This window comes from Pseudomonas sp. 13159349 (genome assembly GCF_013305685.1).
GTDB lineage: Bacteria > Pseudomonadota > Gammaproteobacteria > Pseudomonadales > Pseudomonadaceae > Aquipseudomonas > Aquipseudomonas asiatica.
In genome coordinates, this window is record NZ_CP045553.1 from 883,238 (window position 1) to 1,109,610 (window position 226,373).

Below are 226,373 nucleotides of genomic sequence, written 5' to 3' on the forward strand. Positions count from 1 at the left end.
ATGCGTGGCCTCCTTTTGCAGGAGACCATCATCGCAGGCCGCCGGTTTCAAGGGATGTCCGTTTGCGACTCAGTTGTGGCGATAGGCGCGTGCGGCGTCGCGGTCCTTTTCCTGCTCCCAGTCGCGCTCGCGCTGGTCCCAGAAGCGCTCGTGGTACTGGCGCTGTTCTTCGCTGTTCTGCATGGCGTGGCACTGGCGAAAGCCGTCGTCCCAGCCGCTTTCGTACTGGCGCTCGTGCAGGTAGCGCGGCACGTCCTTGCGAAAAGCGCCGACCATCAGCCCTGCCGCCTGTCGGCCGCTGCTGCAGCCGTCCTGGAAGCCATCGGCATAGGCGGGGGGATAACCCTGGTGGACCATCTGCTCGTGGGTGGTTTCGCAACCAGACAGCAACAACGCCATGCACACGCCGAACCAGTACCGCGACATAACCACAAAACCCTCCGGTTGATACTGGAAAGTCTAGGTGGCGATTTGTCGGGGAGCCGTTAAAACAGTGTCAAAGAGTCGGTTGGTTCACACTGCTCTGCTGACCTCACTGGCCCATTCGCGGGCACGCCCGCTCCCACAGGATCACCCCAGGATTCGAGGCCAGTGCAGTACCTGTGGGAGCGGGCATGCCCGCGAAAGGCCGCAAAGCGGCCTCAGTAGTGATACCACTTCAACTCCAGCATCACCTCGTTCTGCGCCGTGGCCAGGTGGCTGAACTCTCGCGATGCACTCAACCGCAGGCCCAGGTTCTGGCTGATCTCCCATTGCTGGTTCAGGCTCAAACTGCGCCGTACTTCGCCATTGGTGAAATAATCGCCCTTGGCCTCCAGCGTCATGTTGCCCAGCCCGTTGCGCCACAGCAGCCCGCCATTGAAGCCCGCCGCCGGGGCGATGAACTGGGCAAAATCATTGTGGTGCTCGACCCGCACCGTGCCCAGGGCAAAGCCCAGCAACCCGTCGGCCAGTTGCCAGGTGCCGCCGGCCCCGCCGTTCACATGGCTTACCAGCACTTCGTCATCATGCTTGCCCGGCACGCGCTCCAGCCCGCCGGCCACCTGCCACGACCAGGGCTTGAGCAGCTCGTTGCGCGGTGTCAGCGAACGGATGGTGGCCAGGTCCAGGCGCTGCACCTGCCAGTCATTGCCTTCGTACTGGCGCAGCTTCAGCTGCAGGATCTCGATCTGCGCCCCCAGCGGGAAGCCATAGGCGTTGTCATTCAGGTCGTGGTAGGCCATGCGCAGGCCGTACTCGGCGTAGGCGCGGTCTTCGCGGGTGCCTACGCCCAGCTGCCAGGTGCGCGAGTCATGGCCGTCCTCGGGCAGGCCTGGGCGCTCGATCTGCAGGGGCAGGGGCGGGTTGCTGTTGATTGCCCGCAGCAGTTCGAAGCTGCGTTTCGCCTGCCCAGGGTCGCGCTCCTGGCCATTGGCACGGTAACGCTCCAGCCGGTACGCGGCGTCCTGCACCAGCGCCTGGCGCTGGCGGGGGAGGGCCTTGAATTCGGGGCTCTGCAGTTGCCCGGTGTTGGCACTTACAGCCAGCACCTGGCGCTTTTCGTCGTGATCGAGCGGCTCGGCCCGGGCCAGCAGTTCACGTTCGCGAGAGGGGCGGTACGTCTCGCTGGCGACCATGCCGGACTGCTTCACGGCCTTCACTGTGTCGGTCGGGATGGCGGTCAGCGGGAACTGCGAGGTCAGGTCAAGGCCCGGCCGGGCCACCTGCAGCAGCTCCAGCAGGCGGTACGAGCAGTTCTCATCGAAGAAGAAGTAGTCGAACTGGATCTGCTTCAGCTCCCACACATGTTCGACCATGCGCCCGGTTTCTTCCGGGGTCAGGTCCAGTTGGTACTCCCACAGGTCGCGGTTTTCCAGGCTGCGGTATTCGGACAGTTTCTCCTGGTAGGGCATCAGCGCGAACAGGCCCGGGTAGCCACCCATCAGGCCCTTCCAGGCATACAGGATGCTGTTGTCGCTGCCTTCGATGTAGGCGCCGAAGTTGATTGCGTAGCTCAGCAGCGTGGTGTCGTCGCTGCGGGTGTTGGACTGGTCGATGCGCAGCAAGGTGTGGCCGAACATCGATGACGGGCTGTTCAGGTAGGCCGCCGGGAAGATCAGCGCCGCACTGTGTGGGTCGATAGACTGGTACCAGGTGGTGAACTCCTGGCAGTCAGGTTGCGGCAAGTCTTGCAAGTCGAGCTGTTCGCGCAGCCAGCGGGTGCGCGCCGGGAATACGCACTGGGCATGTTTGTCGCCGAGGCTGGCCGGGGCGTACAGCGCTTCGACCGTGGCTTTCAGTTCCTGGTCGGGGTGGTGCGCGCCATCCTCGGCGAGGAAGAACGCATCATCGTCCACATAGCTGCGCCAGCCACCCAGCTTGGCGGTTTCGTAATGGCCCAGGGCAATCCAGTAAGGGGTGTTGGCCAGTTGCTGGACACGGCCTTGGTCCAGCACGGGCGCGGCATGAGCAGGGGCGCAGGCACACAGCGCCAGGGATACGAAGCGTTTGAGCATGTCGGGCAACTACTTCTCAACGATGCCGAAAAAAGGCGAAACCCGCCCCGGGGCCGGGGCGGGAGGAGCTGCACTCAGGCCTCGGTTGCGTATTTGGCCAGGCGTGGGTCGTTCTTCAGAACAGCCAGGGTGTTGCTGTGGACGGTTTCGGCAGTGACGTCGGCGCTGCTGAAGATCTGGTTGAAGTGCTGATGGGTGACCGATGCGAAGTAGCCACGGTCTTCAGGGGCCACGCCGAGAACCACGGCATAGGTGGTCAGTGCTTCGCCCTGGCCCATGGCCATGTCTTCGGAAAGTTCATTCATCATGCCGTTCATGGCGAACCAGGACTTGCCGCCGTAGGTCAGCGACGCTTTGGTCGAGCAGCCGTTGGTGCCGGAGGTCATGCCGAAGGTGGCGTTACCGGAGGTGCCGTTGGTGGTGGAAGCCAGGAAGTGTGCCGGAGTGCCGCGCTGGCCTTCGAACAGCATGTTGCCCCAGCCGCAGTTCGGGCCGCCTGGCGCTTCGGCCATGGCATTGATCGAGACCACGGTGAACAGAGTACCCAGAAGAATCCGTTTCATAGCATTTGTTCTCTATTTGACTTAACCAAGGGTCAGGGTTTCTGGCAACTCGGTTGCCAGGTCGGGAAAGCTTTTCACCCACCCGCGCAGCTTGGAGTTTAGGCACGATCTAAGAGTTGCGTTGTTGATTGCGAAAAATTTGCTGTTGCAGGACCCGCACCGGCTGCGACATAAAGTCCTGCGGAGCCTTGCAAGGCGCGCGCGGGCAGCGCCAGAATGCTGCGTATCTGCCCCGCCGAAGTAAGGAAACCCAATGCCCGATCCTGTCGCTGCGCGCCTGCGTCTCGCGCCTGAAGCCCTGACCCGGCGTTTCTCCCCCGAGCAGTTTGCCTTTACCAATACCGACGATCTGGAGCCGTTTCGCGGAGTCCTGGGCCAGGAACGTGCTGTCGAGGCCCTGCAGTTTGGCGTGGCCATGCCGCGCCCTGGTTACAACGTGTACGTGATGGGCGAGCCCGGAACCGGCCGCTTCTCGTTCGTCAAGCGCTACCTCAAGGCCGAGGGCAAGCGTCAGCAGACCCCGGCCGACTGGGTCTACGTCAACCACTTCGATGACACACGCGAACCCCGCGCACTGGAATTGCCGTCCGGCACCGCCGGGGCGTTCATCGCCGACATGAACGGGCTGATCGACAACCTGTTGTCGACCTTCCCTGCAGTATTCGAGCACCCGTCGTACCAGCAGAAGAAAGGCGCCATCGACCGCGCCTTCAACCAGCGTTACGACCGCGCCCTGGATGTGATCGAGCGCGCCTCGCTGGAAAAGGACGTGGCCCTGTACCGCGATGCCAGCAACGTCGCCTTCACCCCGATGGCCGACGGCAAGGCGCTGGATGAAGCCGAATTCGCCCAGTTGCCGGAAGAGGTGCGCGAGCAGTTCCACGAGGATATCGCCCTGCTCGAGGAACGCCTGAACGAAGAGCTGGCCAGCCTGCCGCAATGGAAACGCGAGTCGAACAACCAGCTGCGCCAGCTCAACGAGGAAACCATCACCCTGGCCCTGCAGCCGTTGCTGGCGCCGCTGTCGGAGAAGTACGCCGAGAACGCTGCGGTCTGCGCCTACCTGCAGTCGGTGCAGCTGAACCTGCTGCGTACCGTGGTCGAGCAACTGGTCGATGACAGCAAGACCGACGCGGCTGCGCGCAAGCTGCTGGAAGAGCAGTACGCGCCAAGCCTGGTGGTCGGCCACCACGCCGACGGCGGTGCGCCGGTGGTGTTCGAGCCGCACCCGACCTACGACAACCTGTTTGGCCGTATCGAATACAGCACCGACCAGGGTGCGCTGTACACCTCGTACCGCCAGCTGCGCCCAGGCGCGCTACACCGCGCCAACGGCGGCTTCCTGATTCTGGAAGCCGAGAAGATGTTGGGCGAGCCGTTCGTCTGGGACGCACTCAAGCGTGCGCTGCAGTCGCGCAAGTTGAAGATGGAGTCGCCACTGGGCGAGCTGGGGCGGGTGGCTACCGTCAGCCTGACGCCGCAGATGATCCCGCTGAACATCAAGCTGGTCATCATCGGTTCGCGCCAGCTTTACTACGCGCTGCAGGACCACGACCCGGACTTCCAGGAGATGTTCCGGGTGCTGGTGGACTTCGACGAAGACATGCCCATGGTCGATGAGAACCTGGAGCAGTTCGCCCAGCTGTTGCGCACCCGCACCAACGAAGAGGGCATGGCGCCACTGACCAGTGACGCGGTGGCGCGTCTGGCCACCTACAGCGCCCGCCTGGCAGAAAACCAGTCGCGCCTGTCGGCACGTATCGGCGACCTGTTCCAGCTGGTCAGCGAAGCTGATTTCATCCGCCAGCTGGCCAGTGACGAAATGACCGACGCCGGGCACATCGAGCGTGCGCTCAAGGCCAAGGCCACCCGCACCGGGCGTGTTTCGCAGCGGGTGCTGGACGACATGCTCGCCGGCATCATCCTGATCGACACCGAAGGCGCGGCCATCGGCAAGTGCAACGGCCTGACCGTGCTGGAAGTGGGTGATTCGGCGTTCGGTATGCCGGCGCGTATCTCCGCCACCGTGTACCCGGGCGGCAGCGGTATCGTCGACATCGAGCGTGAGGTAAACCTCGGCCAGCCGATCCACTCCAAGGGTGTGATGATCCTCACCGGCTACCTGGGCAGCCGCTATGCCCAGGAGTTCCCGCTGGCGATCTCGGCGAGCATCGCCCTGGAACAGTCCTACGGCTATGTGGACGGTGACAGCGCCTCGCTGGGCGAAGCCTGCACGCTGATCTCGGCCTTGTCGCGTACGCCGCTCAAGCAGTGCTTCGCCATCACCGGCTCGATCAACCAGTTTGGTGAAGTGCAGGCGGTGGGTGGGGTCAACGAGAAGATCGAAGGCTTCTTCCGCTTGTGCGAGGCGCGTGGCCTGACCGGCGAGCAGGGAGTGATCATCCCGCGTGCCAACGTCGCCACGCTGATGCTCGACGAGCGTGTGCTGCAGGCAGTGGAGAACGGCATGTTCCACGTGTACGCGGTCAGCCAGGCCGACGAGGCGTTGAGCCTGCTGGTGGGCGAGGAGGCCGGTGTGCTGGATGACAAGGGCCAGTTCACCGAAGGCAGCGTCAACGCGCGGGTGGTGGAGCGCCTGCGTGAGATTGCCGAGATGATCAGCGAGGAAGAAATCGAGAAGGCGGAGAAAGAGCGCCTGGAAGAGGTGATTGCCCAGGCCAAGCCGGCCTGAGTCAAGAAACCGGCGCTGGCGGCGATGTGCTACCGTTCAGCGCCGGTTTTCCATCTTTCTGTACCGTTCTTCTATGCTGGAACTTAAGGACGGTAACAGCGTTCAGGATGGAAACAGCCTGAGGTTCAGGCTGAACAAGGCTTATTGGAGGGGGCGCGGCCATGCGCAATCTCAGCCTCACACGCCAGTGCCTGGGCCTGGTGACCCGCATCGAATGCAGCATCCGTCCGCTGGCCGGGGATAACGGCATGTGGACGCTGCTGTTCGCCGCCGGCATGGCCGGTGAACAACCGTCCGCGATCAAGGCCCAAGGGCCGTTCCATGGGCCGCTGGTGGCCGAATCTGTGCTCAATGCCATTGTCGACAGCCTGACCTTGCATGGGTATCAGGTGGCCGAGGATCCGCAGATCTGGTGTTTGCATTTGCAGGCGCAGTTGCGGCGGATCAATGGTGAGCGGTGTCGGAATCTGGGGGATTACCAGTTTCATCCTGAGACCTGATTGATGCAGGGGGCCGCTTTGCGGCCCATTCGCAGCACAAGGCTGCTCCTACAAGCGAATGGGCTGCATGGCAGCCCCGGGCTTTTGCTGTAACAGGTGGCTGGCTATACTCGCCGTCGCTTTTTTAGTCACCTGATGAGTCCCGACACTCCATGGAACGTATCCTCGAAAATGCGATGTATGCCTCGCGCTGGCTGCTCGCCCCCATCTACTTCGGCCTGTCCCTCGGCCTGCTGGCCCTGGCGCTGAAATTCTTCCAGGAAGTGGTCCACGTCCTGCCCAACGTCTTCGCCCTCAGCGAAGCCGACCTGATCCTGGTGATCCTGTCGCTGATCGACATGTCGCTGGTGGGCGGCCTGCTGGTGATGGTGATGATCTCCGGCTACGAGAACTTCGTTTCGCAACTGGACATCGACGAGAGCAAGGAAAAGCTTAACTGGCTGGGCAAGATGGACTCTTCGTCGCTGAAGATGAAGGTTGCCGCGTCGATCGTGGCCATTTCGTCCATCCACCTGCTGCGGGTGTTCATGGACGCACAGAACATCTCCACCGATTACCTGATGTGGTACGTGATCATCCACATGACCTTCGTGGTCTCGGCATTCTGCATGGGTTACCTGGACAAGCTGACCAAGCACTGAACCTTTCAGGCCTCTTCGCCATCCCTGTGGGAGCGGGCAAGCCCGCGAAGAGGCCGGCGCGGTCCAACTGACGAGCGGCGTCAGTCATGCCTTGTGCATTCGCCCTTTCTGTACAAAAAATGAGCTCTCATGCGTGGTTCCCATCGCGAGGTGCTCTCATGAACCTGCATCAGCTCAACACCGAGGCCAGGGCGGGCCATGTCGACGAACTGAACCTGATCGCCATCGAAGGCGGTGACTACCTGCTCGAAGCGCGGATCAAAGGCCACCCCCACCCCCTGTCCGATGCCCGTGGTGAACGCTTGCGCGTGCATTCGGTGGAGGATGCACGCAAGTTGCTGCAAACCATCCCCATGGTCTCGATGAACCTGGTGCACTGGTCGGTGCAGGACGAAATGTGCGGCATGGGCACGCACCCGGAAGAAGACTTGAAGGTGCCGATTTCCCAGCGCTCGGCCTGGTAGCTGCTCGCAGCGCCCCAGTGTGCTAGGCTGCTCGCCCTTTTCATCAAGGGCGCGGCTTCACTGCGCCCTGCAGTGGAGCACGACAATGTCCGAACTCAACCTGTCCACCGACGAAACGCGCGTCAGCTACGGCATCGGCCGTCAGCTGGGCGGCCAGCTGCGCGACAACCCGCCACCGGGCGTCAGCCTGGAAGCCATCCTGGCTGGCCTGACCGATGCCTTCAACGGCGCCGACAGCCGCGTCAGCGAAGCCGACCTGTCGGCCAGCTTCAAGGTCATCCGCGAAGTGATGCAAGCCGAAGCAGCTGCCAAGGCTGAAGCCGCTGCTGCCGCTGGCAAGGCATTCCTGGTCGAGAACGCCAAGCGTGACGGCATCACCACCCTGGCTTCGGGCCTGCAGTTCGAAGTACTGACCGCAGGTGAAGGCGCCAAGCCGACCCGCGAAGACAACGTGCGCACCCACTACCACGGCACCCTGATCGACGGCACTGTGTTCGACAGCTCCTACGATCGTGGTCAGCCGGCTGAATTCCCGGTAGGTGGTGTGATCGCTGGCTGGACCGAAGCCCTGCAGCTGATGAACGCTGGCAGCAAATGGCGCCTGTACGTGCCGAGCGAACTGGCCTACGGCGCCCAAGGCGTTGGCAGCATCCCGCCGCACAGCGTGCTGGTGTTCGACGTCGAGCTGCTCGACGTTCTGTAATGCCGCTGGGGCCGCTTTGCGGCCCATTCGCGACACAAGGCCGCTTCTACAGGGGAACGCATACACTTGTAGGAGCGGCCTTGTGTCGCGATCGAGGGCGAAGCCCTCGCCAGGTCCGTCAGTTCCAGTCTGTCCCCCCGGGGCGCAACGCCCGCGCGTAGCAGAACAGAAACAGATTCCGCACCAGCTCCTTGAGTACCCCCGGTTCACTCGAATTCAGCCCGCTCATGTCCAGGTCGCCCTGGTCACGCAGCTCGTCGAGTGCTTCTTCTTCAAGCACCGCGCACACTTCGCCGGTTTCCCGATGAAGAATGCGCAGGTAGGGGTGAGGGCGGTCCAGCCAGGCGTCGATCAGATAAGTCATGGCTATTCTCCTTGGATAGTAGTACCAATGAGAATAATTCTTATTATCTGAATGGCAAGCGCCGATTGGCGGTTTTATGGAAAATCAGACCTTGCGTACGAACTCGGACTTCAGCTTCATGGCGCCGATACCGTCGATCTTGCAGTCGATGTCGTGGTCGCCGTCGCACAGGCGGATGTTCTTGACCTTGGTGCCGACCTTGACCACGAGGGACGAGCCCTTGACCTTGAGGTCCTTGATCACGGTGACGGTGTCGCCATCCTGCAGGATGTTGCCGACCGAATCCTTCTTCACCACCTCGTTGCTGGCCGCTTCGGCGTCGCCGCTGGCCGACCACTCGTGGGCGCATTCAGGGCAGATCAGCTGAGTGCCATCCTCATAGGTGTATTCGGAGTTGCATTTCGGGCAGGGTGGCAAAGTGCTCACTTCGGTTCCTCAAACAAACAGACGGGCGGTTAAAAACCCGAATTGTATAAGGTATTTTTTCAGAAGTGATTATGTCCGGACAAAAGCATAGCGGGCAAGCCAGCTCATACAGGCGACGCAATCCTGTAGGAGCGGGCTTGCCCGCGAATGAAGACGACTCGGTCTATCAGTGAGTACGCGCGACAGCAAACTCGCTCAACTCGACCAGCGCATCACGATATTCGCTGGCCGGCAGTACTTCCAGGCACTGGATGGCACGCTTCACATAGTCACGCGCAAGCTCCGCCGTGTACTTCAGAGCACCCGACTCCTCGACTGCCACGCGAATCTGCTCCAGGTCTTCCAGGCCACCCTTCTGGATCGCCTGGCGCACCAGCGCAGCCTGTTCGGCGGTGCCTTCGCGCATGGTGTAGATCAGCGGCAGGGTAGGCTTGCCTTCGGCCAGGTCGTCACCGACGTTCTTGCCCAGGGTCTGCGAGTCGCCCTTGTAGTCCAGCAGGTCGTCGACCAGCTGGAACGCCACGCCCAGGTGGTCACCGAAGGTACGCAGGGCCTCGCGCTGTTCGTCGGTTGCTTCGGCCAGCGCGGCGGCGCTGTGGGTCGAAGCCTCGAACAGCATCGCGGTCTTGCCGCGGATGACCTCCATGTAGACTTCCTCGGTGGTGCTGGCGTCGCGTACCCGCGACAGCTGCAGCACTTCACCTTCGGCAATCACGCGGGTAGCCTTGGACAGGATCTGCATGACCGGCATCGAGCCCAGTTCGACCATCATCTCGAACGAGCGCGAATAGAGGAAGTCGCCCACCAGCACGCTCGGCGCGTTGCCCCACAGGGCATTGGCGGTGGAGCGGCCACGGCGCATGCCGGACATGTCGACCACGTCGTCGTGCAGCAGGGTAGCGGTGTGCAGGAATTCGATGGTGGCAGCCAGCAGGCGCAGGTCGTCGCCTTCGCGGCCCAGGGCCTTGCCACACAGCAGCACCAGCAGGGGGCGCAGGCGCTTGCCACCGGCGGACGTGATATAGTCGCCGATCTTCGATACCAGCGGCACGCGCGAGGTCAGCTGCTTCTTGATGATCTCGTCGACGGCGCTGAAATCATCAGCCACCGCGCGGTAGAAGGATTGGGGTTGCATCGGCTGCTCCAGTGAGGTTGCGCGGCATGCTAGGTCGCGGGTCCCGGTGTGTCAAGGCGCGGTGCCAGCGCCCCGGGGGCGGCCCTTGCAAGCAAAACCGCGGTTGCGTACAATCGCGCACCCTAACTTCCTGGGCAGCACCTGCCTTACGCAATTGCGCCGGGCCGTTCCAGCCCTGTGCAGCCATGCCAGCCAATACTCATCATATAAAGCGCTGGGTGAGCAGGATTATCGGAGAAATACCATGTCTTACGCAGTAATCGTTACCGGCGGCAAGCAGTACAAAGTCGCTGAAGGTGAATTCCTCAAGATCGAAAAACTGGAAGTCGCCACTGGCGAATCCGTGACCTTCGATCGCGTCCTGCTGGTCGCCAACGGTGAAGAAGTCACCATCGGTGCTCCAGTTGTTGCTGGCGCTAAAGTAGTGGCCGAAGTCGTTTCGCAAGGCCGCCACGACAAGGTTCGTATCATCAAGTTCCGTCGTCGTAAGCACCACATGAAGCGTATGGGCCACCGCCAGTGGTTCACCGAGATCAAAATCACCGGTATCCAGGCTTAATCCCCTAGATCCCCTGAATTTATTTGGAGAATTGAACCATGGCTCACAAGAAGGCTGGTGGTAGTACTCGTAACGGTCGCGACTCAGAATCGAAACGCCTTGGCGTGAAGATGTATGGCGGCCAGGTTATCAAGCCAGGCAACATCATCGTCCGTCAGCGCGGCACCGAATTCCACGCTGGCTACGGTGTTGGCATGGGCAAGGATCACACCTTGTTCGCCAAGATCGAAGGCGTGATCAAGTTCGAGAAAAAAGGCGAGTTCATGCGCCGTTACGTGAGCATCGTCGCCGCTTAATCGCGACGTCGCTCCAGAAGCCCCGTCATGCGACGGGGCTTTTTCGTTTGTGGTGAGCCTCTTGCAAAGCTGTTTGTATGGGCTGCCGGCGTGGGTTTCTACGGTCGTACGGGGCCGCCGCGCTCATTTTTGCAAGAGCCTCAGGTTTTTCAGGTATTCAACTCGCCAGCAGGCGAGAGGCGGTTTTGAATGAAGTTTGTTGACGAAGTATCCATTCGGGTCAAGGCCGGTGACGGTGGCAACGGTTGCATGAGCTTCCGTCGCGAGAAATTCATCGAGAACGGTGGCCCCAACGGTGGTGACGGTGGCGACGGTGGTTCGGTGTACATGATCGCCGACGAAAACCTCAACACCCTGGTCGACTATCGCTACACCCGTCACCACGAGGCCCAGCGTGGCGCCAACGGCGGCAGCACCGACTGCACCGGCAAGAAGGGCGACGACCTGTACCTGCGTGTGCCGGTCGGCACTACCGTGATCGACGCCTCCACCCAGGAAGTGATCGGTGACCTGGTCACCCCGGGCCAGAAACTGATGGTCGCCCAAGGCGGCTGGCACGGCCTGGGCAACACCCGCTTCAAGTCCAGCACCAACCGTGCACCGCGCCAGACCACCCCGGGCAAGCCAGGTGACCAGCGTGACCTGAAGATGGAAATGAAAGTGCTGGCTGACGTCGGCCTGCTGGGCCTGCCGAATGCCGGCAAGAGCACTTTCATTCGCTCGGTTTCGGCCGCCAAGCCGAAAGTGGCCGACTACCCGTTCACCACCCTGGTGCCGAACCTGGGTGTGGTCAGCGTCGACCGCTGGAAGAGCTTCGTCATCGCCGACATTCCCGGCCTGATCGAAGGTGCTTCCGAAGGCGCCGGCCTGGGTATCCGCTTCCTCAAGCACCTGGCGCGTACCCGCGTACTGCTGCACCTGGTGGACATGGCGCCGCTGGACGGAAGCAGCCCAGCCGATGCCGCCGAAGTCATCGTCAACGAGCTGACCCGCTTCAGCCCGTCGCTGGCTGAGCGTGAGCGCTGGCTGGTGCTGAACAAGGCCGACATGGTCATGGATGACGAGCGCGACGAGCGGGTCAAGGAAGTGGTCGAGCGCCTGCAGTGGGAGGGCCCGGTCTACGTGATTTCGGCCATCTCCAAGCAGGGCACCGAAAAGCTCAGCCACGACCTGATGCGCTACCTCGAAGACCGCGCCGACCGCCTGGCCAACGACCCGGCCTACGCCGAAGAGCTGGCCGACCTCGACCAGCGCATCGAAGACGAAGCCCGTGCCCAGCTGCAGGCCCTGGACGACGCCCGTACCCTGCGCCGTACTGGTGTCAAGAGCGTGCACGACATCGGCGACGATGATGGTTGGGACGATGATTTCGAGGACGACGAAGACGGCCCGGAAATCATTTACGTGCGCGACTGACCGGTTGCAGTACACTAAACGCCGCTCTTTGGAGCGGCGTTTTTGTATCCACGGTATCTACAGATTCGACATAGGTTGGAAGAAGATGCGAAGCAAGGTGACGGGCGCCAAGCGCTGGGTCGTGAAGATTGGCAGTGCTCTGCTGACCGCCGATGGCAAAGGCCTCGATCGCGGTGCCATGGCCGTTTGGGTCGAGCAGATGGTCGCGCTGCGTGAGGCAGGCGTGGAGTTGGTACTGGTCTCCTCCGGGGCCGTGGCTGCCGGCATGAGCCAGCTGGGCTGGACGTCGCGACCGAGTGCGATGAACGAGCTGCAGGCGGCTGCCTCGATCGGCCAGATGCGCCTGGTGCAGGCCTGGGAGTCGAGCTTCGGCGAGCACGGCAAGCACACCGCGCAAATCCTGCTGACCCATGACGACCTGTCCGACCGCAAGCGCTACCTGAACGCCCGCAGCACCCTGCGCACGCTGGTCGACCTGGGCGTGGTGCCGGTGATCAACGAAAACGATACCGTGGTCACCGATGAGATCCGCTTCGGCGACAACGACACCCTGGCGGCGCTGGTGGCCAACCTGGTCGAGGCTGACCTGCTGGTGATTCTCACCGACCGCGATGGCATGTTCGACGCCGACCCGCGCAACAACCCCGAAGCCCAGCTGATCTACGAGGCTCGCGCCGACGACCCGGCACTGGATGCCGTGGCCGGCGGTACCGGTGGCGCGCTGGGTCGTGGCGGCATGCAGACCAAGCTGCGCGCCGCGCGCCTGGCTGCCCGTTCCGGTGCCCACACCATCATCATCGGTGGTCGCATCGAGCGCGTGCTGGATCGCCTCAAGGCTGGCGAACGCCTGGGTACCTTGCTGTCGCCCGAGCGCGGCATGCTTGCCGCGCGCAAGCAGTGGCTGGCCGGCCATCTGCAGACCCGTGGCACCCTGGTGCTGGATGCCGGTGCCGTGCAGGCGCTGCGCCAGGCCAACAAGAGCCTGCTGCCGGTTGGCGTGAAGACCGTGCAGGGCAGCTTCCGTCGTGGCGAGATGGTGGTGTGCGTCGGCCCGGACGGCCTGGAAGTAGCCCGTGGGCTGGCCAACTACAGCGCCCTTGAGGCGCAGAAGATCATCGGCCAGCCATCCGATGCCATCGAAAGCCTGCTGGGCTACAGCGCAGAACCGGAGTTGGTGCACCGCGACAACCTGGTGCTGGTATGAGCGTGCTGAAGCGGGTAATCGGCGTGGCGGCATTGGTGCTGCCAATGCTGGCCGGGGCCGAGGAAATCGGCCAGGTGTCCACCGTGTTCAAGTTCCTCGGGCCGAATGACCGCATTGTGGTCGAGGCGTTCGACGACCCCAAGGTCGAGGGTGTGACCTGCTACCTGTCGCGGGCCAAGACTGGCGGCGTGAAGGGTGGATTGGGGTTGGCGGAGGACCGGGCGGAGGCATCGATTGCCTGTCGTCAGGTCGGGCCGATCAGCTTCAAGGGTGAGCTGAAGGATGGCGAGGAAGTGTTCAAGGAGCGCACCTCGCTGGTGTTCAAGACCATGCAGGTGGTGCGCTTCCTCGACAAGAAGCGCAATACGCTGGTGTACCTGGTGTACAGCGACCGCATGATCGAAGGCAGCCCGCAGAATGCGGTGACCGCGATTCCGATTCTGCCTTGGGCTCATTGATAGCTTGGTAGATTTTTGGGAGGCCTTCGGCCTCCATTCGCAGCACAAGGCTGCTCCTACATTGATCGGCGTATGCATACCTTTGTAGGAGCAGCCTTGTGCTGCGAAAGGGCCGCAAAGCGGCCCCACTACTCCGATATCAGGCCAATTCCTCGGCCTGATGATCCTCACGCACAACCGCCTTCACCTCATCGCGACGGCTGATGAACTTCCAGTCCGCCTCGTCGATGTAGATGCCATTCGGCCCACTGCCACCTTCCAGGTCGATCGCCACGCGCGCCGACACCTGCGGCTTCACGCTCGCCAGGATCGGCACGAAGCCGAGCTGCAGGCTGGTCTCCAGCAGTGCAGCCTGGTTGCGTTCGTCGATGTCCGCCGCTTCGTCCAGGTAGTACGGCAGGCGGATGCGCCCGGCCAGGTCGCGGTCCATCAGGTGCAGCAACAGGTACATGTTGGTCAGCGCCTTGATGGTCATGGTTGTGCCGTTGGATGCCGCGCCGTCGATGTCGGCATGGATCACCGGCTGGCCGTTGACCTTGGTGATCTCGAACGCCAGCTCGAACAGGTCCTTCAGGCCCAGCTGGTTGTGGTTGGCTGCCACCAACCGTGCCAGGTATTCCTTGGCCTCTTCGTTCTTGTTGTCCTGCTCGGCGCTCTGGGTCAGGTCGAACACCGACAGGGTTTCGCCTTCTTCGTACTGACCGGCGCTGTGGATGATCTGGTCGATGTGCTTGAGCGCTTCCTTGTTCGGCGCCAGCACCACGCGGAAGCTCTCCAGGTTGGATACCTGGCGCTTGTTGATCTCGCGGTTGAACAGGGCCAGCTGGTGCTCGAGGCTGTCGTAGTCGCTGCGAATGTTGCGCAGGGTCCGGGCGATGTCGGTGACCGCGGCGCGGCGGGCCTTGGCCAAGGTCAGGGCTTCGTCGGTGCGGTGCGCGTAGGCATTCACCAGCAACTGCAGGCGGCGTTCCATGTCGTCTTCGCTGTCGAACTTGGCCACGCCTTTCAGGCGCACCTGGGCGTACAGCGCCTCGATCTGGTTGTCCACCCGCTGCAGGCTCTGCCAGCTGTCCTGGTAGTCGTTGAGCAGTGGCAGCAGGTTGTCCATCGAGTCGTCGATGGCTTCCATGTACGGCGTGCCGTAGGGCAGGTCGGCCGGCAGCAGCTGGCGACGGCGCAGGGCGTCTTCCAGGGTGCGCTGCTTGGCCTCGAGGTCGCCGATCTGCCGGCCGACCAGTTGCAGCTTGGCCGACAGCTGCTGGACGCGTTCGGTGAAGGCGTCGCTGGAGCGCTTGAGTTCGTCCTGGGCGGCTTCGAGCTGCGACAGCTGCTCCAGCTTCTCGGGCTCTTCGGCGGCCAGGGTTTCGCTGCGGCGGAAGTCTTCCAGCGCTTTCTGCGCGTCCAGTACCTCCTGGTACAGGGCTTCGGTCTGCGCCTTGGAGGCGGAGCGGTCGGCGGCCACGGCCTGCTGGGTCTTGAGCTGCTTCAGCTCTTTTTCCAGGCGCTCTTTCTGGTCACGCAGGGCGGCACGGTCGGCCAGGGCCTGCAGTGCCGGTGGGTCGATGTGCGACAGGTCGATGGACAGGCCCGGGGCTTCGAAGCGTTCGCCCTTGAAGCCGTCGAGCACCGCTTCCAGCGATTTTACCCACAGGTCGCTGTCGTCCAGTTCGATACCGCGGTCACCCAGCGGTAGGCTGAACAGCGCGCCATTGAACAGGCGCATCAGGCGGTCGACGTCCTGCTGCGAGAACTCTTCGCGCAGGCGGGCGTAGCTGTTGTTGTCGGCGTGGTCGAGCTGTTGCTTGACCTGCTTCAGGCGCTTTTCCAGGTCGCGGACGCGTTCGTCCAGGTCTTCGGCGCTGAACTGCCGCGACTGGGCCAGGGCGCCGGCCAGTTCGTCGTGGGCGTCCTTGGCCGCCAGCAGTTGCTGCTCCAGCACCTTGACGTCATCGACCAGGGCGAAGCGGTGCTTGAGCACCGACAGCTCGCCCAGCCAGCGCTGGATACCGGTGATTTCACGCTCCAGGCGCATCAGCTCCTGAGTGCCACCGCGCTGGTCGTTCTGCAGGCGGTCCTGCTCGCCACGGTAGTGCTCGGCCTGGATCACCAGCTCTTCCTTGCGCGCCATGGCGTATTCCTGCCAGGTGCCCAGCAGGGTGTCGAGCACTGGTGAAATGCGGTGCAGCTTGCCGCGCAGGATGTCGCGCTGGGCCACGCCACCGGCCAGGGCCTCTACCAGCGGGCCGGCGGCGACCAGGGCGTTGTAGTCCTGTTCCATGCGGCGCACGTCGCGGAAGGCTTCCTCGCACGCGGCGATATAGTCGACGCTACCAGAGCGCAGGCTGTGCTCGAAGGCGTCGAGGAACAGTTGCTTGAGCTTGGCGGCGGTGATTTCGCGCATGTGCAGCAGGTTGATGAACAGCGCGCGGAAGGTTTTCAGGCTTTGCTCGCTGGTCGAGCGCAGCGGGATCATGGTCAGGTCCAGCGGCACCGAGGTGTGGCCACCGACCAGCAGACGACGCAGTTCGTCCGGCTTCAGCTCGTAGGCCTTGATCCCCAGGCGCTCGAGGTTGGTGAACAGCTCTTTCTGGCGCAGGCAGGTGTCGTTCTTCTGGTAGTGAGCCAGGTCCAGTTCGCCCTTGTAGGCAAAGAACTGGTGACCGAAACCGCCGCCCGGGCCGCGGCCGACAACGCCGATGACGTGCGGGCCGTGGGGCAGGCTCAGTTCGCAGAGAATGTACGAGGTGTCGCTGGCGAAGTAGAAGCGGCGCGACTGCTCGAGGCTGTACTTGCCGAAGCTCATGTCCGACATGCGCGCCAGGATCGGGAACTGCAGGGCGTTGATCGACGCCGATTTACCCAGGTTGTTGGCACCGTATACCGACAGTGGGTGCTCCAGCGGGAACAGGCCAAGGCTGTAGCCGGCGGTGTTGAGCAGTGCGAAGCGGCGGATGCCGTAGCGTTCCTGGCTCATGCGTCAATCTCCTGTTGCTCTTCGCGGATGGCCCGGGCCAGGGCTTCCTCTTCGCTTTCCTCGCCCTCGAAGGGGCTGAGGTCGAGCGGGTCGTCGGTGCGGTTGAGTTCTTCGGGGCTTTCTTCCTCGACCAGTACCGGGGTCGGCAGCGGCAGGTCGCTGTGCAGGGTGGCCGCCAGGTCGCGGTCCTGCTGCACGGCCAGGCACACGTCGAGGAAGCGATGCATCGGCGGCAGGAAGCGGTAGATGCCGCCTTCCTCGAAAGCGAAGCCGAGCTGGGTCATGCGGCGCAGGATTTTTTCTTCCAGCTCGTCCACGGTCTGCACTTCGGCCTGCAGGAACAGGTCGCGGTACTTGTCCAGCAGCGAGGGCAGTTCGTCACGGCCGATGCTGCCGCCATCGAGCACGGCCATCGGGTCGCGGCCCTGGTCGGCCAGGTGTTCGACCAGGATGAAGGTGAACAGCGACAGGCGCTGCGCGGTCTTGTTGACCTGCGCGGCGGTCATGTCCGGCACGAAGTAGTAGAAGCCACGGGTGTCGCACACCAGTTCGAAGCCCAGGGCCTTGAACAGGGTGCGGTACTGGTCCTGGAAGTTTGACAGCTGGGCGTACAGCTCGGGGTCGCGGCGGCTGACGTGGAAGCCTTTGAACAGCTCGCGGAAGATCGGCGCGAGCTGGGACAGTTCGGAAAGATCAAGATGCATGGGCTGGGCTCGCGTTGGATTCGGTAGGCGCGCTGGCGGCGTCTTCGCGGCTGGAGGTCAGGGCGAACGAGCGCAGGCTGACCAGGTGTTCCTGGGTGATGTACTCGCGGCGGTCGAGGCGTTCGCGCTTGAAGCGCTTTTCCCGCGACAGGCGCGAGAACCAGTACAGCAGCTCGTCGGTGGCGCCTTCGGGTTCCTGCTCCAGCAGCCAGACCATCAGGTCGGGCAGCGGCAGGGCCTGTTCGCAGCGTTCGGCCATTTCCTTGACCGTGCGCGGTGCACGGGGCAGGGCGCCGGACTGGGTCTTGTGGGCCTTGGGGAAGCGTGCCGGCTTGGGCTCGAAGCGGGCCAGGGCGTAGACATAGGCCTCGACCTGGCTGGCGCTGCCGAGGAAGGTGCTTTGCGGGCGGGTGAACATCGGCATGGCCGCTTGCGGTACGGCGTCGATGCCCTTGCGCCGGATCACCGACAGGGCCAGTGCGGCGCCACGGGTCACCGCGTTGTGCCGGCGGGCTTCTTCACGCAGCGGCAGCAGCAATTCGCGGGCGTGGCGCAGGGTCAGCTGGGCGCTGGTCTGCATTTCCAGGATGCGCGCATGGGTGCGCAGCAGCATGTCGTCGTCGACCAGGTGGCCCAGGCGCGCCTGTTCGCCCAGCAGCTTCAGCAGCACGGTCTCGACCTTGCGCACGCCCTGTTCAAAGGCGCCGTCGGCGTTGACCAGCTGGATCATCGGCTCGACATACTCGTCCCAGGTCGCCAGTACTTCGGCATAGCGCTGGCGCAGCGGGATCTGGCGGTTGCTGGTCTTGGCCCGCTCGGCCACGGCCACCAGTGCCTGTTCGTCGTTGTCGAGCTTCTTCAGTACATCGCGCACGCGCATGTCGAGCAGGCGCAGCTGGCGCGCCAGGTCGTCGCTGTCGCGGTTGTCGAAGGCGTCCTGGATATGCCCGGCCAGGCGCTCCAGGTGGCGCAGGTAGGCTTCGATCTCCAGGCACAGGCCCAGCCGGTGTTCGCGGCGCAGGTAGGCGAGGAAGTCGTGGATCTGCGCGTTGAGCTCGAAACGGTTCGGGCTCTTGGCCACCGGGACCAGGATATCCAGGCGGATCCACACGTCGAGCAGCTGGGTGATGTCCTGCGGGGTGCTCTCGACCTGCTGGCGGGCCACATGCTGACGCAATTCGACCAGGCTCAGGGTGCCCTGGTCGAAACGCTCGCACAGCGGCTCGATCAGGGCCCAGTGTTCGGCTAGGGCGCGCAGGACGCGCTTGGGTTCAATCATTGGCTTCGACTCGTTGCCAAGAAAAAGGGGGCGATTGTACCGCATCCGGGGGGGAGGTTTTCACCCCTTGGTCTGTAATGAGAGATAACCTTTGTCGTTGTACGGGATTCACTGGCCCTTTCGCGGGTGAACCCGCTCCCACAGGGCCTTGCGCAGTACCGGTGGGAGCGGGTTCACCCGCGAAAGGGCCGGTACAGGCAATAAAAATCCGCCGACCAGTTGCGGCACTCGAATGCCAACGGCGTTAGAATGGCCCTTTGTCTTCACCCCTCGGAACCCCGCCCCTTGCTCACCGAACCCCGTCGCCGCGCCTACCTTTCCGCCATGCAAGTGGTGCACTGGCTGCCGCGCGCCGAACTGCCGTTCGCCGCACCGTCGCGCCCCGAGCTGCTGCTGCCGGTGGCGCCGGTCGAGGACCTCGATTTCGACGTCAGGCCGGCACCGGCTGCCAACGAGGCGCCAGTCACCTCCCAGGCCCGCTCCGGCGAGCGACCGAAAATCGAGATTCCGCGCCCGGGCAGTGTGCCCAAGCCGGCCGCCAAGCCCGCCGAGGCCGAGGAGCAGGCCGCGCCACCGCGCCCGGCCCCGGTGCCACCCCCGCGCTTCTCGCTGCAGTTGCTGCGAGCCGGCAGCTGCCTGCTGCTGGTGGAGTTGGCCACCGGCCAGCCGTTCCAGAGCCGCGACCCGTCGTACCTGCTGCTCAAGGACATGCTGCGCGCCGCCGGCCTGCCCGACGCACCGCAGATCATCGGCGAGCCGGTGCGCTGGCCGCTGCTGGTGCGCGGCAACATGGACCAGGGCCCGGAGGCGGCGCGCGATTTTGTCCAGGGCTTTGTCCAGGCGCGCCTGGAGGACGCCCCGTGCACCTGCCTGTGGCTGGTCGGCCTGCCGGCGCTGCGCTTTGCCGCCAATGTCGACGGCGAAGCCTATTACCAAACCCTGAAGCTCGAGGGCCTGGGCGAAGCCTGGTCCTTGCCGGGCCTTGAACTGTTGATGGACGAGCCGCAGCGCAAGGCGGACGTCTGGAAAGCCATGCGCCAGCTGATGGCGCGCTGGAAGAGCGTTGAATGAGTGACTCGATCAGCTTCCGCCGGATGACCGAGGCGGATCTGGATGCCGTACTTAAGATCGAATATGCCGCGTTCAGTCATCCCTGGACTCGAGGGATCTTTCAGGATGCGCTCAAATCGTATGAAGTCTGGCTGATGTTCGACGGCCAGCAGCAGGTGGGCCATGGCGTGATCAACGTGATCATCGACGAGGCCCACCTGCTCAACATCACCGTCAAGCCGGAAAACCAGGGCCGCGGCCTGGGCCTGCGCCTGCTCGAGCACCTGATGGCCCGGGCCTACCAGCTCAATGGCCGCGAGTGCTTCCTGGAAGTGCGTGCCAGCAACCAGTCGGCCTATCGTTTGTACGAACGCTATGGTTTCAACGAAATCGGCCGCCGCCGCGACTATTACCCGGTTGCCGGCGGCCGTGAAGACGCCTTGGTGATGGCCTGCACCCTGCTCGAAGATTGAGCAGGGCGGGCTTCAATCACAGGTCCTGTGGCTGAGCCTCCATCGGCTTGGCCAGGTCGCGCAGGCTTCTGGTCACGCTGCCGGTATTGCATTTTGCCGCCGCCTGCTCCGGCGTGTACTTGCGAATGGTGCGGAAGAACAGCTCGCAGGTCTGTTTCTTCTGTGTAACCTGCCACTTGGTCGAGCAGGCATCCAGCGTCAGCTTGGCATCGGCCCGTTGATTGCGCCCCATCCCTGCCTGCCAGCAGGCTGCCGTCAGGTCCTGCCCCATCATTTTCAAGCCGGCAGCATCAGCTGCATCCTGGTTGCCGCCGTGGCTGTCCTTGTCTGCCGCATACCAGATGGCACTAGGGTGGTTGGCACCCAGTACCGGTACCTTGGCACCTGCCTGCGGGCTGATGCTGACCAGGCCCAGCACATTCACCTGCGGCCCGTACTGCTGCTGGATCCAGCTGCGTACCGGCGCGCCGAATGCCACCATCGGCAGAGGCCTGGCGGGGTTTTGCAGGGTCATCTCGCTGACCATGCGCACCTGGTAGTCCTTGAAGTAGCTGTAGGTTTCCTTCAGCGTTTCACCCGCACTGGCGGGTGCGGCGATGGGAGCGATATCGATGATGGTCTGGTAGGCCGGGGTCTGGCTGGCGTCGACGCCATTGAATGTCAACAGCTCGGCCCAGCGGTCGGTGGTGTTGGAGCGCAGGTAGTCCTGAGCCTGGGTCAGCGAGTAGTCCGGCGGGAAGTGCAGCAGTTCGATGCTGCGGCGGTTCTGCAGGGCCATGCCCAGCGGCAGGAACAGATACCAGTCGTAGGACCATTTGCCGTCCTCGTTCAGCCGGGTGGCCGCCTGATAGGCCAGTTCACCGCTGTCGAGCAGCTTGCGCAGGGGTTTTGCATAGTTGGCGGGTACGCCACTGATGGTTGCGTGCAGGCGATCGTTGTCGCGGCTTACATGCACCTGGGCCGCGGCATGGCCGTCGCGGCGTACGCTCTGAGTCAGATAGTGTTCTACGGTTTGCTCCAGGGTCCAGTCGCGATAACAGATCACGTGACAGTTGTTGGGGAAGGCGAACAGGCGGGTGACGCGCTGGGCGTCGCCCAGGTCGATTCGCGCATCGGCGGCTGCAAGGCCGCTGAAGGCCAGGGCGGCAAGGCTCGGTAATGCCATCTTGTGCATGCTTAACTCCTTGTTGGGCGCAACCGTATTCGGCAGCGTGGCACATACTGTGGCAAGGGGAGCAGGGATGAAAAGGGCTGGATGGCTGCCGCTGGTGCTGGGCATGTTGGGTGCAGGAGCGCAGGCCGATGAGCGTGATATCTGGTTGTTCGCGCAATGGGCCGGGGACCATCAGACACGGCCATTTCGCGAGATGCTTGTGGATGCCCGTCTTTATGGCGTGGTGCCGATCCTTCAGTTGCTGCGTTCGGCTTCGGACTGGAAGCAGTGCCACGCGTCCCCCTTCGCCGTGCCGCCCGCCAGCAACTGGCCGGCAGTGCGTTCGACGCTCTCGCTGATAAAGACGCTTCATGACCAGGGCATCCTGCGTCAGTTCGAAGTGGTTTCAGCCTATCGAGCCCCGCGCCTGAATGCCTGCGCCGGCGGCGCGGCCAACAGCGCCCATACCCGGGCGTTCGCTGTCGATATCCTGCTGCCCGACTGGGCGGACCCCAACCCGCTGTGCCGGTTCTGGCAGCAATACGGCCAGGCCTGGAACATGGGCCTGGGGCGCTACCCCTCCGGGCGTATTCATGTGGATACCGCGGGTTACCGTACCTGGGGGGGTGACGGCCGTGCGGGGTCGTCGTTCTGTATCAAGCCCAGATGAGCCAGGCAGCTCCGGCATTCGCCCATCACCCACGTGGCGAAGCGCTGGCGCTTGCCGTCGTCTTCCAGCGGCAAGGGGCTGAGCAGGTGGTAGGCCGAGCCGTCACGCACGAAGCCGAACGGTGCCTGCAATTGCCCATTGTCGAGTTCGTCGCGCACCATGAGGGCTGAGGCCATGGCCAGGCCCAAGCCGGCGCTGGCGGCCTGAATCGACAGGTAGAAGTGCTGGTAGTCGCTGCGCTCGGTGTGCCGGACCTGTTGGCCGCTCAGGCGCAGCCAGTTGGGCCAGGCGCCGGGGCGGGTGGCGCTGTGCAGCAAGCGCTGGCCTTCGAGTTGGAGGGGGGCGGTGGGGTGGCAGACCGGGCCGATCCATTCGTCGCAGATCTTCTGGTTGTACAGCTGTTTGTCCCAGTGGAAGTCATCGCGGCGAATTGCCAGGTCGACACCACTACGTGCGAAGTCCAATGGCCCGCCAGCGGCCACCAGGTGCAACTGCAGGTCGGGATGGGCGGCGTGGAAGCGGGGCAGGCGCGGGATCAGCCAGCGCATGGCGATGGTCGGCTCGCACGACAGCACCAGTACGTTGTCGCGGGCCTGTTGTTGCAAACGCTGCACGGCGCCTTCGAGCTGCTCGAAGATCGCCTGGGTGGTGCCCTGCAAGGCACGGCCGGCAGGGGTGAGGAAAATGGCCCGGTTGCGGCGCTCGAACAACTCCACACCAAGGCTTTCTTCAAGCAGACGCACCTGGCGGCTGACTGCGCCATGGGTGACATGCAGGTGCTCGGCGGCGCGCACGAAGCTCTCGGTCTGGGCGGCTATGTCGAAGTAGCGGAAGGCGTTGAGTGGCGGCAGTTTCATGGCATTCCTGTTTGTCTGTGCCGGCCTCTCGCGGGTAAACCCGCGCACAGGCGATGCGCCGCCCCTGTAGGAGCGGGTTTACCCGCGAAGAGGCCGACACAGGCTCTAGATATCTGTGAGGAAAGCTATCAGATTTACCTCACTATAAATCGATTTTTGCTGGGCTATAAGCTCTCGATAATGACCTGGTCTGTGCATTTCCATCGTCTATCGAGAGCCACCAGCATGACCGAACTCATTGCCGTCGCCCTGTTCACCCTGCTCGCCGTCATCAGCCCCGGTGCCGACTTCGCCATGGTCACCCGCAGCAGTTATGCACAGGGCCGTAAGGCCGGGCTGGCTGTTGCCGTAGGGATTGCCCTGGGGGTGCAGGTGCACGTCCTGTACACGGTGCTGGGCATCGCGGTGATCATCAGCCAGAGCCCGACCCTGTTCCTGGGCATGAAAGTGCTGGGTGCGGGTTACCTGGTCTACCTGGGTTTCCAGTCGCTGACCAACACCCGGCGTATCAGCCTCGACGGGGTTGCCGCATCAGCCACCAGCGTAACGCAGGCCCTGCGCACGGGCTTTCTGACCAACGCCCTCAACCCCAAGACCATGCTGTTCGTGATCAGTGCCTTCACCCAGGTGGTGCAACCGGGCGGCTCGTTGGTGCTGGATTTTGCCTACGGTGCTTTCATGTCCGTTGCCCACTGGCTGTGGTTCAGCCTGGTGGCGGTATTTTTTTCCAGTACGGCATTGCGCAAGGCGATGATCGAGCGGCAAAGGCTGGTGGACCGGGTAATCGGCCTGGCGCTGATCGGGTTGGGCCTGGCCGTGGCGGTGACTGGAATGCGTTGAGGTGGCAATTGCATGCCCTGTGCGGGAAGGGTGCAGGCCTGTGGTAATTTTCCGCAGGCAAAGAAAAAGGGCTTACCTTGCGGTAAGCCCTTCGTCTTGTTTGGTGGCTACACAGGGACTTGAACCCCGGACCCCAGCATTATGAATGCTATGCTCTAACCAACTGAGCTATGTAGCCGATGGCGCGCATTATTCTCTTGAACGGCCCCCCTGTCAACACTCATTTCAAAAAAAATTTGCACGCTTTCAAAAACTTAGCGGCCAGGCCCGGGTTCTGCCTTGCCCAACGGCATGTCACCGGCTTTCAACTGCCCGCTGCGCCAGCCATCGGCGGCCTTGAGGTCGGCTTTCCGTACCGGGCCGATATGCGCGCCATCGAAGGTTACCCGCTCACCCATCGATACCATGCGCTGTTCGCTGCCTTGGATAACCATGGCCTTGCCACTGAGTACCACCAGTTCGTCATGGCCTGCATGGCGGGCGACCTGCAGGCGGGTACCGAACACCTGGATGCGCGCGTCGCCCACTGCTATCTCCATGGCCCTGCCGTCGAGCATCACTTCCAGGTATACCCGGCCCTGCACCAGGTGCAGTTGGCGCGTGCGGCCACGCAGGTCGGCGTTCATCGCACTGGCGCTGCCCAGGTGCAGGGTGGTGCCATCGGCCAGGCGGATGCTACGGCGCTCACCTGCATCGGTATGCAATTCGCTGCCCAGGCGCTGTATCAGCGGCCAGTACAGGTAGGCGGTAGCGGCCAGCCCCAGGAGGACCAATAGCGCCAGCCATTTGCCCAGATGGCTGCGGTGCGCGTTGATCTGCCGTGGACGGACGCGAACGGGCATTGGGCTCATGGGGTTGGTGTGCTCGCGATTAGGGCCGTTTCGCCCAACGATGACGGGTATTTGGCCAAGGATGCTAATTATATTGATAACCATTTTCAAGTGTGTCGCGGACAAAGGAAATAAAAGGTAGCTATGTATCTATTTGTTTTCCGATAATCGGATCCCAAACTACGGACGGAGATTCAGGCACATGGCTATCAGTAGCGCCTCCACGGCGCCCACCAGTGCAGCGGCGAGCCAAGCCACGCCGCTGGTGATGCGCATAATCGGTTTCTGCGCCCTGGCGCACCTGATCAATGACCTGATCCAGTCTGTGCTGCCGGCGATCTACCCGATGCTCAAGGCCAACTACGACCTGAGTTTCGCCCAGATCGGCATGATCACCCTGACGTTCCAGATCACCGCCTCGCTGCTGCAGCCTTGGGTCGGTTTCTTTACCGATCGCCGACCGGCACCGAACCTGCTGCCACTGGGCACCCTGTGTACCCTGGTGGGTATCGTGATGCTGGCCTTCGTCGGCAGCTTCCCGATGATTCTGCTGGCCTCGGCCCTGGTGGGTATCGGCTCGTCGACCTTCCACCCGGAAACCTCGCGTATTGCGCGCCTGGCATCGGGCGGGCGCTTCGGCCTGGCCCAGTCGACCTTCCAGGTCGGTGGCAACACCGGGTCGGCTTTGGGGCCGCTGCTGGCGGCAGCCATTGTCATTCCGTTCGGCCAGAGCCACGTGGCCTGGTTCGGCCTGGCTGCGCTGTTCTTTCTCGGCGTCACCCTGATGCTGCGTGGCTGGTACAAGGAGCACCTCAACCAGGCCAAGGCGCGCAAGGCTGTGCAGGCGACCCACGGCATTTCCCGCGGGCGGGTGGTGGCGGCGCTGATCGTGCTGGGCCTGCTGGTGTTCTCCAAGTACTTCTACATGGCCAGCTTTACCAGCTATTTCACCTTCTACCTGATCGAGAAGTTCGATGTGTCGGTGGCCAGCTCGCAGCTGCACCTGTTCCTGTTCCTTGGTGCGGTGGCGGCGGGTACCTTCTTTGGCGGGCCGATCGGTGACCGCATCGGGCGCAAGGCCGTGATCTGGTTCTCGATCCTCGGCGTGGCGCCGTTCACCCTGGTGTTGCCGTATGCCGATCTGTTCTGGACCACCGTGTTGAGCGTGGTGATCGGCTTTATCCTGGCTTCGGCGTTTTCCGCGATCGTGGTGTATGCGCAGGAGCTGGTACCGGGCAGCGTGGGCATGATTGCCGGGATCTTCTTCGGGCTGATGTTCGGCTTTGGTGGCATCGGTGCGGCCTTGCTGGGGTATGTGGCGGACCTGCGTGGCATCGAGTACGTATACGAGGTGTGTTCGTTCCTGCCGTTGTTCGGGTTGCTGGCGGTGTTCTTGCCGAGTACCGGCAAGCGCTGAAAGATGCACAGAACCTGTAGGAGCAGCCTTGTGCTGCGAAGAGGCCATTACTGCCGAAGACAATTTGTTGTCTTGCCGGCCTCTTCGCAGCACAAGGCTGCTCCTACAAGGGCCCGCGCAGGTCTGGAGAGCATGCAAGGCGGTTGCTCTCCGAAATTTGACGACTTGACCACCCTTGGCCTAGAGTCCGCCCTTTCTTCAACCACCTGCGTAGTAGTCAAAGCAATGTGCCGTACCCAGTCCCTGCCAAACGCCCGCCAGCCTGCCTTCCAGGCCCTGCGTCGTGCGTGGCCGAGCGACACGGTGCTCAAGCGTCGCCGCAGCGTGCTTTTTGCCTTCACCTTCTCGCCACACCTCGCCTGAACTGATCTGCGCTTTCGCGTCGCTCGCCGCCCTGGCGTGCGCGCCTGTGTCTGCACGTCTTTTCGGTTTGCAAGGAGTGGTACATGAACATGCGTTTGCTGGCGGGCCTGTTGTTCGCCGTTTCGGTCGTGGGTTTCAGTTTGGGGGCCAGCCTGCCGCTGGTGTCGTTGCGCCTGCATGAAGCCGGTGCGAGCACCCTGGAAATCGGCATCATCTCGGCCATCCCCGCTGCGGGCATGATGCTCTCGGCGTTCCTGGTCGACGCCTGCTGTCGCCACCTGACCCGGCGCACCATCTACCTGCTGTGCTTCAGCCTGTGCACGCTCAGCATTGCCTTGCTCGAGTCGGCGTTCGGTTCGCTGTGGCAGCTGGCGCTGTTGCGCCTGGGCCTGGGGCTGGGCATGGGTATCGCCATCATCCTCGGCGAGTCGTGGGTCAACGAACTGTGCCCGGAGCACAACCGCGGCAAGATCATGGCCCTGTACGCCACCAGCTTTACCGGCTTCCAGGTGCTCGGCCCGGCCATGCTGGCGGTGCTGGGCGCCGACAGCCCGTGGATCACCGGTGTGGTCACCGCCTGCTATGGCCTGGCGCTGCTGTGCATCGTGCTGACCGTACCCAACGACCATGTGGAACATGAAGAAGGTGAAAAGAGCTTCGGCCTGGCCGGCTTCTTCCGTGTGGCGCCGGCGTTATGCGTGGCGGTGCTGTTCTTCTCGTTCTTCGATGCCGTGGTGCTGTCGCTGCTGCCGGTGTATGCCACCAGCCATGGCTTTGCCGTGGGCGTGGCGGCGCTGATGGTGACCGTCGTGTTTGCCGGTGACATGTTGTTCCAGTTGCCGCTTGGCTGGTTGGCCGACCGGGTGGAGCGCACCGGGCTGCACCTGGTATGCGGGCTGCTGGCGATGGCGATCGGTATCGGCCTGCCCTGGCTGCTGAACCTGACCTGGTTGCTATGGCCGCTGCTGGTGCTGCTGGGCGCCGTGGCAGGCGGCATCTATACCCTGGCGCTGGTACTGATCGGGCAGCGCTTCAAGGGGCAGGACCTGGTTACCGCCAATGCCAGCGTGGGCTTGCTGTGGGGTGTGGGTAGCCTGGTCGGGCCGCTGGTCAGCGGTGCGGCGATGGATGTGGCGCCGCATGGTCTGCCCATCGCGCTGGCGCTGATGGCCGGGTTGTTCGTGTGCTTTGCCCGGCAGTCTTACCGGCGCACGGTGCGGTTGCGGGGCGATGGTGCCGAGCAATACCCTGCCAGGAATTAGCCGCGCAAGAATCGGCGTTTGTCCGATGAACGGCTGCGTTAAGCTGGGCCTGCAATCGACCCGTTGGAGGTGCCATGATCCTGTCCGACCTATCGCCTGAAGCCTACCGTGAGGCCACTGAATACCTTGCGGCGCTCGACCCGGACTGGTCGCGGCATATCGAGGCGACCGGGCCTTGCCTGCACCAGGCCACGCCGGGGCGTGAACCTTACGAAGTGCTGGTGCGAGCGATTGCCTACCAGCAGTTGCATGCCCGTGCTGCCGAGGCAATTCTGGGGCGGCTTTTGGCGCTGTTTCCGGAGGCCAGTTTCCCTGGGCCGGAACAGTTGCTGGCGGTTGCACCGCAAACCATGCGCGCCTGTGGTTTTTCCGCGAGCAAGATGGCGACGATCCAGGGTATTGCCCAAGGCCGGCTGGATGGCCTGGTGCCGAGCCGGGAAGAGGCACTGGCCATGGCTGACGAGGCGTTGATCGAACGGCTGGTGGCATTGCGCGGGGTAGGGCGGTGGACGGTGGAGATGTTGCTGATCTACAGCCTGGCGCGTTCGGACGTTCTGCCGGTCGACGATTTTGGCGTGCGCGAGGGTTATCGGCGGCTGAAGGGGCTGGACAAGGCGCCGACGCCGGCGCAAATGCGTTCGCTGGGTGGCGGCTGGCGCCCATACCGCACCGTGGCGGCCTGGTACCTGTGGCGGGCCTGAGGTTTTGCACTGCCTGTGCCGGCCCTTTCGCGGGCAAGCCCGCTCCCACAAGGATTCCACAGCCTTGAAAGGCTATGCAGTACCTGTGGGAGCGGGCAGGCCCGCGAAGAGGCCGGCACAGGCAACAACCTATCTGGACATTTACCAATGAACCCCTACACCACCCCCGACCAACGCTGGCAAGCCGTAGAATCCCGCGAAACCGCCGCCACCGGCCACTTCGTCTACGCCGTGCGCACCACCGGCATCTACTGCCACCCCGGCTGCAAATCGCGTCTTGCCAAGCGAACCAACGTCGAGTTCTACGACACCCCAGCTGCCGCCGAAACCGCCGGCTACCGCGCCTGCAAACGTTGCACCGCCACCACCAGCGCCACCCGCCACAGCCAGCTGGTCACCCGCGCCTGCCGCCTGATCGAAGCCATCGACCCGGCACCCAGCCTCGACCAACTCAGCGCCCAACTGGCCGTCAGCCCTTTTCACCTGCATCGCCTGTTCAAGGCCGAAACCGGTCTGACCCCCAAGGCCTATGCCACCGCTTTCCGTGCCCGGCGCCTGCGCGCCCACCTGGAAGATGGCCAGCGCTCTGTCACCGATGCCATCTATGACGCCGGCTACAACTCCAACAGCCGCTTCTACGAAAGCGCCGACCAGCGCCTGGGCATGCGTCCGCGGCAATACCGCGCCGGCGGCGCCGGGGCAACCATCCACTTCGCCCTTGGCCAATGCTCCTTGGGTGCCATCCTGGTGGCCCAGAGCGAGAAGGGCATTTGCGCGATCCTGCTGGGCGACGATCCCGAGGCCCTGCTGCACGATCTGCAGGACCAGTTCCCCAAGGCCCACCTGGTCGGCGGCGACAGTGCTTACGAACGGTTGGTCGCCGAGGTGGTGGGATTCGTCGAAGCACCCGCGCTGGGCCTGGCCCTGCCACTGGATGTGCAAGGCACTGCGTTCCAGGAGCGGGTGTGGCAAGCCCTGCGCGAGGTGCCGGCCGGCAGCCGGGTCAGCTACACCGACATCGCCGAGCGCATCGGCGCGCCCAAGGCGGTGCGTGCGGTGGCCATGGCCTGCGCGGCCAACCACATCGCCGTGGCCATCCCCTGTCATCGGGTGGTCCGCCGCGACGGCGACATCAGTGGCTACCGCTGGGGCATCGAGCGCAAACAGCAGTTGCTCAAACGAGAAACGGCACTCTCCTGATCGCGTGAAGCCGCGTAGAATCCACCGCCAAATCGAATTGTAAAGAGGAATATTCGATGAGGCGTGTCAGCCTTGCCCGTTATTGTCCAGGCCTGATGGTTTTCATGGCCCTGATGCTTGCCATTGCCAGCCCGGCCTGGTCGGCCCCGGCCACGCCATTGTCCAATCTGGCGGTTGCCGAAGCGGACGTGCTGGATGAAAACGCCAGCATCGAGCAGTTGAGCGAGCGGCTGGACCAGATACGCCAGGGCGTTACCAGCGACGCCAATGATGATCTGCTTTCGCAGTTGCGCCTGGGCGCAATGCAGGTGCAGCGTCAGGCCGACGCGTTGACTGCCCTGCGCACCACTGATGTTGAAAAAGTCGACGACAAGCTCAAGGTCATCGGCCCGGTCCAGCCGGACGAGGCGGCTACCCTGACCCAGCAGCGTAAAGCGCTGGAGGCCGAGAAGAAGGCCTTGGTGGCGCAGCGGGATCAGGCCTCCAAGCTGACCCAGTCGGCGCGCGACTTGTCCACGCAAATCGTCAACCTGCGCCGCAGCCAGTTCAACTCGCAGATCACCAGCCGCGCGGCCTCACCGCTGAGCCCGGCGTTCTGGCAGAGCATCATTCGCCCCACCCAGGACGATGTGGCACGCCTGCGTGACCTGCGTGGTGAGACGGCTGATGCCATCAGCAGTGCCTTCAGCGCTGAAAATCGCTGGCTGTTCATTACCAGCCTGGTAGCGGCAATCCTGGTCTGGACCTTGGTGCGCCGCGTGCTCGAGCGCCTTCTCGCCGGCGCCATGGTCAGCTGGCTGCCCGAAGGCCGCCTGCGCCGCAGTGCGCTGGCGCTGGGTGTCAGCCTGGCAACCTTGGGCACCATCGCCGGCTCGGTCTCGCTGCTGCGTTGGGGGCTGGAGAGCAGCGCCGAGTTGGGCGCCGATATCGCCAGCCTGGCCAATCATGTACTTGCCCTGGTGGTGTTCAGTGCCTTCATCACCGGCCTGGGCCGCGCCATGCTGATGCTGCAGCGCCCGTCCTGGCGCCTGCCACCTATTCACGATGAAGTGGCCAGCGCCCTGGGCTGGTTCCCCAAGGTGCTGGCGTTGGCGCTGATGGTCATGATGACCATGGAACGCATCAACAGCGTGATCGGTGCCAGCCTGGCGCTGACCGTGGCGGTCAACGGCCTGACCGCGCTGGTAGTGGCGTTCACCTTCGCCGGTGCGCTGCTGCGTTACCGCCGCACCCTGCGCAAGCATGACCTGGAGCGCCCCACAGGCCTGGCCGGGCTGATCCCGTTCGTGATGGTGATCTGGCTTACGTTGATCCTGCTGGCCTTGCTCGCCGGTTACCTGACACTCGCCTACTTCCTCACCGCCAAGCTGCTGTGGGTCAGCCTGGTGATTACCTGTGCCTACCTGCTGACCACGTTCTTTGGCGACCTCTGCGAAACCTTGCTGTCGCCCCGCCAGCCCGGCGGCCTGGCGCTGGCCTCGACCCTGGGCCTGGCGCCACGTCACCAGGCCCAGGCCAGCACGATCCTGGCCGGTATCGGCCGCACCGTGGTGCTGTTCCTGGCGTTGTTGCTGGCACTGATGCCGTCGGGCACCAGCCCCAGCGAACTGCTGTTGAGCCTGGGTGATTGGGACGAGACCGGCGGCAAGCTGCTGGGCAACATGAACATTGTCCCCCAGGACATTCTGTTGGCAGTGGTGATGTTCCTCGGCGGCCTGTTCGCCATCCGCGTGGTCAAGCGCTGGCTGAGCGATCGCCTGCTACCGGAAACCGACATGGACGCCGGCATGCGTGCCTCGCTGGTGACTCTGGTGGGTTACCTGGGCTTCATCTTCCTGGCCATGCTGGTGATGTCGACCCTGCGCATCAACCTCACCAGCCTGACCTGGGTGGTCAGTGCCCTGTCGGTGGGTATCGGTTTCGGCTTGCAGCAGATCGTGCAGAACTTCATTTCCGGCCTGATCCTGCTGACCGAGCGCCCGGTCAAGGTGGGCGACTGGGTCAGCCTGGCGGGTGTCGAGGGCGACATTCGCCGTATCAACGTGCGCGCCACCGAGATCCAGATGTCCGACCGCTCGACGGTTATCGTGCCCAACTCGCAGTTCATCTCTCAGAACGTGCGTAACGTGACCATGGGCAACGCCCTGGGCGTGGTCGGCATTACCCTGACCATGCCGCTGGAGACCGATGCCAACCGCGTGCGTGAACTGCTGCTGGCGGCTTACCAGGAGCACGAGGCGATTCTGGATGCGCCGGCTACCTCGGTCACTTTCAAGGACCTGACCAGCAGCGGCATGGTGATAGGTGTGAGTGGTTACGTGGCGGGGCCGCGGCAGGTGTCCGGTACGCGCAGTGACCTGTTGTTCACCATCCTTGGGCGCCTGCGTGACGAGGGCATCCCCCTGTCGTCGCCGCAGAGCATGGTGTTGGTGCAGGAGGGCGCTCGCTCGGCTGACGAGTCGGTGTGAAGCCAATCGCCGGCAAGCCAGCTCCCACAGGTACTGCGTATGGCTTGAAGTCGACGCGGTCCTTGTGGGAGCTGGCTTGCCGGCGATTGGGCTGCAAGGCAGCCCCCTGCCTCAATGCTGCTTGGCCTGCCTGATCCTCAGCAAAATCACCAGCAACACCAACAGCACAGGCGGCGCCATGGCCAACAGCCCATCCCGCGCCGTCAGCCCCAACCCCAGCACATTCAGCCCGCCATACAGCAGCTTGAACAAGTTCAGCAGGTAGTAGGTGATGGCAATGATCGACAGCCCCTCCACCGCCCGTTGAATCTTCACCTGGGCATCAGCCCGGGCATTGAGGCTGCGCAGGATCTCGGCGTTCTGCTCTTCCATTTCCACCTGTACCCGCGCCTGCAACAGGTCGCCCAGGTTGGCCACATTCTTTGCCAGCTGCTCCAGGCGCTGCTCGGTGGCCGCGCAGTAGCGCACGGTCGGCTTGAACCGGCGTTCGATGAAAACCCCCAGGCGCTGGCAGTCGCCCACATGGCTTTCCCGCAGCTCGCCCAGGCGTTCGAACACCAGTTGCGCATAGGCTTGCGTGGCGCCGAAGCGGTGGCGGGTTTTCACCGTACGGCTGACCACCTGGCGTGACAGGTGGGCAATGGCTTCCAGCAAGCCTTTGGAATCATGGTCATCGACACCGGCACTTCGCTCCGAGAGGTTGACCAGGGTCTTGTCGAAGGCATCCAGTTCCTGGCTCAGGTCCTTGGCCGTGGTCAGGGTCAGCGAGGCCATCATGCGGTAGGTCTCGATCTCCAGCAGACGGCGGATCATGCGGCCCTGTCGGTAGGCATTGAGGCGACGGTTGATGAACAGGAAGCGGTTGGTGCCGTCCTCGGTCAGGCGAAAATCGCTCCACACCACCGCATCGCCACCGCCGACGCAGGAGCCGCACGGGTCCTTGAAACCGTAGTGGGGCAGGTCCAGTTCCTGTTCGTCACGGACCAGCACCTGCACCGCGTTGATCACCTGCGCCGCTTGCGGGGCGATAGCCTCGGCCAGCACCGGCGGCAGCGTTTGCCACTCGGTATCGGCGGCAGTGCAGGGCACCACCAGGGTCAGGGTGAAGAACTCGGTGTGCCGTTCCCACTTGAACGGATGGCCATCCAGGCGGGTGATGCCTTGGGCGGCTGCGGTGTCCAGGGCATCCGGGCAGCAGCGTTGCAGCAGTGCCGCACAGGCAGCATCGCCGCCGAGCAAGGCCAGGTGGAAGACATGCGCCGGGCCGTCGAAATACAGTGACGGGCGGGCGTGCAGCTCGTTGTGCAAGGCGGTGCGTTGAGGGTGCATGGGTGGTCCGGCCTGGTGTTGTGATTGTGGGGGTACCAGGAAGTGGGACTTTGCGGGGGGAGGGGAAAGTCACGCGGACGCAAAGTTTTGTATCGCCTGTGCCGGCCTCTTCGCGGGTAAACCCGCTCCCACAGGGATAGCGCAGGCCTGAAGGGCAGCGCGGTACCTGTGGGAGCGGGTTTACCCGCGAAGAGGCCGGTGAGCCCGGCATCAATTCCAGGCCTTATTCGCGGTTCAGCAACTGGTTGAGCGCCCGGGTCATTTGCACGTTATGCACGTTATGCATGGTCATACGCGGTTCTTGTAGGAGCGGCCTTGTGTCGCGAAAGGGCCGCAAAGCGGCCCCGGAAATTTCAACCCAGACAGCGCGTCACATGCTTGACCGACTGGTAGGCCGACAACCCCCAAGGCCCCAGCTCACGCCCGATCCCGCTACCCTTGGTACCACCCCACGAGGTCTCGACGAACACCGCCTGCACCGAGTTGATCCACACATGGCCAACCTCCAGCGCATCGGCCACCCGCTCGGCGCGCTCCAGGTCGGCGGAGCACACCGTAGCCACCAGCCCGAAACGGCTATCGTTGGCCTCGGCAATCGCCTGTTCCTCGGTCGCAAAGCGACGCGCGCACAGCACCGGGCCAAAGATTTCCTCGGTCCACAGGCGGCTGTCTTTCGGCACATCGGCATACAGCGTCGGGCTGACGAACCAGCCCTCCCGGTCCAGCGCCTTGCCTCCGGCCAGGCACTGCAGGCCTTCCTCCCGCGCCGTGGCAAAGTAGCCGGCCACCTTCAGCCACTGCGCCTGGCTGGTCAGCGGCCCCATGTCGACCTCTTCGGTCAATGGATTACCGACCCGTAGCTGTTCCAGTGCGGCCTGCAAACGCGGCAGCAATGCATCGGCAATGCCGTCCTGCACCAGCAGCCGCGAAGTGGCCGAGCACATCTGCCCGGCGTTCCAGGTAATGCCGGCGACGATCCATTCCACTGCCTGGCCCACGTCGCAATCATCGAACACCACGATCGCCGACTTGCCGCCCAGCTCCAGCGTCACCGGCCGGCACTGCGCCGAAGCGCTGCGCATTACCTGGCTGCCGACACTGTTGCTGCCGGTGAACGACAGCTTGTCCAGGCCATTGTGGCTGCTCAGCGCAGCACCGGTCTCGGCCTTGCCGTTGACGATGTTCAGCACCCCGGGCGGCAGCCCCAGGGCATCGGCGATCTGGCCGTAGGCCTGTTCGATCAGCGGGGTGACTTCCGATGGCTTGAGCACCACGGTGCAACCGGCGGCCAGGGCCGGGGCGAGCTTCCAGGCGCTGGTCACCAGCGGGAAGTTCCACGGCACGATCAGGCCGACCACGCCCACCGGTTCCAGGCGGGTGCGAGCGCTGAAACCCGGCGCAGCCAACGGCACATCGCGGTTCTTCGATGGCAGTTGCTCGGCCAGTTCGGCGTAGTAGCCGAAGGTGGCGATGGCGTCGTCCAGGTCGATTTCCGCCTCGTGACGTGGCTTGCCGTTGTTGCGCATCTGCAAGGTGATCAACGCTTCACGGCGCTGCCCGAGTTGTTCGGCAAAGCCGCGCAGGTAGGCGGCGCGTTCGCTGGCGCTGGTGTTTTTCCAGGCGGGCAGGGCGCCGCGGGCAGCGGTCACTGCCTGGTCTACCTGGGCGACGCTGGCGGCCTTCAGTTCGGCAAAGGGTTGCCCAAGGGCCGGGTCATTGACGCTGATGCAGTCGCTGCCCTGGCCTTCGACCCAGCGGCCGGCAATGTAGTGGGAAGTGGTCATGGTCGGTTTCCAGTCAGGCCATTTCGGCGGTGGTTACCGGCGTGTGCGCGGTGCTTTTGCAACGCACCCAACGCGGGCCCTGGGGGCCATACACGCCGGCAGGTTCGGGGAACAGGTTGAGCAGCAGCAGGTACAGCACGCCGGCCAGCCCCAGGGTGACCGGCAGGCTCAGGTCGATGCCGCCGGCCAGGTCGCCCAGTGGGCCGACGAACTGCCCTGGCAGGTTGACGAAGCACAGGCCCACCGCCGCGCTGGGTATCCACGCCCCCATGCCGCGCCAGTTCCAGCCATGCAGGAACCAGTAGTGGCCGCCACGCTGGCCGCGGGTGAACACCTGCAGATCGTCGGCATGGTAGAAGCCGCGGCGGGTGATCAGGCCGAGGATCATGATCACCATCCACGGGCTGGTGCAGGTGATGATCAGCACGGCGAAGGTCGACACGCTCTGCACCAGGTTGAAGGTGAAGCGGCCGACGAAGATGAAGCCGATCGCCAGCACGCCGATCAGCAGTGTGGCGCCGGCACGGCTGAGCAGGCGTGGGAACACGCTGGACATGTCCAGGCCGGTGCCGTACAGCGCCGTGGTGCCGGTGGACATGCCGCCGATCACCGCAATCAGGCACACCGGCAGGAAGAACCAGCTTGGCGCCACCGCCAGCAGGCCACCGACGTAGTTGTTGGCGGCGATGTAGTCCGGTGCCTGGGTGGCCACCAGGGTGGCGGTGCACAGGCCGAACAGGAACGGGATCAGTGTCGCGCCCTGGGCCGCGATCACCGCCAGCATGATGCGCGCCTTGGGCGTTTCACGCGGGATGTAGCGCGACCAGTCGCCGAGGAATGCACCGAACGACACCGGGTTGCTCATGGCCAGGATCGCCGCACCGACGAATGCCGCCCAGAAGCCCGCCTGGCCGAGGTTTACGCTGCCCGCATAACCGGCGTCGAACGGCCCGGCAAAGGCAACGATGCCCAGCAGGAACAGCAGGCTCGAGGCCCACACGGCAATCTTGTTGACCCACAGCATGAAGCGGAAGCCGAAGATGCACACCACCAGCACCAGCACCGCGAACAGGCCATAGGCCAGGCCCAGGGTCAGGTCGGTTTCCGGCAGGCCGGCCAGGCGCTTGGCGCCGCCGACCAGGGCGTCGCCCGAGCTCCACACCGACAGCGAAAAGAACGCCACCGCGGTGAGCAGCGACAGGAACGAACCGACGATGCGCCCGTGCACGCCAAAGTGCGCCCCAGACGACACCGCGTTGTTGGTGCCGTTGAGCGCGCCGAACAGGCCCATGGGCGCGAGGATCAGCGCGCCCACGCCGACGCCGAGCAGGATCGCCCACACGCCGGCCTGGAACGACAGCCCGAACAGCACCGGGAAGCTGCCCAGCACGGCCGTGGCGAAGGTATTGGCGCCGCCGAAGATCAGGCGGAACAGGTCCAGCGGGGAGGCGTCGCGTTGATCGTCGGGGATCTGTTCGACGCCGTTGGTCTCGATACCGGTCGAGTGGCTCATGGTGATGCTCCAGCGCGGTTGTTGTGGGCCGGCGCAGTACGCAGGCCTTATTGTGGGTGCGATGGCAGGGCGGCAGGGCCGCGTAAATGGATGATCAGGCCGGCGATACGACCGACAGGTGCTCGTGGCAGGCCAGCCACCGTTCGCCGTGGCGGCGGAAGACGATGGTCTCGCGCTCGCTCAACTGGTGTTCTTCGCCGGCGATGCGGATGTGCGTGGCCACATCATGCATGAAGATCGCCACGTCACCTTGCAGGCTCACCTGGGCATTGCCCGATTCGCAGGCGAGCACGGCAAACCCGTCGGCCTGCCACTGGGCCCAGAGTTGCTCGTAGGCATGGCGCGACAGCAGCGGTTGCGGCAGTGTGTGGAAAAGGAAGGTGGCGTCTTCGCTGAAGCAGGCGAAATAGCGAGCGGTGTCGTTGCTGGCGAACGCCGCAACGAGGTCGGCGGCGGCTTGCCGTACCTGAAGTGTCTGGTCCACGGGAGTGGCCTCACGGTTCTTGTGATTGTGGTGAAGCGATTCTGGTAGCGGTTGGCGAGGGGAAAAATCGCTGTGGGCAAATAATCAGTTCAGGAATTTGTGAAGTGATGGCTGCGCTTTCTTTACCCCCGCCTGATCTGTGGATTAAGGTGGCGGCTGATCCCCATGGGCTGTAGGCAATGAGCAATTACCAACCACCACTGACGGTGACCCCCCGCATTCTGGCTCTGGTTGCCGAAATCAGCGAGCAAGTGGGATTGTTGACTGCCTACCGTGATGGCACGCTGACGCCACAGCTGCGCCGAGGCAACCGTATCCGCACCATCCAGGCGTCGCTCGCCATCGAGAACAACACCTTGAGCGTGGAGCAGGTAACCGCCTTGCTGGATGGCAAGCGGGTTCTGGGTTTGCCACGCGAAATCCAGGAAGTCCGTAACGCGTTCGCGACCTACGATGCGATGCCTGGTTGGCGCGCTGAGTCCCAGGATGATCTGCTCACTGCGCACGGCATGCTGATGCATGGGCTTATAGATGACGCTGGCCGCTACCGGCGTGGAGGGGTGGGCATCTATCGCGGCACTCGCCTTCTGCATATGGCGCCACCGGCCAGCCGGGTGGCGATGCTGGTGCAGGATTTGTTGCACTGGCTCGCGAACAACGATTGGCATCCGCTGATTACCAGTTGTGTATTCCACTACGAGTTTGAATTCATCCACCCATTTGCTGACGGTAATGGGCGGATGGGACGGTTATGGCAGACCCTTCTCCTCAGCCAGTGGCGGCCGGTGTTGGCGTACCTGCCGGTGGAAACCGTTATTCGTGAGCAGCAGGACGCTTACTACGCTGCCCTGGCCGCCGCCGACCAAGCTGCTGAAGCAACCCCATTTGTCGAATTCATGCTCGAAGCCTTGTTGCGGGCGCTTATCGAAGCAGAAGACAGTGACCAAGTAACCGACCAAGTAACCGACCAAGTAACCGACCAAGTAGCGAGTCTCTTGAATGTGCTGCCTGCAGGCGTTGCTTTGAAGAGCAGCGAATTGATGCACCAGCTGGGCCTCTCGCACCGTGCCACATTCCGCAAGAGTTACCTGCACCCGGCACTCGCTGCCGGGTTGATCGAAATGACCGATCCCGAATCACCACGGAGCCCCAAACAGCAGTATCGGCGGGTTGCAAGGTAGGTTTCGCGCCGCGCATCCTGTGGGAGCGGGCGTGCCCGTTCTCATAAGGCTGCACATAACTCATTGAATTAGCAGGGACCCTGTGGGAGCGGCTTTAGCCGCGAACACCGGCGCAGCCGGTGCCAGGCACCGCGTTGGATTCTTCGCGGCTAAAGCCGCTCCCACAGTGTATGCGGACCGCTTGCGAATTCGGCTCTCTACGCGTCAGCGCAGCCCAAAGGGCTTTCAGTTATCCAGCTGTCATCTGACTGCAACGAATATTCAGCAACCTTTCTGCCATCTCCCCGTGCCTCATTGCGAGTTCGAATGGGCCATCCCGCGCTGCATCTGCCACAGGACCACGACCTGTTCGGCCTGCTCTACGCCTTCGCCTTCCGCCCTGGCCAGCCGGGGCGCGAAATCGATTCGGCGCAGTTGTTACGCACGCTCGGCCAGCCGCTGGAACCTGGCGAGTTTCTGTGGGTGCACCTGAACCTGGCCCACGCTGCCTGCGAACGCTGGCTGCGCACCCACCTGCAGTTGCCCGAAGCCTTCTTCGAAACCCTGCGCGAAGGTTCGCGCTCGACCCGTATCGAACACGCCGACTCGGCGCTGCTGGCAGTGGTCAACGATGTGGTGTTCAACTTCGGCCTGGTGTCCTCGGACATCTCCACGCTGTGGGCCTGCGCCAGCAGCCAGTTGCTGGTGAGCGCGCGGTTGCAGCCGTTGCATTCGGTGGACAAGCTGCGCTCGTCGGTCAAGCATGGCGAGCGCTTTCATTCATCCATCGAGTTGCTGGTCCATCTGTTGCGCGACCAGGGCGATGTGCTGACCCAGATCGTGCGTGAAACCACCACCAGCGTCGACCGCATCGAAGACCAGTTGCTGTCCCAGCGCCTGAGCGACAACCGCGCCGAACTGGGCAGCATGCGCCGGGTGCTGGTGCGCCTGCAGCGCCTGCTGGCGCTGGAGCCGGGGGCACTGCTGCGCCTGCTCAACCGGCCGCCCGACTGGCTGCAGGAACAGGACATACGCCAGCTGCGGGCGGCCACAGAAGAGTTCACCCTGGTGATCAGCGACCTCACCGCCCTCGGTGAGCGGATCAAGCTGCTGCAGGAAGAAATCGCCGCCAAGCTCAACGAACAGACCAACCGCACCCTGTTCACCCTGACCGTGGTGACCGTGCTGGCGCTGCCCATCAACATCATCGCCGGTTTCTTCGGCATGAACGTCGGGGGTGTGCCGCTGGCGGAAAACCCCCATGGTTTCTGGGTGCTGGTGGCCCTGGTGGCGACCTTCACCGTGCTGGTGGGGCGCTGGGCGTTTCGCAAGCGGCGCGAGTACTGAAGCGACGATCGTCGGTCAGTTCGCCTCCCGCACTGCACTGAGGAACGCCCGGGTCCGCTCCTGTTGCGGGTTTTCGTAGATCTGCGCCGGCGTCCCCTGTTCGTGGATCTGCCCCTTGTAGAAGAAGCACACCCGATCCGCGAACTCCCTGGCAAAGCCCATCTGATGCGTCACCATCAGCATGGTCAGGTTGTGCTCGCTGCCCAACCGGCGGATCACGTTCAGCACCTCGCCACACAGTTCCGGGTCCAGTGCCGAGGTCACTTCGTCGAACAGCATCACCTTGGGCCGCATCGCCAGCGCCCGGGCAATCGCCACGCGTTGTTGCTGGCCACCGGACAACTGCGACGGGTAATGCTCGAACTTGTTGCCCAGGCCAACCATCTCCAGCAGCTCGGCAGCCCGTTCGCGCGCCTCGGCCGGCTTCACGCCCAACACCTGGACCGGGGCTTCGATCACGTTCTGCAAGGCACTCATGTGCGGGAACAGGTTGAAGCTCTGGAACACCATGCCGATCTTCGCCCGCACTTTGCGTACATGGCGCTCGTTGGCGATGAGCTGCGCGCCGTTGCGCCCGGGCATGTGGGTGAGCGATTCGCCATCGACTTCGATCATGCCCTGGTCGATGCCCTCAAGCGTCATCAGTACCCGCAGCAACGTCGACTTGCCCGAGCCGCTGGGGCCGATGATCGCCACCTTTTCGCCGGGGGCGACATCGAGGTTGAGGCCGTCGAGCACGGTGAAGCTGCCGTAGCGTTTGGTCACGTCCTTGAAGCTGACGATCGGTTGGGCAATGGCCGGTGTGGGCATGTGGGTGTCCAGCGGCTGGGTGGCGGTGGCAGTGGCGAAGTGGGTCACAGGGGCGATCATCAGCGGAGCTCCAGGCGCACTTCAAGGCGCCGAACGAGGTAGGCCAGAGCGACGCTCAGGGCCAGGAAGAACAGACCGACCAGGGTGATCGGCTCGAGGTAGCGGAAGCTTTCGGAGCCGACGTTCTTGGCCTGCTGCATGATTTCCACCACGGTGATGGCCGACAGCACCGGGGTGTCCTTGAGCATGGCGATCAGGTAGTTGCCCAACGGCGGCAGGATCGGCCGAATCGCCTGGGGCAGGATGACTGCCCGGTAGGCGGTCCACGGCGCGAAGTTGAGGGCGACCACCGCTTCCCACTGGCTGCGCGCTACCGAGTCGAGGCCGCCGCGGTAAACCTCGGCCAGGTAACAGGCGTAGTGCACGCCGATACCGATGATGCCGGCCTGCATGGCCGTCATGTTGACCCCGTAGTTGGGCAGCACGTAGTAGAGGAAATACACCTGGATCAGCAGCGGCGTACTGCGGATGAACTCGATCAGCAATGCCACCGGCCACGACAGCCAGGCCTGGCGGCTGCGTCGGGCGATGGCCAGGAACAGGCCCAGCACCACTGCGATCAGGAAGCCAACCAAGGTGATGCCCAGGGTTTTCAGCGACGCCTGCAGCAAGTCGGGCAGGATTTGCGCGACGTAGTTCCAGTCCCAGAAATTCATGACAGGCTCCCCCGCAGGCGACCGCGGCTCAGGCGCCGTTCGACCCGACGCATGAGGAAGTTGATGACCTGCGCCAGGACGAAGTAGAGCAGCAGGGTGAGGCTGAAGATTTCCAGGGTCTGGAAGGTCGCCTGGTCCAGTTGACGGGCGCGGAAGCTAAGGTCCGACAGGGTGATCAGCGACACCAGCGAGGTGTTCTTCAGCAGTTCGATCAGCAGGTTGGTGCCAGGTGCGATGGCCGCCAGCAATGCCTGCGGCAGGATGATCCGCCGGAAGCGGGTGGTGGCGGGCATGTTCAGCGCGGTGCAGGCTTCGTACTGCCCCTTGGCCACCGAGCTGATCGCCCCGCGCATCACTTCGGCACCGTAGGCACCGATATGCAGCCCGAGGCCGACGATGGCCACGGTGTAGGCGCTGAGTTCGAGGTTGAACGGTGGCAGCGGCAATACGAAGAACAGCCAGAACAACTGCACCAGCAACGAGGTGCCGCGGAACAGCTCGATGTAGGCCACGCACAACCAGCTCAATGGCCGCCATGACGAACGCCGGCCAAGGGCGGCGAGGATCGCGGCGACGATGGCCAGCAGCGAGCCGAAGAAGGTGACCTGGATGGTGATCCAGGCGCCTTGCAGTAACAACGGTATCAATTCACCCATGGTTCGACCTGAATAATCGGATTACACAGGGAATGGCACGGCAAGCGCCATGCCACCTCGATTCACTGCTGGGCACAGAGCTCGGCGGCGGTCTTGTCAGTCACGTTGCTGCGGTCGAAGCCGAACGGCGCGACGGTCTTCAGATGCTCCTCGCTGCCCAGCCACTTCTTCATCTCGGCGTTGACCGCGTCGCGCAGGGCTTTGTCCTCGGGGCGGAAGGCCAGGGCACCGTAGCCGGTGTGGGCCGGGTCATCGGTGAAGTCGCTGATCGCCTCGACCTTGTCGCCACCCTTTTTCGCCAGGCCCTTCATGGTCAGCTGGGTGCCCACGGCAGCATCGGCGCGGCCGGCGCGCACGGCCTGCAACTGGGCGGTGGTGTCCGGCACCTGAAGGATCTGCGCATCCGTGATGCCGGAGTCGCGGGCATAGGCGAGGTTGACCGTGCCGGCCATGATCGCCAGCTTCACGTCCGGGTTCCTGGCGATGTCGGCGTAGCTGTGCAGGTTCTTCGGATTGCCCTGTGCCACCAGCAGGGTGTCGGGCAGGGCGTACTGCGGGTCGGTGAAGATCACCTGCTTGCAGCGTGCCGGGGTGATGTACATGCCGGCGGCAATCACATCGAAGCGCCCGGCGCGCAAGCCCGGGATCAACGAACCCCACTCGGTGAGCACGCCATCGACCTGTTTGATGCCCATCTTCTCGAAGATGATCTTGGCGATTTCCGGTGACTCCCCGGTTACCCGGCCATCGGTCTCGGTGAAGGCGAACGGAGTTTCGTTGGCGTAGCCGATGCGGATGTGGCTGGTTTCCTTGATTTCGTCCAGGCTGGCGGCCTGGGCGCTGGCAAGCACACCGAAGGTGGCACAGGCCATCAGCAGGCGCTGGAAGGGGCGTGGAACGTTGAAAGGCTGGCTCATCAATGAAGCTCCTGTTTGTTATAAAAACCGTCGTCGACGGCTCTGTGTTAGGAGGCAGTGGAGCAAAACAGCGAAAGCAGGTCGGTCTTTTGTTCGAAGCTGCCGGGCAGCGGGAGTTCGACCTTGGGCCGAGCATACAAAAGCTGAAACGGCCATTGCATTGCACTAGGACAATTGCCCGAAGCACTTGTACGGGGGATGCTGTGGCCCTGGCCCTGGCAAGTGAAGCGAACATCATGATGCACAGTTGGAAGGCAGCCCTGGACGCCGCCCGCATCGGCGAGTCCAAATACAAGATCCTGGTCCAGGCCGTCACCGGCGAGATCGAGCGCGGCGTATTGGTACATGACCAGCGCCTGCCACCGCAGCGCCAGGTAGCCGATGCCCTGGGCATCAGCGTGCAGACCGTGACCAATGCCTACAAGGAACTGGAGCGGCAAGGCCTGGTGCGTTGCGAGATCGGCCGTGGCAGTTTCGTCAGCCGGCGCATGAGCGACCGTGTGTCGGATGACATCATCGACCTGCCCGAGCGTACCCTGGTCGACTTCTCCATCACCCGCATCCTGCACACCCAGGTGCATGAGCGCATCTGGCGCGACACCTGCGCCGAGCTGGCCGTGGAAGAGGAGCAGCCGTGGATCCATGCCTACCGGCCCATCGCCGGTTTCGAGAGCCACCGCGAGGCGGCGGTGCGCTGGCTTGCCGGCCTGGGCATGCAGGTCGAGCGTGACGATGTGCTGGTCACCAACGGCGCCGCCCACGCCATCTTCCTGGCCCTGGCCTCGCTGGCCGGGCCGGATGATGTGGTGCTGTGCGAGGGGTTGACCGACCATGGCGTGATCGGCAATTCACAGGTGCTCGGTTTTACCCTCAAAGGCCTGGAGATGGACCGCGAGGGCATCAACCCGGAACATTTCGAGGACATCTGCAGCAACGAGCGGGTGACCGCGCTGGTGTGCACACCCAACCTCAACAACCCGACCGTCAGCCTGATGCCCGACAGCCGCCGCCAGGAGATTGCCGAAATTGCCCGGCGCTTTGGTGTGCATATCATCGAAGATGACGTTTACGGGCCGCTACTGGGTGGCAGCCATGCCAGGCCACTCAGTTCCTATGCGCCGGAGCTGTCGTTCTACTGCACCAGCATGACCAAGTCGGTGCTTACCGGCCTGCGCGTGGGCTACCTGGCCATGCCCAAGCGCCTGGCGCTGCGCACCGAGAGCATCTTGCGGGTCAACAGCTGGATGGCCACGCCCTTGGTGGCGGAAATTGCATCGCGCTGGATCAACGATGGGCGCGCGGCGCAGCTGGTGGCGCTGCAGCGCACCTTGCTGGGCGAGCGTCAGGCGTTGTTGCGTGAGTATCTGGGGGATTATGTGCGTGGTCAGCACGCCCATGCCCTAGGGGCGTGGCTGAACATTCCCGAGCGCTGGGAAGTGGACAGCCTGGTGCGTGCCTTGCGCCGCCGGCAGATTGCGGTGACGCCGCCGGAGCCGTTCCTGGTGCGCGGTACACCGCGGCCACGGGCCGTGCGCTTGTGCGTGGGCGCCGAGTGTTCCGAGGCAAAGCTGCGCCAGGCCTTTGGCGATATGCGGGAGTTGTTCGGGCAGTATCCGCAGATCCACGAGCTTTGAGCGGCCTGTACCGGCCTCTTCGCGGGTAAACCCGCTCCCACAGGTTCCGTGCGAGGTTCAGGAAATGCGCGATTCCTGTGGGAGCGGGTTTACCCGCGAAGAGGCCGGTACAGGCAAAAACAAATTCCCCGGCAAATTGCCCTAGTACATTCATCACGACAATTTTCGCCTCATACACTCCGCCCAACATCAGCTCACTTGTTGGGTCCCGGTCATGTCAGCGCTCTCGCTTCACGATCTCTACCTCGCCCGCCAGCGTATCCACGGCCTGGTGCGCAGCACGCCGCTGGAACTTTCCCCCAGCCTGTCACGGCACCTGGGCACGCCGGTCTACCTGAAGCTCGAGGCCCTGCAGACTACCGGCAGCTTCAAGCTGCGCGGCGCCAGCAATGCCATCGCCGCACTTGGCGCTGACCAACGCACATGCGGCGTGGTTACCGCCTCCACCGGTAATCACGGCCGGGCGGTGGCCCACGCTGCTGCGCAACTGGGCGTGAAGGCAACCGTGTTTCTTTCGCAACTGGTGCCAGCCAACAAAGTCCAGGCCATCCGCGATCTGGGCGCCGAAGTGTGCATCGTCGGCCACTCCCAGGACGATGCCCAGCAGGCCGCGCAACAACATGCCGACCAACAGGGCGCAACCCTGATCCCACCTTTCGATCACCCTCAGGTCATCGCCGGCCAGGGCACGTTGGGCCTGGAAATCATCGAGCAGTTGCCCGAGGTGGAGCAGGTGCTGATTCCGCTCTCCGGTGGTGGCCTGTTCGCAGGTGTGGCGTTGGCCATGAAAAGCATCAAGCCGGCGATCACCACCCATGGCATCAGCATGCAGCGCGGCGCGGCGATGTACGCCAGCCTGCAGGCCGGCAGGCCGGTCGAGGTTGAGGAGCTGCCGACACTCGCTGACTCGCTCGGCGGCGGCATCGGCCTGGGCAACCAGCACACCCTGAACATGACCCAGCGTCTGCTCGACCAACTCCACCTGCTGCCGGAAGCGTCGATCGCCAATGGCATGCGCCACGCCTACCAGCACGAACGGTTGGTACTCGAAGGTGCCGGTGCAGTCGGCATCGCAGCGCTGCTCGACGGCTTGGTGACGGCCCGCGGCCCGGTGGTGGTGGTGGTCAGCGGGCGCAACGTCGACAGCGCACAACATCAGCGCGTCATCAATGGCGGCGACGCCTGAAATTCACGTTCCTTCACTGGAGGTATTCGAATGCCGGCCATCACCTTGCTCAGCGAAGCCGACCTGCGTAGCTGCATTACCCTCGACCGCGACGCGATCAATGCCATCGAGCAGGCCTTTGCCCTGCTTGCCACGGCCAATGTGGCGATGCCGCCGATCCTGCGCCTGGATGTGCCCGAGCACAACGGCGAGGTGGACGTGAAAACCGCCTACCTGCCTGGTCTGGAGCGTTTCGCGATCAAGGTCAGCCCAGGCTTTTTCGACAACCCCAAGCTTGGCCTGCCCAGCCTCAACGGCATGATGATGCTGCTGTCGGCCCGCACTGGCCTGCTCGATGCCTTGCTCCTCGACAATGGCTACCTCACCGCCGTGCGCACCGCTGCAGCCGGTGCGGTGGCTGCCCGCTGGCTGTCGCGGCAGGACAGCCGCAGCGTGGCCTTGATCGGCAGTGGCGAACAGGCACGCCTGCAGCTGCAGGCACTGCGCCTGGTGCGGCCGATCGAGAAGGTCAAGGTGTGGGGGCGCGATGCGCAGAGAACCGCAGCGTTATGTGATGACCTGGGGCGCGATGGGCAACTGCAGGTACAGGCCTGCGACAGTGTCGACCAGGCCATGCAGGCGGTCGATATCGCCATCACCTGCACCCCCAGCCGCGAGCCGCTGATCCTGCCGCATCACCTGCAACCGGGGCTGCACATCACTGCCATGGGCTCGGATGCCGAGCACAAGAACGAGATCGCGCCCACGGCCCTGGCCCGGCTCGACCGTTATGTGGCCGACCGCCTGAGCCAGACCCGCGTGCTGGGCGAACTGCACCACGCCTTGCGCACTGGCGCGGTCAGCGAACAGGCCGTTCATTCCGAGCTGGGCCAGATCATCGCCGGCCTGCACCCGGGCCGTGCGCAGGCCGAAGAGGTCACCCTGTGCGACCTGACAGGCACCGGGGCCCAGGACACCGCCATCGCCAACCTTGCCTTCGAACGCGCAATCGCCGCCCACAAAGGCCTGGCGTTTCACAGCTGACAGTTTTCGCAACCCACTCACAAGAAGGGCATCCGTATGTCACAGACAGTGGTCAACCTGCCGTTCAGCCGGCAGGAGTACGCCCAGCGCCTGGCCAAGACCCGCGCTGCCATGCAGGCACAGGGCCTGGAGCTTTTGCTGGTTACCGATCCATCGAACATGGCCTGGCTCACCGGCTATGACGGCTGGTCGTTCTACGTGCACCAGTGCGTGCTGCTGGCGCTCGATGGCGAGCCGATCTGGTTTGGCCGCGGCCAGGACGCCAATGGCGCAAGGCGCACGGTGTTCATGCGGCACGACAACATCGTCGGCTACCCGGATATCTATGTGCAGTCACGCGAGCGCCACCCGATGGACTACCTGTGCCAGGAGGTGATTCTGGCCAAGGGCTGGGGCGGCCTGAGCATCGGCGTGGAGATGGACAACTACTACTTCAGCGCGGCGGCCTACCAGGCCCTGTGCAAGCACTTGCCGCAGGCGCGCTTCAGCGATGCCGCCGGGCTGGTCAACTGGCAGCGGGCGGTCAAGTCGCCGCAGGAAATCGAATACATGCGTATCGCCGCGCGCATCGTCGAACAGATGCACGGGTGCATCCTCGAACGCATCGAGCCCGGCATGCGCAAGAACGAGCTGGTGGCCGAGATCTACCGCAGCGGCATTCTCGGTGTCGATGGCCATGGCGGCGACTACCCGGCCATCGTGCCGTTGCTGCCGACTGGCGCAGATGCCAGCGCGCCGCACCTTACCTGGGACGATTCCCCGTTCACCCGCGGCGCCGGCACGTTCTTCGAGATTGCCGGCTGCTACAAGCGCTACCACTGCCCGCTGTCGCGTACCGTGTACCTGGGCAAGCCGCCGCAACACTTTCTTGATGGCGAAAAGGCGGTGGTCGAAGGTATCGCGGCCGGCCTCGATGCCGCGCGGCCAGGCAACACCACCGGTGACATCGCCAGGGCGTTCTTCCGTGTGCTGGAGAAGTTCGGCATACACAAGGACAGCCGCTGTGGTTACCCGATCGGTATCAGTTACCCGCCAGATTGGGGCGAGCGCACCATGAGCCTGCGCCCGAGCGACACCAGCGTGCTGCAACCGGGCATGACCTTCCACTTCATGCCGGGGCTGTGGATGGACGACTGGGGCCTGGAGATCACCGAAAGCATCCTCATCACCGAGACCGGGGTCGAGACCCTGTGCAACGTGCCGCGCCAGCTGTTCGTGAAGGACTGACCCATGAATGCAATCGCACAGGCCGCCGCCACGGTGGCCAACCCGATCACCTGTACCTTGGATTTCGAGCAGGACGGTTTGCAGCACGGCTTCCTCAAGCTGCCGTACTCGCGTGACGACTCGGCCTGGGGGGCAGTGATGATTCCGCTGACGGTGGTCAGGAATGGCAATGGCCCTACTGCCTTGCTCACTGGTGGCAATCACGGTGATGAATACGAAGGACCGGTGGCGCTGAGCAAGCTGGCTCAGCAGCTGCAGCCCGAGCAGGTAAACGGGCGGGTGATCATCGTGCCGTTCATGAACACACCGGCGTTCCAGGCGGGCACCCGTACTTCGCCGATCGACCGGGGCAACCTCAACCGCAGCTTCCCTGGCCGGCCTGATGGCAGCGTGACGGAAAAGATCGCCGATTATTTCCGGCGCACCTTGCTGCCGTTGGCCGATATCGTCCTGGACATCCACTCCGGTGGTCGCACCCTCGATTTCCTGCCGTTCGCTGCATGCCATGTGCTGCCCGACAAGGCCCAGCAGGCCCGTTGTGAAGCCGGCATGCAGGCCTTCGCCGCGCCCTACAGCATGCGCATGCTCGAGCTGGATGCGCAGGCGATGTACGACACCGCGGCAGAAGAGCAGGGCAAGGTGTTCATCACCACCGAACTGGGCGGTGGTGGCACCTCCACGGCGAAAAGCGTGGCCCTGGCGGAGCGCGGCGTGCGCAATGTGCTGATTCACGCCGGCATCCTCGCCGGCGAAGTGGAGCAGGGCGAGACAACCCTGCTGGACATGCCCGATGGCGATTGCTTCATCGCCAGCGAGCACGACGGCTTGCTGGAGATGTGCCGCGACCTGGGCGGAACGGTCAGCCAGGGTGAGGTGATCGCCCGTATCCATGACATCCGCCGCACCGGCAGCGCCCCGGTCGAGTACCGCGCCCGACGCAATGGCTTGCTCGCAGCCCGGCACTTTCCCGGCCTGGTGCAGTGCGGCGACACCCTGGCGGTGATCGCCGACGTACTGGCCTGAACCTGGCGCCACGACAACGAGGTATGGAGAACAGTCATGTCACACCACTACCCATTCAACAGCCTGTGCCACGTCGATGGCCAATGGCTGCACAGCCACAGCGGCAACAGCATCGCCGTGCATGACCCGGCCAACCGCCAGGTCATCGGCCATGTGCCGCTGCTCGACCACGAGCAGATCGTCGCCGCGGTGGATGCCGCCCAGCGGGCTTTCCCGGCCTGGCGCCAGCAGAGTCTGGACAGCCGCGCCGCGCTGTTGCGGCGCTGGGCTGAATTGATGCTCGAGCACCAGGAGGCTCTGGCGCGCATTCTCAGCGAGGAACAGGGTAAGCCGCTGGCCGAAGCACGCGGTGAAATAGCCTATGCGGCAAGCTTCATCCCCTGGTTTGCCGAGGAGGCCCGGCGCCTCAACGGGCAGACTATCCCCAGCCATATTCCGGGTGCCCAGCTGAGTACGCTGAAGGAGCCCGTCGGGGTCTGCGCGCTGCTCACCCCGTGGAACTTCCCCAGTGCCATGATCACCCGCAAGGCGGCTGCGGCGTTGGCGGCCGGCTGCACGGTGGTGGTCAAGCCGGCCCACGAAACACCGTTTTCGGCGCTGGCCCTGGCCCAGCTGGCAGAGGACGCCGGCTTCCCGCCGGGGGTGTTCAACGTGGTAATCGGCGAGCCGCAGATGGCCATGGAAACCCTGGTGCGCGACAGCCGCGTGCGGGCGGTCAGCTTCACCGGCTCGACCCGTGTCGGCAAGCTGGTGCTGCAAGCCGCGGCTCAGGATGTGAAGAAAGTGGCGCTGGAGCTGGGCGGCAACGCGCCGTTCATCGTCTGCGCCGATGCCGACCTGGAGCTGGCCGTGCGGGTGGCCGTGGCCGCCAAGTTCCAGACGTCTGGCCAGGACTGCTGCGCGGCCAACCGGATCATGGTGCAGCGGCCGTTGTACGAAGCATTCCTGATGCGTTTCGCCGAAGCGGTGCGGGCGCTGAAAGTTGGCCCGGCGATGGTCGATGGCGAGGAGACGGCGGCAGAGGTCGGCCCGTTGATGCACCAGGCCGCCTTCGATGCCACCCAGGCCCGGGTCGAGGACGCCCTGCAGCGTGGCGCCCGGCGCCTGGTCGGAGGCGAGGGCCATGCGCTGGGTGGCTGGTTCTTCCAGCCGACGGTGCTCGCCGATGTCACGCCGGCGATGCGCATCTACCAGGAAGAAAACTTCGCGCCTATTGCCGGGGTCATGCCGTTCGACACGCTGGAGCAGGCCATCACCATGGCCAATGACACCGAGTACGGCCTGGCTGCCTACATCGTCGGCAACCGCCTCGATGTCGTGCACCCGCTGGTGCGCCGGCTCGACCACGCGATGGTGGCGATCAACGGCGTCAAGTTCACCGGCCACCCCATCCCGTTCGGCGGCATGAAGGCCTCGGGCCTGGGCCGCGAAGGCGGCAGCGAGGGCTTCGAACCCTTCGTCGAAACCAAATACGTTTGCTTGCACCACCACGGTCAGTTCTAAGGAGTGTTTGCCATGAGCCAAGATTTCAGCCAGCTGTTCGAACAGGACCGCGCCCACTTCATGCATCCTTCGACCCACGCCCATGACCACGCCAGCGGCGCGCTCAAGGGCCGGATCATCACCGGTGCCGAGGGCATCCGCCTGCGTGACCATGAAGGCCGCGAACTGATAGACGCCTTCGCCGGCCTGTACTGCGTGAACATCGGTTACGGGCGTACCGAGGTCGCTGACGCCATCCATCGCCAGGCCAAGGAGCTGGCGTATTACCACACCTACGTCGGCCACTCGACCGAAGCGATCATCGAGCTTTCCAGCCGCATCATCGACTGGGCGCCGGCCGGGATGAAAAAGGTCTATTACGGCCTGTCGGGTTCCGATGCCAACGAGACCCAGGTCAAGCTGGTGCGCTACTACAACAACATCCTCGGTCGTCCACTCAAGAAAAAGATCATCTCTCGCGACCGCGGCTATCACGGCTCGGGCATCATGACTGGCAGCCTTACCGGCCTGCCCAGCTTCCACCAGCATTTCGACCTGCCGGTGGAGGGCGTCAAGCATACGGTCTGCCCGCACTGGTACCGCAAGGCACCGGCCGACATGGACGAGCAGGCCTTCGTGCGCTATTGCGCCGACGAGCTGGAGCAGCTGATCCTGGCCGAAGGCCCCGATACCGTCGCCGCGTTCATTGGCGAGCCGCTGATGGGCACCGGTGGCATCATCGTGCCGCCCAAGGGCTACTGGAAGGCGATCCAGGCCGTGCTCGATCGCTACGACGTGCTGCTGATCGCCGACGAAGTGGTGTGCGCCTTCGGCCGCCTGGGCTCGAAGATGGGCAGCCAGCGCTACGACATCCGCCCGGACCTGATCACCACGGCCAAGGGCCTGACCAGCGCCTATGCGCCTCTGTCGGCAGTGATCGTTGGTGAGAAGGTGTGGAACGTGATCGAAGAAGGCTCGCAGAAGGCCGGCCCGATGGGCCACGGCTGGACCTACTCCGGGCACCCGATCTGCGCGGCGGCGGCGCTGGCCAACCTGGATATTCTCGAGCGCGAGAACCTGACCGAGAATGCCGAAGTGGTGGGGGCATACCTGAACCGGCGCATGCGCGAAACCTTCGAAGGCCACCCGCTGGTAGGTGAAGTACGGGGTGACGGCATGCTTTGCGCAATCGAGTTCATGGCCGATCGCGAGGCGCGTACGGCGTTCGACCCGGCGTTGAAAGTCGGGCCACAGGTGTCGGCAGCGTGCCTTGAGCGCGGGATGATCGCCCGGGCCATGCCGCATGGTGACATTCTCGGTTTCGCACCGCCGTTGGTGCTGAACCAGGAGGATGCCGAAAAGATCGTCGCCATCACCAAGGTGGCGGTCGATGAGGTAGCTGGCAAGGTGCTCGGCTGAGCATTGCAGGGGCCGCCATGCGGCCCCATCGCCGGCCTTGGCAGGCGAACCGACTGACGGTTCCATCCACCTTTCATCCTTGCCTACGCTGATATTCCCAACCCGCTAACGCAAGGAAACCCGTCATGGCCTTCCAATACAAGCGTCTGGACAAGAACAACGCCGCCGTGCTGCTGGTCGACCACCAGACCGGCCTGCTCTCGCTGGTAAGGGACATCGACCCCGACCGCTTCAAGAACAACGTCCTGGCCCTGTCGGACCTGGCCAAGTACTTCAAGCTGCCGACCATTCTCACCACCAGTTTCGAGACCGGCCCCAACGGCCCGCTGGTGCCCGAACTGAAAGAGCAGTTCCCCGACGCCCCGTACATCGCCCGGCCTGGCAACATCAACGCCTGGGACAACGAGGACTTCGTCAAGGCCGTCAAGGCTACCGGCAAGAAGCAGCTGCTGATCGCCGGCGTGGTGACCGAAGTGTGCGTGGCCTTCCCGGCTCTGTCGGCGCTGGAGGAGGGCTTCGAGGTATTTGTCGTCACCGATGCCTCCGGCACCTTCAACGAACTGACCCGTGACTCGGCCTGGCGGCGCATGGAGGCCGCCGGGGCGCAACTGATGACCTGGTTCGGCGTGGCCTGCGAGCTGCACCGTGACTGGCGCAATGACATTGAAGGGCTGGGGACCCTGTTCTCCAACCATATTCCGGACTACCGCAACCTGATGACCAGCTATAACAAGATGGCCAAGTAGTCCGGCCTTGGAGGCACCGAGTACCCTGTGGGAGCGGGTTCACCCGCGAATGCGTCGGTAGCTTCAATGACGCATTCGCGGGTAAACCCGCTCCCACACCCTCCCCGGAACACTCACCACAAGCGAAGCGGCAAACTGCCATGGATCGACCATACTGACTCTTCATTCGCCCTCAGGAGAGCGCCATGTCGAAGTCGTCCAGGAAGAGAGACCCCAAGGACCATCCAGAGAAACTGGGCGGCAAGGCGTACGAGAAGGAACTCAAGCAGCTGCATGTGGAGCTGGTGAAGCTGCAGGAATGGGTGGTGGCCAAGGGCCTGAAGGTGTGCATTGTCTTCGAGGGCCGCGATGGCGCCGGCAAGGGCGGTACCATCAAGGCCATTACCGAGCGCGTCAGCCCGCGAGTATTCCGCGTGGTGGCGCTGCCGGCGCCAACCGAGCGGGAAAAGAGCCAGATGTATGTGCAACGCTACCTGGGCCACCTGCCTGCCGCGGGCGAGGTAGTGATCTTCGACCGCAGCTGGTACAACCGCGCCGGTGTCGAGCGAGTGATGGGCTTCTGCAGTGAAGAGCAGAGCAGCAAGTTTCTCACCGTGGTGCCGCTGTTCGAAAAGATGATGGTCGAGTCGGGGATCATCCTCATCAAGTACTGGCTGGAGGTCAGCGCCGAAGAGCAGACCCGCCGCCTGCAGGACCGTATCAACGATGGCCGCAAGCTGTGGAAGCTGTCGCCGATGGACCTCAAGTCATACACACGCTGGGATGAATACACCCGGGCCCGCGACGACATGTTCGCCGCCTCTGATTCGTCCTGGGCACCGTGGTTCATGGCCCATTCCAACGACAAGCGCCGTGCCCGGCTGAACATCATCAGCCATCTGCTGACGCGCATTCCCTACAAGGACATCACCCGCGACGGGCTGGTGAAATTGCCCAAGCGCGGCAAGATCGGCAAATACAAGGCCGTCAACTACCCGTTCAAGGTCGTCGAAGAGCGTTTCTGATCTCTCCCCACGGGGAGCAGCGAGGGTGCGAGCCTATGCCACATGATGGCAGCCTGTTGCAGGCGACGGTGGTGTTCCTGCTGGCCGTGGTGCTTCTGGTACCGCTGGCGCAGCGTTTGAAAATGGGGGCGGTGCCCGGCTATCTGCTGGCGGGCATCCTCATAGGGCCATCGGTATTTGGCTTGCTGAACAACCCGGATAACGTGGCACGCCTGTCGGAGATGGGTGTGGTGATGCTGCTGTTCGTCATCGGCCTGGAGCTGTCGCCGCGACGTTTGTGGAGCATGCGCCGGGCGCTGTTTGGCGTCGGCTCGCTACAAGTGGGCCTGAGTGCTGTAGTGCTTGGCCTGCTGGCGTACTGGCTGTTCGGCCAGTCGAAGCCGGCTGCCATCGTGCTGGGCCTGGGCCTGGCGCTGTCGTCCACCGCGTTTGGCCTGCAGGTACTGGCCGAGCGCAAGGACCTGGGCAAGCCGCACGGCCGCCTGGCCGTGGCGATCCTGCTGTTCCAGGACATTGCCGCGATCCCGCTGATTGCCGTGGTGCCGCTGCTCGGTGGTGATGTCAGTACCGCCGACGAAGGCGCCTGGCCGGTGTTGGCGGTGGTGGTTGGCATAGGTGTGCTGATCATCTTTGGCCGCTACCTGTTGACCCCTGTTTTCAAGTGGACAGTCGGTTCGGGCCTGCCCGAGCTGTCTACCGCTACCGCCTTGCTGGTGGTGCTGGGCACCGCCTGGGTGATGGAGCACGTGGGCGTGTCGATGGCGCTGGGGGCATTTCTGGCGGGCGTATTGATGGCCGAGTCGCCTTTCCGTCACGAACTGGAAACCCAGATCGAGCCCATCAAGGGTTTGCTGCTGGGGCTGTTCTTCGTTGGCGTGGGGATGAGCGCCGACCTGCGCCTGCTGTTCGGCATGCCGTTAATGGTGCTGGGGCTGACCCTGCTGCTGGTGATGATCAAATTGCCGCTGCTTTATGGCCTGGGCCGCACCGCAGGTGGGCTCACCCAGGCCCAGGCGCTGTGCCTGGGCGTGGTGCTGGCGTCTGGCGGCGAGTTTGCCTTCGTGGTGTTCAAGCTGGCGTTGGATCATCAGGTGCTTGCGCAGCAGGTGCATGACCTGCTGGTGCTGGCCATCACCTTGTCGATGGCGGTAGTGCCGTTGGTAATGATGGCCCTGGCGCGGCAGTTGCGTGACGACAGCCCCACACCGGCAGCCCCTGAAGCGGGCCACTGAATCGCGCCACATGGCGCACCTGGAGTTCGGAGGTGAAGCATGCAACCGGGTATCAAGATGGACAGCCGCCTGTCGCGGGGCTTGCTCGATGTGCTCATCAAGGCCGGCCTGGTGGCTGCGCTGGTGATATTCGCCTTCCAGACGTTCCAGCCGTTCCTGGAGCTGATGCTGTGGTCGGTGATCCTGGCGGTGACCTTGTACCCGTTGTATTGCCGCATCCAGCGCCGCACAGGGCTCAAGGACGGGCTTTCGGCGACGCTGGTCGTTCTGCTGGTACTGGTCGTGCTGCTGGTGCCGATCTACCTGGTGGTGATGTCCATCGGCGAGTCGGTGGACAGCCTGGTGACGCTGCTCAAGAGCGGTACCTGGAGCGTGCCGGCCCCTCCCGACTCGGTGGCGGCCTGGCCGCTGATCGGGCCGAAGGTGCATGCCTTGTGGCTGGCCGCCTCGGAAAACATGGCCGGTGTGCTGAACCAGTGGATGCCCCAGCTCAAGGGTGCCGGGCGCACGGTGCTGGGGGCAGCAGCCAGCGCAGGCGGCGCGTTCCTGCTGTTCATCGCGGCGATCATCGTCTCGGGCATCATCATGGCGTTCGGTGACCGCGGCGAAATCGCGGCGCAGCGCATCGCCATGCGGGTGTCGGGGGAGGAGCGCGGCAAGCCATTGGCCAAGCTGTGCACCGCCACCATTCGCGCGGTGGCCCAGGGCGTGATCGGCATTGCCTTCATCCAGATGCTGCTGATCGGTGTCGGCTTCGTCATCAAAGGGGTACCGGGGGCGGGGATGCTGGCAATCGTCATCCTCATGCTGGGGATTGCCCAGGCACCGGCCACGTTGATAACGGTGCCGGTGATCATCTACATCTTCAACGTCGAAGGCTTTACCGTGGCGACCATCATTTTCGCCATCTACACCTTCGTCGCCGGGCTTGCCGACAACGTGCTCAAGCCGCTGCTGCTGGGGCGCGGGGTGGACGTGCCGATGCCGGTGGTGCTGATCGGGGCACTGGGCGGCATGGTGGTCAAAGGCATCATCGGCCTGTTCATCGGGCCGGTGATCCTGGGCGTCACTTATGTACTGTTCTGGCAGTGGGTGGCGCTGCAGGTGCCGGAAAATCCCGTCGAACCGTCGGCGTAAGCCAAGGCCTGCCATGCCCGGACGCTTCTGTGGTTGTGCACTGAGCCTGGCTGCCGCGTTGGTGGGCTGTACCCAGGTCGGCCCGGATTTCCAGCCGACGCAGGACCCGTGGCTGGGCACCTGGAACACCCCGCTGCTGGAGCAGGCCGGGCAGCAGGCCGCGGCGCCCGACCTGCGCCAGTGGTGGGCCGTGTTCGCCGACCCTGCCCTGGATGCCTTGATCGCCGAGGCCGATGCCAATAACAGCAACCTGCGCGTGGCTGGTTTGCGCGTTGCCGAAGCCCGCGCCCAGTTGGCCATCGTGCAGACCGGGCGTTATCCACAGCTGCAGCAACTGCGCGCACAGAGCCTTTACCTGAAACAGGATCAGTCCGGTACCGCCACCGCTCGCGATTCGGTGTTCTGGCAATCCAGCGCGGGCTTCGACATCGGCTGGGAAATCGACTTCTGGGGGCGCTTCAGTCGCGCAATCGAAAGCGCCGACGCCGTCTACTTCGCCTCCCAGGCCAATTATGCCGATGCCATGCTGCTGTTGCGTGCGCAGGTGGCCGACACCTACTTTGCCCTGCGCACCGCCGAGGCGCGGCTGGATATCGCCGAAGAAAACGCCCGCCGCCAGGAGCGCAGCCTGGAGATAACCGAGCGGCTGTTCCGTCATGGCGAAAACGACGAACTCGACTGGCAACAGGCGCGCACCCAGTATCTGGCTACCCAGGCCACCATCCCCGAGTTCCAGAACCAGCTCAATGCCCTGCGCAACGTGCTGTGCTCGCTGCTGGGCCGCGCGCCCGGGCCGCTGCCACAGCTGGATGCCGGTCACGGCCAGTTGCCGTTGCCGAACCGTGCCGTGCTGCAGGATGTGCCCGCCCGCCTGCTGCAGCGCCGCCCGGACATCCGTGCCGCCGAGCAGGCGGTAGCGGCGCAGTCGGCGCTGGTCGGGGTGGCCGAGGCCGACCTTTATCCACAACTGAGCCTGTTGGGCAGCATCGGCTGGAGTTTCGTCACGGCCAATCATTTGCCTGATACCTTCGACATCGCCGCCGGGCCCAGCCTGATCTGGAACCCGTTCGACTACGGCCGACGCAAGAACGCTGTGCGCGTGGAAGATGCCCGCTTGCAGCAACTGATCGAGCTGTATCACCAGGATGTGCGCGAAGCCGCCCGTGAGGCCGACGATGCCGCCAGCGGGCTGGTGCGCTCGCTGCAGAGCGCAAGTATCCGCGACCAGGCCTCGCAGGCCGCGCAGCGCTCCCTGAACCTGGCCAGCTCGCAGTACCGCGAAGGCTTTGCCGACTTCCAGCGCGTGCTCGACGCCCAGCAACTGCTGCTGCAGCAACAGGACGGCTATCTGGTCAGTCGCGGCAATGCGGTCAGCAGCCTGGTGACACTGTACAAGGCCCTGGGCGGTGGCTGGGACGCCAGCCGCGCACCGATCGACCCGGCCACCCGCCAGCAGATGCAGCAACGCACCGACTGGGGTGAACTGCTTGACGAGCCAGGCCCCAGCGCACATGCACAAGGTGAAACGAAATGAGCGACACCACGCCGACGCCATCCCCGCCAGCCCCCGATCGCGGCATGCGCTGGGTGCTGCTGCTGATTGTCGTGAGCCTGCTGTGGTACCTGCTGGCCGATCGCGTCACGCCCTATACCCAGCAAGCCCGCCTGCAGGCCTACGTGGTGCCGGTGAGTGCCGAGGTGGCTGGGCAGGTGAAGCGTGTGGCGGTGGGCAACAACCAGGAAGTGCGCAAGGGCGATGTGTTGTTCGAACTGGACCAGGAGCAATATCGCATTGCCCTGGCTCGCGCCGAAGCCGACCTGGACACGGTACGCCGGCAGATCGGCGCCCACACCGCTGGCATCGACTCGGCCCAGGCGGCGCTGGTGGCAGCCCAGGCCAACGAGCGCAAGGCCCGGCAGGACGCCGAGCGGCTCAAGCGCCTGATCGATGAAGACCCGGGCACGGTGTCGGTGCGCCGCCTGGAGGGCGCCCAGGCCAGCCGCGACCAGGCCATCAGCCAGGTGGCGGCAGCCCGTGCCGAAGTTGAGCGGGCCCGTGAGCAGCAGGGCGGAGCGCAGGACGACAACGCCCAACTGCGCAGCGCGGCGGCCAATGTGGAAAAAGCCCGGCTGGACCTGGCGCGCACCATGGTACGCGCCGATGCAGACGGGTTGATCACCGACCTGCGCACCGACGTTGGCCACTATGTTGGCGCCGGCAGCCCGATGATGACCCTGATCGCTATCCATGACGTGTGGATAAGTGCCGACATGACCGAGAACAACCTAGGTCGGCTGCGCCCTGAAACCCCGGTGCTGGTAGTGCTCGATGCGCTGCCCGGCACGGTGTTGAAGGGGCGCATTCGCAGCATCGGCTACGGTGTGAGCGTAGGCCAGAGTGCCCCGCCAGGTACGTTGCCGACCGTACAGAACAGCCGCGAGTGGCTGCGCTCCGCACAGCGCTTCCCGGTTATCGTCGAACTGGAGCGTGACCAGTTGCAGGACAAGACCGTATTGCGGGTCGGTGGCCAGGCCGAAGTCATGGCCCTGCCAAGCGAGGGCAACCCATTGAACCTGCTAGGCCGGCTGTTCATGTGGCTGATGAGCTGGCTGTCGTATGCCTATTGAACTACGCCGCCTGCGTGCCCTGCGCCTGGCCTGGGGCGTGGCGCTTTGCCTGGCGGTGAGTTTCGGCATCGGCTTGCCGGTACCGATCCTGGCGCCGGTGTTCGCGGTGTTGTTGCTGGCCATGCGCAGCCAGCCCTTGCCCCTGCGTGCGGCACCGGCCTTGGCGGTGCTGGTGCTGCTTGCCTGCGGCAGCGGGCTGCTGCTGATTCCGCTGCTGCGCCATGCCCCGGTAAGCGGGGTGTTGCTGGTGAGTGTGGGGGTTTTCCTTACCTTGCGTTATGCACTGAAAGGCGGCAATGGCCTGTTGGCCAATTTGCTGGTTATCGGCCTGACCATGATCGCTGCCGCCGGCACCAGCGACTTCAGCCTGGCGCTGTCGGTGGTCGAAGCGCTGGCCAAAGGCATGCTGCTGGCGGTGCTGGGCACGGCAGCGGCGCATGTGCTGTTTCCCGAGCCGGCCGATGCGCCGGCGCAACCGGCACCGCCTCTGCTCGACAGTGACCAGGTGAGCTGGGTTGCCTTGCGTGCTACGTTGATCGTCATGCCGGCCTTCTTGCTGGCGCTGATCGCCCCGGACCAGTACATGCCGCTGATCATGAAGGCAGTGAGCCTGGGGCAGCAGGCTGGTGAGACCCGCGCACGGCATGCCAGCCGCGAACTGATCGGCTCGACCTTGCTGGCCGGGTTGCTGGCGATATTGATGTGGGGCGCGTTGAGCCTGTTCGTGCACCTGTGGATGTTTTTCCTGTGGGTGCTGCTGTTCGTTCTCTGGCAGGGGCGCAGGCTCTACCGTGCGGTGGATACCAGGCAAAGCCCGGCATACTGGATGAGTTGCCTGACGACCATGCTGATCTTGCTGGGGCAGTCGGTGCAGGACAGCGCGGGAGGGCAGGATGTTTACCGCGCCTTTGCCGTGCGCATGGCGCTATTTCTGGCGGTGTCGGTGTACGCCAGTGCCATGCTCATATGGATTGATCGGCGGCGGGTTCGGACTGCTTAGTTCTTCTGTACTGGCCTCTTCGCGGGCACGCCCGCTCCCACAGGTACAGCGACAACCTTGAGGTTTGTGCGGTCCCTGTGGGAGCGGGCATGCCCGCGAAGAGGCCAGCCCAGGAAAACCTAGGGCTTCCAGTCAACCCCACTCTCTTCAAGGTAGGCATCCACCGCTGCCCCAACAGTGGGATGAAATGCCGACTCCCCCATATGCTCGAACAACTCGAACTGCCGCATCTTGTCCTTTACCGGGTCCTTCATCTCGGCAAACTGCAACTCCACCCCCCGCGCCTCCAGCGCCCGGTCCAGCTCGGCCAGCATGTCCGCCGAGGTGATATCGATGCTGGTCACCGGCTCTGCCGCGATCACCAGCCGTTGTACCGGGGTAGGCGATGCATCCACCGCCGCCATCACCGTGCTCTGGAACTGTTCGGCATTGGCAAAGAACAGCGGGGCATCCCAACGCAGCAGCACCAGCCCCGGAATGCGTCGGGCCTGTGGATAACGCTGCACATCATGGTAACCGCGGGTGCCATCCACCCGTCCCAGCACCGCATGATGCGGCCGCCAGCCGTCCCACAGGAATTCGATCACTGATATCGCCACGGCAATGCCGATACCGGGAATCGCCCCGAACACCGCCACACCGACGAAACAGGTGAACGACAGCCAGAATTCCCATTGCTGCATGCGGAAGATGCGCTTGAGGTCGGCGAACTCGAACAGGCCCAATGCTGCGGCAATCACCACTGCCGCCAGGGCGCTGTTGGGCAGGTGTTGCATCAGGTTGGGCGCCACCAGCAGCAACAGGGTCACCGCCAGCGCGCCGATGATGCCGGTGAGCTGAGTCTGCGAGCCGGCCGCTTCGGCCACGGGGGTGCGCGATGAGCTGCTGCTGATGGGGATGCCCTGGAACAGCCCCGAGGCCAGGTTGGCCACACCCAGGCCGAACATTTCCTGGTTGGGGTTGACCGGGGCCTTCATGCGCGCGGCGTATGAACGTGACAGCACACTGGTATCGGCGAACGACACCAACGCTACTGCGATGCCGCCGAGCAGCACCTCCACCAGGTCGATATCGCTGACCCAGGGGAACACGAAGCTGGGTAGCCCCTGGGGCAGTTCGCCGAGCACTTTCACGCCTTGCTGGTCGAGCCCCAGCAGGCTCACCGCCAGCGTGGCCAGCACCACAGCAATGAGAATGCCCGGCAAACGCTTGAACGGCTTGAGCAGCAGGATCAGCGCCAGGCTACCGCCACCGACCACGAAGCTTGGCCAATGGCCATGGCCGGCGAGCAATGCCTGGATCAGGTTCCAGGTATCCCGCAGCGGGCCCTGGCTGTCGACCGACAGGCCGAACAGTTTGGGCAACTGGCTGATCAGCACCGTGAGGGCGATGCCGTTCATGTAGCCATAGCGGATCGGCTTGGACAGCAGTTCGGTGATGAAGCCCAGGCGCAGCAAACCGGCGATCACACAGAACGCCCCGGCGACCAGGGCCATCATGCTGGCGATGGCGATTGCCCGTTGCGGGTCGCTGGCGGCGTATTGCACCACCACTGCCAGGATCGGCGCGGCCAGCGCCGAGTCCGGGCCCAGCACCAGGATGCGGCTGGGGCCGAACAGGGCGTAGGCCAACAGCGGGATGATGGTGGCGTACAGGCCGTAGATGCCAGGTACGCCGGAAGCTTCGGCATAAGCGATACCCACTGGCACCAGCATGGTGGTGAGCACCAGGCCTGCGGCGATGTCTTTGGGCAGCCAGGCGGGTTGGTAGTGGAGCAGGGTGACCAGGCCGGGTAACCAGCGTTGCCAGTCGAGGCGGGTTTTTTCGGGCATGGTGCGTGCGTCCAGGGGAGGGTGCTGAATCACAGCTTAGATGCTGAATTCCGGGGCCGCTCTGCGGCCCATCGCGACACAAGGCCGCTCCTACAGGGGAATGCGTTGGTTCAGGCGACGCGTTCCGTTGTAGGAGCGGCCTTGTGTCGCGAAAGGGCTGCAAAGCAGCCCCTGATTTCAGCGGCGTTGCAAATATTGTTGGGGCTGCTCCTGAAGGGGGTGTGCATGATCAGAAAAAACAAAACCCCTTGAGGCGTTGGCCTCAAGGGGTTCGTAGGTACTGCAGTCTGGCGCTTAGACGTTGAAGCGGAAGTGCATCACGTCACCGTCCTTGACGATGTAGTCCTTGCCTTCCAAACGCCATTTACCGGCTTCCTTGGCACCGCTCTCACCCTTGAACTGGATGAAGTCGTCATAGGCCACCACTTCAGCGCGGATGAAACCTTTTTCGAAGTCGGTGTGGATCACGCCAGCGGCCTGTGGTGCGGTAGCACCGACGCGTACGGTCCAGGCGCGTACTTCCTGCACGCCGGCAGTGAAGTAGGTCTGCAGGTTCAGCAGCTCATAACCGGCGCGGATAACGCGGTTCAGGCCAGGCTCTTCCAGGCCCAGGGCCTCGAGGAACATATCCTTCTCTTCACCGTCTTCCAGTTCGGCGATTTCCGCTTCGATCTTGTTGCACACCGGCACCACTACCGCGCCTTCTTCCTCGGCGATGGCCTTGACCACGTCCAGGTGCGGGTTGTTGTCGAAGCCGTCTTCGGCCACGTTGGCGATGTACATGACCGGCTTGCTGGTCAGCAGGTGGAAGCCGCGGATGACCGCCTTGTCTTCGGCGCTCATGTTCTTCATCAGGCTGCGCGCTGGCTTGCCTTCGGTGAAGTGCGGGATCAGCTGTTCGAGGATGGCCTTCTGCGCCAGGGCTTCCTTGTCGCCGCCCTTGGCGTTGCGGGCAACCTTCTGCAGCTGCTTCTCGCAGCTGTCGAGGTCGGCGAAGATCAGCTCGAGGTCGATGATCTCGATGTCACGCTTGGGGTCGACGCTGTTGGAAACGTGGATCACGTTCTCGTCTTCGAAGCAGCGCACCACGTGGGCAATGGCGTCGGTCTCGCGGATGTTGGCGAGGAACTTGTTGCCCAGGCCTTCGCCTTTCGAGGCACCAGCCACCAGGCCGGCGATGTCGACGAACTCCATGGTGGTCGGCAGGATGCGGTTTGGCTTGACGATTTCAGCCAGTGCATTCAAGCGCGCATCGGGCATCGGCACGATGCCGCTGTTAGGCTCGATGGTGCAGAAGGGGAAGTTCTCCGCCGCGATGCCAGACTTGGTCAGGGCGTTGAACAGGGTGGACTTGCCGACGTTGGGCAGGCCGACGATGCCGCAATTGAAACCCATGGGTATTCCCCTCTCTAAAGGAAATCAGGCCTTCTGGCTGTGCAGCTCGCGCATCGCCTTGGCGAAGTCGCCGGCAAGCACGTCCGGCAGCACGCCGAGGGCAAAATCGATGCTGGCGTCGAGCTTCTCCTGCTCGGCGCGCGGCGCGCGGCCCAGGACGAAGTTGGAGACCAGTTTGGCGTCGCCCGGGTGGCCGATGCCAAGCCGCAGGCGGTGGAAGTCGTTCTGGTTGCCGAGCTGCGCGATGATGTCGCGCAGGCCGTTGTGCCCACCATGGCCACCGCCGCGCTTGAGCTTGGCGACGCCCGGGGGCAGGTCGAGTTCGTCATGCGCCACCAGGATCGCTTCCGGCTTGATGCGGAAGAAATTGGCCAAGGCCGCCACGGACTGGCCGCTACGGTTCATGTAGGTGGTGGGGATGAGCAGACGAACGTCGTTGCCCTGATGGCTGAACTTAGCCGTCAGGCCGAAATATTTGCGGTCAGCGGTCAACGAGACGCGCTGGGCGCTGGCAATGCGTTCAACGAAAAGAGCCCCTGCGTTATGCCGGGTCTGTTCGTATTCGGGGCCGGGGTTACCCAGGCCGACGATCAACTGGATGGCGGTCACGTCAGGGGCTCTTCCTTGGAGTTGGTGGGTTACAGGGCGCGCGGCACTGTAACCCGATCAACGCCGGCGCGCGAGTGGATTACTCGGCAGCGCCTTCTGCTTCTGGAGCAACGCGTGGAGCGTGAACGTTGGCAACAGCTTTGTCATCACCGTGGGCCAGAGCTACGAACTCTACGCCTTTCGGAGCTTTCAGGTCCGACAGGTGGATGATGGTGCCGATTTCAGCGTTGGCCAGGTCGACTTCGATGAACTCAGGCAGGTCTTTGGCTTCGCAGGAAACTTCGATCTCGGCTTCTACGTGGGAGATCTCGCCGCCTTTCTTGACCGGGGCTTCTTCATTGATGAAGTGAACCGGTACCTTGGCGGTCAGTTTCTGGCCAGCAACGACGCGAACGAAGTCGGCGTGCATGATGAAGCCTTTGGCCGGGTGGCGCTGCAGAGCCTTGACCACGACGTTTTGCTTGGCGCCGTCGACGTTCAGTTCCAGAACGTGGCTGAAGGCAGCCTCGTTTTCGAACAGCTTGGTGATTTCCTTGGCCAGGATGGTCAGGGACTGAGCGTCCTGGTTACCACCGTAGACAACGGCTGGGATGTTCGCGGAGTGACGCAGGCGGCGGCTCGCACCTTTCCCCAGGTCAGTACGCGCTTGGGCGTTCAGAGTGAATTCGGTCATTTTGTTTCTCCAAAGTAGCCCCCCGAGGGCGTTTGCGACCAGCGCCAACGGGGATGGCAAAAAAGCCCCGCCCCAACAACCAGTGTTGGGGCGGGGCGCTTTTCGTCAGCGTGTGTTCCGCTTAGCGGAACATCGCGCTGATCGATTCTTCGTTGCTGATGCGGCGGACCGCTTCAGCGACAACCGGTGCGATATCCAGTTGGCGGATACGGTCACAGGCTTGAGCAGCGGCGGACAGCGGAACGGTGTTGGTCACCACCAGCTCGTCCAGTACCGACTTCTCGATGTTCTCGATCGCGCGGCCCGACAGGACAGGGTGCGTGCAGTAGGCGTAAACCTTGGCAGCGCCGTGTTCTTTCAGGGCTTTGGCCGCGTGGCACAGGGTGCCGGCGGTGTCGACCATGTCGTCTACCAGGATGCAGGTGCGCCCTTCGACGTCGCCGATGATGTGCATGACCTCGGAGTGGTTAGCCTTCTCGCGGCGTTTGTCGATGATACCCAGGTCGACGCCCAGGGACTTGGCGACGGCACGTGCGCGCACGACACCACCGATGTCCGGGGAGACGATCATCAGGTTCTCGAAACGCTGGTCCTCGATATCGTCGACCAGTACGGGCGAGCCGTAGATGTTGTCGACCGGGATATCGAAGAAACCCTGGATCTGGTCAGCGTGCAGGTCGACGGTGAGTACACGGTCGATACCTACGACAGTGAGCATGTCAGCGACGACTTTGGCGCTGATGGCTACACGTGCCGAACGCGGACGGCGGTCCTGGCGGGCGTATCCGAAGTAAGGAATCACGGCGGTGATTCGGGATGCTGAGGAGCGGCGGAAGGCGTCGGCCATCACTACCAGTTCCATCAGGTTATCGTTGGTCGGGGCACAGGTCGGCTGAATAATGAAGACGTCTTTACCGCGGACATTCTCATTGATCTCAGTGCTGATCTCGCCGTCGGAGAACTTACCGACAGAAACGTCACCGAGAGGGATATGCAGCTGACGTACGACACGCCGAGCCAGATCGGGGTTGGCGTTCCCCGTAAAGACCATCATCTTGGACACGCGCAGTACCTGAAGGCTGAGGGTAACCTGGATGAGTATAAGGAAAATGGCAGGGGCGGCTGGATTCGAACCAACGCATGGCAGGATCAAAACCTGCTGCCTTACCGCTTGGCGACGCCCCTGTATCTGTTGCTGCGAACGCTTATGCGCTCGACTTCTTGACCAGACTTTGCAGCTTGCGATGCAACATCGAAACGTTGCTTCCTTTCGCCACAAACCCTGTTTGGGTCGCTGAAAGAAGGGCCAGAACTTTATCAGCTTCGGCTTTGCTTGGGAAGGCCCCAAACACACAACTTCCAGTACCGGTCAGTCGAGCCTCAGTGAATTTACCCAGTGAATTCAACGCATTGCGAACTTCCGGGTAACTCTGCTCTACCACCGGTTGGCAGTCATTTCGACTGTTTCCCTCGGGAACGGGGCGCATCTTAAGGGGGAGCGAATCACGTGTCAACTGTGGATGTGAAAAAATTTCTACTGTGCTGACAGACACTTGCGGCACAAGCACGACATACCAGGGCTCTTCCGGGTCAACCGGGGTCAATTGTTCACCCACGCCCTGGGCGAATGCCGCGTGGCCGCGCACGAATACCGGTACGTCGGCGCCCAGGCTCAGGCCCAGTGCGGCCAGGCGGTCTTCGTCCCAGTCCAGTTGCCACAGGTGGGCGAGGGCCAACAGGGTAGTGGCGGCATCCGAGCTGCCGCCGCCGATGCCGCCGCCCATGGGCAGCACCTTGGTCAGCCAGATATCGGCGCCCAACGTCGTGCCGGATTGTTCCTGCAGCTTGCGCGCAGCACGCACGATCAGGTTGCTGTCATGCGGCACTGCTTCGATCTCGGTGTGCAGGCGGATCACGCCGTCGTCACGCACGGCAAAGCTCAGTTCGTCGCCGTGATCGAGAAACTGGAACACGGTTTCCAGCTCGTGATAGCCGTCCGCACGGCGGCCGATGATGTGCAGCCACAGGTTGAGCTTGGCCGGAGCGGGCAGGGTGAGGGTCTGCATGTATCAGTGCCCCAGCTGGCGGGGTTGCCAGTCCTTGACCACCAGTGTCACGTCGAGGTCCTTGCCGTGCAGCTTCATACGCTCGGGCAGCCAGTAGCCGTTCTGTTCCGTGTAGCTCAGGTATTGCACCTGCCAGCCGTCCTGGTCGAGGCTGGCCAGGCGGCTGTCGCCGTCCAGGGTCAGCTTGCTCTTGCTGTCGGGGGCCGGCAGGCCGCGGACCCACCAGACCAGGTGCGAGACCGGCAACTGCCAGCCCAGTTGTTCTTCCAGCAGGGCTTCGGGGCTGAGGGCCTCGTAGCGGCCCTGGTTGGCCACTTCCAGTACCACGCCGCCGGGGCGGCCGGTCAGGCGAGCGGCGCCACGGCCCAGCGGGCCGGCCAGGCGAATGTCGTAGTAGTCCTGGCGTTGCAGCCAGAACAGCGTGCCGCTGCCGGAGTCGCGCGGGGCACGGATGCCGACCTTGCCGTTGATCTGCCAGCCATCGAGGCTGCTCAGTTGCTCTTTATGGGCGCGCCACTGCTGCGGGTCGCCGTGGCCCTGCAGGGCCTCGCGACTACCGAAGCCGGCACAGCCGGCCAGCAGGGCGATCAGGGTGAAGGTAATGCAATGGCGCAGGAACATGGCGTTAGAGAGTCTCGGATCCGGTCAGGCGCAGGATGGTATTGCGCAGGATGGGGCTGTCGGCCTGGGCTTCGAAGCCCTTGGCCCAGACCTGGCGGGCTTCGCGGCGCTTGCCGTTGGCCCATAGCACTTCGCCCAGGTGGGCGGCCACTTCGTGGTCTGGGAAGCTGGCAAAGGCCTTGCGCAGGTAGGTTTCAGCCTCGTCGAGGTTGCCCAGGCGGTAATTGACCCAACCCAGGCTGTCGAGCACCGCCGGGTCATCCGGGGTCAGCTGATGGGCCTTGTCGATCAGCGCCTTGGCTTCGCTGTAGCGGGTGGTGCGGTCGGCCAGGGTGTAGCCGAGGGCGTTCAGGGCCATGGCGTTTTCCGGCTCGCGGGCGATGATGGCGCGCAGGTCTTTTTCCATCTGCGGCAGGTCGTCACGCTTTTCCGCCAGCATGGCACGGGTGTACAGCAGGTTGAGGTCGTCCGGGTAGCGCTGGATGGCTTGCTGCAGCACCTGGCTGGCCTGGGCGTCCTTGTTGTTGTTGCTGTAGCTTTCCGATTCGATCAGGAACAGCTGTATGGCGTAGTCCGGCTGGGATTCGCGGGCATCGGCGAGCAGGCGCGAGGCTTCGGTACCACGGCCGTTGGCAATCAGGATGTCGGCCTGGCGCAGCTGCGCCGGCAGGTAGTCGGGGCCCGGGCCGACCAGGGCGTATTCACGCAGGGCGCCTGCAGGGTCGTGGCGCTCTTCGCGGATGCGGCCCAGGTTCAGGTGCGCGGCGTCGACGTTGCTGTCGCGTTCGATCAGCTCCTGCAGGTAGCCCTCGGCTTCATCCCAGTCCTTGTTTTCCAGGCACACCAGCGCCAGCGAATAGCGCAGCTCGTCGTCCTCGGGGTATTGCTGGACCAGGCTGAGGAACTCGCCCTTGGCATCGGCGATGCGGTCCTGTTCGACCAGGGTGCGCGCGTAGGTCAGGCGCAGGCGCTTGTCGTCCGGGTTGTCGCGAATCGCCCCGCGCAGCAGTGGCAGGGCCTCCGGGCCGCGGTCCAGGGCTTGCAGCAGGCGAGCGCGCAGCAGGACCGGGGCGACTTCGCCGTTTTGCGGCGGGTGCGACTCGAGTAACTCCAAGGCTTCTTCGGCCTTGCCGTCCTGGTTCAGCAGCAGGGCCTTGCCGAACACCAGCTGGCTGTTGTCCGGGTACTTCACCAGCAGGCGTTCGAAGCTTTGCAGCAAGCCGTCGCGGGTGCTCTGGTCGGTTTCGGCGGCGGACAGGGCGAGGAAATCGAAATGGGTGTCGCCTTGGCCCTGCAAGACCTTTTCCATGTAAGTCATTGAGTCGTCATAGCGGCCGGCGCGGGCCAGCTGGATGGCGGCGGCGCGCTGGGCGTCGAGGTTCTGCGGGTCGTTGCGGGCCCAGACCAGGGCGTTGTCCAGTGCCGGTTCGTCGGCGCCGAGGTATTCAGCAATGCGGTAGGCGCGCTCGGAAACCCCCGGGTCCTGGGTTTTCGCGGCCTGGTCGGTGTAGTTGGCCAGGGCGATGTCGAAGCGGTTGCGCTGGCCGGCCAGTTCGGCCACCAGCAGGCTGTAGAGCGTGTCCTGCTTGAACGAGCCATACACCACGGGTTTTTCCGCCTCGCTCTTGTCGGCCTCGGCGACGGGAGGCTCGGCCTTTTGCGGGGCCAGGCTCTGGCAGCCCTGGAGCAGGGCGAAGGCAAGCAGCAATGCGTATGGTTTGTTCATAGAAGGCTTTAAAAAGGACTCACCGGCGGTCGGAGCATGATGACACAAGCGCGGTGGCAAACCCACCTGCGAAGGTATGAAGCTGCGCTTCGCTTATGCAGACCGCGCTGTGCCCGCGCGGTTCGCCGCAGAGCCTGCCACGGCGCCCAGAACACAGAATTTTTGCTCTTGCTCTTGCTTCTGAGCGCGCGATAGTTCAGGCGCCGCAGATTGCGACTTCAGGAGGCCGAGCGAAGGGACTGCGGAGGGAGGTGACGGGCATGGATGCCCGTCAAGCGCTGAGGCCCCATGGATGGGGCCTGCAGCGCGTACTCTCGGGAGCAGGCCCATAGCGAGGGTGCCCCGGAGCGAAGCGTAGGGGCCGGATGATGGGAGCCGACGGTTTTTGGTTCCATTTTGCCACGACAAAAAGGGTTCCGCCGTAAGGGCGTCAAGGTGACGTGGCGCCACTATCGCGAATGAATGTCTACTCGATGTGAATGCCTACACCTGAAAGCAAAAAGCTTAGGGCTGATGTCTCAACAGCCAGCCTCTTGGCGTCCGATGTCACGGAATAGGCCCAAGGGGGCGCAACCAAATGCGAAATAAAATAAGTGCTCCGATAAGTGTTGGGTGCATAGCCCCTAAGACGATCAGGGTGCGCTTCATGCGTATAGGGAAGTTCGTGACCTCATCAAGGTCAACCAAGCTTTTTCGCGCATATATTTTTGGCACTGTTAGTAGTATTGATATTGAGAGTGTGCGCATTACCTTTCCAATTAGGCCTGCTTGTGAAAAGGTTTTTATTCCCGCTCACGAATGCGCTATTCGGTAGTAGTGATTCGATCCTGTCAAGATGATAGATTGATATGTAGAACGATACGCAAAGCGTGACGGTCATGGCGGCCAAAATTATAAATGCAACAATACCCGCTTCAGTGCTCATTCGCTGCCTACCTTTTCATACAATACTTCGCCGAGCGCTTCCCCTACAGCACCGCCAAGCATGCTTCCTCCTGTGGCTCCCGCAGCCCCACCAATAACAGCGCAGACAAGTACGCCTGTACCGACTGTGGGCACGCCAAGAGCGAGACAAATATTAGTGGCAATAGCACCGCCGTAGCTTGTTGCTATCCCTCCCACGGCGACACTGCCTGTCAAGGAAGATCCATGGACGTATTTAGCTTTTCTACACTCATTGTCGCGGCCAGCGGTGCAGGCTTTATGGATTTCAAGACCCGTCGCGGCGACTTCCAGCGCAATACCTATATAGGTGTCTTTTTTGATCAGGTTGGCAGCCCTGACCACACCTATGATCTTAACTGCACACCCCACAATCTCAGTCGTTTGCAAGTCCTTGCCACGCGTCGAGTGCCGGCCTTGAGTTTCCAATGATCGATTGCTGCGGGAGAACTTTGTCCTTGAACAGAATACGAAGTCGTATCTCCATTGGGTCATAGATAGTGAGACAGCACGAGTGCAAGGAATAATATGATGTGAATAGCCCAGAGGTTGACCAAGACAAGCCTTTCACGGCGCGGAAATTTTTGTACTTCCTCGATATCTGCTGCGCCCCTATAAGTGAAGATTTTGGGTGTGGCCAGTAGTGTTGCAATTTGACCAGTTCTTATCAGTTTTCCTATTAGTCCAGCATGCTTATAGTTTTTTATGTTGTCAGATACGATACGAGAGGTGGGTAAGAAAGACTCAAAGTGCTCGGTGTATTTATGTGCAACGTAAATTTGGACAGTAATTGCGATTGCGATTGAGGTGATGAGAATAAGTGCGATCAGACCCGGTTCCATATTGATCATTGCGAGAACTCTCGATATAGGAAGTCACCAAGCACCTCGCCTTTTTCTCCTCCGAAGTCACCGCCTAGCTTCCCCCCTGCGGCAGCACCAATGACTGCGCAGGTAATTGACCCCAAACCGGCCGTCCCTACTCCCAGAGCCGCACATACAAAGGGCGCAACAATGGTCCCTCCTATGTATCCACCTATGCCGCTGCCGGTCAGACCACCGGCTAATGACGCACCATTGAGAAATTTTGCACGCGTGCACTCATCTTCTCTGCCGAGCATACAGGCTTGGCGAATCGCCAGGCCCGTTGCTGCGACATCAAGCGCTATGCCAATGTAAGTACCTTTTTTTATCAAACTGGCAGCCTTGCCTACCCCGGCAACCTTATTCGCATACCCTGCAATCTCACCGGTGTGCAAATAGCGTTTCGTGGATATGGCCAGTGTCCTTTTAATCGATCCCTTGTTACGCAAATCCGAGCCGAACGCCGCCAGTTTGCCCAACTGTTCGTCAAGCTTCGAGAACAGTGCCGCACGCTTGGCATAAAACTGGTCACGGTTTTTGAGCGTCCCTGAACCCAGATGTTCTCTGTGCAATTTCTCGATCTCCAGCAACGTGTCCTGAATGGCCTTCAGATGCCTGCTCCAGCCGTCGCTGACCACGCCTGCGCCCAGTGAAGCATGGGCAAGCAAGCTCTTCAGCAACTCGAAATTATCCAGAAAAAACTCATCAGCCCCCTGGCCACTGCGCATCAGCCCCATATGCGTGATGGAGGCCTGAGACATCAGATAAGCCTCCTGACTGGTACACGAAGGTGTAGACCAGTCGCCGACGATCACCAGTTCGCCGCTTCTGACCACACTGTTGTAAATGTGTGCATTCAGGATGTCGAACTTGCTTGCGGCATGCCCGCCAAGCGCAAGGCCGGCCTTGAGCGTGTGATAGTTCTGCATCCTGGGGTTGATGAAAGCGCGGGCTTCGTACATGGCGATACCTCACGCGTACTTCTTGTTGCCGATCCGGTCCCAACCACCGGCAATATTGCCGCCGCCCGAGCCGTCGATGCGCTTCTGCAGGGTATAGGTGGTCTTGATTCTGCCGTAATCGAGGCGAACCACCTCGATAGGCACGCCGTCGGCGGCGCTCTGGGCGTAATCGGCAATGATCACTTCTTCTAGGATGATCTCGTAGTACTTCAGCTTGTCACCGCCCGCGCGGCACAGCGCGAGTTTGACTTCCTTGAGATGCTGCCCCGCGCAACTGGCCTCCATGAGTTTGCAACTGGCGCTGTCGAGAAACTTGGTAAAAGTGAAATGGCTCACTTCGGTGCGCCCCGAAGTGGCACCCCCTGCCGAGCTTGCAGTGGCAGAGGGGCTTTGGCTTACACCGAAATCATAACCGGTGACTTCAATCCACTTGCCGTACTTCTCGTCCAAGGCTTCGCCTGGAATATCGTCGATTTTCAAATACGCGTCCAAAGCCATATCTACCGCTCCTTGGTCATCATGTGGGTGAGGAATATCGATGTAGCGGCGTCAAGGCTAGGCGCGGAAAGAGGGTGGAGCAACAGCTGGGCATGTATTTGGGAAAAGGACTACAAGACTGTGGATAAGTCTTGTAGAGATATGTCAAAAGTCCTCTCGACTTGGTCGGTGTAATTAACTAAGGAGATGTCGAGCCGATGGTTCTGGTTCTTGCTTCTAAGCGCGCGGTAGTTCAGGCGCCGCCGATTGCGACTTCAGGAGGCCGAGCGAAGGGACTGCGGAGGGAGGTGACGGGCATGGATGCCCGTCAAGCGCTGAGGCCCCATGGATGGGGCCTGCAGCGCGTACTCCCGGGAGCAGGCCCGTAGCGAGGGGACCCCGGAGCGAAGCGTAGGGGCCGGATGATGGGAGCCGACGGTTTTTGGTTCCTTTTTGCCACGACAAAAAGGGACCCGCCGTAAGGGCGGAAAGGTGACTTTGCGCCGCCGTCACGAATGAATGCCTGCTCAATGTGAATGCCCACCTCCAAAAAGCCAAAAAGCCAAAAAGCTTAAGCGACGGTTTTGATATGGCGAACAGTCCGTATGCGATGGCGACGCTGACTCACCTTTTCGCCCTTACGGCGAGTCACTTTTTGCCAAACGCGGCAAAAAGTAACCAAAAAACGCTGCGCTCCCATCATCCGGCCCCTACGCTGCGCTCCGGGGTTCCCTCACTCCGGCCTTGCTCCCGGGAGTACGCGCTGCAGGCCCCATCCATGGGGCCTCAGCGCTTGACGGGCATCCATGCCCGTCACCTCCCTCCGCAAGGCCTGCGTTCGGCCTCCTGAAGTCGCGAAGATCAAGATCAAGATCAAAAGCCAGATCAAAAGCCAGATCAAAAGCGGGGGTGTGAGCTGAAGTTGCCGCTGATGCTGGCCTGAAGCCGGCGATAGCCGCAGCGCTATCAGCGCAATAGCGAACGGTGGTTGTCCTGAAACCTGCGAAAGAGGACAATTATCGGCTTCCCGTCACAACCAGCGACCTTGCATGGCCTTTCTTGCACTTGGTATCAACCATAAGACTGCCTCGGTAGACGTACGCGAGCGCGTGGCGTTTACCCCAGAGCAGCTGGTAGACGCCCTGCAGCAGCTCTGCCGACTGACATCCAGCCGCGAAGCGGCGATTCTGTCGACCTGCAACCGTAGCGAGCTCTATATCGAGCAGGACCACCTGTCCGCCGATGCCGTGCTGCAATGGCTCGCCGACTACCACCGCCTCAGCCTGGACGAGCTGCGCGCCAGCGCCTACGTGCACGAAGAGCACGAGGCGGTAAAGCACATGATGCGGGTGGCCTCCGGCCTGGACTCGCTGGTGCTCGGCGAACCGCAGATCCTCGGCCAGATGAAGTCCGCCTATGCCGTGGCGCGTGAGGCCGGCACCGTCGGCCCGTTGCTCGGGCGCCTGTTCCAGGCCACCTTCAGTGCCGCCAAGCAGGTGCGCACCGACACTGCCATCGGCGAAAACCCGGTGTCGGTGGCGTTTGCCGCGGTCAGCCTGGCCAAGCAGATCTTCAGCGACCTGGGCCGCAGCCAGGCCCTGCTGATCGGTGCTGGCGAAACCATCACCCTGGTCGCCCGCCACCTGCATGAGCAGGGCGTGCGCCGTATCGTCGTGGCCAACCGTACCCTTGAGCGGGCCAGCATCCTGGCCGAGCAGTTCGGTGCGCACGCGGTTCTGCTGGCCGACATCCCACAGGAACTGGCCAACAGCGATATCGTCATCAGTTCCACTGCCAGCCAGTTGCCGATCCTTGGCAAGGGTGCTGTCGAGAGCGCGCTGAAGCAGCGCCGGCACAAGCCGATTTTCATGGTCGACATTGCCGTACCGCGCGATATCGAAACCGAAGTCGGCGAACTGGATGACGTCTACCTGTACACTGTCGATGACCTGCACGACGTTGTGGCAGAAAACCTCAAAAGTCGCCAGGGCGCGGCCCAGGCCGCCGAAGAGCTGGTGTCGGTGGGGGCAGAGGACTTCATGCTGCGCCTGCGCGAGCTGGCCGCGGTGGATGTGCTCAAGGCCTATCGCCAGCAATGCGAGCGCCTGCGCGACGAAGAACTGCAAAAGGCCCAGCGGCTGCTGGCCAACGGCGGCAACCCCGAAGACGTACTGGCCCAACTGGCCCGGGGGCTGACCAACAAACTCCTGCACGCGCCCAGCGTGCAATTGAAAAGGCTCTCGGCCGAGGGCCGCCTCGATGCGCTGGCCATGGCCCAGGAACTCTTTGCCCTCAACGAGGGCTCGACGGACAAATCCCCGCAATGAAAGCGTCGCTGCTGAACAAACTGGAAATCCTCCAGGACCGCTTCGAAGAACTCACCGCTCTGCTTGGTGATGCCGAGGTCATTTCCGACCAGACGCGCTTTCGCGCCTATTCCCGTGAATACGCCGAAGTCGAGCCGGTCTACGCTGCTTATAAAGAGTGGCGCAAAGTCCAGGACGACCTCGAAGGTGCCCAGGCGCTGCTCAAGGACAGTGACCCGGACCTGCGCGAAATGGCCGTGGAAGAAGTGCGTGAAGCCAAGGAACAACTGCTGACGCTGGAGTCGCAGCTGCAACGCATGCTGTTGCCCAAGGACCCCAACGACGGCCGCAACGTGTTCCTCGAAATCCGCGCCGGCACCGGTGGCGACGAGGCGGCGATCTTCTCCGGCGACCTCTTCCGCATGTATTCGCGCTACGCCGAAAAGCGTGGCTGGCGCCTGGAAATCCTCTCCGAGAACGAAGGCGAGCACGGCGGCTACAAGGAAATCATCGCCCGCGTCGAAGGCGAGAGCGTGTACGGCAAGCTCAAGTTCGAGTCTGGCGCGCACCGCGTGCAGCGCGTGCCCGAGACCGAATCCCAGGGCCGTATCCACACCTCCGCGTGCACCGTGGCGGTACTGCCCGAGCCGGACGAGCAGGCGGCTATCGAGATCAACCCGGCCGACCTGCGGGTGGATACCTATCGCGCATCCGGTGCCGGCGGCCAGCACGTCAACAAGACTGACTCGGCGATCCGGATCACCCACTTGCCCACCGGTATCGTGGTCGAGTGCCAGGAAGAGCGCTCGCAGCACAAGAACCGTGCCCGCGCCATGTCCTGGCTGTCGGCCAAGCTCAACGACATGCAGACCAGCGCCGCGCAGAACGCCATCGCCACCGAGCGCAAGCTGCTGGTCGGCTCTGGCGACCGTTCCGAGCGCATCCGTACGTACAATTATCCACAGGGGCGGGTGACCGACCACCGTATCAACCTGACCCTGTACTCGCTGGACGACATCCTCGCCGGCGGGGTAGAGGCGGTGATCGAGCCGCTGCTGGCCGAATACCAGGCCGATCAACTGGCCGCTCTGGGGGACTGATGACCATCATCGCCAGCCTGCTGCGCAACGCGCAGTTGCCAGAGTCGCCTACCGAGCGGCTGGATGCCGAGTTGCTGTTGGCCGCGGCCATCGGCAAATCGCGCAGCTACCTGCACACCTGGCCCGAGCGAATCGTCAGCAGCGAAGATGCCGAGACCTATGCTGGCTACCTGCAGCGCCGCCGTGGCGGCGAACCGGTCGCCTACATTCTCGGGCTGCAGGGCTTCTGGAAGATCGACCTGGAAGTGGCACCGCATACCCTGATCCCGCGGCCGGATACCGAGCTGCTGGTCGAAGCTGCCCTTGAACTGCAACCCGCCACGCCGGCCAAGGTCCTTGACCTGGGCACCGGCACCGGCGCGATTGCCTTGGCCCTGGCCAGCGATCGCCCGGCCTGGCAGGTGACCGCAGTGGACCGCGTGGAGGAGGCTGCAGCCCTGGCTGAGCGCAACCGCCAGCGGCTGGGCCTGGCAAACGCCCAGGTACGGCTCAGCCACTGGTTCGACAGTCTGGCCGGCGAGCGTTTCGACCTGATTGTCAGCAACCCGCCCTACATCGCTGCCGCAGACCCGCATTTGGTCGCCGGTGATGTACGCTTCGAGCCCAGCAGTGCGCTGGTGGCCGGTGCTGATGGCCTGGACGATCTGCGCGTGATAGTTGCCCAGGCGCCCGCGCACCTGGTACCGGGTGGCTGGTTACTGCTGGAACACGGCTACGATCAGGCAGCGGCGGTGCGCGCCTTGCTGGCTGAACAAGGCTTCATCGAGGTCGTCAGCCGCACGGACCTGGGCGGCCATGAACGCATTACCCTGGGGCGCCTGCCATGCTGAGTGATCAGGAACTGCTGCGTTACAGCCGGCAGGTTTTGCTGGCCCAGATCGACATCGACGGCCAGTTGCGGCTCAAGCAGAGCAAGGCGCTGATCGTCGGGCTTGGCGGCCTTGGCTCGCCCGTCGCCTTGTACCTGGCCGCCGCCGGGGTCGGTGAGCTGCACCTGGCGGACTTTGACACCGTCGACCTGACCAACCTGCAACGCCAGGTGATCCACGACAGTGCGAGCGTGGGCATGAGCAAGGTCGATTCGGCCCTGCAGCGCCTGCAGGCAATCAACCCGGAAATCAGCCTGGTTGCCCATCGCCAGGCTCTGGACGAGGACTCGCTGGCGGCCGCTGTGGCAGCGGTCGACCTGGTGCTGGACTGCTCTGACAATTTCGGTACCCGCGAGGCGGTCAACGCTGCCTGCGTCGCGGCTGGCAAGCCGCTGGTCAGCGGTGCGGCGATCCGCCTGGAAGGGCAGTTGTCGGTGTTCGACCCACGGCGTGACTACAGCCCTTGCTACCATTGCCTGTACGGCCATGGCAGCGAAGCCGAACTGACCTGCAGCGAAGCCGGCGTGATCGGCCCATTGGTGGGCCTGGTAGGCAGCCTGCAGGCGCTGGAGGCGATGAAGCTGCTGGCCGGGTTCGGCGAGCCGCTGGTCGGCCGCCTGCTGTTGATCGATGCTCTCGGCACTCGTATCCGCGAATTGCGGGTCAAGCGCGACCCGGCTTGTGCGGTCTGTGGTAAGCGCGATGGCTGAGCGATCGGCGCCGGTCGGCGTGATGGACTCCGGGGTTGGCGGCTTGTCGGTACTCGCCGAGATCCAGCGCCTGCTGCCCAACGAGACGCTGCTGTACGTGGGCGATTGCGGCCACATACCCTACGGAGAGAAGTCGCCGGACTATATCCGTGAGCGTCTCCGGCGCATTGCTGCGTTCTTCCATGAACAGGGCGCCAAGGCCATGGTACTGGCCTGCAATACCGCCACGGTGGCGGCGGTGGCCGACCTGCGCGAGTTGTACCCGAACTGGCCGCTGGTGGGCATGGAGCCGGCGGTGAAGCCCGCTGCCGCCGCTACGCGCTCTGGCGTGGTCGGTGTGCTGGCCACTACCGGTACCCTGCAGAGTGCCAAGTTCGCTGCCTTGCTCGATCGTTTTGCCAATGACGTACAGGTCATCACCCAACCTTGCCCGGGCCTGGTCGATCTGATCGAGACCGGTGACCTGGCCAGCCCGGCGCTGCGCCAGTTGCTGCAAGGTTATGTGCAGCCGTTGCTGGCCGCTGGCTGTGATACGTTGATTCTCGGTTGCACCCATTACCCCTTCCTGCGCCCGTTGCTGGCCGGCATGGTGCCAGCCGACGTCGCCATCATCGATACCGGTGCTGCAGTGGCGCGCCAACTGCAGCGGCTGCTGGGCGCGGATGACCTGTTGGCCGATGGGCCGGCCAGGGATACCCGCTTCTGGACCAGTGCCGATCCGCAATCTCTCAGGAAGATCCTGCCTTTGCTGTGGCATAAGTCGGACAGCGTGCAAAGCTTTTCATTGTGAAAAAAACGTGAAAAGAAGCTGAACTATTGTACCGCTGCCGTTTTCTACCGCCTTGCCTGAAATGAGGCGGATACCAATAACAGCAAAGAAGGATGTTGCTCATGAAGAAGCTGCTCGGCTTGGCGGCGGCTGCCGTCTTCACCCTGGGGCACTCACTGTCGGCGCAGGCTGCCGACGTTTCGTTTTCGGTGGGGCAGACCGGTGACTCGACCATGGTCTACCGGTTGGGGCTGCAATCGAATTGGGAAGCGAGTTGGTGGCAGACCAGCGTCGGGCGCCTGACGGGGTATTGGGATGGGGCCTACAGCTATTGGGATGGTGACGAGACCGCGAGCAACCATAGCCTGTCGTTCGCGCCGGTGTTCGTCTACGAGTTTGCCGGGGAGTCGGTGAAGCCTTATATAGAGGCTGGGATTGGCGTGGCGGCATTCTCCAGCACCGAGCTGGAAGACAACGAGCTGGGCTCGGCATTCCAGTTCGAGGATCGCATCGGCTTTGGATTGCGCTTTGCCGGTGGGCATGAGATTGGCGTGCGGGCGATTCACTATTCCAACGCGGGCATCAAGCAGCCCAACGATGGGGTGGAGAGCTATAGCCTGCATTACCGCATGACGCTCTGAGCTCTCCTTCCACGGGGGCTCGCATTGCCTGAGATCTACGAGGTACCTGGGGAGCAACTGTCTTGCCCCGTTACTCAGGCTACCTCATTACCCTGTAGGAGCAGCCTTGTGCTGCGAAGGGGGCGGTAGGGCAGCAGATGTTCTTGTGCAGTAATGGTCTCTTCGCAGCACAAGGCTGCTCCTACAGGCCCTGCGCATGGCTTCAAGTCGATGTGGTCTAGGTGGAAGCCGGTACGGTCACTACATCGATTGCTTGTGTGACAAAGGCCACAGGCCATTGAGATCCAAAGCCTCCAGCACAAGCTCGGGCTCCCTCTGCGGCCACCGCCGCAGCAACTCTTCCGCCGCATTCTGCGGCGTCCACGCCTCCGGTATCGCCTGCGCCGGTGTCACGGGTGTCTTCAGCGACTGCGGCCCCACCACGGTCAGCTCAACCCCCTGCGCCTTCAACGCCTGACGCTGCTCGCGCATCCATTGTGGCATGTTGTTCCAGCCCGCAGGCACCTGCGTCGGTGCATGCAACTGCAGCGCTGAATAACGGTTGAACACCGCCATCACCTGCGGCGAGTCACCCTTCGCCAACAACGGCAGCGCACTGGCCAGGCAATGCTCGCCGGCCAACTGGTTGTCCGTGACGATCGCCTCGAACAACTCGCTGTCAGCCACATCGTCCGCCAGGTAATCGCTGGTACCGGCGTTGATGATCAAGCCATCCAGCGCGCACCAGGCATGGCAGATCTGCTGGCTGGCCTGGGCCGCCTGATGTTCTTCGTGCAACTGCCACGGCAAGCGCAACAGCTGGCTGCCGTAGCGTGCACCCAAGGCATCCAGTGCCTCGCCATGCTTCGCGCTTGCAGCTACCCGGTGTCCTTGCCCGAGCAGCCCCTCCACTAAAGCCAGGCCAAGTCCATTGCCTGCTCCCGTCACCCAGATACTGCGTGCGTTGTTCAAGATGCTGCCCTCTGATCCTGCCGGCGCGGGAGGTTCTTGAATGCCTCCAGTGCGCGCTGACGACTGCTGTCGAGATCGACAATTGGACTGTGGTAGGAATATCTAGCAAAAAGATCGGCCGACTTCACGGGGAAATGAATGGCTTTTTCATCAACCCCCTGCAATTCCGGCAGCCAGTGCCGAATGAAACGCCCTTGCGGGTCGAATCGCTGCGACTGTGAAACCGGGTTGAAGATGCGGAAATAGGGCACTGCGTCGGTGCCAGTGGACGCGCTCCACTGCCAACCGCCGTTGTTGGCGGCCAGGTCGCCGTCTATCAAGTGGCGCATGAAATGCCGCTCGCCCTTGCGCCAGTCGATCAGCAGGTTCTTGCTGAGGAACATGGCCACGATCATGCGCAGGCGGTTGTGCATCCACCCGGTGTGCAGCAGTTGGCGCATGGCGGCGTCGATGATCGGGAAGCCGGTTCGGCCCTGTTCCCATGCTTCGAGGTCGGCCGGTGCATCGCGCCAGGGCAGGGCTTCGGTCTGGGCGCGGAAGGCGCGGTGACGCGAGACCTGTGGATAACCGGTCAGGATGTGTTTGTAGAATTCGCGCCAGAGCAGCTCGTTGATCCAGGTTTGCACGCCGCTGCTGCCGCTGTCGAACTCGCCGCGGTTGCTGGCCAGGGCACCGTGCAGGCACTGGCGTGGCGAGATCACGCCGGCGGCCAGATAGGCGGAGAGCTGGCTGGTACCGGGCTTTGCAGGCAAGTCACGCAGCTGTTGGTAATCGTCGATGGTTTCATCGAGAAAACGGGTCAGCCGCGCCTGCGCTTCGGCTTCGCCGGCCGGCCAGTGGTCGCGCAGCGCCTGCGCGGGTTTTTCGAAGCCGTCCACGTGCTGTGGGATCGGGTCGCTGCTGACCTGCAGCGGTGCCTGGCGTTTTATCTGGCGGGCCAGGGCAGGGAGGCTGCGGTGCAGGTGCTCCAGGCAGCTCTTCTTGAACTGGCTGAACACCTGGAAGTAGTCGCCGCCGCGGGTAAGGATGGTGCCCGGGCGGAACAACAGCTGGTCGAGGTGGCTGTGGGCCTGGATGGCCGACTTTTCCAGCAGCGCGCGGGTGGCGTCGTCGCGACATTGCTCGTTGATGCCGTACTCCTCGTTCCAGTGCACGCTTTGCACCTGATGTTGGCGGCAGACATCGAGTACGGCCTGTGGCGCCTGGTCCCAGGTGTCGATCCTGCGGATCAGCAGGGGGATGTTCAAGCGCTCCAGCGACTGGCGCAGGTCGCGCAGGTTGCGCAGCCAGAAGTCGACTTTGCAGGCGGCGTCGTCGTGGGCCAGCCATTGCCCGGGGCTGACCAGCCACAGTGCGAGGGTCGGGCCGCGTTCGCTGGCGGCGGCTAGCGCGGTGTTGTCATCGATGCGCAGGTCGCTGCGCAGCCAGGTCAGGTGCATGGTGCGGTCATCTCTCCAGGCTGGCGGTCATGGGCTTGCAGCAAACGCAATGCCGCCTGCGGGGTATCGAACAGAGCAAGATTGGGCAGCCCCAGGGCGCGCAGCCGGGTTTCATGCAGCGCCAGCGTCGGCCCGCCAGCCAGGGTCGGCACGGGCAGGTTGGACAGGGTACGGTGCAACGCCTTGTCATCGATACGTGGCCCCAGGTGCAGGAGCACGGCGCGTGGCTTGAGCATGGTGGCTGCGCGTTGCAGGTGCGCGCCAGCAATGGTGTGCTCCAGCACTTCGACCGGCAGGCCGTTGCTGGTGAACAGCCAGGCGCACAACCACAAACCGGGGCTGAAAGTGTGTTCGCTGTCTTCGGCCAGCAAGATGGCAGGCCCATGCAGCAACTGGTTGTCGTGGTAGACCCTGGCGCCCAGCTTGCTGCGCAGCCAGCTGTGGAAAAACACCTGTTCCAGCCGTGCGTTGAAGTAATTGCGCCAGCGCAGGTCGAGGAGGTCGAGCAGCGGCAACAGCAATTGCTCGCACAGAGTGACGGCCGGGTACAGGGCCATCGCCTGGTTGAGCTGCTGGTCGAGGGCGCGCTGCGACAGCGTGGCGATGGCCTCGATCAGTTGGAACTGCCGGGCTTGCCAGTCGCCTTTCGGCGGCGTGCTGGCCGGTTTGTCGAGCAGCTCTCGTACCTGGCCGACGGAGGCGCCGCGCTGCAGCCAGGCAAGGATCGCTTCTACTCGTTCGACCTGCTCCAGCGGATACAGGCGATGGCCCTTGGCGGTACGTTGGGGCTTGAGCAGGCCGTAGCGGCGCTCCCAGGCTCGCAGGGTGACGGGATTGACGCCCGTGCGGCGAGCCAGTTCGCCGATGGGCAACAGGATCTCAGACGGCATTGCGCAGGCCCAGGCTCTCGGGGTGCGGCTGGAGGTATGCCTGCTGCTGCAGATACGGATCGGGATGCTTGCGCAAATGGTGCTTGAGCAGGGTCAGCGGCACTACCAGCGGCACTACACCTTGCTGGTATTGGCCGATGATGGCCTGCAGCTCGGCTTTGTCCTGCCGTGTGAGGATGTCCTTGAAGTAGCCGCTCAGATGCTGTAGCACGTTGCAATGAGTGCCGCGGCTGGCACAGCGGCGCAGAGCCTGCATCAGCTGGCTGAAGTAGCGCGGGCCGATGCTTTGCGGGTCATCGTCCTTGCTCATGCTGCCGAGCAGGCGCCCGAGGCTGCGATAGGCCTGCGGGTTGTTGGCCATCAACAGGTACTTGTAGCGTGAGTGGAATCGCACCAGAGCGCCACGGCTTAGGCCTTCGGCCAGCAGGCGCTGCCAGTCGGCGTAGGCGTACACGCGGCTGATGAAGTTCTCGCGCAGTACGGGGTCGTGCAGGCGGCCTTCTTCTTCTACCGGCAGGTCCGGCCGCCGTGCGCAGAACGCCTGGGCATACACTCCCCGCCCACCGTGAAAGGCAGGGTGGCCATTGTCCTGGTATACCTTGACCCGCTCCAGGCCACAGGAAGGCGATTTCTGCATGAAGATGTAGCCGCAGATATCATCGAGTTCCGCCGCCATTTGCTCGCCATAGCTGCGCAGCGGCCCGGTCAGGTCCATTCCGGGGTTGCGGGTGCCTACCACTTCCGGCTGCTCGGGGTCGCCGACCAGGCGGATCGGGTCGCGCGGCACGCCCAGGCCGATGGCCACCTCCGGGCATACCGGCAACCAGTCGAAATGTTCCTCGAGTTGCATACGGCACAGGTCGGAGGCCTTGTGGCCGCCGTTATAGCGCACGCTGTGCCCGGTCAGGCAGGCGCTGATGGCGATACGCGGCTTGCTGTGGGCGGATGATTCGTGCATGGGCTGCCTCCAAAAACCTGTACGAGACAAAATAGTTGTACAGGTTCATTCCAGCACAGCCCGGAAGTTATGCAAACAGTTTTTTTTGTATAACCCTACATCACTCGAGATGTTCGAGCAGCCGACGCGCCGCTTCCTGGCCACTGAGCCAGGCGCCTTCGACACGGCCGGACAGGCACCAGTCGCCGCAGGCATACAAGCCTTGGTCAGCATCGGCCAGCGCGCCCCATTCATGGTTGCTGCTCGGACGGGCATACAGCCAGCGGTGGGCCAAGGCAAAAGTAGGTGCGGGCACCACACAGCCAACCAGCTCGGCGAATTCGCCCCACAGCTGTTCGATCACTTCCTCCTTGGGCAGGTCGATGTGTTGCCGGCTCCAGTCCGAGGTGGCGTGCAGTACCCAGGTGTCGAGCTGCTCGTCACGCTCGGGCTTGCTACGGTTGCGCGCCAGCCAGTCGAGCGGGTTGTCCTGCACGAAGCAGCCTTGCATCGGGGTGTCCAGCGGGGTCTGGAAGGCCAGGGCGACGGCCCAGGTGGGCTCCATCTGCACACCGGCGGCCACGGCCGCGAGCTTCGGGGTAGCGGCAAGCAGCGGCGTGGCCTGCGATGCCGGCACGGCGATCACCACGCGGCTGTAGGGGCCGTGGCTGCAGCCTTCGGTGTCCTGCAGGTGCCAGTACTGCTTGCCGCGGAACACTTCGGCGATGCGGCAGCCGAAGTTGACCGTCACGTCCTTGAGCAGGCCGCGGGTGATTGCACTCATGCGCGGCACGCCCACCCAGCGCGTCTGCTCGTCGGGGGAGGGGCTGAGTTCACCATCCCGGTAGTTGTACAGCTGTGGCTTCCATTGCGCGGCCCAACCGGCGGCAACCCATTGCTGTACCTGCTCGACGAAGCGGCGGTCACGGGCCGTGAAGTATTGGGCGCCGAGGTCCAGCGCGCCAGCTTCGCTGCGCTTGCTGGCCATGCGCCCGCCACTGCCGTGGCCCTTGTCGAACAAATGCACGGATTGCCCGGCCTTCTGCAAGGCCTGGGCGGCTGACAGACCGGCGATACCGGCCCCGATGATGGCGATAGGTACTGTCATGATGGCCTCTTCAAACCTTGCTGTAAGCAGACTACGCTGTCAGGCAAACCTGTACAATGCTCAAATGTTGTATAAGGTTATTCCGTGTTGGCAGGCAGGTTGGCCTATGTTTATCCGAGAGCGTCGGGTCAAAAAAGTGCCTTGATGTTAAAAATAGACCACCGCCGCATTCTGCGAGGACACAGCCATGCATATATTGCTGACAGGCGGCACCGGGTTGATTGGCAAGCACCTGTGCCAGTACTGGCTCGGCCAGGGTCATCGCCTGACGGTGTGGAGTCGGCGGCCTGAACAGGTGCCGAAAATTTGTGGGACCGGCGTGCGTGGCGTCGCCCGCCTGGAGCAACTGGAGGCGGACGATCAGCTGGACGCGGTGATCAACCTCGCCGGCGCCCCGATTGCCGACCGGCCCTGGACGGCGACCCGGCGCAACCTGCTGTGGGCCAGCCGCGTCACCCTCACCGAGCAGTTGCTGGCTTGGCTGGGCAGCCGCGAACAGCGCCCGGAAGTGTTGATTTCCGGCTCGGCGGTGGGCTGGTATGGAGACGGTGGCGAACGCGAGCTGACCGAGGCTTCACCGCCGGTGCGCGAAGATTTCGCCAGCCAGCTGTGCATCGCCTGGGAAGAGACGGCGCTGCGTTCCCAGGCCCAGGGCATTCGCGTGGTGCTGGTGCGTACCGGGTTGGTTCTGGCCAGTGATGGCGGCTTTTTGTCGCGCCTGCGCCTGCCCTTCAAACTGGGGCTGGGCGGGCCTTTGGGCGACGGGCGGCAGTGGATGCCTTGGGTCCATATAGACGACCAGGTCGCCCTGATTGATTTTCTCTTGCAGCACAAGGATGCCAGCGGTCCTTATAATGCCTGCGCCCCGGAGCCGGTGCGCAACCGCGAGTTCGCCAGGCGCTTGGGCCGCACCTTGCACCGGCCGGCGCTGCTGCCAGTGCCGGCACTGCTGCTCAAGGCGGGGCTGGGTGAGCTGTCGACCCTGCTACTCGGCGGCCAGCGCGCCCGCCCGGCACGCTTGCTGGCGGCAGGCTTCACCTTCCGCTTCAACGATTTGCAATCGGCTCTGGACAACCTGTCCAGCCGCCTCTGACATAGGACGCTGCATGACCGATCACGCCCTGCTGCTGGTCAACCTGGGTTCCCCGGCCTCCACCTCGGTGGCCGATGTGCGCCGCTACCTCAACCAGTTCCTCATGGACCCGTATGTGATCGACCTGCCCTGGCCGGTACGGCGCCTGCTGGTGTCGCTGATCCTGATCAAGCGCCCGGAGCAGTCGGCGCATGCCTATGGCTCGATCTGGTGGGAGGAGGGCTCGCCGCTGGTAGTGCTGACCCGTCGCCTGCAGGCGGCGATGGTCGAGCACTGGCCCCATGGCCCGGTGGAGATTGCCATGCGCTATGGCCAGCCGGCCTTGCCCGAGGTGCTGGAGCGCCTGGTGGCCCGGGGTGTGCGCAAGGTGACCCTGGCGCCGCTGTATCCACAGTTCGCTGACAGCACGGTGACCACTGTGGTGGAACTGGCCAGGCAGACGGTCAGTGAACGCCAGTTGCCGTTGCAACTTCGCGTGCTACAGCCATTCTACGAGCACCCGGACTACATCGAGGCACTGGTCGCCAGCGCCCGGCCTTACCTGGAGCAGGATTACGATCACCTGTTGCTGAGCTTCCATGGCTTGCCGGAGCGCCACTTGAAGAAGCTGGACCCTACCGGCAAGCATGACTTCCAGGCGGCCGATTGCTGCAAGGATGCCAGTGCCGACATGCGCGCGGTCTGCTACCGCGGGCAGTGCCTGGCAACGGCCAGGGCCTTTGCTCAGAAGATGGGCATACCCGATGGCAAATGGTCGGTGTCGTTCCAGTCACGACTGGGGCGGGCCAAGTGGATCGAACCCTATACCGAGGCGCGGCTGGACGAGCTGGCCAAGGCTGGGGTGAAGAAGCTGCTGGTAATGTGCCCGGCGTTCGTGGCCGATTGCATCGAGACCCTGGAAGAGATCGGCATGCGCGGGAGCGAGCAGTTTGTCGAGGCCGGCGGGCAGGAGCTGGTGCTGGTGCCTTGCCTGAATGATCACCCGGAGTGGGTGAAGGCGCTGGCGGGGATGTGCGAAAAGGCCTGACTTTCAGGTTGTCTGTACCGGCCTCTTCGCGGGCTTGCCCGCTCCTACAGGTTCTGCACGATGGCAGAGAGCAGTGGAGTACCTGTGGGAGCGGGCAAGCCCGCGAAGAGGCCAGGTCAGGCTAAAGCCGAATCAAGGCAACTGATCATCCAGCTTCTTGTGCTTCCAGCCATCATTGCCCGGCAAGATCAGGTTCAGGGCGATAGCCACGATCGCGCACAGGGCGATGCCCTTCAGGCCCCAGTCATCCGGGCCATCACCACTGCCGATCAGTACGCCGCCGATACCGAACACCAGTGTCACCGACACGATCACCAGGTTGCGCGCTTCAGCCAGGTCGATCTTGTGGCGGATCATGGTGTTCATGCCCACCGCCGCGATCGAGCCGAACAGCAGGCACAGGATGCCACCCATCACCGGTACCGGGATGCTTTGCAGTAGTGCGCCGAACTTGCCGATGAAGGCGAGGGTGATAGCGAAAATCGCCGCCCAGGTCATGATCTTCGGGTTGTAGTTCTTGGTCAGCATCACCGCGCCGGTGACTTCGGCATAGGTGGTGTTGGGCGGGCCGCCGAACAGGCCGGCTGCGGTGGTGGCCAGGCCGTCGCCCAGTAGGGTGCGGTGCAGGCCGGGCTTCTTCAGGTAGTCGCGGCCGGTCACGCTGCCGACTGCGATCACCCCGCCGATGTGCTCGATCGCCGGTGCCAGGGCAACCGGGACGATGAACAGGATGGCCTGCCAGTTGAATGCTGGCGCGGTGAAGTTGGGCAGCTCCAGCCACGGCGCGGCGGCGATCTTGGCAGTGTCGACCACGCCAAACGCGAACGACAGGGCAAAGCCTACGAACACGCCGGCAATGATCGGCACAAGACGGAAGATGCCCTTGCCGAACACGGCGACGATCAGCGTTGTCAGCAGGGCCGGCATCGAGATCATCATGGCGGTCTTGTACGGCAGCAGCACGCTGCCGTCACCGGCCTTGCCCATCGCCATGTTGGCGGCGATCGGCGCCATGGCCAGGCCGATGGAGATGATCACCGGGCCGATCACCACCGGCGGCAGCATGCGGTCGATGAAGCCAGTGCCTTTGATTTTTACCATCAGGCCCATGAAGGTGTACACGAAACCTGCGGCCATCACACCACCCATGGTCTCGGCCAGGCCGAACTGGCCCTTGGCGAGGATGATCGGGGTGATGAAAGCAAAGCTCGAGGCCAGGAACACGGGTACCTGGCGGCCGGTGACCAGCTGGAACAGCAGGGTGCCGATGCCGGCAGTGAACAGCGCTACGTTCGGATCGAGGCCGGTGATCAGTGGCATCAGCACCAGCGCGCCAAATGCCACGAAGAGCATCTGCGCGCCCGAAACGACCTGGCGCCAGAGCGGGTCGTTGAAGCCGTCCTGCATGGTCAGGCGTCCTTTTGCTTGGTGCCGAAGATCTTGTCACCGGCATCGCCCGGGCCCGGCACGATGTAGCCGTGTTCGTTCAGGCGCTGGTCGATCGAGGCGGTGTAGATCTGCACGTCCGGGTGGGCTTTTTCAACCACTTCGATGCCTTCTGGCGCAGCGACCAGGACCATGGCGCGGATCTCTTTGCAGCCGGCCTTTTTCAGCAGGTCGATGGTGGCGACCATCGAACCGCCGGTGGCCAGCATCGGGTCGATGATCAGGGCCAGGCGCTGGTTGATGTCCGGCGCGAGCTTTTCCAGGTAGGTGTGGGCTTCGAGGGTTTCCTCGTTGCGGGCAACGCCGACGGCGCTGACCTTGGCGCCCGGGATCAGGCTGAGCACGCCGTCGAGCATGCCGATGCCGGCTCGCAGGATCGGTACCACGGTAATCTTCTTGCCGGCGATTTTTTCAACTTGCACCTTGCCGCACCAGCCATCGATCTCGTAGGTTTCGAGCGGCAGGTCCTGGGTGGCTTCGTAGGTCAGGAGCGCGCCGACTTCCTGGGCAAGTTCGCGAAAATTCTTGGTGCTGATATCGGCACGGCGCATCAGGCCGAGCTTGTGGCGGATCAGCGGATGGCGGATCTCACGAGTGGGCATAGGGGGGCTCCGAAAGGCGGGCAAAAAAACCGCGCTAGATTAATCTATTCAGCCTGTGCTGTCGTCTGGTCATTCTGGACGTTAGTCCATAAATGCTTGATCTGTGACGAGCGGATGCGTACCTTTGCCCGCTTTTCCAAAATGCACCCCCGGAGAGCGCCATGTCCGCCGATCTCGAGCATATCCGTCAAGTCATGCGTGAAGCTGACTGCCTGTACACCGAAGCCGAAGTCGAAGCGGCCATCGCCAAAGTCGGCGAGCAGATCTGCAAGGACCTGCACGACAAGAACCCGGTGGTGTTCTGTGTGATGAACGGCGGCCTGATCTTCTCGGGCAAACTGCTGACCCACCTGCAGTTCCCACTGGAAGCCAGCTACCTGCACGCTACCCGCTACCGCAACCAGACCAGCGGCGGCGAGCTGTTCTGGAAGGCCAAGCCCGAAGTATCGTTCATCGACCGTGACGTACTGATCGTCGATGACATCCTCGACGAAGGGCACACCCTCAGCGCCATCATCGAGTTCTGCAAGCACGCCGGTGCGCGCTCGGTGCACACCGCAGTACTGATCGACAAGGACCATGACCGCAAGGCCAGCCCGGAACTCAAGGCCAACTACGTGGGCTTGCCCTGCGTCGACCGCTATATCTTCGGTTACGGCATGGACTACAAAGGCTACTGGCGCAACGCCAACGGCATCTTCGCCGTAAAGGGGCTGTGATCATGCGCCAGCCTGCGTTCATCGACCAATCGCTGTTCGCCGGGCTGGCCGCAAAGGCTGCAGCCAACCCGCGCGGGCGGCAACATCACAATTTCCATGAGATGGAAGAGCCTTGCCACCGCATGGCAGTCGGGCTGCAACCGAGCACCTATATCCCGCCGCATCGGCACCTGAGCGATGACAAAGCCGAAACGCTGGTCGTGCTCAAGGGTTGCCTTGGCCTGCTGCTCTTCAACGAGCAGGGGGCGGTGACCGACAAGCGAGTGCTGCAGGCGGGCGGCGATTGCCTGGGTGTGGATCTGGCGCCCGGCATCTACCATGGGCTTGTGGTGCTGGAGCCGGACAGCATCCTGTTCGAGTGCAAGGCCGGACCGTATCGGCCGGTGGGTGAAGGCGAACATGCGCACTGGGCGCCGCGCGAAGGAGAAGAGGGCGTGGACGAGTACCAGGCCTGGATGCGCGCGCAGTTCGATTGATGTCGGGCCGGCGCACTCAACTGTAGGAGCGGCCTTGTGTCGCGATCGGGCTGCGCAGCAGCCCCTCGATTGAAGCTTCGCCACCAACATGGCCGGGGCCGCTTTGCGGCCCATCGCGACACAAGGCCGCTCCTACAAGAGCCTGTGCAGGCCGTGCTAGAGTGCTCCTTCATTCAAGGAGCCTCACATGCGTGCGTTTCTTCCCCTCCTGCTGGCGGTCAGCCTGCCACTCGCCGCCGCACCGCTGCACAGCCAGTTCCTGCCACCTGACGACCAGTCCCTGCGCCAGGAAGCGCCGACTGGCCAGCAATTGCTGCAAGTGACCGACTACTCGGTGGTAGTGGGTACCCAGCGCCAATCCGACCAGCAGCCGATCCCGATCACCTCGTCGTTGCAGGTGCGCCTCAAGGGCAAGCCGCTGAGCAAGGGCGCGACCATCGCCCAGGTGCTGCTGACCTTTGACGGTGAAGCGGCCAAGAGCCTGAAGAAGCCCGTATACGATGAGAAAACCCGCACCCTGAGCCTGAATTATCCGCTCAGCGACTACCGCGTGATCATGGACCTGCTGCGCAACGAGACGCTGTATGTGCAGTTCCTCACCTACGGCAACGGCCACGTCTGGGCCGACCTGCACACCGGTACCGTACGTACGCGTTGAGGCGCCCGGCCTGCGGGGGGTACACTGCCGGCCTTCGAAATTTCGTGATGGTCCAGTTGGAGTCGGCAATGCGTAAAGACAAGAAACAGGTAATCGGTGACGAGATCAGCGACGACTACATCAAGTCGTTCCTTCAGTTCGAGCCGGCCGATGGCGTGACCTCGCCGTCGCTGCACAAGCTGGTCAAGGCCTACCGCGGCCTGCGCATCGACGATTTCGAGCGTTTTGTCGGCTTCTTCGTCGAGGCTGGGCTGGACCTGGATGGCAAAGACGAGCACGGCAAGACCTTTGTCGAGCAGATTGCCGACCAGCGCAATGCGTCGGATTACATCGAGATCATCGCCAAGGCCCGTGGCTGATTTGTGAACCTGCTCCGGCCCTTTCGCGGGCACGCCCGCTCCCACAGGGATGGTGCAGAGCCTGAGGGCGACGCCGAAACCTGTGGGAGCGGGCATGCCCGCGAAGAGGCCGGCACAGGTCAATGAGTAACCAGGAACGAAAAAACGCCCCGAGGGGCGTTTTTTCGTTACCGGCCGAATCAGGCGTAATGCTTGGCCGCCGGGCTGCTTTCCACCAGGTCCAGCGCCACGTCGTTGTCGGCACTGATCTTGTGGTACAGCGCAGCATCGGTCGCCAGGGTCTTCTCGCGAGCCGGGAAGATTTCCTTGAGCTTGGCAGCCCAGGCACCTTTGGCCTGCTCGGGGAAGCAGCGCTCGATCAGTTCCAGCATGATCGAAACGGTCACCGAAGCACCCGGCGATGCACCGAGCAGTGCAGCCAGGCTGCCGTCCTGGGCCGAGACCAGCTCGGTACCGAACTGCAGCACGCCGCCTTTCTTCGGGTCTTTCTTGATGATCTGCACGCGCTGACCGGCTACTTCCAGGCGCCAGTCTTCGGCCTTGGCCTGCGGGTAGAAGCGACGCAGGGCTTCCAGGCGCTGCTCCATCGACTGCATCACTTCGCTGACCAGGTACTTGGTCAGGTCCATGTTGTCACGGGCCACGGCGAGCATCGGGCCGATGTTGCCCATGCGCACCGACAGCGGCAGGTCCATCAGCGAACCGTGCTTCAGGAACTTGGTAGTGAAGCCGGCATATGGACCGAACAGCAGCGATTTCTTGCCATCGACCACACGGGTATCCAGGTGCGGTACCGACATCGGCGGGGCGCCGACCGCGGCCTGGCTGTAGACCTTGGCCTGGTGCTGCTTGACGATTTCCGGGTTGTCGCAACGCAGCCACTGGCCGCTGACCGGGAAGCCGCCGAAACCTTTGCTTTCCGGAATGCCCGACAGCTGCAGCAGCGGCAGGGCCGCGCCACCGGCGCCGAGGAAGACGAAGCGGGCGTCCACTTCACGGCTACCGCCGCTGTTGACGTCCTTTATGCTCACGGTCCAGCCCTTGCCGTTACGGCGCAGGCCAACGACCTTCTTGCTGTACTTGACCTGGGCGTCCTGCGAGTCGCCCAGCAGCTTCAGCAGCTTGTTGGTCAGGGCGCCGAAGTTGACGTCGGTGCCCTTGAGCACGCGGGTGGCGGCGATGTGCTGGTCGGCTGGGCGGCCTGGCATCATCAGCGGCATCCAGTCCTTCATCACGGCCTTGTCTTCGGTGTATTCCATGTCCGCAAAGGCATGGTGCTGCTTGAGCAGCTCATAGCGCTTCTTGAGGAAGGAAACACCCTTGTCACCCTCGACGTAGCTCAGGTGCGGGACAGGGTTGATGAAGGCACGTGCCGAGCCGAAGTTGCCCTTCTTGCTCAGGTAGGCCCAGAACTGGCGCGAAACCTCGAACTGGGTGTTGATGTGCACGGCCTTCTTGATGTCGATGCTGCCATCGGCGGCCTGGGGCGTGTAGTTAAGCTCGCACAGGCCGGCGTGGCCGGTGCCTGCGTTGTTCCAGGGGTTGGAGCTTTCCGCGGCTCCGGAGTCCATCGCCTCCACGACCTCAAGCTTCAGGGTCGGGTCGAGCTCCTTGAGCAGTACGGCCAGGGTGGCACTCATGATGCCTGCGCCTACCAGTACCACATCAACCGATTCGTTCTGCGCCATTTAACGCGTCTCCACAATCTACAGCTACCTAATTGACAGCATAGGACCTGGGTTCGCCAGGGTCGCCATGTCCGACTTTTCGCAGTTCTTGCAACTTCCGCGGACACCGCCAATCAGTCTTCGGGTTCGCGTATTGAACGCGGTTTGCCACGGGTGCGGCAATTCGACTTATGGTCAAGGTGTCGTGCGTGCGTTATGGAACGGCTCAGACACTCATACGGGATGAGCGCATTTGCCGCCTGTTCAGGGCTGTTCGGGACACATCTGCCGCTTTTGCACATGCCAGACTGTTCATTTGCTCGCCACACTCTTGTGAAGTTGTGAAAACCGTTTTTTCACGCTCTTTTGGAGACGTGAACCTCAAAAGGGGACTGCGCGATGGCAACCCGCAGGTTCATGCAGTGTGAAGGGCCGGAAAAGCAGGCACGACAGCCGATGCAAGACCTGAGTGGAAGGCTCTCTGTGGGCGAAGCATTGAAGTTGCCGGGGTCAATCGGCGAGTGCGGGGCCCGATCAGGAGACGTCCTTATAATCGGGGGGAGATTATAGCGATGTCGCGGGCAGAAATGTCGCCATTCGTGGTTTTTATTGCAGCGTTTGTCAGGCCGCGAGGATGCGCTGGTGCCAGCGGCGGCTTGCGCGGGCGCAAACCCGGGCACTGGCGGGCAGCTCGCGGCCCAGCCAGGCGAGCCGGATTTCGCCGATCTGGACCCAGCCGCTGCCGCTGGGCGCCTGGCTGCATTGCTTGAAGGCCAGGCATTTGCCGTCGGCATCGAGGCGGGCATAGGTGTTGTGGCGCGGGCGTTGGAAGAGCAGGGTCCAGAGCGAGGCCATGGCAGCGAGTCCTGTGCGTTAGGGCTTGGCGCAAGGATAAGGGCGCGGCGATGAAACGATTGTGACAAGCGGGCCGGACCGATGACTGGTCGATGCGTGGCTAGGTATACTGTGGGCCTTCGCCGCTTTTTCTGGAGTAACGCGCATGTTGCAACGTCTGTTGTTCGGTTTGATCGCCGTGGCCAGCCTCAGCCTGGTCGGTTGTGCCCACAGCCCGCAACAACTCAATCCGCAACCCACGCTCAAGGCCCAGCTCGCGCCGGTCGGCCATGGCCAGCCGGTAGTGGTCCGGGTTGTTGACGGCCGGGCCTCGCAGTCCCTGGGCACTCGCGGTGGCATGTATCCCGAGACCAGCACCATCAGCGTGAGTGGCAACGACATCGTGCCCAAGCTGCAGGCCCAGGCCGAAGCCGCCGTACGCCTGCTCGGCTTCACCCCGACGCCGAACGCCTACAACGCGCCGCAGCTGACCGTGACCCTGGCCGAACTGAAGTACCAGTCGCCGAAAGACAACCTGTACGTGACCGAGGCTACCATCGGCGCCACGTTCCGTGCCGACGTGTCCAATGGCGGCCGCCGCTACAGTGGCCGTTACGGCGCTTCGCTGGACCAGCGTTTCGGCATGGCGCCGAACCAGGAAACCAACACCCAGCTGGTGGGCGATGTGCTGAGCGATGCCCTGACCCGCATGTTCAAGGACCCGACCATCGGTCAGGTGCTGGGGCAGTAAGCCTTCAGCTATAAAACAAAACCCGCTGCCTGTGCTCCAGGCAGCGGGTTTTTTGTTGTCTGTGCCCGCGAAGAGGCCGGCAAATCTTCATGCCATGCCAGATGAAATTTGATGACACTTTGTCGCCTGAACCGGGCGTCTGGGCATGACTTGGGTAGAATGCCGGCCTTTGCCGTCGCTCATACCGAGGTTGCGTGATGTCCTTGCAAGTGCTCTGGGGGTTCCTGGCCGCCCACCCGACCAAGCTGATCAATCTGCTGGCGCTGCTGCTGACCTGCCCGGGCGGGTTGCTACTGCACAGTGCGCGGCGGCGCGAGGCCGAGACCCGCGAATACATGGCGGTGGACGAGGGGGTGGTGGACGCGTTCGACCTTCGGGTGCCGCGGTACTTCTACATTCTCGGTTTTTCGTGCCTGGCGATGGCGTTGCTGCTGTCCTGGTTCAGTACCTGGATTTGAGATTTTAGGGCCGCTTTGCGGCCCATCGCGACACAAGGCCGCTCCTACAGGTATGTGCGATCCCCTGTAGGAGCGGCCTTGTGTCGCGATGGGCTGCAAAGCAGCCCTAGGATCGATCAGGCAACCGGTGCCTGCTGCCTGACCTGGTACTGGTTGCGCACCGGCGTCGCATACTGCAACACCAGGTACGGCCGCTGCTCCTCGGGGCAGGCATCCAGGCGGCGTTGCCATTCCTCCTTGGCCCGAGCCAGCTCATCGGCCGGGAACACCTTCTCGGCGCTCGGCACCTGTAGCGCCTCATCCTTGCCATCCCACATCGCATAGGCCAGGTAGTGCACCGGGAACAGTCGGTAGCCACCGAGGATCTGCCGGTCGATTTCCGCTGCCAGTTGCTTGGTATCCTCGTGATACTCGGTCACCGGCGGGGCGAAGTTGATGTGCACCCGGCCTTTGTAGCCGGTAATGCCCTTGGCGATGCTGTTGTCGTCCTCGCCCGGCGCCTTCTTGTAGGTACCGGTGGTGGCGCGGATGTACAACTCGCGGGCCTTGGCCTGGTCGCACGGGTCATATTCGTAGCTGATCGAAACCGGTGTCAGGTTCAGGCTCTGGATCACCGCGCCGAACGGCTCGTCCTTGCGGCTCATGTGGAACATCTTGAGGATCGCCGAATCGGTGCGGTCGTCACCGTCCTTGGCCCGGCCTTCTGCCTGGGCGATCCAGATCGACGTGGCGTCGTTGCGGATCGAGTGGTTGATGTAGGCTGAGAGCAACTGGTAGGCCGCCAGCTTCTCGCGGCGCCCACTGATCGAGCGGTGCACGATGAAGCTCTTGTTCAGGCGCATCATGTCGCTGACAAACGGCTTTTGCAGCAGGTTGTCGCCAATGGCGATACGCGGCGTGGGCAGGCCGGCGTGGTACACCGCGTAGTTGACGAAGGCCGGGTCCATGACGATGTCACGGTGGTTGGCCAGGAACAGGTAGGCGGTGCCGGCCTTGAGCTGCTCCACGCCCGAATAGGTGACGCCGTCGGTGGCGCGGTCGATGGTCTGGTCGACGTAGTACTCGACTTTGTCCTGCAAGGTCGAGACACAGGTGACACCGGCGAATTCCTTGCGCAGGCGGCGGGCGATCAGCGGCTTGAGCAACCAGCCGAGAGCACCGGCCGCACGCGGGAAGCGGAAGTGGGTGAGGATATCGAGGAATGCCGGGTCGCTGAGCAGGCGTGCCAGAACGGCAGGGACCTCAGCGTCGTCGTACGGTCGGATGGCATCGAATTCGCCCATCATGCTCTCTTGTTGGAAACGGCTAGGGTAATAAGGTAGGGGCGGGCTCCGAAAAACGGCTCGGACACACACAGGCCCTGTAAACAGACCGGCAATTATACGCATAAGTCACCCCGGAGGCCGCGATGCTGCAAACTGCTATCTACGATTGCCCTTATTGTGGCGAAGAAGTCGAAACCACGGTGGACCTGTCCGGTGGCGATCAGGAGTACATCGAGGACTGTCAGGTATGCTGCAAACCTATCCGCTTCGTGCTGCAAGTTCATGGCGAGGAGTGGATGCTGGATGTATTCGGTGAGAATGACTGATGCAGCGTATCTACGAACCGGAAAACCTGCTCGAGGCTGAAATGCTGGCGGGCATGCTCGCCAGCGAGGGGGTCGAGGCGCACCTGGTTGGTCGTGACCTGATCGGTGCTGCCGGTGAACTGCCGATGCAGGGCTTGCTTGGGCTTGCCGTGGCTGATGAACAGGCCGAGTACGCACGGCAGCTGATCGATGCGTACAATGATGCCCAGCCACTGGTTGGCGACGAACCGGAGAGTTTCCCCGGTACCTTGATCTGCTAGGTTCTGAATTCGCCCATGTGTGGACGTTACGCCCTGTTTCGCTGGCCCCAGGCTCTTGCCAGTCTGCCGGGCTTTCCCGTTGGCCAGCCAGCCCAATGGAACATCTCGCCTGGGGCTTCGGTGCTGATCCAGCGCCAGCTTGACGGCCAGTTGCAACTGGCCAAGGCGCGCTGGGGGCTGACCCCGGCCTGGCTCACCGACCTGTCCCGCACCCCCGCCCATGCCCGCGCCGAAACCCTGGCCGAGCAGCCGATGTTTCGCGACGCGTTTCGCCTGCGTCGCTGCCTGATGCCGGCCAACGGCTTTTACGAATGGCGCGGCAGCGTGCGCAAGCGCCCGTACTGGCTGACCCCGGGGGAGGGTGCATCACTGTACTTCGCCGCCGTGTGGGAGGCCTACCCGGTGCAGGACCAGGTTTGGCTGAGTTGTGCGGTGGTGACCCAGGCGGCGATGAACCAGCGTCGGCCGCTGATACTGGACGAGGCAGGGCAGGCGGCCTGGCTTGACCCGGACACGCCGCTGGCCCGTTTGCATGAATTGCTGGCCAGCCCGCCGGCGACATTGCGCGAGCGGGCCCTGGCGCATTTCGTCAATGATCCGAAGCTGGATGCGCCGGAGTGCCTGACCCCGGCCTGATGTATGGCTGTGTCGGCCTCTTCGCGGCTGAAGCTGCTCCTACAACGATCGCATTACCCCTTTAGGAGCGGGTTCACCCGCGAAGGGGCCGGCACAGGCGACGAAAATCTTCCCTGCGGCTATGGCGGCCCCAAGCGACTCGGCCTACGATACGGCGCATGTAAAAAGGGAGTGTTTTCATGCGTAAGTCTTTTGTCGTCAGCCTGTTGAGTGCTGGCATCCTGCTGGCCGGCTGCCAGGCGGTTAATACCACCAGCGGCGGTGCTGTCGGCGTCGAGCGCCAGCAGTACATGTTCAGCATGCTCTCGACCGATGAGGTCAACCAGATGTACGCCCAGTCGTACCAGCAGACCCTGGGTGAAGCATCGAACAAAGGCGTGCTCGACAAGTCCAGCGCAGATGCCAAGCGTGTGCAGGTAATTGCCAACCGCCTGATCGCCCAGACCCCCAAGTTCCGACCGGATGCCGCGCAATGGAACTGGGAAGTCAACGTGATCAAGAGCGACGAGCTCAACGCCAACTGCGGCCCGGGCGGCAAGATCATCGTCTACACCGGCCTGATCGATCAGCTCAAGCTCACCGATGCGGAAATTGCTGCGGTGGTGGGCCACGAGATCGCCCACGCTTTGCGTGAGCACAGCCGCGAGGCGATGTCGAAGGCGTATGGCGTGGAAATGGCGCGCCAGGGCGCCGGTGCCCTGTTTGGCCTCGGCCAGGGCAGCATGGCCATGGCCGATACCGTGGTGAACTATGCCATGACCCTGCCCAACAGCCGGGCCAACGAGAACGAAGCCGACCTGATCGGCCTGGAGCTCTCGGCGCGTGCCGGTTACGACCCGAATGCCGCGATCACCTTGTGGAACAAGATGAGCCAGGCTTCCGAGGGCGCGCCGCCTGAGTTCATGAGCACTCACCCGGCGTCCCAGAGCCGCATTGCTTCGTTGCAGGCGGCGATTCCGAAGGTGATGCCGCTGTATCAGGCGGCCAAGAAGTAAGGCCCGACTTCCAGATGCTTACCCCTTGTAGGAGCAGCCTTGTGCTGCGAAAGGGTCGGTAAGAGCACCACATTTCCTGGTGCCTGTACCGGCCTCTTCGCAGCGCAAGGCTGCTCCTACAGGTTCGGCATCAGCCTGTCGCCTTTCGAGTCAACCCACCCAGCCACTGGCTTTCATCGCCGAGTACACTGCCACGATCGCCAACACGAAGAACGCCGTAGCCGCCAGGCGACGGATCAGCGTCAGCGGCAGTTTGTCCGCCGCGAAGTTACCCGCCAAAACCACCGGCACGTTGGCAATCAGCATGCCCAGGGTGGTACCGATAATGACCATGATCAGGTACGGGTACTGTGCTGCCAGCATTACCGTGGCGACCTGGGTCTTGTCACCGATTTCAGCCAGGAAGAACGCGATCAGCGTGGTCAGGAACGGCCCGAAGCGGCGCGCCGGGTTCTCGTCGTCATCCATCTTGTCCGGAACCAGGGTCCACAGCGCAGTGGCGGTGAAGCTCGCAGCCAGGATCCAGTGCAGTGCCGAGTCGCTGAAGAAGCTGCCTACCCACGCGCCCACGGCACCAGCCGCGGCATGGTTGGCCAAGGTGGCGGCGATGATGCCGGCGATGATCGGCCAGGGCTTGCGGAAGCGGGCAGCGAGTATGAGCGCGAGCAATTGCGTCTTGTCGCCGATTTCGGCTAGGGCAACGATGGCGGTGGGGACCAGCAAAGATTCCAGCATCAGGATTCCTACGGGGGCGGGTCGACACGGCTATGACACGTACAGCCTCCCCGCCCCGGGTAAGGTGTGCGTGTCATAGGTCTTGTCAAACCCTGGATCCGTCTATGCGGATCTCGCCATGCAGGCTGGCATGGTGGGTCGCACGCGCCATGGTCTGTGGACCAAGTATGTTGACGCGTACCGGGCGAGCTGGGCGCTCGCGGGAGACTACTCCCCTAGGACGGTGCGGATTCTGCCTAGACTAAACGCTTTCGGCAAGCGCTGTTTTTATCCGTGTGTTGCCTGGTAGATGCGGAAACCGTCCGCCTCGTCGCGTACCTGGCAGTTGCCCAGCGCCCCTTCGATCAGTGGCTGGTAGCGCAGGAAGCTGTTGGCAACCAGGCGCATTTCGCCACCTTTTCGCAGATGAACGGCTGATTTTTTCAGCAAGTTTTCCGATGCCTGGTAGTTGGTGTGCACCCCGGTGTGGAACGGCGGGTTGCTCAGGATCAGGCTCAGCTCGGTCGGCGCCGCGTCGATGCCGTCGCCGCTGATCACTTCGCCCTCCAGACCATTGGCGGCCAAGGTCAGGCGGCTGGCGGCCACGGCGAAGGCATCCACATCCAGCAGGGTCACCCGGTTTTGTGGATAACGGCGTTTGACCGTGGCGCCCAGCACCCCGGCACCGCAGCCGAAGTCCAGCACATGCCCGCTCGGCAGGCCGTCGAGGTGCTTGAGCAGCAGGGCGGTACCGCGATCGAGGCGGCCATGGCTGAACACACCGGGCAGACTGACCACTTGCAGCGGGCCGTCTTCCAGGCTGAGCTCGAAGCGTTCGGCCAGGCTTTCCAGGGGCTTGGCCTCTGGCGCGTGCTCGATGGTCACCTGCCACAGCTGGCAATGGCGGGCGCTGTCGAGCTTGCGCGGCTTGCCAAAGGCCTGCAGCTGCTTGGCCGCACCCTCGATGCCACCACGTTTCTCGCCGACCAGGTACAGCTCGCGGCCCGCCAGGCGCGAGGCCAGGGCGTTGAGCAGGTAGGCGGCCAGTTCGCGGGACTTGGGCAGGAACAGCACGGCGCTGTCGAAAGTCACTTCAGGGGGCTCCACCGCATAGTGGCTGCGCCCGGCGAAGCGGCTTTCGAGCATGGCCTGGTCGCCCGCATGCCAGGTCCAGGCCTGGGCATTGGGCAACTGGCCTAGCAGGCTGTCGGCGGGGGCGCCGGCGAGCAGCAGCGGGCTCTGGAAAAGCTCTGCCTGGCGGAGCAACACTTCACTGCGCGGGTCCATGGACGACGCCTCCTGGAAAAAAGTGGCGCAGTTTAGCAGAGGCGGGCGTCGGGCTCAGCTAACCACGCGGCGTGGCTGCCCGGCGAAGAAAGCCTGGGCGTTCTCGCTGAGCTGGCCGACGATGCGCTGGCGCGACTCTACCGCGCCCCAGGCGCTGTGCGGGGTGATGATCAGGCGCGGGATGCCGGGCTCGAGCAGCGGGTTGCCGTTGACCGGCGGCTCCACGCTCAGCACGTCGGTGGCGGCACCGCCCAGGTGGCCACTGCGCAGGGCGTCGGCCAGCGCCTGCTCGTCGATAAGGCCGCCGCGGGCGGTGTTGACCACCAGCGCGTTTGGCTTGAGCAGGGCCAGTTCGCGGGCCCCGAGCATGTGTCGGGTGTGTTCGTTCAGCGGGCAGTGCAGGGTCAGGGCGTCGACTTGCGGCAGCAACTCGTCCAGCGGCAACCGGTCGGCGCGTTCGGGGCGGCCGGGGATCTGCCCGCTGAGCACGCGCATGCCAAAGGCTTCGGCCAGTCGCGCCACCGCGCCGCCCAGTTCACCGTGGCCGAGCAGGCCAAGGGTCTTGCCCTCCAGCTCGACGATGGGGAAGTCCAGCAGGCAGAACTGGCTGGCCTTGGCCCACTGGCCGTCGGCTACCGCCTGGTTGTAGTCGCACAGGCGGGTGGCCAGTGCCAGTAGCAGGGCGAGGGTGTGCTGGGCGACGGACGGTGTGCCGTAGCCCTGGCAGTTGCACACGGTGATGCCCTGGGCGCGGGCGGCCGCCAGGTCGACGTTGTTGGTGCCGGTGGCGGCCACCAGGATCAGCTTCAGCTGCGGGTTGGCGGCCAGGGTCGCGGCGTCGAGCATGACCTTGTTGCTGACTACCGCTACCGCGCCCTTAAGGCGTTCGGCGACCTGCTCCGGCCGGGTGGCGGCGAACAGTTCGAACTCGTCGAACTGCTGCTTCAGGGGCGAGAGGTCGAGATCGCCCAGGTCCAGGGACTGGTGATCGAGAAACACGGCGCGACGCGGGCTGGGCATGAAGTTCTCCGAGGCTGGGCGGGATTTCGGTGTCGCGGCCATTCGCGGGTTGACCCGCGAATAGGCCATCAGCTTCACCACATAACCTGAAGCTGCCGCCGCAGTGTCTAGTTCAACCTTGCCGCCCGTCAACGCCCGCCACTCATACCTTCATCACGCAAATCATTCCTTCGGCTGATTTAGCCGTCACATTGGCGAACTACAGTAGTTCCCAGACTTGTCCGGCCCGCTTTCCAGAAAAGGGATACCCATGTTGCAGACCCGCATCATCAAGCCCGCCGAGGGCGCCCACGCCTACCCCCTGCTGATCAAGCGACTGCTGATGTCTGGCAGCCGCTATGAAAAGACCCGCGAAATCGTCTACCGAGACCAGATGCGGCTGACCTACCCCCAGCTCAACGAGCGCATCGCGCGCCTGGCCAACGTGCTGACCGAAGCCGGGGTAAAGGCCGGTGACACCGTGGCGGTGATGGACTGGGACAGCCACCGCTACCTGGAATGCATGTTCGCCATCCCGATGATCGGTGCGGTGGTGCACACCATCAACGTGCGCCTGTCGCCCGAGCAGATTCTATACACCATGAACCACGCCGAAGACCGCGTGGTGCTGGTCAACAGTGACTTCGTCGGCCTGTACCAGGCCATCGCCGGGCAACTGACCACCGTCGACAAGACCGTGCTGCTGACCGACGGCCCGGACAAGTCAGCCGAGCTGCCCAACCTGGTGGGCGAGTACGAGCAACTGCTGGCCGCTGCCAGCCCGCGCTACGATTTCCCGGACTTCGACGAGAACTCGGTGGCCACCACCTTCTACACCACTGGCACCACCGGCAACCCCAAGGGTGTGTACTTCACTCATCGGCAACTGGTGCTGCACACCCTGGCCGAAGCTTCAGTGACTGGCAGCATCGACAGCGTGCGCCTGCTGGGTAGCAACGACGTGTACATGCCCATCACGCCGATGTTCCACGTGCACGCCTGGGGCATTCCCTACGCCGCCACCATGCTCGGCATGAAGCAGGTGTATCCGGGGCGCTACGAGCCGGACATGCTGGTCAAACTGTGGCGCGAAGAGAAGGTCACCTTCTCCCATTGCGTGCCGACCATCCTGCAGATGCTGCTCAACTGCCCGACCTCCCAAGGTCAGGACTTCGGCGGCTGGAAGATCATCATCGGCGGCAGCGCACTCAACCGCTCGTTGTACCAGGCCGCCCTGGCACGCGGCATCCAGCTGACCGCTGCGTATGGCATGTCCGAGACCTGCCCGCTGATTTCCGCCGCCCACCTGAACGACGAACTGCAGGCCGGCAGCGAGGATGAGCGCGTCACCTACCGCATCAAGGCCGGCGTGCCGGTGCCGCTGGTGGAGGCGGCCATCGTCGACGGCGACGGCAACTTCCTGCCCGCCGACGGTGAAACCCAGGGCGAACTGGTGCTGCGTGCGCCATGGCTGACCATGGGCTACTTCAAGGAACCGGAAAAGAGCGAGGAGCTGTGGCAGGGCGGCTGGTTGCATACCGGTGATGTCGCCACGCTCGACGGCATGGGCTATATCGACATCCGCGACCGTATCAAGGATGTGATCAAGACCGGTGGCGAGTGGATTTCCTCGCTCGACCTCGAAGACCTGATCAGCCGTCACCCGGCCGTGCGCGAAGTGGCGGTGGTAGGGGTGGCCGACCCGCAGTGGGGTGAACGCCCGTTTGCACTGCTGGTGGTGCGCGAAGACCAGGTCATCGACGCCAAGGCGCTGAAGGAACACCTCAAGCCATTCGTCGAGCAAGGGCACATCAACAAGTGGGCGATTCCAAGCCAGATCGCCGTTGTTACCGAAATTCCCAAGACCAGTGTCGGCAAGCTCGACAAGAAACGCATCCGCCAGGACATCGTCCAGTGGCAGGCCAGCAACAGCGCGTTCCTCTCCACGCTGTAACCGCCATGCGGGTCGCGCAGTGCAGCGCGCGACCCGCATGCTAGAGAGGTGGAACCTTGCCAAACGGCAGAAATACGCCATCCTTTAGCACTGCCAGCGCGCAGCCGGGGCAACATGGCAGCGAGTTGGCCGCACGGAGCGCAAATCACACTTTAGAGGGATCAAGCGCCTGTGCCTTGCTGGCTATAGTCGGGGCCAGGGGATTTTCAGGAATGGGGGAGGCGACATGCGCAAGCCGTGTCGCCGCGGGCGCAAGCCTGCAAACCGGTCGCTCGGGCCGTTCTTGAAAGGACTCACTGCCATAACAAAAAAAGTACATGGAGTAGCGTCGATGAAATCTGCAAACCTGTTCTGGCGCCGGGCCAAGTTGCCCCTGGCCGTCAGCCTTGCTTCCACGCTCGCAAGTCCTGCTTTCGCTGTCAGTTTCAACATTGGTGAAATCGAAGGCCAGTTCGACTCGTCGCTCTCCATCGGCGCCAGCTGGTCGACGGCCAACCCGAACAAGAACCTGATCGGGGTGAACAACGGCGGCAAGGGCCTGTCGCAGACATCCGACGATGGCCACCTGAACTTCAAGAAGGGCGAAACCTTCTCCAAGATCTTCAAGGGTATCCATGACCTGGAGCTCAAGTACGGCGACACCGGTGTGTTCGTCCGCGGCAAGTACTGGTACGACTTCGAACTGAAGGACGAAGGCCGCGAGTTCAAGGACATCAGCGACTCCAACCGCAAGGAAGGCGCCAAATCGTCCGGTGCCGAACTGCTCGACGCATTCGTCTACCACAACTACTCCATCGGCGATCAGCCAGGCTCGGTGCGCTTGGGCAAGCAGGTGGTGAGCTGGGGTGAAAGTACCTTCATCGGTGGCGGCATCAACTCGATCAACCCGATCGACGTGTCGGCGTTCCGCCGCCCGGGGGCCGAGATCAAGGAAGGCCTGATTCCGGTCAACATGTTCTACATTTCGCAGAGCCTGACCGACAACCTGTCGGCGGAGGCTTTCTACCAGATCGAATGGGACCAGACGGTCGTCGACAACTGCGGCACCTTCTTCTCCCAGCCAGACATCATTGCCGACGGCTGTACCGACAACCTGCGCGTGCTCAACAGCAGTCGCACAGTGCCGGGGGCGGCGCAGCAATTCCTTGCCACCCGTGGCGTGGACATCAATGAGGAAGGGGTGATGGTGCGCCGCGGCGCCGACCGCGATGCGCGTGACAGCGGCCAGTTTGGCGTGGCAATGCGCTACATGTTCGAGCCGCTGGACACCGAGTTTGGCGCCTACTTCATGAACTACCACAGCCGTGCGCCAATCTTCAGTGCTACCGGGGCCGCGCCTTCAGTGTTCGCCGGCCTGAGCGCATTGCCTGCACAGCTGCGCGCATTGGCACCGCTGATCGTGGCAGGTAACTCCGAGTACTTCGTCGAATACCCCGAGGACATCCGCCTTTATGGCTTGAGCTTCTCTACCACGTTGCCCACCGGGACCGCCTGGAGCGGCGAACTCAGCTACCGCCCCAACGCACCGGTGCAACTGAATACCACGGATATCCTGTTCGCCGGGGTCCGCCCCATTGGCGGTGCCTTGAGCAACGCTTCGCTGCTGACCGGTACGCCGGGGCAGGACTTGCACGGGTATCGCCGCAAGGAGATCACTCAGTTCCAGACCACCCTCACGCATTTCTTCGACCAGGTAATGGGCGCCAGCCGCATGACCGTGGTGGGCGAGCTGGGTGTCACCCATGTGGGCGGCCTGGAGAGCGCCCACGATACCCGCTACGGTCGCGATCCGGTGTTTGGTCCAGGCCCGCTGCCATCCACCGGTGGGGCAAACACCTGTCAGGCCCTGAATGCCAGCACCATCGCAGGCGCTGGTGCCGGTGCCTCCACCGCCAACCTGAGCCGCAACTGCGAGAACGATGGCTTTACCACCAGCACTTCCTGGGGTTACCGCGCCCGAGTCATCTGGGACTACAACGATGTCTTTGCCGGGGTCAACCTGAAACCCAGCGTGGCCTGGTCGCATGACGTCTCCGGCTATTCGCCGGGCCCTGGCGCCAACTTCGAGGAAGGCCGCAAGGCCGTCAGCCTGGGCCTCGACGCCGAGTACCAGAACACCTACACGGCAAGCCTGTCGTACACCAACTTCTTCGATGGCAAGTACACCACCGTGGATGACCGCGACTTCGTCGCGCTCAGCTTCGGCGTGAACTTCTAAGCATTCAGATCCAGGACGACACGACATGAACAAGACCAGAAGTCTGCTGCAAGCCGGTGTGCTGGGCCTGTCCCTGCTGGCGACCAGCGTCATGGCTGCAGTATCCGCCGACGAGGCGGCCAAGCTGGGCAGTACCTTGACTCCGATGGGTGCCGAAAAGGCTGGCAACGCCGATGGCTCGATCGGCCCGTGGGAACCGCTGTCCAAGAGCGCGGGCAGCGTCGACGGCAAGGGCTTCCTGTCCGACCCGTACGGCAGTGACAAGCCGCTGTTCACCATCACCGCGCAGAACGCCGACCAGTACAAGGACAAGCTCTCGCCGGGCCAGCTGGCCATGCTCAAGCGCTATCCGGACACCTTCAAGATCCCGGTATTCAAGACCCATCGCGGTTCCACGGTGCCGGCCGATGTGTTCGCTGCCATCAAGGAAAACGCTACCAAGACCACCCTGGTCGAAGGCGGCAACGGTCTGAACAACTTCCGCACGGCTGTACCGTTCCCGATCCCGAAAAGCGGCCTGGAGGTGATCTGGAACCACATCACCCGCTACCGGGGCGGTAGCGTCAGCCGTCTGGTGACCCAGGCAACGCCGCAGCAGAACGGCTCTTTCAACCCGGTATACTTCTCCGACCAGTTCGTCTTCCGCGAAAGAATGAAGGATTACGACCCGAACAACCCGGGCAACATCCTGTTCTACTTCAAGCAGGAAGTGACCGCGCCTGCGCGCCTGGCCGGTACCGTGCTGCTGGTGCACGAAACCCTCGACCAGGTGAAGGAACCACGCAAGGCGTGGATCTACAACGCCGGTCAGCGCCGCGTACGCCAGGCACCACAAGTGTCGTACGACGGCCCGGGTACCGCCGCCGACGGTTTGCGCACCTCCGACAACCTGGACATGTTCAACGGTGCGCCAGACCGCTATGACTGGAAGCTGGAAGGCAAGAAGGAGATGTACATCGCGTCCAACGCCTTCAAACTCGACGACCCCAAGCTCAAGTACACCGACATCATCAAGGCCGGGCACATCAATCAGGACCTGGCCCGTTACGAGCTGCGCCGTGTATGGCACGTGGTCGCCACCCTCAAGCCGGGCCAGCGGCACATCTATGCCAAGCGTGACTTCTACATCGACGAGGACACCTGGCAGGCGGCGGTGATTGACCAGTACGACGGCCGTGGCCAACTGTGGCGCGTGTCCGAGGCACATGCCCAGCCGTACTACAACGTGGAAGTCCCGTGGTACACCCTGGAAGCCATCTATGACCTGCAGTCGGGCCGTTACCTGGCCTTGGGCATGAAGAACGAAGAGAAGCGCGCCTACGACTTCGGCTTCAGTGCCAGCAAGGCTGACTTCCAGCCAGCGGCACTGCGCCAGTCGGGTATTCGCTGATCTGAAAACGCGTCACGCCGTGTCATCTCAGAGCGCCCCGGCTAGCCCGGGGCGTTTTTATTTCCTGTACCGGCCCCTTCGCGGGCGCGCCCGCTCCCGCATGTACTGCACTGGGCTTGAAGCCTGCGCAATCCCTGTAGGAGCGGGTTCACCCGCGAAGAGGCCGGAACAGGCAATAAAGCTGGTGAATACCTCCCCAAACCCCCGCCCCAGCCGCTGTCCATTAGTCATGTTGCTTTTTGTCGCAGTCTTTTCCAGTGGAATTGCGCCCATCATCTTCAAATGCGTAGCGTTACCCGCTAGTCTCGCAAGCATCCATACCGCCGTAGTCTTCCAACCAGAACGAGCCGGCCATGACAGATCTGTCCCGTACGCATGGATTCACCAGCCAGGCCCTGGGCCTGCTGGACGGGCGTTTCTTCCGGCCGCCCTTGCCGGACGGCCATGTGCCGCGCCTGCGCCTGTGTCAGCGGCTGCAAGCCGGTCTCGGCGGGCGGTTGTTACTGGTCAACGCCCCGGCGGGGTTCGGCAAAAGCTCCCTTGCCATCGAATTTTGCGAAGCGCTGCCCGAGCACTGGCGTAGCCTGTGGCTGGGCCTGAGCCAACGGGATGCCGACCCTGGCCGATTCCTCGAACGCCTGCTCGAAGGCCTGCAGCAGTACTGCCCGGCGCTGGGCGGCCAGGCCATGGGCCTGCTGAAAATGCGCCAGCGCCACCAGCCGTTCGCCTTCGAGGAATGGCTCGACGGCCTGCTAGACGAGTTGGCGCTGTACCTGCAAGCCGATACTCCCTTGTTGCTGGTGCTGGACGACTATCACCTGGCCCAGGGGCCGGTGCTCGACCGCTGCCTGCAGTTCTTCCTCAATCACCTGCCCCCCGGCCTGGTGCTGCTGGTCACCAGCCGCCAACGCCCGGATTGGCACCTGGCGCGCCTGCGCCTGTCGCGGCAACTGGTCGAACTCAACGAGCAGGACTTGCGCCTGACTACCGAAGAATCACTGGCGGTGATCGGCCGTCAACCCACCGGCCTGCGTGGCCAGGCCCTGGACAACCTGATCCAGCGCAGCGACGGTTGGGTGGCCGGGTTGCGTTTCTGGCAGCTGGCGGCAAGCGAGTCCGCTGACGAGCAGGCCTTGCCCCAGGCCTTGCATGGCGGCGAGGGCCTGATCCGTGACTATCTGCTGGAAGAAGTCATCGACATGCTGCCCGCCGATGTACAGGCCTTCCTGTACGAAACGGCCTGCCAGGAACGTTTCTGCTCCCCGCTGTGCGATGCCGTACGCGGCCGCCACGACAGTGCCGCGATCCTGCGTTTCTTGCAGGCGCACCAGGTGTTCCTGGTGCCGCTGGACGAGCATGGCCACTGGTTCCGCTATCACCACCTGTTCTCCGACCTGTTGCGCAGCCGCCAGGCCAGCGAGCCGCTGGCCGACCTGCAGTTGCGTGCCTGCCGCTGGTTCGAAAGCCAGGGCCTGCTGGACGAAGCGGTAGAACAGGCCCTGCGCGCCGGTTACCTCGATGTCGCCGCCGACCTGGTGCAGAGCCTGTCCGAGGAGCAACTGCTGGCCGAACAGAACGTCGGCATGTTGCTGCGCTGGAAGATGGACCTGCCCGACAGCCTGCTGATCAGCACGCCGCGGCTGATCGTGCTGTACAGCTGGGCGTTGGGCCTGGCGTGCCAGTTGGACGCGGCCGAGGACCTGGCGGGGTATCTCAGCCGCTTCCTGCCCGCGCCTTCGGCAACCGCGCAAAAGTCCATGCTGGCCCAGTGGCTGGCGCTGAGTGGTGTGATCGCCCGTGGCCGTGGTGATCGCGAGCGCACCCTGGCCTATTGCGGTGAAGCGCTGCAGAGCTTGCCGAGCAAGCGTTATGGCCAACGCCTGGTATGCCTGTCGACGCTGTCCAACCTGGCGATAGCCGATGGCGATTTCTGGCGGGCCCGCGGCTGGAACCGCGAGGCGCTGGAGTTGGCCCAGCGTGTCGGCAACCCGTTGTTCGAGGCCCTGGCCCATTACGACCGGGCGCGGGTGCTGCATGCCCGTGGCGAGGTGTTGCGCGCACTGGACGAAGTGCGCGAGGGGCTGCAACGCCTGCAAGGGCTGTCGGCACAGCGGCTGTATGCCGTGCGCGCCCGCTTGACGCTTTACGAAGGCTACCTGCTGGTATCGCGCCTGCAGCCGTCCCAGGGCCGTGCCCGCTTGCGTGCGGGGCTGGGCGAGGCGCGGGCCTGCCGTGATATCAGTGTGCTCATCGGCCATTGCGTGATCGCTACGCTCGATGGCCGGGAAGGGCACTTTGCCGAGGCTTTTGCCGAACTGGCCGAGGCCGAGCGGCTGATGCACATCTGGGATGTGCCGCCGGTCTACTACCTGGCCATGATCACCCTGGTCAAATGCGAGTTGTGGCTGGCCCAGGGGCGCATCGACCTGGCCGAGTCCTGGCTGCTGCGCCTGGGTCAGACCTATGGCGGCGAGCAACCGGCGGCGGCCCCGGAGTTCCACCCGTTGCTGCCGTTGCACATCGCCTTGCAGCAGGCATCGCTCGAGCGTATCCAGTCGCGTAGCGACGACGCGGCGCAACGCCTGGCCAGCCTGGTCGAGCGCGGCCAGGCCAGTGGCGGCATGATGCTCAGCGTCAGTGCCATGTGCCAGTGGCTTGGCTTGTTGCTGGGCGAAGGTCGGGAAGAGCAGGCCGCCCAGTTGTTGCCACGGTTGCTGGTGGCAGCCCAGGGCGGCGTGTTGCAACCGTTCCAGCCTTTGCTGGAGCAGCACCCGCAGTGGCTTCTCGAACAGCTCCAGGCAGTTGCTGCCTGCCCGGTGCAGGCCGAGTTGCTCAAGCGCCTGCCGCAGATACCAAGCGCCAGCATCGGCAGCGGCGAAGCCCTGAGTAGCCGCGAGTTGGCCGTGCTCGAGCTGATTGCCCAGGGTTGTTCCAACCAGCAGATCAGCGAGCGGTTGTTCATTTCCCTGCACACGGTGAAAACCCACGCCAGCCATATCAACAGCAAGCTGGGGGTGGAACGGCGTACCCAGGCGGTGGCGAAGGCCAAGTCCCTGGGGCTGCTGGTGTGATATTGGCCCAGCAAGGTCTTGCTCGTTGAAGTGATGGCTCGAGGCCGTGGCTCGTGGCCGCCAGTGCTCTACCCTCATCTTTCCCGACCAGCTGCCGATACAGCTATCGGTGGCATCGCCTCGCGCGATTTTTCAATCATTCCAAGGCAGGTCGTGTTGATGCTGCAGTACGGGCAAAAGAGCTTTCTGATCGTCGACGACTTTACCGACTTTCGTACGTCGACCCGTTCCATGCTGCGCGAACTGGGCGTGCGTGATGTGGACACCGCCGACAGCGGCGAGCAGGCGCTGCGCATGTGCGCGCAAAAGCGCTATGACGTCATCCTGCAGGACTTCCACCTGGGCGACGGCAAGAAGAACGGCCAGCAGGTGCTCGAAGACCTGATCCTCGACAAGCACATCAGCCATGAGTGCATATTCATCATGGTCACGGCCGAGAGCAGCCAGGCCATTGTCCTCAGCGCCATCGAGCACGAGCCTGATGCCTATCTGACCAAGCCGTTCAACCGAGTTGGCCTGGCCCAGCGTGTCGAGAAACTGTACCAGCGCAAGACCCTGCTCAAGCCGATCCTGCAGGCCCTGGACCGCAATCGCCCGGCCGAAGTGCTGGCTGCCTGCGCCGAGCTGTGCAAGCGCGACCCACGCCTGGCCCCGCTGTGCCTGCGCTATCGGGCAGATGCCTTGCGCAACCTCAACCGCTTCGAGGAACTGGAGAAGTTCCTCAAGGCCATCCTGGCCAGCCGCCCGCAGCCATGGGCCTACTCGGCGTTGGGCAGCCTGATGCACAAGCGTGGCCAGAATGCCCAGGCCCAGGGCGTGTACGAGCAGGCGCTCAAGGCCTTCCCGATCATGCCGGGCCTGTACGATGGCATGGCCGAGGTGCTGGTGGCCCAAGGCGAAACCAGGCGTGCGCAGAACATGCTTGAAGAAGCCGTGCGCCTGTCGCCGCTATCGGTGCGCCGGCAGTCGACGCTGGGCAAGCTGGCGTTGGAAAACGAAGACTTCGAGAGTGCCTCGAAGGCATTTCGCCATGCGGTGAATCAGGGCCAGAGCTCGCGCTACAAGGACGCCGAGAACAACCTGGGCCTGGTGCAGGCGCTGATGAGCAGGAATGCCGGTTTTGGCCTGGATGCGCGCACACGGGTCGAGATCAACAGCACACTCAGCGAAGTGGCCAAGGAAAACCCCGAGGACCAAGGCCTGCAGGTGCGTGCCCGCATGATGAAGGCCGCCAGCCTGCAGCAGGCCGGCGACCCTGAAACGGCTGCAAAGCTGACCGAACAGGCGATCCAGCGTCTGGACAAGATGAACCAGTTCTTCTCGGTCGATTCGGCTCTGACCGTTGCCGTGCAGTTGCAGGCCATGGGGCAGGAAGCTGCTGCCATCGGCGTGCTGAAGAGCTGTGTGGAAAGTTATGGCGACGACCCCAAGGTCATGGAGAGGGTCGGCAAGCTGACGGACGACCCCAGCGTGCTCAACGCCATTACCGAAGCTGTCACCCTCAATCGCCAGGGTGTGCGCAGTTACCAGGGAGGGCAGCTCGGCGAGGCGTTGCAGCTGTTCCGCAAGGCGCTGGGTTTGCAGCCGAAGAACATCAGCATCGCCCTCAACACTGCCCAGGCGCTGCTGCGCATCGGCGGAGACAACCCTCAGCCCGCGATCATGCAGGAGTGCCGCGACGCCCTGACCAGCGTGGCCGGCATCCCCGCCAGCGACAACCGCTACGACCGCTACCGCAAACTGCACATCCGAGTGTTCGGCGCATGAATCAAGACAACCAGGGGCTGGATTTTTCCACGGTGATCGCCTCCACCGTGCACGACCTGAAGAACTCCCTGTCGGCGCTGATCCAGTCCCACAACCAGTGGATGCAGCGCTTGCCCGAGGAGCTGCGCGGTGGTGCCGAGCAAGGGGTGATGGAGCATGAGTTTCGTCACCTCAACGGCATGCTGGTGCAGTTGCTGGGGTTGTACAAACTGGGCGTGAACCAGTTGCCGGTGTGCCCGGACTACCACGAACTGGACGATTTCATCGAAGCCCAGCTGGCGGCACACGAGGAAGTGCTCAAGCACAAGGACATCCTAGCCACCTGGCGCATCGACACCGACAACCCGCTGGGCTTCTTCGACCGCGAGCTGGTGGCCTCGGTGATCGCCAACGTGATCACCAACGCCACCCGCTTTGCCGCGCATGCCTTGCTGATCACCATCGAAGAGGCAGACAACCAGCTGGTCATCTGCGTCAACGATGACGGCCCGGGTTATCCACAGCGGATGCTCGAACGCCAGGAAGAATTCATCCAGGGTATCGACTCGACCAGCGGCAGTACCGGCCTTGGCCTGTATTTTGCGGCGCGGATCGCGGCACTGCATGAAAGCGGCGGGGTGCGCGGGCGGATCGAGATCTCCAATGGCGGCGCGCTTGGGGGTGGGTTGTTCAGGTTGTTTTTGCCTTGAAACTGACAAGGATTGCGTTTCAAATTTTTGCAGCTGGAAGGTAGGTTCACAAGGTGATGTAGGGCATTTCCTTCTTGAGGTTGCAGGGCTTTTGTCCATACCGGGCAAATGACAGTGTAGATACGACGTCTCTACATTTCGCTTGCAATCATTTGGAGGGTTTCTACTATGTATCTACCTTGGGAGATACTCATGCAGATCAAGATTCAACAGTGGGGTAACAGCGCCGCGATTCGCTTGCCGGCTGCAGTGCTCAAGCAGATGCGTCTCGGAGTCGGCTCTACCTTGAGCCTGGACACCGCGGGTGAGACCATGGTGCTCAAACCCGTCAGGTCGAAACCCAAATACACCCTTGAAGAGCTGATGGCTCAGTGCGACCTGGATGCACCGGAGCCAGAGGACATGGCCGACTGGAACGCGATGCCACCAGTAGGGCGTGAAGTGTGAAACGGGTGAAGTTCGCCAGGGGCGATATCGTCCGCATCAATCTCGATCCGACTGTTGGACGGGAGCAGCAGGGTGCTGGGCGACCTGCGCTGGTGCTCACTCCCGCTGCGTTCAATGCGTCAGGCCTGGCTGTGGTAGTGCCGATCACCCAAGGTGGCGATTTTGCCAGGCATGCGGGTTTCGCCGTCACGCTCAGCGGTGCGGGTACGCAGACTCAGGGCGTGATGCTCTGCAATCAGGTGCGCACAGTCGACCTTGAAGCCAGATTTGCCAAACGCATAGAGTCGGTACCCGAGGTCGTCATCCTTGATGCACTGGCTCGCGTACAGACCCTCTTCGATTAACCGGTTCCCGTATTCCCTATGCAGAATCCATCGTCAGCGCTCATCCGCGAAACCTTCCCCGTAGGCCCCCTGCAGTGCAACTGCACCCTGATCGGCGACCCGCTGACCAAAAAGGCCATCGTCGTCGACCCGGGCGGTGACCCGGACAAGATCCTGGCCCGCCTGCAGGCCCACGGGCTGACGCTGGTGAGCATCATCCACACCCACGCGCACTTCGATCACTTCCTCGCCTCGGGCAAGCTCAAGGAGCTGACCGGCGCCACGCTGCACTTGCACAAGGACGACCAGTCGCTGTGGGACAACCTGGAAATGCAGTGCCAGATGTTCGGCGTGCCCTACACTCCGGTACCCGCGCCAGACCGCTGGCTGGGGGATGACGAGGAGCTGGCCTGTGGATGTGGCGTGGCCCTGCATACGCCAGGCCACACGCCAGGCTCGATGAGTTTCTGGTTTGCCGACGCCAAGCTGCTGATCGCCGGCGATACCCTGTTCCGCCGGGGCATTGGCCGTACCGATTTGTGGGGTGGCGACCAGCGGGCCATCGTCCGTTCCATCAGGGAGCGGCTGTACCGGCTGGACGAAGAGGCCATCGTGGTGACCGGCCACGGGCCTGATACCCGCCTGGGCGACGAAATGCGCGAGAACCCCTTTGTGCGTGCCTGATGGCACATGAAGGCACTTTCACGGAATTTTTCGGCGCCGATGCAATCCAAGGCTGGCATAGATCCCTTTATGATCTGTCGCATTCATGAATTCAGTAGGAGCTTGTCCATGTTCACCATGCGTCGTCTGATTATCGTCGCAACCGCCGCTGCCCTGATGACCGGCTGTGCCGGCCAGAACCCTTATGACAGCCAAGGGCAGGCGCAGGGCTCCACCGGGATGAGCAAAACTGCCAAATACGGCGGCCTGGGCGCGCTGGCCGGTGCTATCGCCGGTGCCGCCATCGACCACAACAACCGTGGCAAGGGCGCACTGATCGGCGCTGCTGCCGTGGGTGCCGCTGCAGCCGGTTATGGCTACTACGCCGACAAGCAGGAAGCCGAATTGCGCGCGCAAATGGCCAATACCGGTGTGGAAGTTCAGCGCCAGGGTGACCAGATCAAGCTGATCATGCCGGGCAACATCACCTTCGCAACCGACTCGGCCAACATCGCGCCAAGCTTCTACTCGCCGCTGAACAACCTGGCTGGCTCGTTCAAGCAGTTCAACCAGAACACCATCGAAGTGGTCGGCTTCACCGACAGCACTGGCAGCCGCCAGCACAACATGGACCTGTCCCAGCGCCGTGCGCAGGCGGTCAGCACCTACCTGACCTCGCAGGGTGTGGATGCCTCGCGTATCACTGTACGTGGCATGGGCCCGGACCAGCCGATCGCCAGCAACGCCGACGCCAATGGCCGTGCGCAGAACCGCCGTGTGGAAGTGAACCTGAAGCCGATTCCGGGTCAGCAGTATGACCAGGGGCAGGTTCAGCAGTAAGGCATCAACCCTGGTGCCGCTTTGCGGCCCATCGCCGGCAAGCCAGCTCCCACAGGTACTGCACAAGGCTCAAGGGCTATGCAAATCCTGTGGGAGCTGGCTTGCCGGCGATGGGCTGCAAAGCAGCACCAGCTTTTAACCCCCCACGCTGGCCTGGATCGCCGTCAGGGCAATGGTATGCACGATATCGTCAACCTGAGCCCCGCGCGGCAAGTCGTTCACCGGTTTGCGCAACCCTTGCAGCATCGGCCCCAGGCTGACCCCGTCGGTGCTGCGTTGCACCGCCTTGTGGGTCGTGTTGCCGGTATTCAGGTCAGGGAACACGAATACCGTCGCCCGCCCGGCTACCGGGCTGCCCGGCGCCAGCTCCCGTGCAATCGCCGGGTTGGCCGCCGCGTCATACTGCAACGGCCCGTCGATCAGCAGCTCCTGCGCCGCGCCCTGTGCCAGGCGGGTCGCTTCGCGTACTTTCTCGACTTCCTCGTCGCTGGCCGAATCGCTTGAATAACTGATCATCGCCACCCGTGGCGCGATGCCGAAGGCCTGCGCCGATTCGGCACTCTGCCGGGCGATCTCGGCCAGTTCGACAGCACTCGGGTGTGGGTTCATCACGCAGTCGCCGTACACCAGCACCTGCTCGGGGAACAGCATGAAGAACACCGACGACACCAGGCTCGAGCCCGGTGCGGTCTTGATCAGTTGCAGTGCCGGGCGGATGGTGTTGGCGGTGGAGTGCACCAGGCCCGAGACCAGGCCGTCCACTTCGTCCAGAGCCAGCATCATGGTACCGATCACCACCGGATCCTCCAGTTGCTGCTCGGCCATTGGTGCATTGAGGTTCTTGCTCTTGCGCAGCTCGACCATCGGTTCCACATAGCGCCCGCGAATCAGCTCTGGGTCGAGAATCTCCAGGCCCGGTGGCAAGGTGATGCCCTGGGCTCGGGCCACCGCGTCGACATCCTCAGGCTTGGCCAGCAGCACGCAGCGGGCAATGCCGCGAGCCTGACAGATGGCTGCTGCCTGAACGAGCAGAGGCTCGGCACCCTCCGGCAGGACGATGCGCTTGTTCGCCTGCTGTGCCCGCTGGATCAACTGGTAGCGGAACACGGCTGGCGACAGGCGCAATTCACGCGGGGTGCCGCAACGCTGGTGCAGCCAAGCGGCGTCGAGATGGCTGGCGACGAAGTCGGTGATGAATTCGGCGCGCTCGCGGTCGTCCACCGGGATTTCGCGGTTCAGCGAGTTGAGCTGGTTGGCAGTGTCGTACGAGCCGGTACTGACCGAGAGGATCGGCAGGCCGGCCTGCAGGGCACCTCGGCACAGACCAAGGATACGCGCGTCAGGTTTGCTGTCGCTGGTCAGCAGCAGGCCGGCCAGCGGGACGCCGTTGATCGCCGCCAGGCTGACGGCGAGGATGATGTCGTCGCGGTCGCCCGGGGTCACCACCAGGGTACCCGAGGTGAGCAGTGGCACCGTGTTGGCAACGGTACGCGCGCAGATGATGATCTTGCTCATGCGCCGCTGTTCATAGTCGCCGGCATTGAGCACCTGGGCACCGAGCAGGTCGGCCACATCGCGGGTGCGCGGGGCGTTCAGTTCAGGCTGGTAGGGGATGCAGCCCAGCAGGCGGAAGTCGTTACCGCGCAGTAGTGGCGAGTGCTCGCGCAGGCGGGTGGAAAAGTCCGCCATGCTTTCGTCGGTGCGCACCTTGTTGAGGATTACCCCGAGCACCTTCGGGTCGCGCGGGCCGCCGAACAGCTGGGCCTGCAGTTCGACCCGGCCGGACAACTCGCTGAGCACTTCGTTTTCCGGCGCCGATACCAGTATCACCTCGGCATCCAGGCTCTTGGCCAGGTGCAGGTTGACCCGCGCCGCATAGCTGGCGTGGCGCGTGGGCACCATGCCTTCGACCACCACCACGTCGTTGCCGATGCAGGCTTGCTGGTAAAGGCGGATGATTTCTTCGAGCAACTCGTCCAGCTGGCCATCGCCCAGCATGCGCTCGACATGGGACAGGCTCAGCGGCACAGGGGGCTTGATGCCGTGGGTACGGGCAACCAGCTCGGTGGAGCGCTCGGGGCCGGTGTCACCCGGGTGAGGCTGGGCGATCGGCTTGAAGAAGCCGACCTTCAGGCCGGCCCGCTCCAGGGTGCGCACCAGACCCAGGCTGATGGAAGTCAGGCCGACACCGAAATCGGTCGGCGCAATGAAAAATGTCTGCATGCGTGCTTCTCGAAATAAGCGGTGCAAGAAATTAACGGCCAAGGGTAGCGCTATCGGCCCCTTGTGCGCACCAGCCGCAAGCGAAAGGCTGGCCGATGCGCTGCGCGCGTTGGGCCGGGTCGAGCACCCAGGGGCGCGCCTGCCACGGCGGCTGGTGGCGCAGGTGCTGGGTGTGGCCGCAGGACAGCTCGGCCACCCAGTGGCCCTCTTCGTCCTGGTGGAAGCCGGTGATCCGACTGATGGGCCGTTGCTCGTCCGCGGTGCGTTCGCAATCGGGCGATGGCTTGGTTACACTTGTCCGCTCTACATACTTTTGCAAAAGGTCTTGCCCCATGCTGATCGCCGCCAACAAGGCTGTCTCCATCGACTATACCCTGACCAACGACGCCGGGGAGACCATCGACAGCTCCGCCGGCGGTGCACCGCTGGTTTACCTGCACGGTGCCGGCAACATCATCCCGGGCCTGGAAAAAGCCCTGGAAGGCAAGCAGGCCGGTGACGAGCTGAACGTTTCCATCGAGCCGGAAGATGCCTACGGCGAATACCTGGCCGAGCTGGTCAGCACCCTGAACCGCAGCCTGTTCGAAGGTGTCGACGAACTGGAAGTGGGCATGCAGTTCCACGCTTCGGCGCCGGATGGCCAGATGCAGATCGTCACCATCCGCGACATCGACGGCGACGACGTGACTGTCGACGGCAACCACCCGCTGGCCGGCCAGCGTCTGACCTTCCAGGTCAAGGTGGTCAACGTTCGTGATGCCAGCGACGAAGAAATCGCTCACCGCCACATCCACGGTGAAGGTGGCCATCACCACTGATTTTCTGCGCTAAGCTCAGAAAGTCGCCAGGCGCTCGGGCAAGCCGATTTGCCTTCCTACGGGAGGTGGACGGTTTGGACGAGCGCCTTTTTAGTGGGCGTAATTCGCCTGCGCGGCAACCGGGAACCTGAGAGGGGATTCATCATGAGTGCATTTCACGACCTGAAACTGGACGCGTTGAACGGCGGGGAGCTGCCCCTCGCACCGTTCAAGGGCCAAGTGGTGCTGGTGGTCAACGTTGCCTCCAAGTGTGGTCTCACGCCGCAATACAAGGCCCTGGAGAACCTCTACCAGAATTACAAGGACAAGGGCTTCAACGTGCTTGGCCTGCCGTGCAACCAGTTTGCCGGGCAGGAGCCTGGCAGCGAAAAGGAAATCCAGGAGTTCTGCAGCCTCAACTACGGGGTGAGCTTCCCGCTGGGTGCCAAGCTGGAGGTCAACGGGCCGCAGCGCCATTCGCTGTACCGCCTGCTGGCGGGTGAGGGGGCAGAGTTCCCGGGCGACATTACCTGGAACTTCGAGAAGTTCCTGGTGGGCAAGGACGGGCGGGTGCTGGCGCGTTTTTCGCCGCGCACTGCGCCGGATGATCCTGCGGTGGTGCAGGCTATCGAGAAAGCCTTGGCCTGAAGCGCCTGACGCGGTCCCTGTAGGAGCGGCCTAGTGCCGCGAATGGGCCGCAGCGCGGCCCACGATGGCTGCCATGATGCCGAATGCCTGGGGCCGCTTCGCGGCCCATTCGCGGCACAAGGCCGCTCCTACACAGATCGCGTAGCACCCAGCCTCGAAGCTGGCGAGGTCGCAGCCTGGTTCCGGGCTGCATGCAGATACCCCTCAAACTGCTCGACAATCCCTGGCCATCCTTGGTGGCTGGCATGCTTTCGCGCATTCAGGCGCACCCGCCGTAACGTCTCTTCCTCCTCCAGCAGCCAGCAGGCTGCATCGATGAACGCCGCCTGATCCCCCGGCATGGCCAGCGCACCGCTATGGCCATGGCGAATATGCTGCGCGGCGGCCGCCTCGTCATAGGCGACCACCGCCAACCCGGAGGCCATGGCTTCGAGCACCACATTGCCAAAGGTTTCGGTCAGGCTCGGAAACAGGAACAGGTCACCGCTGGCATAGTGTTCGGCCAGCACCTCGCCACGCTGGGCGCCGCAGAACATGGCATCCGGTACCTGCTGTTCGAGGGCGGCACGCTGCGGGCCGTCACCGACCATGATCAGGCGCAGACGTTTGTGTGGATAAGCTTTCTGCAGGGCCTCCAGGCTTGGGCGCAGCAAGCCCAGGTTCTTTTCTGCCGCCAGCCGCCCCACATGCAGCACGGCGATATCATCCGGGCCGAGCCCCCAGCTTTCCCGTAATGCGGGGTTGCGCCGGGCCGGGTTGAACAGGCAGGCATCGACCCCCCGGGCCAGTAGCTCCAGGCGTTCGAAGCCACGGCGTTCGAGCTCCAGGCGCTGGCTGAGGCTGGGTACCAGGGTGATCGCCGTGCGCCGATGGAACCAGCGCAGGTAGTTGGTGAGCAGGCGCGTCAGCAGGCCCAGCCCGTACTGGCCGGAATACTGCGGGAAGTTGGTGTGGAAGCCACTGACCACCGCAACCCCGAGGCGCCGGGCCGCGCGCAGTGCACTGAGCCCAAGCGGCCCCTCGGTGGCGATGTACAGCACATCCGGGCGCTGTCGACGCCAGCGGCGCAACAGCTTGTGCATCGATACCTCGCCCCACTGCAAGCCCGGGTAGCCAGGCAGTGGCCAGCCACGGCACAGCATCAGGTTCGGGTCGCTGTGCCGCGGTGCTTCTCCGGCCTGGCGTGGGCGCACCACTTCGATCTCATGGCCGCGTTGGCGCAACCCCTCGCTGAGGCGGCCAAGGGTGTTGGCCACGCCGTTGATCTCGGGTGGGAAGGTTTCGCTGACCAGGGAAATGCGTAGGGCGGGTGTATTCATGACAAAAAGTGTCCGCCTGCTGGATTGCGCCAATGTGACTGTCATGTGACGTACAGATGACGCCTGATCGCCGACGCTTTTCGCCTTGTGAATTTTTCCTTGCATGGGTGCTCAAGAGGGGGCATCGGCAGCCGATGAAGATGCATTCGACAATGCGCTCCAGGAGAGCGGTGATGTTCAACAACAAGCTCAAGCAAGAAATACGGCAGCTGCGCGAAGACCTGATGTCCATCGAGCAGGTCAAGAGTAGCCTCGACAGCGAGATGCTGGTACTGCAACTCGACCCACAGGGGCGGATCGAGATGGTCAACGGCAACTTCGAGAGCGAGATGCTCTACCGTGCCGAACAATTGCTTGGGCGCAACATCGAGGACATCGTCCCCGCCCATGTGAAGACGCTGGATTTCTACCAGCGCATGAAGGGCGCAATCAGCCGCGGTGAACACCTGAACGGTGCATTCCGCCTGCTGCGTGGCAATGGCCAGGAAGCCTGGTTACGGTCCATCCTGCAGCCGGTCAAGAACAGCGAGGGGCGCATCAAGTATTTCACGCTGCATTCCAGCGACCTTACCCGCACCATCGAGACCTCCCGCGAGCACGAAAGCCTGATCAAGGCCCTGATGCGCTCCACCGCGGTGATCGAGTTCGATCTCGATGGCACCATCCTCACTGCCAACGACCGGTTCCTGGGCGCTGTCGGTTACCGCCTGGAGCAGATCCGGGGCAAGCATCACCGCATCTTCTGCGAGCCGGAGGAGGCCAACTCGGCCGGCTACCAGGCGTTCTGGGACAAGCTGCGCCGTGGCGAGTACGTTGCCGACCGCTTCAAGCGTATCGATGCCCACGGCCGGGTGGTCTGGCTGGAAGCTTCATACAACCCGATTTTCGATGCCCATGACGTGCTGTACAAGGTGGTGAAGTTCGCCACCGTCATCACCGATCAGGTCAACCAGGAGCAGGCGGTGGCCGAGGCGGCGGATGTCGCCTACAACACCTCGCTGGGTACCGATGCCAGTGCCCGCAAGGCCACCGATGTGGTCACCCAGAGCGTCAGCGTGATGCGCGGGCTGGAAGCGTCGATGCAAGAGGCGGCAGAGGGTATCCAGGCACTGGATACCCAGTCGCGGGTGATCGGCTCGATCATCAAGACCATCAGCGACATTGCCGGGCAGACCAACCTGCTGGCGCTGAACGCGGCCATCGAAGCGGCCCGCGCTGGCGAACAAGGGCGTGGGTTTGCCGTGGTTGCCGATGAAGTGCGCCAACTGGCCTCGCGCACCAGCACCGCCACCGAGGAAATCGCCCGCGTGGTACAGCAGAACGAGCAACTGGCCCAAGCGGCAGTGGCGATCATCGACACCAGCAAGCGCCAGGCCGAGCAGGGCCTGGCACTGGCGGACGAGACAGGGAGCGTGATCGTCGAGATTCAGGATGGTGCGAAGCGGGTGGTGGATGTGGTGGGGCAGTTTTCCAGCCAGTTGAGTCTTTGATATGGCCTGAGGTTTGTAGCGCCTATGCAGTCGAGCCCCCGCCCAGATGGGGCTCGATCTCAGGCACGACAAAGATCCCCAACCTTGTCCATGGTGCCGGCTGAACAGCTCAACTTCGCTGAACCTGCTGTAAAAGAAGTCGCATTTTCCTACAACTGACTCAGAAACCTCCGATCCGAATCCATGATGGGATTTCCCCCTGCCCACGCTGTCAGGGAGACACCTCATGTACCTGGATTACCTCGTGCCCTCCTGGCACGAGATCGAGTCACGTGTCATCGCCCTGGTGGGCTACCAAAGCGGTGGCCAGTTCCGCACCAGCCTCAATGAAGAGGTCGCCTCGCTAGGCCTCAACCTGCGCCGGATCGAAGCTGTCCGCACCGCCTTCTACCACGCCGAATGGCAGGCGGCGCACATGCTGCGCCAGCGCTTCGCCGACCTCGACATCAACAGCATCGTCGACGAACTGCTGATGGTCGCGCGGCAGATGGCGATGATCGTCGCCGGCAGCACCATTACCGGTGGCCTGCTTGGCGCGGGGGTTGGCGCATTCGCCGGCGGCGCCGGAACCATTCCGTTTGCCGGCGCGGGCGCGGCCATGGGCCTCAAGGTCAGTGGCTGGATCCTCGGCGCGCTAGGGCTGGCTTCCATCGCCGAGTTCTTCATCGAGGGCTTGCCGCGTATCGGCGAGTACTACGTCGACGGCATTCGCTTCGCCTGGGAAGGCACCTGCGGCAATGAAGGCACGGGCCCGCTCTGCCGGGACGACCCCTATGCGATATCCCGGGCCACGCATCAGATTGCCCAAGGCCATGTGGAAGTCGTGCTGCTGTTGTTGGGCGCGATCGTGTCGTACCTCACCCGCGGCCGCGGCGATGCCCGGGTGCTGGCCCAGGAGATGGCGGCCAGCCGCAAAGGTGCGCGGCTGGGGCAATGGATGCTCAAGCATGAAGAGGGCTTGAAGAAACGGCCAGACCTGCAGGTGCCGGAGCGGCGCAAGGGGGCGGTGGGTGAGCCGCAGCCGATGCAGCCTGATCGGCCGGCAGGGAAAGACAAGGAGCCCTCGACAGGGAAGCCCGGTAGCATGCCGCTGCATACCGTGGCGTGCTTCAAGGCAGACAAATTGCCACCCGCCAAGCATGGCGAGTTTGAACGGCAGCTGAAGGGGCAGCAGGATGGGTTGAATCGGCTGACGGTTGAAGAGTTTCTCGAAAATATCGCTAATCCGGCCAAGCGAGATCCGCGCATTGCAAAAATAGCGAGAAAGGAACTTTATGATAAGTTGCAGGAGAGGATTCAGAGGGATCTGATGAAAACTATGAGTGCCATTGAAGCTAGAAAGCTCTCGGTGAAGCAAGCAAAGGAAACCATGTCATCTCTCGCAGCTTTGCATAATCCTGACTTGATCGCCGGTGGACGGGATACTATTTCTGACTTTGGCGACAGGCAAGTTAACTCGAGCATAGGCCCACAATGGAAAAGCAGAGTTTATGGTTTGAAAGCTGCTGCCGAGAAAGCTTCAAGATCGGGTGTGGGGTCAGGCCTGTTAAATGTAAAACTGCATAAATGCTAGTTGCTTGAGGGTTTCGCCGTGGATGAGATTTTTTCCCTGTTTGTAGAGCAAGTTGGTGAGCCGTTTTTTCGACAGGAGGTTCCTCTCTCAAGTCTGGATCGATACAGAGGGATCTTGCCGAACAAATTGTTAGAGTATTGGTGTGAGCACGGTTGGTGCGGATATGGTGACGGGATATTTTGGACTGTCAATCCCCAGGAATATGAAGAGGTAACTGCCTCGCTTATCGAAGGCACAATATTGGAGAGGCGGGATAGATACCACCTGATCGCTCGCGGTGCATTTGGTGACCTGTATCTCTTTGGGGAGCAAACGGGTTTCTCAGTAAAGATTTTGGCTCATATTTCACGATATAGGGGAAGTGAATATGAGTTGACGGCGGCGGATATGGACAGGGAAGTGCAAGGTTTCTTCCTTGGGAAAGAGAAGGCGTCTGTTGACTTTGATGGCATGTTCGAGCCAGCAAAGAAAAAACTGGGCATGCTAAAGCATGATGAAATGTATGGGTTCGTTCCAGCCCTGGCGTTCGGCGGCTCAAGCGACCTTGCTAACCTTGAGAAGGTTAAGGCAGTGGAGCATCTAATACTGCTTTCTCAGATTGCCACCCTCGAGCCCTACAGTTTCTCCGACTTTTGAAAATGCAATCCACAAAAAGGGGCTGCCCTGCAGCCCCTCGCCCCTTCAGTTCCGCTCCCGCACCCAGAACAACGTAGCCCCGGCCACCGCCGCCGGCATCATCAGCACGTTCACCAGCGGGATCATCAACGCCAGGTAGGTAATGCCGCCAAAGCCCAGACTCTGCCAGCGTTTCTGGCGCAGCCAGGCGAGCATGTCCTGCCAGCTCATTTTGTTGTTGTCCGCCGGGTAGTCGATGTACTGGATAGCCATCATCCACACCCCGAAGATCAGCCAAAGCGGCGCCGCCACCACGTTGACCACCGGGATCAGCGACAGGATGAACAGGCCGATGGCCCGCGGCAGGAAGTAGCCCAGCTTGCGCATTTCACGGCCGAAGGTACGTGGCACCATGGCCACCAGTTCGCCCCAGCTGAACGCGGGGAAATTGTCCTCGCCACGCACCACAACCTCGACCTTTTCCGCCAGAAAGCCATTGAACGGCGCGGCGATGATGTTGGCCACCAGGGTGAATGTGAAGAACACCATCAGCACCACCAGGGCGACGAACAGCGGCCAGAGGATGTAGGTGAGAAAGCTCAGCCAGCTCGGCAAGCTCGGCATCAGGGCGTCCACCCACAGGCTGAATTGGTGGCCGGCGAAGTAGATCAGACCGCCAAACAGCAGCAGGTTGACCGCCAGCGGCAGCAGCACGAACAACCGCAGATTGGGGCTCAGCACCAGTTTCAGGCCTTCGCGCAGGTACTGGGGGCCAGAGAGTACAGGGGCTTGCATCGAGAGACTCCGCAGAGAAGGAAAACGCGCTGACCTTACCGAGTTTGCCGCGCCGACGAAAGGCGGGCAGCGGGCGGGAAACGGGCTGTAACAAAAGCAGCAGGGCTTGGCTATCGATCAAATCGCTGAATAGACGATGGCTATGAGGTGGATTGTCGAAGGATATTTCCTTAATCTTTGCGACCTCGCTACAGTGCGCTCACTTTCCGCTTTATGGGCCTGCGCGTTGTAGCCTTCCCCAAGTGCTGCGTGGGTCCTTTTTAATTTCCAGGCAGGCGCAGCCGGTACACCGATGCCGGCCCTGCGGCCCGCTCGACAGGAGTTCGACATGTCTGAAGTACGTCATTCGCGCGTCATCATTCTCGGTTCCGGCCCTGCCGGTTACAGCGCCGCGGTGTATGCCGCCCGTGCCAACCTCAAGCCGCTGCTGATCACCGGCATGCAGGCCGGTGGCCAGCTGACCACTACCACCGAAGTCGACAACTGGCCGGGCGACCCCCACGGCCTGACCGGGCCTGCGCTGATGCAGCGCATGCAGGAACACGCCGAGCGTTTCGAAACCGAAATCGTCTTCGACCACATCAACGCCGTCGACCTGGCCAACAAACCCTTCACCCTGCAGGGTGACAGCGGCAAGTACACCTGTGACGCGTTGATCATCGCCACTGGCGCCAGCGCCCGCTACCTGGGCCTGCCGTCGGAAGAAACCTTCATGGGCAAGGGTGTTTCGGCCTGTGCCACCTGCGACGGCTTCTTCTACCGCAACAAGCCGGTCGCTGTGGTGGGTGGCGGCAACACTGCCGTGGAAGAGGCGCTGTACCTGGCCAACATCGCCAGCAAGGTGACTCTGGTACACCGTCGCGATACCTTCCGCGCCGAGAAGATCCTGGTCGACAAGCTGCACGCCCGTGTGGCCGAAGGCAAGATCGAGCTCAAGCTCAACGCCACCCTGGACGAAGTGCTGGGTGACAACATGGGCGTGACTGGTGCGCGCCTGAAGAACAACGATGGCAGCAGCGACGAAATCAAGGTCGACGGCGTGTTCATCGCCATTGGCCACACCCCGAACACCTCGCTGTTCGAAGGCCAGCTGACCCTCAAGGACGGCTACCTGGTGGTCAACGGCGGCCGTGAGGGCAATGCCACCGCCACCAACATCGAGGGCGTGTTCGCCGCCGGTGACGTGGCCGACCACGTTTATCGCCAGGCCATTACCTCGGCCGGTGCCGGCTGCATGGCGGCGCTGGATGTCGAGCGTTACCTGGATGGGCTGGCCAACGCTTCGTTCTGATCCGAGAGCGCCCCCAATGAAAAAACCGGCCCTGAGGCCGGTTTTTTCATGCCTGCAATCAGCTTACAGGCTCAAACGCATCGACAGGTCCACCGCCTTCACATCCTTGGTCATGGCACCAATCGAGATGTAGTCCACCCCAGTCTCGGCAATCACCCGCAAGGTCGTCTCGTTGACCCCGCCACTGGCTTCCAGCTTGGCCTTGCCCGCAGTAATGCGCACTGCTTCGCGCATCTCTTCCAGGGTCAGCTCGTCGAGCATGATGATGTCGGCACCAGCGGCCAGTGCCTGGCGCAGCTCATCCAGGCTTTCCACTTCAATTTCCACCGGCTTGCCCGGCGCAATGCGGTGCGCCGCCGCCACGGCCGCGGCCACGCCGCCGCTGGCTGCGATGTGGTTTTCCTTGATCAGGAAGGCGTCGTACAGGCCGATGCGGTGGTTGTCGCAACCGCCGCAGGTCACTGCATACTTCTGCGCCAGGCGCAGGCCCGGCAGGGTCTTGCGGGTGTCCAGCAGGCGTACCTGGGTGCCTTCCACCAGGTCGGCAAGGAAGCGCGCACGAGTGGCGACACCCGACAGCATCTGCAGGAAGTTCAATGCACTGCGCTCACCACTGAGCAGCGAACGCGCGGGGCCCTCCAGATGGAACAGCGGCTGGTTGGCCGTGGCGCGCTCGCCATCGGCCACCTGCCAGTGCACGGCCACGCGTGGGTCGAGTTGGCGGAACACGGCATCGACCCAGGCGGTGCCGGCGATCACGCAGTCTTCGCGGGTAATGATGGTCGCCTTGGCCAGGCGCTCGGCCGGGATCAACTGCGCGGTGATATCGCCACTGCCGATGTCCTCCAACAGCGCACGGCGCACGTTGGCTTCGATTTCAGCGGTCAGGTCGGCAAGGCGTAGGTTCGGCATGGTCGGCTCCACAAGCTAGATGCCGGCGATTATAGGGCAGGGGGCCGGTGTGTACAGTCGCCTTGGCGATGACCTTTAGTCGGCCGGTGTGAGCAGGCGGGGTAAATCAGGGTCATTAGCCAGCAAGTGAAACGGCGCTGGCAGCTATGCGGATTTTTACCGATAATGGTGACCAGTATTTGGCGTCATGACTTTGACGATCTTCAGCCCCTTCGGGCGAGACACCCTGCAAGGAGTACAGGATGCAAAAAGAAGGCAAGGTGGTGCCCTTGGCGGCAGCCATCGATCGAGGCGGGCGTACGCCTCTGCCTTGCCTTCCGGTATTGCTCCTGCAGGTGCGCGACAAGGCCGCCTTGCAGTTGCGTCAGGGCCTGCAGGGCTTGTTCGACAATGCTGACGACACCCTCTTCGAGATGGCCGACAAGGCCTTGGACCGCGGTGACCAGAACCTGTACTTCGAAGCCATGCGCGACCTGCGCCTGAAGCGCAAGAGCATCGAGCGCGGTTTTCTCGACACGTTCTATGATGCCTTTGCCCGTATCGGCCAGGTTGACCTGCTGGCGCACATGGTCGAGCCGGGCAACCTGCGCAGCAAGGCCCACGTGGAACGGGCTGGCGCGATAGAAGGCATGGTCGCGCGTGTGCTGTCACGCGACGGTATTGCCCTGCAGCAACTGGGCCTGCGCTTGCAGGTACTGCTCGACCGCCCCCTGCACGAGCAGCACAACCCGCTGGGGCCCGCAGCGCTGTGCGGCTACTTCCTCGACGCTGGCCGCAACCTGGGGGTTGGCCTGCGGGTCAAGCTGGTCCTGCTCAAACTGTTCGAGCGCTATGTGTTGCGCGATGCCGACGTGATCTATGGCGAAGCCAACCAGTTGCTGGCCGCCGCCGGTGTACTGCCTGAATTGCCGTCGGCACCACGTCGGCGTGCCGAAGATCGGCGCATGAGCGCAGGTCGTGGGCCGGCGAACCTGGGTCACGAGGTGGGCTCGGACGCGGCAGGGCAGGCTTTCTTTGCCTCGTTGCAAACACTGCTGGCCCCGGTGCGTGGAAAGTTCGCGCCTCGTTTGCAGGCGGTGGCCGCCGCCCAGCCAATCAGCACCGCCGACCTGCTGCGCCTGCTTTCGCATTTGCAGCACTATGTGCCCGCTACCCACGAGGCCGACGATTTCGAACTTGGCCAACAGCTTGAACAATTGCTGTTGCGGGTCAGCGTGCGCAGCGGCACACGCCGGCGTATCGATGTTGCCGACGAGGACATGATCAACCTGGTTGGCCTGCTGTTCGCCTTCATCCAGGATGACGACAACTTGCCGGCCAGCCTGCGTGCGCTGATCGGGCGTTTGCACATTCCGCTGCTTAAAGTGGCCCTGTTGGACAAGGGGCTGCTCAGTCGTGCCAGCCACCCGGCCCGCCGGCTGCTCAACGAGATCGCTGGCGCGGCAATCGGCTGGGAATGTGGCGGCGACGGTATGCGTGACAGCTTGCACCTGCGGGTGGAGCGTATCGTCCAGCGCCTTCTCAATGATTTTGCCGAAGATACCAGCCTGTTCTCCGAACTGCTCGAAGACTTCCTCGCTTTTAACCAGGACGAGCGGCGGCGCAACGAACTGCTCGAACAACGCACCCGCGACGCCGAAGAAGGGCGTGCCCGAACACTGCAGGCCAGGCAGCAGGTGCAGCATGCTCTCAACCAACGGCTGCGCGGCAGGTTATTGCCGCAGGTGGTGGTACAGATGCTGGTGCAAGCCTGGAGCCAGGTACTGCTGTTGGCCTGGCTCAAGCAAGGTGAAGCATCCCAGGCCTGGCGGGATGCCTTGCAGACGATGGACACGCTGCTGGCCAGCATCACTCCGCCGCATGAGCCGCATGCCTTGCTGCAGCAGGTACCGGGCCTGCTCAAGGCACTGCGCGATGGCCTGGCCAGCGTGGCCCTGGACTCGGCAGCGACCCGCGAATTCTTCCTGCAACTGGAACAGCTGCACCTGCGTGCCTGCGCGGGTACCGCGATGCAGCCCGGCACTGAGGGCCAGCCTTTGAGCGAAGTGCTGGTGGCCGAGGACATCGTCCTGGCGATTGCCGAGGAACCCGCTTGTGCTCCGTCGCAGTTTGCCGACGGGCAGGCTGTCGCCGTGCGTCAGGTGCAGCGCCTGCGTATCGGTACCTGGGTAGAAGTGCTGGACGAGGACGAACCGCTGCGCTGCAAACTGGTGGCGCGCGTCGACAGTAGCGACCGGCTGGTGTTCGCCAACCGCACCGGCATGAAAGTACGCGAATGGAACGGGGCCAGCCTGGCCCGGGCACTGCATCGAGGTGAGGTGCGGGTGCTGGATGACGGGCTTTTGTTCGAGCGCGCGCTGGAAGCAGTACTCGAAACGCTTCGCGTAGGGGTACCTGTCTAGCGCAAGATCTGCAGGTTTGCGCGATCCCTGTGGGAGCGGGTATTACAATCATTCACATGCAAACGCTGTTGGCCAAAGGGCATACTGTCTACCTGTTCACGGCGCTCTCAGGATCTGCCCCATGCAATTGGACCGTGCCACTGGCTGGTTCCACGGAATCGGAATCACCCACTGCCCCTCGCCGAACTTCAATGCTCGCCCCGAAGGCGAATCGATTTCCCTGCTGGTTATTCACAACATCAGCCTGCCGCCGGCCTGCTTCGGTACCGGCAAGGTCCAGCAATTCTTCCAGAACCGCCTGGACCCCAATGAGCACTCGTACTTCGCCAGCATCAACCACCTGACCGTATCGGCGCACCTGTTCGTCGAGCGTGACGGTGCGGTGACCCAGTTCGTGTCGTTGCTCGACCGCGCCTGGCATGCTGGTGTGTCGTGCTTCGACGGGCGTGAAGGCTGTAACGATTTCTCCATCGGTATAGAACTGGAAGGCACCGACGACCTGCCCTATACCGATGCCCAGTACGCGGTGCTGGAGCAACTTACCCGGCACATCCGCGGTGTCTGGCCGGCCATCGGGCTGGACCGCATCCAGGGCCATAGCGATATTGCCCCGCAGCGCAAGACCGACCCCGGCCCGGCCTTCGACTGGCCGCGCTACCGAAAGGCGCTGCAGCAAAACGAGGAAAAGGCATGAGTTTTCTGGTGTTGTTGCTGGCGCTTTGGGTCGAGAAGTTCTCGGCCCTGCGCCATCAGGTGCAGCGAGATGGGTTCTTCCTCGGCGAACTGGTGCGCCTGGAGCGCAGCGGCAAGGTGCACCCATGGTGGACGCTGGCCATTCTGGTGTTGGCACCGGTAGCGCTGCTGGTTTTGCTGCTGCATGTTCTGGACCCGGTGGCGTATGGCTTGCTGGCGTTGCCGGTGCACCTGCTGGTGCTGATCTACAGTCTGGGCCGCGGCGATGCCAAGGCATCGATGGGGCCGTTCCGTGATGCCTGGCGGCGCGGTGATGACCAGGCCGCGCTGCACGTGGCCGAGCGCGACCTAGGTCTGGCGGCCGACGAGCCGCAAAGCCTGTTGGTGCAGGTGCAGGGCAACCTGCTGTGGCAGGTGTACCAAGGCTTTTTCGCGGTGATCTTCTGGTACTTCGTGCTGGGCCCGGGTGCAGCCCTGGCCTATCGCTTGCTGGCTCTGTGTGGCGAACACAGCAAGCAACCGGCGTTGAAGGCCCGTGCCGAGCAGCTCAGGCATATCATGGACTGGCTGCCGGTACGGGTGCTGGCCTTGAGTTTCGCCCTGGTCGGCAACTTTCTCGCGGTCACCCGGGTGATGCTGCACGAGGTGCTCAACTGGCACATCAGCGCCGCCCACCTGGTTGCCAGGGTCGGGCGCATTGCCGATGACATTCCCGAAGAAGAAGACAGCCAGCGCGGGCTGGGGCGGCTCGACAGCCTGTGGGAGCTGCTGCTGCGCTGTGCGGTGCTGTGGTATGCCGGGTTTGCGCTGTGGACGGTTCTAGTCTGATCTGAAGCTAGGCGCGGCTCCTTGCGGGAGCGTAGCAGCCCCAGGTTTTCAGCTTCGCCGCATAGATTGCCGGGGCCGCGTTGCGGCCCTTTCGCGACACAAGGCCGCTCCAGGGGCTGTGCAAATCCTGAGGGTAGCGCTGTACCTGTGGGAGCGGGTTTACCCGCGAAGAGTCCGGCACGGGCACACAGCTGCTACCAGCGAAACAACTCGCAAGCGTTGCGACTACTGGCCTCAGCCAGTTCGCCAACTTCCACACCCATCACCTGCGCCAGCGCCCCGGCAATCTCCGGCAGGTGTTCCGGGCTGTTCCTTACCCCGGGGAACATAACCGGCGCCATGTCCGGCGCATCGGTCTCCAGCACCACGCTGTCCAGCGGCAACCGCGCCAGGGTCTTGCGCAGCCGTAGGGCCTGCGGCCAGGTACCCGCACCGCCAAGCCCAAGCCGGAAGCCCAGCTTGATGTACTCGCGGGCCTCTTCGTAACTGCCGGCAAACGCATGTATCACCCCCGCCCGCGCCGGCTTGTAGCGCTTGAGCGTGGCGATCACCTGCGCATGGCTGCGGCGCACGTGGAGCAGGGCGGGCAGTTCAAAGTCGCAGGCCATCTGCAGTTGCGCTTCGAACAGCGCCTGCTGGCGGGCCTTGTCCAGGTCTTCGAGGTAATAGTCCAGGCCAAACTCGCCCACGGCACATAGCCGTGGGTCGCCGCGCAGGCGCTCCAGCCACTCGCGCAGCTGCGCCAGGTGCTCCGGGCGATGCTGGTCAAGGTAGATCGGGTGCAGGCCGAGCGCGGCGAACAGGCGCTGGTCGGCACAGGCCAGGTCCCACACCCGCTGGAAATTCGCCTGGTACACCCCCAGCACCACCATCCTCTCCACCCCGCGCGACACCGCGTTGGCCAGCAGTTGTTGGCGGTCGGCGTCGAAGTCGGGGAAGTCCAGGTGGGTGTGGGTGTCGATCAGGCGCATATTCAGGCCGCTGTAATGCGTTGCTTGAACGTTCGACCGACGGCATGCACGCCAGGTTCGTAGCGTTTGTCCTCGATCGCGGCCAGTGCCAGTTCCAGCGCGGTGGCGGCAATCAGGCCATGCTGCTGGGCCATGGCATTGACTGGCAGCGGCAGGAAGTCGAGCAACTGGTTGTCGCCAAAGGTACCCAGCTGCAGCTGGCGTGAGTCGGCAGTGCGCGCCTGCAGGGTGTCGAACACCCCTTGCAGCAGCACGTAGGAGGTTGTCACCAGGGCATCCGGCAGGCCGCCAAGGTCATCGATCAGTTGCTGCATCAGGCGCTGGCCGCACTCTCGGCTGAACGCTTCGCCCTGATAGCGGCGAACCTCGCCGGCATAGCCTTGCAGGGCTTCGTCGAAGCCACCGGCACGTGCCTGGCTGACCGACAGCTCGGGGCGGGCGCCGATCAAGGCGATGCTGCGCGGGGCGGCGCTCAACAAGCTGGCGGCCAGCTGGCGGCTGGCGTCGCGGTCGTCGCTGATCACCGAGCAGAAGTGCGCAGGGTCCAGGCGGCGGTCGATGGCGATTACCGGCAGGCCTTTGTCCTGCAGCTCGCGGTAGCTGTCGTCTTCTGGCGGCAGGCAGCTGGCGACGAACAGTGCATCGCAACGGCGGGCGCGGAACAGCTGTTGCAACTGGCGCTCGCTGTCGGGCTGGTCGTCGCTGCTGGCAATCAGCAACTGGTAGCCACGGGCGCGGGCACCTTGTTCGAGCTGCTTGGCAATGCGGGCGTAGCTGGGGTTCTCCAGATCCGGGAGAATGAAGCCCAGAGTGCGGGTATGCCGGCTGCGCAGGCCAGCGGCCTGCGGGTTGGGGGTGAAGCCGTGGGCCTCGACCACCGCGCGTACCCGCTCGACAGTGCTGTTGCTGATGCGCTGCTGTTCGGCCTTGCCATTGATGACGTAGCTGGCAGTGGTCACGGACACACCGGCCAGACGGGCGATATCGCTGAGTTTCACCGAATTTTCCTTGTTATTACCGGGGCTGGCTGTGAGCCCTGACCGGGTAGTTTGACCCGGCGAGGGCGCCACGCGCAGACGACCATTGTCGCAATTGTCCGACAGGATGGGGCTTTTTCATCGGCAGATTATCGAGTAACGTGGCCGCCTGGTCAGATTAATCGTTTCAGCTGCCGAATTTTCTGCCTCGGCTGCCATCGGTGCAAGGCTGTTGAACTGGCCGTTCATGTGAATTCCACAACAATACTCCAGTACCCGACCGGGAACTGCAAAAGGAGAAGGTCATGCTCGAGCTCGCCAAGGAGCAGATAGCCATGGGCCAGAAGGCCGCCGACAAGGCCGAGGCATTGCGCCTGCTGGCCGACCGGCTGGTCGCTGACGGCCTGGTCGCCGAGGGATACCTGCAAGGGCTGCAGGCCCGAGAGGCACAAGGCTCCACCTTCCTTGGGCAGGGCATTGCCATCCCCCATGGCACGCCGCAGACCCGTGACCTGGTGTACGCCACCGGCGTGCGCCTGTTGCAGTTTCCCGAGGGCGTGGACTGGGGCGATGGCCAGATGGTCTATCTGGCTATCGGCATCGCTGCCCGTTCCGATGAGCACCTGCGCCTGTTGCAACTGCTGACCCGCGCCCTGGGCGAGACCGACCTGGCCGAAGCTCTGCGCCGCGCCGGTTCCGCGGAGGCGTTGCTGAAGCTGTTGCAGGGCGCGCCTCAGGAACTGGCGCTGGATGCGCAGTTGGTCGGCCTGAACCTGCCGGCCGAAGACTTCGATGAACTGGCCTGGCGCGGCGCCCGCCTGTTACAGCGCGCCGACTGCGTCGATAGCGGTTTTGCCGCCGTCCTGCAGCAGGCCGAACCGCTGCCGCTGGGCGAGGGCCTGTGGTGGCTGCACAGCGAGCGCCAGGTGCGCCAGCCGGGGCTGGCCTTCATCACCCCGCAGCAGCCGCTGCGTTACCGCGACCAACCGCTCAACGGCCTGTTCTGCCTGGCCAGCCTCGGTGCAGCCCACCAGGCCTTGCTCGAACGCCTGTGCGAAGTGCTGATCGAAGGCCGCGGGCAGATGCTCTACCAGGCCACCAGCAGCCGCGCGGTGCTGGAGGTGCTAGGCGGTGAGGCGCCGGCAGGCTGGCCCAGTGCGCGCGTGGTGCTGGCCAACCCGCACGGTTTGCATGCCCGCCCGGCAAAGGTATTGGCGCAACTGGCCAAAGGTTTCGATGGGGAAATCCGTGTGCGGCTGGCGGATAGCGCGCAGCCGGCGGTGTCGGTGAAGAGCCTGAGCAAGCTGCTCAGTCTCGGCGCCCGACGTGGCCAGACACTGGAACTGGTGGCTGAGCCCGGCATCGCCCCCGATGCCTTGCCGGTGCTGTTGGCCGCCATCGAACAAGGCCTGGGTGAAGAGGTGGAGCCACTGCCGCAGAGTGCTGAGGTTGTAGCTGGCGCAGCGGCCGAAGTGCTGCAAGCGCCCGCGGCCGGTAGCCGTATCCACGGCGTGGGTGCTGCGCCCGGCATTGCCTGTGGCCCGGCCCATGTGTGTGTCGAGCGTGAGTTCGACTACCCCCTGCGCGGTGAGTCCTGCGCCCAGGAGCGGCAGAAGCTGCGTGAAGCTGTGGCGACCGTGAATGGCGAGCTGCAGGCCTTGGTCCAGCGCAGCGACAAGGCCATTGGCGAAATCTTCGTCACCCATCAGGAAATGCTCGCAGACCCGGCCCTGAGCGACGATGTCGAGCAGCGCCTGGGCCAGGGCGAAAGCGCCGCGGCAGCATGGATGGCAGTGATCGAGGCGGCGGCGCGTCAACAGGAGTCGCTGCACGATGCCTTGCTCGCCGAACGTGCTGCCGACCTGCGTGACATCGGCCGCCGCGTGCTGGCGCAGTTGTGTGGCGTGCAGGCCCAGGCTGAACCCGAGCAACCCTACGTGCTGGTAATGACCGAAGTCGGCCCGTCCGATGTCGCCCGGCTGGACCCGAGCCGCGTCGCCGGTATCGTCACCGCTCAGGGGGGCGCCACCGCCCACAGTGCCATCGTCGCCCGTGCCTTGGGTATTCCGGCGGTGGTGGGCGCGGGGGCGTCGATACTGCTGTTGGACAGCGGCACGCCGTTGCTGCTCGATGGCCAGCGTGGCGTGGTCAGCGTGGCGCCGCCGGCGGATGAACTGCAAAAGGCCCTGGCCGAGCGCGACCTGCGCGAGCAACGCTTGCAGGCCGCCTGGGCCAACCGCTTCGAGCCGGCGGTCACTCGCGATGGTCACGCTGTCGAGGTGTTTGCCAACATCGGCGAGAGCAACGGCATCGCCAAGGTAGTGGAGCAGGGCGCCGAAGGCGTGGGCCTGCTGCGCACCGAGTTGATTTTCATGGCCCACACCCAGGCCCCGGACGTGGCGACCCAGGAAGCCGAGTACCGCCGCGTGCTCGATGGCCTCGACGGGCGCCCGCTGGTGGTGCGCACCCTCGATGTTGGTGGCGACAAGCCGCTGCCGTACTGGCCGATCGCTGCCGAGGAAAACCCGTTCCTCGGTGTGCGCGGCGTACGCCTTACCCTGCAGCGCCCGCAGGTGATGGAAGACCAGTTGCGCGCCTTGCTGCGCGCTGCCGACCAGCGCCCGCTGCGCATCATGTTCCCGATGGTCGGGCAGGTGCATGAATGGCGCGAGGCGCGCGCCATGGTCGAGCGCCTGCGCGCCGAGATCCCGGTAGCCGACCTGCAACTGGGTATCATGGTCGAAGTGCCCTCGGCAGCGCTGTTGGCACCACAACTGGCGCGCGAAGTGGACTTTTTCAGCATCGGCACCAACGACCTGACCCAGTACACCTTGGCCATCGACCGTGGTCACCCCAGTCTCTCGGCCCAGGCCGACGGCCTGCACCCGGCGGTGCTCAGCCTGATCGACATGACCGTGCGCGCCGCCCATGCCCATGGCAAGTGGGTGGGCGTGTGCGGCGAGCTGGCGGCCGACCCGCAGGCAGTGGCCGTGCTGCTGGGCCTGGACGTGGACGAACTCAGCGTCGCCGCGCGCAGCATTGCCGAAGTCAAGGCCCTGGTTCGCCAGGCCGATCACCAGACGGCCCGCGCCCTGGCGCGCGAGGCCCTGCAACAGGACAGCGCCGCAGCGGTTCGCGCGCTGGTGGAGCGTTACTGAATGGCCAAGATCCTCACCCTCACCCTGAACCCTGCGCTGGATATCACCATCGGCCTGGGTACCCTGCGCCCAGGGCAGGTCAATCGCAGCCAGGAGCAGCACAGCCACGCCGCAGGCAAGGGGCTGAACGTTGCCCAGGTACTGGCCGACCTGGGCCACACCGTCACTGTTGGCGGCTTCCTCGGGCGTGACAACCTGCAGCCTTTCGAGGCGCTGATCGACTGGCGCGGCTTCGTCGACTGCTTTGTCCGCGTGCCGGGCGAAACCCGCAGTAATATCAAGCTGGTCGAAGCCGATGGCCGTGTCACCGACATCAACGGCCAAGGCCCGGAAGTCGACGAAGCGGCGCGCAGTGCATTGCTGCGCTGCCTGGCGCAGGTTGCCCCGGGCCACGATGCGGTGGTGGTGGCTGGTAGCCTGCCGCGTGGGATCAGCGCCGACTGGTTCCGACAGTTGCTCGAACAGCTCAAGGCGCAAGGCCTGAAGGTGGCCCTGGACAGCAGCGGCGAAGCCCTGCGTGCCGGCCTGCAGAGCTCGCCCTGGCTGGTCAAGCCCAATACCGAAGAGTTGGGCGAGGTGCTCGGCCTGGCTGTGGATAACCCGGCGCAGCAGCGCGCTGCTGCCGAGCGCCTGCTGGCCAGTGGCGTCGAACACGTGGTGGTGTCGGCGGGAGAGCAGGGCGTCAGCTGGTTCACCCACGGCCATGCCGTACATGCTTGCCCGCCCAAGGTGCAGGTTGCCAGCACAGTGGGTGCAGGTGATTCGCTGGTGGCCGGCATGGTCCACGGCCTGCTGCAGGGCGAAGCCCCGGCGCAGACCTTGACCCGTGCAACCGCCATCGCTGCACAGGCTGTTACCCAGGTTGGTTTCGGCATCCTTGACCGCGAGCAACTGGCGCGTCTGGAAGCTGCCGTGCAACTGAAAGAACAAAAAGAGGGTTGCCGATGAACATTGCCATTGTCACTGCCTGCCCCAACGGCCAGGTATCAAGCGTGCTGAGCGCGCGCTTGCTGTCCGCCGCAGCCCAGCGGCGAGGCTGGAGTACCAGCGTCGAAGTGCAGGATGCCGGCCACCCCGAGCGGCAACTGAGCGCCACGCAGATCGCCGAGGCCGACTGGGTGCTGGTGGTCAGCACCGGCCCGGTGGACCTGGAGCGTTTCGTCGGCAAGCGCGTGTACCAGAGCACGCCATCCCAGGCTTTGGCCGACCGCGAAGGCTTCCTCGATGAGGCGGCTTCCAACGCCCGTCTGCTGGCCACGGTGCCAGGCCTTCCGGCTGAAACTGGCAGCGCTGGCGCACGCATCGTCGCCGTCACGGCTTGCCCGACTGGCGTCGCGCATACATTCATGGCCGCGGAAGCCTTGCAGCAGGCTGCGCAGCAACTGGGCTACGAGCTCACCGTCGAGACCCAGGGCTCGGTCGGTGCGCGCAACCCCTTGTCTGCCGAAGCCATCGCAGCAGCGGATGTAGTGCTGCTGGCCGCCGACATCGAAGTGCCCACCGCGCGTTTCGCTGGCAAGCGCATTTACCGTTGTGGCACCGGTATCGCCCTCAAGCAGGCCCGCGCGACCCTCGACAAGGCCCTGGCTGATGCCAAGGTGGAAAACAGCGGCGATGCCGCAGCGGCGAGCACGCCAGCCAAGGGCGAGAAGAGCGGGGTATACAAGCACCTGCTCACAGGCGTGTCGTTCATGCTGCCGATGGTGGTGGCTGGCGGCCTGCTGATTGCCCTGTCGTTCGTATTCGGTATCGAGGCTTACAAAGAAGCGGGCACCTTGCCGGCGGCGTTGATGCAGATCGGTGGCGAGGCTGCGTTCAAGTTGATGGTGCCGCTGCTGGCGGGCTACATCGCCTGGTCCATCGCCGACCGCCCGGGGCTGGCGCCCGGCATGATCGGCGGCCTGCTGGCCAGCACCCTGGGCGCCGGTTTCATCGGTGGTATCGTCGCCGGCTTCCTCGCCGGCTACAGCGCCAAGGCCATTGCCCGCTGGGCGCGCCTGCCCAGCAGCCTGGAGGCACTCAAGCCGATCCTGATCATCCCGCTGCTGGCCAGCCTGTTCACCGGCCTGGTGATGATCTACGTGGTCGGCCAGCCGGTGGCGGCGATGCTGGAAGGGCTCACGCATTTTCTCGACAGCATGGGCACCACCAATGCCATCCTCTTGGGCCTGTTGCTGGGCGGCATGATGTGCGTCGATCTGGGAGGGCCGATCAACAAGGCCGCCTATGCCTTCTCGGTGGGGCTGTTGGCCTCGTCGAGCTATGCACCGATGGCAGCGACCATGGCCGCCGGCATGGTGCCGCCGATTGGCCTGGGTATCGCCAGCTTCCTGGCCCGACGCAAGTTTGCCCAGAGCGAGCGTGAAGCGGGCAAGGCGGCCCTGGCGCTGGGGCTGTGCTTCATATCCGAAGGGGCGATCCCGTTTGCCGCCAAGGACCCGCTGCGGGTGATCCCGGCCAGCGTGGCCGGCGGGGCATTGACCGGGGCATTGTCGATGTACTTCGGCTGCAAGCTGATGGCGCCGCACGGCGGCCTGTTCGTGTTGCTGATACCCAATGCGATCAACCATGCGCTGCTGTACTTGTTGGCGATCGTGGCGGGCAGCCTGCTGACGGCGGTGGTGTATGCGGTGATCAAGAAGAGCGAGCGGGTGGAGTTGGCGGTAGCGCCGGTGAAGGGTTAGAGATTTCAGCGTGCCTTACTGGCCTCTTCGCGGGCACGCCCGCTCCCACAGGGTCACTGCAAGCTTCAGGATCATGCAGTAACTGTGGGAGCGGGCGTGCCCGCGAAGAGGCCGGAACAGGTCAACGCCCGTGCTTCTGCCGCAACGGCACAAGCAGATCGCCCAGCCCGTTGTGATCGATCTCGTGCATCAGCGCCAGCAACCCACCCAATTCCCCCGCCGGGAAACCCTTGCGCGCAAACCAGGCCAGGTAATCCCCTGGCAAGTCGGCAATGATTCGTCCCTGGTACTTGCCAAACGGCATGGTGCGGGTGACCAGCAGTTCGAGGGTTTCCGGCTTCATCATCGGCGCACCTGGCTGTTGAAAAGCGCCGACCATACTGCAATCTGCACGAAGGCCCAAGCGGCAATCATGCAGAACGCCGTGATCAAGCTCAGACCTTCTGTTTTTATATTGTTGATTTTTAAGGACTTTATAGATAGTCCTCGCTTGGCACGAACGCTGCTCCCTTACAGATGACTATCACCTGCCAAGGAGTTTGTGCCATGAGCAATCCCAACAAAGACGTGATCGACGTGCTCAACGACCTGATCGAGTACAGCAAGGATGGTGAGAAAGGTTTCAAGGCCTCGGCCGATGATGTGAAGAACCCCGAACTTAAAGCGTTCTTCGTTCAACGTGCCGGTGAGTGCGCCAATGCCGCCGGCGAACTGCAGAGCGAAGTGCGTCGCCTGGGGGGCGACCCGGAAACCTCCACCAGCATCAGCGGTGACCTGCATCGGGGTTGGGTAAACCTCAAGGCAATGGTCACCGGCAAGGATGAGGAAGCGGTGCTGAACGAGGTGGAGCGGGGCGAGGACCATGCCCTCAAGGCCTACAAGGAAGCTCGCGAGAAACTGGTCAAGCTGGGCCGCACCGCCAGCGACCAGACCTACACCTTGGTGGAAAAACAGCTGCAAGGTGTGCAGCGTAACCATGATCAGGTCAGAGCCTTGCGCAACGCCGCGCGCGCCCGCAGCTAGTCCGCAGGCCCCTCTACCCGGTTGCGGCCTTTGGCCTTGGCCCGGTAGAGCGCTTCATCGGCAGCACCCAGCACCCTCGCCAGGTCGTGCTGGGTGCCTGACAGGCCAATGCCGATGCTCACCGTGACAGAGTGGGCATCGTCGGCAAACGGTGCCAGCGCCTCGACGCTGGCGCGGATGCGCTCCGCCAGCAGTTGCGCACCGGCCAGGTCAGTTTCCGGCAACACCACCTGGAATTCTTCACCCCCATAGCGCGCCGCCAGATCGGCCGGGCGCCGGATGCACGCCTCGATGGTCCTGGCCACTTCGCGCAAGGCATGGTCGCCACCGGCGTGGCCGTGGCGCTGGTTGAATGCCTTGAAGTGATCCACATCCACCATCAGCACTGCCAATGACTTGCGATTGCGCTGGGCGCGGGCCCATTCCTGACGGAGTACCTGGTCCAGGTGGCGGCGGTTGGGCAAGCCGGTCAGGCTGTCGGTGGCGGCCAGGTTGGCCAGACCCTGTTCGGCCTCTTGCCGGCGGCGCAACTCGCGGCCCAGCAGCAGGGTCAGCCAGAGGATACCCACACACAGTACCCCTGTGGCGACGCCGACCACGATCGCAGTGCGGCGCCACGACTCGAAAACTTCATCGGCCGAACGCACGACCAGCACGATCAGCGGCAACTGAGCGACCCGGGCAAAGGTGTACATGCGCGGGGTGCCGTTGCGGCTGGAGCGTGCGGTAAAGCTGCCGTTCTGCTCGCTGAGAATGCGTTTGAAATTGGGCCGTTCGGCATAATTGCTGCCAATCGCCGGGTCTTGCGCGCGGCTGGGCTGGCGGGCCAACAGTTGGCCGTCTGTGTTGAGCAGGTTGATGCTGCTATCGTCGCCGATGTCCAGGCGCTGGAACAGGTCACTGAAGTACGACAGGCGCAGTGCCCCCGCGGCCAGGCCGACGAACTCGCCATTGGGCCCGGAAATGCGCCGGCTGAAACTGATGCACCAGTCCAGGTCGCCGAGCCTGGCCTTGAACGGCGGGCCGACCAGCAGGCCGAGGTTGGCGTTGTGCAGATGGGCCTGGAATACCCCTGTACCGCTGAAGTTGGCCTTGCGTGGCACGCTGCTGGTGGAATCGCCCACCACGTTGCCTTGCTTGTCCAGCCACAGCACGTCACCGCGCTTGCGGTCGACGAAGGCTTCATTGAATAGCAGGCGTTGGCGCACCGGGCCGGGTATTTCCGGCAGCTCCTTGCGCCCGACCGCCCAGATCAGGCCCTGCAGCGACTGGTCGTAGAGTTCGACGTTGCGCAGGATGTCGCTTTCGATCAGCTGGACAATATTGTTGGACGAGCGGATCGCCGACAGCTCGATATTGTCGCGCTCCCGCGCCAGCAGGTAGCTGACGATGGCCACGATGGCGAGCACGGCAAGGCAACTGCCCAGGTTGAGGAGCAGCTCGGGGTGTGACCTGTAGAGTGCGAAACGCGGTGATCGGGAGGTCATGCTCGCTACTGCGTGGGCAGGGCCATTCGCGGCGGCGACATTCTAGGGAAGCGGGGATTGTCGGACAAGATTTGTCCGACGGAATCACGCAGGGGCTGCTGCGCAGCCCATCGCCGGCAAGCCAGCTCCCACAAGTACCGCACAAGCTTGAGGTCAATGCGGTCAAGGTGGGAGCTGGCTTGCCGGCGAAACGAGGGCGAAGCCCTCGCACCCGGGTCTGGATCAGAACACGTTCAATGGGTAATCCACGATCACCCGCAGTTCATCGTTGTCGCTGTTGCTGTCGATCGACGCATAACCCTGGCTGCCACGGTGGGTGGCATAGCGCACCAGCACCGACAGGTCCTTGAGGTCTCCTTCCTGGAACACGTACTTCACGTCCACGTCGCGTTCCCAGTGCATGGCGTTCTTGCCATCGGCACGGTAGTAGTCGTAGTGGGTAGTGTCCTGGGTGGCCTTGGTCAGGTCGGCTTCACCGCGCGAGTACGACAGCACCGTACTCAGGCCAGGGATGCCCACACCAGCGAAGTCATAGTTGTACTGCAGCTTCCACGAGCGCTCGTTCGGTGCGTTGAAGTCCGAGTACATGCGCGAGTTGTCCAGGTAGACGCTGTCGCCCAGGTTGATGTAGTCGAACGGCGTGTTGCCATTGACCCGCTGATAGGCGGCGGTGACGCTGTGGAACCCGGCGTTGACGGTGAAATGCACGCTGTAGGTGTTGTTGTCGATCTTGCCCAGCAGTGCCTGGCCGGTGTCCTGAGTGTGATAGAAGTGCACGCCCGGGTTCAGGCTGACGAGATCGTTGACCACATAGGTGTAGTCGAAATCGGCGTAGTACTGGTTCCAGATGTCCTTCAGTTCGGCTGCATACAGGTTGGCAGTGATGTTCGGGGTGCCACTCCACGACGCGCCGGCCCAGTTCAGGTGCTTGCTTTTGTCATGCTCGCCCAACGAACCGTAGTAGGTGTCGATGCGGCGGTGGCCGCTCTGGTTGTACGGCTTGGTGAAGCTCACCTGGCCGCCTTCGAGCAGCAGGCCGTCGATGCTGGTGTTGGTCAGGCTCACACCACGGAAGGTCTGCGGCAGCATGCGGGTTTCGCCGCCAGCAATCACCGGGTTGGTGAGGAACAGGTCACCTGCTTTCAGCTCGGTGTCGAACGCCTTGAGCTTGACCGCGGCACCGGCGGTGGAGAACGAGTGCGGGGCAGCACCCAGTTCGTCTTCGTTCTTCTGGTGGGTCGGCAGGATGCTGGTGCCAGCATGGCCGCCGCCCCCATCGAGCTTCAGACCCAGCATGGCATGGGCGTCCAGGCCAAAGCCGACCACACCCGGGGTGTAGCCCGACTCGAAACGTGCAACCGCACCTTGGCCCCACTCGCGGGTGTCGCGCACTCCGGCGTTGTGGTTATCGCGGTTGAAGTAGGCATTACGGAAATGCAGGTTGAAGGACGAGCCTTCGATGAAGCCATCAGCCTTGTCTTCATCTGCCTGGGCGGCGAAAGGGATCGTTGCAGTCAACGCAATGAACAGCGGGGTAAAACGAAACGCGGAAGGCACCGGTACTAGCTCCTTGGGTCTGGCGGTGGGGCAGTTTTTATTTTCGAATGTGCGTCTTTTTTATAGGTGAACGTTACAGCTTGGCTGATAGTTGAAGCACATAAAAAAAGCCGCTGATCGGCAGCGGCTTTAAAAGGCTAACATATCGGCACTGGTAGTGCCCATGGCGTAGCCAAGGGAAAACGGGAGCAGCGACAGCACTTGATCAGCTGTCGGCATTGGCATCGACAGAGACCTTGGAAGCTGTCTGGTTAGCGTCTTTTACGGTGTCTACCTGCTGTGCGGCTACGGCTTCGCGGGCCTCTTGGTGGACTGCGGCGAACTCAGCATTACGGGTGACGAAAGCCTTGGATTCTTCAGCCATGGCCAGGGGCGACAACAACAGGGAAGACAGGACGAAGACGCTGGCAATACCCATACTGTTGGACATTTGAAACTACCTTCTTGCGGTGCAAGTGCTAATGAGGACGGGGGTAAAGTTAGTCCTTTCAATGCACTTGAAACAGAGCGAAGCGCGATAAGCACTGTTGCGTAAAAGGTAATTATCGCAGGAAAAGCAATTGGACTTTCGCCGCAAACCCGCAGCCTAGAGCACTTCCGCGCTTCTTTGTAGGAGCAGCCTTGTGCTGCGAAAGGGCCAGTGAAGGCATTAGAGGATATTGGGATCTACCGGCCCTTTCGCAGCGCAAGGCTGCTCCTACACGGGCGGGGTAGGCCTTGAGGTTGGTAACTGGATACCAAAGGTATTGGCCCCCGCGGCACTTCGCACGAACACCTCCCCACCATGCATCAGCGCAATCGCCTTGACGATCGCCAACCCCAACCCATGGTTACCCCCACCACTGTTGCTACGTGCCGCATCCACCCGGTAGAAGCGTTCGAACAACAACGGCAGGTGCTCATCGTCGATCGCCGGCCCCGGGTTGCTCACGGCGATACTGACCTGCTCCGGCCCGGCAGCGATCTGCACCTCGATCACCTGGTGCGGTGCGGTGTGCTGCACGGCGTTGTTCAGCAGGTTGATCAGCGCCCGGCGCAGCTGGGCCTTTTCGATGGGCGCCTGGGCGTCACCGCTCACACTCACGCTGACTTGCGCATCTTCGAGAATGTAGTCCAGGTAGTCCAGGGTGGTCGCCACTTCCTGGGCCAGCGAGGCCTGGGTCAGGGCAGTGGCCTTGCTGCCCTGGTCGGCACTGGCCAGGAACAGCATGTCGTTGATGATGCTGCGCAGGCGCTCCAGCTCCTCAAGGTTCGATTGCAGCACTTCGAAATAATGCTCGGCGCTGCGCCCTCGGGTCAGTGCAACCTGGGTCTGGCCGATCAGGTTGGTCAGCGGCGAGCGCAGTTCGTGGGCGACGTCGGCATTGAACGCCTCCAGCCGCGAGTAGGCCTGGCTTACCCGGTCCAGTGCGGCATTGAAGGCACCTGCAAACTGTGCAAGCTCCGGGGCCAGGGCGTGGGTCTGCAGGCGCCCGTCCAGGCGCGGTGGGGCCAGGGCCTGGGCCTCAACGGACAACGCCAACAGTGGGCGCAGGCCGATGCGCGCCACCCAGTAGCCCAGCAGCGAGGCCAGCAGCACGCCGAGCACCGCCAGCCCGACAATCGCCACCAGCAGGCTATGTTGCGCCTGCCAGAATGTTTCGGTGTCGATGCCGATCAGAAAGCGCAGCGGCGGCCGCTCGCCCAGTGCCGGTAGTTCGCTGACCAGCACCTTGTAAGGGTAGGGCCGGTCAGGCAGGCGCAGGTCGCGCATGCCCTGCGCGCCTTCGGCGAAGGCGCGGACCAGCTCGCTGGGGTGGCCGTATTCGTAGGCCGGATTGCTACTGACCACCCAGAAGCGAATGCGCTTGTCCTCTTCACTTAGCAGGTTGAGCTTGTTGTTGATCTTGACCCAGTGCTCCGGTGTGCCGAAGCGGTTGAGGGTGGACTCGAGCACACTGAAGCGCGCGTCCAGCTCGGCTTGCGGCAGCAGGTCGAGGCTGCGGTCTACCTGGCGGTACAGCGCCGAACCGATCAGCAGGAACACGCCCAGCGCCACCAGGATGAACAGCGCCGACAGGCGCAGCGCGATGGAATTACCCCGCACGGCTTTCCAGGACATAGCCCATGCCTCGGATGGTGTGCAGCAACTTGTTGTCGAAAGGCCCGTCGAGCTTGGCGCGCAGGCGCTTGATCGCCACTTCGACGACGTTGGCATCGCTGTCGAAATTGATGTCCCAGACCAGCTCTGCAATCGCTGTCTTTGACAGAATTTCGCCCTGGCGGCGGGCTAGCACGCTGAGCAGCGAGAACTCCTTGGCCGTCAGCTCAAGGCGTTGGCCGGCGCGGGTGGCCTTGCGCGCCATCAGGTCGATCCACAGGTCACCTACCTGCACCTGCAGCGGTTCATGATTGCTGCTACGGCGTGTCAGGGCTTGCAGGCGGGCGACCAGTTCGAGGAAGGAAAACGGCTTGCCCAAGTAGTCGTCGGCGCCCTCGCGCAGGCCATGGATACGGTCTTCGACCCTTTCACGGGCGGTCAGCATGGTGACCGGCGTCTGCTTGCGTGCGCGCAGGGCGCGCAGCACGCCATAGCCGTCCATGCCCGGCAGCATCACGTCCAGCACGATCACCGCGTAGTCACCTTCCAGGGCCAGGTGCAGGCCCTCGATGCCGTCCCGCGCCAGGTCCACGGTAAACCCCTGCTCGCTGAGGCCGCGATGCAGGTAGTCGGCGGTTTTTTCTTCGTCTTCGATGATCAGCACACGCATGGTCTTGTCCTAACTGGCACTGGGCGCCGCCGCACGGGCGGCCTGGCGGCGGTGGAACAGGCGCTCCAGGGCCAAGTATATGACCGGGGTGGTGAACAGCGTCAGCGCCTGGCTCACCAGCAGGCCTCCAACCACGGCGATGCCCAGTGGCTGGCGCAGTTCGGAACCGGTGCCGAAGCCGAACATCAGCGGCACCGCGCCGAGCAAGGCGGCCAGGGTGGTCATGATGATCGGCCGGAAGCGCGTCAGGCAGGCCTGGTGGATCGCCTGCTCCGGGGTCAAGCCCTGGCGGCGTTGGGCCTCCAGGGCGAAGTCGATCAGCAGGATGCCGTTTTTCTTGACGATACCGATCAGAAGCACCACGCCGATCAGCCCCATGATGCTGAAGTCCTGGCCCAAGGCCCACAGCAGGATCAGCGCGCCGAGGCCGGCCGAGGGCAGGGTGGAAATGATCGTCAGCGGGTGGACGAAGCTTTCGTACAGCACGCCGAGGATGATGTACACCGCCACCAGCGCTGCCAGGATCAGCCACGGCTGGCTCGACAGCGAACTCTGGAAGGCCTGGGCCGCGCCCTGGAAGTTGCCGCTGATGGAGTCGGGCATGCCGAGCTCGCGCTGGGTGCGCTCGAGGATGGTCACCGCATCGCCCAGGGCCACGCCCGGGGCCAGGTTGAACGACAGGTTGGCCGCCGGGAACAGGCCATCGTGGCTGATCGACAGCGGCCCGGTGCTGGGCGGCGCTACATGGGCTACTGCCGACAGCGGCACCATCTCGTTGGTCAGCGGCGAGCGCAGGTAGAAGTAGTTGAGGCTTTCGGCCTTGCCGCGCTGGCGGGCATCCAGTTCGAGGATCACCTTGTACTGGTTGGTCTCGGTCTGGAATTCACTGATCTGCCGCTGGCCGAAGGCGTCGTACAACGCCTGGTCGACGTCGGTGGTGGTCAGGCCGAAACGTGCCGCGGCCTGGCGGTCGATATCGATGCGGGTGACGCTGGCGCCCAGTTGCAGGTCGTTGGACAGGTCGCGGAACGCCGGGTTTTCCCGCAGGCGCTCGGTCAGGCGCTGGGTCCACAGGTTCAGTGCCATGCCGTCGTTGCTCTTGAGCACGTACTGGTACTGGGTGCGCGACGGGCCGGAGCTTAGGTTGATGTCCTGGCCTGCACGCATGTACAGGACGATGCCTGGCACCTGGGCCAGCTTGGGCCGCAGCCGGTCGATCAGTTCGCTGGCCGACACATCGCGTTCGCCACGGGGCTTGAGGGCGATCCAGAAGCGGCCGTTGGCGATGGTCTGGTTGCTGCCGGTGACACCCACCGAGTGGGAGAACGCGCGCACCGCCGGGTCGGCCTCGATGATTTTGGCCAGCGCCTTGTGCTTCTCGATCATCGACGGGTACGACACATCCGCCGCCGCCTCGCTGGTGCCAAGGATGAAGCCGGTGTCCTGCAGCGGGAAAAAGCCCTTTGGAATACCCACGTAACCGGCCACCGCCAGGGCCAGGGTCAGGCCAAACACGCCGAGCGTCAGACGCTGGTGGGCGAGGGCGCGGTCCAGGCCCTTTTCGTACCACCTGACCAGCCGCTCGCCGAAGCCGCCCTTGTGCTCTCCGGGCGGGCGGCGCATGAACAGTGCGCACAGGGTTGGCGCCAGGGTCAGCGAGACCACCACCGAAATCAGGATGGTGGCAGTGGCGGTAAGGGCGAACTCCTTGAACAGCCGGCCGACCACGCCGCCCATGAACAGCAGCGGGATGAACGCGGCGATCAGCGAGAAACTGATCGACACCACGGTGAAGCCGATTTCCCCGGCGCCCTTGAGCGCTGCCGTGCGGCTGTCGTCGCCGGCCTCCAGGTGACAGTGGATGTTTTCCACCACGACGATGGCATCGTCGACCACGAAGCCCACCGAGATGACGATGGCTACCAGGGTCAGGTTGTTCAGGCTGAAGCCGAAGATGTACATCAGCGCGCAACTGGCTATCAGCGATACGCCAAGCACGCTGGACACCACCATGGTCGCCGACCACTGGCGCAGGAACAGCGCCATCACCCCGATCACCAGGGCCACTGCGATCATCAGGGTCAGCTCCACTTCATGCAGCGAGGCACGGATGGTCTGGGTGCGGTCCTGCAGCACCGACACTTCGACCGAGGCTGGCAGCATCTCCTGCAGCTTGGGCAGGGCAGCCAGTACCCGGTCCACGGTATCGACGATGTTGGCGCCAGGCTGGCGGAAAATCACCAGGTTCAACCCGGGCTGGTCGCCGGACCAGGCTTTGACGTAGGCGTTCTCGGCGCCATTGATCACCTTTGCCACGTCCCTCAGGTGCACTGGTGCACCGTCACGGTAGGAGACGATCAGCTGGGCGTAGTCGTCGGGATGGAACAACTGGTCGTTGGCGGCGATGGTCGAAACGCTGTGTTCGCCGTACAGCGCGCCCTTGGCCAGGTTCAGGCTGGTCTGCTGGATGGCTTGGCGCAAGTCGGCCAGGGTCAGGCCGATGGCGGCCAGTTTCTCGGGTTGCGCCTGCACGCGGATCGCCGGGCGCAGTTGCCCGGTGATATTGATCAGGCCGACCCCGTCGATCTGGCTCAGCTGGCGCGCGAGCAGGGTTTCGGCGTAGTCGCTGAGGTCGTTGCCAGGCATCTGGCTGGAGCTGACCGTCAGCACCAGCACCGGGCTGTCGGCCGGGTTGACCTTGCGCCAGGTCGGCGGGTTGGGCAGGTCTTGCGGCAGGCGCGCGGTGGCGGTGTTGATGGCCGCCTGCACTTCCTGGGCGGCGGTGTCGATGTTCTTGTCGAGCGTGAACTGCAGGATCAGGTTGGTCGAGCCCAGTGCGCTGCTGCTGGTCATCTGGGTCATGCCGGGGATGGCGCTGAACTGCACTTCCAGCGGCGTGGCCACTGACGAGGCCATGGTTTCCGGGCTGGCGCCGGGCAGCTGGGCGGTGACCTGGATGGTCGGGAAGTCGGCTTCCGGCAGTGGTGCCACCGGCAGGCGCGGGAAGGCGATGGCCCCCAGCAGCACCAGGGCGAAGGTCAGCAGCAGGGTGGCGATAGGGTGGTCGATGCACCAGGCCGAAACACCGTTGCGCGTGTTCATGGCTGGCTCCGCCGGTCGGCCATTTCCGACGGCGCGGGGGCATCGGGGGCCACCTCGACCCGCGAACCTGGCTTGAGCCGCGACTGGCCATCGAGCACCAGGCGCTCGCCCGGCTTGACCCCGGCAATTATGTTCAGCCCACTGTCCTGGTACAGCACCTTGACCGGCACGCTGGTGACCTTGTCACCGTCCAGGCGGTAGACGAAGTGCCCGTCGACGCCGCTCTGTACCACCGGGGGCGGCACTACCAGGGCGTTTTCTTCCACTGCGGTGCGTAGGCGGATGGTGACCAACTGGCCGGGCCACAGGTGACCGTCCTTGTTGTCGAACTCGGCCTTTACCCGCACGGTACCGGTGGTGGCGGAGATCTGGTTGTCGATCAGTGCCAGGTGGCCTTCACCCAGCAGGCTGCGTTCGCCGTCGGCATCCATGTAGGCCTGCACCTGTGCCGGGGTGGGCGCCTTCAGCAGGCTTTGGAGGGTTGGCAGCATTTGCTGCGGCAGGGCGAATTCGACGGCGATCGGGTCGATCTGGGTGACGCTGAACAGGCTGCGGGTATCGCTGGTGCGCACCAGGTTGCCGGGGTCGACGTTGCGAATGCCCACCCGGCCGGTCACTGGCGAGCGGATCTGCGTGTACGACAGCTGCACCTCGGCATTGGCGATGGCCGCCTGGTTGCCCTTGACCGTGGCTTGCAGGCGGTTGACCAGGGCCTGCTGCTGGTCGAGAGTCTGCTTCGAAACGCCGTTGTCGGTACTCAGCAGGCGGTAGCGCTGCAGGTCGACGTTGGCTACCTGGATCTGCGCCTGGCTCTGGCCAAGTTCGGCACGGGCCTGGTCGAGGTTGGCGCGGATGGCGCGATCGTCGAGGGTGGCCAGCAGGTCACCTTCCTTCACCCACTGGCCTTCCTTGACCAGCACCTGGGTCAGTACCCCCTCCACTTGCGGGCGCACCTCGACGCTGTGCAGCGACAGCACCGAGCCGATGGCGCTGGCATAGCGCGGCACGTTCTGCTGGACGACGCTGACCACGCGCACCGGGATGGCGGTTTGCGCGCGGGTGGCAGGTGCTGGCTGGCGCTGGCCGAACCAGAGGCCCGCTACCGCCAGGACCATGAGCGCCAGGGCGGCGAGGATGACAGGGCGGGACGGACGTCGCATCGGTGCGGGCACCTTGGCCATAGGGGAGGGAAGTGGCTGTATTCAATCTTATAGCCCCCGAACCGGGTCGGCAGCGTGACCGCTGGCTGACAGCGCTGTCAGAATTGCCTGCGCCTCCATCACACATCTGGCATGCGAACTGCGACCCCTGTGGGAGCGGGCATGCCCGCGAAGAATGCAACGCGGTGGATGGCAACGGCTGTGCCGGTGTTCGCGGGCATGCCCGCTCTCATAGAACAACACATGACTCATTGGTTCGGCGAGGTTCTGTAGGAGCAGCCTTGTGCTGCGAAGAGGCCGGTACTGACAAAGCCTGTCTGTTGCTTGTACCGGCCTCTTCGCAGCACAAGGCTGCTCCTACAAAGGACGCGTCAGACGAGCGATATTTGTTCTCTGCGCGACAGCGCAGCCCAAAAGGGCTGGGTAATCTCCCACAGGGACCGCGGCAGGCTTTGGTTCCTGTGCAAGGCGGTTGCCCCCGCCGAGGCATAGCTAGAAGCTGATGAAAGCGTAATACACCGGGGGCTCATTGGTGGTGCGCAAACCATGTTCCTGCAAGCTCGCCACCAGCGCCGCGTCCTCCACGTGCAGGGTCCACTGTGCCAGGCCAGCCTCCGGTACCTGCGCCAGACCCGCGCGGAAGGCCCCCATGTCAGGCAGGTAGGCAGTAAATCCGTTGCCCTTGAGCGCACTGGTAGTCATGCCCAGCGCCTGGCACACCGCCACCTTGGCGGCGATGTCATCGCGGTCGGCCTGGCGCGAGGCCTGCACCAGCGCCTCCAGCCCGGCATCGACCAGTTGCCTGCCGTGAATCAGCTCCGGCCCCTGTTGCCAGGCTTCCGGCGGGCAGTCCTTGCTGCCTGGCCGCAGCGGGATATGCGGGTTTATTTCCACCGGGTAGATGCGACAGACCAGCGGCCGCTGGTCATAGATGGTGCACAGGTCGTTGTCGTCGAGGTTGCGGCAGCGCCCGGGGTTGAAGGCGGCAAAGGTCACCGAGACGCGTACGTCGCTGTCGCCGCAGGGTACGGGATGGGAGCGACGCAGCACATGATCACGCTGTTCTACTGGCATCCCAGGGCCGTCCGCAACGAAGGCTTCGATCAGCACCACCACCTGGCCGTCGTTGTCCGCCCAGCGGCGCGCTTCGGCCAGGGTCAAGGGCACGTGGTGGCCGGTACAGCACTTGCCGCAGCCGGTACAGGCGAAACGCAGGCTGTCGGTCACTTGACCTCCGGGCTCCACTCGCTGACGAAGGCGCGCTGGTGCTGGCGGTCGTACAGGCACAGCTCGGTGCCGGTACGCTGCTGCATGTGCTTCTGGGGGTAGACGCCTTCGATCAGCAGGGCACTCATGCCGACCTGGTCATCGAACTCGGCGGGCTTGCTGCGGGCGTGAGCATCCTTGAACTGGCTGGCGGCCAGGCAAGACTTGAGCATCTGCTGGCGCTGCTCGTTCCAGGCCTGGCTGCTGGAGGCCTGGGCGATACCGCTGAAGAGGGCGAAACTGATCAGGATAGAGCTGAAAAACTTCATACGGATTCCGGCAAGTTACTTGCGAGGGGGGCGAATTATGCCCGACTCGACCCCGACGGCAAGCCGGGGAGTTTGTCTCCGAATATATCAGCGCTCGGCGAACACCACGGCGCGCGCCGCCACCACCAGACAATCGGTCAGCTCTGGCGAGGAAAACTTGGTGAGGATGGCATTGGCCCCGGCCTGGGTCGCCTTTTCACTGCTCATCGCGCTGTCCAGCGAGGTGTGCAGCAGTATGTACAGGTGCTGGAAGTCGGGGGTTTCGCGCAGGGTGCGTGTGAACGCGTAGCCGTCCATTTCGCTCATTTCGATGTCGGAGACGATCACGTTGATTTCCTGCGCGGTGCCCTGCAGCTCCAGCAACACGTTGATGGCGTCCTTGGCGCTGCGCGCGGTATGGCATTCGACGCCGAGGTTGCGCAGGGTGTGCACCGACTGTTGCAGGGCTACCTGGCTGTCGTCCACCACCAGGATATTGGCGGCGGCCAGCAGGCTGGCGTCTTCCTCGCTCAGGGTGGCGTGATGCGGTTCGGGCACCGGCGGGGCGATGGCGTGGATGACTTTTTCGATGTCCAGCACCTGCACCAGAGTGTTGTCGACCCTGGTCACGCCGGTGATGAACGAGCGGCTGCCCGAGCCATAAGGGGGTGGTTTGATGTCGGTGCTCAGGCAATGCACGATGCGGCTGACCGCCTGCACATGCAGGCCCTGGCGCGAGCGGCTGATCTCGGTGACGATCAGGCAGCCGCCGTCAGGGTCGGCCAGCGGCCGTTCGCCAATGGCGCGGGACAGGTCGATGACCGACAGCGAATTGCCGCGCAGGGTTGCCACGCCCTTCACGTGGGGGTGCGATTCGGGCAGCTTGGTCAACGGTGGGCAGGGGATTATCTCGCTGACCTTGAGCAGGTTGATTGCCATCAACTTGCCGCTGCGCAGGGTGAACAGCAGCAGGGACAGCGAGTCCGCGCGGGCATTTTGCGTGGCCATGGTGACCTTCGTGGGGAACAGGGGATAACCGGTTATCGGCCTGGTTTGGTCGGGCTTTAGCGGGTGTGGGGATTGTGGGGCTGCTTTGCAGCCCATCGCGACACAAGGCCGCTCCTACAGGGGGGGCGCGGTCCCTTGTAGGAGCGGCCTTGTGTCGCGATGGGGCGCAAAGCGCCCCCAGGATTCCAACTCAGCGCAGCCCCAGCCGACGGGCCAGACGACTAAGGTTGGCGCGGTCCAGGCCGAGTTCCCGGGCAGCCGCTGCCCAGTTTTCCTGGTGCCGCTGCAGGCAGGCCTCGATCAGCTGGCGCTGGTAGTCGTCGACGGCTTCGCGCAAGCCCCCTTCGGGTAGCGGTGCCGCCGGCAAGGGCACAGCAGGGGAGGGCGGGGTGCCGGGCGTTGCGGTTGCGCGCAGGTCCAGGTCGATGGCTTCCAGGGTGAGGATGCGTGGCCTGTCGGAATGTTGGCCCAGCGCCTTGAGCGCCGAGCGGCCGATCAGATGTTCCAGTTCACGTACGTTGCCTGGCCAGTCGTAGGCCTGCAGCGCGGCCTGGGCTTCGCTGCTCAGGCGCAGGCTGTTCAGGCCCAGGCGCGAACGGTTCTGTTCGAGGAAGTAGCCAGCCAATAGCAGCACATCACGCCCACGTTCGCGCAACGGCGGAACGTGCAGCGGGTATACGCTGAGGCGGTGGTAGAAGTCGGCGCGGAAGTTGCCAATACGCACCTCTGCTGCCAGGTCGCGATTGGTGGCTGCGATCAGGCGCACATCCACCCGGTGTTCGCGATCCGAGCCCAGGCGTTGCAACTGGCCGCTCTGCAGTACGCGCAACAACTTGGCCTGCACCGTAAGTGGCAGTTCACCGACTTCGTCGAGGAACAGTGTGCCGCCGTTGGCGAGCTCGAACTTGCCGCGGCGCTCGCCATGGGCGCCGGTGAAGGCTCCGCGTACATGGCCGAACAGTTCGCTTTCCACCAGGGTGTCAGGCAGGGCGGCGCAGTTGAGGCTGACCAACGGCTTGTCGGCGCGGTTGCTGGCCTGGTGCAGGGCCTGGGCCACCAACTCTTTGCCGACGCCGGTCTCACCGGTTATCAGTACGGTCAGGTCACTGCCACCGACCAGGCGGATTTCCTCGACCAGGCGCTTGTGCGCGGGGCTCTGGCCAATCAGCTCTTTGTCCTGGCCGCTGGCCTGGCGGTAGATCTCCGCGCGATGGTGTTCGTCTTCCGCGCGCAGGGCCAGGTGCTCGATGCGCTCGGCCACGGTGACCGTGGCGGCGGCAAGGCTGGCGAAGGCCTGCAGGGCGCCCAGCTCCAGGCTCTGGAACTGCCCGGGGGTCAGGGCATCGAGGGTGACCAGGCCCCAAGGGCGCTCGTCGACCATCAACGGGCAACCCATGCAGTCATGTACTTCCAGGTTGGCATCAGGGGCGTTGACCAGGCCGTCGTAAGGGTCGGGTAGCTCGGAGTCGCTGGCGAAGCGGGTGGGTTCACGGCTGCTTAGCAGGACCTGGAAGCGTGGGTGCTCGCTGACTCGGAAGCGCCGGCCCAAGGTATCGGGGCTCAGGCCGTCCACTGCCAGCGGCACCAGCCATTCGCCGTCCAGGCGCAGCAGCGCGGCGGCATCGCAGGGCAGCAACCCACGCATGGCCTGCAGCAGGCGGCGATAGCGTTCCTGGTCGGGCAGGTCGCGGGAAAGGTCGCTGACCAGGGGCAGCAGGGTGGTGAGCAGGGGCTTCGTGGTCATATGGACTCCTGTGGGTCGATATGACTATACGTCGAGGTGGGTCGTTTTGACATGACCTGTGTCAAACCCCTGATTTTGCTGGAGATAAAAGTTGGCATGATTGATGTAATGGCTCGGGCAGTCATTTGAAGCCACAGGCTCAGGAGTTGTTGCAATGCTCAATGCCGAACAACGTGCAATCATCAAGGCCACTGTCCCCCTGCTGGAAAGCGGCGGCGAAGCGCTGACCACCCACTTCTACAAGATGATGCTCAGCGAGTACCCGCAAGTGCGCCCGCTGTTCAACCAGGCCCACCAGGCCAGCGGTGACCAACCGCGCGCCCTGGCCAACGGGGTATTGATGTATGCCCGCCACATCGACCAGCTGGAGCAGCTTGGCGGCCTTGTCGGCCAGATCATCAACAAGCACGTTGCCCTGCAGATTCTGCCGGAGCACTACCCGATCGTCGGCAGCTGCCTGCTGCGCGCCATCGAAGAAGTGCTGGGCAAGGAAATCGCCACACCCGCCGTGATCGACGCCTGGGGCGCGGCCTATGGCCAGTTGGCCGACATCCTGATCGGCGCGGAAGAGAACCTCTATAAACAGAAGGAAGAAGCCGAAGGCGGCTGGCGCGGCACCCGCGAATTCCGCCTGGTGCGCCGTGAGCAGGAAAGCAGCGAAATCGTTTCGTTCTACTTTGCCCCGGTGGATGGCAAACCGGTGCTCAGGGCCGAGCCTGGCCAGTACATCGGCCTGAAGCTGGACATCGACGGCGCCGAGCAGCGCCGCAACTACTCCCTGTCGGCACTGTGCGACGGCAAGGAATACCGCATCAGCGTCAAGCGCGAAGCGGGTGGCAAGGTCTCCAACTACCTGCACGATGTGCTGGCGGTGGGCGATACCCTGCAGCTGTTCCCGCCGGCTGGCGATTTCACCCTGGCGGCGAGCGACAAGCCGCTGGTGCTGATCAGCGGTGGCGTGGGTATTACTCCGACCCTGCCAATGTTGCAGGCGGCGCTGCAAACCCAGCGTGAGGTGCATTTCATTCACTGCGCCCGTAACGGCGCCGTGCATGCCTTCCGCGCCTGGATCGACGAGCTGGCCGAGCGTCACCCACAGCTCAAGCGCTTCTACTGCTATGCCGAACCGCATGATGATGCCGCGGCTGATGCCGTGGGCCTGCTGAGCGAGGACTTGCTGGCCGAGTGGCTGCCGCAAGAGCGAGACGTGGATGCATACTTCCTCGGGCCCAAGGGTTTCATGGCGGCGGTCAAGCGCCAGCTGAAGGGCCTGGGTGTGCCAGAGCAGCAGAGTCGCTACGAGTTCTTCGGGCCGGCGGCTGCGCTGGAGTGATGTAGCGCCTGCACTGGCCTCTTCGCGGGCTTGCCCGCTCCCACAGTTACCCCACAGGTTTTGCAGTCTGTGGCGTATCTGTGGCCGGTACAGGCTTACAGCGTATTCATCCCAGCCGCTGGCAAGCCAGCTCCCTTGCAGCACTGCTCCCGCCCGTGGGTAATCGAGAACGAAACGGTCGATCGCATTCGTCGCCTGGGGGCTGGCTTGCCAGCGGCTGGGCCGCACCTCACCTTCCTGCCTATATATAAGGAGAGATGAAAGCGGCTGTGCAGCTTTCATCTTTAATCCTCCTTTAATCACGGTATCCTTCACTCCCGGGTGTCGAGGGGCTTGCCCCTGCGCGGCACCCGGGCAGCCGCTTTTTTTGCCGCACGGCGTTGAACCGACGTCGTTGCGGCCGGTCTCAGCCACACCGGATAGCCCCGCGCAGCGCTATCACGCCGCTTCCTCGGCACGTCAAAGGCCCTGCCCAGCGTGTAGACTTGCGCCAGGCAGGCAGATCACGCTGCCACTATCCATCGAAGGAACCGGCAATGAACGAACAAACATCGCGCCTGAATCGGGAACGGCGCTTTCTGGTACTGTTGGGCCTGATCTGCATTTCGCTGATCGGTGGCGCCCTCTACATGCAGATAGTCCTGGGCGAGGCACCATGCCCTCTGTGCATCCTGCAACGTTATGCGCTTTTGTTCATCGCCGTGTTCGCCTTCATCGCAGCGGCGATGCCCGGGCGCCGTAGCCTCACCTTCTTCGAGGTACTGGTGGTGCTCAGCGCCATCGGCGGAATCGTTGCGGCCGGCAACCATGTGTATATACTCGCCAACCCCATGGTCAGTTGTGGCATCGACACCCTGCAGCCGATCGTGGACGACCTGCCGCTGGCCAAGCTCTGGCCGCTGGTGTTCCAGGTCGACGGCTTCTGCAGCACGCCATACCCGCCGATCCTTGGTCTGTCGCTGGCGCAATGGGCACTGGTGGCGTTCGTCCTGACGGCTGTGCTGGTTCCACTCGGGATCTATCGCAACCGACGCCAGGGTTAGACAAAAGTACCGAATTGCATGGGGTCTTTTACGCCGCATGAGAAGAGGGAAAATTCGCTCACCGCTTGATCCAGATCAACTCGGAGGCCTTGCAGAATGCGGCTTTGGGGGCTATCAAGCGGGGTGCGACAAACTGTCGCGAAGTTGAGTTTTTGAGCAGCATTGTTGCAGATTCTGTAAAAGACTGTTGCTCAATAAGTCATAGTCAAGGATTGGCGACCTATCTACAATCGCCCCCAATTTCCGTTCGGCACTGCTTGCGAGTCGCAGGATTGAAGGAAGCCCCAGCGCTCCTTTTTGCTGACTTCGTCAAGTTTCGCCCAACGGCGATACCGGGCGGATCCCCCTCCGCGTTTTCCCGCACCAAATGGACTTGGTCTGAAGTACAGGCCTGTTGCCTACGAAACCATAAGCACCGCTAACCCGCTTGACGCCAAGGTCCTGCAGTCGGACCCCGGGCAGGAGCGAGTACGGGCGCGAAATGCCTCACTTGGCAGGACGAAGTGCTGGCTACCAAAACACAAATTGCATTGAAGCAAGCTGATCTAGAGGTCGTGAGATGAGTAAAAAGCGTTACCCCAGACTGTTTGGCATATTGCCCTTTTTAGGCATGCTTTTACTCAGTGGGTGCAACTGGACCCTGCTCGACCCGAAAGGTCAGGTCGGCATTGAGCAAAAGAACCTGATCCTGATCGCTACCGGTCTGATGCTGCTGGTGGTGATTCCTGTCATTATCATGACCGTGGTTTTCGCCTGGAAGTACCGTGCTTCCAACAAGGCTGCCACCTACACCCCCGACTGGTCGCACTCGACCAAGATCGAAGCCGCGGTGTGGATCATCCCGATCCTGATCATCATCGCCCTGGGCTACTTCACCTACCACTCCACCCACAAGCTGGACCCGTACCGTCCGCTGGATTCCGATGTGAAGCCGGTGCAGATCGACGTGGTCGCACTGGACTGGAAATGGCTGTTCATCTACCCGGAGCAGGGCATTGCCACGGTCAACAAGATCGTCTTCCCGGCTAACACTCCGGTCAACTTCCGCGTCACTTCCGACGCCGTGATGAACTCGTTCTTCATCCCGGGCCTGGGCGGCCAGATCTACGCCATGGCCGGCATGACCACCAAGCTGCACCTGATCGCCAACGAAAACGGCGAGTTCGACGGTATCAGCGCCAACTACAGCGGTGCTGGCTTCACCGGCATGAAATTCAAGGCTACTGCCACCTCTCAGGAAGACTTCGACAAGTGGGTCGCCGAGGTCAAGCAGTCGCCGAAGAAGCTGGACAAGGCCGAATACGACGCCTTGGCCAAACCAAGCGAAAACAACCCAGTTGCGCTGTATAGCGAGGCTTCGCCTGACCAGTTCCAGCTGATCGTCGACAAGTACGAAGGCATGAACCGCGGTCGTCCGAGCCACGAAGAAGCAGGCAGCAAAGATCTGGCCACTACCAAGGGTGTGGAATCGAGTATGCAACCAGCTGCCGGTGCAGAGGAGTAAGAGATGTTCGGTAAACTAAGCCTGGAGGCGATACCCTATCACGAGCCGATAGTCATGGTGACGCTTGCCATGATCGCGCTCGGTGGTATCGCTGTCGTCGGTGCTATCACCTACTTCCGCAAGTGGACCTACTTGTGGAGCGAGTGGTTGACGACTGTCGACCACAAGAAAATCGGGGTGATGTACATCATCGTCGCGATGGTCATGCTGCTGCGCGGCTTTGCCGACGCCATCATGATGCGTACCCAGCTGGCTGCCGCTACCGGTGGCTCCGAAGGCTACCTGCCGCCTGAACACTATGACCAGATCTTCACCGCTCACGGTGTGATCATGATCATCTTCATGGCGATGCCGTTCTTCACCGGCCTGATGAACCTGGCGGTTCCTCTGCAGATCGGTGCACGTGACGTTGCCTTCCCGTTCCTGAACTCCCTGAGCTTCTACCTGCTGCTGGCAGGCGTGCTGCTGGTCAACATCTCGCTGGGCGTTGGTGAATTCGCCAAGACCGGCTGGGTTGCCTATCCGCCGCTCGCGGGCATTCAGTACAGCCCTGGGGTGGGTGTCGACTACTACATCTGGGCGCTACAGCTCTCAGGCCTGGGTACGACGCTTACCGGCGTGAACTTCCTCGTCACCGTGATGAAGATGCGCGCACCTGGCATGAAACTGATGGACATGCCGATCTTCACCTGGACCTGCACCTGGGCCAACGTGCTGATCGTGGCTTCCTTCCCGATCCTGACCGCTGCACTCGCTCTGCTGACTGTTGACCGTTATCTGGACTTCCACATCTTCACCAACGAGCTTGGTGGGAACCCGATGATGTACGTCAACCTGTTCTGGGCGTGGGGTCACCCTGAGGTTTACATCCTGATCCTGCCGGCCTTCGGTGTGTTCTCGGAAGTTACCTCCACCTTCGCAGGCAAGCGTCTGTTCGGCCACCACTCGATGATCTACGCATCGGGCGCCATCGCCGTGCTGGGCTTCGCTGTATGGCTGCACCACTTCTTCACCATGGGTGCCGGCGCCAGCGTCAACACCTTCTTCGGCCTGGCGACGATGCTGATCTCCATTCCGACCGGTGTGAAGCTGTTCAACTGGCTGTTCACCATCTACCAGGGCCGTCTGCGCTTCACCGCGCCGATCATGTGGACCCTGGGCTTCATGATCACCTTCTCCATCGGTGGCATGACTGGTGTTCTGCTGGCTGTTCCAGGTGCTGACTTCGTGCTGCACAACAGCCTGTTCGTAATTGCTCACTTCCACAACGTGATCATCGGTGGTGCGGTATTCGGCTACATCGCCGGCTTCGCCTACTGGTTCCCGAAAGCCTTTGGTTTCACCCTGAACGAGAAGTGGGGCAAGGCTGCCTTCTGGTTCTGGATCTCGGGCTTCTACGTAGCGTTCATGCCGCTGTACGCCCTGGGCTTCATGGGCATGACTCGTCGTCTGAACCACTCCGACAACCCACTGTGGGAACCCTACCTGTACGTAGCCGTTGTCGGCGCCGTGCTGATCCTGTTCGGTATCGCCTGCCAGCTGATCCAGCTGTACGTATCGGTTCGCGACCGCAACCAGAACCTGGACGTGACCGGCGACCCATGGGGCGGCCGTACCCTGGAATGGTCGACTTCGTCGCCACCTCCGTTCTACAACTTCGCCCACATGCCTGAGAAGGTTGGTCTGGACGCCTGGCACGAAGCCAAGGAAGCCGGTGTTGCCTACAAGCCTGCGGCCAAGTACGAAGCGATCCACATGCCGAGCAACACCTCCACCGGTTTGTTCATGGGCCTGTTCCTGACCGTCTTCGGCTTCGCCTTCATCTGGCACATCTGGTGGCTGGTTGGCGCGAGCCTGGTTGCAACCATCGCTGTCTTCGTTCGCCACGCTGCGCGTGACGACCAGGGCTACATGGTTCCGGCCGAAGAAGTGGCGCGCATCGAAGGCGAGCGCATGAAAGCGCTGGCCAAAGCAGGTGCTCTGCCTGCCGGCGCACGTGTCGAATCGTTTGAGCGGGTGTAATCAATGTCCAGTCAAGTAATGCACGGTGCTGCTCATGGTCACGACCATGGGCATGACGACCACCACCACGACTCGGGCCAGATGACCGTACTCGGTTTCTGGCTGTACCTGATGACCGACTGCATCCTGTTTGCGTCGCTCTTCGCCACCTACGCGGTGCTGTCCGGCAGTTTTGCCGGCGGCCCGTCGGGTCATGACATCTTCCAGCTCGATTTCGTAGCTGTTGAAACGCTGTTCCTGCTGCTGTCCTCGATCACCTTCGGCTTCGCCATGCTGAAGATGTTCGACGGCAAGAAAGCTGGCGTACTGGGCTGGTTGGCTGTGACCTTCCTGTTCGGTGCAGGCTTCATCGCGATGGAAATCTACGAATTCCATCACCTGATCGCCGAGGGCTACGGCCCGAACCGCAGTGGTTTCCTGTCGGGCTTCTTCGCCCTGGTAGGTACCCACGGTCTACACGTGACCGCCGGCCTGATCTGGATGGCAATCATGATGTACCAGATCAACAAGCACGGCATCACGCCGACCGCCAAGACCCGCATGAGCTGCCTGAGCCTGTTCTGGCACTTCCTGGACGTGGTCTGGATCTGCGTATTCACCGTCGTCTACCTGCTGGGAGTTCTGTAATGGCTAACGCACACGACACTCATCACGAAGGTAACCACGGCAGCGTCAAGTCGTACATGATCGGCTTCATCCTGTCGATCATCCTGACTGCGATCCCGTTCGGCCTGGCCATGTCGCCAAGCCTGCCGAAGAACCTGACCGTTCTGATCATTGTTGCCATGGCCGTGATCCAGGTAGTAGTGCACCTCGTGTACTTCCTGCACATGGACCGCTCGAAAGAGCAACGCAACAACGTTTCGACGTTCCTGTTCACCACCCTGGTGATCGCTCTGCTTGTCGGCCTGTCGCTGTGGATCATGTTCAGCATCCACTTCGAAATGTTGGCCAAGTGAGGTAAGACTGCATGTCCGTTAAGCACTTTATCCAAATCACCAAACCGGGGATCATTTTCGGTAACGTGCTTTCCGTGGCAGGCGGTTTCTTCCTTGCCTCGAAGGGCCATGTGGATTTCGCCCTGTTCCTGGCGGTGGTGATCGGTACTTCGCTGGTGGTTGCGTCCGGATGCGTGTTCAACAACTGCATCGACCGTGACATCGACCACAAGATGGAGCGCACCAAGAACCGCGTCATGGTCCAGGGCGGCATGTCGCTGCCCCTCGCGCTGATCTACGCCACCCTGCTCGGGGTGGCGGGTTTCAGCCTGCTGTATGTCCAGGCCAACCCGCTGTCGGCGTTCTGTGCGCTGATCGGCTTCATCGTCTACGTCGGTTTCTACAGCCTGTGGCTGAAGCGTAAATCGGTGCACGGCACCTTGGTCGGCAGCCTGTCTGGTGCCATGCCTCCGGTGATCGGCTATTGCGCCGTGAGCAACAGCTTCGACCTGGCTGCATTTACCCTGCTGGTGATGTTCAGCCTGTGGCAGATGCCGCACAGCTTCGCCATCGCGATCTTCCGCTTCAAGGATTACAGCGCTGCCAACATTCCGGTCCTGCCGGTGGCACGTGGCATCCTCGCGGCGAAGAAGCAGATCGTGCTGTACGTGCTGGCTTTCGTGCTCGCAACCCTGATGCTTACCCTCGGCGGTTACGCCGGCCTCGGCTATCTGGCCGTGGCAGCAGCCATGGGCCTGTACTGGCTGTACATGGCCTGGGCTGGCTACAAGGCCGAGGACGACAGCAAGTGGGCGCGCAAGGTGTTCGGCTTCTCCATCCTCACCGTCACTGCCCTGAGCGTGATGATGGGTGTGGACAGCCAGACCGCTGCGGACGTGCTGATGACATACGCACGCTGATACTGCTGCCTGTTTCACGAAAAACCCCGGCCACTGTGCCGGGGTTTTTTATGGGCGTTTTTCTGTGCCGTCCTTGTTCGCGGGCTCGCCCGCGAACAAGGACGGCACAGCAGAATATAAATTTCTTATTTTCAAAAAATACATCTGAAAAGATCTATGAAAACAGGAAATTGTCCTTTACAGGTATCCTGTATCGGCACTATCTTCTGATTCAGGCCGCCACATCGGCCAGCGTCGCTCGGACGGTTCCGGGCGCTTACGTACTCAGAGGAAGCCATGGCCAACCCAGGTTCGCCGCGCCGCTTTGCGCGCATCGATCGTCTGCCCCCTTACGTCTTCAACATCACTGCCGAGCTCAAGATGGCCGCCCGCCGCCGTGGCGAGGACATCATCGACCTGAGCATGGGCAACCCCGATGGCGCCACCCCGCCGCACATCGTCGAGAAGCTGGTGCAGGTCGCCCAGCGTGAAGATACCCACGGCTACTCCACCTCTCGCGGCATCCCGCGCCTGCGTCGGGCCATCTCCAACTGGTACAAGGAACGCTACGAGGTCGACATCGACCCTGAAAGCGAAGCCATCGTCACCATCGGCTCGAAGGAAGGCCTGGCGCACCTGATGCTGGCTACCCTCGACCAGGGCGACACGGTGCTGGTGCCCAACCCCAGCTACCCGATCCATATCTACGGGGCGGTGATCGCCGGTGCCCAGGTGCGTTCGGTACCGCTGGTGCCGGGCGTGGACTTTTTCAACGAACTCGAGCGGGCCATCCGCGAGTCGATCCCCAAGCCGAAGATGATGATCCTCGGCTTCCCGTCCAACCCCACCGCTCAGTGCGTGGAGCTGGACTTCTTCGAGCGCGTGGTGGCCCTGGCCAAGCAGTATGGCGTGCTGGTGGTCCATGACCTGGCCTATGCCGACATCGTCTACGATGGCTGGAAGGCCCCGTCGATCATGCAGGTGCCGGGGGCCAAGGACATCGCGGTGGAGTTCTTCACCCTGTCCAAGAGCTACAACATGGCTGGCTGGCGGATCGGCTTCATGGTCGGCAACCCCGAGTTGGTCAGTGCCTTGGCGCGGATCAAGAGCTACCACGACTACGGCACCTTCACCCCGCTGCAGGTGGCTGCCATTGCAGCACTGGAAGGCGACCAGCAGTGCGTACGAGACATTGCCGAGCAATACCGCCAGCGCCGCAACCTGCTGGTGAAAGGGCTGCACGAGCTGGGCTGGATGGTCGAGAACCCCAAGGCTTCGATGTACGTATGGGCGAAGATCCCGCCGGAGTATGCGCACCTGGGCTCGCTGGAGTTTTCCAAGAAGCTGCTGGCCGAGGCCAAGGTGTGTGTGTCGCCGGGGATCGGTTTTGGTGATTATGGTGATGACCATGTGCGTTTTGCCCTGATCGAGAACCAGGATCGTATTCGCCAGGCGATTCGCGGGATCCGGCAGATGTTCCGGGCTGATGGCCTGACTCGTAAGTAAGCCCCCATGTCTACAGGTACGGCACATGCCGCACGGCCTGCGCCGTACCTGTAGGAGCAGCTTTCCTACTGCTCTACAGCTACCCAGATAACTATTTTTCTGCACTCATTTCTCACTTCAGAGACCCGAAAGATGAGTGTCTTCACCGCCTATTTCTGCGGCACCGGCTCCCACCGCTTCGACGATACCAACCCCAACTTCTGGAATGGTGAGCTGGTCTCGACCCTGGCCAGCAATGACCAGGGCCGCGAGTTCGCTCACTGGATTGCCGTTGACGGCCCCGGCAGCGGCAACCTGCAGGATGACAATCTGTTCGTCGAGCCCGGTGGTTATTTCAACTGGAGCGGCCAGTTGTTCGGCAGCGGCTGGGAAGAGAACGTCAACCATGTGCTGAAGGTGATCAAGGGCGAAAGCAGCTGGCAGCGCACCAAGCTGAGCGAGGAAGAATACGAGCGGCTGAAGGAGGCCGGGGTTCCGATCCCGGATGCCACCTCTACAGCTTCCTGGTTCTGGCGCACCTATGACTACGGCGAACGCCACCCGACGCCACAGGAGCTGCAAGAGCGCATCATCAACCTGTTCCGCAAGCCGCGCTTGCCGACCCAGGTGAACCTGGTGGGTTGGAGCAGGGGAGGGATCAGTTGCCACATGCTGGCCAACGCCATGGCGCAGGACCTTGTATTGCGGGACATACCCGTGAATATTTTCGCCATCGACCCGGTGCCGGGCATCGGTAACCTGCAAAGCCAGCGGGTAACCTTGGCGGGCAATGTCCGCGAGTATGTGGGTTTCTATTCGCGGGACGAGCGATCCAAAGGCTTTGCCTGCGTGATCCCTTCGGTCGAACCGGGTACACGGATATGCATCTACCCGATACCAGGCCGCCACGCCACGCTGGTGGGCAACGCCTCCATCGACGGTGCGAGTGATGGCAAGGTACTGGCGGAGCCGGGATTGATCGTTCGTCATTTTGCCGAGGTCTGCCTGACCCGCTGGGGTGTGCAACTGGACAGGCGCCTGTTCCTGAGCGACGAGCAGTTGATGCGATATCACATGGTCATGGCCGCTGCCGAAGGGAGTTACAAGGCCATGCGTAGCGAGTCGTATACCGTACTTACCGAGGGCGAAGATGACGACCGCTTGGTGTATTGCGGCGAGACCTGCATTCACTTCAGCAAGGTGTGTGGTGATGGCTATGAGCCGACCGAGGGCCTTGGCCAGCAGCGCTGGGATGTCAACACCTACAAGGCATTACGCTGACTTGAATGGGCGGCCGGGGAAGTCGTTGGTCGCCCGTGTTCAATTGCCGGATCAGCGGCAAATATTTTTTGCATTCCCCTCTATCCAGCCGCCCCGGCTTGGATTGAAAATGGCGCCGCGGGCCAGCCCCGATAACAACAACCTTCCCTCCGTGCCATCATGTCCGAATACAACCCTTGCCTTGACTGCGGCGCCTGCTGCGGGTACTTCCGTGTGTCCTTTTTCTGGGGCGAATGCCAGTCCGCCGGGGGCCTTGTGCCGGACGACCTGGTGGTACAGATCAACCCCACCCGTGTTGCCATGATCGGAACCGATGCCAAACCCTGCCGCTGCATCAGCCTGCAGGGCGAGATCGGCCAGGAAGTGGCTTGCACCATCTACGCCAACCGTTCCAGCCCCTGCCGCGAGTTCGAGGCGTCGTGGGAGGGTGGGGTGCATAACCCCAGCTGCGACGATGCGCGGGCGGCGTATGGCCTGCCACCACTGACCCCGCCCGGGGCCAACGAGCCGCATTGGCCGGATGATGGGGCTGAGGTGGCCTGATCGTATTTCGTTAGCCTGTACCGGCCCTTTCGCGGGTAAACCCGCTCCTACAGGTATCACCGTACCCTGTAGGAGCGGGTTTACCCGCGAAAGGGCCATCAGCTGTAAGAAGATTCTGAACCTGCAACCAAATGCTTCAGGTTGCCAGGGATTAGGAATTATCCTACGGCCTAAGTCGGATGCCGTCTGATAGGCAAGTAGCTACCTCAGAGATAACGTTTCGGCGTCGTCACAATTGGCGATCGGGTGTGAGAAGCCCGGTGTTTCGAGATGGCTTGCCAGTTATGGCAGCCGTGCGCGTGCAGACTTCGGTCTGGCCGGTGCCTCGGACACTGGTCTTCTCACCTCGCGTACGGCTGCCACCTTATCTGTGAGAAGGATGCGAGTGGTTGCCTCTGAAAATATTTCCGAGATGACTATGAAAAAACTTGTACCTGATCCACCCGTTACAGACCTTACTTACCAAGCCGCGAAGTCCCAGGCTACCCAGGTCATGGACATTCTCTCCAACACCATCCTCCAATACCTCGACGCAGAAGCCCCGGACCTGCGTTCCACCCTTCTCGAAAACATGTCGACGCAAACTGCCCTGTTGCACGCCTTGTTAGCCCACATAAAGGCGCAGGAGGCCCAGGCATGAGCGACCACCTCAAATCCCGCACCACCGTAGGTGCGGAGAAATTCCTTGAGCTGTACCGGATAGAGCCGGGTGTACCGCTTGATCTGGCATTCGATGAATTGTCGGTGCTGATCGGCTGTATCAAGCATTTGAACGAAGAGGCCGAGATGGAGGGCGACAAGATCGCTGGCAGCGCGGCGCGCATTCTCAGTGCCATGGCCAAGGCGCTGATCAATGACATGGAAATGGGCTTGAATCGGGGCGCCTGAACGATTTTTGGGGCCGCTTTGCGGCCCATCGACGCGGTTCGTCGCCACGACAAGCCAGGCTCCCACAGGTATAGTGCAAGGCTCCTGGCCTGTGGTGTACCTGTGGGAGCCTGGCTTGCCGGCGATAGGGCTGCGCAGCAGCCCCGGGATGCTTGAACCGATCGCTTGACGTTAAACTGTCATCTCCCCAGCAATGGACAGGAGATCCGGCGTGACCCCACCCCGCAGTTTCCCCAGTGACCTCTGCCTCGACAGCCCGCGTCTGCAATTGCGCCCCATGCGCCATGCCGATGCCGCGCAATGGCTGGCGATCATGGCCGACCCCGAGGTCATGCGCTATTGGCACCATGCACCTTGGCAAGACCTGGCCGAAGCCGAAAGCGCCCTGGCCGCCGACCGCGAAGCCTATGCCAATGGTGACCAGCTCAAGCTTGGCATGTACCGCCGTGACAACGGCGAACTGATCGGTATGGTCCAGCTGTTCAATATCGACGATGTCTCTCGCCGTGGTGAAATCGGCTACTGCCTGGCCAGCGCGGTGCAGGGCAGGGGTTACATGGACGAAGCACTGACCTGCTTCATCGATTACCTCGCCCACACCCTGCACATGCGCCGCCTGGAAGGCGAGATCGACCCGCGCAACCAAGGTTCGGCACGCACTCTGGAGCGCCAGGGCTTTGTGCTGGAAGGCACATTGCGTGCGCGTTGGTGCGTTGCCGGCGAGTTGTCCGATTCGGGTATTTATGGCCTTCTGCTAGAGCCCCCGGTTGCATAGGAAGTAAATCTCTTGCCAGTTTTCTACCTGAGCGCCAGCCTGCTGCTTTACCTGCTCGCACTGTTCTTCGACGGCGCGCTGATGAGTGGTGACCGCCACATGCCGGCCCTGCAGATGCTGTTGTACGGGCCTTGGGGTATGCCCTTCGGGTTGTACCAGTGGTTTGCCAACCCGCTGCTGGCCCTGGCGGTCCTTGCCCATCGACGCTTTCGCCGGCTGGCATTGCTGGTCGGGCTGGTGGCTGTGTATCTGGCGGCCAGCAGCTTTGGAATTGACCGCCTGCCGGACAATCAGAGCTATGAGTTCCATGACCTGACCGGTTTTGGTGCCGGTTTCTACCTGTGGCTGGCGGCAATGGTGGTGTTTTGCATGGGCCAGGCCTGGCATTGCTGGAGGGCACGCAGCGCCGACGACATGCCGGGCTGGAGCTGGCTGGATGTGGTGTTGATCGCGGCGCTTGGCGTGGCGTTGTATGCGGCCACGCAGATGCCATCGCTGCGCTTCGAGCCGGGCAAGGTGCTGATGCCGCCGGAACAGCCACAGACGCTGTGATACCCACAAGGAGGGGTTGATGACCAAGCATTACCTGACGGGCCTGGCAGTGGCCTGTGTGCTGCCGCTGGCCCAGGCGGATGACTACACGCCGGGATACGGGCAGTGCATGGACAAGGCGTCCAGTACCGTGGCCATGAGCGAGTGCATTCGGGCCGAGACGCAGTTGCAGGACCAGCGTTTGAACCGGGTGTACAAGCAATTGATGGGCAAGCTGGATGCCGGGCAGCAGAAGAGCCTGCGTGATGTGCAGCGCAAGTGGCTTGCCTACCGCGATGGCAATTGCGGGTTCCATGTGCAGGCCAGTGGCGGGACAATGGCACAGCTGGAAGGTGGGACCTGTGTGATGGACATGACCCGCGACCGGGCGGCGGAGCTGGAGCGCGTGCTCAGCCCTGGGCAGTGAGGCTGCCAGTACTGGCCCTATCGCCGGCAAGCCAGCTCCCACAGGGAGCGCATACCCTGTCAGGCAGTGCAATACCTGTGGGAGCTGGCTTGCCGGCGATGGGGCGCGAAGCGGCCCCGTTTTTTACTTGCGCGGCTCGCGCAGCGCTCGGGCCTTGAGGTACTCGCGCACTTCCACCGCATCCCCGGCAAACTCGATACGCTCTGCTTTCGCTGCACGCTGGTAGGCATACATCGGGTCGTAATACTCGCTCAGCAAGCTTTCGATGAAGACCCGGTGCAATTCCACCGAACCACTGCGCTGCTGCTCGTCCAGCGCCTGGCGCAGGATTTCCGACAGCCGCTGATGGCGCTCGCCGCCGAGGCGCTTTTGAATCCTGCCCATGCTCTGCAGAAGTGTCTCGGCAAATAGCCGCCGGCCATCTTCTTCACCATGCAGGGTGACGAACTCGGCGCTCAGGTCGATCACGTAGTCGCGCAGGATACGCTCCACGCGGTTGGCCAAACTGTCTTCCAGCCACACCAGCGGGTATTGCTGCATGCCCTGGTACAACTCCAGCGGTACGGTGCAGCTGCCCACGATTCGGCCTTCGTCTTCCAGCACGAACTGCTCGATGCCCCGGGCGCGTTTTTTCAACACGTCTATGGCCAGCCTGTTCTCGAAGTCGATCTGCGCGGGCTGTGCAGTGGCGCGCTTGCCAAAGCTGGAACCGCGATGGTTGGCGTAGCCCTCCAGGTCCAGCGCGTTGTCCAGCAGGTGCAGCACATCGGTCTTGCCGGTGCCGGTCAGGCCGCCCACGATCACGAAATCACATTGCGCGACCGCCTGTTGGGTAGTTTCCAGCAGGAAGTGGCGCATAGCCTTGTAGCCGCCCTCGACGAGGGGGTAGTGGATGCCCTTCTCATCGCGCAGCACTTTCTGCACAAGATGGGAGCGCAGGCCGCCACGGAAGCAGTACAGGTAGCCTTCCGGGTGATCCTCGGCGAACTTTGCCCAGGCCTCCAGACGTGCCTGCTTGATCTCGCCGCTGACCAGCTTGTGGCCCAGAACGATGGCTTCAGCCTGGCCTTTCTGCTTGTAGCAGGTGCCGACCTTTTGCCGCTCCTGGTCATTCATCAGCGGCAGGTTGACGGCGCAGGGGAAGGCGCCCTTGGCAAACTCGACAGGTGCACGCATGTCCATCATCGGCACATCGTCGAGGAACAACTGGCGAAAGTCGGTGCAGTCGGGGCGCATCAGATCACCTCGACCGCGTGGCTCTGTCGCTCGACCAGCTTGCCGATTGGCGCCAGTTGCAGGCCCAGTTCGGCGGCCACCGCCAGGAACTCGGCTTCACCCTCCGGGATAACCGCCACCAGCAAGCCGCCACTGGTCTGCGGGTCGCACAGCAGATGCTTCTGGTCGTCGCTCAGGGCGCCGATCTTGTGGCCATAGCTGTCGAAGTTGCGCAGGGTGCCGCCGGGGATGCAGCCCTCGGCCAGGTAGTGGTCGACGCTGGGCAGGCGCGGGACGGCGGCATAGTCCAAATGAGCGGTAAGGCCACTGCCCTCGGCCAGTTCCACCAGGTGGCCGAGCAGGCCGAAACCGGTGACGTCGGTCATGGCCTTGACCCCGTCAAGCTTGCCGAAGCGGCTGCCTGGCGTGTTGAGGGTGCACATCCAGTCGCGGGCAAGGCCCTGGTCCTGGGGGCGCAGCTTGGCCTTTTTCTCGGCGGTGGTGAGGATGCCGATACCCAGTGGCTTGGTCAGGTACAAGCGGCAGCCTGCGCTGGCGGTGTCGTTGCGCTTGAGGTGACGCTTGCTGACCACGCCGGTGACGGCCAGGCCGAAGATCGGCTCGGGGGCGTCGATGGAGTGGCCGCCGGCCAGCGGGATACCGGCTTCGGCGCATACCGCACGGCCGCCGCGGATCACTTCGCGGGCCACTTCCGGTGGCAGCACGTTGACCGGCCAGCCGAGAATGGCAATGGCCATCAGCGGGTCGCCGCCCATGGCGTAGATGTCGCTGATGGCGTTGGTGGCGGCGATACGGCCGAAGTCGTACGGGTCATCGACGATCGGCATGAAGAAGTCGGTGGTCGAGACCACGCCGCGCTCGTCATCCAGCGCGTACACGGCAGCGTCGTCGCGCGAGGTGTTGCCTACCCAAAGTTTCGGGTCCAGAGCCTGGGTGCCGCTTTCTGCGAGGATCACATCCAGCACCTTGGGGGATATCTTGCAGCCACAGCCGGCACCATGGCTGTACTGGGTCAGGCGAATCGGCTCGCTCATGTGCACCTCAGGAGGTCAATTTGATGCGCGATTGTAGCAAAGCTGGCCTTTGCGCCTGCGCCTCTTATAATTCCCGTCGTCGGCCTATAGGCCGACATTTCCCCGCTATTGAACCGGAGAACACCTCATGCTCAAACGCCCTCTGGCGCTCGCCGCCGGCCTTGTGCTGTCTTGCTGTGCCGTTGTCGCCCAGGCCGCCGACACTCTGCGGGTCAGCGCCATCCCTGACGAAGCACCGACCGAACTGCAGCGCAAGTTCAAACCGTTGGGCGAGTACCTGGCCAAGCAGTTGGGCATGGAGGTGAAGTTCGTGCCTGTGGCCGATTACCCCGCGGTAGTCGAATCGCTGGCCTCCGGCCGCCTGGACCTGGCCTGGCTGGGGGGCTTCACCTTCGTACAGGTGCACTTGAAGGACCCTGCCGCCACGCCGCTGGTGCAGCGTGAACAGGATGCGCAGTTCACTTCCAAATTCATCACCGCCAACCCTGATGTGAAGAGCCTGGCCGACCTCAAGGGCAAGTCGTTTGCCTTCGGTTCCATTTCCTCCACTTCGGGCAGCCTGATGCCGCGTTACTTCATGCTCAAGCAGGACAACATCAAGCCTGAAGACTACTTCGGTCGCGTTGCCTACTCCGGCGCCCACGATGCCACCGTGGCCTGGGTGCAGGCCGGCAAGGTCGATGGCGGCGTGCTCAATGCCAGCGTTTGGCAGAAGCTGGTGGATGCCGGCAAGGTCGATACCGCCAAGGTGAAGGTGTTCGCCACCACCCCGACCTACTTCGACTACAACTGGACCGTGCGCGGCAACATGGACCCGGCGCTGAAAGAGAAGATCAAGAAAGCCTTCCTCGGCCTCGACCCGGCCAACCCGGAGCACAAGGCGATCCTCGACCTGCAGGCGGCCAGCCGCTTCATCGAGACCAGACCTGAGAACTACGTGGGCACCGAGCAGGCTGCGCGCGAGGCCGGCCTGCTCAAGTGATATCGACAGTGGCTTCCAATGTGGCGATCCATCTGCACGAGGCCGGGCTGCGCCATGGCCAGGTGCGTGCGCTCGATGCCGTGAGCCTGAGCATCGGCCAGGGCGAGCGCGTCGCCATCATAGGCCCGTCGGGGGCGGGCAAGTCCAGCTTGCTGCACCTGATGGCGACCGCCGTCCAGCCCAGCAGCGGGCGCCTGGAACTGCTCGGCGAGCAGCCATGGGCGTTGTCCTCCAGAGCCCGCCAGCGCCTGCGTGCGCGGGTAGGCCTGGTGCATCAGGCACCGCCCTTGCCGCCGCGCCAGCGGGTGGTGACGGCAGTGCTGGCCGGCCGCCTGGGGCAGTGGGGCATGCTGCGTGGCCTGTTCAACCTGCTGTACCCCTGCGATGTGCCGGGGGCGCGCCAGGCACTGGCCGAGCTGGGGTTGGCCGACAAACTCTTCGTACAGTGCGGGCAATTGTCCGGTGGCCAGTTGCAGCGTGTGGGCATTGCCCGGGCGCTGTACCAGCGGCCGCAGGTGTTGTTGACCGACGAGCCGGTGTCGGCCATGGACCCGGTGCTGGCTGACCACAGTCTGGCCTTGCTCAACCGCCACGCACAGGCCAATGGCGTCACTCTGGTGGCGAGCCTGCATGCCGTGGACCTGGCGCTGGCGCACTTCCCGCGGGTGATTGGTATCCGCGAAGGGCAGGTGGTGTTCGACTGCCCGGCGCAAGCGGTGACCGAGCAGTTGCTGGATGCGTTGTATGCGAATGAACAACTGGCTTCACCACCGAGCCAGGGGCCGACCCTGACCGTGCAGATACCGCGATGCTGAAACTTGATGCCCGCGACCCGGCGCTGTGGCCGCGGTTGCTGCTGACCCTGCTGGCTGTGGCGGTGCTGTGGCCTGGCGTGCAGCTGAGCGAATTGAACCCGGCGGTCCTGCTGCAAGCGGAGAATCGCCAGCAGATCGCCAGTTTCACCAGTGCCTTCTGGCCACCAGCACACGATGCCGACTTCCTTTCCCTGCTTTATGAGGCCACCTTGCAGACCCTGGCCGTGGCCACGGCCGGCATGGCGTTGGCGTTGCTGCTGGCGGTCCCTGCCGGGTTGCTGGCCAGCCGTGCCTTGTCGCTGCGTGCCGCCTCACATGGCGGTCGCGCCGGGTTGTGGTCGCGTCTGCTACGCCTGCCAGTGCGCTGGTTGCTGATTTTCCTGCGCAGTGTGCCGGAAATCGTCTGGGCGTTGCTGTTCGTGCGGGCCGTGGGGCTGGGGCCGACGGCGGGCGTGCTGGCTATCGCCATTACCTACAGCGGTATGCTCGGCAAGGTCTATGCCGAGATCTTCGAATCGGTCGACCAGCGCCCGGCGCATGCCTTGCTGCAGGCGGGTAGTGGCCGCCTGGCTGCGTTTTTCTACGGCATCCTGCCCAGTGCGGTCTCCGAAGTGGTGTCCTACACCGTGTACCGCTGGGAGTGCGCGGTGCGCGCCTCGGTGGTGATGGGCTTTGTCGGTGCTGGCGGGCTGGGGCAGCAGATCGACCTGTCGATGCGAATGTTCGCGGGAGCGGAAGTGGCAAGCATGCTGCTGACCTTCCTGGTCCTGGTGATGCTGGCCGACCTGCTCAGCCGCTTCCTGCGCTGGAGGCTTGCATGAACCGGGTCATCAACTGGCTGGTGCTCGGCGCCATCGTGGCTGCAGTGATGGCCTCGTTCGCATACCTGGAGCTGGACTTGCAGGCGCTGGTCGGCAACGGCGGGCTGGGGCAGATGGGCGAGTATGCCGGGCGTTTTCTGCACCCGGACCTGTCTGCCGGGCACCTGCGCGCGGTAGCGCATGGGGCGCTGGAAACCTTGGCCATGTCCGGCCTGGGCACCTTGTTGGCCATGCTGCTGGGCATGCTGTTGGCGCTGCCGGCCGCTGGCCGGTTCGGTTGGCCACTGCAGGCCTGTGCGCGGTTGTTGCTGAATGCCCTGCGGGCCATCCCGGAACTGGTGTGGGCCGCGCTGACGGTGCTGGCTGCCGGGCTTGGGCCGAATGCCGGTACCCTGGCGTTGGCGCTGCACACCGCTGGCGTGCTGGGGCGGCTGTTTGCCGAGGCGCTGGAGAACGCACCGCCGGAGCCGGCGGCGGCCATCCGCTTGCAGGGCGGTAGCCAGGTGGCGGCATTCTGCTTTGGCACCTTGCCCAATCTGTGGCCGCAGTTGCTGGCTTATAGCCTGTATCGGTGGGAGAACAATATCCGCATGGCCAGCGTTCTGGGGTTTGTCGGTGCGGGTGGGTTGGGGCAGATGCTGTACACCACCTTGAGCCTGTTCCAGGAGGCCCAGGCCAGCACGGTGATCATGGGGATGCTGGTGCTGGTGTTGCTGGTGGACGCGTTGAGTGATGTGTTGCGCCAGCGCTATGTGCGGGCCTGACAGATAGCCGGGGCCGCGTTGCGGCCCTATCGCGACACAAGGCCGCTCCTACAGGCAAAGTGCCGCCTTTGATGCTTGCGCGGCCCCTTGTAGGAGCGGCCTTGTGTCGCGATGGGCTGCAACGCAGCCCCAAAATCCCTCAGGCACCCACAACTCCGGCACACTGCGCCTCCCGCTGCATCGACTCCAGGTTCCGCTCAATCGTCTCGCAAATGCTGTCCATCTGGATCTGGTGTTCACTGAATCTGAACGGGCTCTGCAAATCCGTCCCGATCCGCTCGATGGCCAGCAGCATGAAGCCCACCACCGTCGAAGCCAGCGGCGTGAACCAGCCCAGCGACTCCACCAGCCCCACCGGTACGATCAGGCAGAACAGGGTGATGAACAGCCGCGGAAAATACACGTAAGGGTAGGGCAGTGGCGTATTGGCGATCCGTTCCATGCCACCTTGGGCATTGGACAGGTCCACCAGCGTCGATTCCAGCCTTGCCAGGCGAATGCTGTCCAGCCGCCCGGCCTGGTACTCCCGCGCCAGCAACGCCGCCGAACCACTCAGAATGTCGTTGGCGAAATTGTTCGAACGGTTGCGCCGCTCGAATTCCGCAGGCGGGATGAACGCCATCAGTTCATCCGGGCAGCGCTCGCCCTTCAAGTGTGCCGCCAGGCAGTTCACATAGGCGATATGCCGGCGCAGCAAGGTAGCCTTGATCGGGTTCAGGCCATCATCCGGGTCATCGATCAGGGTCAGCGCCTGCCGCGCGAAGCTGCGTGAACTGTTCACCAACGCCCCCCACAATGTGCGCGCCTCCCACCAGCGGTTGTAGGCGCTGCTGTTGCGAAAGCTCACCAGCACCACCAGCGCCGAGCCCAGCAAGGTCAACGGGATCAGTGGCAGGGTGAACTTGCTGTTGAAGAACAGCATGAAATCGATGGTGACCAGCACATCCCAGATCAGCAGCCAGAACAGCGACCAGCCGATGTAGCCGACGGTCTTCACGACCAGGCGGTACTTGCGGGTGATGATGTCTTTCACGCGGGGGTACCTCGAAACGCGGGTGATGCAGGATCGGACGTCGAGGCGCGGCGAAGGTTCGGGTGTTGAATGTTGCAGGTTTTTTATGACCGTGAAGAGAAAAGTCTGACCCCGCTATGGGAAATGCCTGAGTTCCCATATAAGAGGTAAGGCGACAGAGTGGGCCGCTTCAACACTTGAATGGGTGTGAAATGAGCGAAAAGTTGATCCCGTTTGATATGGCGGCCTTGTTGAGTAGTGATGAGGCCATCACTGAGTACCTTAGTCAGGTCCTCGCAGATGGCGATACCGAGGAAATAATTCGGGCACTTGGCCATATCGCTCGCGCACGGGGAATGACGCATATCGCCACCGAGAGTGGGTTGGGAAGGGAAAGTCTGTACAAGGCACTCAGTCCAGGCGCAAAACCACGCTTTGACACTGTGCTGAAAGTCATTCGTGCCTTGGGTGTCGACCTCCTCGTTCAGCCCCATGTGGTTCCCCGCTAGCAGAACAGGGATTTCGGAGGGCTGAACGGGGCGGTTGGTCAGCTTCATGGCAGGTCATTCCTGCGCTGGCAACGGGGCGCGGCCGGAGCGGCCGAGGCCATTGCCTCCAGTACTCGGCGAGGCCGTGAGCCAGAAGGGCTGGTCGTCTGGATGCTACTCCACCGGGTCACTCACCGGCTTGGCAAAGATGGCCTTGAGTTCGCTGGTCATCGGGAATTCCAGGTTCAAGCCTTTGGGCGGAATCGGTTGTTCGAACCAGCGCTGGTAGATCCCGTTGATTTCCCCGGAACTGTACAGCTCGCCCAGCGCCGCGTTCACCAGCGCGAGGAACTGCGGGTCATCCTTGCGCACCATGCAGCTGTAGATTTCCCGCGACTGCTCTTCCCCGACCACCACCCAGTTGTGCGGGTCACGGGCCTTGGCGCGTTCTCCGTAGAGCAGCGCATCATCCATGTAGAACGCCGCTGCCCGGCCGGACTGCAACATCTGGAAGGCTTCACCATGGTCCTTGGCGCTGATCACGTACATGTCCATCTTGTTATCGACGTTGTAGCTTTTCAGATAGCGTTCGTTGGTGGTGCCGGCGGTGGTCACCACATTCTTGCCGCGCAGGTCGGCGAAACTCTTGATCCCGCTGTCTTTGGCCGTCAGTAATTGACCTTTGACATAGATGAACCCGTAGGAAAACGCCACCTGCTTCTGGCGCTCTGCGGTGACGCCGGTCGAGCCGCACTCCAGGTCAACGGTACCGTTCTGCACCAGCGGAATGCGGGTTTGCGATGTCACCAGGTTGTATTTCACCTTGAGCTGGGGCAATGCCAGCTTCTGCTGTACCCGCTCGACGATCTTGTTCGCCAGGTCTACCGAGTAGCCCATGGGTAGCCCCGAATGGTCGCCCACATAAGAGAACGGTACCGAAGCATCGCGATATCCCAGGGTAATGCTGTTGGCTCTGGCAATCTTGCTCAGGGTAGGCCCAAGCGCTGCTTCGTCAGCATGGGCCTGGGTGCCTAGCAACAGGCCAAGGGTGCAGCCGATCAACGTGATTTTTCGCATTGTTATTCTCCGTTGTAGGTGAGGGGATCAGAGACATGCTGCAGTACGGTTATTTCCACCAGCCGCACGGGCGGTGAAACCCTGCAGGTCGATGGAGGGGCGGCGCTGGCCGATCAGTTCACTCAGCAGACGTGCGCTGGCGCAGGCCAGGGTAAAGCCCAGCGCTCCATGGCCAAGGTTCAGCCACAGATTGCGGTACGCCGTTGCGCCCAGCAGCGGTACGCCGCTGGGGGTCGCCGGCCGCATGCCGGCCCATTCGATGGCGTAGTCGTAGTCACCAGCATTGGCGAAGGTTTCGCGGGCCTGGCGTTTTAGCAGGGCCAGGCGCTTGGGGTCCAGCGACGGATCGAAACCGACAATGTCGACCATCGCCGCCACCCGCAACTGTTCACCAATCCGGGCGTAGACGATCTTGCGATCGTAGTCGGTGATGCTCAGGTCCGGCGCCTTGTGCTGTGCACCGATCGGTAATGTCAGGCTATAGCCCTTGAGTGGATACAGCGGCAGGTCGATGCCCGGCAGTGCCAGCAACGCACTGCGATGGCCGGCTGCAACGACCAATTGCTCCACCGGCAGCACTTCGTCGTCCAGTTCAATTGCATTCACTACGCCATGCGCATGGCGAATTGCGGACACCGCTTGGCCCAGGCGGAATTTGCAGCGTCCCGACGCCTGCAGGTGCGCCGCCAGTTGCTGGCAAAAGCTGTGGCAGTCGCCGACTTCTTCATCCGGGGTATAGATGGCGCCGACAAAGGGCGCCTCTGCCAGTGCCGGGTCCAGACGGGTGCAGTCGGCGTGCGACAGCACCTGTTGTTGCTGGGGCGCGGCAAGGTTCTTGCGCGCATGTTCGAAGCTGCTGGCCTGGCGGAAGGTGACCAGCTTGCCGTTGCGCCGCCAGTTGAAACCGTCCAGGCCATCCTCTTCTCGCCAGGTTTGCAAGGTCGATTGGCTCAACAGCGCTAGGCGCAACAGGTGGCCTGCGTTGGCACGGTTGACCGAGGAGCGGCAAGCACCAAGGAATGCTGCCATCCAGCGCCATTGGGCACGATCGAAGCGCGGGCGCAATCGCAGCGGCGATTCACCGCGCAGCATCCAGCCAAGGGCCTGCAATGGCACACCTGCGTCGGCCAGGGGCGCCACGTACCGATAGGACAGCTGGCCGCCGTTGGCGAAGCTGGTTTCACTGCCCAACGAATCGCGAGCCTCGATCAGCGTCACGTCAAAGCCGTCGCGTACCAGTGCATAAGCGGTTGACAGCCCAATGACGCCACCGCCGATGATGCATACATGCTGAGCCATGTCAGTCCTTGTTCTTTGTTGGAACGAGGCTGAGGTTAGGGCCAGGTGACAGGTGGCGAAAAATGAATAAAGATCGCTGAGCCATAAACAAAGGTTATGGACTTGCCATGCGCCTTCGCCATATCGAGATTTTCCAGGCCATCCGCCAGACCGGCTCGGTCAGCGGTGCCGCACAGTTGCTGCACGTTTCCCAACCTGCCGTGACCAAGGTTCTGCAGCACGCCGAGCAGCAACTGGGCTTCCCGTTGTTCCTGCGGGTGCGCGGCAAGCTGCAGCCCACGCCCGAAGCGCTGGAGCTGGAGCGTGAGGTCGACAAGGTAACGGAGAGTCTGCAAGGAGTGCGACGCCTGGCGCAAAGCCTGCGTCGCGCGCCAGGCCACAGCCTGCGGATCGGTGCGACCCCGGCACTGGCCCTGTCGCTGCTGCCGCCGGCCATTCATGAATGGACCCAGCGTTATCCGGATATCGCCTGCGAGTTGTCCAGCGCCCACAGTCGCGAACTGGTGCAGAACCTTTTGATGCGGGAGATCGATGTCGCCCTGACCTTGCAACAGCCAGATCACCCTGCGCTCAAGGCTCAGGCGCTGGCCAGCGGGGTTTTGGTGGCATTGGCACCGGCAGGTTATTGGCCGCTGGAAGATGAAGGCAAGCCGCTGCCGTTGGCGGCACTGGCCGGTGCGCCCATGATCGGGCTGTCCAGCGCCGACCCGCTGTCGGTGCGCCTCGAAAGCTACCTCAAGGCGGTGGAGCCGCCGCCACGGGTGAGCATTGCGGTGCAAACCTATTCACTGGCCAGGGCGATGGTCGAATCCGGTGCTGGGCTGGCGGTGATCGATCCCTTCACCGCACTTGGCGCGGCGCCTGGGGCGACCGCGATCAGGCCGCTGGCCCCGGCGCTGCCGATTACCTTGTATGCGGTCACCCGCACTGCCGAACCGTCACCGCATACATTGAGCGAGCTGCTGACGATTTTCAGCAGCCGTGCCCGGGGGCAGCTGGATCGCTGGCGCTGACCGGACGGGCAAAAAAAAACCGACCATAAGGTCGGTTTTTTCCGGATCTTGGTGCCCGAGGGAGACTCGAACATGTCAATACAGGCCGCGTAACTAAAGGGCGGTGTTCGGATGCCTCTGTTTTCTACTCACAATCCTACTCACGTTTGTATCCGTGCCATCCGATCAGACTGTCTCCCCATCAACTCGAACAATGGCAGCGGCTTCTGCCGAATTCGAAATGTACACCTCAACGCGCTTACCGCTATTGGTGGTTAGCTCGATCGTCACGCTGGTCGGCGGCGGTCGCAGGTCATCCCCACATACCAATCCAACTACGTCCCCACAAGTCGCTTCTGGTCCCAGCGGATCCCATTGATCGCCGTTCAAAAGCCGTGCAGTCACATTGATATTCGGCATCTTATCTCTCCTAGCCCAGCCAGAGCGGCTGTGCCAACAGCCTAGCTGATCGCCTGAGTATCGCCGTGACCGCGCCTTTTAGGCCTTGTCCTGCGCCTCGATCGACGCCGAGATAATCGCTCCGCCCCATCGTCGTTCGCCAATGCAGATCGGGACGGGGTTACCGCTGGCTGTAGTGTTCTTGGCCGACCCGAAGGCATACGAAGGCAGATTTTCCGGCGCTGCGCTTTGGGAAAGACCGCCCGCCTGGGGGCTGAGCATCTGAATCACACCGCCAGCAACCAGAGCGATACCTGGCCCGTAGGTGGCCCCTCCGGTGAATGGCCCCGCAATCAGCAAAGCGATTCCAACGATAGTCTGAAGCAGGCCCGCACGTTTGCTGCCATGCACTATCGGCACAAACCACAGCTCTCGAGCTCCCCCTCGGGTCAGAGCATCGTCGCCAATGTTCTTGCCATTTTTGAATACCGCGAAGCGTAGGCCCTGGCTCTCGGCATCAGCCAGGTCACGAGCGAAGCCCGGATAGTTAGCATCCAGCGCTTTGGCGGCCTCTTTCGCGTCACCGCGTTGCAGCAAGAAATGGTGGTGCTTTCCATATTTCTTGCCAAGGAAGCCGCCCAGCCGGATTTTGGTTTTTGGTGTGTAATCGATCACGGCGGCGGCCATCACACGGCCTCCTGTGGCATAGCCAGGTGTACGCCTAGGCGCCGAGCGAGCATCTCGCGGCACTGCAACGCCTCCAGGCGGATGGAGGCCTCTCTGGCCGGGTCAGGGTTCCAGTTCGGCGCATAGCTCGACATGGAAGCGCGAGCGCCGCGCATGGTGCCACGCAGCAAGTCGGCAGATATGCGCGCCTCCTCCTCTGTGAAGAACACGCCATCGAGCTTCACCCTCTGGCCGGCCTGGAAATGCTCGACTTCCCACAACAGGTAGCAGGGACCGCCTTTGTCCAAAGCGAAGGTGGCGACGTCACAAGCTCGGGCGAAACGCTCTTGAAAGGTGGATGGAGCTGGTTGGATGGTCATCAGCGGGTAGCCTCCAGGTGTTAACTTGCGGGTGTTAAAGCTTTAACATTTTGGGTGCGAGCTTTAACATCTTTAACATCCCGAACTCGGCACCGTTTCGGCCTGTAAGCCGCAAATGACGGGGCTTTCAGGGTCATGCACGCTCGGCATGGGTGTTAAAGCAGCTTTAACATTTTTTTGTTAAAGGAAAAAAATCTGTACGTGGGGTCGGAGGCGGTCTAGCTCCGGGCGAGTGCCCATATTTCGACCGCCCCCCACGTTCGGTGATGTTCGGTGCCTGCCACCAGCTGGAGTATCGCTTGAGTGCTGCGCAGGCTGTCGGGGTTGACTTCGGGGCACTGACCGACTGATCCCCACCAGGATGCCCCGGCCGCATTGCTATCAGGGTGTCGGGGTCAGGTCGACTGATCGCACGGCGTCCTTCGCGAACACAGCCAGACCTGCGCGCAGCTCGGCCAGCAGCGTGACCAGGTTCGTCACTAGGTTGTCGCGGTCGAAGCGGCTGGCGATGACAGTAGGCTGCATGCGGTCCAGGATGCGCACGTGCGCCGGGTCGATGATCAGGCTCTTGCCGCGGGCAAGGCTTGGGCTTTCCACCACCACGTTCTTCCACAGCGTTGCATTCGCCGGGTCTTGTGGGCCGCCCAGCAGGTAAAGACCGTCCGCGCTCTTGCTTGACTGGATGGCGAACCAGTCCATCGGGTTCATCAGCACGACGCTCGGCTTCCAGCCCTCGGACTTCATCGCCGCCGCCGCCTCACCGACACGATCGGTAGGGGTGGTTGCGATGGTCGGGGTGTAGGGGATGGCCTGCTGCAGCAGGCCCAGGATCTTGCCGGTGCCGCCGGCGCCGTTGATGATTTCGCCCTCCAACTTGGACAGCAGGCCGTAGCCCAGCAGGTTGGCGATGTAGGAGCTCAACGAGGCCTCATCGTCGAGCACCTGCACGGATGCACGGGTCCAGTGCGCAATGGTCTGGATGTTGGTGGAGGCCAGCTCAAGGCCGATGTTCGACTCAGCTTTGAGCTCGCCTTCCTTCAGTTGGTAATCGGCGTTGTTGTCGAAGCTTTCGAGCTGTGTGAACTCGTAGGTACCACCACTCACTGGAATGGTGGACAGAACCTCGAGCAGTTGGAATGCAAGGCGCGGGTCGTTCTGAATACCCGCCGCCCGCTCGGCCTGGCCGCTGTACTCGCTGTCGCCAGCTTGTCCACGCCCCGAGTTTACCAGCGCCTTGATGCTCACCCCGGGTAGCTCAACCCGGCCCGAGTCTTTCGCGCCGCCGCGCATTGCTTCCATGCCCTGGGATTTGGTGAAGGTCTGAAGGGCTGTCTTCGTGGTGCTTGGCGCCGGAGCGCCGCGCAGCCGGACGCCCTTCATCTCCAAGTCGGCCAGGCGATCAGAGACCTGGTCAATGTTGGTCTGCACATCTTCGATCTTGCCGGCCAGGCCTTTTACGACTGTGCCGTGGTCTTCAACTGCTTTGGTGAGAAGTTCGAGTGACATATGGATTCCTCAAAGACCCTGAAGGGTCGCTGTGATGTTCTGGAGTCTGGCCGCGATCTGGGCCAGTTCTGCGCTGTTGTCGGCCTGCTCGTCTCGAACAAGGCTGTTCCAGCCGCCCGCCATCAGCCGTTTGGCTTCGCGAGCAGAAAGCCCCAGCACATCACGTGCGGCGCGTTCGAAGTCCCGAGGGTTCGGGTTACTAGGATCGAAAGCGCTCTTCACGCTGACAATCCGGGCGTTGGGGTTGGCGGCGACGGCCACAAGGCTCACCTCCACCAGGTCAATCTGTTTCAACAGCCGTGCGCCGCTCACCAGGACAGCCCCACCCGGCGGAATGGTGTAACCAATGCTCAACGCCAAGGCTCCATCCTTGGCCAGCGCATGCGCTGCTTTGGCCTGAGGAACGTCCAGCGTGAGGCGGCCGGCAGACAGCAAGCCCTGGTCGTCCTCGGCAAAGGACTCCCAGACACCGACAGGGTTTGTTTGGTCATGCTGCCAGAGCAGCGCGGGGCGAGTGCCGGCGGCGGCGTGCTTGGCCAGGCTCTCGGCGAAAGCGCCGGGGGCGATCACATCGCCATGGGCGTCTGGGTCACCGCCAAAGGTGCTGGCATAGCCGGTGAAACTGCCCACCGCCTGATCGGCGGCGAACTTCAATTGCAAAGGCGCGGTTTGGAATGGGCGCATAGGTTCTCTCTCAGAGCAAATAGGAACATTTGCCGCTCAAGGAACGCATCACGCGCAACTGGGACGGGATACAGCACATCACGTGCTGTATGGGTGTCCAGTATACATCATCTTGGGTTGCGCGAAGCACTACCTGTGGGAGCGGGCAAGAAGAATTTCTTGAGATCAGGCGGGCTTGGGGAGACCCAGCTCCTTGGCGATCTGGTCCAGCGAGTAGCCCTGATCTAGCGCTCGCTGAGCATCCCGGACGAGCCTTCTAGTCACCTCGTCTTCGAGCTTCCTGGCCATCGCGTCGGCCTTCCTGGTGATCATCACTGCTAATTCCCGGGGGAACGGGGTTCGCTCGGGGCGCGAGTAGTCACGCTTTGCCATTCGTATCCTCCATTGTCACAAATGCGTTAAGGCGCCCACGGGCCAGCAACGGCAAGGCCTTGAGCGGTTTCTGCGGGTTTTCCAATAAGGCGCAGGTAAGGCGGGGAATCCTCCACTGCGGTTGATCGCGGACCAGCGCACCAGACCAAGCAGGCCGGGTGCTTGAGCCGGTTCCCTGAATTTCCGGATCGATGACGGGTCGAGCCGCGAACCTGGCTGAGGCAGCGCCGGTCAATCGCATGAGCTCGCTCGGCATTCTCACCTGTGGTGGATGCTTCAGACCCGCGCCAGCCCTGGCAGCCAAGGCCGTGCAGCCCAATACGTGAAATCGCGCTTCAACCCTCCTTCCACCCACCGTCACCCTTGCCGATTCGGACCTGTTGAGCCGAGTCGGACCAAATGGTCTGTCTCGGCAATCCACTGTGGCGTTACCGACACACTGTGGCGCGGGCGACACGGTGGAAGATGGTCCGAGGTAACCTCGGTGATTGATCGACGAATCCTCGCCGATGCGTCCGGCCAGGTTCGTCATGGCCCCACCTCTGCACCTGGCCAGCGCGCACGAATATCGGCCAAGGCTTCGGCGCGGGTGATCGGCTCGCTGATCATGGTGAAAGGCCGACACCCGGGCTTCAGTACCGTCCAGTTGCAACGCCGCTCTAATCCGTCGTTCGCGGCCAACTCGGCCAGCAGCGCCAACCGATTCGCCTTGACGTACTTGCGCACATCGTCTGTCAGCTGTGAGGCGGGGGAAATCCGCACTCGCATACCTTGCTTTCTGGCGGTAAACCCACGTTCTAGCAGGTAGTCGAGCGCGGCCATCACAGGTCCTCCGCGTCGTCTTCAAGCGAGGTCGGCAGGGTGGCCCCCGACATCGGAACCTCGTGAAGCATTGGTGCCGCTTCGCCCATTCGTGCCCTTTTTTCCCATTCGTGCCTTTGTTCTTTCTCCGGCACGAATGGGGCATGAATGGGCACGAATGGTGGAAATACCGAGAATGCACCTTCGGCTTGAGGGAGTGACCAGAGCGTTTTGATCTCCTTTCCGAACCCCTCTCGAACTGTCACTACCGATAGTTTTTCGCGGGCTGTTCGGGTCTGCTTTGCGCTAAAGCCGTTCTCTGCCATCAGGCTTTTGGCCTGCTTACCTATCATCGGGCCATCTTTGAGGATTCGCCGTAGCGCTTCTGACGGATCATCGTCATTCAGGCGAGTGTCATCCTCCGCCCCCTCAACGTCGCCCAGGATTTCCCGGGCTGAACCTTCGATCAGATCGCCCCAGGCAACGTGGGTGGTCGTTATCTCGCCGTCAATGGTGCAGGTTTCGATGGTGTAGGAGACGCCCCCCTCGTCGGTGCCAATGTTCGACTTTGCTCGCGCCAGCACCCGCAGGTCGGAATCTTCCTGCTTGGCAGCTACCAGCACCGTTCGCGCCAGCGCAGAGAAAGCCTGTGAGCCGATCACCCGATCAGTCGGTGATGAGCCCGCGCCGCCCTTGGCAAAGTGAGAAATTCCCACGATGGCGCAAAGGTTCTGCTCCGCAAAGTCCACCACGCCCTGCAGCGCTCGGCGCACATCGTTGGCCTTGTGCATGTCGCCCTTCACAGCGCTGACGATTGGGTCGAGCATCAGCAGCGACACGCCGCCAATCTCGTTTGCAGTCTCTCGCAGCAGGGCAATGTCGTTGGCCGGGTCAAAGGGGTCAGCGTCACCCTGGGCGTTGGTGCGCCCTTGGATGATGTAGACCCGGCTCATGTCAGCGCCAGCAGCGGTCAATCGGGGAATCAACGTATCGGCGGGATCATCCTCGCTCGACCAGATGAGTGCATTGCCTGGCTCGCTGCAACGGCTGCCGTCAGGCCAGCGCCCGCCCGTGGTGATGGTGGCGATCAGGCCGATCAGCAGCGTGGTTTTCCCGGTACCGCCAGCGCCAGCGAGGATGTGCAGCTTCCCCTTGGCCAGCCAGCCGGGCCACAGCCAGCGGATGGCAACGGGCTTGATCGATGCAGCACTGGCCACCTTCACTTTCCATACTGCTGGCGCTGCTTCGCGGGTGATTGCGCTGAGTGGTTCTGTCCATTCTTCGGCAAATCGATCAGTCGTCATTTGACCCCCAGACGCTGCTTGGCGAGGTTGAAGCGCACCAGGTCGTCACCTGCCAGACTCCCTTGCTGCTGGAGTGATTGGCCGATCCGAAACACCATGCGCTCATGTTCAATTGCAGCCTTACTTGGCCCGCGCCGTGGTTGCTTGTCACCGGGGAACAAGTCACGCAACTCCAGGCCAATTGCCGAGACAATCTCTTTAGTTGTGCAACCGGCCCAGCACTTGAGCAAGACAACTCCCTCCGAAGTTTCGCTAATTGCCAAGCTCGGGTTCTTGTCATCGTGTGCAGGGCAGCAGGCTTTCCATTTGTCGGCGCCAGCGGACTTAACTTTGTCTAACCGGTTAAGCACTTTATCCAGGCAAGCCGATCCCATCGGCGCAAGTGCGCCGTTTTGAATGTTCATGGTTATGCTCCGGGTTTAACTTCGGACAGATGGAAAGTCGCTGCAGCGCCAGTGTCAGACAAGTTGCCTACGAGACTGCCCAGGCTTTTGAGTAACCAACCAATATCTGTTACAACTTCTGGATTCAGGCCGGTGTCACCATTCGAGGCGGTACACGCCAGCAGATGACCGATGCCAGATATGCCGTGTGCGAGCACGGTCACGCAGCTTTCAGTCGCCTGCTCAGCCGCTTTCAACTGGTCGGCGTTCATGTTTTTCAACGCTTCATGACGGGGCAGAAGATCGTTCCAGTAGCTCACTGCACACCCCCTTGGGCTTCCAGGGCGCGGGCTTGGTCCATGTGGTGGTTGTAGCGCTTCAAGCGGACGGACAGGGACGAGCTGGCGCGGAGGGCGCTGAGGGCCATCTTACGATGTGCAAGGGCACGGATTTTGGACGGAATGATGGCGGTCATGGTTGTAGCTCCTTCTTTGGCTGAGGAGCTGCCACGATCCTTCCTACGGGATTGGGTGGCAGCTGTGCACGGGGTAGGAATACCGGGAAAGAAGGAACCCGGCCAGGCCGAAGCCTGCCCGCACACAGCCGCCATAACACGGGACTGCGAGCACAAAAAAAGCGCCAGCAATCGAAATGGGGCGCCTGTGCGCCTTCTTAAATTCGGGTTCCTACGCCCGGTCGCTGAATTTGCAGCGACAGGCGAACGATAGCCGCGAAGCGCATCGCAAGCAACCGATTTCTTCATTCGTGCCCATTCGTGCCCCATTCGTGCCGGGGAAGAAACAAGGGCACGAATGAGAAAAAAGGGCACGAATGGGCGAAAGGGCATGAATGGAGCGGCGAGAGTCATCACGCCACCTCCCCACGGCTGGCTGCGATCTGCTCATCACACCAGGCATGAATCTCGGCCTCGATCCACACGACCGACTTCGGACCGAGGGTGACTTGCTTGGGGAACGCGCCAGCAGCGATACGGCGGTAAATCTCGGTGCAGGACAGGCCAGTGATCGACTCAACGTCCTGGCGCTTGATGAAGCGGCGAGCTGGTGGGGTGATGTTGGTAGGGTTAGCCATCGTCTGCGCCTCCTTGGGCGGTTTCGGTAATCGACGATGGCAATGCTGGCGGGTGTTGATCGGAGAGTCATTGCAACTGCAAAAATCAGTTTTGCAGTTGCAATTGCAGTCAGTCTCTAGCGGCCATTGCCTCTGTGAGTTTGCGATTTGCCTGAGAGAATATTTTCTCTAGGTTGCTCTTGCTCAGTCCCCGGAGGTCATACTTTTCCAAGATTTCATCTATAAGAGATGATTGATTGTGATTCTTAGTTCTGCCGTTTGTAAGGATTTCCACAAGTGCAGCAACTGCCAGTACATAAGATGGTGGCTCGATCTGGGGGAGCCTCTCAGTTGAGAGGACTTCTGACAGCTTTTGTCCGCTTTCTGGAGCGAAGTTGTACAGGTCCACCTCTGCAAGACAATGATTGTTTTTTAATATTTTAATGTCTGGTGGTTCTGCTGGTAGATTGTTGTTTGCTAATTCTGCTAGCTCATATATTTCATGAGGGTAGAACCCAGATTCCGCAAAGGAGGAGAGGTTGTCGTTGGTGTCGCTAATATATTGATTGGTGTCATTGTCTCGGATTGCATAAAAATTATTATTATCATCCATTAAGACGTAGGAGCGCTCTGTTTGGTTTATGACCATTTCGCACAAGGGGAGGTCAAGTGAAAAGCATAAGCCAACATCTCGGTCTTCGGTCATAAAATGTAGCTTGGATATTGAAGGTATGTCTCTAATTTCATCAGCGAACTCATGCTTCAACTTGACTACTGTTCCTAAACAGCTGTAATTGGCTGTAAGCCAGCCAAGCTTGTGAAGATATTTTAAGTCTTCAGCTGAAACCCTTTCATTGATGAGGCTGGATAGGAGCTCAGCAGCTTCGGCAGGAGAGATATGGGGTTTGAATTTGCTGAGCTTGCTCACTTCGATATGCTCCGAATAGAAACGACGTTAGCGCCGGCGCAAAGGGCGTCAATCTCATCTGCCCAGTTCTGCATCATTTCCCGCCGCTGCTCCAGGTAGTGCGCATGGTTGTACGTGTCGCGGATCGAGTCTTGATCGCCATGGGCTAGTTGCCGCTCGATCCAGTCCCGGTTGTAGCCTCGGGTGTTCAGGCTGGTGCTCAGCAGATGGCGGAAACCGTGGCCAGTCTGGCGCCCCTCGTAACCCATTGAGGAAAGCGCCTTGTTCACCGTGTTCTCGCTCATTGGTCTGGCCCGGTCGTTGCGCCCAGGGAAGGCGAGGGGATAGGTGCCGGTCAGTTCGTGCAGGGCACGCAGCAGGACAACGGCCTGGCGTGGGAGCGGGACGATGTGAGGGCGCCGTGCTTTCATCCGTGCCGCAGGGATCGTCCAGGTAGCTGACTCCAGGTCGAACTCTTCCCAGGGCGCCAGCCGCAGCTCGCCGGGACGCACGGCTGTCAGTAGCAGCAGGCGAATGGCGATCTTGCTGGTGAAGTCGCACTGGGCTGTCTCCAGCTTCTCCAGCAGCGTGGGAAGCTCGGCCTCTGATACGTGCGGGTGGTGGCGAGTGCGCGGGGCGTGCGCGGCTACCACGTCCAGATCGGTGGCGGGGTTGCCTGGCACCACACCCTTGGCCAGGCCGAAGCGGAATATCTGGCTCAGCCACTGGCGAACCTTGCGGGCGACGTTGAACGCCTCGCGCTGCTCGATCTTGCGTACCAGGTCTACCAGTTCAGGGCGCTGGACCTCGGCGGCGGGCCGCTTACCAATTACCGGGAAAATGTCTGACTCCAGGTACTGCAGGGCCTTCGACGCGGTGGCCGGTGCCCAGCGTGGCTGGTTGTAGTCGTACCACTCCCGCGCCAGCGATTCGAGCGTCAGGGCCTGGGTCGCGGCGGCTGCCTTCTCCTGCTGTTTATGAGCGCTTGGGTCAATGCCCTGCGCCAGCAACTTGCGAGCGGCATCCCGGCGTTCGCGTGCCTGGGCGAGGGTGACAGCGGGGTAGGTGCCCAGGCCCAGCATCTTGGCCTTGCCCTCAAATCGGTAGCGAAGGCGCCACAGCTTTCCGCCAGCGGTTGTCACCTCAAGGCAAAGGCCCTGGGCGTCAGCGAGGCGATAGAGCTTGTCGCGGGGTTTGGCGGTGCGGATGGCGGTATCTGTGAGCGCCACGGGCGTTCCTCGCAGTGGCCGACCGGCGCAGGATTGCGGTCGATGTGTGAGTAGGATTCAGGACCGAACTCGTCCTACTCACAAATCTACTCACATACTTGAGGGCTTACAAGGGAACCACTGGGAACGATGGGCACAAAAAAACCGGCTCAGTGGCCGGTTTTCCTGGTGTTCCGGGTCTGGTAGGGACCGCTTGGAACTATGTGATGGTGCCCCGAGGGAGACTCGAACTCCCACTCCTTTCGAAAACGGATTTTGAATCCGCCGCGTCTACCAATTCCGCCATCAGGGCTTGTGGCGCGCAGTATAGAGAGCCACCGCTGGTCGGTCAATCGGCTTTCATGGTCAATTTTCACACATTGGGCTAAACTTCCCGGCCCTGCCGAACCGAACATCATCATGCGCGTCGCCGATTTTTCCTTCGAACTCCCCGATTCCCTGATCGCCCGCCACCCGCTGGCCGAGCGCCATGGCAGCCGTCTGCTGGTGCTCGATGGGCCAACCGGCGCGCTGGCGCACCGGCAATTCCCCGATCTGCTCGAGTACCTGCGCCCCGGCGACCTGATGGTGTTCAACAACACCCGGGTGATCCCGGCGCGGTTGTTCGGCCAGAAGGCTTCCGGCGGCAAGCTGGAAGTGCTGGTCGAGCGCGTGCTCGACAGCCATCGGGTGCTGGCCCATGTGCGCGCCAGCAAGGCGCCCAAGGTAGGCGCGGTCATCCTCATCGATGGCGGCGGCGAGGCCGAAATGGTCGCACGCCATGACACGCTGTTCGAGCTGCGCTTCACCGAAGAGGTGCTGCCGCTGCTCGACCGTGTCGGCCACATGCCGCTGCCGCCGTACATCGACCGCCCCGACGAGGGCGCCGACCGTGAGCGCTACCAGACTGTGTACGCCGAACGAGCCGGTGCAGTCGCCGCACCGACCGCAGGCTTGCACTTCGATGAGGCGTTGCTGGAGAAGATTGCCGCCAAGGGTGTAGAGCGTGCCTTCGTCACCTTGCACGTGGGCGCGGGCACCTTCCAGCCGGTGCGGGTCGACAAGATCGAAGACCACCACATGCATAAAGAGTGGCTTGAAGTGAGCCAGGAGGTGGTCGATGCCATCGAGGCTTGCCGCGCCCGTGGCGGCCGGGTAATCGCAGTCGGCACCACCAGCGTGCGTTCGCTGGAGAGCGCAGCGCGCGATGGCGTGCTCAAGGCCTTCAGCGGCGATACCGACATCTTCATCTACCCGGGCCGGCCGTTCCATGTGGTCGACGCCTTGGTCACCAATTTCCACCTGCCGGAGTCCACGCTGCTGATGCTGGTCTCGGCCTTCGCCGGCTACCCCGAGACCATGGCCGCCTACGCGGCAGCGGTCGAGCAGGGGTACCGCTTCTTCAGTTACGGTGATGCCATGTTCATCACCCGCAATCCGGCGCCACGCGGGCCCGAGGATCAAGCATGAGTCGCACCTGTCGAATGTCCTTCGAACTGCTGGCCACCGACGGCAAGGCCCGTCGTGGCCGCATCACCTTCCCACGGGGCACCGTGGAAACGCCGGCGTTCATGCCGGTGGGCACCTATGGCACGGTCAAGGGCATGCTGCCGCGCGACATCGAAGCCATCGGCGCCGAGATGATCCTGGGCAACACCTTCCACCTGTGGCTGCGCCCGGGCACCGAGGTGATCAAGAAGCACAACGGTCTGCACGACTTCATGCAGTGGAAAGGCCCGATCCTCACCGACTCCGGTGGCTTCCAGGTGTTCAGCCTGGGCGCCATGCGCAAGATCAAGGAAGAAGGCGTGACCTTCGCCTCGCCGGTCGATGGCGCCAAGGTGTTCATGGGCCCGGAAGAGTCGATGCAGGTGCAGCGTGACCTGGGCTCGGACGTGGTGATGATCTTCGACGAGTGTACCCCGTATCCGGCCGAGCACGATGTGGCGCGCGCGTCCATGGAGCTGTCGCTGCGCTGGGCCCAGCGCTCGAAGAACGCCCACGCCGACAACACCGCGGCGCTGTTTGGTATCGTCCAGGGCGGCATGTACCAGGACCTGCGCATGCGCTCGCTGGAAGGCCTGGAAAACATCGGCTTCGACGGCCTGGCCATTGGCGGTCTGTCGGTGGGCGAGCCCAAGCACGAAATGATCAAGGTGCTGGATTACCTGCCGGGCCAGATGCCTGCTGACAAACCTCGTTACCTTATGGGGGTAGGCAAACCGGAAGATCTCGTTGAGGGTGTGCGCCGCGGCGTCGACATGTTCGACTGCGTGATGCCGACGCGTAACGCGCGCAACGGTCATCTGTTCGTCGATACAGGGGTGATCAAGATTCGCAATGCGTTCCATCGCCACGATGATTCGCCGCTGGATCCGACCTGTGACTGCTACACCTGCACCAACTTCTCCCGCGCCTATCTCCATCACCTGGACAAGTGCGGCGAAATGCTGAGCAGCATGCTGAATACCATCCACAACTTGCGCCATTACCAGCGCTTGATGGCCGGTTTACGCGAGGCTATTCAACAAGGTAAATTGGCCGCCTTTGTCGACGCCTTCTACGCCAAGCGCGGGCTTCCTGTGCCGCCTTTGGACTGACTGTCTGCATCCATTATTAGAAAATTACATTAGGAGTGCCCAATGAGCTTCTTGATCCCCGCCGCTTACGCGGACGCCGCTGCACCTGCCGCCGGCCCAGCCGGTACCGGCTTCGAGTGGATTTTCCTGGTCGGTTTCCTGGTCATCTTCTACCTGATGATCTGGCGCCCGCAGGCCAAGCGTGCAAAAGAGCAGAAGAACCTGCTGAGCAACTTGCAGAAGGGTGACGAAGTTGTCACCAACGGCGGCATCGCTGGCAAGATCGTCAAGGTTTCCGATGATTTCGTGGTCCTGGAAGTTTCCGACAACGTCGAGCTGAAGTTCCAGAAGGGTGCCATCGCGGCCACCCTGCCAAAAGGTACGCTCAAGGCTATCTGAGTTACCGGTTTCATTTTTCCAGTCGGGGCGCGCAAAGCGCCCCGCGTCTTGAACGGGCGGCGTGATGCTGAACAAATACCCTCTGTGGAAATACGCACTGATCGTGCTGGTACTGGCGATCGGTTTTATTTATTCCGCTCCCAACCTCTACCCGGATGATCCGGCGGTACAGATCAGTGGTGCCAGCTCGGCGCTGCAGGTGAACCAGGCCGACCTCGACCGCGTCAGCAAGGCGCTGGGCGATGCCAAGATCGCCGTCAAGGGCGTGAGCCTGGGTGAGAAGGGCAGCGGGCTGATCCGCCTGACCAATCAGGAAGACCAGCTACCAGCCAAGGATGTAGTGCGCAAGGCACTGGGCGATGATTACGTCGTGGCCCTGAACCTGGCCCAGACTACCCCGCAATGGCTGCGCAACCTGGGCGCAAGCCCGATGAAGCTGGGCCTGGACCTGTCCGGTGGTGTGCACTTCCTGCTGGAAGTGGACATGGACAAGGCCATGAACGCCCGCATGAAAGTCTACGAAGGCGAGGTCAAGACCTTGCTGCGCAAAGAGCGCGTCCGCTACCGCAGCCTGCCTCAACAGGATGGCGGCATCATGCTGGGCTTTGCTGACGATGCTACCCGCGAACAGGCTCGTGTCCTGATCCGCAAGAATTTCAATGACTTCGACCTGACCACCACCGAGCGCAACGAGCTCGCCGTGCTGCGTCTGGCGCTGACCCAGGCGAAAGTCGCCGAGATCCGCGAATACTCGATCAAGCAGAACCTCACCACCGTCCGCAACCGGGTCAACGAGCTGGGTGTGGCCGAGCCGCTGGTACAGCGCCAGGGCGCCAACCGCATCGTGGTCGAGCTGCCAGGCGTGCAGGACACTGCCGAAGCCAAGCGTATCCTGGGTAAAACCGCCAACCTGGAGTTCCGCTTCGGTGCCGAGCCGGGTGCGTCCAAGGCCACTACCGAGGTGTTCGAGTTCCGTGAAGGCGGCCGCTCCGCCGCGGTCGAGCGCGGCCTGATCATCACTGGTGACCAGGTGACCGACGCCCAGGCCAGCTTCGACGAACAAGGTCGCCCGCAGGTGAACATCCGCCTGGATGGCCACGGTGGCGAGCTGATGACCCGCGCTACCCGCAGCAACGTCGGCCGCAGCATGGCGGTGATCTTCATCGAGCAGAAGCCGGTCACCCGCTACGTCAAGCAGACCGTCGACGGCGTCGAGAAGGACGTTGCCGTACAGAGCTTCCAGGAAGAGAAGAAGATCATCAGCCTGGCGACCATCCAGTCGCCGCTGGGCAGCCAGTTCCGCATCACCGGCCTGAACGGCCAGGGCGAATCGTCCGAACTGGCCCTGCTGCTGCGTGCCGGTGGCCTGGCTGCGCCGATGTACTTTGCAGAAGAGCGTACCATCGGCCCAAGCCTGGGTGCCGACAACATCACCAAGGGTATCGATGCGTCGCTGTGGGGCATGTTGTTCGTCTCGCTGTTCATCATCGCCATCTACCGCGCCTTCGGTGTGATCGCCACCATCGCCCTGGCAGGCAACATGGTCCTGCTGCTGGCGCTGATGTCGCTGTTGGGTGCTACCCTGACCCTGCCGGGTATTGCCGGTATCGTGTTGACCATGGGTATGGCGGTGGACGCCAACGTGCTGATCTTCTCGCGTATCCGCGAAGAGCTGAACGCCGGCATGTCGGTGCAACGCGCCATTCATGAAGGCTTCAACCGCGCCTACACCGCGATCATCGACGCCAACCTGACCAGCCTGCTGGTCGGCGGCATCCTGTTCGCCATGGGTACCGGCCCGGTCAAGGGCTTTGCGGTCACCATGTCCCTCGGGATTTTCACCTCGATGTTCACCGCCGTCATGGTGACCCGTGCAATGGTCAACCTGACCTGCGGCGGGCGTGACATCAAGAAGCTGTGGGTTTGAGGGAGCTGCGATGAAAACCATCAACTTCATGGGCGTGCGCAATGTCGCGTTCGCCGTTACCGTGCTCCTCACCGTGCTGGCACTGTTCAGCTGGTGGCAGAAGGGCCTGAACTTCGGCCTGGACTTCACCGGCGGTACGCTGATCGAGCTGACCTACGAGCGCCCGGCCGACCTCAAGGCGGTGCGTGCCGAGCTTGTCAATTCCGGCTTCCACGAGGCGGTAGTGCAGAGCTTCGGTGCCACCACCGACCTGCTGGTGCGCATGCCGGGTGATGACCCGCAGTTGGGCAACAAGGTAGCTGAAGCCCTGCAGAAGGCTGGCGGCGACAACCCGGCCAAGGTCAAGCGTGTCGAGTTCGTTGGTCCGCAGGTGGGTGAAGAGCTGCGCGACCAGGGTGGCATGGGCATGCTTCTGGCCCTGGGCGGCATCCTTATCTACCTGGCCTTCCGCTTCCAGTGGAAGTTCGCCGTGGGCGCGATCGTCTCGCTGATCCACGACGTGGTGGTGACCCTGGGTATCCTGTCGTTCTTCCAGATCACCTTCGACCTGACGGTGCTGGCAGCGGTGCTGGCGATCATCGGCTACTCGCTGAACGACACCATCGTCGTGTTCGACCGGGTGCGCGAGAACTTCCGCGTCATGCGCAAGGCCTCGCTGATCGAGAACATCAACGTTTCCACCACCCAGACCCTGCTGCGGACCATCGCCACCTCGGTTTCGACCTTGCTGGCCATTGCCGCGCTGCTGTTCTTCGGTGGCGACAACCTGTTCGGCTTCTCGCTGGCACTGTTCATCGGCGTCATGGCCGGTACCTATTCGTCGATCTATATCGCCAACGTGGTACTGATCTGGCTGAACCTGAGCAGTGAAGACCTGATCCCGCCAGCCAAGACCGATGGTGTGGACGACCGTCCATAAGGCGTGCTCCACGCCGTTTGGCGGCCAAAAAGGCGCGAGTGTTGAACTCGCGCCTTTTTTTTTACTCCAAGGCTGGGAGAAGGCGGGTCGGACCCGCGGGTGATGATCAGGAGGTTCGTGTGAACAAATCAATGCTTGTGGGTGCGGTACTGGGTGCTGTCGGTGTGACTGCCGGAGGTGCTGTCGCGACCTACAGCTTGGTCAACAAGGGGCCTGAATATGCACAGGTCACCGACGTGCAACCGATCAAACAACAGGTAAAAACCCCCCGTGAAGTCTGCAAGGACGTCGCCGTGACGCGTCAGGCGCCGGTCAAGGACCAGCACCAAATCGCCGGTACCGTGGTGGGCGCCATTGCCGGTGGCCTGCTGGGTAACCAGATCGGTGGTGGTAGCGGCAAGAAGATCGCCACCGTTGCCGGTGCGGTCGGTGGTGGTTATGCCGGTAACAAGGTGCAGGAGGGCATGCAGGAGCGTGACACCTACACCACCACGCAAACCCGCTGCAATACGGTCAACGATATCAGTGAGAAGGTGGTGGGCTACAACGTGAAGTACACCATCGGCGACAAGGTCGGGCAGGTGAAGATGGATCACGAGCCCGGTTCGACCATTCCACTGGACAAGAATGGCAAGCTGATCCTGAGCGAAGCCGGGCAGTAAGGCCCGGCGCGGTCTGCTCTTTGTAGGAACGGCCTTGTGTCGCGAAAGGGGTGCGAAGCAGCCCCGACAATCTCTGATAGGTCGCGGATTCTGGGGGCGCTTCGCACCCCTTTCGCGACACAAGGCCGCTCCTACAGGGATCGCGAAAGTCTTGGGATATGGTTACAGGCATAAAAAAGCACCCCGAGGGGTGCTTTTTTTGCCAGCAATCCGCGCTTAGCGCTTCATGTTCTCTGGCAGGTGCGGCTGGATAGCGGTCAGCACGGCCTTGAAGCATTTGATGTTGCCCGCAACGATATGGCCCTTCTCGAGGAAGTCATGGCCGCCGTTGAAGTCGCTCACCAGGCCGCCCGCTTCCTGGATCAGCAGCACGCCGGCCGCCATGTCCCATTCGGACAGGCCCGACTCCCAGAAAGCGTCAAAACGGCCGGCGGCCACGTAGGCCAGGTCCAGGCTGGCGGAGCCGGCGCGGCGGATACCGGCGGTCTGGCCAGTCAGGGCGCGGAACATGCCCAGGTAGTTGTCCAGGTCGGCCATCTGGCTGTCACGGAACGGGAAGCCGGTACCCAGCAGCGCGCCTTCCAGGCTGGTGCGCGAGCTGACACGCAGGCGGCGACCATTGAGCTGGGCGCCACGGCCGCGGCTGGCAGTGAATTCTTCCTGGCGAACCGGGTCGACGATCACGGCGTGCTCAAGGCGGCCACGGTACTTGCAGGCGATGCTGACCGCGAAGTGCGGGATGCCGCGCAGGAAGTTGGTGGTGCCGTCCAGCGGGTCGATGATCCACAGGTAATCCTTGCCTTCTTCGCCGCTACCCGCGTGCAGGCCGGTTTCCTCGCCCTGGATGGAGTGGTTCGGGTAGGCCTTGCGCAGGGCGTTGACGATGCTCTGCTCGGCGGCGCGATCGACTTCGGAGACGTAGTCCTTGGCCTCTTTCTCATCGACCTTGATGCTATCCAGGCGTTCGATGGAGCGGAAAATCAGTTCACTGGCGCTGCGAGCGGCGCGCAGGGCGATATTCAGCATAGGCTGCATGGGCGGGTCACCTGGAGATGTTAAAGAAGAAAGCCGATCATTCTAGCAGAAAACTTTGGCGGCAGAAGTGTCACATTTGCTTTCATGGCGTTACGTCTGTCGGTTCTGTAAGATCGAAGGCCCTGATTCCTGCATCTGTGAGCACAACACCTTGCTGCAAAATATTCGTGTTGTTCTGGTCAATACCAGCCACCCCGGCAACATCGGCGGCGCTGCGCGTGCCATGAAAAACATGGGCTTGTCGCGTCTGGTGCTGGTACAGCCGAAAGAGTTCCCCGCCGTGGATGCTAGTGCCCGAGCCTCGGGTGCCGACGATGTGCTGGACAATGCCCAAGTGGTCGACAGCCTCGAGCAGGCGTTGGTCGGCTGCAACCTGGTAATGGGCACCAGCGCCCGCGAGCGGAGCATCCCCTGGCCGTTGATCGGCCCGCGCGAGTGCGGGGCCAAGGCGGTGGAGCATGCCAACGGTGGCGAGGAAATCGCCCTGGTGTTCGGGCGTGAACACGCCGGCTTGACCAACGAAGAACTGCAGCGATGTCACTTCCACGTGCACATTCCCTCCAACCCCGACTTCAGCTCGCTGAACCTGGCCGCCGCTGTCCAGGTGCTCTCCTACGAGGTGCGCATGGCCTGGCTTGCCGCCGGTGCAGCGCCGGGCAAAGTCGAGAAGGTTGACGCCAGCGAGCTGGCGACGATGGACGAAATGGAGCTGTTCTACGACCACCTGGAAAAGACCCTGGTCGGTATCGGCTTTCTCGACCCCGAAAAGCCCAAGCACCTGATGCCGCGCCTGCGCCGGCTGTATGGGCGGGTGGCGGTCGAACGTTCGGAAATGAGCATTTTGCGCGGCATCCTCACCGAGACCCAGAAAGTGGTCCGGGGCGAGCCGCATAAACGGAAGGACTGACAGATGTTCGAACGCCTGCGTGAAGATATTCAAAGCGTATTCCACCGTGACCCGGCTGCACGCAACGCCTTTGAGGTGCTGACCTGCTACCCAGGCATGCACGCCATCTGGCTGCACCGCCTGGGCAATGCCCTGTGGAAGCGTGATTTCAAGTGGCTGGCCCGCCTGGTATCGAACTTCGGCCGCTGGCTGACCGGCATCGAGATCCACCCCGGCGCCACCATCGGCCGGCGCTTCTTCATCGACCACGGCATGGGCATCGTCATCGGCGAAACCGCCGAGATCGGCGATGATGTCACCCTTTACCAGGGCGTGACCTTGGGCGGCACCAGCTGGAACAAGGGCAAGCGCCACCCCACCCTGGAAAACGGCGTGGTGGTAGGGGCGGGGGCCAAGGTGCTGGGCCCGTTCACCGTCGGCGCCGGGGCCAAGATCGGTTCCAATGCGGTGGTGACCAAGGCAGTGCCGGCCGGGGCTACGGCGGTTGGTATCCCCGGGCGAATCATCGTCAAGAGCGAAGACAACGAGGTCGAGGCCAAGCGTAAGGCCATGGCTGAGAAGATCGGCTTCGATGCCTATGGCGTCAGTGGCGACATGCCCGACCCGGTGGCCCGTGCCATCGGCCAGATGCTCGACCACCTGCAGGCAGTCGACGAACGGCTGGAGGGCATGTGCGGCGCTCTGACCAAGATGGGCAGTGATTACTGCGCCAAGGAACTGCCAGCCCTGCCGGAAGATGACTTCAAGGAAGTTGCCCAGGTGGCTCAGCGCGACACTCAGTCACATTGATTGCGCCGCGCTGAAATCATGGTGACATACGGGGCGTGTGCTCACGCCCCCTGTCTGCTACAATCGCGCCCGCCTCCCCGATGCAAACCCGACTAAAGCACTAGGTCTAATAGTTGACTTAAATGCTCGGGAATCGCATACTCGCTCACATCCTGTAACTCCCGTGGTACCCAATAGCCATGCGACTGACTACCAAAGGCCGATACGCCGTGACCGCCATGCTCGACCTGGCGTTGCACGCGCAGCATGGGCCGGTGTCTTTGGCCGACATTTCCGAGCGCCAGGGCATTTCCCTCTCTTATCTGGAACAGCTGTTCGCCAAGCTGCGCCGCAGCAGCCTGGTCTCCAGCGTGCGTGGTCCAGGCGGTGGCTACCAGCTGTCGCGGGGCATGGAAACCATCCAGGTGGCCCAGGTCATCGATGCGGTCAACGAATCGGTCGATGCCACCCGTTGTCAGGGCCTCGGGGACTGCCATGCCGGTGATACCTGCCTGACCCACCACCTGTGGTGCGACCTCAGCCAGCAGATCCATGAATTCCTCAGCGGTATAAGCCTGGCCGACCTCGTCATGCGCCGTGAGGTGCAGGAAGTCGCCCAGCGCCAGGACCTGCGTCGTGTCGCAGGCCGAACCGCCCAGCTGGACAAGATTGAGACGTCCGCCGTCGATTGATCCCACCGGGACGACGAGCGACGCCACCGCCTGATAGGAGAGACAAATGAAGTTGCCGATCTACCTCGATTACTCCGCGACCACCCCGGTCGACCCACGCGTGGCCCAGAAGATGGCCGACTGCCTGCTGGTCGACGGGAACTTCGGTAACCCGGCTTCGCGCTCCCACGTCTTTGGCTGGAAAGCCGAGGAAGCGGTCGAGAACGGTCGCCGCCAGGTTGCCGAACTGATCAACGCCGATCCGCGCGAAATCGTCTGGACCAGCGGTGCCACCGAGTCCGACAACCTCGCACTCAAGGGCGTCGCGCACTTCTATCAGACCAAGGGCAAGCACATCATCACCTCCAAGATCGAGCACAAGGCGGTCCTGGATACCGCTCGCCAGCTGGAGCGTGAAGGTTTCGAAGTCACCTACCTCGAGCCAGGCGAAGACGGCATCGTCACCCCGGCCATGGTCGAGGCGGCGCTGCGCGACGACACCATCCTGGTTTCGCTGATGCACGTGAACAACGAAGTTGGCTCGATCAACGATATCGCCGCCATCGGTGAACTGACCCGCTCGCGCGGCGTGCTGTTCCATGTTGACGCCGCGCAGTCGGCCGGCAAGGTCGAAATTGACCTGCAAAAGCTGAAGGTCGACCTGATGTCGTTCTCGGCGCACAAGGTCTACGGCCCGAAAGGCATCGGCGCACTGTACGTCAGCCGCAAGCCTCGTGTACGCCTGGAAGCCATCATTCACGGCGGTGGCCATGAGCGCGGCATGCGTTCGGGCACCCTGCCGACCCACCAGATTGTCGGCATGGGCGAAGCCTTCGCCATCGCCAAACAGGAAATGGCCGCGGAAAACGTACGCATCAAGGCCCTGAGCGACCGCTTCTTCAAGCAGGTCTCGGACCTCGAAGAGCTGTACGTCAACGGCAGCAAGACTGCCCGCGTACCGCACAACCTGAACCTGAGCTTCAACTACGTCGAAGGCGAATCGCTGCTGATGTCGCTGAAGGATATCGCCGTATCGTCCGGTTCGGCCTGCACCTCCGCGTCGCTCGAGCCGTCCTACGTATTGCGCGCCCTGGGCCGCAATGACGAGCTGGCGCACAGCTCGATCCGCTTCTCCTTCGGCCGCTTCACCACCGAAGAAGAAGTCGACTACGCCGCGCAGAAAGTCTGCGAGGCCGTGAACAAACTGCGTGAGCTGTCGCCGCTGTGGGACATGTACAAAGACGGCGTTGACATCTCCAAGATCGAGTGGGCCGCCCACTAAGCAGTCGCCGGCAAGAGCGGCTCCCTGATGAGGAAGGAATTGCACCATGGCATACAGTGAAAAGGTCATCGACCACTACGAAAACCCGCGCAACGTCGGCAAGATGAATGCCGAAGACCCGGACGTCGGTACCGGCATGGTCGGCGCCCCGGCCTGCGGTGACGTGATGCGCCTGCAGATCAAGGTCAACGAGCAGGGCGTGATCGAAGACGCCAAGTTCAAGACCTACGGCTGCGGTTCGGCCATCGCTTCCAGCTCCCTCGCCACCGAGTGGATGAAGGGCAAGACCCTGGACGAAGCCGAAACCATCAAGAACACCCAGCTGGCCGAAGAACTGGCGTTGCCGCCGGTCAAGATCCACTGCTCGGTACTCGCCGAAGATGCCATCAAGGCAGCCGTTCGCGATTACAAGCAGAAGAAAGGCTTGATCTAAGTCGCCTGTTGCGAGGTAAGGAGTCCTGATGGCTATCAGCATGACAGAAGCCGCCGCCAACCACGTGCGGCGTTCCCTGGAAGGGCGCGGCAAGGGCGAAGGCATTCGCCTGGGCGTGCGCACCACCGGTTGCTCGGGCCTGGCCTACGTGCTGGAGTTCGTCGACGAGCTGGCGGACGAGGACCAGGTGTTCGAGAACCATGGCGTCAAGGTGATCATCGATCCCAAGAGCCTGGTCTACCTCGATGGCACCGAACTGGACTTCGTCAAGGAAGGGTTGAACGAAGGCTTCAAGTTCAACAACCCCAACGTGCGCGGTGAGTGTGGCTGCGGCGAAAGCTTCAACGTTTGAGGCTGGCTGTGGGTACTCCTTGTCATTTCGCATTGTTTGACCTCCAGCCAAGCTTCCGCCTGGATCTCGACAAGCTGGCCACTCGCTATCGCGAGCTGGCCCGCGAAGTCCATCCCGACCGCTTTGCCGACGCCTCCGAGCGCGAGCAGCGCGTGGCGCTGGAAAAGTCCGCGGCCCTCAACGACGCCTACCAGACACTGCGCAGTGCGCCGCGTCGCGCCCGCTACCTGCTGGCCATCGGCGGCCACGAAGTGCCTCAGGAGGTCACGGTCCACGACCCCGACTTCCTGTTGCAGCAGATGCAGTGGCGTGAAGAGCTCGAAGAACTGCAGGACGAAGCCGACCTCGATGGCGTGGCCGTGTTCAAGAAGCGCCTGAAGGTCGCCCAGGACACGCTGAACGAGGACTTTGCCGCCTGCTGGGACGCCCCGGGCGAGCGCGACAAGGCCGAACGCCTGATGCGCCGCATGCAGTTCCTCGACAAGCTCGCCCAAGAAGTGCGCCAACTGGAAGAGCGCCTCGACGATTAACCCGGTGCTGCCCGTGATAGCACCTAAGGTATTCAGATAAGCATGGCCCTACTGCAGATTGCCGAACCCGGTCAAAGCCCTCAGCCGCATCAGCGCCGCCTGGCGGTGGGGATCGACCTGGGTACCACCAACTCCCTGGTCGCCGCACTGCGCAGCGGCCGTAGCGAGCCCCTGCCCGACGCGCAGGGCAATGTCATTCTGCCGTCCGCGGTGCGCTACCTCGAAGGGCGCAACGAAGTGGGGCAGGCTGCACGCGATGCCGCTTCCAGCGACCCGCTGAACACCGTGCTGTCGGTCAAGCGCTTGATGGGGCGCGGCCTGGCCGACGTCAAGCAACTGGGCGAGCAGCTGCCGTACCGCTTCGTTGGCGGTGAGTCGCACATGCCGTTCATCGACACCGTGCAGGGGCCGAAAAGCCCGGTGGAAGTGTCCGCCGATATCCTCAAGGTGCTGCGCGAGCGTGCCGAAGCCACCCTCGGTGGTGAGCTGGTGGGCGCGGTTATCACCGTGCCGGCCTATTTCGACGATGCCCAGCGCCAGGCCACCAAGGACGCTGCGCGCCTGGCCGGCCTGAACGTGCTGCGCCTGCTCAACGAGCCGACCGCCGCTGCCGTGGCCTATGGCCTGGACCAGAACGCCGAAGGCGTGGTGGCCATCTATGACCTGGGCGGCGGTACCTTCGACATTTCCATCCTGCGCCTGACTGCCGGCGTATTCGAAGTGCTGGCCACCGGTGGCGATACCGCCTTGGGCGGTGACGACTTCGACCACGCCATCGCTGGCTGGATCATCGAGCAGGCCGGGCTGTCATCCGACCTGGACCCGGCCACCCAGCGCGCACTGTTGCAGACCGCCTGCGCCGCCAAGGAAGCCCTGACCGACGCCGACGTGGTCAGCGTCAGCCATGGCACCTGGCAGGGCGAGTTGAGCCGCGCCGGTTTCGAAGCCATGATCGAGCCCATGGTCGCCCGCAGCCTCAAGGCCTGCCGCCGCGCCGTGCGTGACAGCGGTATCGAGCTGGAAGAAGTCAGCGCCGTGGTCATGGTCGGTGGTTCGACCCGCGTACCGCGTGTGCGTGAAGCCGTCGGAGCACTGTTCGGCCGCACCCCGCTGACCTCGATCGACCCCGACCAGGTGGTGGCCATCGGTGCCGCCATCCAGGCCGATACCTTGGCCGGCAACCGCCGCGAAGGTGGCGAACTGCTGCTGTTGGATGTCATCCCGCTGTCGCTTGGCCTTGAGACTATGGGCGGGCTGATGGAGAAGGTGATCCCGCGCAACACCACCATCCCGGTGGCGCGTGCCCAGGAGTTCACCACCTATAAAGATGGCCAGTCGGCCATGATGATCCACGTGCTGCAGGGCGAGCGCGAGCTGATCAGCGATTGCCGCTCGCTGGCGCGCTTCGAGTTGCGTGGCATCCCGGCCATGGTCGCCGGTGCGGCAAAGATCCGCGTCACCTTCCAGGTCGACGCCGACGGCCTGCTCAGCGTCGCCGCCCGCGAGCTGGGCTCGGGCGTGGAAGCCAGCATTCAGGTCAAGCCGTCCTACGGCCTGACCGACGGCGAAATCGCCCGCATGCTCAAGGATTCCTTCGAACACGCAGGTTCCGACAAGCAGGCCCGCCAGCTGCGCGAGCACCAGGTGGACGGCGAGCGCCTGCTCGAAGCGGTACAGGGCGCCCTGGACGCCGACGGCGAACGCCTGCTCAGCAGTGACGAGCGCGACGCCATCGAATTCCAGATGCAAGAACTACGTGATTTGCTGGCCGGCACCGATGGCGCAGCCATCGAGCAACAGACCAAACGTCTGTCGCAGGTGACCGACGCATTTGCCGCCCGTCGCCTTGATTCGACGGTCAAAGCCGCACTGGCCGGGCGCAACCTGAATGAGATCGAGGAGTAACCGATGCCGCTGGTGACATTCCTGCCGCACGAGAAGTTCTGCCCCGAAGGGCTGACCGTGGAAGTCGAGACCGGGACCAACATCCTGGAGCTGGCCCACGACCATCACATCGAGATGGAAAGCGCCTGCGGCGGCGTCAAGGCCTGCACCACTTGCCACTGCATCGTGCGCAAGGGCTTCGACTCGCTCGAAGAAGCCGACGAACTGGAAGAGGACATGCTGGACAAGGCCTGGGGCCTGGAGGCTCAATCGCGCCTCGGCTGCCAGGTGGTTGTCGCTGACCAGGACCTGGTCATCGAGATCCCCAAGTATTCGCTCAACCACGCCGCCGAAGCGCCGCACTGAGGTTTACCCCATGAGCCTGAAATGGATTGATGTACTTGAGATCGCCATCCAGCTTGCAGAAAGCAAGCCGGAAGTCGATCCTCGTTATGTGAATTTCGTCGATCTGCACCGCTGGGTGCTGGCCTTGCCAGAATTCAGCGACGATCCGTCACGCGGCGGTGAGAAAGTGCTCGAGGCCATCCAGGCGGCCTGGATCGAAGAAGCCGACTGAACGCGTCCTGCAGGTTAGGCAATCCCCTGGAACCCGCGTATAATTCGCGGGTTTAATTTTTCGCAACACTCATTTTTCTGGAGTTTTCCATGGCTGTTCAACGTACTTTCTCCATCATCAAGCCTGACGCCGTTGCCAAGAACGTCATCGGCGAGATCACCACTCGTTTCGAGAAAGCCGGCCTGCGCGTCGTCGCTTCGAAAATGAAGCAACTGTCCAAAGCCGAAGCCGAAGGCTTCTACGCCGAACACAAAGAGCGCGGCTTCTTCGGTGACCTGGTTGCCTTCATGACTTCCGGCCCGGTCATCGTTCAGGTTCTGGAAGGCGAAAACGCCGTTCTGGCCAACCGCGAGCTGATGGGCGCCACCAACCCGAAAGAAGCTGCTGCCGGCACCATCCGTGCTGACTTCGCCGTTTCCATCGACGAAAACGCTGTTCACGGTTCCGACTCGGAAGCTTCGGCTGCCCGCGAAATCGCTTACTTCTTCTCCGCTACCGAGCTGTGCGACCGCATTCGCTAAGCGAAGCAGGTCTTGGGTGATTCCATGAGTGACATGACTGGCAAGATCAACCTGTTGGGCCTGACCCTGCAGGAAATGGAAAAATTCTTCGAGTCGATCGGAGAGAAGCGTTTTCGTGCCGGTCAGGTCATGAAATGGATTCACCACTATGGCGTCGACGATTTCGCCGCCATGACCAATGTCGGCAAGGCCTTGCGCGAAAAGCTCGAGGCCGTTGCCGAGATTCGGGGCCCGGAAGTGGTCAGTGAAGACATTTCCGCCGACGGTACCCGCAAGTGGGTGGTCCGCGTTGCCTCCGGCAGCTGCGTCGAGACCGTCTACATCCCCACCGACGATCGCGGCACCCTGTGCGTGTCGTCGCAAGCCGGCTGTGCCCTGGACTGCAGCTTCTGCTCCACCGGCAAGCAAGGCTTCAACAGCAACCTCACCGCCGCCGAAGTGATCGGCCAGGTGTGGCTTGCCAACAAATCCTTCGGGACCGTTCCGGCCAAGATCGACCGCGCCATTACCAACGTGGTCATGATGGGCATGGGCGAACCCCTGCTGAATTTCGACAATGTCATCGCCGCCATGAAGATCATGATGGAAGATCTGGGCTATGGCATTTCCAAGCGTCGCGTCACCCTGTCCACCTCGGGCGTGGTGCCGATGATCGACGAGCTGGCCAAGCACATCGACGTGTCGCTGGCCCTGTCGCTGCACGCACCGAACGACGAACTGCGCAACAAGCTGGTACCGATCAACAAGAAGTACCCGCTGAAGATGCTGCTGGAATCGTGCATGGGCTACATGTCCACCCTGGGTGGCAAGCGCGTGCTGACCATCGAGTACACCCTGCTCAAGGACGTCAACGACCAGCCTGAGCATGCTGCGCAAATGATCGAGCTGCTGCGCGACGTACCCTGCAAGATCAACCTGATCCCGTTCAACCCGTTCCCGCACTCGGGCTACGAGCGGCCGAGCAACAACGCCATTCGCCGCTTCCAGGATCTGTTGCACCATGGTGGCTTCAACGTCACCACCCGCACCACCCGTGGTGATGACATCGACGCTGCCTGTGGTCAGCTGGTCGGCCAGGTCAACGACCGCACCCGCCGCAGCGAGCGCTACATCGCTGTGCGCCAGCTGTCCGCGGACGCCGAGCTGCAAGACAGCCCCGCCAGCCACTGACCGGGACCTTGCCCATGAGCCTGCGCGCCGCGCTGTCGATCCTTGCGCTTTCGCTGCTGGCCGGCTGCGTGTCGGGTGGCGCGGGCGACCCCCTGGCCAGCCGCCAGGGCAGGGCAGAGGCGGGGCGGGCCTATGTGCAGCTTGGGCTGGGTTATTTGCAACAGGGTTTGACCGAGCAGGCCAAGGCGCCGCTGGGCAAGGCCCTGGCCCTGGATGGTGGTGATGCCGATGCGCACGCCGCCCTGGCGCTGGTCTTTCAGGCCGAAGGCGAGCCTGCGCTGGCCGAAACGCACTTCCGCAAGGCGCTGAAGGCACGTACCGGCGACACGCGAATTCGCAACAATTACGGCAGTTTCCTTTATGCTCAAGGCCGATTTGCCGAGGCCGAGCAGATGTTTCGCCTTGCCAGCGCCGATACCCTGTATCCTGAGCGCTCACGCGTTTACGAGAACCTGGGCCTGACCGCCCTGAAGCTCGAGCGCCGCGACCAGGCCCATGCGTATCTGCAGAAAGCTCTGCAACTCAACCAGCGGCAGCCGAAAGCCTTGCTGGAAATGGCTGAGTTGTCCTACGAAAACAGGCATTATGTGCCGGCCCGGGACTACTACGATCGTTTCAGCCAGTTGAGCGACCACGATGCCCGTAGCCTGCTGCTGGGCAGCCGCCTTGCCAGGGTATTCGACGAGCAAGGCACACTGGCCGAGCTGGGCCAGCAATTACAACGACTTTATCCCGGTACGCCGGAATATCAGCAATACCTGTCGGAGCAACGATGAAAGCCGCGCATCCCGAAGTAGCAGTAGCGCCTGGCCAGAACCCCGGTGAGCTTTTGCGTCAGGCCCGTGAGAACCGGGACTGGTCACAAGCCGAGGTGGCCCGCAAGCTCAACCTCACTGTCAGTTCGTTGAACCACGTGGAAACCGGCGCCTTCGACAAGCTGCCGGGGCATACCTTCGCCCGTGGTTATATCCGCGCCTATGCCAAGCTGATGGACCTGGACCAGGCTGCCCTGGTGGACGCCTTCGACCGTTACACCGGCACCCACGCCAAAGGCAGCGACGTGCACTCGCTGGGCCGTATCGAAGAGCCCGTGCGCCTGTCGCACAACATTCTGCGTGGCGTCAGCCTGCTGCTGCTGGTGGCAGTGGTCGGCGGCGGCTTCGTCTGGTGGCAGGACCAGGGCAGCCTGCGTGGCAAGGAGCTGGCCAAGATTGCCCTGGAGCACGTCGAAGTCGAAAGCGCCGACGGCACCACCCAGATTCACCCGCTCGATGAGCCGGAAGACCAGGCTGTTTCCGCTGGCCAGCAGCCTGAGAGTGCGCCGCTGCCGCTTGAGCAGGGCGCAGCCGATCAGCCTGCCGCCGTACCGGCACCGGCAAGCCCGGCACCTGCCGATACCTCTGCCGTAGTACCGACACCGGCCCAGCAGGCGCCTGTGCCAGCGATCGCCAGCGCACCTGCTGCCGCGCCTGCGCCGGTAGCACCTGTTGCCCCGGCCCCGGCGGCTGTTGCACCTGCTACATCTGTAGCGGCCGTGGCCGCTGCCGAGCCTGCCGCCGCCGCAGTGCCGGCTGGCAGTGCCAAGGTCGCCATCCAGTTCGTCGCCGATTGCTGGACCCAGGTCACCGACGGCAACGGCAAGGTGCTGTTCAGCGCCATCAAGCGCAAGGGGGACAACCTCGAGCTGACCGGCAAGCCGCCGTTCTCGGTACGCCTGGGCTTTGCCCGTGGCGCCCAGGTCAGCTACAACGGCCAGGCCGTCGATGTTGCCCCGTTCACCAGTGGCGAGACCGCTCGCCTGAAGTTGGGACAGTAATCATGCACGGCGAATCTCCGATCAAACGTCGCGAATCCCGCAAAATCTGGGTCGGCAATGTACCGGTGGGTGGTGATGCCCCCATCGCGGTGCAGAGCATGACCAACACCGACACCAACGATGTGGCCGCCACCGTGGCGCAAATCCAGCGCCTGGTCGATGCCGGCGTGGACATCGTGCGCGTCTCGGTGCCGGACATGGACGCTGCAGAGGCGTTCGGCCGCATCAAGCAGCAGGTCAGCGTGCCGCTGGTTGCCGACATCCACTTCGACTACAAGATCGCCCTGCGCGTGGCCGAACTGGGCGTCGACTGCCTGCGTATCAACCCGGGCAACATCGGCCGTGAAGACCGTGTACGCGCGGTAGTCGATGCCGCCCGCGATCGGGGCATCCCGATCCGTATCGGCGTCAACGCCGGCTCCCTGGAAAAGGACCTGCAGAAGAAGTACGGCGAACCGACCCCGGCGGCGCTGGTCGAGTCGGCCCTGCGCCATGTCGAGCACCTCGACCGCCTGGACTTCCAGGACTTCAAGGTCAGCGTCAAGGCCTCCGATGTGTTCATGGCCGTCGAAGCCTACCGCCTGCTGGCCAAGCAGATCGTGCAGCCGCTGCACCTGGGCATCACCGAAGCCGGTGGCCTGCGTTCGGGGACGGTGAAATCCGCTGTCGGCCTCGGTATGCTGCTGGCCGAAGGCATTGGCGATACCATCCGTATCTCGCTGGCGGCCGACCCGGTCGAAGAAGTGAAAGTCGGCTACGACATTCTCAAGTCGCTGCACCTGCGCTCGCGTGGCATCAACTTCATCGCCTGCCCGAGCTGCTCGCGGCAGAACTTCGATGTGGTCAAGACCATGAACGAGCTGGAAGGGCGCCTGGAAGACCTGCTGGTGCCGCTGGACGTGGCGGTGATCGGTTGCGTGGTCAACGGCCCGGGCGAAGCCAAGGAGGCCCATGTGGGGCTGACCGGCGGCACGCCGAACCTGATCTACATCGACGGCAAGCCGGCGCAGAAGCTGACCAACGACAACCTGGTCGATGAGCTGGAAAAGCTCATCCGCCAGAAAGCGGCCGAAAAGGCCGAAGCCGACGCGGCGCTGATCGTCCGTGGCTGACACACAGAATTCGTAAGGACTTTTCGTGAGCAAATCGCTGCAAGCCATCCGTGGCATGAACGACATCCTGCCAGAACAGTCGCCACTGTGGCGCTACTTCGAAGGCACCGTCGCCGGCCTGCTGGATACCTACGGGTACAGCCAGATCCGCACGCCGATCGTCGAGTTCACCGAGCTGTTCAAGCGCTCCATCGGTGAAGTGACCGACATCGTCGAAAAAGAGATGTACACCTTCGAGGACCGCAACGGCGACTCGCTGACCCTGCGCCCCGAAGGCACTGCCGCCTGCGTGCGTGCCGTACTCGAGCATGGCATCACCGGCAACGGCCAGGTGCAGAAACTGTGGTACATCGGCCAGATGTTCCGCCACGAGCGCCCGCAGAAGGGCCGCTACCGCCAGTTCCACCAGATTGGCGTGGAAGTGTTCAACCTGGATGGCCCGGACATCGACGCCGAGCTGATCATGCTGACCTGGCGCCTGTGGGGCCTGCTGGGCATCCAGGACGCGGTCAAGCTGGAGCTCAACAGCCTGGGCACCAGCGAAGCACGTGCACGCTACCGTGATGCGCTGGTCGAGTTCCTCTCGGCGCGCCTGGAGCAACTGGACGAAGACAGCCAGCGCCGCCTGAAGAGCAACCCGCTGCGCATTCTCGACAGCAAGGACCAGAACACCCAGGCGGTGCTGGTCGGCGCGCCGAAGCTGGAAGACTACCTGGACGAAGAGTCGCGCGTGCACTTCGAGGGCCTCAAGGCCCGCCTGGACGCTGCCGGCATCCCGTTCGTGATCAACACCAAGCTGGTGCGTGGCCTGGACTACTACAGCAAGACCGTGTTCGAGTGGGTCACCGACAAGCTCGGCGCCCAGGGCACTGTCTGCGCCGGCGGCCGTTATGACGGCCTGGTCGAACAGATGGGCGGCAAGCCGACCCCGGGCGTCGGTTTCGCCATGGGCATCGAGCGCCTGATCCTGCTGCTGGAAACCCTGGGCAAGGTGCCCGAGTCCATCAGCCGCCAGATCGACGTCTACCTGTGCGCCTTTGGCGAACAGGCGGAGCTGGCCGGCCTGCGCCTGTCCGAAAACTTGCGCGACCGCTTGCCGGGCCTGCGCCTGGCAGTCAACGCCGGCGGTGGCAGCTTCAAGAGCCAGTTCAAGAAAGCCGACAAGAGCGGCGCGCTGTTCGCCCTGATCCTCGGCGACGACGAACTGGCCAAGCAAGAGATCGGCTTCAAGCCCCTGCGTGGTCAGGGCGAACAACAGAACATTGCCTGGGATGCTCTGGCTGAGCACCTGGAAACCGCGATCGCGCAGGCGTAACGCGGTTCAACAAGCGAATAGGCGAAAAGGAGTATTGGGGTGTCGAGTACCGATGATGAACTGGCAGGGGTCAAGGACTGGTGGAACCGCAACGGCAAGCCGCTGCTGACCGGTGCCCTGCTGGCTGGCGTGGTGGTGTTGGGCTGGAATACCTGGCACAAGTACCAGAACAATCAGTCGCAAGGTGCCTCGCAGCTGTACCAGGCCTTGCTGGAGACCAGCCTGACGCCGACTGGCCAGCCTGACGCGACCAAGGTCGCGGAACTGGCCGGCAAGCTCAAGAGCGAGTTCGGCGGTACCGCCTACGCCCAGTACGGCAGCCTGTTCGTGGCCAAGGTCGCGGTCGAGACCGGCAAGCTCGACGACGCTGCTGCCGTGTTGAAGAGCGTGCTGGACAAGCCGGCCGATGCCACCCTGGGCGAGATTTCGCGTCAGCGCCTGGCTCGTGTGCTGGCCGCCCAGAACAAGGCCGAGGATGCCCTCAAGTTGCTCGACGGCGACGCCGACAAAGCCTTCCTGGCCAGCCGAGAAGAGTTGAAAGGTGACCTGCTGGTGCAACTGGGTCGCGCCGACGACGCGCACAGCGCTTACGAGAAAGCCAAGGCTGCGTTGTCCGATGAGGCGGCGGTCGGTGGCCTGCAATTGAAGCTGGATGACTTGGCCAAAGGGGACGCGTAAGTGATCGGTTGGAAACATGCAGCAGTGCTGACCCTGGCCGTACTGGCCGCAGGTTGCAGCAGCAACAGCAAGAAGGAACTGCCTCCGGCCGAGCTGACCAAGTTCACCGAGGAAGTGGTGCTGAAAAAGCAGTGGAGCCGTTCGATCGGTGACGGCCAGGGCGAGACCTACAACACCCTCGTACCTGCCATCGAGAACGACCGTATCTACGCCTCCGACGTCAACGGCGAAGTCTTTGCCCTCGACCGTATCACCGGCGACGTGGTGTGGAAGAAGGACCTCGAGCTGCCGGTTTCCGGCGCTGTCGGCGTGGGCTACGGCCTGGTCATGATCGGTACCCTCAAGGGTGAAGTCATCGCCCTGGACTCCAGCACCGGTGAGGAGCGCTGGCGCTCCCGCGTGACCAGCGAAGTACTGGCCCCACCTGCCAACAACGGTGACGTGGTGGTGGTGCAGACCCAGGACGATCGCCTGATCGGCCTGGATGCCGCCACTGGCGACCGTCGCTGGATCTACGAAAACACCCCGGCCGTGCTGACCCTGCGTGGCACCGGCGCGCCGATCGCCACCAACCGCCTGGCCGTCGCCGGCCTGTCCACCGGCAAGGTGGTGGCGGTGGACATCAACAACGGCGTACCGGTGTGGGAAAGCCGTGTGGCGATTCCGCAGGGCCGTTCCGAGCTGGACCGCGTGGTCGATATCGACGGCGGCCTGCTGCTGTCGGGTGGTACCCTGTACGTCAGCACCTACCAGGGCCGCGTCGCGGGCCTGGACCTGGAAAGCGGCCGCGTGCTGTGGCAGCGTGATGCCTCCAGCTACGTGGGTGTCGCCCAGGGCTACGGTAACGTCTATGTCAGCGAAGCTTCCGGTACTGTCGAAAGCGTCGACGAGCGCTCGTCCAGCGCCCTGTGGACCAACGACACCATGGCTCGCCGCCAGCTGACCGCGCCTGAAGTGTTCTCCAGCTACGTGGCGGTGGGCGACTTCGAGGGTTACCTGCACCTGCTGAGCCAGGTCGATGGCCGCTTCGTCGGCCGTGAGCGTATCGACAGTGATGGCCTGCGCGCCCGCCCACTTGTGGTCGGCGACACCATCTACGTCTTCGGCAACAGCGGCAAGCTCGAGGCACTGACCATCCGCTGAAGCTATGCTTGAAGCCTTGGCGGGCTTCAAGCCGCGGCGTAGGACACGCCGCCCGAACTCCGGCCGCTGCCTTGCAGCGGCCTTTGCATTTTCAAGAATTCAAGAGTGGAGAGCCGAATGGTTCCCGTAATCGCCCTGGTGGGCCGCCCGAACGTCGGCAAATCCACCATGTTCAACCGCCTGACCAAGACCCGCGATGCCATCGTTGGTGACCTGTCGGGCCTGACCCGTGACCGCCAGTACGGTGATGCCACCTGGCAGGGTCGTTCCTTCATCCTGATCGACACCGGCGGTATCACCGGTGACGAAGTGGGCATGGACGAGAAAATGGCCGAGCAGTCGCTCATGGCCATCGAAGAAGCTGACTATGTGCTGTTCCTGGTCGATGCCCGTGCCGGCATGACCGCTGCCGATCAGATGATCGCCGAGCACCTGCGCAAGCGGAACAAGGAAGCGATCCTGGTTGCCAACAAGATCGACAACATCGACGCCGATGTGGCTCGCGCCGAGTTCTCGCCGCTGGGCATGGGCAACGCCATCCCGGTGGCCGGCTCCCAAGGCCGCGGCATCAATGCGCTGATGGAGGCCGTGCTCGGCCACCTGCCACGCGACCAGGTCGAGGAAGCGCTGGACGCCGAAGTCGCCGAAGGCGAGGAAGCGGTGCGTATCCCGGGCCCGAGCGAAAAGGATGGCATCAAGATCGCCATCATCGGCCGCCCCAACGTCGGCAAGTCGACGCTGGTCAACCGCATGCTCGGCGAAGAGCGCGTGGTGGTGTACGACCAGCCGGGCACCACCCGCGACAGTATCTACATCCCGTTCGAGCGCGATGACGAGAAGTACACCTTCATCGACACCGCCGGCGTGCGCAAGCGCGGCAAGATCCACGAGGAAGTCGAGAAGTTCTCGGTGGTGAAGACGCTGCAGGCGATCAAGGACGCCAACGTGGTGATCTTCGTCATGGACGCCCGCGAAGGCGTGGTGGACCACGACCTGAACCTGCTGGGCTTCGCCCTGGAAGCCGGCCGTGCCATCGTCATCGCCCTGAACAAGTGGGACGGCATGGAGCCGGGCGAGCGTGACTACGTGAAGACCGAGCTGGAGCGCCGGCTGTTCTTCGTCGATTTCGCCGACATCCACTTCATCTCCGCCCTGCACGGCACCGGCGTGGGCCACCTGTACAAGTCGGTGCAGGCCGCGTTCAAGTCGGCGGTAACCCGTTGGCCGACCAGCCGCCTGACGCAGATCCTCGAAGATGCCGTGAGCGAGCACCAGCCGCCGCTGGTCAACGGCCGCCGCATCAAGCTGCGCTATGCCCACCTTGGTGGTGCCAACCCGCCGCTGATCGTGATCCACGGCAACCAGACCGACAAGATTCCGAAGTCGTACTCGCGTTACCTGGAGAACACCTACCGGCGTGTGCTGAAGCTGGTCGGTACGCCGATCCGCATCGAGTACAAGGGCGGTGAGAACCCGTACGAGGGCAAGAAGAACACCCTCACTGATCGCCAGGTCAACAAGAAGCGCCGCCTGATGTCGCACCACAAGAAGGCCGAGAAGAAGCGCCGCGACAAGCGCTGATTCCGCGTCAGCTTCTTCGCGGGCTTGCCCGCTCCCACAGGTTGGACTGCCCCCCAAAAGTTGGACGCCAATCCAACCCTTGGGGGATCTATGGAAAAGTACACCGAGCTATTCAAGCTCACTGCGATCACTGCTTACCTGAATGGCAACAATGGTTTCCGAAAGGTGGCTCGACACTTCGGTATCGACTTCAGCCTGCTCCGGCGCTGGGTTGCCAGTTATCAGGTCGGTAAGGGTATCTGTTCAGGCTCGCCTGGGTGGCGTTATACCTGTGATTTCAAGCAGCAAGTGCTCAGCTACATGCTCGAGCATCGGCTTTCACTGCGCCAGACCGCTGCGCATTTTGGTCTTGGACAGTCCTCACAGATAGGCATTTGGCAGCGGCAGTACTACAGTGGCAGTCCAGTCACCTCTACTGCCGCCAAGCCAAAAAAGCCAATTCTTCCACTTTTCGTTCAACCTTCCCCTGACCGCTTGATTCGCGACCCGTTCGAGTTCTAGTGCGATTGTCTCACCAGCCCATAGGCACGTGCTGCTACTCGGTCCTACCTGTAAAAAATGCTAGTTGTACGCTGCCGCAAGCTTTGAAAGACTTATTCCTAAAGTAGGTGTCTGCCAGCGAGGGGCTAAGTATGGGGATTCAGCGTAAAACTTTGAGTCTGTTTTATTGTGACGGTGATATACATGCGTGCCTTGGTGATCAAGGCAGTCGAACCGTGTTTCGAGGGGGAGGGCAAGCATTAGCTGAGTGGAATGGCAGTGCTGAAAGTAATGTCAGCTTATTGTCGGTCAGTGAATCCGGTTCCGTGAATGGCATGGCGCATCAGGGGGAATGGGAGAGATTTGATTATACTGCTTATGGCCATTGTTCTTCCCTTTCATCGGGCCATTCTCTGCTAGGATTCAATGGCGAGTATTACGGTAATTTAATTAACGGGTACCTTCTGGGAAACGGTTACAGATTTTTTAATGGTCTGAGATTCTATTCTCCAGACAGTTTTTCACCTTTTAGGGTTTTGAACGCGTATGGGTATTGCGATGGGGATCCTATAAATTACACCGACTCAAGTGGTCATTTGCGGGTCTGGTTCAGATCGCCAGCGTATAAGAGATCCAAAAAACTTATGAGGCAATTGGATTCAATGGCGTCAGAATTTCAGGTGATGACCAACAAACTGAAACATGATCCGAGGTTGGACAGAACTTCAAAAATTAAAAAGCGGTTTATTAGTGATCTAACACCCATGGAGGAATCAGCGAAATCCCTTATGTCCAACTTGGCGGGGCTCGCAGGAACTAGTCCCGAAAATTTTACGCGTGCAAGTGCCAAAGTCGATTATCCTTCAATGCGGAAGCGTCTTGCTAAAGCGATTAATGAGTACGTTTTTACCTATGAATTGATGTTGTTTAAAATAAGAATTCAGCGCCCGGGAAAGTTAAGGTTATCTCATAGTCAATCCTATCGAGGGTCGCCCGCTGGTGGCGAAACATCCAGCGGGGCCTTGCGCAGAACGCGCTCGGTGGATGAAGGGTTGAATTTATCCAATGAGGGTTCTGCGATTCGTAAAGTGTAAAACGCTTACCAAGGTAATCGGAGTAGAAGTGTAGCGTTAAGAAATAGGCGCCTCAGTTAGTTTAATTTGATAAGGCAAAAAATGTAGTGAGCGGAGATAGGGCAGAAATTAAGCGAGCGCTGCTCGAGGCAGCGCTCGAATTTCGTGGGTTGTCAATGAGCACCCGCGCTTGGTTCTACGCTGCATGATCATCGCGCACGCACTTTGCGCTTTAGGCTACGAAGCGAGGTTTCTTGATACGCCCATATAGCGGGATGCCGCACCGACAACAGCCTTTGATCCAGCGCAAATTCCCCTAGAGTTTCAACCTTTTTCCTGACCGCTCGATCCGCTATGCTCGGACTCCACCCCGTGCCGGATACACCCCAGGAAAGAGGGCTCCATGATCCGCAGCAAACTGCCGAATGTCGGCACGACCATCTTTACCACCATGTCCCAGCTCGCCGTGCAGACCGGCGCGCTCAACCTGTCGCAAGGCTTCCCCGACTTCAATGGCCCGCAGGCGCTGCTCGATGCAGTCGGCCGGCATGTGGCCGACGGGCATAACCAGTATTCGCCGATGACCGGCCTGCCGGCCCTGCGCCAGCAGGTGGCGGCCAAGGTCGCGCGGCTGTATGGCGCGCAGGTGGATGCCGACCAGGAAGTGACCATCACCCCTGGCGCCACCGAGGCGATCTTCTGCGCCATCCAGGCTGTGGTGCATGCCGGTGACGAGGTAATCGTCTTCGATCCTTGCTACGACAGCTACGAGCCGTCCGTGGAACTGGCTGGTGGGCGCTGCGTGCATGTACAGCTGAGCGATGGCGATTTCCGCATCGACTGGCAGAAGTTCAGCGATGCCCTCAGCCCGCGCACGCGCATGGTCATTCTCAATTCGCCGCACAACCCCAGCGGTGCGCTGATTACCCAAGAAGACCTGGGCCAACTGGCCCGGCTTATCGCTGACCGCGATATCTACCTGGTCAGCGACGAGGTCTACGAGCACCTGGTCTATGACGGTGTAGGCCATGCCAGCGTGTTGGCCCACGAGCAACTGTACCAGCGCGCCTTCGTGGTCAGTTCGTTCGGCAAGACTTATCACGTCACCGGCTGGAAGACCGGCTACGTGGTCGCCCCGCCGGCGCTGAGTGCCGAGCTGCGCAAGGTGCACCAGTACGTCAACTTCTGCGGTGTGACCCCGCTGCAGTGCGCCTTGGCCGATTTCATGGCCGAGCACCCCGAGCATATCGATGAACTGCCGGCCTTTTACCAGGCCAAGCGAGACCTGTTCTGCGGCTTGCTGGAGGGCTCGCGGTTCCGCTTCACCCGCACGGCGGGTACCTATTTCCAGCTGGTGGACTATTCGCAGATCCGCCCGGACCTGAACGATGTCGACATGTCGCTGTGGCTGACCCGTGAGCACGGCGTGGCGACCATCCCGGTGTCGGTGTTCTACCAGCAACCCATCCCCGAGCAACGCCTGGTCCGCCTGTGCTTTGCCAAACGAGAGGAGACGCTGCGTCAGGCAGCGGAAAAACTATGCGCGATCTGAGTACACTGCCGAACCTGAAAGTCGCCCTGGTGCAGACCACCCTGGCCTGGCACGACCGCGAGGCCAACTATGCGCACTTCGAGGTGCTGCTGGAGCAGGTGGGCGAAGTGGACTTGGTGATCCTGCCGGAAATGTTCACTACCGGTTTTTCCATGCAATCGGAAAGCCTGTGCGAGCCGGAAAACGGCCCGACCTACAAATGGCTGAAGGCCCAGGCGAAGAAGTACAACACGGTGATTACCGGCAGCGTGATCATCCAGGCCGCCGATGGCAGCCACCGCAACCGCCTGCTGTGGGCTCGGCCTGATGGCGAGATCCTGCATTACGACAAGCGCCACCTGTTCCGCATGGCCGGTGAGCACAAGCACTACACCCCGGGCGAGCGCCAGGTGCAGTTCGAGCTCAAGGGCTGGCGTATTCGCCCGCTGATCTGCTACGACCTGCGCTTCCCGGTGTGGAGCCGCGATGCCCAGGACACCGACCTGTTGCTATACACCGCCAACTGGCCGGCTGCGCGCCGCCAGCACTGGAACCGCCTGTTGCCGGCGCGGGGTATCGAGAACCTGTGCTATGTGGCGGCGGTGAACCGGGTGGGCACCGACGGCAAGGGCTTTGCCTATTCCGGCGACAGCCAGGTGCTGGACTTCCAGGGCGAGAGCCTGCTCAGTGCCGGGGAGGCCGACGGGGTGTTCACCGCGGTGTTGAGTGCGGCGGAACTGGCGGCCTACCGGGCCAAGTTCCCGGCCAACCTGGATGCTGACACCTTCGAGCTGCACTAGGCCGGAACTGTATGGCTTGAATTGGCCCGCTGTAGGAGCGGCCTTGTGTCGCGAAAGGGCCGCAGAGCGGCCCCAGGATCCTGGCAGCGATGCATGAATTGCCGGGGCTGCTACGCAGCCCTTTCGCGACACAAGGCCGCTCCTACAGGTACTGCGTTGCTAGCTCAGGCCAGTTTTTCAGTAAACATCCCGCCGATACCGCCCATCCTCGATCAGCTGTTGCACAACCGCTTCCCCGAGGATGCCGTTGAGCGCCGCATCCACCCCGGCAGCCATGCCTTGAAGGCTGCCGCAGACATACACACAGGCACCATCCGCGACCCAGCGCTTGAGCTCTTCAGCCTGCTGCAGCAACGCATCCTGCACATACACCTTGTCGGCCTGATCCCGCGAAAAGGCGAGGTCCAGGCGTGCCAGGTCGCCGTTGTCCAGCCAGCCTTGCAGCTCGTTGCCGCACAGCAGGTCATGCGCCCGGTTACGCTCGCCGAACAGCAGCCAGTTGCGCTGCTCGCCAGCATTCACCCGCGCGCGTAGCAGGCTGCGCAGGCCGGCCAGGCCGGTGCCGTTGCCAATCAACACCAGCGGTGCCGCCGTTTCCGGCAGGTGGAAGCTGCTATTGCGCCGCAAACGCAGGCTCAACGTACCGCCAAGCGGCAGGTACTCGGTCAGCCAGCCGGAACCCAGGCCCAGGTTGCCATCGGCATGGCGTTCCTGGCGCACGATCAGCTCCAGCACGCCATCGCTGGCGATCGAGGCAATCGAGTATTCGCGGCTGCCGATCGGCACCAGTGCGTCGACCAGCGCCTGCGGCTGCAAACCGACCAGGTGATCGCGACGGGTCGGCAACTGGCGGCCGGCCAGGGCCTGGGCGAGGGTTTCGGCCAAGCCATTCACTTGCACCTTGGCGCCGCCGTCCAGCGTCATTCCATCGAGGAAGGCGTCGATCCTCGGCTGGCCGTTGAGCGGCAGGATCTCCACCAGGTCGCCGGCTTCCCAGCTGGCGGGCTGCTCCGGTCGCAGGCCCAGCAGGTACACCGGCTGGCCCTGGCTGCCCGGGTTGAGCAGTTCGCGGCGCACCAGCGACCAGTTGCCGAAACTCGGCGGTTGCCAGGCGGCCACTGGCTGGGCGCCGGTCAGTTGCGCCAGTTCCTGCTGCCACTGCTGCAGCGCGGCTTGGTCGGCGTTGTCCACTTCCACCGGGCTGAATGCGCTGCTGGCCCCGCGTTCGCCCAGCCATGCCTGCAGGCGGCGGGCGAAGCCGCAAAAGTGCGGATACTGGCGGTCACCGAGGGCGAGCAGGGCATAGCTGAGGTTGTCCAGCGCCCAAGGCTGGCCTAGCACCTTACGCTCGAAGGCGCGGGCGCTGTCGGGGGCTTCGCCGTCGCCGAAGGTGCTGACCACGAACAGCGCACGGCGGGCCTGGCGCAGGTCGCTTTCACCCAGTTCTGCCAGGGCGCGTACCTGCACTGGCAGGCCGGCGGCCTGAAGCTGCCCGGCGCTCTGCCAGGCCAGTTGTTCGGCAAGCCCGCTCTGGCTGGCAAAGCCGATCAGCCAGCTGTCGCCGCTGGCAGTGTTGCTGGTGACGTTGCCACGGGCGGCACGTACCTGGCGCTTCTTGCGACGGCGGTCGAGGTACAGCAGCCAGCCGGTGACGAAGAACAGCGGCATGGTCAGGCTGGCGATGGTGACGATGATGCGCCCCGGCAGGCCGAAGTATTCGCCCACGTGCAGGGCGTAGACGCTCTGGAGCAGCTGGGCCTTGAAGGACTTGTCGGTGTAGCGGTCATGTCTTTTCACCTGGCCGCTGGCCGGGTCCAGTACCAGGGTGTTGAAGGCACGTGGGTGGTCGGCGTTGTCCAGCAGGTAGAACAGGTTGGCCGGCTGGCCGCCTACCGGTGGCAGGCGCAGGTTGTACATGGCCAGGCCCGGGCCGGCAGCGTCCTTGAGGTTGGCCCAGATTGCGTCGTAGTCGACCACCAGCGGCGGGGCGTTCTTGTCGATTTTCTGCGGCCCGTGGCGGCCACGACCTTCGCCGCGCTTTTGCTGCTGGCCGGCGGCCGGCGCGTCGGCCAGCAGCTTGTTCAGGCCCTCGCGGTACCACTCGTAGGACCAGAACAGCCCGGTCAGGGCGAACAGCAGGTAGAACAGCAGGCACCAGGTGCCGGCCACCGCATGCAGGTCCCAGTTGAAGGCGCGGCCTTTCTTGGCCCAGTCGAAGGTCAGCCAGGTGCGCCAGTCCAGCGCCTTGCGCGGCCAGCGCAGGTACAGGCCGGAGAGGCAGAAGAACACCAGCATCAGGGTGCAGGCACCGGTGATCTGCCGGCCGCTGTCTCCCATGGCCAGGAAGCGGTGCAGGTTGAGCATGAGGTTGAAGAAGCCTTGCCCGGCCACTTCTCCCTTGAGTTCGCCGGTATACGGGTCGGCATAGCGCAGCTGGCCACGGCGCTCGCCTGGCGGTGGGGTAAAGAAGACGCGTGCGGCGTTGCCTTCGCGTACATCGACCCACAGCATCGCCACCTTGTCGTGCTGCTGGGCCTCGACCCGCTGGACCAGTTCGGCCGGGGGCAGCACGCCCTCCGGGCGCACCTGGACCTTCAGGACATCGGCATTCAGCGCGCGCAGCAGTTCTTCCTGAAACGAGTACAAGGCCCCGGTGATACCCATCAAGGCCAGCACCAGGCCAGCGGTGATGCCAAAGAACCAGTGCAATTGGAACAGCGTCTTCTTCACCACATGATCACCTTGTGTTTCTGCCGCACACTACGCGGCGTGCATTATGCCTTGATACGCAAAAGCCCCGCTCACGGGTATGAACGGGGCAGGGTGGGCTAGTCAGTCAGGCTTGTGTTGTCTGTACCGGCCTCTTCGCGGGTTCACCCGCGAAAGGGCCGGCACAGGCGCAGCCCATTCAACAGATCAACCCCATCCCGGCATCAGAAGTGGACGCTGGTGGTCAACAGAGCCGTCCGCCCCGCCGCCTGGTTGGCGAAGTGGGTAGAGAAGGCCTTGTCGTAGTACACCTCGTTGGTCAGGTTCTGCACGTTCAGCTGCAGGTCGATGTTCTTGGTCAGCTTGTAGGCGGCCATAGCGTCGTAGCGTACATAGCTGTCGACCATGGTGGTATTGGCCACGCTGCCATACACGTCATCCACGTAGAAGGCACCGCCACCCACGGTCAGCTTCGGCGTAATGGAGTAGGTGGTCCACAGGCTGGCGCTGTTGTTCGGCGTGTTTGGCAGCTGGTTGCCGTCGTTGGCCTTGTTCACGGCACCACCGTCTATCTGGCGAGCTTCCATGTAGGTGTAGCCGGCAAATACCTGCCATTTTTCGGTGATCTTGCCGCTGGCAGACAGTTCGATGCCCTGTACGCGAGTTTCGCCGACGTTCTCGTAGGTAGTGGTGTCAACCTGGACGCGGGCGTTTTCCTTCTCGGTGCGGAACAGCGCAGCGGCCAGGGACAGGCGCTGGTCGAGCAGGTCCCACTTGGTGCCGATTTCGTAGTTGGTGGTTTCCTCCGGCTCCAGATCGCTGCTCAGCAAGTTGCCGGCGCGGTCGGTGGTGTTGCCCAACGGGTTGCCTTCAGTACCTTCGCCCAGCATTGCTCCGGGTGGCGTTGCGGAGGTGGCGTAGGAAACGTAGATACTGCCATTCTCGGCCGGCTTCCATACAAGGCCCAGCTGGCCGGTAACGAACTCGCTTGTATCCTTGCCTTTGGAGACAACGCCCTTGCTGTTCACCACGGTGGCGCCTGTGGCGTCGTAGGTGCGGTACTGGGTGTCGAAGTGGTCGTAGCGCAGGCCCATGTTCAACAGCCACTCGGGCGTCAGTTCGAGTGTGTCAAAAACATAAATTGCGCGGGTGTTGCTCTTGGTATCGGTGCCCGCGTAGTTGCGTGCGATGCTGCCGTTCCACGGATCGTCCGGGTTCGGGTTGCTCAGTGAGGTGCAGTTGTAACCGCTGGTGGCGCCGATCATGCCTGGGGTGCAGTTGGTGTTGGCGGTGCCGCCTGGGACGGTGTCGGTATCGACGGTGTAGCTCGAGCGCTTGCTCTCTTCTCGGCTCAGCTCGATACCGGTCGAGAAACTGTTCTTCATGCCACCCAGGTAGAACTCACCGAACAGGTCGGTCTGGTTGGTGGTGGTGGCAGTGTTGCCCACACGGGTGTTGGCGCGGCGCCAGACGCTGCCGTTGTTGACGTTACCCTTGCTGTCGTCAGGCTGGGTCAGGATGTAGTCCTGCATGCTGTTGCCATGGCGCAGGGTGTTCTTGATGGTCAGCGAGTCGGTCAAGTCGTGCTCGATGGCAAAGGTGGCAATATCCACGCGGCTTTTGCGGAAGTCACGACCGGTCAGGCCATAGAAGTTGTCGCTGTCACCGCCGTCGTACGGCTTGCTCGGATGTGCCGAGGTGCGGGCAGTACTACCAGCGGTCGGGATGGTGTACGGGATGCCCGAATCCGGCAGGTCGTCGCTTTCCAGATGGTAGTAGTCGAGGTTCACGCGGGTCGGAGTACCCAGGCCGAAGGCCAGCGATGGGGCGATACCCCAACGGTCGTAGTTGACCTTGTCGCGGCCGGCGACGTTGCTTTCGTGGGTCATCAGGTTCAGGCGCCCGGCAACGGAGTCGCTGAACTGGTAGTTGCCATCGAAGGTATAGCGCTGGGTCTGGTCGCTGCCCCAGGTCCAGGCGCCATCGAGCGAGTTGCCCAGGTGGGCGCGCTTGCTCACCAGGTTGATGGTGCCGCCGGCGGCACCACGGCCGCCGATGGCCGAGTTCGGGCCCTTGGCCACTTCCACCGATTCGATGGCGAAGATTTCACGGGTTTGCGCGCCAGTGTCACGCACGCCGTCCAGGTAGGTGTCGCCTTGGGCGTCGAAGCCGCGGATGAACGGGCGGTCGCCTTGTGGGTTGCCGCCTTCGCCGGCACCAAAGGTGATGCCCGGCACAGTGCGCAGTGCATCCTGCAGGGTCAGGGCGTTGGTGTCCTTGATCACTTGCTGCGGGATCACGGTTACCGAGCGGGGGGTATCCACCAGCGGCGCGGTGTACTTCTGCGAGGATGCCTGGTCGACCTTGTAATCGGTGCTGGCCTGTTCAGCCTTGCCGTTGACGCTGGTGGCGTCGAGGGTGATAGCACTGCTGGCGACCGGGTCGGCGGCGTAGGCCGACGAAGCGCTGAGGGCTACGCCGATGGCAGACACGATCAGGCGTGGTGAACTCACTGCAGATGGTACGTACTGGCGCATTGCTAAGGACCTTCCCCAAGGTGGTAAGGCCGCGGATCTTAATGTAAGCAATTGTTAGTCACAATTGAGAGTCGTTACCATTCGTGAAGAATTTACAATCTTTACAATTTGCCTTTACGGTTTCATCAAGCTGAAACGTCTTAAGCGGCCATTGGGGCTTGTGAAGCGCAAAAGGGAATCAATATCATTGGCGCCTTACATTTTCCAAACGGTGCTGTCGCCATGCTGCTTCATATCCCCGGCCTGTTCGACGCCGATGAACTGGCCCGTATCCGCGAGGCGCTGGAGCAGGCCGATTGGGCCGACGGCAAGATCACGGCCGGCTACCAGTCGGCCAAGGCCAAGCACAACCTGCAACTGCCGGAAGGCCACCCGCTGACCAAGGAAATCGGTAGCGCGCTGATCGACCGCCTGTGGCAGAACCCGCGCTTCATGTCTGCAGCCTTGCCGCACAAGGTGTTCCCGCCGCTGATCAACTGCTACCGCGAAGGCGGCAGTTTCGGCTTTCACATCGACAACGCCCTGCGCCAGCCCAAGGGCAGCCCGGAGCGGGTGCGTACCGACCTGTCTTCCACGCTGTTCCTCAGCGATCCGGACAGCTACGACGGCGGCGAGCTGGTGATCCAGGACACCTACGGCGAGCAGCAGGTCAAGCTGGCTGCCGGTGACCTGGTGCTGTACCCCGGCACCAGCCTGCACAAGGTCAACCCGGTGACCCGTGGCCAGCGTTACGCCGCGTTCTTCTGGACCCAGAGCCTGGTGCGCGAGGACAGCCAGCGGGCGTTGCTCTTCGAAATGGACAATGCCATCCAGCAACTGACAGCCGATGTGCCGGACCATCCGTCACTGCTGCAGTTGACCGGCACCTACCACAATCTGCTGCGCCGCTGGGCCGAGGTCTGAGCCGTGTCCTATCAGTTGCGACGTGAGGAAGTGGTGGATGTGGCCGGTTTGCAGGCCATGCTGGAAGAAAGCCCTGGCAAGGCCGCCCAGGCGATCCTGGCGGCGGCAGGGCAGGGCGCGGTCGAGGCACAGTTGTTGCTGGGGCAGATCCTGCTCGACGGGCGCGGCATTCAGGCGGATGCCGCCGTCGCCAGGCGCTGGTTCGGCATCGCCGCGCAGGGTGGCAGTGCCATGGCGCACAACATGCTGGGCCGTTGCCTGGAGCATGGCTGGGGCGGTGAGCCAAGCCAGGCGCAGGCGGCCATTCACTATGCGCGTGCGGCCGATGCTGGGCTGGACTGGGGGCTGTACAACCTGGGCAACTTGCTGGCCACCGGGCGCGGCATACCGGCCAACCAGGCACAGGCGCTGATGTGCTACGAGAAGGCCGCGCACATGGGGCATGCCAAGTCGATGAACCTGTACGGGCGTTACCTGGAACAAGGCATCGCCACGGCGCCCAATCCGACACGGGCGGTGCGCTGGTATCGGCGCTCAGCCGAGGCGGGGGATTTCCGTGGCATGTTCAGCCTGGCGCTGGTGCTTGTCGAGCGGGGGCAGGTGGCGGAAGCCGGGCCTTGGCTGGAACGGGCGCGGGTCGAGGGAAACATGAATTTTCTGCGCAGTGCGCTGGTGACCTTGCAGGAGGCCGGGCCGGTGTTGATGGCCTTTGCGGCGCGGTATGCCGAGGAGATCGAACGGCGCGAAGCTTGAGGTTCCCTCAAGGCCTGTAGGAGCAGCCTTGTGCTGCGAAGAGGCCGGCAAGACAAAAGATGGCCTTTGGCAGTTATGGCCTCTTCGCAGCACAAGGCTGCTCCTACAGGGAGTTGCACAGGCCTGAGGGCGGAAAGCACAAATGAAAACGGGGCCTTTCGGCCCCGTTTTGCTTTACAGGTAGTAAGCCTTCAGCGGCGGGAAGCCGTTGAATTCCACTGCGCTGTAGCTGGTGGTGTAGGCGCCGGTCGACAGCCAGTACAGGCGGTCACCGATGGCCAGGTTCAGCGGCAGGCCGTACTTGTAGTGCTCGTACATGATGTCGGCGCTGTCGCAGGTCGGGCCGGCGATGACCACTTCTTCGGTCTCGCCTTTCTTCTCGGTCCAGATCGGGAACTTGATGGACTCGTCCATGGTTTCGATCAGGCCGGAGAACTTGCCCACGTCGGTGTAGATCCAGCGCTCGACAGCGGTGCGCGACTTGCGTGCAACCAGTACCACTTCGCTGACCAGGATACCGGCGTTGGCAATCAGCGAACGGCCCGGCTCGAGGATGATTTCCGGCAGGTCGTCACCGAAGTCTTCCTTCAGGAAGCGGATGATCTCTTCGGCGTAGGTTTCCAGGCTGTTGGTCCGGGTGATGTAGTTGGCCGGGAAGCCGCCACCCATGTTGATCAGCTTCAGCTCGATGCCGTCTTCTTCCTTCAGGCGCTCGAAGATCACCTTGACCTTGGCGATGGCGGCGTCCCACACGCTGATGTCGCGCTGTTGCGAGCCGACATGGAAGGAAATGCCGTAAGGCACCAGGCCCAGGTCGCGGGCGAGAATCAGCAGGTCCATGGCCATGTCGGTCTGGCAGCCGAATTTACGCGACAGCGGCCAGTCGGCGGTGGTCGAGCCTTCGGTGAGAATACGCACGTACACCTTCGAACCCGGTGCGGCCTTGGCGATGTTGCGCAGGTCGGCTTCCGAGTCGGTGGCATACAGGCGCACGCCCTTCTCGTAGAAGTAGCGGATGTCCTTGGACTTCTTGATGGTGTTGCCGTAGCTGATACGGTCGGCGCTGACGCCGCGACCCAGCACCTTGTCCAGCTCGTAGATCGAGGCGATGTCGAAGCTCGAACCTTTCTCTTTGAGCAGGTCGATGATTTCCACGGCCGGGTTGGCCTTGACCGCGTAGTACACCTTGGCGAATTCGAAACCTGCACGCAGGTCGTCATAGGCCTGGCTGATCATCTGGGTGTCGATGAGTACGAACGGGGTTTCCTGCTTGTCGGCGAACGCCTTCATTTTCTGGAAGGTGTCACGCGCGAAATAGTCTTCGACCTGGATCGACATGCTCAGGGACTCCATGGGCAAACTGAAAATTTAAGTGGCTGCAAACTGAACGTCCTCCGTATCCCCACTTTGGTTCGCCTACTCAGTACTTGAGCCGGATGGATCGTTTCCAGCATGGACGTTCGGCGCGCACTTTAGGGCGTGAAGAATGCAGAATCAACAGGCAATCCGGGCGTGATCGGCGCGGATCGACGGCCTGCCATTTGAATAACCGACCCATGTGACCGGCTGATGTTCCCCGGAGTGTTTCAAGCGTAAAAAATAGTGGAATGGAACGCGCTGGCTCCTTCGCGGGCACGCCCGCTCCCACAGGCATCTCGCGGTTCCTGTGGGAGCGGGCGTGCCCGCGAAGGGGCCTCAGGTGTTCATATTTATGGCCACATTTCCCTGGCACTGCCGTGCATGAAAAAGACGATAAATTTTTTGTTACCGACTGGCGGAATTGCCGCCATTGATGAGAAACATTACTATTCGCACCCTTGTCTGCCTCCCTGATGACCCCGACCGTGTCCGGACCCAAAGGCTTCCTCGACCACTACCATGAGCTGATCGGCACCTGGACGCGCAAGTTGCGCAGTCGACAGCAGGCCGAGGACCTCACCCACGATGCCTTTGTCCGGGTACTGGAAAACCCGCGCGAGCAGGTCGAGCAGCCACGCGCCTACCTGCACCAGACCGCACGCAATATTGCCGTGGATGGCTTCCGTCGCGAGGACCGCCGCCAGGCACTGGAGCTGGAAGCCTTCGACGAAGGCATGGCCGTCGGTGGCGACCCCGAGGCCTACGTGCATGCGCTGGAGCTGGCCGACAGTGTCGAGCGGGCGCTGGCCGAACTGCCGCTCAATTGCCGACAGGTGTTCATCTGGCAGAAGCTTGAAGGGCTGACCCAGGCCGAGATCGCCGAGCGCATGGGGTTGAGCAAGAACATGGTCGAAAAGTATATGATCCGCACGCTCCGGCATCTGCGCGAGCACCTGGATGTGTCGGCATGATGAGTCAGGAGACCTTTTCGATGAAACAGCACGGTACCGATACCGTCCGCGAGCAGGCGGCCGCGTGGTTCGCCCGGGTGCAGGATGCACCTCGCGATGCCGGGCTTCAGGCGCAGCTGCACGCCTGGCTGGAAGGCGATGCACGGCACCGTGATGAGTACCAGCAGCTCGCCCGCCTGTGGCAGGCCGCCGACTTCATCCCGCGCCAGCGCCTGGAAGCGCTGTGCCAGCCGGCACCGGTACGCCAGTTGCCACGTCGGCGCTTCGTGCGCCAGGCCTTGGCCGCCAGCGTGGCCGCACTGGCGTTGGGCCTGGGCTGGGGCGGCTGGCACTACCAGCAACTGAATCACCAGGGCAGCTTGCAGACCGCCTTCAACGAACGCCGCCAGGTCGAACTGCCGGATGGTTCGCACCTTGAGCTCAACGGCAGCACGCAAGTGCAGGTCGCTTTCAGCGCCGGCCAGCGGCATGTCCGGCTGATGGCGGGTGAAGTGATGTTCACCGTCGCCCACGACAGTGGCAGGCCGTTCGTGGTCGACACCGCCCAGGGCAGCGTGACTGTCACCGGTACCCGTTTCGACGTCCGCCTGGACCCGGCCAGCACCCGCGTGGCGGTGGAGCAGGGCTCGGTGCGTGTGCAGGGCAAGGGCGCCTCGCTGGCGCAGCTCACGGCGGGCCAGGGCTCGCATATAGATGAACAAGGCCAGGTGGCTGCGCCCTATGCGGTGAATACCGGCGCCCTGACTGCCTGGCGCCAAGGCAGGCTGGTGTTCGACAACGCCACCCTGGCCGAGGTGGTGGCCGAAGCCTCGCGCTACCGCAGCCAGCCGCTGCGGGTCGCCCCCGGCAAAGTCGCCCAGCTGCGGCTGTCCAGCACCTTCAGCACCGACGACACCGATGCGCTGCTGCGTGCCTTGCCGAGCATCCTGCCGGTGGCCGTCAAGGCCAACGAAGATGGCTCGCGCGAAATAATCGCGAAATAGATTCAGGTTTTTTTCCGCTCGTTCGTCTTCCCCGCCAGCTGCAACTGCCAAGCATTTCCATTTGCATGCGGTTGGCGTTTATTCCGTATTCCAGGAAGTTTCGACGACGTGAACAACAACAAGCCCTTCCCACGCTTCCGCGCCCTGGCGCTGGCCTTGGCGGTCAGCGCCGTGGCCGTCAACAGCCAGGCCGCAGACGCCGGCAGCACTATCCAGATTCAGGCCCAATCCTTGGCATCGGCGCTGAACCAACTGGGCCAGCAGACCAACCTGCAGCTGTTCTTCAGCCCCGACCTGGTGGCCGGCAAGCAGGCCCCGGCGGTGTCCGGCCAGCTGGCGCCCGAGCAGGCGCTGCAGCAGTTGTTGCAAGGCAGCGGCCTGACCTACGAGATGTTCCAGGGCACCGTGGTGGTCAAGCCGGCCCAGGCCGATGGCACCCTCACCACCGGTAGCCTGGAGCTGGCACCCACCGACGTCAAGGTGGTGGGTGACTGGCTGGGCGATGCCCAGCAGAGCGTGGTGCAGAACCACCCCGGCGCGCGCACCGTGGTGCGCCGCGAGGCGATGGTGGAAAAGGGCGCAATGAACGTGCGTGACGTGCTGCGCGGCATCCCCGGCGTTCAGGTGCAGGACTCCAACGGTACCGGCGGTAGCGACCTGTCGCTGAACGTGGGCGTTCGCGGCCTGACTTCGCGCCTGTCGCCACGCTCCACGGTGCTGATCGACGGCATTCCGGCCGCTTTCGCGCCCTATGGCCAGCCGCAGCTGTCGATGGCGCCGATTTCCTCGGGCAACCTCGACAGCATCGACGTGGTGCGTGGCGCCGGTTCCGTGCGTTATGGCCCGCAGAACGTCGGTGGGGTGATCAACTTCGTTACCCGGGCAATCCCCGAGAAGCCCTCGGCCGAGCTGTCCACCACCCTGGAAACCTCCCAGCATGGCGGCTGGAAGCACACCGAGTCGGCCTTCGTCGGCGGTACGGCGGACAACGGCATGGGCGTGGCGCTGCTGTACACCGGGGTGAATGGCAACGGCTACCGTGAAAGCAACAATGGCAACGACATCGACGACGTCATCCTCAAGACCCACTGGGCACCGACCGACGTTGACGAGTTCTGGCTCAACTTCCACTACTACGACGGCCGTGCCGACATGCCTGGCGGCCTGACCCAGGCGCAGTACGACAGCAACCCGTACCAGTCGCTGCGCGACTACGACTACTTCGCCGGCCGGCGCAAGGACGTGTCGTTCAAGTGGCAGCGGCAGCTCGACGACGCCACCCAGTTCGAAGTGCTGACCTACTACACCGACAGCTTCCGCGGCAGCTCCATTGCCTCGCGCGACATGAAGACCCTGTCGTCGTACCCGCGCAACTACCACACCTTTGCCATCGAACCACGGCTGTCGCGGATCTTTTTCGCGGGCCCGACCACCCAGGAAGTCAGCGTGGGCTACCGCTACCTGAAGGAAGCGATGCGTGAGCAATCGACCCGCCTGGCGCTGATCGACAACGTGCCGACGCCCGCCCCGGGCTCCGACGGCCATGTGTTCCAGGACCGCAGCGGTGGTACCGAGGCCAGTGCCTACTACATCGACGACAAGATCGACGTGGGTAACTGGACCATCACCCCAGGTATCCGCTTCGAGCATATCAACACCGACTGGCGCGACCGCCCGGTGCTCGGTGCCAACGGCCAGCCGGTACCGGAGAAGAAGCGCAGCATCACCAGCAACGAGCCGCTGCCGGCGCTGAGCGTGATGTACCACATCTCCGATGCGTGGAAGGTGTTCGCCAACTACGAGACCTCGTTCGGCAGCCTGCAGTACTTCCAGCTGGGCCAGGGTGGTACGGGCAACAGTACGGCCAATGGCCTGGAGCCGGAAAAGGCCAAGACCTACGAAATCGGTACCCGCTATGACAATGGCGGCTTTGCTGGTGAGCTGACGGCGTTCTACATCGACTTCGATGACGAACTGCAGTACATCAG

218 protein-coding genes, 3 tRNA genes, 3 pseudogenes and 1 riboswitch (2 of these 225 running past the window's edge) are annotated in these 226,373 nt (G+C 62.8%); of the genes and pseudogenes, 134 read left to right on the forward strand and 90 right to left on the reverse strand.

The genetic code is table 11. From position 1 onward, the window contains the following. The 4 genes from GEV38_RS04060 to GEV38_RS04075 form a co-directional block, all read right to left on the reverse strand. Positions 1-2: a 2-nt sliver of a GreA/GreB family elongation factor gene (locus GEV38_RS04060; RefSeq protein ID WP_015268895.1), read on the reverse strand. 496 nt of this gene lie to the left of the window's left edge; just 2 of its 498 coding nucleotides fall inside the window; its start codon straddles the left edge of the window (only 2 of its three bases are visible, at positions 1-2); its stop codon lies beyond the left edge, outside the window. A 67-nt stretch (positions 3-69) separates the two neighbouring features. Then, positions 70-426 carry a hypothetical protein gene (locus GEV38_RS04065; protein WP_013970815.1) on the reverse strand — a complete coding sequence of 119 codons (357 nt, stop codon included), beginning with the start codon at positions 424-426 and terminating at the stop codon, positions 70-72. A gap of 215 nt (positions 427-641) precedes the next feature. Beyond that, positions 642-2,495, reverse strand: coding sequence for a DUF4105 domain-containing protein (locus tag GEV38_RS04070; RefSeq protein ID WP_054572301.1), 1,854 nt, complete (start codon positions 2,493-2,495; stop codon positions 642-644). Between the two features lie 74 nt (positions 2,496-2,569). After that, entirely contained in the window at positions 2,570-3,058 is a 489-nt protein-coding gene (locus GEV38_RS04075; RefSeq protein WP_003256313.1) for a DUF3015 domain-containing protein, read from the reverse strand. 253 nt (positions 3,059-3,311) lie between these two features. Here GEV38_RS04075 and GEV38_RS04080 point away from each other — a divergent pair, with 253 nt between their 5' ends. The 5 genes from GEV38_RS04080 to GEV38_RS04100 all read left to right on the forward strand — a co-directional run bounded on the left by GEV38_RS04080 (position 3,312) and on the right by GEV38_RS04100 (position 8,058). Further along, positions 3,312-5,750: a Lon protease family protein gene (locus GEV38_RS04080; protein ID WP_013970817.1), complete on the forward strand. Its 2,439-nt coding sequence runs from the start codon at positions 3,312-3,314 to the stop codon at positions 5,748-5,750. A 161-nt stretch (positions 5,751-5,911) separates the two neighbouring features. Continuing rightward, the gene (locus GEV38_RS04085; RefSeq protein WP_003247487.1) at positions 5,912-6,250 is read left to right on the forward strand and encodes a hypothetical protein; all 339 of its coding nucleotides are present in this window, start codon (positions 5,912-5,914) and stop codon (positions 6,248-6,250) included. Positions 6,251-6,402: 152 nt separating this feature from the next. Next, a complete protein-coding gene (locus GEV38_RS04090) occupies positions 6,403-6,891 on the forward strand; it encodes a TIGR00645 family protein (protein ID WP_003247486.1) in 489 nt (162 codons plus the stop codon). A gap of 158 nt (positions 6,892-7,049) precedes the next feature. Further along, positions 7,050-7,355: a DUF6482 family protein gene (locus GEV38_RS04095; protein WP_015268897.1), complete on the forward strand. Its 306-nt coding sequence runs from the start codon at positions 7,050-7,052 to the stop codon at positions 7,353-7,355. An 85-nt stretch (positions 7,356-7,440) separates the two neighbouring features. Beyond that, on the forward strand, positions 7,441-8,058 hold the full coding sequence (locus tag GEV38_RS04100) for an FKBP-type peptidyl-prolyl cis-trans isomerase (RefSeq protein WP_003256315.1): 618 nt from the start codon (positions 7,441-7,443) through the stop codon (positions 8,056-8,058). A 118-nt stretch (positions 8,059-8,176) separates the two neighbouring features. Here the strand turns inward: GEV38_RS04100 and GEV38_RS04105 are convergent, their stop codons facing one another. The 3 genes from GEV38_RS04105 to GEV38_RS04115 form a co-directional block, all read right to left on the reverse strand. Beyond that, a complete protein-coding gene (locus tag GEV38_RS04105) occupies positions 8,177-8,422 on the reverse strand; it encodes a hypothetical protein (protein ID WP_003256316.1) in 246 nt (81 codons plus the stop codon). 84 nt (positions 8,423-8,506) lie between these two features. Then, complete coding sequence (locus GEV38_RS04110) at positions 8,507-8,848, reverse strand: zinc ribbon domain-containing protein YjdM (RefSeq protein WP_054572302.1); 342 nt, start codon at positions 8,846-8,848, stop codon at positions 8,507-8,509. Positions 8,849-9,014: 166 nt separating this feature from the next. Continuing rightward, the gene (locus GEV38_RS04115; RefSeq protein WP_003256318.1) at positions 9,015-9,983 is read right to left on the reverse strand and encodes a polyprenyl synthetase family protein; all 969 of its coding nucleotides are present in this window, start codon (positions 9,981-9,983) and stop codon (positions 9,015-9,017) included. 244 nt (positions 9,984-10,227) lie between these two features. Between GEV38_RS04115 and rplU the strand changes: the two genes are divergently transcribed. From rplU to GEV38_RS04140, 5 genes are all read left to right on the forward strand, one after another. After that, positions 10,228-10,542 carry a 50S ribosomal protein L21 gene (rplU, locus tag GEV38_RS04120; RefSeq protein WP_003247466.1) on the forward strand — a complete coding sequence of 105 codons (315 nt, stop codon included), beginning with the start codon at positions 10,228-10,230 and terminating at the stop codon, positions 10,540-10,542. Positions 10,543-10,580: 38 nt separating this feature from the next. Continuing rightward, positions 10,581-10,838 carry a 50S ribosomal protein L27 gene (rpmA, locus tag GEV38_RS04125; protein ID WP_003247464.1) on the forward strand — a complete coding sequence of 86 codons (258 nt, stop codon included), beginning with the start codon at positions 10,581-10,583 and terminating at the stop codon, positions 10,836-10,838. Positions 10,839-11,027: 189 nt separating this feature from the next. Beyond that, positions 11,028-12,254 carry an Obg family GTPase CgtA gene (gene cgtA, locus GEV38_RS04130; protein ID WP_013970821.1) on the forward strand — a complete coding sequence of 409 codons (1,227 nt, stop codon included), beginning with the start codon at positions 11,028-11,030 and terminating at the stop codon, positions 12,252-12,254. 85 nt (positions 12,255-12,339) lie between these two features. Beyond that, positions 12,340-13,458 carry a glutamate 5-kinase gene (gene proB / locus GEV38_RS04135; RefSeq protein ID WP_015268899.1) on the forward strand — a complete coding sequence of 373 codons (1,119 nt, stop codon included), beginning with the start codon at positions 12,340-12,342 and terminating at the stop codon, positions 13,456-13,458. Further along, positions 13,455-13,916 (forward strand): CreA family protein, encoded by a 462-nt coding sequence (locus GEV38_RS04140; RefSeq protein WP_015268900.1) that lies wholly within the window; start codon positions 13,455-13,457, stop codon positions 13,914-13,916. Before proB ends, GEV38_RS04140 begins: the two co-directional genes overlap by 4 nt. A 139-nt stretch (positions 13,917-14,055) precedes the next feature. On the opposite strand, the gene mksF is transcribed toward GEV38_RS04140, so the two are convergent. From mksF to mksB, 3 genes are read right to left on the reverse strand one after another with little or no spacing between them, the layout of a single operon-like run. Further along, positions 14,056-16,890: an Mks condensin complex protein MksF gene (gene mksF / locus GEV38_RS04145; protein ID WP_015268901.1), complete on the reverse strand. Its 2,835-nt coding sequence runs from the start codon at positions 16,888-16,890 to the stop codon at positions 14,056-14,058. Further along, positions 16,887-17,594 carry an Mks condensin complex protein MksE gene (gene mksE, locus GEV38_RS04150; RefSeq protein WP_013970824.1) on the reverse strand — a complete coding sequence of 236 codons (708 nt, stop codon included), beginning with the start codon at positions 17,592-17,594 and terminating at the stop codon, positions 16,887-16,889. Before mksE ends, mksF begins: the two co-directional genes overlap by 4 nt. Beyond that, complete coding sequence (gene mksB / locus GEV38_RS04155) at positions 17,584-18,873, reverse strand: Mks condensin complex protein MksB (protein WP_024086237.1); 1,290 nt, start codon at positions 18,871-18,873, stop codon at positions 17,584-17,586. Before mksB ends, mksE begins: the two co-directional genes overlap by 11 nt. A gap of 285 nt (positions 18,874-19,158) precedes the next feature. Here mksB and GEV38_RS04160 point away from each other — a divergent pair, with 285 nt between their 5' ends. Next, on the forward strand, positions 19,159-19,944 hold the full coding sequence (locus tag GEV38_RS04160) for a hypothetical protein (RefSeq protein ID WP_054572303.1): 786 nt from the start codon (positions 19,159-19,161) through the stop codon (positions 19,942-19,944). After that, a complete protein-coding gene (rimI, locus tag GEV38_RS04165) occupies positions 19,941-20,396 on the forward strand; it encodes a ribosomal protein S18-alanine N-acetyltransferase (RefSeq protein ID WP_003256329.1) in 456 nt (151 codons plus the stop codon). The genes GEV38_RS04160 and rimI overlap by 4 nt, the downstream gene beginning before the upstream one ends. Positions 20,397-20,412: 16 nt before the next feature. Here the strand turns inward: rimI and GEV38_RS04170 are convergent, their stop codons facing one another. Beyond that, entirely contained in the window at positions 20,413-21,570 is a 1,158-nt protein-coding gene (locus GEV38_RS04170) for a hypothetical protein (protein WP_054572304.1), read from the reverse strand. A gap of 67 nt (positions 21,571-21,637) precedes the next feature. On the opposite strand from GEV38_RS04170, the gene GEV38_RS04175 reads away from it, so the two are divergent. Then, positions 21,638-22,219, forward strand: coding sequence for a D-Ala-D-Ala carboxypeptidase family metallohydrolase (locus GEV38_RS04175; RefSeq protein ID WP_054572305.1), 582 nt, complete (start codon positions 21,638-21,640; stop codon positions 22,217-22,219). Here the strand turns inward: GEV38_RS04175 and GEV38_RS04180 are convergent. Further along, positions 22,159-23,076, reverse strand: a complete 918-nt coding sequence (locus GEV38_RS04180; RefSeq protein ID WP_054572306.1) for a LysR substrate-binding domain-containing protein — start codon at positions 23,074-23,076, stop codon at positions 22,159-22,161. The two genes, GEV38_RS04175 and GEV38_RS04180, sit on opposite strands and share 61 nt — an antisense overlap. A gap of 225 nt (positions 23,077-23,301) precedes the next feature. Between GEV38_RS04180 and GEV38_RS04185 the strand changes: the two genes are divergently transcribed. Beyond that, on the forward strand, positions 23,302-23,916 hold the full coding sequence (locus GEV38_RS04185; protein WP_054572307.1) for a LysE family translocator: 615 nt from the start codon (positions 23,302-23,304) through the stop codon (positions 23,914-23,916). 101 nt (positions 23,917-24,017) lie between these two features. On the opposite strand, the gene GEV38_RS04190 is transcribed toward GEV38_RS04185, so the two are convergent. Next, positions 24,018-24,094 (reverse strand) — tRNA-Met (locus GEV38_RS04190). A gap of 100 nt (positions 24,095-24,194) precedes the next feature. After that, positions 24,195-24,767, reverse strand: a pseudogene (locus GEV38_RS04195) (FecR family protein); the annotation flags it as partial. Positions 24,768-24,948: 181 nt separating this feature from the next. Between GEV38_RS04195 and GEV38_RS04200 the strand changes: the two are divergent. The 6 genes from GEV38_RS04200 to GEV38_RS04225 all read left to right on the forward strand — a co-directional run bounded on the left by GEV38_RS04200 (position 24,949) and on the right by GEV38_RS04225 (position 32,157). Further along, positions 24,949-26,163, forward strand: coding sequence for an MFS transporter (locus GEV38_RS04200; RefSeq protein WP_023661338.1), 1,215 nt, complete (start codon positions 24,949-24,951; stop codon positions 26,161-26,163). A gap of 225 nt (positions 26,164-26,388) precedes the next feature. Then, the gene (locus GEV38_RS04205) at positions 26,389-26,526 is read left to right on the forward strand and encodes a hypothetical protein (protein ID WP_166674214.1); all 138 of its coding nucleotides are present in this window, start codon (positions 26,389-26,391) and stop codon (positions 26,524-26,526) included. An 83-nt stretch (positions 26,527-26,609) separates the two neighbouring features. Beyond that, a complete protein-coding gene (locus tag GEV38_RS04210) occupies positions 26,610-27,788 on the forward strand; it encodes an MFS transporter (protein ID WP_023661336.1) in 1,179 nt (392 codons plus the stop codon). A gap of 74 nt (positions 27,789-27,862) precedes the next feature. Then, positions 27,863-28,489: a DNA-3-methyladenine glycosylase gene (locus GEV38_RS04215; protein WP_015268911.1), complete on the forward strand. Its 627-nt coding sequence runs from the start codon at positions 27,863-27,865 to the stop codon at positions 28,487-28,489. A gap of 147 nt (positions 28,490-28,636) precedes the next feature. Then, positions 28,637-29,689 (forward strand): bifunctional DNA-binding transcriptional regulator/O6-methylguanine-DNA methyltransferase Ada, encoded by a 1,053-nt coding sequence (ada, locus tag GEV38_RS04220; protein ID WP_015268912.1) that lies wholly within the window; start codon positions 28,637-28,639, stop codon positions 29,687-29,689. A gap of 56 nt (positions 29,690-29,745) precedes the next feature. Then, positions 29,746-32,157: a DUF3772 domain-containing protein gene (locus GEV38_RS04225; RefSeq protein WP_054572309.1), complete on the forward strand. Its 2,412-nt coding sequence runs from the start codon at positions 29,746-29,748 to the stop codon at positions 32,155-32,157. 111 nt (positions 32,158-32,268) lie between these two features. Here the strand turns inward: GEV38_RS04225 and GEV38_RS04230 are convergent, their stop codons facing one another. The 4 genes from GEV38_RS04230 to GEV38_RS04245 form a co-directional block, all read right to left on the reverse strand. Continuing rightward, a complete protein-coding gene (locus GEV38_RS04230) occupies positions 32,269-33,486 on the reverse strand; it encodes a DUF3422 domain-containing protein (protein ID WP_054572310.1) in 1,218 nt (405 codons plus the stop codon). Between the two features lie 353 nt (positions 33,487-33,839). Next, positions 33,840-35,270 (reverse strand): aldehyde dehydrogenase family protein, encoded by a 1,431-nt coding sequence (locus GEV38_RS04235; protein ID WP_054572311.1) that lies wholly within the window; start codon positions 35,268-35,270, stop codon positions 33,840-33,842. A gap of 13 nt (positions 35,271-35,283) precedes the next feature. After that, complete coding sequence (locus GEV38_RS04240) at positions 35,284-36,783, reverse strand: cytosine permease (protein ID WP_046616768.1); 1,500 nt, start codon at positions 36,781-36,783, stop codon at positions 35,284-35,286. Positions 36,784-36,877: 94 nt separating this feature from the next. After that, positions 36,878-37,267 (reverse strand): nuclear transport factor 2 family protein, encoded by a 390-nt coding sequence (locus tag GEV38_RS04245; RefSeq protein ID WP_015268917.1) that lies wholly within the window; start codon positions 37,265-37,267, stop codon positions 36,878-36,880. A 179-nt stretch (positions 37,268-37,446) separates the two neighbouring features. Here GEV38_RS04245 and GEV38_RS04250 point away from each other — a divergent pair, with 179 nt between their 5' ends. Beyond that, positions 37,447-38,448 (forward strand): Fic family protein, encoded by a 1,002-nt coding sequence (locus tag GEV38_RS04250; protein ID WP_015268918.1) that lies wholly within the window; start codon positions 37,447-37,449, stop codon positions 38,446-38,448. Between the two features lie 306 nt (positions 38,449-38,754). Further along, the gene (locus GEV38_RS04255; RefSeq protein ID WP_024086247.1) at positions 38,755-39,774 is read left to right on the forward strand and encodes a transporter; all 1,020 of its coding nucleotides are present in this window, start codon (positions 38,755-38,757) and stop codon (positions 39,772-39,774) included. Positions 39,775-39,789: 15 nt separating this feature from the next. Here GEV38_RS04255 and ehuA read toward each other — a convergent pair whose 3' ends face one another. The 4 genes from ehuA to ehuB all read right to left on the reverse strand — a co-directional run bounded on the left by ehuA (position 39,790) and on the right by ehuB (position 42,873). Further along, positions 39,790-40,584: an ectoine/hydroxyectoine ABC transporter ATP-binding protein EhuA gene (gene ehuA / locus GEV38_RS04260; protein WP_075046875.1), complete on the reverse strand. Its 795-nt coding sequence runs from the start codon at positions 40,582-40,584 to the stop codon at positions 39,790-39,792. Between the two features lie 59 nt (positions 40,585-40,643). Further along, complete coding sequence (ehuD, locus tag GEV38_RS04265) at positions 40,644-41,300, reverse strand: ectoine/hydroxyectoine ABC transporter permease subunit EhuD (RefSeq protein WP_003256382.1); 657 nt, start codon at positions 41,298-41,300, stop codon at positions 40,644-40,646. Continuing rightward, positions 41,297-41,956, reverse strand: coding sequence for an ectoine/hydroxyectoine ABC transporter permease subunit EhuC (gene ehuC, locus GEV38_RS04270; RefSeq protein WP_015268921.1), 660 nt, complete (start codon positions 41,954-41,956; stop codon positions 41,297-41,299). The genes ehuD and ehuC overlap by 4 nt, the downstream gene beginning before the upstream one ends. 62 nt (positions 41,957-42,018) lie before the next feature. Then, positions 42,019-42,873: an ectoine/hydroxyectoine ABC transporter substrate-binding protein EhuB gene (gene ehuB, locus GEV38_RS04275; RefSeq protein WP_015268922.1), complete on the reverse strand. Its 855-nt coding sequence runs from the start codon at positions 42,871-42,873 to the stop codon at positions 42,019-42,021. Positions 42,874-43,112: 239 nt separating this feature from the next. Between ehuB and GEV38_RS04280 the strand changes: the two genes are divergently transcribed. The 14 genes from GEV38_RS04280 (at position 43,113) to GEV38_RS04345 (ending at position 59,614) form a co-directional block, all read left to right on the forward strand. Next, positions 43,113-44,507 carry a PLP-dependent aminotransferase family protein gene (locus GEV38_RS04280; RefSeq protein WP_025337665.1) on the forward strand — a complete coding sequence of 465 codons (1,395 nt, stop codon included), beginning with the start codon at positions 43,113-43,115 and terminating at the stop codon, positions 44,505-44,507. A 214-nt stretch (positions 44,508-44,721) separates the two neighbouring features. Continuing rightward, positions 44,722-45,693 (forward strand): hydroxyectoine utilization dehydratase EutB, encoded by a 972-nt coding sequence (gene eutB / locus GEV38_RS04285; protein ID WP_015268924.1) that lies wholly within the window; start codon positions 44,722-44,724, stop codon positions 45,691-45,693. Between the two features lie 30 nt (positions 45,694-45,723). After that, the gene (locus GEV38_RS04290; RefSeq protein WP_015268925.1) at positions 45,724-46,716 is read left to right on the forward strand and encodes a cyclodeaminase; all 993 of its coding nucleotides are present in this window, start codon (positions 45,724-45,726) and stop codon (positions 46,714-46,716) included. Positions 46,717-46,752: 36 nt separating this feature from the next. Continuing rightward, entirely contained in the window at positions 46,753-47,943 is a 1,191-nt protein-coding gene (gene doeA / locus GEV38_RS04295; RefSeq protein WP_015268926.1) for an ectoine hydrolase DoeA, read from the forward strand. A gap of 3 nt (positions 47,944-47,946) precedes the next feature. Continuing rightward, the gene (gene doeB, locus GEV38_RS04300) at positions 47,947-48,966 is read left to right on the forward strand and encodes a N(2)-acetyl-L-2,4-diaminobutanoate deacetylase DoeB (protein ID WP_015268927.1); all 1,020 of its coding nucleotides are present in this window, start codon (positions 47,947-47,949) and stop codon (positions 48,964-48,966) included. 36 nt (positions 48,967-49,002) lie between these two features. Continuing rightward, positions 49,003-50,469 (forward strand): NAD-dependent succinate-semialdehyde dehydrogenase, encoded by a 1,467-nt coding sequence (locus tag GEV38_RS04305; RefSeq protein ID WP_015268928.1) that lies wholly within the window; start codon positions 49,003-49,005, stop codon positions 50,467-50,469. A gap of 12 nt (positions 50,470-50,481) precedes the next feature. Further along, positions 50,482-51,867, forward strand: coding sequence for an aspartate aminotransferase family protein (locus GEV38_RS04310; protein WP_015268929.1), 1,386 nt, complete (start codon positions 50,482-50,484; stop codon positions 51,865-51,867). 125 nt (positions 51,868-51,992) lie between these two features. Continuing rightward, positions 51,993-52,613 carry an isochorismate family cysteine hydrolase YcaC gene (gene ycaC / locus GEV38_RS04315; RefSeq protein ID WP_013970853.1) on the forward strand — a complete coding sequence of 207 codons (621 nt, stop codon included), beginning with the start codon at positions 51,993-51,995 and terminating at the stop codon, positions 52,611-52,613. A gap of 185 nt (positions 52,614-52,798) precedes the next feature. Beyond that, positions 52,799-53,617: a polyphosphate kinase 2 gene (gene ppk2, locus GEV38_RS04320; RefSeq protein ID WP_015268930.1), complete on the forward strand. Its 819-nt coding sequence runs from the start codon at positions 52,799-52,801 to the stop codon at positions 53,615-53,617. A 35-nt stretch (positions 53,618-53,652) separates the two neighbouring features. Then, on the forward strand, positions 53,653-54,849 hold the full coding sequence (locus GEV38_RS04325) for a monovalent cation:proton antiporter-2 (CPA2) family protein (RefSeq protein WP_054572314.1): 1,197 nt from the start codon (positions 53,653-53,655) through the stop codon (positions 54,847-54,849). A 39-nt stretch (positions 54,850-54,888) separates the two neighbouring features. After that, the gene (locus tag GEV38_RS04330; protein ID WP_054572315.1) at positions 54,889-55,986 is read left to right on the forward strand and encodes an AI-2E family transporter; all 1,098 of its coding nucleotides are present in this window, start codon (positions 54,889-54,891) and stop codon (positions 55,984-55,986) included. 13 nt (positions 55,987-55,999) lie between these two features. After that, positions 56,000-57,520 carry an efflux transporter outer membrane subunit gene (locus GEV38_RS04335; RefSeq protein WP_054572316.1) on the forward strand — a complete coding sequence of 507 codons (1,521 nt, stop codon included), beginning with the start codon at positions 56,000-56,002 and terminating at the stop codon, positions 57,518-57,520. Continuing rightward, on the forward strand, positions 57,517-58,614 hold the full coding sequence (locus tag GEV38_RS04340; protein WP_054572317.1) for an HlyD family secretion protein: 1,098 nt from the start codon (positions 57,517-57,519) through the stop codon (positions 58,612-58,614). Before GEV38_RS04335 ends, GEV38_RS04340 begins: the two co-directional genes overlap by 4 nt. Further along, positions 58,604-59,614, forward strand: a complete 1,011-nt coding sequence (locus GEV38_RS04345; protein WP_173895586.1) for a DUF2955 domain-containing protein — start codon at positions 58,604-58,606, stop codon at positions 59,612-59,614. Before GEV38_RS04340 ends, GEV38_RS04345 begins: the two co-directional genes overlap by 11 nt. Before the next feature lie 119 nt (positions 59,615-59,733). Here GEV38_RS04345 and GEV38_RS04350 read toward each other — a convergent pair whose 3' ends face one another. The 9 genes from GEV38_RS04350 to GEV38_RS04390 form a co-directional block, all read right to left on the reverse strand. Next, entirely contained in the window at positions 59,734-61,446 is a 1,713-nt protein-coding gene (locus GEV38_RS04350) for a SulP family inorganic anion transporter (protein ID WP_054572319.1), read from the reverse strand. 294 nt (positions 61,447-61,740) lie between these two features. Continuing rightward, positions 61,741-62,841, reverse strand: a complete 1,101-nt coding sequence (gene ychF / locus GEV38_RS04355; RefSeq protein ID WP_013970895.1) for a redox-regulated ATPase YchF — start codon at positions 62,839-62,841, stop codon at positions 61,741-61,743. Between the two features lie 24 nt (positions 62,842-62,865). Then, positions 62,866-63,450, reverse strand: a complete 585-nt coding sequence (gene pth, locus GEV38_RS04360) for an aminoacyl-tRNA hydrolase (RefSeq protein ID WP_008099045.1) — start codon at positions 63,448-63,450, stop codon at positions 62,866-62,868. Between the two features lie 79 nt (positions 63,451-63,529). After that, entirely contained in the window at positions 63,530-64,123 is a 594-nt protein-coding gene (locus GEV38_RS04365) for a 50S ribosomal protein L25/general stress protein Ctc (RefSeq protein WP_013970896.1), read from the reverse strand. 121 nt (positions 64,124-64,244) lie between these two features. Further along, positions 64,245-65,186: a ribose-phosphate pyrophosphokinase gene (locus GEV38_RS04370; RefSeq protein WP_003247410.1), complete on the reverse strand. Its 942-nt coding sequence runs from the start codon at positions 65,184-65,186 to the stop codon at positions 64,245-64,247. 47 nt (positions 65,187-65,233) lie between these two features. After that, a tRNA-Gln gene (locus GEV38_RS04375) sits at positions 65,234-65,308 on the reverse strand. A 20-nt stretch (positions 65,309-65,328) separates the two neighbouring features. Beyond that, positions 65,329-66,189, reverse strand: a complete 861-nt coding sequence (gene ispE, locus GEV38_RS04380; protein ID WP_013970897.1) for a 4-(cytidine 5'-diphospho)-2-C-methyl-D-erythritol kinase — start codon at positions 66,187-66,189, stop codon at positions 65,329-65,331. 3 nt (positions 66,190-66,192) lie between these two features. Next, complete coding sequence (gene lolB / locus GEV38_RS04385; RefSeq protein ID WP_013970898.1) at positions 66,193-66,810, reverse strand: lipoprotein insertase outer membrane protein LolB; 618 nt, start codon at positions 66,808-66,810, stop codon at positions 66,193-66,195. A 4-nt stretch (positions 66,811-66,814) separates the two neighbouring features. Continuing rightward, the gene (locus GEV38_RS04390; RefSeq protein ID WP_054572930.1) at positions 66,815-68,536 is read right to left on the reverse strand and encodes a tetratricopeptide repeat protein; all 1,722 of its coding nucleotides are present in this window, start codon (positions 68,534-68,536) and stop codon (positions 66,815-66,817) included. Positions 68,537-69,685: 1,149 nt separating this feature from the next. Here GEV38_RS04390 and GEV38_RS04395 point away from each other — a divergent pair. Further along, the gene (locus tag GEV38_RS04395) at positions 69,686-69,910 is read left to right on the forward strand and encodes a hypothetical protein (RefSeq protein WP_015268938.1); all 225 of its coding nucleotides are present in this window, start codon (positions 69,686-69,688) and stop codon (positions 69,908-69,910) included. A 59-nt stretch (positions 69,911-69,969) separates the two neighbouring features. On the opposite strand, the gene GEV38_RS04400 is transcribed toward GEV38_RS04395, so the two are convergent. Genes GEV38_RS04400 through GEV38_RS04410 form a run of 3 tightly spaced genes read right to left on the reverse strand, consistent with a single transcriptional unit; the run spans position 69,970 to position 71,801 of the window. Beyond that, on the reverse strand, positions 69,970-70,329 hold the full coding sequence (locus GEV38_RS04400; protein WP_015268939.1) for a hypothetical protein: 360 nt from the start codon (positions 70,327-70,329) through the stop codon (positions 69,970-69,972). Further along, complete coding sequence (locus GEV38_RS04405) at positions 70,326-71,303, reverse strand: hypothetical protein (protein WP_054572929.1); 978 nt, start codon at positions 71,301-71,303, stop codon at positions 70,326-70,328. The genes GEV38_RS04400 and GEV38_RS04405 overlap by 4 nt, the downstream gene beginning before the upstream one ends. A gap of 9 nt (positions 71,304-71,312) precedes the next feature. After that, on the reverse strand, positions 71,313-71,801 hold the full coding sequence (locus GEV38_RS04410) for a type VI secretion system tube protein Hcp (RefSeq protein WP_015268941.1): 489 nt from the start codon (positions 71,799-71,801) through the stop codon (positions 71,313-71,315). A gap of 1,028 nt (positions 71,802-72,829) precedes the next feature. Between GEV38_RS04410 and hemA the strand changes: the two genes are divergently transcribed. From hemA to GEV38_RS04440, 6 genes are all read left to right on the forward strand, one after another. After that, the gene (hemA, locus tag GEV38_RS04415; protein WP_013970908.1) at positions 72,830-74,107 is read left to right on the forward strand and encodes a glutamyl-tRNA reductase; all 1,278 of its coding nucleotides are present in this window, start codon (positions 72,830-72,832) and stop codon (positions 74,105-74,107) included. Further along, entirely contained in the window at positions 74,104-75,186 is a 1,083-nt protein-coding gene (gene prfA, locus GEV38_RS04420) for a peptide chain release factor 1 (protein WP_013970909.1), read from the forward strand. The genes hemA and prfA overlap by 4 nt, the downstream gene beginning before the upstream one ends. After that, positions 75,186-76,016 carry a peptide chain release factor N(5)-glutamine methyltransferase gene (prmC, locus tag GEV38_RS04425; RefSeq protein WP_054572347.1) on the forward strand — a complete coding sequence of 277 codons (831 nt, stop codon included), beginning with the start codon at positions 75,186-75,188 and terminating at the stop codon, positions 76,014-76,016. Before prfA ends, prmC begins: the two co-directional genes overlap by 1 nt. Next, a complete protein-coding gene (locus GEV38_RS04430) occupies positions 76,010-76,765 on the forward strand; it encodes a molybdopterin-synthase adenylyltransferase MoeB (protein WP_013970911.1) in 756 nt (251 codons plus the stop codon). Before prmC ends, GEV38_RS04430 begins: the two co-directional genes overlap by 7 nt. Further along, the gene (murI, locus tag GEV38_RS04435) at positions 76,758-77,555 is read left to right on the forward strand and encodes a glutamate racemase (protein WP_015268944.1); all 798 of its coding nucleotides are present in this window, start codon (positions 76,758-76,760) and stop codon (positions 77,553-77,555) included. The genes GEV38_RS04430 and murI overlap by 8 nt, the downstream gene beginning before the upstream one ends. Positions 77,556-77,656: 101 nt before the next feature. Next, positions 77,657-78,175 (forward strand): acyloxyacyl hydrolase, encoded by a 519-nt coding sequence (locus GEV38_RS04440; protein WP_015268945.1) that lies wholly within the window; start codon positions 77,657-77,659, stop codon positions 78,173-78,175. Positions 78,176-78,415: 240 nt separating this feature from the next. On the opposite strand, the gene GEV38_RS04445 is transcribed toward GEV38_RS04440, so the two are convergent. The 5 genes from GEV38_RS04445 to GEV38_RS04465 all read right to left on the reverse strand — a co-directional run bounded on the left by GEV38_RS04445 (position 78,416) and on the right by GEV38_RS04465 (position 83,500). Continuing rightward, positions 78,416-79,126 (reverse strand): SDR family oxidoreductase, encoded by a 711-nt coding sequence (locus tag GEV38_RS04445; protein WP_043935321.1) that lies wholly within the window; start codon positions 79,124-79,126, stop codon positions 78,416-78,418. Next, positions 79,123-80,565: a deoxyribodipyrimidine photo-lyase gene (gene phrB, locus GEV38_RS04450; protein ID WP_015268947.1), complete on the reverse strand. Its 1,443-nt coding sequence runs from the start codon at positions 80,563-80,565 to the stop codon at positions 79,123-79,125. The genes GEV38_RS04445 and phrB overlap by 4 nt, the downstream gene beginning before the upstream one ends. Further along, positions 80,556-81,455, reverse strand: coding sequence for a MerR family transcriptional regulator (locus tag GEV38_RS04455; protein ID WP_015268948.1), 900 nt, complete (start codon positions 81,453-81,455; stop codon positions 80,556-80,558). The genes phrB and GEV38_RS04455 overlap by 10 nt, the downstream gene beginning before the upstream one ends. After that, positions 81,445-82,413, reverse strand: coding sequence for a DUF523 and DUF1722 domain-containing protein (locus GEV38_RS04460; RefSeq protein ID WP_015268949.1), 969 nt, complete (start codon positions 82,411-82,413; stop codon positions 81,445-81,447). Before GEV38_RS04460 ends, GEV38_RS04455 begins: the two co-directional genes overlap by 11 nt. Positions 82,414-82,513: 100 nt before the next feature. Beyond that, entirely contained in the window at positions 82,514-83,500 is a 987-nt protein-coding gene (locus GEV38_RS04465; RefSeq protein WP_054572346.1) for an NAD(P)/FAD-dependent oxidoreductase, read from the reverse strand. Positions 83,501-83,687: 187 nt separating this feature from the next. Between GEV38_RS04465 and GEV38_RS04470 the strand changes: the two genes are divergently transcribed. Together GEV38_RS04470 and hemH are read left to right on the forward strand one after the other, a co-directional pair. Beyond that, positions 83,688-84,593 carry a TIGR01777 family oxidoreductase gene (locus GEV38_RS04470; protein WP_054572345.1) on the forward strand — a complete coding sequence of 302 codons (906 nt, stop codon included), beginning with the start codon at positions 83,688-83,690 and terminating at the stop codon, positions 84,591-84,593. Positions 84,594-84,606: 13 nt separating this feature from the next. Beyond that, positions 84,607-85,620, forward strand: a complete 1,014-nt coding sequence (gene hemH, locus GEV38_RS04475; protein WP_015268952.1) for a ferrochelatase — start codon at positions 84,607-84,609, stop codon at positions 85,618-85,620. Between the two features lie 132 nt (positions 85,621-85,752). Here the strand turns inward: hemH and GEV38_RS04480 are convergent, their stop codons facing one another. Both GEV38_RS04480 and upp read right to left on the reverse strand, forming a co-directional pair. Next, a complete protein-coding gene (locus GEV38_RS04480; protein ID WP_013970921.1) occupies positions 85,753-87,027 on the reverse strand; it encodes a uracil-xanthine permease family protein in 1,275 nt (424 codons plus the stop codon). Between the two features lie 2 nt (positions 87,028-87,029). Continuing rightward, positions 87,030-87,668 (reverse strand): uracil phosphoribosyltransferase, encoded by a 639-nt coding sequence (gene upp / locus GEV38_RS04485; RefSeq protein WP_173895588.1) that lies wholly within the window; start codon positions 87,666-87,668, stop codon positions 87,030-87,032. A gap of 161 nt (positions 87,669-87,829) precedes the next feature. Here upp and GEV38_RS04490 point away from each other — a divergent pair, with 161 nt between their 5' ends. The 4 genes from GEV38_RS04490 (at position 87,830) to GEV38_RS04505 (ending at position 89,880) form a co-directional block, all read left to right on the forward strand. After that, positions 87,830-88,387 (forward strand): hypoxanthine-guanine phosphoribosyltransferase, encoded by a 558-nt coding sequence (locus GEV38_RS04490; RefSeq protein WP_003256346.1) that lies wholly within the window; start codon positions 87,830-87,832, stop codon positions 88,385-88,387. A gap of 2 nt (positions 88,388-88,389) precedes the next feature. Further along, entirely contained in the window at positions 88,390-88,863 is a 474-nt protein-coding gene (locus GEV38_RS04495) for a WbuC family cupin fold metalloprotein (protein ID WP_015268953.1), read from the forward strand. A gap of 187 nt (positions 88,864-89,050) precedes the next feature. Beyond that, on the forward strand, positions 89,051-89,521 hold the full coding sequence (locus GEV38_RS04500; protein ID WP_013970925.1) for a hypothetical protein: 471 nt from the start codon (positions 89,051-89,053) through the stop codon (positions 89,519-89,521). 68 nt (positions 89,522-89,589) lie between these two features. Further along, positions 89,590-89,880 (forward strand): PA4642 family protein, encoded by a 291-nt coding sequence (locus tag GEV38_RS04505; RefSeq protein ID WP_015268954.1) that lies wholly within the window; start codon positions 89,590-89,592, stop codon positions 89,878-89,880. Between the two features lie 179 nt (positions 89,881-90,059). Here the strand turns inward: GEV38_RS04505 and mqo are convergent, their stop codons facing one another. Together mqo and GEV38_RS04515 are read right to left on the reverse strand one after the other, a co-directional pair. Continuing rightward, positions 90,060-91,568, reverse strand: coding sequence for a malate dehydrogenase (quinone) (mqo, locus tag GEV38_RS04510; protein ID WP_013970927.1), 1,509 nt, complete (start codon positions 91,566-91,568; stop codon positions 90,060-90,062). A 600-nt stretch (positions 91,569-92,168) separates the two neighbouring features. After that, complete coding sequence (locus GEV38_RS04515; protein WP_013970928.1) at positions 92,169-92,402, reverse strand: hypothetical protein; 234 nt, start codon at positions 92,400-92,402, stop codon at positions 92,169-92,171. 145 nt (positions 92,403-92,547) lie between these two features. Here GEV38_RS04515 and GEV38_RS04520 point away from each other — a divergent pair, with 145 nt between their 5' ends. Next, positions 92,548-93,132, forward strand: a complete 585-nt coding sequence (locus GEV38_RS04520; protein WP_013970929.1) for a YajG family lipoprotein — start codon at positions 92,548-92,550, stop codon at positions 93,130-93,132. A 197-nt stretch (positions 93,133-93,329) separates the two neighbouring features. Next, positions 93,330-93,590 (forward strand): hypothetical protein, encoded by a 261-nt coding sequence (locus GEV38_RS04525; RefSeq protein ID WP_013970930.1) that lies wholly within the window; start codon positions 93,330-93,332, stop codon positions 93,588-93,590. Positions 93,591-93,706: 116 nt separating this feature from the next. Here the strand turns inward: GEV38_RS04525 and GEV38_RS04530 are convergent, their stop codons facing one another. Then, positions 93,707-94,873: a 1-acyl-sn-glycerol-3-phosphate acyltransferase gene (locus GEV38_RS04530; protein ID WP_024086266.1), complete on the reverse strand. Its 1,167-nt coding sequence runs from the start codon at positions 94,871-94,873 to the stop codon at positions 93,707-93,709. A 125-nt stretch (positions 94,874-94,998) separates the two neighbouring features. Here GEV38_RS04530 and GEV38_RS04535 point away from each other — a divergent pair, with 125 nt between their 5' ends. From GEV38_RS04535 to GEV38_RS04550, 4 genes are all read left to right on the forward strand, one after another. Beyond that, positions 94,999-95,181, forward strand: a complete 183-nt coding sequence (locus tag GEV38_RS04535) for a CPXCG motif-containing cysteine-rich protein (protein ID WP_003260667.1) — start codon at positions 94,999-95,001, stop codon at positions 95,179-95,181. Then, positions 95,181-95,441, forward strand: coding sequence for a putative signal transducing protein (locus tag GEV38_RS04540; protein ID WP_013970931.1), 261 nt, complete (start codon positions 95,181-95,183; stop codon positions 95,439-95,441). The genes GEV38_RS04535 and GEV38_RS04540 overlap by 1 nt, the downstream gene beginning before the upstream one ends. A gap of 15 nt (positions 95,442-95,456) precedes the next feature. Further along, positions 95,457-96,077, forward strand: coding sequence for an SOS response-associated peptidase (locus GEV38_RS04545; protein WP_003260669.1), 621 nt, complete (start codon positions 95,457-95,459; stop codon positions 96,075-96,077). Positions 96,078-96,256: 179 nt separating this feature from the next. Continuing rightward, positions 96,257-97,072: a M48 family metallopeptidase gene (locus GEV38_RS04550; protein ID WP_013970933.1), complete on the forward strand. Its 816-nt coding sequence runs from the start codon at positions 96,257-96,259 to the stop codon at positions 97,070-97,072. 150 nt (positions 97,073-97,222) lie between these two features. Here GEV38_RS04550 and GEV38_RS04555 read toward each other — a convergent pair whose 3' ends face one another. From GEV38_RS04555 to GEV38_RS04565, 3 genes are all read right to left on the reverse strand, one after another. Continuing rightward, complete coding sequence (locus tag GEV38_RS04555) at positions 97,223-97,807, reverse strand: TMEM165/GDT1 family protein (protein WP_013970934.1); 585 nt, start codon at positions 97,805-97,807, stop codon at positions 97,223-97,225. A gap of 88 nt (positions 97,808-97,895) precedes the next feature. Next, a riboswitch (yybP-ykoY riboswitch) is annotated at positions 97,896-98,035 on the reverse strand. Between the two features lie 39 nt (positions 98,036-98,074). Next, the gene (locus GEV38_RS04560; RefSeq protein WP_015268955.1) at positions 98,075-99,073 is read right to left on the reverse strand and encodes a class I SAM-dependent methyltransferase; all 999 of its coding nucleotides are present in this window, start codon (positions 99,071-99,073) and stop codon (positions 98,075-98,077) included. 54 nt (positions 99,074-99,127) lie between these two features. Continuing rightward, positions 99,128-100,093 (reverse strand): 2-hydroxyacid dehydrogenase, encoded by a 966-nt coding sequence (locus tag GEV38_RS04565; protein ID WP_015268956.1) that lies wholly within the window; start codon positions 100,091-100,093, stop codon positions 99,128-99,130. 250 nt (positions 100,094-100,343) lie between these two features. Between GEV38_RS04565 and GEV38_RS04570 the strand changes: the two genes are divergently transcribed. The 10 genes from GEV38_RS04570 to GEV38_RS04615 all read left to right on the forward strand — a co-directional run bounded on the left by GEV38_RS04570 (position 100,344) and on the right by GEV38_RS04615 (position 113,434). Then, positions 100,344-102,026 (forward strand): fatty acid--CoA ligase, encoded by a 1,683-nt coding sequence (locus GEV38_RS04570; RefSeq protein ID WP_015268957.1) that lies wholly within the window; start codon positions 100,344-100,346, stop codon positions 102,024-102,026. 331 nt (positions 102,027-102,357) lie between these two features. After that, positions 102,358-104,244, forward strand: a complete 1,887-nt coding sequence (locus GEV38_RS04575; RefSeq protein WP_039613806.1) for a DUF1302 domain-containing protein — start codon at positions 102,358-102,360, stop codon at positions 104,242-104,244. A gap of 25 nt (positions 104,245-104,269) precedes the next feature. Then, positions 104,270-105,634, forward strand: coding sequence for a DUF1329 domain-containing protein (locus GEV38_RS04580; protein WP_013970939.1), 1,365 nt, complete (start codon positions 104,270-104,272; stop codon positions 105,632-105,634). Positions 105,635-105,987: 353 nt separating this feature from the next. Continuing rightward, complete coding sequence (locus GEV38_RS04585) at positions 105,988-108,705, forward strand: LuxR C-terminal-related transcriptional regulator (RefSeq protein WP_015268959.1); 2,718 nt, start codon at positions 105,988-105,990, stop codon at positions 108,703-108,705. Positions 108,706-108,864: 159 nt separating this feature from the next. Next, a complete protein-coding gene (locus GEV38_RS04590) occupies positions 108,865-110,472 on the forward strand; it encodes a tetratricopeptide repeat-containing response regulator (protein WP_015268960.1) in 1,608 nt (535 codons plus the stop codon). Next, on the forward strand, positions 110,469-111,161 hold the full coding sequence (locus tag GEV38_RS04595; RefSeq protein ID WP_015268961.1) for a sensor histidine kinase KdpD: 693 nt from the start codon (positions 110,469-110,471) through the stop codon (positions 111,159-111,161). Before GEV38_RS04590 ends, GEV38_RS04595 begins: the two co-directional genes overlap by 4 nt. Positions 111,162-111,329: 168 nt before the next feature. After that, positions 111,330-111,608: an AbrB/MazE/SpoVT family DNA-binding domain-containing protein gene (locus GEV38_RS04600; RefSeq protein WP_003259615.1), complete on the forward strand. Its 279-nt coding sequence runs from the start codon at positions 111,330-111,332 to the stop codon at positions 111,606-111,608. Then, entirely contained in the window at positions 111,605-111,952 is a 348-nt protein-coding gene (locus tag GEV38_RS04605) for a type II toxin-antitoxin system ChpB family toxin (protein WP_015268962.1), read from the forward strand. The genes GEV38_RS04600 and GEV38_RS04605 overlap by 4 nt, the downstream gene beginning before the upstream one ends. An 18-nt stretch (positions 111,953-111,970) precedes the next feature. Continuing rightward, positions 111,971-112,615 (forward strand): MBL fold metallo-hydrolase, encoded by a 645-nt coding sequence (locus GEV38_RS04610; protein ID WP_013970945.1) that lies wholly within the window; start codon positions 111,971-111,973, stop codon positions 112,613-112,615. Positions 112,616-112,723: 108 nt separating this feature from the next. Beyond that, positions 112,724-113,434 (forward strand): OmpA family protein, encoded by a 711-nt coding sequence (locus GEV38_RS04615; RefSeq protein WP_015268963.1) that lies wholly within the window; start codon positions 112,724-112,726, stop codon positions 113,432-113,434. Positions 113,435-113,569: 135 nt separating this feature from the next. Here GEV38_RS04615 and pta read toward each other — a convergent pair whose 3' ends face one another. Both pta and GEV38_RS04625 read right to left on the reverse strand, forming a co-directional pair. Then, complete coding sequence (pta, locus tag GEV38_RS04620) at positions 113,570-115,657, reverse strand: phosphate acetyltransferase (RefSeq protein WP_015268964.1); 2,088 nt, start codon at positions 115,655-115,657, stop codon at positions 113,570-113,572. A gap of 31 nt (positions 115,658-115,688) precedes the next feature. Continuing rightward, positions 115,689-115,991 carry a DUF3565 domain-containing protein gene (locus GEV38_RS04625; protein WP_015268965.1) on the reverse strand — a complete coding sequence of 101 codons (303 nt, stop codon included), beginning with the start codon at positions 115,989-115,991 and terminating at the stop codon, positions 115,689-115,691. Between GEV38_RS04625 and GEV38_RS04630 the strand changes: the two genes are divergently transcribed. Next, positions 115,990-116,475 carry a peptidylprolyl isomerase gene (locus GEV38_RS04630; RefSeq protein WP_003259610.1) on the forward strand — a complete coding sequence of 162 codons (486 nt, stop codon included), beginning with the start codon at positions 115,990-115,992 and terminating at the stop codon, positions 116,473-116,475. The genes GEV38_RS04625 and GEV38_RS04630 overlap by 2 nt on opposite strands. A gap of 144 nt (positions 116,476-116,619) precedes the next feature. Continuing rightward, positions 116,620-117,102: a glutathione peroxidase gene (locus tag GEV38_RS04635; protein ID WP_015268966.1), complete on the forward strand. Its 483-nt coding sequence runs from the start codon at positions 116,620-116,622 to the stop codon at positions 117,100-117,102. 128 nt (positions 117,103-117,230) lie between these two features. Here GEV38_RS04635 and GEV38_RS04640 read toward each other — a convergent pair whose 3' ends face one another. Continuing rightward, positions 117,231-118,421, reverse strand: a complete 1,191-nt coding sequence (locus tag GEV38_RS04640; RefSeq protein ID WP_015268967.1) for a glycosyltransferase family 1 protein — start codon at positions 118,419-118,421, stop codon at positions 117,231-117,233. 302 nt (positions 118,422-118,723) lie between these two features. Between GEV38_RS04640 and GEV38_RS27980 the strand changes: the two are divergent. The 4 genes and pseudogenes from GEV38_RS27980 to GEV38_RS04655 form a co-directional block, all read left to right on the forward strand. Next, a pseudogene (locus GEV38_RS27980) lies at positions 118,724-119,323 on the forward strand (PAS domain-containing protein); the annotation flags it as partial. Positions 119,324-119,551: 228 nt separating this feature from the next. Further along, positions 119,552-119,911 (forward strand): annotated as a pseudogene (locus tag GEV38_RS27985) (methyl-accepting chemotaxis protein); the annotation flags it as partial. Between the two features lie 226 nt (positions 119,912-120,137). Further along, positions 120,138-121,484 carry a DUF6861 domain-containing protein gene (locus GEV38_RS04650; protein WP_054572343.1) on the forward strand — a complete coding sequence of 449 codons (1,347 nt, stop codon included), beginning with the start codon at positions 120,138-120,140 and terminating at the stop codon, positions 121,482-121,484. Between the two features lie 18 nt (positions 121,485-121,502). Then, a complete protein-coding gene (locus tag GEV38_RS04655; protein ID WP_015268970.1) occupies positions 121,503-122,120 on the forward strand; it encodes a GAD-like domain-containing protein in 618 nt (205 codons plus the stop codon). A 45-nt stretch (positions 122,121-122,165) separates the two neighbouring features. On the opposite strand, the gene cysZ is transcribed toward GEV38_RS04655, so the two are convergent. Beyond that, entirely contained in the window at positions 122,166-122,894 is a 729-nt protein-coding gene (cysZ, locus tag GEV38_RS04660; RefSeq protein ID WP_015268971.1) for a sulfate transporter CysZ, read from the reverse strand. 328 nt (positions 122,895-123,222) lie between these two features. Here cysZ and trxB point away from each other — a divergent pair, with 328 nt between their 5' ends. Continuing rightward, positions 123,223-124,185 carry a thioredoxin-disulfide reductase gene (trxB, locus tag GEV38_RS04665; RefSeq protein ID WP_015268972.1) on the forward strand — a complete coding sequence of 321 codons (963 nt, stop codon included), beginning with the start codon at positions 123,223-123,225 and terminating at the stop codon, positions 124,183-124,185. Positions 124,186-124,248: 63 nt separating this feature from the next. Here trxB and nadC read toward each other — a convergent pair whose 3' ends face one another. Then, on the reverse strand, positions 124,249-125,097 hold the full coding sequence (nadC, locus tag GEV38_RS04670) for a carboxylating nicotinate-nucleotide diphosphorylase (protein ID WP_004376060.1): 849 nt from the start codon (positions 125,095-125,097) through the stop codon (positions 124,249-124,251). 242 nt (positions 125,098-125,339) lie between these two features. On the opposite strand from nadC, the gene GEV38_RS04675 reads away from it, so the two are divergent. From GEV38_RS04675 to ampE, 3 genes are all read left to right on the forward strand, one after another. Beyond that, positions 125,340-127,499, forward strand: a complete 2,160-nt coding sequence (locus GEV38_RS04675) for a DUF1631 domain-containing protein (protein WP_015268973.1) — start codon at positions 125,340-125,342, stop codon at positions 127,497-127,499. 121 nt (positions 127,500-127,620) lie between these two features. Beyond that, positions 127,621-128,193 (forward strand): 1,6-anhydro-N-acetylmuramyl-L-alanine amidase AmpD, encoded by a 573-nt coding sequence (ampD, locus tag GEV38_RS04680; RefSeq protein WP_015268974.1) that lies wholly within the window; start codon positions 127,621-127,623, stop codon positions 128,191-128,193. Further along, positions 128,190-129,020 (forward strand): regulatory signaling modulator protein AmpE, encoded by an 831-nt coding sequence (ampE, locus tag GEV38_RS04685; RefSeq protein WP_015268975.1) that lies wholly within the window; start codon positions 128,190-128,192, stop codon positions 129,018-129,020. The genes ampD and ampE overlap by 4 nt, the downstream gene beginning before the upstream one ends. Before the next feature lie 194 nt (positions 129,021-129,214). On the opposite strand, the gene GEV38_RS04690 is transcribed toward ampE, so the two are convergent. Together GEV38_RS04690 and cra are read right to left on the reverse strand one after the other, a co-directional pair. Next, positions 129,215-129,991 (reverse strand): TatD family hydrolase, encoded by a 777-nt coding sequence (locus GEV38_RS04690; protein ID WP_015268976.1) that lies wholly within the window; start codon positions 129,989-129,991, stop codon positions 129,215-129,217. A gap of 2 nt (positions 129,992-129,993) precedes the next feature. After that, on the reverse strand, positions 129,994-130,989 hold the full coding sequence (gene cra / locus GEV38_RS04695; protein WP_004376064.1) for a catabolite repressor/activator: 996 nt from the start codon (positions 130,987-130,989) through the stop codon (positions 129,994-129,996). A 284-nt stretch (positions 130,990-131,273) separates the two neighbouring features. Here cra and ptsP point away from each other — a divergent pair, with 284 nt between their 5' ends. The 3 genes from ptsP to GEV38_RS04710 are packed head-to-tail and all read left to right on the forward strand — an operon-like array spanning position 131,274 to position 136,810. Next, entirely contained in the window at positions 131,274-134,126 is a 2,853-nt protein-coding gene (gene ptsP / locus GEV38_RS04700) for a phosphoenolpyruvate--protein phosphotransferase (protein WP_015268977.1), read from the forward strand. After that, complete coding sequence (gene pfkB / locus GEV38_RS04705; RefSeq protein WP_015268978.1) at positions 134,127-135,074, forward strand: 1-phosphofructokinase; 948 nt, start codon at positions 134,127-134,129, stop codon at positions 135,072-135,074. It begins immediately after the preceding gene. Then, on the forward strand, positions 135,071-136,810 hold the full coding sequence (locus GEV38_RS04710) for a PTS fructose-like transporter subunit IIB (protein WP_015268979.1): 1,740 nt from the start codon (positions 135,071-135,073) through the stop codon (positions 136,808-136,810). Before pfkB ends, GEV38_RS04710 begins: the two co-directional genes overlap by 4 nt. Positions 136,811-136,931: 121 nt before the next feature. On the opposite strand, the gene GEV38_RS04715 is transcribed toward GEV38_RS04710, so the two are convergent. After that, positions 136,932-137,153 carry a DUF3820 family protein gene (locus GEV38_RS04715; RefSeq protein ID WP_015268980.1) on the reverse strand — a complete coding sequence of 74 codons (222 nt, stop codon included), beginning with the start codon at positions 137,151-137,153 and terminating at the stop codon, positions 136,932-136,934. A 203-nt stretch (positions 137,154-137,356) separates the two neighbouring features. Between GEV38_RS04715 and GEV38_RS04720 the strand changes: the two genes are divergently transcribed. Beyond that, entirely contained in the window at positions 137,357-137,833 is a 477-nt protein-coding gene (locus GEV38_RS04720) for a PA2169 family four-helix-bundle protein (protein WP_013970965.1), read from the forward strand. Here the strand turns inward: GEV38_RS04720 and GEV38_RS04725 are convergent. From GEV38_RS04725 to norR, 11 genes are all read right to left on the reverse strand, one after another. Continuing rightward, positions 137,830-139,320: a sensor domain-containing diguanylate cyclase gene (locus GEV38_RS04725; RefSeq protein ID WP_015268981.1), complete on the reverse strand. Its 1,491-nt coding sequence runs from the start codon at positions 139,318-139,320 to the stop codon at positions 137,830-137,832. The genes GEV38_RS04720 and GEV38_RS04725 overlap by 4 nt on opposite strands. A 222-nt stretch (positions 139,321-139,542) precedes the next feature. Next, entirely contained in the window at positions 139,543-140,877 is a 1,335-nt protein-coding gene (locus tag GEV38_RS04730; protein ID WP_054572342.1) for an OprD family porin, read from the reverse strand. Between the two features lie 205 nt (positions 140,878-141,082). Continuing rightward, entirely contained in the window at positions 141,083-141,307 is a 225-nt protein-coding gene (locus tag GEV38_RS04735) for a hypothetical protein (RefSeq protein WP_054572341.1), read from the reverse strand. Between the two features lie 267 nt (positions 141,308-141,574). Beyond that, the gene (locus tag GEV38_RS04740; RefSeq protein ID WP_015268984.1) at positions 141,575-142,978 is read right to left on the reverse strand and encodes a heavy metal sensor histidine kinase; all 1,404 of its coding nucleotides are present in this window, start codon (positions 142,976-142,978) and stop codon (positions 141,575-141,577) included. After that, a complete protein-coding gene (locus GEV38_RS04745) occupies positions 142,953-143,627 on the reverse strand; it encodes a heavy metal response regulator transcription factor (RefSeq protein WP_054572340.1) in 675 nt (224 codons plus the stop codon). Before GEV38_RS04745 ends, GEV38_RS04740 begins: the two co-directional genes overlap by 26 nt. Before the next feature lie 9 nt (positions 143,628-143,636). Then, the gene (locus GEV38_RS04750; protein WP_054572339.1) at positions 143,637-146,729 is read right to left on the reverse strand and encodes a multidrug efflux RND transporter permease subunit; all 3,093 of its coding nucleotides are present in this window, start codon (positions 146,727-146,729) and stop codon (positions 143,637-143,639) included. After that, positions 146,726-147,889, reverse strand: coding sequence for an efflux RND transporter periplasmic adaptor subunit (locus tag GEV38_RS04755; protein WP_054572348.1), 1,164 nt, complete (start codon positions 147,887-147,889; stop codon positions 146,726-146,728). Before GEV38_RS04755 ends, GEV38_RS04750 begins: the two co-directional genes overlap by 4 nt. A gap of 492 nt (positions 147,890-148,381) precedes the next feature. Further along, positions 148,382-149,116: a YkgJ family cysteine cluster protein gene (locus GEV38_RS04760; RefSeq protein WP_054572338.1), complete on the reverse strand. Its 735-nt coding sequence runs from the start codon at positions 149,114-149,116 to the stop codon at positions 148,382-148,384. Continuing rightward, positions 149,113-149,424, reverse strand: coding sequence for a hypothetical protein (locus GEV38_RS04765; protein WP_015268989.1), 312 nt, complete (start codon positions 149,422-149,424; stop codon positions 149,113-149,115). The genes GEV38_RS04760 and GEV38_RS04765 overlap by 4 nt, the downstream gene beginning before the upstream one ends. Positions 149,425-149,511: 87 nt before the next feature. Continuing rightward, on the reverse strand, positions 149,512-150,411 hold the full coding sequence (locus GEV38_RS04770; RefSeq protein ID WP_015268990.1) for a chemotaxis protein: 900 nt from the start codon (positions 150,409-150,411) through the stop codon (positions 149,512-149,514). Between the two features lie 190 nt (positions 150,412-150,601). Further along, entirely contained in the window at positions 150,602-152,155 is a 1,554-nt protein-coding gene (gene norR / locus GEV38_RS04775) for a nitric oxide reductase transcriptional regulator NorR (RefSeq protein WP_054572337.1), read from the reverse strand. 154 nt (positions 152,156-152,309) lie between these two features. Between norR and hmpA the strand changes: the two genes are divergently transcribed. The 15 genes from hmpA to GEV38_RS04850 all read left to right on the forward strand — a co-directional run bounded on the left by hmpA (position 152,310) and on the right by GEV38_RS04850 (position 165,824). Then, positions 152,310-153,488, forward strand: coding sequence for an NO-inducible flavohemoprotein (hmpA, locus tag GEV38_RS04780; RefSeq protein ID WP_015268992.1), 1,179 nt, complete (start codon positions 152,310-152,312; stop codon positions 153,486-153,488). A 536-nt stretch (positions 153,489-154,024) separates the two neighbouring features. Then, positions 154,025-154,531 carry a disulfide bond formation protein B gene (locus GEV38_RS04785; protein WP_013970978.1) on the forward strand — a complete coding sequence of 169 codons (507 nt, stop codon included), beginning with the start codon at positions 154,025-154,027 and terminating at the stop codon, positions 154,529-154,531. Positions 154,532-155,090: 559 nt separating this feature from the next. Further along, positions 155,091-156,035, forward strand: coding sequence for a ubiquinol oxidase subunit II (cyoA, locus tag GEV38_RS04790; RefSeq protein WP_015268993.1), 945 nt, complete (start codon positions 155,091-155,093; stop codon positions 156,033-156,035). A 3-nt stretch (positions 156,036-156,038) separates the two neighbouring features. Continuing rightward, the gene (cyoB, locus tag GEV38_RS04795) at positions 156,039-158,057 is read left to right on the forward strand and encodes a cytochrome o ubiquinol oxidase subunit I (protein WP_013970980.1); all 2,019 of its coding nucleotides are present in this window, start codon (positions 156,039-156,041) and stop codon (positions 158,055-158,057) included. 3 nt (positions 158,058-158,060) lie between these two features. After that, entirely contained in the window at positions 158,061-158,684 is a 624-nt protein-coding gene (gene cyoC, locus GEV38_RS04800) for a cytochrome o ubiquinol oxidase subunit III (protein ID WP_023661242.1), read from the forward strand. After that, entirely contained in the window at positions 158,684-159,016 is a 333-nt protein-coding gene (cyoD, locus tag GEV38_RS04805) for a cytochrome o ubiquinol oxidase subunit IV (protein ID WP_003259128.1), read from the forward strand. The genes cyoC and cyoD overlap by 1 nt, the downstream gene beginning before the upstream one ends. Before the next feature lie 11 nt (positions 159,017-159,027). Continuing rightward, positions 159,028-159,915: a heme o synthase gene (gene cyoE / locus GEV38_RS04810; protein WP_013970981.1), complete on the forward strand. Its 888-nt coding sequence runs from the start codon at positions 159,028-159,030 to the stop codon at positions 159,913-159,915. A 276-nt stretch (positions 159,916-160,191) separates the two neighbouring features. Further along, positions 160,192-161,400, forward strand: coding sequence for an alanine transaminase (gene alaC / locus GEV38_RS04815; RefSeq protein ID WP_013970982.1), 1,209 nt, complete (start codon positions 160,192-160,194; stop codon positions 161,398-161,400). Positions 161,401-161,532: 132 nt separating this feature from the next. After that, entirely contained in the window at positions 161,533-162,660 is a 1,128-nt protein-coding gene (locus tag GEV38_RS04820) for a hypothetical protein (protein ID WP_054572781.1), read from the forward strand. A 159-nt stretch (positions 162,661-162,819) separates the two neighbouring features. Beyond that, positions 162,820-163,203, forward strand: a complete 384-nt coding sequence (locus tag GEV38_RS04825; RefSeq protein WP_003259127.1) for a YkgJ family cysteine cluster protein — start codon at positions 162,820-162,822, stop codon at positions 163,201-163,203. Between the two features lie 385 nt (positions 163,204-163,588). Beyond that, positions 163,589-163,843, forward strand: coding sequence for a hypothetical protein (locus GEV38_RS04830; RefSeq protein WP_013970985.1), 255 nt, complete (start codon positions 163,589-163,591; stop codon positions 163,841-163,843). Next, complete coding sequence (locus GEV38_RS04835) at positions 163,840-164,091, forward strand: DUF3077 domain-containing protein (RefSeq protein ID WP_015268995.1); 252 nt, start codon at positions 163,840-163,842, stop codon at positions 164,089-164,091. Before GEV38_RS04830 ends, GEV38_RS04835 begins: the two co-directional genes overlap by 4 nt. A 211-nt stretch (positions 164,092-164,302) precedes the next feature. Continuing rightward, a complete protein-coding gene (locus tag GEV38_RS04840; RefSeq protein ID WP_012270565.1) occupies positions 164,303-164,866 on the forward strand; it encodes a GNAT family N-acetyltransferase in 564 nt (187 codons plus the stop codon). Positions 164,867-164,878: 12 nt separating this feature from the next. Then, on the forward strand, positions 164,879-165,418 hold the full coding sequence (locus GEV38_RS04845; RefSeq protein WP_015268996.1) for a hypothetical protein: 540 nt from the start codon (positions 164,879-164,881) through the stop codon (positions 165,416-165,418). Positions 165,419-165,437: 19 nt separating this feature from the next. After that, a complete protein-coding gene (locus tag GEV38_RS04850; protein WP_054572780.1) occupies positions 165,438-165,824 on the forward strand; it encodes a lysozyme inhibitor LprI family protein in 387 nt (128 codons plus the stop codon). A 123-nt stretch (positions 165,825-165,947) separates the two neighbouring features. Here the strand turns inward: GEV38_RS04850 and mnmH are convergent, their stop codons facing one another. Further along, a complete protein-coding gene (gene mnmH / locus GEV38_RS04855; RefSeq protein ID WP_173895590.1) occupies positions 165,948-167,060 on the reverse strand; it encodes a tRNA 2-selenouridine(34) synthase MnmH in 1,113 nt (370 codons plus the stop codon). Next, positions 167,060-168,094, reverse strand: coding sequence for a selenide, water dikinase SelD (gene selD / locus GEV38_RS04860; protein WP_015268999.1), 1,035 nt, complete (start codon positions 168,092-168,094; stop codon positions 167,060-167,062). Before selD ends, mnmH begins: the two co-directional genes overlap by 1 nt. Positions 168,095-168,221: 127 nt before the next feature. On the opposite strand from selD, the gene GEV38_RS04865 reads away from it, so the two are divergent. From GEV38_RS04865 to phnE, 4 genes are read left to right on the forward strand one after another with little or no spacing between them, the layout of a single operon-like run. Next, the gene (locus GEV38_RS04865; RefSeq protein ID WP_015269000.1) at positions 168,222-169,076 is read left to right on the forward strand and encodes a putative selenate ABC transporter substrate-binding protein; all 855 of its coding nucleotides are present in this window, start codon (positions 168,222-168,224) and stop codon (positions 169,074-169,076) included. Positions 169,077-169,096: 20 nt separating this feature from the next. Next, a complete protein-coding gene (locus GEV38_RS04870; RefSeq protein ID WP_015269001.1) occupies positions 169,097-169,891 on the forward strand; it encodes a phosphonate ABC transporter ATP-binding protein in 795 nt (264 codons plus the stop codon). Continuing rightward, positions 169,885-170,712, forward strand: coding sequence for an ABC transporter permease (locus GEV38_RS04875; RefSeq protein ID WP_015269002.1), 828 nt, complete (start codon positions 169,885-169,887; stop codon positions 170,710-170,712). Before GEV38_RS04870 ends, GEV38_RS04875 begins: the two co-directional genes overlap by 7 nt. Continuing rightward, entirely contained in the window at positions 170,709-171,476 is a 768-nt protein-coding gene (phnE, locus tag GEV38_RS04880) for a phosphonate ABC transporter, permease protein PhnE (protein WP_015269003.1), read from the forward strand. Before GEV38_RS04875 ends, phnE begins: the two co-directional genes overlap by 4 nt. A 139-nt stretch (positions 171,477-171,615) precedes the next feature. Here phnE and GEV38_RS04885 read toward each other — a convergent pair whose 3' ends face one another. Next, positions 171,616-172,509, reverse strand: a complete 894-nt coding sequence (locus tag GEV38_RS04885; protein ID WP_025337760.1) for a bestrophin family protein — start codon at positions 172,507-172,509, stop codon at positions 171,616-171,618. 191 nt (positions 172,510-172,700) lie between these two features. Here GEV38_RS04885 and GEV38_RS04890 point away from each other — a divergent pair, with 191 nt between their 5' ends. Beyond that, a complete protein-coding gene (locus tag GEV38_RS04890) occupies positions 172,701-172,997 on the forward strand; it encodes an addiction module antidote protein (protein WP_081013995.1) in 297 nt (98 codons plus the stop codon). 153 nt (positions 172,998-173,150) lie between these two features. Here GEV38_RS04890 and GEV38_RS04895 read toward each other — a convergent pair whose 3' ends face one another. Both GEV38_RS04895 and GEV38_RS04900 read right to left on the reverse strand, forming a co-directional pair. Continuing rightward, positions 173,151-174,053: a transporter substrate-binding domain-containing protein gene (locus GEV38_RS04895; RefSeq protein ID WP_054573177.1), complete on the reverse strand. Its 903-nt coding sequence runs from the start codon at positions 174,051-174,053 to the stop codon at positions 173,151-173,153. A gap of 27 nt (positions 174,054-174,080) precedes the next feature. Then, positions 174,081-175,352 carry a D-amino acid dehydrogenase gene (locus GEV38_RS04900; RefSeq protein WP_054573176.1) on the reverse strand — a complete coding sequence of 424 codons (1,272 nt, stop codon included), beginning with the start codon at positions 175,350-175,352 and terminating at the stop codon, positions 174,081-174,083. A gap of 107 nt (positions 175,353-175,459) precedes the next feature. Here GEV38_RS04900 and GEV38_RS04905 point away from each other — a divergent pair, with 107 nt between their 5' ends. After that, complete coding sequence (locus GEV38_RS04905) at positions 175,460-176,365, forward strand: LysR family transcriptional regulator (RefSeq protein WP_015269009.1); 906 nt, start codon at positions 175,460-175,462, stop codon at positions 176,363-176,365. A gap of 165 nt (positions 176,366-176,530) precedes the next feature. Here the strand turns inward: GEV38_RS04905 and GEV38_RS04910 are convergent, their stop codons facing one another. From GEV38_RS04910 to GEV38_RS04980, 15 genes are all read right to left on the reverse strand, one after another. Further along, positions 176,531-176,764 carry a hypothetical protein gene (locus tag GEV38_RS04910; protein ID WP_081013994.1) on the reverse strand — a complete coding sequence of 78 codons (234 nt, stop codon included), beginning with the start codon at positions 176,762-176,764 and terminating at the stop codon, positions 176,531-176,533. A gap of 78 nt (positions 176,765-176,842) precedes the next feature. Then, a complete protein-coding gene (locus GEV38_RS04915) occupies positions 176,843-177,430 on the reverse strand; it encodes a tail assembly protein (protein ID WP_173895592.1) in 588 nt (195 codons plus the stop codon). Then, positions 177,430-177,789 (reverse strand): hypothetical protein, encoded by a 360-nt coding sequence (locus GEV38_RS04920; protein ID WP_054573174.1) that lies wholly within the window; start codon positions 177,787-177,789, stop codon positions 177,430-177,432. Before GEV38_RS04920 ends, GEV38_RS04915 begins: the two co-directional genes overlap by 1 nt. A gap of 381 nt (positions 177,790-178,170) precedes the next feature. Next, complete coding sequence (locus GEV38_RS04925) at positions 178,171-179,295, reverse strand: phage major capsid protein (protein ID WP_054573173.1); 1,125 nt, start codon at positions 179,293-179,295, stop codon at positions 178,171-178,173. A 9-nt stretch (positions 179,296-179,304) separates the two neighbouring features. Further along, the gene (locus GEV38_RS04930) at positions 179,305-179,979 is read right to left on the reverse strand and encodes an HK97 family phage prohead protease (protein WP_054573172.1); all 675 of its coding nucleotides are present in this window, start codon (positions 179,977-179,979) and stop codon (positions 179,305-179,307) included. Between the two features lie 165 nt (positions 179,980-180,144). Then, a complete protein-coding gene (locus GEV38_RS04935) occupies positions 180,145-180,351 on the reverse strand; it encodes a hypothetical protein (RefSeq protein ID WP_054573171.1) in 207 nt (68 codons plus the stop codon). 528 nt (positions 180,352-180,879) lie between these two features. Next, positions 180,880-181,173 (reverse strand): hypothetical protein, encoded by a 294-nt coding sequence (locus GEV38_RS04940; protein WP_054573170.1) that lies wholly within the window; start codon positions 181,171-181,173, stop codon positions 180,880-180,882. Next, entirely contained in the window at positions 181,173-182,456 is a 1,284-nt protein-coding gene (locus tag GEV38_RS04945; RefSeq protein ID WP_081013993.1) for an AAA family ATPase, read from the reverse strand. Before GEV38_RS04945 ends, GEV38_RS04940 begins: the two co-directional genes overlap by 1 nt. Then, positions 182,453-182,860, reverse strand: a complete 408-nt coding sequence (locus tag GEV38_RS04950; RefSeq protein ID WP_054573169.1) for a virulence-associated protein E — start codon at positions 182,858-182,860, stop codon at positions 182,453-182,455. The genes GEV38_RS04945 and GEV38_RS04950 overlap by 4 nt, the downstream gene beginning before the upstream one ends. Before the next feature lie 2 nt (positions 182,861-182,862). Continuing rightward, positions 182,863-183,159: a hypothetical protein gene (locus tag GEV38_RS04955; protein ID WP_256674072.1), complete on the reverse strand. Its 297-nt coding sequence runs from the start codon at positions 183,157-183,159 to the stop codon at positions 182,863-182,865. Next, on the reverse strand, positions 183,156-183,314 hold the full coding sequence (locus GEV38_RS27570) for a hypothetical protein (RefSeq protein WP_239688292.1): 159 nt from the start codon (positions 183,312-183,314) through the stop codon (positions 183,156-183,158). The genes GEV38_RS04955 and GEV38_RS27570 overlap by 4 nt, the downstream gene beginning before the upstream one ends. 392 nt (positions 183,315-183,706) lie before the next feature. Beyond that, entirely contained in the window at positions 183,707-183,931 is a 225-nt protein-coding gene (locus tag GEV38_RS04965) for an AlpA family transcriptional regulator (RefSeq protein ID WP_173895595.1), read from the reverse strand. 109 nt (positions 183,932-184,040) lie between these two features. Next, the gene (locus GEV38_RS04970; protein ID WP_173895597.1) at positions 184,041-184,838 is read right to left on the reverse strand and encodes a hypothetical protein; all 798 of its coding nucleotides are present in this window, start codon (positions 184,836-184,838) and stop codon (positions 184,041-184,043) included. Further along, positions 184,835-186,046, reverse strand: coding sequence for an integrase arm-type DNA-binding domain-containing protein (locus tag GEV38_RS04975; protein ID WP_173895598.1), 1,212 nt, complete (start codon positions 186,044-186,046; stop codon positions 184,835-184,837). Before GEV38_RS04975 ends, GEV38_RS04970 begins: the two co-directional genes overlap by 4 nt. A gap of 207 nt (positions 186,047-186,253) precedes the next feature. After that, positions 186,254-186,338: transfer RNA gene (locus GEV38_RS04980), tRNA-Leu, on the reverse strand. 107 nt (positions 186,339-186,445) lie between these two features. Between GEV38_RS04980 and queA the strand changes: the two genes are divergently transcribed. From queA to GEV38_RS05010, 6 genes are all read left to right on the forward strand, one after another. Beyond that, positions 186,446-187,495 carry a tRNA preQ1(34) S-adenosylmethionine ribosyltransferase-isomerase QueA gene (queA, locus tag GEV38_RS04985; protein ID WP_013971008.1) on the forward strand — a complete coding sequence of 350 codons (1,050 nt, stop codon included), beginning with the start codon at positions 186,446-186,448 and terminating at the stop codon, positions 187,493-187,495. A 14-nt stretch (positions 187,496-187,509) separates the two neighbouring features. Further along, positions 187,510-188,625, forward strand: a complete 1,116-nt coding sequence (tgt, locus tag GEV38_RS04990) for a tRNA guanosine(34) transglycosylase Tgt (RefSeq protein ID WP_013971009.1) — start codon at positions 187,510-187,512, stop codon at positions 188,623-188,625. 42 nt (positions 188,626-188,667) lie between these two features. After that, positions 188,668-189,003: a preprotein translocase subunit YajC gene (gene yajC / locus GEV38_RS04995; RefSeq protein ID WP_003259111.1), complete on the forward strand. Its 336-nt coding sequence runs from the start codon at positions 188,668-188,670 to the stop codon at positions 189,001-189,003. 64 nt (positions 189,004-189,067) lie between these two features. Then, positions 189,068-190,930, forward strand: a complete 1,863-nt coding sequence (gene secD / locus GEV38_RS05000; RefSeq protein ID WP_015269010.1) for a protein translocase subunit SecD — start codon at positions 189,068-189,070, stop codon at positions 190,928-190,930. 10 nt (positions 190,931-190,940) lie between these two features. Further along, positions 190,941-191,849 carry a protein translocase subunit SecF gene (gene secF / locus GEV38_RS05005; protein WP_013971011.1) on the forward strand — a complete coding sequence of 303 codons (909 nt, stop codon included), beginning with the start codon at positions 190,941-190,943 and terminating at the stop codon, positions 191,847-191,849. A 119-nt stretch (positions 191,850-191,968) separates the two neighbouring features. After that, positions 191,969-192,511, forward strand: coding sequence for a glycine zipper 2TM domain-containing protein (locus GEV38_RS05010; RefSeq protein WP_013971012.1), 543 nt, complete (start codon positions 191,969-191,971; stop codon positions 192,509-192,511). 216 nt (positions 192,512-192,727) lie between these two features. Here the strand turns inward: GEV38_RS05010 and suhB are convergent, their stop codons facing one another. After that, positions 192,728-193,546 carry an inositol-phosphate phosphatase gene (suhB, locus tag GEV38_RS05015; RefSeq protein WP_003257850.1) on the reverse strand — a complete coding sequence of 273 codons (819 nt, stop codon included), beginning with the start codon at positions 193,544-193,546 and terminating at the stop codon, positions 192,728-192,730. A 151-nt stretch (positions 193,547-193,697) separates the two neighbouring features. Between suhB and trmJ the strand changes: the two genes are divergently transcribed. The 23 genes from trmJ (at position 193,698) to GEV38_RS05130 (ending at position 214,170) form a co-directional block, all read left to right on the forward strand. Continuing rightward, positions 193,698-194,453: a tRNA (cytosine(32)/uridine(32)-2'-O)-methyltransferase TrmJ gene (gene trmJ, locus GEV38_RS05020; protein WP_031325634.1), complete on the forward strand. Its 756-nt coding sequence runs from the start codon at positions 193,698-193,700 to the stop codon at positions 194,451-194,453. A gap of 3 nt (positions 194,454-194,456) precedes the next feature. Then, entirely contained in the window at positions 194,457-195,242 is a 786-nt protein-coding gene (cysE, locus tag GEV38_RS05025) for a serine O-acetyltransferase (RefSeq protein WP_013971015.1), read from the forward strand. Positions 195,243-195,421: 179 nt separating this feature from the next. Continuing rightward, on the forward strand, positions 195,422-195,913 hold the full coding sequence (gene iscR / locus GEV38_RS05030; RefSeq protein WP_008092572.1) for a Fe-S cluster assembly transcriptional regulator IscR: 492 nt from the start codon (positions 195,422-195,424) through the stop codon (positions 195,911-195,913). Positions 195,914-195,959: 46 nt separating this feature from the next. Continuing rightward, positions 195,960-197,174 (forward strand): IscS subfamily cysteine desulfurase, encoded by a 1,215-nt coding sequence (locus GEV38_RS05035; RefSeq protein WP_013971017.1) that lies wholly within the window; start codon positions 195,960-195,962, stop codon positions 197,172-197,174. 46 nt (positions 197,175-197,220) lie between these two features. After that, positions 197,221-197,607, forward strand: a complete 387-nt coding sequence (gene iscU, locus GEV38_RS05040) for a Fe-S cluster assembly scaffold IscU (RefSeq protein ID WP_003248539.1) — start codon at positions 197,221-197,223, stop codon at positions 197,605-197,607. Positions 197,608-197,635: 28 nt separating this feature from the next. Then, positions 197,636-197,959: an iron-sulfur cluster assembly protein IscA gene (iscA, locus tag GEV38_RS05045; RefSeq protein ID WP_003257854.1), complete on the forward strand. Its 324-nt coding sequence runs from the start codon at positions 197,636-197,638 to the stop codon at positions 197,957-197,959. 8 nt (positions 197,960-197,967) lie between these two features. Continuing rightward, the gene (hscB, locus tag GEV38_RS05050; RefSeq protein ID WP_015269012.1) at positions 197,968-198,489 is read left to right on the forward strand and encodes a co-chaperone HscB; all 522 of its coding nucleotides are present in this window, start codon (positions 197,968-197,970) and stop codon (positions 198,487-198,489) included. A gap of 42 nt (positions 198,490-198,531) precedes the next feature. Further along, complete coding sequence (hscA, locus tag GEV38_RS05055; protein ID WP_015269013.1) at positions 198,532-200,394, forward strand: Fe-S protein assembly chaperone HscA; 1,863 nt, start codon at positions 198,532-198,534, stop codon at positions 200,392-200,394. Positions 200,395-200,397: 3 nt separating this feature from the next. Then, positions 200,398-200,739: an ISC system 2Fe-2S type ferredoxin gene (gene fdx / locus GEV38_RS05060; RefSeq protein WP_013971020.1), complete on the forward strand. Its 342-nt coding sequence runs from the start codon at positions 200,398-200,400 to the stop codon at positions 200,737-200,739. A 10-nt stretch (positions 200,740-200,749) separates the two neighbouring features. After that, on the forward strand, positions 200,750-200,950 hold the full coding sequence (gene iscX, locus GEV38_RS05065; RefSeq protein WP_003257859.1) for a Fe-S cluster assembly protein IscX: 201 nt from the start codon (positions 200,750-200,752) through the stop codon (positions 200,948-200,950). A gap of 89 nt (positions 200,951-201,039) precedes the next feature. Then, a complete protein-coding gene (gene ndk, locus GEV38_RS05070; protein WP_013971021.1) occupies positions 201,040-201,471 on the forward strand; it encodes a nucleoside-diphosphate kinase in 432 nt (143 codons plus the stop codon). A gap of 24 nt (positions 201,472-201,495) precedes the next feature. Continuing rightward, positions 201,496-202,641: a 23S rRNA (adenine(2503)-C(2))-methyltransferase RlmN gene (rlmN, locus tag GEV38_RS05075; protein WP_013971022.1), complete on the forward strand. Its 1,146-nt coding sequence runs from the start codon at positions 201,496-201,498 to the stop codon at positions 202,639-202,641. Positions 202,642-202,655: 14 nt separating this feature from the next. Then, complete coding sequence (gene pilW / locus GEV38_RS05080; protein WP_015269015.1) at positions 202,656-203,417, forward strand: type IV pilus biogenesis/stability protein PilW; 762 nt, start codon at positions 202,656-202,658, stop codon at positions 203,415-203,417. Beyond that, complete coding sequence (locus tag GEV38_RS05085) at positions 203,414-204,457, forward strand: RodZ family helix-turn-helix domain-containing protein (RefSeq protein WP_054573164.1); 1,044 nt, start codon at positions 203,414-203,416, stop codon at positions 204,455-204,457. Before pilW ends, GEV38_RS05085 begins: the two co-directional genes overlap by 4 nt. A 2-nt stretch (positions 204,458-204,459) precedes the next feature. Further along, a complete protein-coding gene (gene ispG, locus GEV38_RS05090) occupies positions 204,460-205,569 on the forward strand; it encodes a flavodoxin-dependent (E)-4-hydroxy-3-methylbut-2-enyl-diphosphate synthase (RefSeq protein WP_003257869.1) in 1,110 nt (369 codons plus the stop codon). Positions 205,570-205,594: 25 nt separating this feature from the next. Then, complete coding sequence (hisS, locus tag GEV38_RS05095; RefSeq protein ID WP_039613843.1) at positions 205,595-206,884, forward strand: histidine--tRNA ligase; 1,290 nt, start codon at positions 205,595-205,597, stop codon at positions 206,882-206,884. A 39-nt stretch (positions 206,885-206,923) separates the two neighbouring features. Continuing rightward, the gene (locus tag GEV38_RS05100; RefSeq protein ID WP_173895600.1) at positions 206,924-207,562 is read left to right on the forward strand and encodes a tetratricopeptide repeat protein; all 639 of its coding nucleotides are present in this window, start codon (positions 206,924-206,926) and stop codon (positions 207,560-207,562) included. Beyond that, positions 207,563-208,705 carry an outer membrane protein assembly factor BamB gene (gene bamB / locus GEV38_RS05105; protein ID WP_013971028.1) on the forward strand — a complete coding sequence of 381 codons (1,143 nt, stop codon included), beginning with the start codon at positions 207,563-207,565 and terminating at the stop codon, positions 208,703-208,705. A 117-nt stretch (positions 208,706-208,822) separates the two neighbouring features. After that, positions 208,823-210,286, forward strand: a complete 1,464-nt coding sequence (gene der, locus GEV38_RS05110) for a ribosome biogenesis GTPase Der (protein WP_013971029.1) — start codon at positions 208,823-208,825, stop codon at positions 210,284-210,286. 90 nt (positions 210,287-210,376) lie between these two features. Then, a complete protein-coding gene (locus tag GEV38_RS05115; protein WP_081013992.1) occupies positions 210,377-210,787 on the forward strand; it encodes a helix-turn-helix domain-containing protein in 411 nt (136 codons plus the stop codon). Positions 210,788-210,918: 131 nt separating this feature from the next. Beyond that, on the forward strand, positions 210,919-211,860 hold the full coding sequence (locus GEV38_RS05120) for an RHS repeat-associated core domain-containing protein (protein ID WP_100413265.1): 942 nt from the start codon (positions 210,919-210,921) through the stop codon (positions 211,858-211,860). A 382-nt stretch (positions 211,861-212,242) separates the two neighbouring features. Next, a complete protein-coding gene (locus GEV38_RS05125) occupies positions 212,243-213,391 on the forward strand; it encodes a pyridoxal phosphate-dependent aminotransferase (protein ID WP_015269021.1) in 1,149 nt (382 codons plus the stop codon). Then, positions 213,379-214,170 carry an amidohydrolase gene (locus GEV38_RS05130; protein ID WP_015269022.1) on the forward strand — a complete coding sequence of 264 codons (792 nt, stop codon included), beginning with the start codon at positions 213,379-213,381 and terminating at the stop codon, positions 214,168-214,170. Before GEV38_RS05125 ends, GEV38_RS05130 begins: the two co-directional genes overlap by 13 nt. Positions 214,171-214,347: 177 nt before the next feature. Here GEV38_RS05130 and GEV38_RS05135 read toward each other — a convergent pair whose 3' ends face one another. Both GEV38_RS05135 and GEV38_RS05140 read right to left on the reverse strand, forming a co-directional pair. Continuing rightward, positions 214,348-216,903 (reverse strand): sulfite reductase flavoprotein subunit alpha, encoded by a 2,556-nt coding sequence (locus tag GEV38_RS05135; protein WP_054573163.1) that lies wholly within the window; start codon positions 216,901-216,903, stop codon positions 214,348-214,350. Positions 216,904-217,103: 200 nt separating this feature from the next. Then, positions 217,104-219,416 carry a TonB-dependent siderophore receptor gene (locus GEV38_RS05140; RefSeq protein ID WP_015269024.1) on the reverse strand — a complete coding sequence of 771 codons (2,313 nt, stop codon included), beginning with the start codon at positions 219,414-219,416 and terminating at the stop codon, positions 217,104-217,106. Positions 219,417-219,638: 222 nt separating this feature from the next. On the opposite strand from GEV38_RS05140, the gene GEV38_RS05145 reads away from it, so the two are divergent. Continuing rightward, on the forward strand, positions 219,639-220,319 hold the full coding sequence (locus GEV38_RS05145; protein ID WP_015269025.1) for a Fe2+-dependent dioxygenase: 681 nt from the start codon (positions 219,639-219,641) through the stop codon (positions 220,317-220,319). A 3-nt stretch (positions 220,320-220,322) separates the two neighbouring features. Further along, a complete protein-coding gene (locus GEV38_RS05150; protein WP_043935357.1) occupies positions 220,323-221,072 on the forward strand; it encodes a tetratricopeptide repeat protein in 750 nt (249 codons plus the stop codon). 174 nt (positions 221,073-221,246) lie between these two features. Here the strand turns inward: GEV38_RS05150 and GEV38_RS05155 are convergent, their stop codons facing one another. Further along, positions 221,247-222,410, reverse strand: coding sequence for a type III PLP-dependent enzyme (locus tag GEV38_RS05155; RefSeq protein WP_015269027.1), 1,164 nt, complete (start codon positions 222,408-222,410; stop codon positions 221,247-221,249). 494 nt (positions 222,411-222,904) lie between these two features. Here GEV38_RS05155 and GEV38_RS05160 point away from each other — a divergent pair, with 494 nt between their 5' ends. The 3 genes from GEV38_RS05160 to GEV38_RS05170 all read left to right on the forward strand — a co-directional run. Beyond that, entirely contained in the window at positions 222,905-223,402 is a 498-nt protein-coding gene (locus tag GEV38_RS05160) for a sigma-70 family RNA polymerase sigma factor (protein ID WP_015269028.1), read from the forward strand. 20 nt (positions 223,403-223,422) lie between these two features. After that, positions 223,423-224,385: a FecR family protein gene (locus GEV38_RS05165; protein ID WP_054573161.1), complete on the forward strand. Its 963-nt coding sequence runs from the start codon at positions 223,423-223,425 to the stop codon at positions 224,383-224,385. 108 nt (positions 224,386-224,493) lie between these two features. Continuing rightward, positions 224,494-226,373, forward strand: the 5' portion of a protein-coding gene (locus tag GEV38_RS05170; protein WP_137137923.1) for a TonB-dependent siderophore receptor. It continues 550 nt past the right edge of the window; the window shows 1,880 of its 2,430 coding nt (coding positions 1-1,880); it begins with the start codon at positions 224,494-224,496; its stop codon lies off the right edge, out of view.

Bases quoted from the DNA above. Each gene is read 5' to 3' on its own strand.
- GEV38_RS04065 (WP_013970815.1), bottom strand. From the start codon at position 426: ATGTCGCGGTACTGGTTCGGCGTGTGCATGGCGTTGTTGCTGTCTGGT.
- GEV38_RS04070 (WP_054572301.1), bottom strand. From the start codon at position 2,495: ATGCTCAAACGCTTCGTATCCCTGGCGCTGTGTGCCTGCGCCCCTGCT.
- GEV38_RS04075 (WP_003256313.1), bottom strand. From the start codon at position 3,058: ATGAAACGGATTCTTCTGGGTACTCTGTTCACCGTGGTCTCGATCAAT.
- GEV38_RS04080 (WP_013970817.1), top strand. From the start codon at position 3,312: ATGCCCGATCCTGTCGCTGCGCGCCTGCGTCTCGCGCCTGAAGCCCTG.
- GEV38_RS04085 (WP_003247487.1), top strand. From the start codon at position 5,912: ATGCGCAATCTCAGCCTCACACGCCAGTGCCTGGGCCTGGTGACCCGC.
- GEV38_RS04090 (WP_003247486.1), top strand. From the start codon at position 6,403: ATGGAACGTATCCTCGAAAATGCGATGTATGCCTCGCGCTGGCTGCTC.
- GEV38_RS04095 (WP_015268897.1), top strand. From the start codon at position 7,050: ATGAACCTGCATCAGCTCAACACCGAGGCCAGGGCGGGCCATGTCGAC.
- GEV38_RS04100 (WP_003256315.1), top strand. From the start codon at position 7,441: ATGTCCGAACTCAACCTGTCCACCGACGAAACGCGCGTCAGCTACGGC.
- GEV38_RS04105 (WP_003256316.1), bottom strand. From the start codon at position 8,422: ATGACTTATCTGATCGACGCCTGGCTGGACCGCCCTCACCCCTACCTG.
- GEV38_RS04115 (WP_003256318.1), bottom strand. From the start codon at position 9,983: ATGCAACCCCAATCCTTCTACCGCGCGGTGGCTGATGATTTCAGCGCC.
- rplU (WP_003247466.1), top strand. From the start codon at position 10,228: ATGTCTTACGCAGTAATCGTTACCGGCGGCAAGCAGTACAAAGTCGCT.
- rpmA (WP_003247464.1), top strand. From the start codon at position 10,581: ATGGCTCACAAGAAGGCTGGTGGTAGTACTCGTAACGGTCGCGACTCA.
- cgtA (WP_013970821.1), top strand. From the start codon at position 11,028: ATGAAGTTTGTTGACGAAGTATCCATTCGGGTCAAGGCCGGTGACGGT.
- proB (WP_015268899.1), top strand. From the start codon at position 12,340: ATGCGAAGCAAGGTGACGGGCGCCAAGCGCTGGGTCGTGAAGATTGGC.
- GEV38_RS04140 (WP_015268900.1), top strand. From the start codon at position 13,455: ATGAGCGTGCTGAAGCGGGTAATCGGCGTGGCGGCATTGGTGCTGCCA.
- mksF (WP_015268901.1), bottom strand. From the start codon at position 16,890: ATGAGCCAGGAACGCTACGGCATCCGCCGCTTCGCACTGCTCAACACC.
- mksE (WP_013970824.1), bottom strand. From the start codon at position 17,594: ATGCATCTTGATCTTTCCGAACTGTCCCAGCTCGCGCCGATCTTCCGC.
- mksB (WP_024086237.1), bottom strand. From the start codon at position 18,873: ATGATTGAACCCAAGCGCGTCCTGCGCGCCCTAGCCGAACACTGGGCC.
- rimI (WP_003256329.1), top strand. From the start codon at position 19,941: ATGAGTGACTCGATCAGCTTCCGCCGGATGACCGAGGCGGATCTGGAT.
- GEV38_RS04170 (WP_054572304.1), bottom strand. From the start codon at position 21,570: ATGCACAAGATGGCATTACCGAGCCTTGCCGCCCTGGCCTTCAGCGGC.
- GEV38_RS04175 (WP_054572305.1), top strand. From the start codon at position 21,638: ATGAAAAGGGCTGGATGGCTGCCGCTGGTGCTGGGCATGTTGGGTGCA.
- GEV38_RS04180 (WP_054572306.1), bottom strand. From the start codon at position 23,076: ATGAAACTGCCGCCACTCAACGCCTTCCGCTACTTCGACATAGCCGCC.
- GEV38_RS04185 (WP_054572307.1), top strand. From the start codon at position 23,302: ATGACCGAACTCATTGCCGTCGCCCTGTTCACCCTGCTCGCCGTCATC.
- GEV38_RS04200 (WP_023661338.1), top strand. From the start codon at position 24,949: ATGGCTATCAGTAGCGCCTCCACGGCGCCCACCAGTGCAGCGGCGAGC.
- GEV38_RS04205 (WP_166674214.1), top strand. From the start codon at position 26,389: ATGTGCCGTACCCAGTCCCTGCCAAACGCCCGCCAGCCTGCCTTCCAG.
- GEV38_RS04210 (WP_023661336.1), top strand. From the start codon at position 26,610: ATGAACATGCGTTTGCTGGCGGGCCTGTTGTTCGCCGTTTCGGTCGTG.
- GEV38_RS04215 (WP_015268911.1), top strand. From the start codon at position 27,863: ATGATCCTGTCCGACCTATCGCCTGAAGCCTACCGTGAGGCCACTGAA.
- ada (WP_015268912.1), top strand. From the start codon at position 28,637: ATGAACCCCTACACCACCCCCGACCAACGCTGGCAAGCCGTAGAATCC.
- GEV38_RS04225 (WP_054572309.1), top strand. From the start codon at position 29,746: ATGAGGCGTGTCAGCCTTGCCCGTTATTGTCCAGGCCTGATGGTTTTC.
- GEV38_RS04230 (WP_054572310.1), bottom strand. From the start codon at position 33,486: ATGCACCCTCAACGCACCGCCTTGCACAACGAGCTGCACGCCCGCCCG.
- GEV38_RS04235 (WP_054572311.1), bottom strand. From the start codon at position 35,270: ATGACCACTTCCCACTACATTGCCGGCCGCTGGGTCGAAGGCCAGGGC.
- GEV38_RS04240 (WP_046616768.1), bottom strand. From the start codon at position 36,783: ATGAGCCACTCGACCGGTATCGAGACCAACGGCGTCGAACAGATCCCC.
- GEV38_RS04250 (WP_015268918.1), top strand. From the start codon at position 37,447: ATGAGCAATTACCAACCACCACTGACGGTGACCCCCCGCATTCTGGCT.
- GEV38_RS04255 (WP_024086247.1), top strand. From the start codon at position 38,755: ATGGGCCATCCCGCGCTGCATCTGCCACAGGACCACGACCTGTTCGGC.
- ehuA (WP_075046875.1), bottom strand. From the start codon at position 40,584: ATGCCCACACCGGCCATTGCCCAACCGATCGTCAGCTTCAAGGACGTG.
- ehuD (WP_003256382.1), bottom strand. From the start codon at position 41,300: ATGAATTTCTGGGACTGGAACTACGTCGCGCAAATCCTGCCCGACTTG.
- ehuC (WP_015268921.1), bottom strand. From the start codon at position 41,956: ATGGGTGAATTGATACCGTTGTTACTGCAAGGCGCCTGGATCACCATC.
- ehuB (WP_015268922.1), bottom strand. From the start codon at position 42,873: ATGAGCCAGCCTTTCAACGTTCCACGCCCCTTCCAGCGCCTGCTGATG.
- GEV38_RS04280 (WP_025337665.1), top strand. From the start codon at position 43,113: ATGCACAGTTGGAAGGCAGCCCTGGACGCCGCCCGCATCGGCGAGTCC.
- eutB (WP_015268924.1), top strand. From the start codon at position 44,722: ATGTCAGCGCTCTCGCTTCACGATCTCTACCTCGCCCGCCAGCGTATC.
- GEV38_RS04290 (WP_015268925.1), top strand. From the start codon at position 45,724: ATGCCGGCCATCACCTTGCTCAGCGAAGCCGACCTGCGTAGCTGCATT.
- doeA (WP_015268926.1), top strand. From the start codon at position 46,753: ATGTCACAGACAGTGGTCAACCTGCCGTTCAGCCGGCAGGAGTACGCC.
- doeB (WP_015268927.1), top strand. From the start codon at position 47,947: ATGAATGCAATCGCACAGGCCGCCGCCACGGTGGCCAACCCGATCACC.
- GEV38_RS04305 (WP_015268928.1), top strand. From the start codon at position 49,003: ATGTCACACCACTACCCATTCAACAGCCTGTGCCACGTCGATGGCCAA.
- GEV38_RS04310 (WP_015268929.1), top strand. From the start codon at position 50,482: ATGAGCCAAGATTTCAGCCAGCTGTTCGAACAGGACCGCGCCCACTTC.
- ycaC (WP_013970853.1), top strand. From the start codon at position 51,993: ATGGCCTTCCAATACAAGCGTCTGGACAAGAACAACGCCGCCGTGCTG.
- ppk2 (WP_015268930.1), top strand. From the start codon at position 52,799: ATGTCGAAGTCGTCCAGGAAGAGAGACCCCAAGGACCATCCAGAGAAA.
- GEV38_RS04325 (WP_054572314.1), top strand. From the start codon at position 53,653: ATGCCACATGATGGCAGCCTGTTGCAGGCGACGGTGGTGTTCCTGCTG.
- GEV38_RS04330 (WP_054572315.1), top strand. From the start codon at position 54,889: ATGCAACCGGGTATCAAGATGGACAGCCGCCTGTCGCGGGGCTTGCTC.
- GEV38_RS04335 (WP_054572316.1), top strand. From the start codon at position 56,000: ATGCCCGGACGCTTCTGTGGTTGTGCACTGAGCCTGGCTGCCGCGTTG.
- GEV38_RS04340 (WP_054572317.1), top strand. From the start codon at position 57,517: ATGAGCGACACCACGCCGACGCCATCCCCGCCAGCCCCCGATCGCGGC.
- GEV38_RS04345 (WP_173895586.1), top strand. From the start codon at position 58,604: ATGCCTATTGAACTACGCCGCCTGCGTGCCCTGCGCCTGGCCTGGGGC.
- GEV38_RS04350 (WP_054572319.1), bottom strand. From the start codon at position 61,446: ATGCCCGAAAAAACCCGCCTCGACTGGCAACGCTGGTTACCCGGCCTG.
- ychF (WP_013970895.1), bottom strand. From the start codon at position 62,841: ATGGGTTTCAATTGCGGCATCGTCGGCCTGCCCAACGTCGGCAAGTCC.
- GEV38_RS04365 (WP_013970896.1), bottom strand. From the start codon at position 64,123: ATGACCGAATTCACTCTGAACGCCCAAGCGCGTACTGACCTGGGGAAA.
- ispE (WP_013970897.1), bottom strand. From the start codon at position 66,189: ATGCAGACCCTCACCCTGCCCGCTCCGGCCAAGCTCAACCTGTGGCTG.
- lolB (WP_013970898.1), bottom strand. From the start codon at position 66,810: ATGTTCCTGCGCCATTGCATTACCTTCACCCTGATCGCCCTGCTGGCC.
- GEV38_RS04390 (WP_054572930.1), bottom strand. From the start codon at position 68,536: ATGAACAAACCATACGCATTGCTGCTTGCCTTCGCCCTGCTCCAGGGC.
- GEV38_RS04395 (WP_015268938.1), top strand. From the start codon at position 69,686: ATGGACGTATTTAGCTTTTCTACACTCATTGTCGCGGCCAGCGGTGCA.
- GEV38_RS04400 (WP_015268939.1), bottom strand. From the start codon at position 70,329: ATGATCAATATGGAACCGGGTCTGATCGCACTTATTCTCATCACCTCA.
- GEV38_RS04405 (WP_054572929.1), bottom strand. From the start codon at position 71,303: ATGTACGAAGCCCGCGCTTTCATCAACCCCAGGATGCAGAACTATCAC.
- GEV38_RS04410 (WP_015268941.1), bottom strand. From the start codon at position 71,801: ATGGCTTTGGACGCGTATTTGAAAATCGACGATATTCCAGGCGAAGCC.
- hemA (WP_013970908.1), top strand. From the start codon at position 72,830: ATGGCCTTTCTTGCACTTGGTATCAACCATAAGACTGCCTCGGTAGAC.
- prfA (WP_013970909.1), top strand. From the start codon at position 74,104: ATGAAAGCGTCGCTGCTGAACAAACTGGAAATCCTCCAGGACCGCTTC.
- prmC (WP_054572347.1), top strand. From the start codon at position 75,186: ATGACCATCATCGCCAGCCTGCTGCGCAACGCGCAGTTGCCAGAGTCG.
- GEV38_RS04430 (WP_013970911.1), top strand. From the start codon at position 76,010: ATGCTGAGTGATCAGGAACTGCTGCGTTACAGCCGGCAGGTTTTGCTG.
- murI (WP_015268944.1), top strand. From the start codon at position 76,758: ATGGCTGAGCGATCGGCGCCGGTCGGCGTGATGGACTCCGGGGTTGGC.
- GEV38_RS04440 (WP_015268945.1), top strand. From the start codon at position 77,657: ATGAAGAAGCTGCTCGGCTTGGCGGCGGCTGCCGTCTTCACCCTGGGG.
- phrB (WP_015268947.1), bottom strand. From the start codon at position 80,565: ATGCACCTGACCTGGCTGCGCAGCGACCTGCGCATCGATGACAACACC.
- GEV38_RS04455 (WP_015268948.1), bottom strand. From the start codon at position 81,455: ATGCCGTCTGAGATCCTGTTGCCCATCGGCGAACTGGCTCGCCGCACG.
- GEV38_RS04460 (WP_015268949.1), bottom strand. From the start codon at position 82,413: ATGCACGAATCATCCGCCCACAGCAAGCCGCGTATCGCCATCAGCGCC.
- GEV38_RS04465 (WP_054572346.1), bottom strand. From the start codon at position 83,500: ATGACAGTACCTATCGCCATCATCGGGGCCGGTATCGCCGGTCTGTCA.
- GEV38_RS04470 (WP_054572345.1), top strand. From the start codon at position 83,688: ATGCATATATTGCTGACAGGCGGCACCGGGTTGATTGGCAAGCACCTG.
- hemH (WP_015268952.1), top strand. From the start codon at position 84,607: ATGACCGATCACGCCCTGCTGCTGGTCAACCTGGGTTCCCCGGCCTCC.
- GEV38_RS04480 (WP_013970921.1), bottom strand. From the start codon at position 87,027: ATGCAGGACGGCTTCAACGACCCGCTCTGGCGCCAGGTCGTTTCGGGC.
- upp (WP_173895588.1), bottom strand. From the start codon at position 87,668: ATGCCCACTCGTGAGATCCGCCATCCGCTGATCCGCCACAAGCTCGGC.
- GEV38_RS04490 (WP_003256346.1), top strand. From the start codon at position 87,830: ATGTCCGCCGATCTCGAGCATATCCGTCAAGTCATGCGTGAAGCTGAC.
- GEV38_RS04495 (WP_015268953.1), top strand. From the start codon at position 88,390: ATGCGCCAGCCTGCGTTCATCGACCAATCGCTGTTCGCCGGGCTGGCC.
- GEV38_RS04500 (WP_013970925.1), top strand. From the start codon at position 89,051: ATGCGTGCGTTTCTTCCCCTCCTGCTGGCGGTCAGCCTGCCACTCGCC.
- GEV38_RS04505 (WP_015268954.1), top strand. From the start codon at position 89,590: ATGCGTAAAGACAAGAAACAGGTAATCGGTGACGAGATCAGCGACGAC.
- mqo (WP_013970927.1), bottom strand. From the start codon at position 91,568: ATGGCGCAGAACGAATCGGTTGATGTGGTACTGGTAGGCGCAGGCATC.
- GEV38_RS04515 (WP_013970928.1), bottom strand. From the start codon at position 92,402: ATGGCCTCGCTCTGGACCCTGCTCTTCCAACGCCCGCGCCACAACACC.
- GEV38_RS04520 (WP_013970929.1), top strand. From the start codon at position 92,548: ATGTTGCAACGTCTGTTGTTCGGTTTGATCGCCGTGGCCAGCCTCAGC.
- GEV38_RS04525 (WP_013970930.1), top strand. From the start codon at position 93,330: ATGTCCTTGCAAGTGCTCTGGGGGTTCCTGGCCGCCCACCCGACCAAG.
- GEV38_RS04530 (WP_024086266.1), bottom strand. From the start codon at position 94,873: ATGGGCGAATTCGATGCCATCCGACCGTACGACGACGCTGAGGTCCCT.
- GEV38_RS04535 (WP_003260667.1), top strand. From the start codon at position 94,999: ATGCTGCAAACTGCTATCTACGATTGCCCTTATTGTGGCGAAGAAGTC.
- GEV38_RS04540 (WP_013970931.1), top strand. From the start codon at position 95,181: ATGCAGCGTATCTACGAACCGGAAAACCTGCTCGAGGCTGAAATGCTG.
- GEV38_RS04545 (WP_003260669.1), top strand. From the start codon at position 95,457: ATGTGTGGACGTTACGCCCTGTTTCGCTGGCCCCAGGCTCTTGCCAGT.
- GEV38_RS04550 (WP_013970933.1), top strand. From the start codon at position 96,257: ATGCGTAAGTCTTTTGTCGTCAGCCTGTTGAGTGCTGGCATCCTGCTG.
- GEV38_RS04555 (WP_013970934.1), bottom strand. From the start codon at position 97,807: ATGCTGGAATCTTTGCTGGTCCCCACCGCCATCGTTGCCCTAGCCGAA.
- GEV38_RS04560 (WP_015268955.1), bottom strand. From the start codon at position 99,073: ATGGACCCGCGCAGTGAAGTGTTGCTCCGCCAGGCAGAGCTTTTCCAG.
- GEV38_RS04565 (WP_015268956.1), bottom strand. From the start codon at position 100,093: ATGCCCAGCCCGCGTCGCGCCGTGTTTCTCGATCACCAGTCCCTGGAC.
- GEV38_RS04570 (WP_015268957.1), top strand. From the start codon at position 100,344: ATGTTGCAGACCCGCATCATCAAGCCCGCCGAGGGCGCCCACGCCTAC.
- GEV38_RS04575 (WP_039613806.1), top strand. From the start codon at position 102,358: ATGAAATCTGCAAACCTGTTCTGGCGCCGGGCCAAGTTGCCCCTGGCC.
- GEV38_RS04580 (WP_013970939.1), top strand. From the start codon at position 104,270: ATGAACAAGACCAGAAGTCTGCTGCAAGCCGGTGTGCTGGGCCTGTCC.
- GEV38_RS04585 (WP_015268959.1), top strand. From the start codon at position 105,988: ATGACAGATCTGTCCCGTACGCATGGATTCACCAGCCAGGCCCTGGGC.
- GEV38_RS04590 (WP_015268960.1), top strand. From the start codon at position 108,865: ATGCTGCAGTACGGGCAAAAGAGCTTTCTGATCGTCGACGACTTTACC.
- GEV38_RS04595 (WP_015268961.1), top strand. From the start codon at position 110,469: ATGAATCAAGACAACCAGGGGCTGGATTTTTCCACGGTGATCGCCTCC.
- GEV38_RS04600 (WP_003259615.1), top strand. From the start codon at position 111,330: ATGTATCTACCTTGGGAGATACTCATGCAGATCAAGATTCAACAGTGG.
- GEV38_RS04610 (WP_013970945.1), top strand. From the start codon at position 111,971: ATGCAGAATCCATCGTCAGCGCTCATCCGCGAAACCTTCCCCGTAGGC.
- GEV38_RS04615 (WP_015268963.1), top strand. From the start codon at position 112,724: ATGTTCACCATGCGTCGTCTGATTATCGTCGCAACCGCCGCTGCCCTG.
- pta (WP_015268964.1), bottom strand. From the start codon at position 115,657: ATGCAGACATTTTTCATTGCGCCGACCGATTTCGGTGTCGGCCTGACT.
- GEV38_RS04630 (WP_003259610.1), top strand. From the start codon at position 115,990: ATGCTGATCGCCGCCAACAAGGCTGTCTCCATCGACTATACCCTGACC.
- GEV38_RS04625 (WP_015268965.1), bottom strand. From the start codon at position 115,991: ATGGGGCAAGACCTTTTGCAAAAGTATGTAGAGCGGACAAGTGTAACC.
- GEV38_RS04635 (WP_015268966.1), top strand. From the start codon at position 116,620: ATGAGTGCATTTCACGACCTGAAACTGGACGCGTTGAACGGCGGGGAG.
- GEV38_RS04640 (WP_015268967.1), bottom strand. From the start codon at position 118,421: ATGAATACACCCGCCCTACGCATTTCCCTGGTCAGCGAAACCTTCCCA.
- GEV38_RS04650 (WP_054572343.1), top strand. From the start codon at position 120,138: ATGTACCTGGATTACCTCGTGCCCTCCTGGCACGAGATCGAGTCACGT.
- cysZ (WP_015268971.1), bottom strand. From the start codon at position 122,894: ATGCAAGCCCCTGTACTCTCTGGCCCCCAGTACCTGCGCGAAGGCCTG.
- trxB (WP_015268972.1), top strand. From the start codon at position 123,223: ATGTCTGAAGTACGTCATTCGCGCGTCATCATTCTCGGTTCCGGCCCT.
- nadC (WP_004376060.1), bottom strand. From the start codon at position 125,097: ATGCCGAACCTACGCCTTGCCGACCTGACCGCTGAAATCGAAGCCAAC.
- GEV38_RS04675 (WP_015268973.1), top strand. From the start codon at position 125,340: ATGCAAAAAGAAGGCAAGGTGGTGCCCTTGGCGGCAGCCATCGATCGA.
- ampD (WP_015268974.1), top strand. From the start codon at position 127,621: ATGCAATTGGACCGTGCCACTGGCTGGTTCCACGGAATCGGAATCACC.
- ampE (WP_015268975.1), top strand. From the start codon at position 128,190: ATGAGTTTTCTGGTGTTGTTGCTGGCGCTTTGGGTCGAGAAGTTCTCG.
- GEV38_RS04690 (WP_015268976.1), bottom strand. From the start codon at position 129,991: ATGCGCCTGATCGACACCCACACCCACCTGGACTTCCCCGACTTCGAC.
- ptsP (WP_015268977.1), top strand. From the start codon at position 131,274: ATGCTCGAGCTCGCCAAGGAGCAGATAGCCATGGGCCAGAAGGCCGCC.
- pfkB (WP_015268978.1), top strand. From the start codon at position 134,127: ATGGCCAAGATCCTCACCCTCACCCTGAACCCTGCGCTGGATATCACC.
- GEV38_RS04710 (WP_015268979.1), top strand. From the start codon at position 135,071: ATGAACATTGCCATTGTCACTGCCTGCCCCAACGGCCAGGTATCAAGC.
- GEV38_RS04715 (WP_015268980.1), bottom strand. From the start codon at position 137,153: ATGAAGCCGGAAACCCTCGAACTGCTGGTCACCCGCACCATGCCGTTT.
- GEV38_RS04720 (WP_013970965.1), top strand. From the start codon at position 137,357: ATGAGCAATCCCAACAAAGACGTGATCGACGTGCTCAACGACCTGATC.
- GEV38_RS04725 (WP_015268981.1), bottom strand. From the start codon at position 139,320: ATGACCTCCCGATCACCGCGTTTCGCACTCTACAGGTCACACCCCGAG.
- GEV38_RS04735 (WP_054572341.1), bottom strand. From the start codon at position 141,307: ATGTCCAACAGTATGGGTATTGCCAGCGTCTTCGTCCTGTCTTCCCTG.
- GEV38_RS04740 (WP_015268984.1), bottom strand. From the start codon at position 142,978: ATGTCCTGGAAAGCCGTGCGGGGTAATTCCATCGCGCTGCGCCTGTCG.
- GEV38_RS04745 (WP_054572340.1), bottom strand. From the start codon at position 143,627: ATGCGTGTGCTGATCATCGAAGACGAAGAAAAAACCGCCGACTACCTG.
- GEV38_RS04750 (WP_054572339.1), bottom strand. From the start codon at position 146,729: ATGAACACGCGCAACGGTGTTTCGGCCTGGTGCATCGACCACCCTATC.
- GEV38_RS04755 (WP_054572348.1), bottom strand. From the start codon at position 147,889: ATGCGACGTCCGTCCCGCCCTGTCATCCTCGCCGCCCTGGCGCTCATG.
- GEV38_RS04765 (WP_015268989.1), bottom strand. From the start codon at position 149,424: ATGAAGTTTTTCAGCTCTATCCTGATCAGTTTCGCCCTCTTCAGCGGT.
- GEV38_RS04770 (WP_015268990.1), bottom strand. From the start codon at position 150,411: ATGGCCACGCAAAATGCCCGCGCGGACTCGCTGTCCCTGCTGCTGTTC.
- norR (WP_054572337.1), bottom strand. From the start codon at position 152,155: ATGACCACGAAGCCCCTGCTCACCACCCTGCTGCCCCTGGTCAGCGAC.
- hmpA (WP_015268992.1), top strand. From the start codon at position 152,310: ATGCTCAATGCCGAACAACGTGCAATCATCAAGGCCACTGTCCCCCTG.
- GEV38_RS04785 (WP_013970978.1), top strand. From the start codon at position 154,025: ATGAACGAACAAACATCGCGCCTGAATCGGGAACGGCGCTTTCTGGTA.
- cyoA (WP_015268993.1), top strand. From the start codon at position 155,091: ATGAGTAAAAAGCGTTACCCCAGACTGTTTGGCATATTGCCCTTTTTA.
- cyoB (WP_013970980.1), top strand. From the start codon at position 156,039: ATGTTCGGTAAACTAAGCCTGGAGGCGATACCCTATCACGAGCCGATA.
- cyoC (WP_023661242.1), top strand. From the start codon at position 158,061: ATGTCCAGTCAAGTAATGCACGGTGCTGCTCATGGTCACGACCATGGG.
- cyoD (WP_003259128.1), top strand. From the start codon at position 158,684: ATGGCTAACGCACACGACACTCATCACGAAGGTAACCACGGCAGCGTC.
- cyoE (WP_013970981.1), top strand. From the start codon at position 159,028: ATGTCCGTTAAGCACTTTATCCAAATCACCAAACCGGGGATCATTTTC.
- alaC (WP_013970982.1), top strand. From the start codon at position 160,192: ATGGCCAACCCAGGTTCGCCGCGCCGCTTTGCGCGCATCGATCGTCTG.
- GEV38_RS04820 (WP_054572781.1), top strand. From the start codon at position 161,533: ATGAGTGTCTTCACCGCCTATTTCTGCGGCACCGGCTCCCACCGCTTC.
- GEV38_RS04825 (WP_003259127.1), top strand. From the start codon at position 162,820: ATGTCCGAATACAACCCTTGCCTTGACTGCGGCGCCTGCTGCGGGTAC.
- GEV38_RS04835 (WP_015268995.1), top strand. From the start codon at position 163,840: ATGAGCGACCACCTCAAATCCCGCACCACCGTAGGTGCGGAGAAATTC.
- GEV38_RS04850 (WP_054572780.1), top strand. From the start codon at position 165,438: ATGACCAAGCATTACCTGACGGGCCTGGCAGTGGCCTGTGTGCTGCCG.
- mnmH (WP_173895590.1), bottom strand. From the start codon at position 167,060: ATGCGCCCCGACTGCACCGACTTTCGCCAGTTGTTCCTCGACGATGTG.
- selD (WP_015268999.1), bottom strand. From the start codon at position 168,094: ATGAGCGAGCCGATTCGCCTGACCCAGTACAGCCATGGTGCCGGCTGT.
- GEV38_RS04865 (WP_015269000.1), top strand. From the start codon at position 168,222: ATGCTCAAACGCCCTCTGGCGCTCGCCGCCGGCCTTGTGCTGTCTTGC.
- GEV38_RS04875 (WP_015269002.1), top strand. From the start codon at position 169,885: ATGCTGAAACTTGATGCCCGCGACCCGGCGCTGTGGCCGCGGTTGCTG.
- phnE (WP_015269003.1), top strand. From the start codon at position 170,709: ATGAACCGGGTCATCAACTGGCTGGTGCTCGGCGCCATCGTGGCTGCA.
- GEV38_RS04890 (WP_081013995.1), top strand. From the start codon at position 172,701: ATGAGCGAAAAGTTGATCCCGTTTGATATGGCGGCCTTGTTGAGTAGT.
- GEV38_RS04895 (WP_054573177.1), bottom strand. From the start codon at position 174,053: ATGCGAAAAATCACGTTGATCGGCTGCACCCTTGGCCTGTTGCTAGGC.
- GEV38_RS04900 (WP_054573176.1), bottom strand. From the start codon at position 175,352: ATGGCTCAGCATGTATGCATCATCGGCGGTGGCGTCATTGGGCTGTCA.
- GEV38_RS04905 (WP_015269009.1), top strand. From the start codon at position 175,460: ATGCGCCTTCGCCATATCGAGATTTTCCAGGCCATCCGCCAGACCGGC.
- GEV38_RS04910 (WP_081013994.1), bottom strand. From the start codon at position 176,764: ATGCCGAATATCAATGTGACTGCACGGCTTTTGAACGGCGATCAATGG.
- GEV38_RS04915 (WP_173895592.1), bottom strand. From the start codon at position 177,430: ATGGCCGCCGCCGTGATCGATTACACACCAAAAACCAAAATCCGGCTG.
- GEV38_RS04920 (WP_054573174.1), bottom strand. From the start codon at position 177,789: ATGACCATCCAACCAGCTCCATCCACCTTTCAAGAGCGTTTCGCCCGA.
- GEV38_RS04925 (WP_054573173.1), bottom strand. From the start codon at position 179,295: ATGTCACTCGAACTTCTCACCAAAGCAGTTGAAGACCACGGCACAGTC.
- GEV38_RS04930 (WP_054573172.1), bottom strand. From the start codon at position 179,979: ATGCGCCCATTCCAAACCGCGCCTTTGCAATTGAAGTTCGCCGCCGAT.
- GEV38_RS04935 (WP_054573171.1), bottom strand. From the start codon at position 180,351: ATGGCAAAGCGTGACTACTCGCGCCCCGAGCGAACCCCGTTCCCCCGG.
- GEV38_RS04940 (WP_054573170.1), bottom strand. From the start codon at position 181,173: ATGGCCGCGCTCGACTACCTGCTAGAACGTGGGTTTACCGCCAGAAAG.
- GEV38_RS04945 (WP_081013993.1), bottom strand. From the start codon at position 182,456: ATGACGACTGATCGATTTGCCGAAGAATGGACAGAACCACTCAGCGCA.
- GEV38_RS04950 (WP_054573169.1), bottom strand. From the start codon at position 182,860: ATGAACATTCAAAACGGCGCACTTGCGCCGATGGGATCGGCTTGCCTG.
- GEV38_RS27570 (WP_239688292.1), bottom strand. From the start codon at position 183,314: ATGACCGCCATCATTCCGTCCAAAATCCGTGCCCTTGCACATCGTAAG.
- GEV38_RS04965 (WP_173895595.1), bottom strand. From the start codon at position 183,931: ATGGCTAACCCTACCAACATCACCCCACCAGCTCGCCGCTTCATCAAG.
- queA (WP_013971008.1), top strand. From the start codon at position 186,446: ATGCGCGTCGCCGATTTTTCCTTCGAACTCCCCGATTCCCTGATCGCC.
- tgt (WP_013971009.1), top strand. From the start codon at position 187,510: ATGTCCTTCGAACTGCTGGCCACCGACGGCAAGGCCCGTCGTGGCCGC.
- yajC (WP_003259111.1), top strand. From the start codon at position 188,668: ATGAGCTTCTTGATCCCCGCCGCTTACGCGGACGCCGCTGCACCTGCC.
- secD (WP_015269010.1), top strand. From the start codon at position 189,068: ATGCTGAACAAATACCCTCTGTGGAAATACGCACTGATCGTGCTGGTA.
- secF (WP_013971011.1), top strand. From the start codon at position 190,941: ATGAAAACCATCAACTTCATGGGCGTGCGCAATGTCGCGTTCGCCGTT.
- suhB (WP_003257850.1), bottom strand. From the start codon at position 193,546: ATGCAGCCTATGCTGAATATCGCCCTGCGCGCCGCTCGCAGCGCCAGT.
- cysE (WP_013971015.1), top strand. From the start codon at position 194,457: ATGTTCGAACGCCTGCGTGAAGATATTCAAAGCGTATTCCACCGTGAC.
- iscR (WP_008092572.1), top strand. From the start codon at position 195,422: ATGCGACTGACTACCAAAGGCCGATACGCCGTGACCGCCATGCTCGAC.
- GEV38_RS05035 (WP_013971017.1), top strand. From the start codon at position 195,960: ATGAAGTTGCCGATCTACCTCGATTACTCCGCGACCACCCCGGTCGAC.
- iscU (WP_003248539.1), top strand. From the start codon at position 197,221: ATGGCATACAGTGAAAAGGTCATCGACCACTACGAAAACCCGCGCAAC.
- iscA (WP_003257854.1), top strand. From the start codon at position 197,636: ATGGCTATCAGCATGACAGAAGCCGCCGCCAACCACGTGCGGCGTTCC.
- hscA (WP_015269013.1), top strand. From the start codon at position 198,532: ATGGCCCTACTGCAGATTGCCGAACCCGGTCAAAGCCCTCAGCCGCAT.
- fdx (WP_013971020.1), top strand. From the start codon at position 200,398: ATGCCGCTGGTGACATTCCTGCCGCACGAGAAGTTCTGCCCCGAAGGG.
- iscX (WP_003257859.1), top strand. From the start codon at position 200,750: ATGAGCCTGAAATGGATTGATGTACTTGAGATCGCCATCCAGCTTGCA.
- ndk (WP_013971021.1), top strand. From the start codon at position 201,040: ATGGCTGTTCAACGTACTTTCTCCATCATCAAGCCTGACGCCGTTGCC.
- rlmN (WP_013971022.1), top strand. From the start codon at position 201,496: ATGAGTGACATGACTGGCAAGATCAACCTGTTGGGCCTGACCCTGCAG.
- pilW (WP_015269015.1), top strand. From the start codon at position 202,656: ATGAGCCTGCGCGCCGCGCTGTCGATCCTTGCGCTTTCGCTGCTGGCC.
- GEV38_RS05085 (WP_054573164.1), top strand. From the start codon at position 203,414: ATGAAAGCCGCGCATCCCGAAGTAGCAGTAGCGCCTGGCCAGAACCCC.
- ispG (WP_003257869.1), top strand. From the start codon at position 204,460: ATGCACGGCGAATCTCCGATCAAACGTCGCGAATCCCGCAAAATCTGG.
- der (WP_013971029.1), top strand. From the start codon at position 208,823: ATGGTTCCCGTAATCGCCCTGGTGGGCCGCCCGAACGTCGGCAAATCC.
- GEV38_RS05115 (WP_081013992.1), top strand. From the start codon at position 210,377: ATGGAAAAGTACACCGAGCTATTCAAGCTCACTGCGATCACTGCTTAC.
- GEV38_RS05120 (WP_100413265.1), top strand. From the start codon at position 210,919: ATGGGGATTCAGCGTAAAACTTTGAGTCTGTTTTATTGTGACGGTGAT.
- GEV38_RS05125 (WP_015269021.1), top strand. From the start codon at position 212,243: ATGATCCGCAGCAAACTGCCGAATGTCGGCACGACCATCTTTACCACC.
- GEV38_RS05130 (WP_015269022.1), top strand. From the start codon at position 213,379: ATGCGCGATCTGAGTACACTGCCGAACCTGAAAGTCGCCCTGGTGCAG.
- GEV38_RS05140 (WP_015269024.1), bottom strand. From the start codon at position 219,416: ATGCGCCAGTACGTACCATCTGCAGTGAGTTCACCACGCCTGATCGTG.
- GEV38_RS05145 (WP_015269025.1), top strand. From the start codon at position 219,639: ATGCTGCTTCATATCCCCGGCCTGTTCGACGCCGATGAACTGGCCCGT.
- GEV38_RS05155 (WP_015269027.1), bottom strand. From the start codon at position 222,410: ATGTCGATCCAGGTCGAAGACTATTTCGCGCGTGACACCTTCCAGAAA.
- GEV38_RS05160 (WP_015269028.1), top strand. From the start codon at position 222,905: ATGACCCCGACCGTGTCCGGACCCAAAGGCTTCCTCGACCACTACCAT.
- GEV38_RS05165 (WP_054573161.1), top strand. From the start codon at position 223,423: ATGAAACAGCACGGTACCGATACCGTCCGCGAGCAGGCGGCCGCGTGG.